Below are 230,686 nucleotides of genomic sequence, written 5' to 3' on the forward strand. Positions count from 1 at the left end.
ACCTTCAACGTTCAACACGGGCCGGAAAAGCGATTTCCGGCCCGTTGGTCTTACACCGTCAACTCCGCCATCAGCTTCAGCAGGTTTGCGGTCGTTTCGGGCGTCCGGCGACCCAGGCCGCAGGAAGTTGCCACATCGACAGTCTGGCCCCTAGCCGCTTCAATATAGTCCCGAATTTGTTTGTTTTCGGCCAGGGTCCGCCCTTCGTGAACAAACCCGGCAATCAGGCGGGTCGCGGGCGGCAACTTCAGGTTCTTCAGGGGAGCATAATAACCGGCTTCCAGAGACGGCGGGACCGCCCCCTCCGCCAGCGGATAATGCACATAGACCAGCGTGTGCTGCGACGGCCACCGTTCAACCATTTTGTTGGAAAAGACCACCATCTTATCGAGTGTCTTCGGGTGGATGAGCGCGTGATTGTGAAAATCGCCCAGGCACAAATGCATCCCGATTTGCGCGCCGGGCCTGATCTTCGAGAGCAGATCCCGGATGGGTTTGAGGGCCAGCGCCAGCAGGGGCTTTGGCAGCAGGTAAGCCGCGTACAATTCCGGGGGTACTTCGAGCTGAACAATCACATCGTCTCCGGCTTCCTCCAGCACGGCATTGACCTCGCGGGCGATGACGGTATTGAACGCGTAGGTGTAGCGCAGCCACTGGAGCTGGCTATCAAACGCGAACCCCATCGCAAAACCGGTGGGCACACCCAACTGAAATTTCAGATCCGGCCGTTGGTACGCTTCGCGCAATTGCCTGAAAATCGGGTAGCTAGTTCGAAAAAAATCGTCGTAGCCCAGCCGGACGTGCTGCGGCATTTCAGCGGGCGACCGCAACGGCTTGAGCTTTTGTAAGTGATCGTAGCTGGTGGCCATGCCGTCTTCCCCGCGAACGGGAGTTTTCACCAGTTTCCAGTTGGCCGGGTCGGCGGTAATTTTCTCGATGGCGTACACCACCCAGGCAATCCGGTTGCCTTTCGGAAACGCGGGTGATTTCTCGCCAATCTCCCCATCGGGCAGGCAAAACAAGACCGGGGCCAGCGCGTCGAGGGCGCGGGTCATGCATTCTTTTTCGTCGGAAAAGGGCAGGCTGCCCACGAGCAGCGCCGAGCGCGCGGACGGTTTTTCGGCGGAAGCCGTTTCCTTCTGGATGGTGGTTAGGGGCTGATTCAACGTTTAATTCTTGGTTAAGTATACCATTAAATTACAAATACTATTTTAACATTCCCGAGCAGACTTACCTTATCTTTGTCTATCCAGTCGTAAAACCCATTATAATTCCGCCTATTTGTGAAACTTTTCCGAATTCTACTTCCTTTCCTTTTCGTTTGTACTTCCCTTTTCGCCCAAAAGAAAAACGAAGCGTACCAGTACCACATCCGTCAGACCATCCCGACCGACCGGACGCCCCACATCAAAATCGACGGGGTGATGGACGAACAAGCCTGGCTGGAAGCCGAAACGGCCACCGATTTTTTCATGGTGCTGCCGATGGACACCAGCTTTGCCAAACTCCGGACGGACGTGAAGATGACGTACGATCAGCAAAATTTCTACATCATCGCCGTTTGTTACTATGCCCGCAAGCCCGACAGTTCGTGGGCCGACCGGCCGTTTGTGCAGTCGCTCCGGCGGGACTGGGAGTTCCAGAAAAACGACAACTTCATTTTTTTCATGGACCCCTTCGACGACCAGACCAACGGCTTTACCTTCGGGACCAACGCCGTAGGGGCGCAGTGGGATGGTTTACTCTACGAGGGCGGAAGGGCCAACCTGAGCTGGGATAACAAGTGGTACTCGGCCGTTAAAAACTACGAAGACCGGTACGTGTTTGAAGCTGCCATTCCCTTTAAATCCATTCGCTACAAAAAAGGCATTACCCGCTGGGGAATCAATTTTAGCCGAAATGACCTGCTGACCACCGAAAAATCGAGCTGGGCGCCGGTACCGCGGCAGTTCCCGACGGCATCGCTGGCCTACACCGGCTCCATCCTTTGGGACCAGGCGCCCCCGCAGGTCGGACCGAATATTTCGGTTATTCCCTACGTGCTGGGCGGTCTGAGCCGAAACTACCAAACCGATAAACCGACCGCGTACCGGGGCGATGCCGGTGTTGACGCCAAGGTGGCCATTACCTCATCGCTCAACCTGGATTTAACCGTTAACCCCGACTTTTCGCAGGTGGACGTCGACCAGCAGGTGACCAACCTCGACCGGTTTGAATTATTTTTCCCCGAACGGCGGCAGTTTTTTCTGGAAAACGGCGACCAGCTTTCCAACTTCGGCTACGCCAACATCCGGCCTTTTTTCTCCCGGCGCATTGGCCTGGGCGTTCCCATCCGGTTTGGGGCGCGGCTCAGCGGCAAGCTCAACAAAGACTGGCGGATCGGCCTGATGGACATGCAGACCGGCAAGGTGGACGAAACCGGTTTGCCCGCCCAGAACTTTGCGGTTGTCGCGCTCCAGCGCCGGGTATTCTCCCGGTCCAACATCGGGGCGATTTTCATCAACAAGGAATCACTGAATTACGAGCCGGAGCTGGGCAAGCCAACCTATTCAAAGTACAACCGGAACTTTGGCCTGGAATATAACCTGGCTTCTTCCAACAACGTCTGGACGGGCAAAGCCATTCTGCTGAAGTCATTCGACCCGGCAAACTCCAACCGGAGCCTGGTTCACGCGGCCAACCTGCTGTATACTACGCGCAAATGGATTGTGGGCTGGCAACACGAGTACGTCGGTCAGAATTACTCCGCCGAGGTAGGATACGTACCGCGCCGGGGGTATGTCCGATTCAACCCGACGGCCAGTTACTTGATGTTTCCCAAAGGCGGCTCGGTGTTGAGTCACGGCCCCCAGCTTTCGTCGGCCTATATTTACAATGAATCCTTCCGGCAGACCGATAACGAGACGATGGCCCTGTATACCACTACGTTCCGGTCGCGAAGCGTATTATCCTTCTGGGCCAGCCAGTCATACATTCGTTTGCTGGCCCCGTTTGATCCCACCAACACCGGGCGCGACACCCTGGCGCGGGGCACCGAACACCGCTGGAAAACCATCGGGGCCGACTACATTTCGAAGCCGCAAAGTTTGTTTACCTACTCGGTTTCGGCGCGGTACGGCGGTTATTACGCCGAGGGCACCCGCCTGAACCTTGTAACCGCGCTGGGCTACCGGTTTCAACCCTACGTCAGTTTGGCGCTGACGGCCAACTACAACGAAATCCGGTTGCCCGAACCGCTGACTACGGCCAAATTCTGGCTTGTCGGCCCCCGCATCGACCTGACCATGACCAACAACCTGTTCTTCACCACTTTCGTCCAGTACAACGAACAGGCCCGAAACGTGAACCTCAACACCCGCTTGCAATGGCGTTACGCGCCCGTTTCCGACTTGTTTATTGTGTACACGGATAACTACTTACCCGGTTCGCTGAGTGTAAAAAACCGGGCGCTGGTGCTGAAACTGACGTACTGGTGGAATGTCTAAAAAAACAAAGTGAGGAAGTTGGTAGTTTGACTAGAAAACTAAAACCCATCAACGTCATGCGTAATTTCACTCACTTTCTATACACATTGGCCATTTCCCTGTTCCTGCTGGTTGGCATGACCAGTTGCGAACTGGTAGGCGGTATTTTCAAAGCCGGTGCCTGGACCGGAGCGCTGCTGGTTATTGGCGTCATTGTACTCGTTATCTGGGGGTTTGCCCGCCTGTTTGGTGGTCGAAGAAGCTAACGCCCAAACCATATCGCATAAAAAAGCCGAAACCGGGCCCCGGTTTCGGCTTTTTTGTCAGCTCTTATCCAGTGATCAGGCCACCAGTTCAACCAGTTTATCCTGTTGCAACACGGCCCGCATGCGTTCGCCTAACTCGTCGGCAGCCGGGTAAAGTGGCAGCCGCACGTTCGATGAAATAAGACCCAGTATTTCCAGAATTTTCTTGATGCCCACCGGGTTGCCTTCTTCGTACAAAAGCGGATCGATGCGCAGGAAATGGCCCAGTTCTTTCTGCGCAAAGGCGAAATCACCACGCAGGGCCGCGTGAATCATTTCCGAAAACTTCGTCGGGAACGCATTGGCGATAACGGACATCACCCCAACACCGCCGATGCTGATAATGGGAACAGCCTGCACATCGTCGCCCGAAATCAGCAGAAAATCTTCCGGTTTGTCGCGGGCAATCTCCATGCACTGTTCAATGATGCAGGACGCTTCCTTGACGCCAATGATATTGGGGTGTTCGGCCAGCGTACAGATCGTTTCCGCCGACATGTTGATGCCCGTCCGGGGGGGAATGTTATAGAGAATAACCGGCACCGGGCTGGCATCCGCGATGCGCGTGAAGTGTTCGATCACCCCGCGTTTGCCGGGTTTATTGTAATAAGGACAAACCGAAAGAATGGCATCGACGCCTTCGAAATCCGTTTCCTTCATCGACGCAACGACCTCCGGCGTAACGTTGCCACCCACGCCGTAGACGATCGGTAATTTCTTCGGGTTATTTTCCTTTAAATACTGAAGCAACTGTTTCTTTTCCGTTTTTGTCACCGTGGGCGATTCGCCCGTGGTACCTTGCAGCACAACATAATCGACACCGCCGTCGGAAATGTGCTGAACGACCCGACCAAACCCGTCGAAATCAACGGTCATGTCGTCGTTAAACGGGGTTACAATGGCGACCCCAACGCCGTGGAAACGAGTATTCATCTACTTGTTTTCTGGATTAGAAGGAATAAGTAAAACGGAACTTAGACAAAGGTACGGTTTTTCTGTCATTCCTAAACATTTACCATCGCCAGAAACTCATCCTCCCCGATCAGGGTGACGCCCATCTTCTGCGCTTTTTCGACTTTCGACGGACCGGCGTTTTCACCCACGATCAGGTAGTTGAGCTTTTTGGAAACCCCGCTCAGTAGTTTGCCGCCGTGCGCTTCGATTTCACTTTCGAGTTCTTCGCGCGAAAAGTTGGCAAACGTACCCGTGTACAGAAACGTCTTCCCCACCAGCGACTCGCCTTTCTTCTCGACGGCCACCCGGTCGGTTTCCATCTGCAAACCCGCCAGCCGGAGCCGTTCAATAAACACCTGATTTTCGGGATCGGCAAACCAGGCCACCAGACTCTGCGCAATGCGGTCGCCCACTTCGGGCACCCCCAGCAGCGCTTCGTACGATGCCGTCCGCAAGGCGTCCATGTTGCCAAAATAATCGGCCAGCTTTTCCGCCGTGGTGTTGCCCACGTACCGGATGCCGAGCGCAAACAGCACATTGGCAAACGGTTGCGCCTTGGACCGCTCAATGGCCGTCAGGATGTTGTCGACCGATTTCTGCCGCAGGCTGACCACCCGCGTTTTTCCGGTTTCAGACGGTCCGCCGTTGCGGTCATTGTAGGCTTTTTCCAGCCCCAGGAGTTGCTCGGCCTTCAGGTCGTATAAATCCGCCGGACTACGCACCAGCCCCCGATCAATCAGCAACTCAATTTTGCCTTCGCCCAGGCTCTCAATGTTCATCGCCCGGCGCTGGATGAAATGCTCAAACCGGGCCTGTTGCTGCGGTGGACAGCCTTTTTCGTTGGGGCAGTAAAAATGCGCTTCCCCTTCTTTGCGGATCAAGGGCGTCTGGCAGGCCGGGCAAACCGTGGGGTAAACAATGGGTTCGACGGCATCGGTACGCTGGGTCAGATCAACGCCGGTAATCTTCGGAATGATTTCCCCCCCTTTTTCAATGAAAACCGTATCGTGCAACATCACCCCCAGCCGCTGAATTTCGTTGGCATTGTGCAGCGATGCCCGCTTCACCACCGTTCCCGCCAGCAACACGGGCTTGAGGTTGGCTACGGGCGTTACGGCGCCGGTGCGCCCCACCTGGTAGGAAACGCTGTTGAGCGTTGTACTGGCCGCTAAAGCCTTGTATTTGAAGGCAATCGCCCAGCGCGGACTTTTGGCCGTGTAGCCCAGTTCGCGCTGCTGGTCGTAGCGGTTGATTTTGATCACAATACCGTCGGTCGCCAGCGGCAATTCATACCGCCGGGTTTCCCACTCGTTGATGAAGGCAAACACTTCCTGCATGGTGGCGCATTTCCGCCAGGTTGGTGACACGTTAAAGCCCCAGTTTTTCATGGCGATCAGGCTTTCTTCGTGCGTCTGAAACACTTCCGGTTCCGACAGAAACGAGTAGAGATAACAATCCAGCCGTCGTTTGGCCACCGCGGCCGAATCCTGCTGTTTGAACGTGCCGGAAGCCGCGTTGCGCGGATTGGCCAGCAGCGGTTCGCCAATGTCTTCGCGCTCTTTGTTAATCCGTTCAAATTCGGCCAGCGGCAGAAAACCCTCCCCGCGCACCTCAAACAAGGCCGGCACGCCCGGATCGGTCACTTTCAGCGGCAGCGTCCGGATGGTTCGCACGTTGAACGTAATATCGTCACCCCGGACGCCATCGCCCCGGGTTGCTCCCTGCACCAGCACCCCGTTTTCGTAGGTCATGCTAAGGGCCACCCCGTCGAACTTTAGCTCACAGACGTATTCGTAAGGCGCATCGTGAAGGCCCCGGCGCACCCGGTTGTCGAACTCCGTCAGTTCCGCTTCCGAGTAGGTGTTGCCCAGCGACATCATCGGAAACCGGTGGTAAACCGTTGCAAATTCCTTACTGATCGTGCCCCCAACGCGGTGCGTGGGCGAATCGGGCCGGCTGAATTCCGGGTATTGCTTTTCCAGAGCCGCAAGTTCTTCCAGCAGTTTGTCGAAGGTAAAATCATCCACCTCCGAAATACTGTTTTGGTAGTATTGGTAGTTATAATAGTTCAGCCGATCCGTCAGCTCGGCAATTCTTTCCTGTGGATTCATGTATTTTAAAACTGGACGTATGCTGTCTTTGTCGGGCTAAATTAGAAGACATTCCAGACAATTCCTTTACTAAGTTGGCCATGATTACCGAATTGTTCGGACAAAAACCCTTAATTTTGGTGCCAACTTTGCCAAGGCAGACCCAAACGTTAACTGATAAATCTGTTTCATGACGCCACCCCTGATTGCGCCATCCATTCTGGCGGCTGATTTTGCCAACCTGCAACGCGATGTTGAATTGCTGAACCGTTCGGAGGCCGATTGGATTCACGTGGATATCATGGACGGCGTTTTCGTTCCCAATATTTCGTTTGGTATTCCGGTCTGCGAAGCCATCAATCGCCACGCCACCAAACCCCTAGACGTTCACCTGATGATTGTTCAGCCGGAACGGTACATCGATGCGTTTGCCAAAGCGGGGGCGGCCCATCCCGATCGGCCCGGCACCATTACCGTTCACCTGGAAGCCAGTACGCACCTGCACCGTACCCTGACGCAAATTCGGGAAACGGGTTGCAAAGCGGGCGTGGCGCTGAACCCGCACTCCCCGGTGGAGCTGCTGGCCGACGTGCTGGACAACCTCGACCTGATCCTGATCATGTCGGTCAATCCGGGCTTTGGCGGTCAATCCTTTATTCCGCAGACGTTGCAGAAGATCCGGAAGCTGCGCAAGCTGCTAGCCGGGGTCAGCCAGCCGCCCATCATTGAAGTGGATGGGGGCGTGGGAACCGATAATGTGGCGGCTTTGGTGGAGGCCGGGGCGGATGCGCTGGTTGCCGGGAGCTCGGTTTTCCGGGCCACCGACCCTACGGAGGCCATTCGTGCGTTAAAGTATTTTACCCCCACGGCCCGGCAGGAGGCCCGGCTGGCCTAAACTAATTTCATTCGAGCTTAACATCTTGGCATGCAAACGAAAATAGTTTACAGTTTACTGGCAGGAACGCTGCTGTTTTTTTCCGTTCTCTCCTGCAAACAAACCCCCACCAACGGGAATGAACCGACCCAAACCAACGATTCCACGGTAGCTACCCACCGCCTTCCGAGTCCCGAATGGACCCGCAACGCAACCATTTACGAAGTCAACGTGCGGCAGTTTTCCGAAGAAGGAACCTTCAAAGCCGTTGAACAGCAACTGACCCGTTTACGGGAAATGGGCGTCGATATTCTCTGGCTCATGCCCATTCACCCCATCAGCAAAGAAAACTTGCAGGGGACCGCTGGCAATCCCTATGCGGTGGAAGATTACAAAGCCGTCAATCCGGAGTACGGCACGATGGCCGATTTTAAAGCGTTTGTCAAACAGGCTCACGACCTTGGTATGCACGTTATTCTCGACTGGGTGCCCAACCATACCGGCCGCAGCCATTCCTGGGTAAAACAGCACCCCGACTGGTATACCAAAATCAACGGAAAACTGAGCGCCCCCATCGACGACCAGGGCCGGGTGACCAACCGCCCCGATGTGGTGGACCTGAACTACCAGAACCCCGAACTGCGGGCCGCCATGATCGACGCCATGCAATTCTGGATTCGCGAATGCGACGTTGACGGCTACCGGTGCGAGGTAGCCGGTTTTGTGCCCGATGACTTCTGGGCTGAACTGCGGCCGAAGCTGGACCGCATCAAACCCGTTTTTATGCTGGCCGAGTGGGAAGATAAGCCCGAGCACTTTAAAGAGTGTTTCAATATGAACTACGGCTGGAGCGCCTTCCAGCTCATGCAGCAAATTGCCAAAGGCAAGCGTCCGGCTACCGCCCTCGATTCGCTGCTGGCCCACAACAAGCAACGCTTTCCGCCCTGGTATTACCAGATGCATTTTACGCAGAACCACGATGAGAATGCCTGGACCGGTACCGGGTCGGAACTATTCGGCAACGGAATTGATGCCTTTACGGTGCTGGCCTTTACCTTCGACGGGATGCCGCTGGTTTACAACGGGATGGAGTCTAACCTGAGCAAACGGCTGAAATTCTACGAAAAAGACCCGATCTACTGGGGCAACTACGCCAAGGCGGAGTTTTACAAAACCCTGCTGACGCTCAAACACCGCAACCGGGCGCTCTGGAATGGTCAGGCCGGGGGGGAACTCATGAAAATTCCAACCGAAAAGGACGACAAAGTGTATGCGTTTTACCGCAAACAGGATAACGACCAGATCGTGGTGATTGTCAACTTAAGCCCGACTCCTCAGACCATCCGGCTCAACGGCGACGGCTTTGAAGGCGTTTTTACCGAAGTTTTCAGCCGCGAACCCGCCGAACTACGAAATTCTTTAACGTTTGCGCTTAAACCCTGGGAATACAAAGTATATACGAATTAATTGGAATGCTGAGTTATGAATGATGCGTCAGGAATGATAAATTACGTATAAAATGAACGGCTCCCTTCATCGTTCCTTATTCATAATTCATCATTAGCAAACTTGTTTACATGATTCGGGGTGTTTTAATCGTGTTGGGATGGGCTCTTTTCTTTTCGCCGAAGGCTACGGGGCAAACCGTCCAGTGGGCCAGTTCGGTGGTGGGATTTTCCTCCGACGGGCGCGGTGAAGCCTACACCCAGCAGTACCGATCCAGCCAGATTCTGGGCAAACCCAACCGACTGCCCCGGGTGGGCGACAACCCCTGCGCCTGGGCTCCCCTCTACCCCGACGGTCCGAACGACGAATGGATTACGGTTCGCTTCAGAGAAGCCATTCCCATCCGGCAGATCGCCATTTTTCAGAGCGGAAACCCGGGTGCCATTACCCAGGTGCTGGTCATCGACGGTTCGGGAACGGAGAACCTGGTTTACAAAAATACCGGCGCTGGCTCGGAAGCGGGCCAGACGCCCCTGCTGCGGGTTGCGCTCAACGAACAATCGCTGGTGGCCAATACCGTTAAAGTTGTCATGCGGCCCAGCCTGGTCAAAGGCCCTAACCAGATCGACGCCATCGGGATTTCCGACACGGCTGAACCCATCAACGTCACCATCAACGTTTCGAAAGACGCGCCCAAAGACCTGGTGAAGGAAAGCCTGGGGCCGCAGATCAACTCCCGGGGCCAGGAAGTGGCGCCGGTGATTGCGCCGGACGGCAAAACGTTGTATTTCACCCGGGGTCAACACGAGAGCAATACCGGCGACCCGCGCAGCCAGGACGTCTGGTATTCCATCCTTCAACCCAACGGCGAGTGGGGCCGAGCCGTCAACATTGGCCCGCCCATCAACACCACCGCCGACAACGCCGTCAGCGGCATGTCGCCGGACGGCCGGACGCTCTACCTGATTAACGTGTACAAACCTGACGGTACGGTAACGTACGGTTTATCCAAATCGACGCTCGGTAAAAACGGCTGGTCGTTCCCGACGGAGGTGGTCATCAGTAACAACCACAACCTGCACAAAAACGCCTACACCGAATACGCCATCGTGCCCGACGGCAAAACCATTGTCCTCTCGGTTCAGCGCCGGAACTCGATTGGCAACAAGGACCTGTACGTGTCGTTTTTGCAACCCGACCAGACCTGGAGCGAACCGATCAGCATGGGTCCGGTGCTGAACACGGCCGAGTACGAAGGCGCACCGTTTGTGGCTTCCGACTCCCGAACCCTGTATTTTACCTCCGCCGGCCGGCCCGAATACGGCAACGGTGACATTTTTGTGAGTCGGCGGCTGGACGATACCTGGACCAACTGGTCGGAACCCGAAAACCTGGGGCCGAACATCAATACGCCGGAATGGGACGGGTATTTCACGATTCCGGCCACGGGCGATTACGCCTACCTCAGTTCCATCCAGAATTCAATGGGCGGGGAAGATATTTTCCGGTTGAAGTTGTATCCGGCCGTCAAACCCGACCCCGTCGCCATCGTGTCGGGTCAGGTAATCGACGGCCTGACCAAAAAACCGATTGCCGCCGAAGTCTTGTCGACGGTGACGCCCGGCAACAAGGAACAAAGCCGGATTAAGTATGACCCCGAAACGGGCGACTACAAGCTTTTGCTGCCAACCCAGAGCAACTACAACCTGACGGCCAGCCGCGAGGGCTATTTTCCAACCACCGAACCGCTCGACCTGAGCCGGGATAAACGGTTTCGGGAAATCCGGAAAACTATCGTGCTGACTCCCATAAAAACCGGCCAGCGGGTGGTGCTGCACGAGGTCCTCTTCGAGCAGAGTAAAGCCGTGCTGCTGAGCGGTTCCAACGCCGAACTCGACCGGGTAGCCCAGATGCTGAAAGACTTCCCGACGATGGAAATTCAGGTGGACGGACACACTGATAATCAGGGACAATGGGACCTCAATATGAAACTATCCCAGGACCGGGTTCGGGTAGTAAAGGAGTATCTGATGGGTCAGGGCGTCGCCGACAACCGGATTCAAACCAAAGCCTGGGGACCTAGCAAACCCATTGCCAGCAACGAAACCGAAGAAAAGCGCCGACTCAACCGCCGAGTTGAATTTACGATCCTGAAAATGTGAAAGTCCGGCAAAATGGCCTTATTTTTGCCCGCAAAAAGCTATTCACACTGTTTAATTGATGTCTCAAAACCGTCGAACGTCTCTCTTTATCCTGTCCGGGATTGTCCTGCTGGCGTTTGTTCTTCGCATTTACCGTTCTGACACCTACGGACTTTTTTTAGACGAAAAAGCGACAATCCTGATCAGTCAGGGCATACCGATAGAAGGTGCCAATCAGCACGACGTCTTCGACAAGCCCAACTCTCCTTATTTCACGCCGAAAGAGTTCTGGCGTCCTAAAACGCTGGCCGACTTCAACGAAGCGGTTTCCCGAAGCGATATCGGCCATAGCCCGGCTTACTACGCCATGCTGTGGAGCTGGATCAAAGTGTTTGGCCTGAGCGACTTATCCATTCGCTTTCCGTCGATCCTGTTCAGCACCCTGACGGTTCTGCTGGTTTATTTTTTTGTCAAACGTCACATCCGGCTGGCTCCGAAAACCACCGACCGCCTGGCCCTGATCAGTGCGTTCATTGCCACCGTTGAGCCGTTGTTCATTGCCCATAGCCACATTGCCCGCAACTACACGATGACGTTCTTTCTGACGCTGCTCGCTACGCACGTCTTTCTGATCATCATTGAAAAAGAAAAGGCCCGAAAAGCCTCGGGTCGGCTTTATGCTGGATACGGTGCGCTCGTCGCTATTTCGATCCTTTCGCACTACCTGAGCACTACGGTATTTTTAAGCCACGGCCTGTACGTGTTATTTTTCGTCAGAAAATGGCCGGTCTGGACCAAACTGGGCCTTACGTTTGTCGTCGCCCTGAGTTGTGTTTCCTTGTGGATGCTGTTTGGCGGGGGGCAATCCACCTTCGGAACCCTGAAATACCAGGCTGAATTTTACCGCAATCTGGCCGAAACAAACCCGGTTAACAGCGGTTTTGGGCTGATTCTCCCGGCTACGGTTCCAAACGTTTTCTGGCGGGCACTGCCGATTTTCGCCGACCTGGTTATTTTTACTAACGGCCTTGGCACGGCCATTGTAGGCTACCGGAATTTCGCCGTAGCTCTCCTGGTTGGTCTGCTGTGCATTTTCGTCATTCACCGGTATCGGAACCAGCGTCAGACGCCCCAGTGGGTTAAGTTTGCGATCCCGGCGTTGCTTTTGGCAGGAATGTTGTACTACAGCATTCATCCGTTGCAACACCTGGTTCTGTCCGCCATGCTACCGTTTTTCTACCTGCTCAGTCTTTCCCTGCTGGAAGACTTCCGGCCCGACGACCGTCCGCTGCTTGTGTTTCTGATCATGCTGTCGCTGATTCCCACGTTGTTTCTGCTGCTGATGGCTTTTCGGTCGGGGCATACCTACGGCATTACGCAGCGGTATTCGGGCTTTTCGTTTCCATATGTGTGCATTCTGGTGGCGCTGATGATTCGGAAACTTTTCGCACAACGCCTTTGGTTCAGCTTGCCGCTGGCTGCGGTTCTGTTTATTCAGGCGGGATTTATCGCTCTGCTGTTGGGCCAGATCTACAACGACACGGCTCCCAAGTACACTTCGTTTGCCCTCACCCGCTCGGCAAACCCTTTTTGGTACTCGGCCCAGAAAATCCAAGAGCTGTACACACCCGGCGATACGGTTTTGTACCCGACCCTGAAACGCAAGGAATATACCGAAATCGACAAAACCGGCCGGCCGTACGACATTATTGATGCGCAGATGGTAAACATCTATTTGCCCCGGGATGCCACCTACTACCAGCGGATCGACACCACTGAACGGGACAAGATTGTACTCGTCAAAGGCAAGACCGGTCAGAAAATCACTATCTTTGACCTCGAAGGAACGAAATACCGTTACTAAAATGACTTCACCGGCAACAACTACGAACGACATAACAATCCTCAGTGGACAACTGCGGCTGAAAGTACTGGAATTGTACAACATGGCCCATGCCGGGCACATCGGCTGTTCGCTGAGCTGCCTGGATCTGATGATTGCGACGCTGATTCTTCGCAAACAACCGGACGATACGTTTATCTTGTCGAAGGGGCACGCGGCTGCGGCTCTGTACGTCTGCCTGAACCATTTGGGCGAAATTTCGGACGACCAACTGCAGACGTTTTATAAAAACGGTACCACCCTGCCCGCCCACCCCGCCCCCAACCAGCACAAGGGAATTCCGTTCGCCACCGGTTCGCTCGGCCACGGTCTGCCGATTGCTGCGGGCATCGCCCACGCCAACAAATTGCAAGGCAACCCGAATGCGGTTTTTGTTCTGCTTTCCGACGGCGAAACCAACGAAGGAACCACCTGGGAAGCCGCCCACTACGCCATGCAGCAGGGGCTGGACAATCTGGTGATGCTTATCGACAAGAACGGTTTGCAGGGCTTCGGGCACACTACCGATGTGTTTGGCGACACCGCCGACGTAACCAAATGGCAGGCCATCGGGTTTGAGGTCGTGGAAGCCGACGGGCACGATGTGGAAACCCTGGTGGCAACGGTTGACACCCTGCGGCTGCAAGCCAACGGCAAGCCCAAAGTTATCATTGCGCATACCGTGAAAGGCAAAGGCGTTTCGTACATGGAAAACCGGCTCGAATGGCATTACCTGCCCATGAACGCCGACCTCTACGAGCAGGCCAAAGCCGACATCCACGACCGGTATTTTACCGCATAGCCGACCGCCAAGGTCCGATTCACACTAGTTAATAACGAATGTCTAACCAGATCCTACCGTACCGGGACAGCATCCTGCAACTAAAAGGACCCATTTTTGTCTTCGGAGCCAGCGGCTTTATCGGTGCCAATTTATTCGATCAGATTTTCCAGCTTCGGAAAGATTGCTACGCGCTGACCCACGACGCCACCAAAGCCTGGCGCCTGAAACTGCTGAACGTTCCGGCCGAAAACGTCATTCACTGCGATATTCTTTCCCATAAATCGGTGCAGGAGGTTTTTAGTCGCTACCAACCCCGCACGATTTTCAACCTGGCGGCTTACGGCGCGTACAGCAAGCAGAAAAACGTCAACCTGACCTACGAGACAAACGTCAACGGTACGGTTAACATCCTGGAAAACTGCACCCCCGACACGGCTTACATTCACGCCGGGAGCAGCTCGGAATACGGTTTTAACTGCACCGCCCCCAAAGAAACCGACCGCGTCGAGCCCAACAGCCACTACGCCGTATCGAAAGTTTCGGCGGCTTACCTGCTTGAATTTTACGCCCGCGTTCACGGTTTGAGAACCCTGAACTTACGGCTTTACTCCATTTACGGCGGCTGGGAAGAACCCGATCGGCTTATTCCCCGGTTGGTGGAAGAAGCCCGTAAAGGCACGCTGCCCCCGCTGGTTTCGCCCGACATCAGCCGCGATTTCGTGTACATCGACGACTGCGTGGAAGCCTTTGTCAAGGCGGCTCTGACCGTTGATAAGAGCATCAGCGGCCGGTCCTACAACATTGCCACGGGACAAAAAACGACCATGCGCGAACTGGTGGAAGAAACCCGCCAAACCTTCAGTCTGACGGTTGAGCCGGTCTGGGGCAGCATGGGCAACCGGCAGTGGGACCTCAGCGACTGGTACGGCGACCCGGCAGCGGCCAACGCCGACCTGGGCTGGCAGGCCCGTACGCCCCTGACGGTGGGCCTGCAAAAAACCGCCGACTGGCAGGTGCAGCACAACTACGCCGAGCGCGTGCTACCGGCTTTTGCCAACCCGACGCTCAACCCCGTCATCACGGCCATCATTGCCTGTTACAAAGACGCCCAGGCCATCCCGATCATGTACGAACGGCTGGTCCGGACGTTCAACGAAATGAAGGTCCGCTACGAGATTATCTTCGTCAACGACAACTCGCCCGACAACCAGGAGGAAGTGATCGACGCCATTTGCGCGAAGGACCCGAACGTCATCGGTATTTCCCACTCGCGGAATTTCGGCTCGCAGTCGGCGTTCCTGAGCGGGATGGAAATCTCGACCGGTGACGCCGTGGTGCTGATGGACGGCGATCTGCAGGACCCGCCCGAAATTATTCCGAAGTTTTACGAAAAGTGGCAGCAAGGCTACGACGTGACGTACGGGGTGCGGGTGCAGCGCGAAATGCCCGCCCACGTCCACTTCTTTTACCGCACGTTCTACCGGCTGTTCAAGAAAATGTCGTACATCAACATCCCGGTTGATGCGGGTGACTTTTCGATGATCGATCAAAAGGTGGTGCGCGAACTGGTGGCCCTGCCCGAAACCGAGCAATTTCTGCGCGGCCTGCGGGCCTGGGTCGGTTTCAAGCAAACGGGCGTGGATTACGTCCGCCCGGAACGCATGTTCGGCGTTTCGACCAACAACTGGACCAAAAACATCTGGTGGGCCAAGAAGGCCATTTTCTCCTTCAGCTTTGCCCCGCTCGAACTGATGTCCTACGCGGGCTTTCTTCTGACGGGTCTGTCGTTGCTGGGCATTCTGTGGCAAATTCTGGCCAAATTCCTGATTTTCCCCAACACGCCCGCCGGTCTTTCAACGGTTATCGTGCTGGTGATGCTGTTTGGCGGGATTAATTTGCTGGGAATTTCGTTTTTGGGAGAATACATCAGCAAGATTTTCGAAGAAACTAAAAAGCGGCCCAAATTCATCCGGACCAAAGTCCGCAAGGGCGAGCAACTCTACAAAACCGCATCCGAAATCCGGGCGCTGGTGGAAGCGAGAAAGACAAAATAAGGGTTGGGGTTGTTTCGCGGAGTTAAGCGGAGATAATCAGAGTCAAGCAGAGACTCCGCGAAACTCAATCAAACTCCGCGAAAAAACTCCTTAAACACACCAAGAATCCATGCGTAAAGAATTTTCAGCCGCCATTGAACGCATTGCCGCACACGATGAGCGCATCATCTTCATCACGGGCGATCTGGGCTACAACGCCCTGGAAAGCGTAGCCACGGTGCTGGGTCCGCGCTTTATCAACGCGGGCGTCGCCGAGCAAAACATGGTCGGGGTGGCGGCCGGTATGGCCTACAAAGGATACAAAGTGTTTTGCTACAGCATCGCGCCCTTTGCGGTCTACCGGTGTCTGGAGCAGTTCCGCAACGACGTTTGCCTGCACAATTTGCCGGTGTTCATGGTCGGCAACGGCGGGGGCTACGGCTACGGCATCATGGGTTCTACCCACCACGCCATCGAAGACCTAGCCTGCCTGAGTGGCTTGCAGAATGTCAAAACCTGGATTCCGGCTTTTGCCGACGAGATTGACCCGTTCGTGGATGCCATCGTAGCGGAAGGCCGTCCGGCTTACCTGCGCCTGGGCGCGGGGCCGAAAACGCCCGAAGGCAGCGAAACCACCGGCTCGTTCAAAAAAGTGGTCAGCAGCGCCCAGCCGAAAGGAACCGTGGTGGCGCTGGGCCCGGTAGCGGCCAACGTCCTGAAAGCCCTGCAAACCTCCGACGCCCTGGGCAATCAGTTTGACGTTTACACGGCGTTGAACCTGCCGCTTGAGCTGCCCACCGACCTGGGCCGGCAATGGGCCGAATCGCAGAATCTGCTGGTGGTGGAAGAACACGTGAGCATCGGCGGACTGGCGCAGCAGCTTTCGGTTAAATTGCTGGAAAATGGGCTGTCGTTCCGGCAGTTTGTAAGCCTGTCGGCCCAGGGATACCCCGGCGGGGTGTACGGAGATCAGAGTTTTCACCAGCAGCAATCGGGCCTGGATGCCGCTTCCATTCAGGAGAAGTTGACGGCTTTTTTGTAGAAAAGGCTCGTTGAAGAGAAGGGTTATTTCGCGGAGAATGGCAGAGAAATTTAGAGTTTAGCGGAGTCGGTATGGACTCGAAGACGCAGTCAGTTTCGGTTACGGATAGTGGATCAAAATCAACCTCCCGACGGTCGCTCGTGCTGGGTGGGCTGGTGTTGCTTGTCCCGATGCTGGTGTACGGCTGGGTGTTTAGTCGCTACGCGGTTAACATTCCCAAATTTGAGGATCATACTCTGAAAGGCTTTTTGCTAAATCTGGAAAAAGCCGGATCGATTCGCGATTGGGTATACGAATTTTTCAGGCAACACAACGAGCACCGCATCGTCTACGACCGGCTCATTGCCTGGCTCGATTACCGCCTGACCGGTAAGCTGAATTTCATCCATCTGATGGTGGTGGGCAATTTAAGTTTGGTTTTGCTGTTGCTGGTCTTTGTCAGGGCTTTACAAAAGGCGGGGGCTGCGGTCTGGACGGCCCTGCCGGTTGCAATGCTGCTGTTTAACCTCTCCCAGTGGGAAAACATGTTCTGGGGGATGGCGGCCCTGCAAAACTTCACCGTGGTGGCGCTCGCCCTGGCCACGTTCTACGCCCTGGCGTTCAGCGACCGGGTGGGCTGGCTGGCCATCGGGCTGGCGGTGCTGGGTACCATCACCAGCGGCAACGGGCTGCTGATCTGGCCGGTGGGGCTCGTATTGCTTTTTCTGCGGCAGGATTACAGCGGGGTCATGCGCTGGCTGGCGGCTCTGGCCATTTCGTTCCGGCTTTACTTTCTATACTACGAAAAACCGCCGGGCAATCCGGTCGATTCCGGAACGCTCCTGCAAAAACTGCACGGCTGGCTGTTGTTCAATGGCGCAGCCGCTGAGGCTTTTCCTATCCAGAATTTCCTGTTGAGTTGTACGGTATTGGGGGCGGTGATGCTGGGTTTTACCCTCGTGCTTTGCCTGCTCTTTTTGCGGCAGCACCTGCGTGCCCCCCAACTGTCCGGCTGGCAGATTTTCTTTCTGGGAACAGCCGCCTTCGTGGTTGGGTCGGGGCTGATCGTGGCCCTGAACCGCGTCGGCTTCGGCCTGGCGACCCTGACAACGAGCCGGTATAAAATCTACTCGCTCACGCTCCTGTCGCTGCTGTTTGCGTACTGGATTTCCCAAAGCCGTCCCTCCCAGCGCCGGGTCCGGGCGGGGCTGGCGTCGGGATTCAGCGTTCTGATTGCTTTCTTCTCGTACACTGCCTACCTGGACGAAGCAGTTTACTGGCGAAAATACCTGACAGCCAGCCAGTTTAACTGGACCTATACCCGTCCGGATGCCGTGGCAACGATTGACGCCCAGACCCGGAAACTGATCGACAACGCCCCGGCCTTTTACGATGCGCAGGTATCGAGTCTGTTTTCAATTCCGCCCACGGTCTCGAAAGTCCGGCTGGATACGGTATTCAGAGCCAACGGCGAATACGTCGCCCGCCAGGATTCGTTTCCAGCGCTCGGGCTGCGCGAGGAAGGGGCGTACCTGATAGCTCGTTCGCCCCGCCGAACGTACCTCTTTGCCACCCGCCAGAACCTGTCCGGAAGTCGTCGGCGCTGGCTGCAACCCCGGCTAACGTTTGGACCCGGTTTCACGGCCCAGCTTCCCGAAAGCGAACTCGAAGCCGGCACCTACGACTTGCTTCTGCTGGCCGTCAGACCCGGTAACGAATGGCAGTTTTATTCCACCGGGCGGCAGCTGACGGCTTCGGGCCAAACCGCCACCCCGTTTAAAAAGAATTGGTAGTATGCTCGCAACCGAAACTACGCATAAAGAAAAAAATTACCTGATTCAGCTGGACGGCCTGCGGTTTCTGGCCGTTACGCTGGTGATGATCGACCACTGGATGGGTGAACGGGTTCACCTGCCGCTCGGCTACTTCGGCGTCAACCTGTTTTTTGTCCTGAGCGGTTTTCTGATCACCCGCATTCTGATCAACAGCAAACTGACCGACGACCGGCTTCAGCGTTCGCACGGCCATTCGCTGCGGCAGTTTTACATCCGGCGAAGCCTGCGGATTTTCCCCATTTATTACCTGACGCTGTTTGTCCTGGCCCTGATTGGTTTTCAGGCGGCCCGCGAGTATCTCCCCTGGTTTCTGACCTACACCCAGAATTTCTGGATCATCATTCACCAAACCTGGTTTGGGGCGCTGGACCACCTCTGGTCGCTGGCCGTGGAAGAACAGTATTACATCTTTTTCCCGTTTCTGATCCTGTTTATTCCGACGCGTCGGATTCCGGCGTTGCTGATTACGCTCATCGGCATCTCGTTTCTGGTCCGGCTGTACCTCTACGCTACCCAGGCCCCCTGGATGGTGCAGTTCGTGCTGATGCCTACCTGTCTGGATGCCTTCGGGCTGGGCGGGGTGCTGGCCTATCTGATGGTTTTTCGGCGGGATCAGTTTGCCAAAGTGGCGGGAAACACGGGCTTGCTGCTGCTTAGTCTGGGTTTATACGCGCTGAACGTCTACTTGATGATGTCCACTTCACCGGCCCGCAACGTGTTTACGGACGTGTTCGACCGCTTTTTCACCTCGCTGTTTTGCTTTTTCATCATCGGCAAGGGGGTACTTGGTTACCAGGGTTTCATGAAATCGCTGCTGGAACACCCGATCAGCAACTACCTGGGCCGCATCAGCTACGGCTTGTATTTGTTTCATAACCTGGTTTTCAACTATTACCACACGCCCGCCAATTACGTCACCGTCCGGGCGTGGAACCGGCTATTGCGCGAACTGCCTTTTTTGGCCGAAACCGCACTGGAACCGTTTACGATGGTCCTGTTTTTTTACGGCATCACGGTCGCCGTCGCCACGGTATCCTGGTTCGTGGTTGAGAAACCCATCAACGGCCTGAAAGACCGGTTTGCGTATTGACCGATCGTCGGTGGCCCAGTGAATAAATGAAAATGAACGGTCAGAAAAATCATTTCCCCGATTTTTGTATCTTTGTCCATAAGAAGTTGTCGAACCGGCAATACGAACAATCTTCTGTACTTCAACGTTATTGCCTTTATCCACCTCCTACTGATCAATGAGTCTGTTATTATCGATTGTCATGCCGGCCTACAACGAGGAAGAATGCATCCACGAAGTTGTAGAAAACTGGGTCGACCTGCTGAACCGGCAATTTCCTACCGAAAGCACCCGCCTGATCGTCATCAACGACGGTTCCAAGGACCGTACGGGCGCGATTCTGGACTCATTGAAGCCCAAATACCCCAACAAACTGGAGGTGGTTCATACGCCCAACGGTGGTCACGGTAATGCCGTGGTGCGGGGATACCGCCACGCCGTCGCGCTGGGTTCCGAGTACGTTTTCCAAACCGACAGCGACGACCAGTTTATTACCGACGACTTTTCCAAATTGTGGGCCAAGCGGCACGAATCCAATTTTATTCTGGGTTACCGGCAGATCCGTTTCGACGCACCCGCCCGGCTGGTGATCACCCGAATTCTGAAATACAGCCTTTTCCTCATTTACGGAACGTATATCAAGGACAGCAACATTCCCTTCCGGCTCATCAACGGCATTTATCTCAAGAAACTTCTGGAGCAACTTCCCGATCCGACGCCCTTTGCTCCCAATATTTTCCTGGCGGTCATGGCGCGGAAAGCCGGTGAAAAAACCTTCGATATCCCCATTGTTCACAAAGAACGGCAGACCGGAACGGTTTCAATTCTGAAATGGAAACTGCTGAAAGTCTGTATGCAAAGCTTTCAGGAGCTGGTCGAATTCCGGCTGGCTTTGGGCTCCAAGGTGAAAGCCCTCAAAACCGTGCACGTAACCCAGCCCGTCAAACTGTAAAGTTGCCCCAACGGTACTTTTGATGACGCAGATTGAACGGATGGCCACAGATTTTATCTGCGAAAATCCGCCCGGTCGGCGTCATTGGCGTTTTATTTTTGCGCATATTACCGCACCGAATTTAAGTACATGACCAAAAAGCAGCTCTGGATTGGCCTCAGCGTTTTAGCGCTTATTTTCGGCGGCTACCTCGCCTACCGCTGGTCGAAGGCACCCGCCCGCTCGGCCTGGATGCTGATTCCCTCGGATGCGCTGCTGGTGCTGGAAAGCTCGACCTTGCAGGACACCCTGTCCAAACAGGCCCAGCTCAACGAAATGGCCCTGCGGACGACCCCGATTTTCCAGGAAGCCGTTCGAAGCCTTGAAAAATTTGTCTGGGCCCCGCTCGACACGGCCAGCGCCGTTCAGTTTCTGCACGAAAAACCGGTTTGGTACTCCCTGCACCCCACGTCCAAAGACCGGCTCGGCTTTGTTTTTTACATTCCCATTAAATCCCTGCAGGATCAATCGTTTCTAAACCGAATCCTGAATCCCAATGCCGACCGGTTCCGGGTGCTCAGCCACCCGTACGAAGGCACAAAAATTCACGAACTGCTTACCGTCCGGAACGAATCCCTGGGGTCGTTTGTGGTGCTGGATGACTACCTGATTGGCAGCCCTTCCACCATTCTGATGGAGAGCGTCATTCGGCGGATGAACCAGCCCTTCACGGAAACTCCGCTGCAACGTGCCGATGTGTCGCTGATTCGACCGGGAACCTTGGCGGGCATTTACGTGCGCAGTTCGGTGTTGTCGGCGGTTTTGTCCCCCAACGAATCGAGCACCGACTACCAGTCGAAATACATCAAGGCCCTGCTGCCCACCGAATTGCTGACCCGTTTTCGGCCATCGCCCACCCGAACCCACCTGATTGGCCTCTCGACCGACGACATTGGTGCCAAAGGGGCCCTGGCGCATTTGTTCGACCGGCAAACTCCTTTCCGGTTCAGTTGCGGCAACCTGATTCCCGATCAGACTACGACCCTGTTTCACTTTAGCCTAAGCAACGGCCCCCGCTTCGGAAAGGCGCTGACGGCTTTCATCAATGCCGAGGACGAAGCCGATACGCGCGAAGGTCGCCGGAAGCTGCGCCCGCTGCTCCAGAACGAAGACAACGGCATCTACAAGTACGTAGGGAACGAGATTGCCCTCCTGCGGCTCGATGCCCCCTCTTCCGACCGCCGATTGGTGCTCCTGATTCATTCCCAAAACATTGAGCGCCTGTGGGATCGGTATCAGCTGGCGGCCCTGCTGACGACCGGCACCGATCGACTGGCGGCTTCCAAACCGTTTCTGCGATACCGTATTTCGGCGTTGAAAGCCCCCAATTTGCCCGCTTTTCTGTTCGGTGGATTGTTTCGCGGCTTTGATCAGAACTGGCTGACGCAGGTCGGCGACTACCTGGTCGTTGCCAACGGACAAGGGGTTTTGCAGGAGTATTTGCAGGCCGTCGAACAGCGGACAGTCTGGTCGGAATCTGCCCGGCAACGGGATTTACTGACGCAGACCATGCGCCCCGCCAATTTCACGGCTTACACCCGCTTCAACCGCGCCGGGGAGTCGATGTCGGCCAACTGGCCCCAGGCCTGGCAGCAACTCCTCAACCACGACGAAACGGCCCTGGATAACGTCGAAAACCTGATCTACCAAAGTACCTACGGGCGTGAACGGATTTACTCTTCCTTGATTCTGGGCCGAACCACGCGCCGGGCGAGCCAGGCGGTTCTGAACCGGGTTTTTCTGCAACGGAAAATCGCGCTCAATGCGCCCCTGGTAAGCCAACCGATGGTGCTCGGCGATTTTGTGGGCAGCTCCGGCGTCATGTGGGCGGTGGACAATACCCAGCAATTTATCCTGATTACTCCCGAAGGGGAAAAACACCCCTTGGGTACGGTCAATGGCCCCGTCCAGAGTTCGCTGGTACCGGTCGATTTCCTGAATAACGGGCGGCTGCAATACGCATTTACCACGGCCCGGTCGCTGTACATCGCCGATCCGGTCAACGGTTTGGCCAAACTCCAGTCCATCCCGCTGCCCGAAGGGGCTGATCCGGGCACGCTGATGGCCCCGCGCCGGGATCAGAACCGCAACCTGATTCTGCTGATGCTCAACCGCAACGGCAGTGTTTATGGATATGACCGCCAACAGAAACGGTTTGTTACGGCTTTTTCCGTCAATAATCCGGCGGGAGAAAGCGTGCCGGCTTTTCACGCGCCCGTCCGAAATCAGGCGCTCTCGGTGGTGTCGGTGCAGAAAGATGGGCATTTGTTTTACTGGAACGAAAACGGCGGTCAGATCAGCGGTTTTCCCGTTGACCTGAAGTCGGAAATGATCGGGCCGGCCTGGCTGGAAACCGGAAATCCGCCTACCATTACCACCCTGACCCGGCAGGGCGAATTGATTCACGTCGGGGCCGACGGGCAGATTTCTGAACGCAACCAGTTGTACCGCCCCATTCGTCGGGGGTCGTTCCGGATGTTACCGGACGTAAATCAAAACGGCTATGTTCTGCTGCGGACGACCGACACCGAAGCGGCTGTTCTGGACCGCAATGGCAAACAGCTTTTCGAGGTTCGGGGGCTACGGCCGGGCCAAACAACCTTGCGCTACCACGTTTTAGGGTCGGGCATCAACCTGATTAGTGTTAAATCCGGTAATTTTACAACCTTGTATGATCTGGCGGGCCGCCCCATTGGTGACCGTCCCATCCCGGGTGCCTTCCCCGTTGAGCTGCAATTTTCGCCAACCCGGAATAAACTATTTGTGTACAGTACCGACAACAAAGCCGTTCAGATCTGGTCGGTGAAGTTGCGCTAACGAGAATCCAATCCTATGAAACCTGGCGTTGTCGTCCGCTATATCGTCTTACTGCTTTCCATCCTGATTTACATTGGCAGTTGTTCGTCTGATGTACTGAATACCGCCCAGCGGGAACGGATCATTCCGGATGACTACCGGTTCGGCGACCTCTACCGGCTGGCGAATCTGCCGCAGTTTAAAGCCCGGCAAGTTCCCTGCCCCCCCGCTCATCCGGCCGACGGCCCGCGCAAACCCATTCACTTCTACATCATCGGCGATAGCTTCTCGGAACCGCCACGCGTGACCCTGGCGGATTTACCCGTCCAACACTTTCACCGGACGAAATGGGCGTCTCCCCGGCGCGTTCAACTCGATACGACCAAAACCAATGTGCTGGTGATTGAAACCGTTGAGCGCCACTTCCGCGACCAGTTCGGTAAATACATCACCGAATTGCAGGTCGTTTCGGATACAACCCGGCCGGAGCCCAAGCCGGAACGGCACTGGAACTGGCTGGCGCTGACAAAGGAACTGGAAACGTTATTTTCCCGGGATGCCGTTGAAGGCCGGCTGGAAACGATTCTGTTTTTTACCGACTGGGCGCTCTGGTTTAAGGAACTGAAAGCCTGGCTGACGCTGGCCTGGTTTGACCGGGTCAACACCAAAACCTCCCTCTCACCCGACGGAAAGCACCTGCTGTACTACATGGATACGGACACCTCCGGCAAAAATTCTTCGTTTACGCCCCTGCCCGACTCCCTGCTCAACCGCTACATCGACACCATCAACGTGGTGGCCGACCGGTATCAAAAACTCGGATTTGACCAGGTGTACCTTTCCATCATTCCGAATAAAACCAGCATCAACGCTCCGGACACGGGGCCGCTGCCGTACAATCACCTGATCGAGCGCGTTCAGCAAAGCCCCCGGTTGTTGATTCCGGCCATCGATATTTACACGCCGTACCGAGCCAGCCGCGTTCCCTTGTATGAAATCAGCGATGCCCACTGGAACTGCGCCGGACGGGCCATCTGGATGCGGGAAGTAACGACGAAGCTGCATTCGCTGCCCCTGAAAACAAAAAAGCTTACCACCCGTGAGTGATAAGCTTTGTAGGATGTAGCGGGCTCGAACCGCTGACCTCCGCCCTGTCAAGACGGCGCTCTGAACCAACTGAGCTAACATCCTGTCGTGTTTCGGGTCACAAAATTAGGAGATTTCTTCAGTTTCCAAATGCACCCGGTAAACTTTTTGTGAAGGAATTCGCCATAAGAGCAGCAGACCCACCACAAACAGGGCCAGTAACGCCAGAACGCTGTTGCGCATACTCCCCGTAACCTGCTCAATCAGACCGTATATGAGCGTTCCGATAACGATGGAAAGCTTTTCGGTAACGTCATAAAAACTAAAGTAAGAAGCTGTTTCCTGCGTATCTCCCGGAATCAGTTTTGAGTAGGTAGCCCGCGAAAGGGCCTGAATGCCGCCCATCACCAGACCCACCAGCACCGCCAGCGCGTAAAACTGGTTCTCGGTCATCACGTAATACGCGCCCACGCAAATGCCAATCCAGAGTGTTACTGCCATCATCAGGGCGTAAATATTACCAAACCGTCCGGACAAACGGGCAAACAGAATGGCCCCCGGAATGGCAATCAACTGGATGAGCAGGATGGTAATGATCAAACTTTGAGCGGGCAGTTTCAACTCGTCGCTGCCGAAAATAGTGGCAATGTACATCACCGTCTGAACGGCCATGTTGTAGACGAAAAACGCCAGCAGAAACTTCTTCAGCAGGGCTTGCTTCTTCACCTGGGCATACACCTTCTTCAACTCCCTAAACCCGTTGAAAATCCAGTTGCCGGAGGTAGCAGTATTGCTGCGCCGTTCCGAGTCGGGCAAATACCGGAACGAAAGCTGGGAGAAACCCAGCCACCAAATGCCCACGGTCAGAAAGGAAATGCGGGAAGCCATCGCGCCCGACATGCCGCCGTACCACTGCGGAAACAGGATCATGGTCAGGTTGAAAACCATCAGCACCACACTGCCGATGTAGCCCATTGTAAAGCCCCGCGCACTCACCCGGTCGATCTGGTCTTCGGTGGCAATTTCGGGCAGGTAGGAGTTGTAAAAAACAATGCTGCCGCCCCAGCCGACCAGACTTAGAATAAAACAAAAAACGGCAAAGGTGGTCGTTTCCTGCGTGAAAAAGTAGAGCAGTGAGCAACTGACCGAGCCCAGGATGCAGAAGAACTGCATGAAAGATTTTTTGCGACCGCTGTAGTCGGCCAGCGCCGACGAAAACGGGCTCAGCAGCGCAATAAGCAGAAAAGACACCGAGACCGAGTAAGAAAAAAGCACGGAGTTTTTGACCGGAAAACCCAGGAAGTCAATTACGTTGCCGCCCGCTTCGTTCAGGGCCGTGGCGCTGAAGTAAACCGGAAAAATGCTGGAAACAATCACCAGCGAGTGCACGGAATTGGCCCAGTCGTATAAACACCAGGCGTTAATAACACGGGGGTTGTTTTTCATGGAGGGTAAAGACCGTCTTGGCAGAAAACCGTCCGAATCTTACTGCTTTTTGTAATACCGGACGTAATCAATGGTAAAGGTAAACGGAAATTTTGAGTAATCGACTGCGCCCCCGCTGGTGCCGCCCAGGGCCAGATTCAGCAGCAGGAAATGCGGTTTGGTGAACGGCATCCATTCACCCGCGGGCATGTCGCTGGCCCGGTAAATGGCGTAGTTGATATCATCGATAAAAATCCGGATTTCCTCTTTATCCCATTCGAGAATGTACGTGTGAAAGGCGTCCGACAGGTCCGGTATGGGGGGTGACACGCTGATCTTTGCGGCATCTTTGCCATTGGCGTCGGCTTTGTGCAAACTGCCAAAAACGTACTGCGGAGCATAGCCCAGCCACTCCATGATGTCGATTTCACCGCTGGCCGGCCAGCCTACTTCGTACCGGTTGGTGCCCAGGGTCCAGATGGCGGGCCAAGCGCCTTTGCCCGTCGGGAGTTTGGCCCGAACTTCAACTTTACCGTACAGAAAATCGGCTTTTCCGAGGGTGACCAGACAGGCCGAACTTACCGGGTGGGTTTCGGTGCTATCGTTTAAGGCCGTGATAATCAAATTTCCATTTTCAACCCGGCTGTTTTTCAGGCGTTTTGGCTGGTAATATTGCAGTTCCTGATTCCGGATATAGCCTTCCTGGTAGGTCCAGCGCGTTGAGTCGGGCAACCCGGTATAGTTAAATTCGTCGGCCCACACCAGTTGATAGGTCGGTTCGGGCGGGGGCTCCGGTTTGCGTTTGCAGGAAACAAAGACGACACCAAACAGACCGGCAACGATCAGGAAATACTTCATACGTTTATCACTTCAGGAGTTCGAGCAACAGTTCGGGTTCGTCGGTCGTGATAAAATTCACGTACTGATCCAGAAACCATTGCATACTGATTCGATCATTGACCGTCCAGACGGTAACGGCCAGGTGCTGGTCCCGGGCTTCCCGGATCCAGCCCGGTCTCAGCGTCAAGACGGCGTAATTATAGGACAGGCCCGAAAAGCCATCGGTGACCAACTGCCCGGGCGTCTGATCACCGTTCAGGTACGAAACCCGGGCCGACGCATCCAGCGCCAGGATGTGTTTGCACACCTCGTAATCAAAGCTGCAGTAATCAACCAGCCCCTCCGCCTTCAGCGCTTTCACCAGTTCAACGGCTTTGCGGGCGGTAGCCAGAGAACGCTCCTTGCTCACGCGGGAGCCTTTTATTTCGAGCATCAACCGGGTTTTAGCCTGCTTGATCCCTTCGGTCAGGTACGTCCGCAGGGTGGGCAGGGCTTCGCCGTTGCTCAATTTCAGGGTCGCAAGCTGGGCCGCGGGCGTGGTTTCGATGGAAATCCCGTTGATTGAATTGTCGTGATGAATAAACAGAACCGAGTCGGCCGACATCTGTACGTCAAACTCGCTGCCGGAGCACCCCAGTTGGATGGCCCGCCGGAGCGAAGCCAGCGAGTTTTCGGGGACCCCCGCGGTTTTCCAGGCTCCGCGGTGGGCAATTACGCGGGTTACGTAGTCGGGGGTAGAAACGGGATCTTTTCGACAACTGCTTGCGGTAATCAGAACCAAGAAAAACAAATACGTCCACCAATTGCTCATACGTGCGCCGACTTTCCTGTTGAAAGCCATTGAGTTTCCAAGATACTAACGTTTCCGTACGCTTAATCGATGAACGAAAATAAATACAAAGCTAAACTTCTATCCGGAAAACTCGGTTAAACAGGGAATCCTTCCGCTCACCTGGCATCATTACCGCATGAATCGACTAGCCCAAGAAAGTAGCCCCTATCTGCTGCAACACGCCCACAACCCGGTTGACTGGTACCCGTGGGGGCCGGAAGCCCTGCAGAAAGCTCAGCAGGAAAATAAACCGATTCTGGTCAGCATCGGTTACTCAGCCTGCCACTGGTGCCACGTTATGGAACGTGAATCCTTTGAAAACGGGCAGATTGCGCAGGTCATGAACCAGCATTTTGTCTGCATCAAAGTGGACCGCGAAGAACGGCCGGACGTGGATGCTATCTACATGGATGCCGTCCAGGCAATGGGTGTGCAGGGCGGCTGGCCGCTGAATGTTTTCCTGATGCCCGACGCCAAACCGTTTTACGGTCTCACGTATCTGCCCCCCCGGCAGTGGGTTAACCTGCTGACGAGCGTGCGTTCGGCGTTCAACGAGCATCCGGACCAGCTGGCCGAATCGGCGGAAGGGTTTGCGCGGCACCTGAACATGAGCGTCTCCGAGCAGTACTACCTGACCGATACCGCGCCCCAATTTAGCCGGGACCTGCTCGATGCAATGTACCAGAAACTCGAAACCTCCTTTGATTCGGTGAAGGGCGGCCCCCGCAAAGCGCCCAAGTTTCCGATGCCGAGCATTTACGGTTTTTTGCTGCGGTATTATCACGTGACAAAAAACAACGCGGCCCTGGATCACATTCGCCGGACGCTCGACTTCATGGCCCTGGGCGGTATCTACGACCAGATCGGGGGCGGCTTTGCGCGGTACTCCGTCGATGACCAGTGGTTTGCGCCCCATTTTGAAAAAATGCTGTACGACAACGGCCAGTTGCTCACGCTCTATTCGGAAACGTACAGTTTAACCCAAAGCCCGCTGTACGAAAAAACCGTTTTCCAAACGATTAACTTTCTAAAACGCGAACTGACCAGTCCGGAAGGCGGTTTCTATTCGGCGCTGGATGCCGACAGCGAGGGCGTGGAAGGCAAGTTTTACACCTGGACAACGCCCGAACTCCAGCAGGCGCTGGGCGACGACTTCAACTGGTTCAGCGAATTGTACCACATTGCTCCCGAGGGCAACTGGGAAGAACACGAGGGTGTTGGACGCAATATTCTGCACCGGGTGGTTTCAGACGCCGATTTTGCCCGGATGCAGGGCCTTACGCTGGCCGAACTGTCGGAAAAACTAACTACCACCCACCAGAAATTGATGGCGATCCGCGAAACCCGGATCCGGCCCGGCCTGGACGATAAAATTCTGTGTTCCTGGAATGGCCTCATGCTGAAGGGACTGGTGACGGCCTACCGGGTTTTCGGCGAAGCGTCCTTTCTGGAACTGGCCGAGCAGAATGCCCGCTTCATTCGGGAAAAACTTACCCAGCCCGAAACCGGCCAGCTCTGGCATAGTTACAAAACCGGGGTCAACGGCGCACCGGGCGTGGCTTCCATCACGGCTTATCTGGAGGATTACGCTGCGGTGATCGACGGGTACCTGGCGCTTTATCAGGCCACGTTCAAAGAAGCCTACCTGCGCGAAGCCGACCGTCTCACCCGGTATACACTCGATCATTTCTGGGATGAAGAGGATCACCTGTTCTTTTTCACCGACCAGACCGGAGAGTCCCTGATTGCCCGCAAAAAAGAGGTGTTTGACAATGTGATTCCGGCTTCCAACTCGATGATGGCCCATAACCTCTATACGCTCAGCCTGTTGTTGGAACAACCCGTTGAGGGCGCACCGGCTTATACCGATCTGCTGGAATCGATGATGGGCCGGGTGCAATCCCTGCTTCAGCAAAACGCCGAGTACCTGACCCATTGGGCCGCCCTGTATGCGATGCGGGTTCAGCCGACCGCCGAGATTGCGGTGGTTGGGCCGGACGTTCAGCAATTCCGGCGGGAGATCGACCAACGGTTTTACCCGAATAAAGTGCTGGCCGGTACCGAAACGGAAAGCGCGCTGCCTCTGCTGGAAAATCGGACTCCGATCAACGGCCAGACGGCGGTTTACGTCTGCTATAACCGGGCCTGCCAGTTACCCGTCACCAGCGTGGAAGCAGCTTTTAATTTGCTGGAAAAATAAAGAAGGAGACTTACTGGATCGTTTTCACGACGAGAAACTGCATTTTGGGACTGGAGGAGGTCGCTTCCCGGCTGAAGGTAATTTTGCCTTCGACAACCTGCATCAGTTTCGCCCGAACCTGGGCCCGGCCCAGGGCGCTCATGACGATCCCAATAACCAGATAGATTCCGACAAGCATCAAACGGTGGCCCAAAATTCTTCTCATAACTTCACAGGTAGGTAATGTTGGGACAAAAGTAGAGCATCCCCGTGACTTTATGGTACGTAGTTTCCCCTGTTTTGCCGGGGAAAAAGTACGTAATTCGAGCGTCAGGAGATCCGTCCGGGATTTTCGTTCACAAACGCCGACCAGGCCCCTTTTTTCGTTTTTTTACCAGTTGATTTTTTACCCGGCAGGGCGTCTTTGTGGAAGTAATGACAAATGGCGATCGCCAGCGCGTCGGTGGCATCAAAAAACTCGGGGTCCAGTTCAACCCGCAGCAAATGGCCCACCATGTGCGAAACCTGCTCCTTGGCGGCATTCCCGTTGCCCGTCACCGACTGCTTGACCCGGCGGGGAGCGTACTCAACAATCGGAATTCCGCGCGACAGCGCAGCCGCCATTACCACGCCCTGCGCCCGGCCCAATTTGAGCATAGCCTGCACGTTTTTGCCGAAAAACGGGTCCTCAATCGCCATCTCGTCGGGCAGGTATTCTTCAATGAGCTGAATCATCCGCTCAAAGAGTTTCTTTAATTTCAGTTCGTGGGTGCTATATTTGCTCAGGTGAATGACACCGTATTGCAACATATCCATCTGGGCTTTCCGAATTCCGATGACCCCATAGCCCGCAATCTGAGTGCCGGGATCGACGCCCAGAATAATCTTTTCGTACAGTTCATGTTCGGGAGCGGGAGTTGAAACGGGCATGGAATTTTGTACGGTGTTTTAGCAGTGATGATATGCAAAGTAACGGTTTCGTCCCGCAAAGAACGTATTCCAGGACCAAAAAAATCGCGTTTTGGTCAAAAATCGGTATCCTTCTCCTGATTGTCAGCTATATTTTTTTAACCGTTAACCGTCAGCAACACGATTTCCAATCGGCCTGGCGGTATTGGCAAAATGCCAACTGGCTTAGCTTCTCCGCCTTTCTCCTCCTGCTGCTCACGCCCGTCAACTGGTTACTGGAAGCCCTGAAGTGGCAGATTCTGGTCCGCCGGGTCGAACCCATTTCGCTGGGGGAAGCCACGCAGGGCGTTCTGGCGGGGTTAGCGATGGGGTTTGCCCTGCCCGCTCAGTTGGGCGACACGGCCGGGCGGCTGCTGTCGCTGCGCTCCGACCAACGCTGGGAAGGCATCGGGGCCGCGCTGGTTTCAGGTGGGATGCAGTTTTTCGCGGCCTTATTTTTCGGCACCGTCGCCCTGTTTGTTCGGTTGCAGACCGGGGCAACGGAGCTGCCAATGGCCCAGTGGATCTTGTTCTGGCTCCTGCTGCTGACGCTTGCGCTGGGTTTGCTGGCGGGCTGGTTTCGACACCGGCTGGCCCACCTCCCGTTCCGCTGGATGCAGCGCTGGGAAAAATACTGGGCCGTCGCTGCCCACTACACCACCCCCGAACTCTGGCTGGCCTTCGGGGTGGCAGCACTGCGTTACCTGACCTTTTCGCTGCAATTCTACCTGGCCATGAATTTATTCGGTATTGACCTGCCCATCCGGGAAACCACCACGGGCATCGGACTCGTTTACCTGGGCAAAACAATTATTCCGGCTTTCAACCTGCTGAGTGATCTGGGCGTCCGGGAAGCAACGTCGATGTGGGTTTTCGGCCAGTGGCAGGTGCCCGCAACCCAGATTCTGTCGGCGACCCTCACCCTGTGGCTGATCAACATCCTGGCTCCGGTGCTGGTCGGGTTGTTCTGGGTCTGGAAATTAAAACTGACAAACCGTCACTAGTTCATGATTTACGTCCTGATCGGTATATCCATTCTCTACGCGTTGTTTACCTTGATTCTGGCCGTCACCTGGTGGCGAATGCCCGTTTTTAGGGCTTCGTCGGCTCCTCCCCCGGGCAATTTGCCCAGGATCAGCGTCATTATTCCGGTTCGGAATGAAGCGTTTACGCTGCCGCTGTTGCTGGCGGACTTAAAAGCCCAGACGTATGCGCCCGATCTTTTTGAAGTCATCGTGGCCGATGATTCTTCCACCGACAACACCCTGCAAATCGCGCAGGAACTGGCCAGGGCCGTTCCCTACGCCCTGCGCCCGCTGCCCCTCGCCAACGAACCGACGACCTCTCCCAAGAAGCGGGCTATCCGTCAGAGCATCACCCAGGCCACCGGCGACCTGATTGTCACCACCGACGGCGACTGCCGCGTGGGGCCGCGGTGGCTGGAAAGCATTGCGGTTTTTTACCAGCAAACCGGCGCCCGGCTGATCAGCGGTCCCATCAGTTTTAACTCCGACCACACGGTTTTCGGCAACCTGCAAACCGTGGAAAGCAGCAGTTTGATCGGCGCGGGAGCCTGCACCATGTACCTGGGTTCACCAACCATGTGCAACGGCGCTAACCTGACCTACGAAAAACGGGTTTTTGAAGCCGTAAGCGGTTTTGACGGCATCGACCACGTAGCTTCCGGCGACGATGAGCTGCTCATGCACAAAATCGCGAGCCGCTATCCTGGCGGGGTTAAGTTTCTGAAAAGCCCGGACGCCATTGTCCATACGGCTCCGCAGCCGGGCCTGCGCGCCTTTTACCACCAGCGGAAACGCTGGGCCAGCAAATGGCGGGCTTACCAGAGCATCTTGCCGTCGCTGCTGGCGGTTTTCATCTTTGCCAGCAACCTGGCCGTTCCGCTGGCCGTGATCGGGTACTGGTGCTTCGGGGTTTCCGGTTACCAACTTATCGGCCTGACTGCCTTGAAAGCTGTGCCGGAGTGGCTATTTTTGGGCTCCGTGCTGACGTTTCTGAAAAAGAAGCGCGTCCTGATCTGGATTCCGGTTACTCAACTGGTCTATCCGCTGTACGTTGTTTTTTTTGGATTAGCCGCCCAGCAAAAAGGGTTTCGGTGGAAGGGCCGGGACCTGCAGTAACGGCCTTAAATCGTCTGAGAACCAACCTATGTTTCTGCATAAAACGAATTTCCTGCTCCGGGCCCTGTTTCCCCGCTACACCTGGCGCGTTCCGACGCGGGAAAAAGTCATTTACCTGACCTTCGACGACGGACCGATTCCGGAAGTGACCGAATTTGTGCTGGAAACCCTGGGACAGCACCGGGCCCAAGCCACCTTTTTCTGCATTGGCGACAACATCCGGAAACATCCCGGCATCTACCAGCTGGTCCAGAACGGGGGGCACTCGATTGGCAACCACACGTTCAACCACCTCAACGGCTGGAAAACCGACGATCAGCCGTATCTGGAAAATTTTCGTCAGTGTCAGCAGCAACTGGGCGTGACCACCCGGCTGTTTCGTCCGCCCTACGGTCGGGCCCGGCGCAGTCAGGCTGCCGAGATCCTGAAAACGCACGATGTGATTATGTGGGATGTGCTGACGGGCGACTTTTCCCAGTCCCTGACGCCGGACGTGGTTTTGGCGAAAACGCTGAAATACACCGAGCCGGGGTCAATCCTGCTGTTTCACGACAGCCTCAAAGCCTGGCCCCGCATGAGTTATGCCCTGCCGCGCGTTCTGGATCACTTTTCCGAACAGGGCTACCGCTTTGAGCGCCTGCCCCAAACAACTCCGGGTTCGTGAGCATAGACGCCAGCATACTGATTGCCGCCCGCAACGAAGAAACCACGATTTTGCACTGCCTGCAGGCCGTCGAACGGCTTCGCTATCCGCCAGACCGCTTCGAAGTGCTAATCGGCAACGACCAGTCGGAAGACCAAACCGGCGCGCTCGTCACTAATTTTATACGGGATAAACCCCATTTTCGTTTGGTTTCGATTACCGAACGGGTGGGGCAGCAGGCCGGGAAAGCCAACGTGCTGGCCCAGTTGGCTCACCACGCCCGGGGAGCGGTTTTGCTGTTTACCGACGCCGACTGCGAGGTGCCGCCCGACTGGATTCAGGGCATGCTAAGACCCTTTCGGGATGAAAAAACCGGCATTCTGACGGGTTGTACGCAGATTTTGGGTCGCAACGGATTTGAAAAGCTGCAGGCCGTCGACTGGTTTTACGGGCAGTACCTGATCAAGCAACTCACCGATCTGGGCATTCCGGTTACGGCAATGGGCAACAACATGGCCGTTCGGCGGACGGCTTACGATGCGGTGGGCGGCTACGAAAGTTTGCCGTTTTCAATTGTTGAAGACTATCAACTCTTTACCGAGGTTGTCGGGCAACGGTTTTTTTTCGCCCAGCGGTTTGATCGGGAGGTTTTGGCCACAACCCGTCCGTTACCAACTGTTCAAAGCTGGTTGCACCAGCGCAAACGCTGGATGATGGGCGCATTGCAGTTACCGGCCTACTTTATCGTTCTGTTTTGTCTTCAATTGCTTTTTTACCCGTTTCTACTCTTTCTGGCCTTTTGGCTTCCCGGTACGGCCTTAATCCTCTGGGGTGTTAAATTTGGGGTTCAATCGGCGCAATTGCTCTGGATTCTGAATCGATTTCGCCGGTGGGATTTGTTACCGTATCTGATCGGCTATGAGTTTTACCTGCACATTGGGTATTTCGTATCGCTGGTTTATTATTTGTTACCAACTCAAGTGGTCTGGAAAGGCCGAACCTACTCATGATTGACACCCACGCCCATATTTACGACCTCCAGTTCGAAGACAAGGACGCCATGCTGACGGCGGCCGCAGAACAGAAGGTGTCTCAAATCTGGATGCCCAACTGCGCCCGGGAAACCATCGACGCCATGATGGACCTGGCCGTTACCTACCCCGACCGGTGTTTGCCGATGATGGGCCTGCACCCCACCTACGTTTGCGAAACCGTGGAGGACGAACTGGCCGCGGTCGAGAGCTGGCTAAACCGGTACCCGTTTATTGCGATTGGGGAAATCGGACTGGATTTTTACTGGGACCTGACCCACGTTGACCGGCAGTTCGAAGCCTTTACGATTCAGCTTCAGTGGGCCTCGCAGCGGAATCTGCCGGTTTCCATCCACAGCCGCTCCGGGGCCAACGGCGGCCGGAATGCCTTTGCCGAATCTGCTGACCTGATCGAAAAGCTGGCCCTGCCGAACTTGAAGGGCATCTTTCACTGCTTTATCGGCACTGTCGACGAAGCCCGGCGCGCCATTGACCTGGGCTTTAAACTGGGGATTGGCGGGGTTTCGACCTTTAAAAACGGTGGACTGGACAAGGTCATACCGCACCTTGATCTGGAACACCTGGTGCTCGAAACCGATGCCCCGTATCTGGCACCGGTTCCCTACCGCGGCAAACGCAACGAACCGGCTTACCTGAAACTGATTGCCCAGCGGGTTGCCGATTTAAAGCAACTGCCGTTGGAACAGGTAGCCGAGCAGACAACCCGAAACGCCCAACAGTTACTCCAACGCTAAGCATGTACCGCACCATCCACATCAACCCGGCTTTGCCCGGCCAATCGCGCACCTCGGTGCTGGTTATCTACACCGGAGGAACGCTCGGCATGGTCTACGACCGGCAGCATGACCAGCTCGTTCCCTTTGATTTTGAGCAGGTTCTGGACCGCGTTCCCGAAATCCGGCGGCTGGATTTTGAATTGACGGTCATCGTTCTGGACGACCTGATCGACTCGTCGAACATGCACCCGTCGAACTGGATCAACCTGGCCCGCATCATCCGCGACAATTACGATGCGTACGACAGTTTTGTCATTCTGCACGGAACCGACACCATGGCCTACACGGCTTCGGCGCTGAGTTATTTGCTGGAAGGGCTGGCCAAAACCGTCATTCTAACGGGCGCACAATTGCCCATCGGGGTGGCCCGTTCGGATGCGCGCGAGAATTTCATCACGGCCCTGGAAATTGCGGCTGCTCAGGAAAACGGACGGGCGAAGGTGCCGGAAGTGTGCATCTATTTTAATTCGATGCTGCTGCGGGGCAACCGGGCCAAGAAAAAAGAAAGCGTCCATTTCAACGCTTTTCATTCCGAAAACTACCCGCACCTGGCAATGGCCGGGGTCAGCATTGAATATAACCTGCCGTTTATCCGGCCCCATGTGGTGGGCTCTACGCTGACGGTTTACGAAGAAATGGATACGAACGTGGTCGTTCTGCCGCTGTTTCCCGGCATCAATGAGCAGATCATAAACTCCATTCTAACCATACCGGACCTTGAGGGGCTGGTGCTGGAAAGCTACGGCGCCGGTAACGCCCCAACGGAAAGCTGGTTTCTGAATGCGCTGGAAAACGCCATTGCCCGCGGGCTTGTGATTTTCAATGTGTCGCAGTGTGACGGAGGCCGGGTGACGCAGGGGCGTTACCAGACCAGCAAACAACTGGATGCCATTGGCGTGCTGAGTGGCAGCGACTGCACGGTGGAGGCTGCCATTACGAAGCTGATGTTTCTGCTGGCGAACGAACCCGACCGCGAAACGCTGAAAAGGCGACTGGTTACCCCGCTTTCCGGCGAGATGAGCGCGTAAAAGCTCCTGATGGCCCGGCGGCAATGTCAAAAAGGCGCTTGTTATTGTCAGGAATAACCAACATATTTGCATCCCGTTTCAACCCAGAGAGGTGTCCGAGTGGTTGAAGGAGCACGCCTGGAAAGTGTGTATACGTCTAAAGCGTATCGAGGGTTCGAATCCCTTCCTCTCTGCAGACCATTAAAATAACCCGCTCAATTTGAGCGGGTTATTTCTTTTTATAAATCTACGAATCAAGCCTGACCCGTCCAACTAAAATCCAGTGCAAGTTGGTCCTTTTGCGGGTTCGTGCCTGGAAAAAGTGTATTCCAAACAATGCCGCATGCGGTTTGTGCGTTGGTTTTCTTCCGGCACTCTCTTTCAGAAAGGTCTGCGCATCCGACCGAGGCCGTGGTTACGACTTTACTTAGCTTTGCATGAAACCTATCCTAGCCGTTTGTATCGGGCTTGCCGGTCCCGGGATTTTTGCCCTGACTGCCGTCTTGCCGGACGTTGTTCCGAACAGCCATCCTCCACGGGCTGATGCCCGTACCGCCCGCTATCCGGATGGGCAACTAGCGGTCCATCTCTTGGATGACCAGCGGGGCGCATTGGCTGGAAAAGAACAGCTCAGACCCGTTGACGCGGCCCCTCCTAAGAAGAACAAGACGCCGGAACCGCCCACTGCCGCTGAGCTACCAAGGGTTGACTTTGAAGGAACTCCCCTCACGAGTTCCGCCCCCATTCAGCTCGGAAAAAGCCAGGCAAACGCCCGCTTGGCCCGTCCGGTCAACAATTACGACTTCGCCGAGCAGAAGGCCAAATGGACGGTCAACCTCAACCGGTTCCCCCCTTTTGAAAGCAACAGCCGGTTTCCGTTCATCTACGACGGTCCCTTATTTCTGCCGAAAAGTTCGTTTGATATCCTAAGCCGGGGGGCAACGCACGTTTACCCGCTGGGCCGCATCCGGGAACGGCACCCGAGTTATTTCACCGCTCAGAACCTGCCTCGCCAGAAACGGGCGGTGATGATCGGCGATTTTACCCTCTACAAGATTGCAGGCATCCAGGCGGACCGCTTGGCCGCAAAGGTGGGCGAATCCGACCCGCGCGTCATCCGGCTCCGGCAACTGAATGCTGGCCCGAAGGTCGACGGAGTCGTCAAGCACCGCATGGTGATTCATCCGGAGACGATCGATTATTTAGCTTGGTACCTATGGGATGAAATCAAGGGACAGACCGGACAAGGAGTTGGCGTTGACCTGGTTAGCATCGATGTCGAAACGGATCAGTACCCCGCAGTTGAGAATGCCAGCAACCCAAATGTTCATAATCAACGAATTGCGGATCAGTACCAGATGCTGGGCCTGCTGTACCGCGCCGTGGGCAAACTGGCGGCAGCAGAAGGCAAGCCCATCCGGATCATGGCCTACTCCGATGGTCTGATTGAGGGCGGGGGCAAGCTCTGGAACAAGGAGGACCGGGCCTTTTTTGCCAACTACCTGACCGGCCCGGAGTCGTCAAAACCGTTTTCTTCTAGTACCCATCCCTACATCCTGGCCCTCAAAGAGTTGGGCGGCTTTGTGGGCAATGGCAACTATTCTCGCTGCACGTGGGGTCACGAAAGCTGGTACGACAAGGATGCGGCAGGCAACTACATCATCGTCAACGGCGTTCGTCAGACCCGCACGACGGACCACACGGCCCAACTCTACGGCCAGCCGGTGAAATTGAAAGGCATCGACTCCCGGGTGAACAACCAGAAGGAAGCCGACGTGGCCATGCTGTTTCCGACCTATACGCTGTCGGCCATTCAGTCGTATGGGTTTGCCCTCAACGACGGCCAGCCGCGCCGACGCTACAGCCAGAAAGCCGGGGTTTTCAAAAACACGGAAATGGCCGAGTACCTGCGGCACGATACCGAGACATTAGGTTTTGCGCCGGGCAACGAACTGGGCGACCGGCCGTTAAACCCGCAGTTGATTGAAGGGGTCACAATGAGCCGGTCGGCCTTCGGGGCCTTGTGGCTGTGGAGTGCCGAGGGCCCGTATGAATTTGGCAAAAAGCAGGAAGGCGGCATTTCGGCCAAAGGACCCATAGAGTTTATGCTGAAGGGTCGGCACCGCTCCCAGAACCTGCTGGTGCCGTTTTTTGCCAAGCACAGTGACTACTGGATGGGCTTCCCGTTCAAAAACTTTCTGGATGAGTTTAACGGCGATCCCAACCGGGCCAACGCCGGGTACGCCCAGAAATACCCGCCCATCTGGACGCTTTCGGCCGGCCGCGACCTGCTGATTTTTGCCCAGTATTTTGCCCAGGACGTTGATGAAAACCGGGAGTTGAAGGTAACGCACGGAAAGCTGCCGGGCTGGAGTTATACGCTGCCGATGAAGGGTCGGGAAGCCGCGTTCGAAGCCGTTGTCCTGCCGGAAGCGGTCAGGGATTGTGATCCGAAGGATCTGCGGTTTGAGTACACCGACTTGATGGGAACCCGGCGAATTGTGTCGGGTGACTGGCACTATCCGGCCAACTAGTGGTCGCCAAAACTTGCACCGCCGGGTCCACTGACCCGGCGGTGATTTTTTACATGCAATGTTGGATCACGAAAATTCCAGGCGGACGGGCAAAAAATCCCACCCGGAGTGACTCGATTTCCAAATCTTACCCGCCAGCGTTTTACCATCCAGACGTGGATTATTCAGCCGACTGCCGCTCCAACGAAGGCAGGTAATAAATTCTATTTCCTGGTGAATTAACTGACAATTCAAAGCAGGCCAATTCTGGTGATCTTTCATCAAGAGACACCACTACTTGCCGAAAAATAAAACAATTTTGAAGTAAAAAATATAAAAAGTAAATTAAAACTTCAAAAATTCCTATCCCATATGCAATACAAAGAACTTATTTACGACAATTACCGCAACTCCTTTAAAGGGGATATTGGTGATAAATCCCTGCACTTCGGGGCTTCTAAAGTGCGTCCAGTGCTGGAGAAATGGGTGAAGGGTATTGACCGAAACATGCCAGCCGTTGACCTGGGTTGCGGTGCAGGCGAGTTGTTGCTGGCCCTGGAAACGTTAGGGTTCACCAACTTATCCGGTTGCGATGTCAGCGCCGAGCAGGTAGCTATCGCCAACCGACACTTCCCCTCCGTAGTCGAAGCGGATTTGTTTGTTTTTTTAAACGCGCAACGCGATGGTTCTTTGGGATTGATCACCATATTTGATGTCATCGAACACTTAACCCGCCAGCAGGTTTTTGACCTGATGACGCTGGCCAACCGCAAGCTTGCCCCCGGAGGAACTTTTATTGCTCACCTACCTAACGGCTTATCGCCATTTGTGGGCCATGTGTATTGGGGTGACATAACCCATGAATGGTGCCTAACCCCCCAATCGGCACAAACGCTCTGCAAATTGCATAACTTTACTGATTTTGAAGCCGCCGAACATCTCGGAACCAGTTCTACCCTGAGCGGGAAGCTGAGAAATCTGGCGTGGATGGGGGTACGAAAAATGCTGCAAACTGTCAACCAAATCGAGACCGGCCGACCGGGAGGACATATATGGACCCGCAATTTTGCCTTCAGGGGCATAAAGCCCGCGCTATCATAAAATTCCAAAGCCGGGCACACTTAAATGCCCGGCTTTTTCATGCTTCGAAGTCATCCGAAAAGACCGTTGAACGTGTACCCTTGTTCTATGGCTACGACGCACGTTTTCTAACTGGCGATGGTTACCTTTTCTGGTAATACCGCCGAATTTGTTGAGATCGCCTGGCAAACGTGATTTTCATTTAACGGATCTCATTCTCCATTACAAAATTTGTCAGTCTGCCGTTTTACCGGTTTTCTCTCACCCATGCGCTGTTCATTATCCAAGTTAATAGAATCCAAATTGGGCCTTGAAGCAACGAACGTCTTTCGTTTCAGAGTTTTACATCAACTCTATGCCTAATCTGGTTTAAACTTTAAGCCGCTTATTTTAATGACGCCTACGGCTCAACCACAGCGAATTGGAGCTACGGCGAGTAGGCTATTGTTCCCAACAGCTTCTTTGGTAAAATTTAGACGTTGATTAGGATAAATCACTGTTTATTGAGCATGTTTCCTTTAATTTTAAGAGGTGGTATCAATCTGGTAAAAGAACCGTTTTCTTTCTAAGTCCGCATGCGTTTCTGGATTGCTCTTATTCTTTTCTTTTTGCTTGTGGTGTCGGGGTTGCAAAATAGTGCGTACGCCCAGGTTTATGGCTTGGGTTTTACCAGCTATGAGGTTGTGCAGGATAAGCGGACCGGCCTGGAACTGAATCCGGAGAAGCCTTTCTGTTTGTCCGATGATTTTGAAATCTCGTTTGAAATGTCGTTTCTGGCCGACCGGAAAAATTACTTTGGTTATGTCGTCCGGCTCATCGAAAACGACACCCGCAATATTGATATCCTGTATGATAATTCTGACGCGGTAACGCACCACTTCAAGGTTGTCGTTGGCGACCGGTTTTCGACCATTGCCTTCAACATTCCGGAAGCGGATCTTTTTCAGAAGTGGAACAAAATCCGCTTAGTTTTCAATAAAAAACAGAAAACGATCAGCCTGATTTCCGGTTCCCAACGTTTTCGGTATCCGTTCGAACCTGCGCACAAAGGCTGCTACAAGATTCTGTTCGGGGCAACGCGCTACAAAAATTTCAGCACGACCGATGTTCCCCCCATGAAAATCCGCAACATTCAACTGCTGGAGAATGGGGAACCCAGACACCACTGGCCGCTCGACGAAATGCAGGGCACCAAAACCGTCGATATTCTTGGACATCGTGAGGCCCAGGCTACCAACCCACTATGGATCAAAAAGATGCATTATGATTGGCATCCCCTGAAAACCGTTGTGATGCCGGGACCAGCCCGAATTACGGGCGATCCGACGACGGGAACCGTTTACGTGGTCGGGCAGGACTCGCTCGTGAGCTACCGCGTGGCGACGGATCAGGTGCAGCGGAACGGCTATCCGGCCCAGCACTTGTTTATGGATAATCAGGTTCTGTTTGAAAAATCGCTCAACAAAATTTTCAACATTCACATCAATGAAAAACAGGTCACGGCTTTTGACCTGGAAACCCGGCAGTGGAACCGAAGCGTGGCCGACTCATCCCTGAAAACCCATTTTCTCCACGCCAATAAATTCTACGCACCGCGCGATTCTTCCCTCTATATGTTGGGTGGTTATGGGCACCTGGAATACAAAGACCGCATTCAGAAATACGACCTGCGGACGGGCACCTGGTCTATTTTACCCAACAAAGACACCCTTTTCACCCCCCGCTACCTGGCTGCGCTGGGGCGCGTGCAAGGCGGGGCGTACCTGTTGGGCGGCTACGGCAGCCCGACCGGCAAACAGCTTCTGAATCCGCGCCACGGGTATGACCTGCTTTATTTCAACACCAAAGAAGGCACTTTCCGACGAATTTACCGACTTGATCTTCCCGAAGATGATTTTGTCTTCGCCAATTCGATGGTTGTGAACGAAAAAGATTCTTCGTTTTACGCCCTGGTTTTTCCGAAAGACAAATTCAGCACCGAACTCCAGTTGATCCGGGGCTCTCTGGTTAAGCCCCAGTACAGCCGGGTCGGCTCCAGCATCCCGTTTCAATTTGTGGATACGAGTTCATTCGCTGATTTATTTTTCGATAACCACACCAATCGGTTTGTGGCCATCACTTCCTCCCGAACCGACCGGAATCAGACGCGGGTTTCCATTTACTCGCTGTTTGCTCCTCCACTCCGGACGGCTCCGGAACCAACGCGTCAGGCCAGAAGTCTGGGACCGAAAATGGGAATTGCCCTTACCGGTCTGGTTGCGCTGCTGGCCCTGCTGGTCTATTTCCAGCGAAAACGGGGCAGTAAAGTCACCCCAACGGCGCTGGCCCCGGTTTCAGAGCCAGTTCGTGCACTAACTGCCGAACCGGCTACGCCAGCCCCAAGTCTGTCCGTCAAGCCATTGCCTGCCCAAAACTGCATCTTGCTTTTCGGCAATTTGCAGATTTTTGACGCGCAGGGCACCGAAATCACCAAAGCCTTGACGCCCTTATTGAAAGAACTGTTCCTGGTCCTGCTGCTGTATTCAACCCGCAGCGAAGGCATTAGCTCCGAAAAATTAATAGAACTGCTCTGGTTCGACAAGAACGCCGAAAGCGCCCGGAATAACCGGTCTGTGAACATTGCCAAGCTAAAAGCAATCCTGGACAAACTTGAGCACTGTGAAATTTCCAAAGAAACCGGATATTGGCGATTGAACATTGATTCCAGCTCCATCCGGGTGGATTACAGGGATTACCTGCGTCTGATCTCGGCGCATCAAACCTTGACCAAACAGGAAGTGACGGAACTCGCCAGCATCATCAAACGCGGCAGTTTTCTGGCCAATCAGGAATACGAGTGGCTGGACCCTTTCAAATCCGAAATTTCCAATGAGGTTGTCAACACCTACCTTCGTTACGCGTCCTCGGTTTCCATATCCGATGATCCGGAATTTCTGATTCAACTGGCCAATTATATCTTCTATTTCGACCCGGTCAACGAAGAAGCCATGATCATCAAATGCAAAGCCCTGGCTTTTCTGGGCAAACATTCACTGGCCAAAACCGCCCTGGAAACTTTCTCGCGTGAATACAGCCGCATCTACGGTGAGGAGTTCCGCAAGGATATGCCCGAAGTTCTGCATTCGTAAGAAAAGCCGGTCCCGCCAGCAATCGGAACCGGCTTTATTTTCTCATTTCCGCACGGGTTTCTGGGCACTGTATCCGCTGGCTCCGTGAAACCACCTGGCTCCTTCGCCGGTCAGCCAGAGGTAATAATCTGACGCTAGATCAGGTTCAATCCCCACAAACTTACCGCCGGCATTCAGCGGAGTCTGGCCTTCTTTCAAGGTTTTGAAAATGGCGGTTCCTTCGTCGATTTCGTCGAACATCGCCACGTACAGGGCTTCCGCTCCGGAGAGTTTGGCTCCGGCGATCTGCTGCCACAGAAAATCGCCCTTGCCCCGGGGAATCTGGTTGTAAAGCGATGTATCGTTTTTGAGGTTGCCCCAACTGAAACCCGGAAATACGAGGGGCGCGTAATCGATCCCGTGGGTCTTGCACCAGGTTAGATCCGCCGGCAGGTTGACACCCGCCACCTGCGTATAGGAAGTGGCATTGTACCGCCCCACCGCCCACGGCATGATGACGTCCGCGGTTTTGATGAGATCGTGCAGGGCCGTCGATTTCTCGGTATCATTGCCCAGCGTTCGCCAGTAGTAGGGAACGCCCAGCAGCACCGATGCTTTCTTGGCGGGCCCTTTCACTTTTTCCATCACTTTCTGAATGTCGGCGATGGTATACCGGCGGCCGTCATTGAATCCCACGCCCCAGATGGCCAGCAGCGGACGACCGTTGTGCCGCAGATACGTCGGGTTTTCCCGGTTGTCAAAGAGGGCAAAGGTTTTTTGCAGTTCCTCCCAGTCTTGCACCAGAAAATCCATGTCCGCCGAAGTCGAGCCGCTGAGGTCGTACATGATGCTAATGGCCCGTCCGTACTTTTTGGACGCTTTCAGGGCGTTGGCCAGCACTTTGTTAAAATGCCGTTTCCCCGCTTCCCCTTTCACCTCCCCAACAAACCGCTGCATATACACGCCGTCAATGCCGTGTTCTTTCATCCACTTGAAATGCAGATCTACACTTTCTTCATCGTAAGGACTGTACACGTTGGCGGTTTCGCCGTTGGCGTAGTGGAAAGCCGTGTTGTAGGTTTTGGCGTACTCCGACACATCCGGCCAGAAATCGACGGAAGTAAGGCCCGGCTCGAATTTGCCATTTTTCTGGTAATGGTGCCAGCCGCGACCGGCCCCGTCGCCCTCGGCCGTAAACCACCCCTGATACCCCGCCATTACCAGACCTTTGTAGCTTTTGAAAAGCACACCGGTTTCATCGTATTTCACTTCCTCAACCGGATTCTCTTTGGCCGGCTGCTTCTCTTCTTCCTTCCCCCGGCAACCAAACGAGAAAAGGCTTAAAAACGCAATAATCAGGAATTTACTGTTGATCATAGTCTATTTCAATGTCTCTACGCATTAACCGTAACTACCTGCCGAAAACGGTTTTACAAGCTCAGCCGAACGGCTTTGGCGTAATTAAACTTCGATTCAGGAGCGTCGATTACGGCTCCGACGCGGAAGAAATACGATCGGCCCGCCACCAGCACGTTGCTGTTTGAAGGCAAATCCAGTTCAAGGCGGTAGACTTTGTTAGGATCAACCGTTCCGTTAATGTCCTGCTCCACGAGCGCCGTCCGCATGGGTTCACCCACCGAGGGTTCCGGATGGGCGTAGAGACCAATTTTGCGGACGTTGTTGATCACCGTTTGTTGCAGCTTGAAGGTTGCCACCACTTTGCTGCCCACTTTCTCCATCTTGGCTTCTTTGACCCGGATGTAGGGCTGCACCTTGAAATCGAGCTGGGTGGCTCCTTCAATCTTCACTTCCTGGGGCGTCATCGGGACGAAGTTTCCGCGCACCGGCGTGATGGTGTAGGTGTTGGCAAAGACGAGGTTATTGCGGTAGGTACCGTCGTTTTTGATGATGATCGTCTGCTTTGTTTGGGACGCGTAACCGTGTTCGATGTACTCAATGGTGCTGCCCCGGATGATGTCCTGCTCAACCGGTTCGTTGGTGTCGATGTCGAGCAGGGCTCCGTACAGTTGAGCATCCGGAGCCGGATAATTATCCACGCTGCACGCTGCCGCCACCAGCAGCAGGACCAGCGCGCTCAGGTATCTGTTAAGCTTTTTCATACGATTGGATTGAAAACCGAAAGCCGTTGGGTATCGGCTTTCGGCCGGATTACGAATTAGTATTGAGGGTTTTGCACCAGGCCGTTGGCCCCGATGCCCGGGATAGACCGGTAGTATTGTCGGTAATCAAAAGTGGCCGGATTGCTTCTGGGAATGTTCGTCCGGATGAAAATGTATTTGGCGGGCGTCACGCGCAGGTCCAGCACCGGCAGAATGGCGTGCCGCATGGTGTTGTTGAAAACCGTATGGTATTCCCGTCGGCGAATCAGGTCCCAGAACCGTTTGTTTTCGAAAGCCAGCTCAACCCTTCTCTCCCGAATGACATTGTTGATTGTCAGCGGAATATCGGTTTTGTGGGCCGCCCGACGCCGGATGTCATTCAGGGCTTTGGCCCCTTTCACCTTGTCACCGGTTTCGCTTTCCGCAATGGCTTCGGCGTAATTCAGCAGGATCTCGGCGTAACGGAATTCGGCAAAATCGGTTGTGGTCTGGTTCCAGCCCGGAGCCACGTTAACGCCTTCGTTCAGAAACTTCTTGAAGCTGACCCCGGTCCGCGTGTTGTTGCCGCCCCAGGTATCGAAACCCGAATACTGCGTGCGGTCGGCGGCTCCGTACGTGTAGTAGGTTTTGCCGTTCAACGTAAACGGATCGCCCCCCATCAGCTGGGCCGTGCCGTCGGGCTTGACAAACCCGGCCTGGATCACAATCTTCTGGCCTTTCCAGCTCGTTCCGGGCAAAATCATGGTGGCCCACAGCCGGGCGTCTTTGCCCTTGAAAATATCGTTTTCCGCGTCAAACCGTTTGTATTGCTTCGTTGGGTTATAACCGGTGTAATCCGTCTGGTCGCTGCCCGTGGCCGAGGTAAGGAGGGGGGCGCTTTCGCCGGGCTTGTCGTAGCTTTCGTAAACATCCATCAGCTCCAGCGTGGGGTTCATCCGGCCCGGGTGCGGCCAGCCGTTGGCGGTCTGGTTGGGCTGGTACCAGATGCCGTAGTTATGTCCCGTTCCCGACCCCGGCCGGGCGTATCCCTTGATGAAAATTACCTCCTCCGGCGCGTTGTTCGGATCTTCGAACAGCAACCGGTAATTGGTGGCCGCTTCCTCCGGCGTGGCGGGAGACGGTTTGTAGAGCGAAAACTTACCCGAGTTGATGATGGCTTCGGACGCATCGATAACCGCTTTGTAATACGTAGCGGCCAGGGATTTGTCCAAACCGACCAGTTTCTGATCGACGGCGGTTCCCGACAGGGGTGACCGGTCGCCGTACTTGGCGATGGAAGCCGCGTGCAGAGCCGCCCGCGATTTCAGCGCATAGGCCACCCACTTGGTGGCCCGGCGTTCGCCACCGGGCCAGGAATCGCCCAGGTTGGCAACGGCCAGATCGCATTCTTTCAGGACGAAATCCCAGGTTTCCTTTTCGGTGCTGCGCGGCACTTTCAGCGACTCCACATCGCCCTCGTATTTCTGCACCGAAGTGATCAGGGGCACCCCGCCGTACCGTTTGGCCAGCCCAAAATAGGCATAGGCCCGGATGAACGAACTTTCGCCAATCAGGGCTTTCCGCTCTTCTTCCGTAACTGTCAGGGTAGGAATCAGATCGATGAGGATGTTCACATCCCGAATTAGTTTGTAGCCCTGGTCCCACCACTGAAAATCGTCGTTGCCGATAAAATCGCCAAATTCGGTATGAACGGCTTCGTCGGTGATCATGGCCGGTGCGAAACCGCCGTTGTTGGGGTCGCCGGTATTCCAGTTGAACCCCTGCCGGAAAAAGGTAAAGTCCTCAATCGGAAGCTGGTAATACAGGTTTGCCATGTACAGCTTTACCCCTTCCGGATTGGAGAACAGGTTCTCCCCCTGCAACTTATCCAGAGGCTGCTTGTCCAGCACGTTCTCGCAACTGCACGCTAGCAAGAGCATGACCAGCGATAAGATATGTTTGAAAAATTTCATGTTCCCCTTAAAATTTAACGTTAATGCCAAAATTGTAGCTTCTCGTCACCGGATACGTCAGGCCCGCCCCGAACAATCCTTCGATTTTCTCCGGATCAAACGGTTTGACAAACGGGTCGGCCCAGGTGAAAATGTTGTGGGCATTGGCGTACAGCCGGACATCCTGCAACCCGATCTTTTTGAACCAGTCGGACTTCACGGTATAGCCCAGTTGCAGGCTCTTGAACCGCATGTAGGAAGCATCTTTCCGCCAGGCTGAACTTTCGGCGTACATGGCCCCAACATTGTAATTGAAGCGGGAAGCGGGCCAGGTGCCCGGAATCCACTGCCCATCCTCCCCCAAATGCCAGCGGTCGTGGAAATAAGCCGGGGTATTGCCGCGGAACGCGAAAACTTCGGCATACACTTCCCGGAACCGCACGCTGTACTTGCCCGAACCCTGGAACAAGGCCGCCAGGTCGAACCCCTTCCAGGAAGCCGTCAGGGCCACCCCGTAATACAGCTTCGGATCACCGCCGAAGAACAGCGGCATGGCGTCGTTGCCGTCAATCATACCGTTGCCGTCTACGTCTTTGTAGCGGAAGTCGCCCGGCAGTTCACGGGTATTGCCCAGATCGCCGTTCTGAATCGGCGCGTAGATCACTTCATCCTGATTCTGGAACTGGCCTTCGAGCTGATAGGCCCAAACCACATCGTTCCAGCGGTTGGCGGCTCCGGTGCGCCAGCGGTCCATGCTGTTCAGGAAATCGCCCCGCTCTACGAAACGGTTCATCGTCCGGGCGAAGTTGAAGTTCCCGGAAATACCGTATTGAAAATCCCGGACCTGCCCGTTGTACCCCGCCGAGAATTCGATTCCGCGCACCCGGTCGCTGTTCAGGTTTTCTTCCGGCAACGTCCCACCGAAGGTGTTGGGCAACGAAACATTCCGGCGGGCGAGCAAGCCTTTCCGGTCGCGCTGGTAAACATCGAAGGTCAGGTCAATCCGGTTATTCCAGAGCCCCACGTCCACCCCGATGTCTTTGATGTTGGATTTAAACCAGGTCAGTTTTTCGTTGACAATCGCCGGCGAAGCGGCCCCGGTCGTGTAGTTGCCGTTCGTAAATTCGTAGCCCCCGCCACCGGTCAGCGAAAATCCGGGTACGTACTGAAAAGGCGCTCCGGCATCGGCCCCCACCAAACCGTACGAACCCCGGAGTTTGAGCGTCGTAATCAGCGGAACGTTTTTCATGAAGTCTTCTTCGGAAATCCGCCAGCCGCCGGAAACCACCGGGAAAAGTCCCCAGCGCAGGTCGGGGTGGTAGCGGTAGGAACCGTCGTAGCGGGCGGCCACTTCCAGCAGGTATTTCTCCTTGTAGTCGTAGTTCAGCCGGCCCACCAGCGACTGGCTGGCGTATTCGCTCTCGGAACCACTGGTCGTCTGGTTGTTCAAACCGGCCTGGTCGATCTGGTCGTTCGTGTAAAAGGCGTACTCCCGGCCCAGACCCGCCCAGCGGTTTTTGGATTCCTGCTGCTCGTACACCAGTGTCGCCCCAACGTTGTGTTTTTTGGCAATGACCGTGTTGTAAAACAACTGCCCCTGAAACGTGACCCGGTTGTTGTCGGAGAAATTGTTCCCGATGCGCGACGGGTTGCGCTGCTGGTGCGGGGTGTATTTATCAGTCGCATCATCGTAGGTGTACAGGTTGTAGCTTTTCGAGAGCGATTTGTTGCGGTAATTATTGCTGTCGTACGCGACCAGCCCTTTGATCCGGAGTCCGGGCACGAACGGTACGGTATAAGTCAGCGATACCGTGGACTGAAAAAACTTGTTCACGTCTTCGGTGTAACCGGTCAGATCGCCGTTGGCCAGCGCCACCGGGTTGTACCCTCCGCTCAGCAGCGACGGATAGTTTGGATTGTCGTTGGCGTAGGGCCGTTCGGTTGCCAGGGCAATGCGGGTCCCTTTGAAGATGTTGAAAAAGTTGTCGCCCGGCTGGTTCCGCTCATCGAGCAATCCCGACAGAATCAGATCGGCCCGCAGGTTTTTGCTCAGGTCGATACCGATGTTGGTCCGGAATGTGTACTTCTGATAGCCCATGTCCCGGCTTTTCAGCAAACCGTTTTCCTGCTGGTACCCGAAGCTGGCAAAATACGTTGCGGCCCCTTCTCCGCCCGATGCCGAAATAAAGTGCTGTTGTTGCCCGGCCGACCGGTTCATCACCTCCTTGTACCAGTCGGTGCTCTGGTAGCCTGGCGCCCCGGTCCGGAATTTCTCGAGGTCCCCGGGCGTGTACACCGGATTTTCGCCCAGGTTTTTAGCGGCATCGTTCCGCATCTCGGCCCATTCCAGCGCCGAAGTCATGCGGGGAATGTCGGTCGGGCTTTGCCGGCCGTACACGGCGTTGTAACTAAACTGCGGTTTGCCGCGCCGACCTTTTTTTGTAGTCACGATCACCACCCCGTTTCCGGCCCGAATCCCGAAAATGGCCGCCGACGCATCTTTCAGCACCGAAATGCTTTCGATATCGTCCGGGTTAATTTTCTGGAATTCATAGCCCCCATCGCGGGCCACTCCGTCGACGACGTAAAGCGGTTCACCAAACCCCCGGATGTTGATGTTGGTGCTGAACGAACCCGGCTCCCCCGAATTCTGGCGGATCTGCACCCCGGCAATTTTACCCTGAAGGCTCTGGGCCAGACTCGTGTGGGTTGTGGTTTTGATCTGTTCGGTCACAATGTTGGAAATAGCGCCCGTCAGCGTTTGCTTACGCTGCGTACCGTAGCCGACCACCACGATTTCTTTCAGTTCGTCGGCGCTCTGCTCCATTTTGATGACCAGGCTGGTGCGGTTGCCAACATTAATTTCCTGGCGTTTGTACCCCAGAAAACTCACGACGAGGACCGCGCCGGTCCGGGGTACGGAAAGCGAAAACTTCCCCTCGGCGTTGGTTGTCGTACCTTTGAGTGTTCCCTGCAGGACGATGCTGGCACCGGGAATGTTTTCATTTTTTTCGTCGCGTACCTCGCCCGTAACCACGACCTCCCCGCCCCCGCTTTGGGCGTGCGACAGGCCGCTGATGGCAAACAGCAGGCAGAAAACCGTCCAGAGTTGAACGAGCGTTCGCCCGGGCTTTTTTACACTTTGTTGGTTTGATAAAAGTTGAATTTCCATAGCATCTGGTTACATACCCTTAATTTTCGCTTAATTCCCTGTTTCGACCCTTTCTGATCTGGTTTTCTGGCAGTTTAACCTGCACCCTCCGGATACGAGCGCACGCATGGTTCGCCCACCCGAACTGGGTCTTCGCTATTTTACGCATTCTTAAATTTTAAAGATGATTAATACGGGTTGACCGGCCGGGTCATGGGAGCAAAATACGGTTGGAGGCATTAAGAGATGACTAATAAAACATTAACAGAGGCTCAAAAAGGATTAATTTTTTAATTATCCGGATAATTAATTGAGAATTTTGACGACCATCAGCGGAAGCAGCGCCATCCATGTCTTACGCTTATCCTCCACAGATACAGAGTCGCCACCTCCCAACGCCGGTCTGCCCAAGCCAGAACAGTAATTCTAGGCAGCCCCAATGCTTTCTTGGGCGGTATGATGACGCGGCCTTGTTGTGAAAATCGTAGATTAATTTTAACAAAATTATTTTCAGCACTAAGGGTAAACTCCAAAAGTTGTGTCATCCGACTACTTAACCGGCTTACCCATGACCCAAACGACAGGTTACCCGTTCCTAACCTCTACTGATCTTCCCCGTCCACGGCCCGTACCTGTCCCGGAAGCAACCGTTGTGGATCATGAACACCTGATCCGGTTGGCTTTTGCGGACTCGCCCGAGCAGGGGTTTAAAGCCCTGTACCGGCTCTATTATAATGCCCTTTGCAGTCACGCTCTGCGCTTCGTGTACACCCGGGAAATTGCCGAAGACATTGTTGGGGAAGTGTTTTATCAGCTTTGGAAAACCGGCTCGTACAACGCGGTTGAATTCACCTACCGCACCTACCTATACGCAGCCGTCCGGCACCGGGCCTACAACTACCTGCGGGATGAGCTGACCGGAAAAAAGGCCCCGGCTTCGCTCGATGGCATGGACCTGGCGGGCGGGGAAGAATCCCCCCAGACCTTAATTGAATACGACGAAACGTTTCAGCGACTGGAGAAAGTGATCAGCGAACTGCCCTCCCAATGCCAGCGGGTCTTTCTGATGAGTCGTTTTGAAAACCGCAAAAACCAGGAAATCGCCAACGAACTGGGCATTGCCCTCAAAACCGTCGAAGCCCATTTATCGCGGGCACTTCGGCAAATGCGCCAGGTTCTGCTGCTGATCCCGTTGCTGCTGGAACTCCAGTAACCACTATCCGCCCGGTTTCCCTACTCACTCCCTTGTATTCATGGACGAACTCATTACGAAAGCCCGTTTTTTCGACTATTTCTCCGGAAAAGCGACTCCCTTGCAGAAAAAGTCAATCGAAACCTGGCTGGCCGATCCCCGGAATCGGGAGCGCTATTACCAGTGGCTGCACGAGTGGGAAATGACCAACCCCCAGGTAGTTACGAACTGGCAGGCGGCTTTCGATACAGCCCGGCACCGTATGGACCAACCCGATGCTTCCGACCCGGCAGACCAGCCCGCTTCTATCCATTGGTGGCACCAACGGTTCTTTCTGACCGGGGTGCTGGCGGCATCCGTCCTCCTGCTCCTGAGCGTTGGTGTCTGGCTGTTTTCCGACGTAATCCGGTACAAAACGCTGGAAACGCGTTTTGGAGAAACCCAACGCAGCATCCTGCCCGACGGGTCGGAAGTGGTCCTGAATGCCAACTCCCGTCTTCGCTACCCCCGGTTTAGGTTTGCCACCGACCGGCGGGTGGAGCTGACGGGTGAAGCCGACTTTTCGGTCCGGCATTTACCAAGCCACCAGCGGTTTGTGGTGTTGACGGGAAAAGGACTAACGGTTCAGGTGCTGGGCACGCAATTTACCGTCCTCAGCCGCGGGGAGCGAACCCGGGTGGTGCTGCGGTCGGGAAAGGTGGAACTGTCGATGGCTAAACAAGCCAACCGTCCGGCCCTGGTTATGAAACCCGGCGATTGGGTGACGCTCGACGCGCAGGGCAAACTGGCCGTCCGCCAAACGGCCCACCCCGAACACGTCGCGGCCTGGAAGCACCACCGGTTTGTGTTTGACCGAACGTCGCTGCAGGACATCGCTCAACTGCTGCAGGACAACTACGGCCTGACCATCGCCATTGAAGGCGACGAGCTTGCCACCCGGACCATCTCCGGCGCCTTTCCGGCCCAGGATGCCAACGAGTTGATTAAACTGGTGGCTGAGATCCTGCAAATCAATTACTTCCGTGATAATACCAGCGTCACTTTTACGAATTAACTATACACCCTTTACTCTACCTTATGCAACGTGCTATACGTCTTCCGGTTGCGTTATCCATCGGCCTGCTGCTGAATGGCTACTCCGGCGAAGCCCAGGTGATGGCCGCTCAGTTGGCGGCTCCCGTGGCGGTCAGGCCCTCCCTGCTGGCTTCCCAGACCCTGCAACTCCGCGATGTTTTAAACCAGTTCAAGACCCGCTACGGCGTTGATATCCTGTATGAAGACCGGATGATTAACGATCAGACTACTCTTTCGGCCGCCATCGAACCCGGTGCCTCGCTGGAGAAAAATCTGGAGAATGTGCTTCGTCCGCAGGGATTGCGGTTCCGAAAAGTGAAAAACGGAGTCTACGTGATTCTGCCCGACAAGAAGCGGCCGGGTTCTTCGGCCAACGAACCGAACCGCTCTCAGGCGTCGGTCGGTTTCAGCGCCGGGATGGCTCAGCCAACCAACCCGTCCGCGGAGATTGGGCCGGAAACCCTGGCCGCGAAAGAATCCGTGGACCGGGTGGTTACCGGAACCGTCAAAAGCGAAACCGGCGAAGGTCTACCGGGAGTCAGCGTGGTGGTTAAAAATACAACACGCGGCACCACAACCGATGCGGACGGAACGTTTCGACTGAATATTCCCGACCAAACCACCACGCTGGTTTTTTCCTTCGTGGGGTATACGAATCAGGAAGTCGCGATCGGCAATCGCAACACCGTTGACGTTCAACTGGTTCCCAGCGACCGGTCGCTCGACGAAGTGGTGGTGGTCGGGTACGGTAGCGTCAAAAAAAGTGACCTGACCGGTTCGGTGGCGTCGGTGAAATCGGAGCAGTTGACCGCTTACCCCTCCATCGGGGCCGTGCAGGCGCTTCAGGGCCGGGCGGCCGGGGTGCAGATTCAGGCCAATAACGGAGAACCCGGCGCCACGTTTAAAGTCCGGATCCGGGGTGGCAACTCCATCAACGCCAGCAGCGACCCGATTTTTGTGGTCGACGGGTTTGTGGGCGGAACCATGCCCCCGCCGGAAGACATCGAATCGGTGGAAGTGCTGAAGGACGCATCGGCCACGGCCATTTACGGCTCGCGGGGCGCCAACGGGGTGGTGATGGTCACGACCAAGCGCGGCAAAAGCGGCAAAGCCCGCATCGATTTCAACGCTTCTTATTCGGGCCAGAAAGAAATCAGCCGGTTGAAGCTGCTCAACGGCGAGCAGTTTGTCGACTACATTCATGAGATCAACCCCAACTACGTTTCGCGGGGACAGAGTACCGACTGGCAGGACCTGATTTTCCGACCCGGCAACATCCAAAACTACCAGTTGTCGCTTTCGGGCGGTACCGACAACGTGAAGTACTACCTGTCCGGCGCTTACTTCAACCAGAAAGGGATTGTCCTGAATTCGGATTATAGCCGGTTTTCGGTCACCAGTAACATTGATGTCAAGGCCAGTGAGAAATTGCGGGTGGGACTGAATATTTTCGCCCAGCGCAGCAACAAAGCCGGGGTCATCAGCCAGGAACTCTCGGGCGGCCCCAGCAGCACCGGAGTGATTGCCTCGGCCTTCAAGTTCGGCCCCGACCTGGGCATTTACGGCACCAACGGACGGTTTTCGGTAGCCGCCATTTCCGATCCCATCGACAACCCCTACTCGCTGGCGACGCAACGCCAGAACGATAACGTGACGGATCAGGTACAGGGCAACCTCTTTGCGGAATATCAATTGTATAAAGACCTGAAGTTCCGGACTACGCTGGGCGCTACCACCAACGGCGGCCGTACGGGAACCTTCGTTCCCACCACCATCATGGCTGGCTCTTCGGTGGGCGGGGCTGGCTCGGTGAACGGCAACCGGAATACGCTGTTTCAAAACGAGAACTACCTTTCCTACGATCGGGCGTTCGGAACCGCCCACCGCCTGAGTGCGCTGGCCGGTTTTTCCTACCAGAGTTCCCGCAACGAAAGCTGGGGCGGCAGTGGCCAGTCATTCATCAGCGATGCCCTCTCCTACTGGAGCCTGGGAAGTTCGTCCGTCTGGCAGGCCCCTTCGTCTTCGCTGACCGACTGGAAACTGGCTTCCTGGTACGGCCGGATTAATTACGCGCTCAACGACCGGTATTTGTTTACGGTCAACGGGCGTTACGACGGCTCCTCGACGTTTAGCCGCAACCACAAGTGGGCGTTTTTCCCCTCCGGCGCTTTTGCCTGGAACATGGGCAACGAGCCCTTTATGTCCAACATGAACTGGGTGACGCAGTGGAAATGGCGCGCGAGCTACGGGTTGACCGGCAACCAGGCCATTTCGCCCTACCAGACGCTGGCCCGATTTAATAGCATTTTCGCGGCCATCAACGGGGTTGCCGTCAACGCCATCGTGCCCTCGTCCATCGCCAACGACGACCTAACCTGGGAAACCACGGCCCAATTCGACCTGGGAACGGACATCAGCCTGTTCAACAACCGGGTCAACCTGACGCTGGATTACTACCGCACCGTTACGTCTGATTTGCTGTTCAGCGTGCCGCTGCCCCAGTATTCGGGTTATTCAAGCCAGTTGAAAAATGTCGGAAAAGTGCAGAACAAAGGCTTTGAAATCACGCTGGGTACGCGTAACCTGACCGGCCCGCTGCGGTGGGACATGGACGTTAACGTGTCGTTCAACCGCAACAAAGTCATGAGTTTGCCCAACAACAACGACATTTTTTACAACTCCGCCCCCGGCCACATGGTCGGTCTGGACCAGACGCAGGTTCTGCGGGTGGGCTCGCCGGTCGGTAGTATCTACGGCTGGGTGTACGAGGGTGTTTACCAGAACGGCGATGCGTTTCTGGGCGGCTCGGGCTTCGAGCAGGTTGCGGGCGGGGAGAAGTTCCGGGATATCGACGGCAACGGTTCCCTCAACAGCAGCGACCGTACCCTCATCGGCAATCCGAACCCGGATTTCATCTGGGGCTGGACCAACGAGCTGAAATGGAACAACTTCGATTTAAACCTGTTTTTTCAGGGTTCGCAGGGCAACGATTTGCTAAGTTACACGCTGATGGAACTGGATCTGCTCTCCGGGATCAACAACGCCACCACCAACGCGCTCAACCGCTGGACGCCCCAGAACACGAACACGGACGTTCCGAAAGCATCCGGAACGCGAACCCGCCGGGTATCAACCCGCTGGATCTACGACGGAAGCTACGCCCGGCTGAAAAACCTGGCGGTAGGCTACACCTTCCCCAGCAGCATCACTAGCCGATTGAAGATGAGCCGGTTGCGGATTTACGCCAGCGCCCAGAACATCCTGACCTTTACGAAATACCCCGGCTACGACCCCGAAGTCAACTACAATTCATCCGGCTCGGTGAACGGCAACCGAAATCTGGGCCTCGACTACGGCAGTTACCCCAACGCTAAATCGTACACCATCGGGTTAAACATCGGGTTATAACCGGTTTTCAAACGCCTTGACCAATGAAAAATAAACTTACTTCCCTTTTGTTCTCAACCCTCGTCGGACTCCTGGGTTTTTCCTGCACCGACCTGGAAGAAAAGCCCATCGGCGTATTGGCCCCCGAGGGCCTTTTTAAAACCGTAACGGATGTTCAGACGGCCATTAACGGCGCCTACGGTCACATTGCCTCCGAACCGCTGTACGGCCGCAATTTTGTGATGGCCCTCATGCTGAAAAGCGACATGGCCGACATTGGCGACCGCACCACGGCCGCAGCCCGCCAGCAGGTCAACGACTTCAACATGGATGCCAGCAACGGGTTGGTTTCGTCCTTCTGGCCCCGCTGGTACATTGTAATCAGCTCCGTCAATGCCGCCATTCGCGGGGGGGAGTCGCTGGGGCTTCCGCAGGAGCAAATCAATCCGACGCTGGCTGAAGCGCGTTTTGTCCGGGCTTTTGCCTACTTCCACCTGGTTCAGAACTTCGGCGCCATCCCGTACATCGACGTGTTTGTGACGGATCCGGAATCGGTCAAAGCCATTAGTAAAACCCCGGAAGAAGAGGTGTACGCCCGCATCATTGCCGACCTGGAATTTGCCAAACAGTGGCTCCCCGACCAGCAGCCCGCCGACGTTCGCTCGCGGCCTACGAAAGGCTCGGCGGCTACCTGCCTGGCGTCGGTGTATCTGACGCAGGGCAACTACCAGAAAGCGTACACGGAGGCCAAATGGACCATCGACAACAAGGACAAATTTGGCTACCGGCTGGAAGCCGACTTTCAGGACCTCTACATCGCCACCAAAGCCGACCAGATCAAGGAAACCATTTTTGCCGTTGATTTTATCGGGCAGAAAGTGGGTTGGGACGCCAGTAACGATGATCTGATGGGCGCCATTACGGGAATCCGGGGGACCGACCAGAACGGCTGGAGCGTCGCGGTACCGAGCATGAAAGTGTACACCAGCTGGGATTCGCGGGATTACCGGAAAAAAGTCAGCTTCCAGGATTCGATGAACATTGGCGGGGTGCTTAGGCCGTACACGGCTTTCCCAACCGCGGCCCGCCCGCACATTGCCAAGTTTGCCCGCTTCCCCGGCAATTCCAACTCGGAGGGCCGGGATTCCGATCACAACTACTTCTGTTTCCGCTACGCCGAGGTGCTGCTGATTGCCGCCGAGGCTCTGGCCGAAGTAAACGGCGGGCCCAACGAAGAAGCCATGGGCTACATCAACCAGATCCGGGCGCGGGCGCGAAACTGGGCGGGTAGGCAGACGGCGTTTCCGGCCAATGTAACCACCGGACTCAGCAAACAGACCTTTATCGATCTGGTGCTGGAAGAACGGCGGCTCGAACTGGCGTTTGAATTCAAGCGCTGGTACGACATCAAGCGCCGAAAGCTGGGCGATGTGGTGTTCAAAGGAGCCAACTCATTCGAGCCGCACGCCAACTTTACCGCAGCCCGCGATTACCTGATGCCGTTTCTGAGCACCGAAATGACGATAAACCCAGCCCTGACACAAAACCCAGGCTACTAACCGGCACTTACATCCTAACTCCAGTGAAGGAAAACCGTGATTCGTTTGGGTCATGGTTTTCCTTTTTAGGGTCTTCTAAGTGACAAGCTGTTCCAAGGAAGAATTTCCTTCGCCTGGTTAATTCGCAACGAACTTTATTCAGGTTCTAAGTGGTACCAAACCGGATGTTATGGTACTTACAACAAGCGGTATTCCGTATCGTCACCGCCAGAACGGGTAAAGAGCCGATGCTTGAGCAGTAGATGACGTATAAACATTGAAAGTTCAAAGCAGAGTTACCGAATATTCCCTGAAAGCTCAACACTATTTTATCGTGATTTTATCCAAAAACGCACGCAAATAATTTACAACATAAAACTCATTATCAGTGCCTTACATCTCAGGAGCTCTGTTTTAATACCTTTTTAACTTCCTTTTAACACCCTCTTAAGGATAAGATGCGCTTTTTGCATATGATTTGTATGTAATCAGTTGTCCAGGTAAGGTGATCAGCGGCAGATCTTGAACGAAGCAGGAACAGTCAACGGACTTACAAAGCTCGCCATATACGCCGATCCCAAACCGATAAGAAGACTCCCAGCGAGCTTGCGGTACAAGCTGATTTAGTTTTGACTCCAAGATGACAAAAGCAGTAAAGAAATATCTCCTAACGCTCAGCCTATTTCTGCTGAGCGGGTATGGCTTTATGTACGCGTCCTCCTCTCAAAGCTATGATGCCTATGCGCCGTTTAAAATTTCTGACAAGTCAACATATAGCACTTTTATAGCCCCATTAAAGGGCCAACACCTAACCCCTGGGCACGCTAACGTTTCGGATGTAAAGAAAAAGGAGGGTTGTAAAGTTTACACGGAGAAAAACGAAGAAGAAGACAAAACCTCCAGGTTCTTTTCACTAAAAAAATACCCCGCCGTAAGTCATCCTTTTATTACCTTTTACGCTTACCTGTTCGAAGTTTTATCTTACCGGATAACGGGGCATTTGCTCGCCATCCATCCTTTCATTCATACCTGCCTACATCGGTACATCCTGCTTCGGGTAATCCGGATTTGAGACCCCATTCCGGAGAACGTTAAAACGCATCTCTCTTTCTGTTTTGCTCCTCTTTGCTGTACAAGCGATCATGTTATACAGCCGAAAGGATGACGTCAGACAGGACGTCCTATTCACCAGTACTCCCTTTTAACAATTACCATAAACCTGAATTAAGCAATTAAAATTGTCATGAAGAAAATTGTCATGCTCATGAGCCTGTGTGCGCTGTTATTCCACGCAGGCTGTGAATCCAAACACGAAGAAAAAGAGGAAGAAACCGAATTTCGGGTTACCAGTCCTTTGGAAAAAGACACCTTGATTACCCGCGAGTACGTCAGTCAGATCCGCTCCATCAGCCACATCGAGTTGAGGGCGCTGGAGAAGGGTTATTTACAGAAGATTTTTGTGGATGAAGGCCAGTTTGTGAAGAAGGGGCAGCTCATGTTCCAGATCATGCCCATGCTGTACCAGGCCGAACAGCAAAAAGCGCAGGCCGAAGCTAACTTCGCCGAGATTGAATTTAAAAACACCAAGTCACTGGCCGATAGCAATGTCGTATCGAAGAACGAACTGGCATTAGCCAAGGCTAAATTCGACAAGGCCAAAGCCGAGTTATCGTTAGCCAAAGTGCATTTAGGTTTTACCGAAATCCGGGCCCCTTTCGATGGCATTATGGACCGCTTTCAGGTACGGTTGGGGAGCCTGGTTGACGAAGGCGATTTGCTTTCCACGCTCTCCGATAACAGCAAAATGTGGGTTTATTTCAACGTTCCGGAAGCCGAATACCTGGAATATAAAACCAAAGCCACCAAAGACAATCTGTCGAAAGTAAACCTGCTCATGGCCAACAATAAACTCTTCGGCTATACCGGGGTGGTTGAAACTATTGAAGCGGACTTTAACAACGAAACCGGGAATATTGCCTTCCGGGCCACGTTCCCGAATCCGAAGGGTTTATTACGGCACGGAGAAACGGGGAATGTCCGGATGTCATTGCCGCTTAAAAATGCCATGATTATTCCGCAGAAAGCCACGTTCGAAGTGCTGGAAAAGAAATACGTCTACGTAGTGGACAAGGACGATGTGGTTCGGTCGAGGGAAGTTACCATCGCGGCAGAAATGCCCCACATTTTCGTGGTTAGCTCAGGTCTGAAAAAAGATGACCGAATTCTTCTGGAAGGTTTACGGCAGGTCAAAGAAAACGAAAAAATCCACTGCAAGTTCGAAAAGCCCGAAACCGTCATCTCGCATCTAGGTCTGTATGCCGAATAATTTGATCATCCAACCCTTGGACGGCTCGCGCCCCAGCCCCAAACGATATGTTTAATAAATTCATTCGCAGACCCGTATTCGCGATTGTAATATCGGTCATGATAGTCTTTATTGGTGTACTGGCTATCAAAAGCTTACCCATTTCTCAATTTCCGGATATTGCCCCCACCACGGTCAATATCTTTATTGCCTATCCCGGAGCCAGCGCCGACGTGCTGGTTAAGTCCACGCTCATTACGCTGGAACAGGCCATCAACGGCGTCCAGGATATGCGCTACATTGCAACCGACGCCACCAGCGCCGGGGAGGCCACCCTTCGGATTATTTTCGAACCCGGTACGGACCCCAACGATGCCGTTATCCGGGTGAAAACCCGGGTGGACCAAGTGATGCCGCTTCTTCCCGAACTCGTTCAGCGCGAAGGGGTAATCATCACGCCAATCCAGCCGAGTATGTTGATGTACGTCAACCTCTATTCGAAAGACAAGAGCATTGACGAAAAATTCCTGTTCAACTACGCTACCGTTAAAATGATCCCTGAAATTCAGCGGACCAAAGGGGTAGCCCGGGCGCAGATTCTGGGTAGCCGGCGGTATGCGATGCGCGTCTGGCTGAACCCCGACCGGATGCGGGCCTACAACATTTCCACCGAGGAAGTTATGAAGGCCCTGGGCGAACAAAGCATCATCGGTCGGCCGGGTCGCCTGGGGCAAAGCTCCGGGATTGCGGCCCAGTCGCTGGAATACGTGCTGACGTACAAAGGACGCTACAGCGAACCTAAAGAGTACGAAGACATCATCATCCGGGCCAATGCCGAAGGGGAAAGCATCCACCTGAAAGACATTGCCAAAGTAGAATTGGGTAGTGAATTCTTCGATATTTATTCGAACCTGGACGGTCAGGCTTCGGCCGCCATCGTGTTGCGGCAGAACTACGGTAGTAATGCCAGTGACGTGATCAAGGAGGTAAAAGAAAAGCTGGCGGTTATGAAAGCCTCGTTCCCTCCGGGCGTGGATTACAAAATTAGTTACGACGTGTCGCAGTTCCTGGATGCGTCCATCGAGCAGGTCATTCATACGTTGCGCGACGCCTTTATCCTGGTGGCGCTGGTGGTGTTCATCTTCCTGGGTGACTGGCGGTCGACCTTGATTCCGATCATCGCGGTTCCGGTCTCCCTGATTGGGGCGTTTTTCGTAATTCAGGCGTTTGGTCTGTCCATTAACCTGATTACGCTGTTTGCGCTGGTACTGGCCATTGGTATTGTGGTCGATGACGCCATTGTGGTGGTGGAAGCCGTGCACGCCAAGATGGAGGAAGAGCCGCATCTAACCCCGTTTAATGCCGTTAAGAAAGTGCTTGGTGAGATTAGCGGGGCCATCATCGCCATCACGGCCGTTATGGTGTCTGTGTTCCTGCCCATTTCGTTTATGTCGGGGCCGGTGGGTACGTTCTACCGCCAGTTCTCGATTACGATGGCCAGCTCCATTGTGATTTCGGCCCTGATCGCCCTGACGCTGACGCCGGTGTTGTGCGCCATGCTGCTGAAAAATCACCACGGACACGCCCGGAAGAAAAACTTGTTATCCAGGGGGCTCGATAGCTTCAACCGGGGCTTCGACAAAATGACCGGACGGTATGTGGGTCTTTTGCAATTGATTGTCAACCGGCGGGTTTTAACGTGGGCAATTCTAGCGGCTTTCGGTTTCGGTATTTTCTACGCGAATAAAATTCTGCCCGCTGGTTTTATCCCGAACGAAGACCAGAGCACGATTTACGCCATTATCCAGACGCCCCCGGGTTCTACACTGGAAAAAACCAACGAGGTTTCGCAGCGGCTGCAGAAAATCTGCGAGGAAGTTCCGGGAATCGAATCGGTATCTTCACTGGCCGGTTACGAGATCATGACCGAAGGCCGGGGTTCCAACGCCGGTACCTGTCTGATCAACCTCAAACCGTGGTCGGAGCGTGATCATAACGTGAAGGAAATCATGGAAGAGCTGGAGGAGAAATCGAGAGGTCTGGGCGCCACCGTCGAATTCTTCGAACCACCCGCCATCCCCGGCTTTGGTACGTCCGGCGGTTTTTCGATGCGTTTGCTGGACAAAAACACCGATACCGACTACAGCGAGTTCGACAAGGTCAACAAGGAATTTATGGATAACCTGGGCAAGCGGAAAGAGCTAACCGGTCTGTTCACCTTCTTTGCCGCAAACTATCCGCAGTACGAACTGGAAATTGACAACAAGCTGGCCATGCAGAAGGGCGTCTCGATCGGGAAAGCGATGGATAACCTGAACATCATGATCGGGAGTACCTACGAACAAGGGTTTATCAAGTTCAACCAGTTCTTCAAGGTTTACGTGCAATCAGACCCCAGTTTCCGGCGGCTTCCCTCCGATTTGCTCAATCTGTTTGTGAAAAATGAAGCGGGGGAAATGGTGCCTTACTCGGCTTTCATGACGCTGAAAAAAGGCCAGGGACCGAACGAGATTACCCGGTTTAACCTGTATAATTCAGCCGCCATCCAGGGACTTCCGGCGAAGGGCTACACCACGGCCGAGGCCATCCAGGCCATCCGGGAAGTGGCCGCCAAGACGCTGCCGAAAGGATACGACATTGCGTTCGAAGGTCTTTCCTACGACGAATCGATCCGGGGTAATGAGTCGCTGTATGTGTTCCTGATTGTGGTGGCTTTTGTGTACATGGTATTGGCCGCGCAGTACGAAAGCTTCATCATTCCGCTGGCCGTCCTGTTCTCGCTGCCCGTTGGGATCTTTGGTTCGTTCCTGACGCTGAAGCTGATGGGGCTGGAAAATAACATCTACGCGCAGATTGGTCTGATCATGCTGGTGGGTCTGTTGGGGAAAAACGCCGTTTTGATTGTCGAGTTTGCCGTCCAGAAACGCCAGCAGGGTGAAACAATCCTGCGAGCCGCCATCGAAGGGGCCAAGGTACGCTTCCGACCGATCCTGATGACCTCGTTTGCGTTCGTGGCCGGCTTGATTCCCCTGATCATTGCGACGGGTGCAGGAGCAATTGGCAACCGGACGATTGGGGCTTCCGCCCTGGGTGGGATGCTGTTCGGAACCCTTTTCGGGGTTATCATCATCCCCGGCCTGTATTACATCTTTGGCAATCTGGCCGACGGCCGCAAGCTGATCAAAGACGAAGAAGCTGATCCGCTGTCTGAAAACTTCGTCCACACCGTCGACACCTTTCCACAACCTGAAGCAAGTGAAATCAATGAGCAATAAAAGAATCTGGAATTGCCTGGGGACAGTGACACTCATGACCCTGATCAATACCGCTTGCCAGACTCCGGCGTTAATTACCCGAACAGAAAACAGAACCGTTCCTGCGAGTTACAACACCTCGCAGGACTCAACCAACACGGCGAAGGTCCGGTGGAATGATTTCTTCACCGACCCCAACCTGAACGATCTGATTGATTTGGCGCTGAAAAACAACCAGGAGCTGAACATCACCCTCCAGGAAATTGAGATGTCGCGCAACGAGATCAAAGCCCGTCAGGGGGAATACCTGCCGTTTGTCACCATAGGCGGTGGGGCCGGTATTGAAAAAACGCCCCGCTACACCCGGTTGGGAGCCCTGGAGGCCACCACGGATATCAAGCCGGAAAAGGAAATGCCCGATCCGCTGCCAGATTTCCAGGTGGGCGCGGTTGCCCGGTGGGAGGTCGATATCTGGCATAAACTGCGGAATGCCAAGAAAGCGGCCGTCTCCCGGTATCTGGCTTCCGTAGAGGGGAGAAATTTTATGGCAACCAACCTGATTGCCGAAATCGCCAACTCCTACTACGAACTTTTGGCCCTCGACAGCCAGCTGGCCATCGTGCGGCAGAACATTGACATTCAAAGCAACGCGCTGAAGATTGTCAGGATGGAAAAAGAAGCCACGCGGGTCACCGAACTGGCCGTCCGCCGGTTTCAGGCGCAGGTGCTGAACACCCAGAATCTGCAGTACGACATCCAGCAACGGATTGTAGAAACCGAAAACCGGATCAACTTTCTGGTGGGTCGGTATCCGCAGCCGGTGCAACGGAATAACACGGATTTTGAAAAGCTGGTACCGACCGCCATTCAGGCGGGTCTGCCGTCGCAGTTGCTGGATAACCGTCCGGATGTTAGACGGGCGGAACACGAACTGGCAGCCGCCAAACTGGATGTGCAGGTGGCGAAGGCCAACTTTTACCCATCGCTGGGGATTTCCGCCGGGTTGGGAACTCAGGCCTTTAATCCCATTTACCTGACCACCCTTCCCCAATCCCTGCTGGCTTCGCTGGTGGGTGACCTGGCCGGACCCGTTGTCAACAAAAACGCGATCAAAGCCACGTATGCCAGCGCCAATGCCCGGCAGATTCAGGCGGTTTACAACTACGAACGGACGCTCCTGAATGCCTACATTGAGGTGGCCAATCAGCTGTCGAAGATTGATAACCTGGGCAAAAGTTACGAGGTAAAAACCAACGAAGTACAGGCTCTTACTGAATCAATCACGATTTCAAACCGGCTGTTCAGCTCCGCCCGGGCTGACTACATGGAAGTTCTGCTGACGCAACGGGATGCCCTGGAATCGAGATTTGACCTGATCGAAACCAAAATGCAACAAATGAATGCCATGGTGAATATTTACCGGGCATTGGGTGGAGGTTGGAAATAACTGCCTGCGCACACGTGAAGCACTCCTGCGGGACGGTCTGACCCGGCCCAAAAGTAACGAATAGAAAAGCCCCTCCTGTTCAGCTTTCGCAGCGGATCGGGAAGGGGCTTTTTCATTTCATGATCTTAAAGCAAAGTGCTCCGCCCGACACCCGGTTGTAGACCTTGGTACGAACGGCGGAATTGGCCTGCTGTCGTTTCGTGTTCGCAACCAGATTACCGGCCCAGAAAACGCAAACTGACAGCAACATGACGTTACAGCTCAAACCCCTCAAGGAACAGGTAATTGTTGTTACGGGCGCTTCCAGCGGCATTGGCCTGGTGACCGCCCGGATGGCGGCCAAAGAAGGTGCGTCCCTGGTCCTGGCGGCCCGAACTGAAGAGGCACTCCACCAACTGGAACAGGAAATCAGCAGCCAGGGCGGACGGGCCATTGTGGTGCCTGCCGACATCGGGCAAGAGGAAAGCAGTACCCGCATTCCGAAGCCGCCGTAGCAGCATTTGGCGGTTTTGACACCTGGGTTAATAATGCGGGCGTCTCCATTTTCGGGCGGATTGAAGACGTTCGGAGGATGTGAAGCGCATGTTCGATACCAACTTCTGGGGCTCCGTCTACGGAACGCTCACCGCCTTGAAGCATTTCAGGGAGCAGGGCAATCCCGGCGCCCTGATTTATACCGGCAGCTTTTTCGGGGACCGCGCCACGCCGGTTCAGTCGACTTACTCCGCATCGAAACACGCCCTACACGGCTTTGCGGATTCGCTACCCATGGAGCTGGAAGCCGAAAAATCACCGATTTCGATCACCATGATTCACCCCAGTCGGACACAGCAATCGTCCACGCGGCCCTCGCCCAGTCCGGAAGAAAGTGCGCTGTATAAAGCCGGTTTTGGAATGCACGAACGCGGCACTCACGAAGGCCGGATCCGGTCGAGAAGTTATTACGTCAAAGCAACCAAACATCCGGTCGTAACGGCTTTGGCAGTGGAGGGCCTGGTTCTGGGAATCGGCGCGCTGCTAAAAAACCGGACCTGATCCTTTGAACTCCAGGCTGGTGTTGTCAGTTTCTGCGGGAACTTCCTAGGCATAAGCCGTTTCCTCAGGAAATTTCTGTGGAAAAGATTTGAGGTCCAATTTTTGAACATTTTCTCTACCTAATTGTACAAATAGCATATTGATATCCTAAACTTTCTGGGCTATGAATAAGCTATCCTTACGCGTGCTGATCGTTGATGATAACAAAGATTATCGTCAGTTAATCCGGTGGGCCCTGACCAGTGCACTGGAGCATGTCGTCATTCAGGAAATGACCACCGGTCAGGAACTGGTGGACTGGCTTGCTCACCATCGAAAGCAATCAACTGCTGAGCAAATGGCGGATAAGTGCCTGGTGACAATCATCCTGCTCGATATGCACATGCCCGGGCTTAGTGGGCTGGACACCTTACAATCTTTGGGCGACATGAGCGATCTCCCGTACATGCCCGTCGTGATGCTCACCGCCACCCTGTGTGATCAGCTTAAGCACCAGGCTTACAACCAGGGAATCCACCTTTATATGGTTAAACCCATCGAAATCGGCGGTTTTTACCGGGTCGTCGAAGCGGTGAAGCTTTGTTACCGGGATATGCTTCGCCGTTGGGAGCAGCAAGAAGTCCCTCCTTTGGGCTCAACCTACCATTAAAAGACCGGGTTCAGCCGATACTAAACCGCTATCAAACCGGTGGCGTTGACCCTATCCGCGCCAGCACTAGACTGTTCTGGTCAGGGATCAGACCCGAATGCTAACTAAAAACGGTTGATTCAACCCGAATCATAACCCTCCATGCCACCGCCGGGTTCAACCTGCGAGATTATAACCACATGATAAACCGTTTCGTACACGCATGGAAAATCAAAATTCGCAACAGCAGGACCCCACGCTTGATCAAACCGATTACGACTCCATTGACTTTGACCGCGCCACCAACGACAACGAAGTAGCGGCCATGGAGTCGGGCGCCGATCTGGACGACGAAGATAACATCCGTGGAGAATCCGAGTAAGCAGACTATTTCATCCACCCAGAACCGTTCAGCCTGAAAATCCTTTCGAGTCCATTCGCCCGACGCAAAGCGATGGAGATTTTCCCGGTTTTGGTTTCGACGACTTTCGTTAAAACGCGACGGGTGTTCATAACCAAACCGTAGGCAATTTCGCTAATCGTTTTATTGGTGTTCACACCAGCAATTTGGCCGTTTGACCGGAATAGGATAAGGATGTTTCTGGGTGGATTTCCCCGTACCCTTCTCACACCCGACTGGGAGTTGGGTACTGAGCGCGTTGTTTCTAAAGAAAGAACTCATTCCTTCGACGGTTTTTGCTCCCTTCGGCGTCGCGTTTTACGATCACCTCGAAAACCATCCTGAATAGCCATTCTTGAAGTAAAAACAAGTTCATGGACTACGATATGCCAGTAATCAGGGTAGAAAAATCGTAATCCTGACAACTATCAGTTGTTTTTCGTAGCAACAAACGCTGCTTTCGTCGTTACTTAGTGTATAGTTGTTGGGGTAACTATGCACGGTTTTTCCACGTACACGCGTATTGGCACTAAGGTATTGACCATGAACCATTGCATCGATTTTATAGCCTTCAAAGTGCCACCCGCCAAGTTTCCCTGGGCGATGCTTTACGTGTACTCCATGAATTTCAAGCACGGCTTTTTCATTTCCGCCAACTGAAGCCCCGGCCCGGCCTTGTTCCCTTCCCGTGGATTAATACCAGTAAATACGTCAAGCTTTCCGATCTTTGCGGCATGAAGCATGCCTTTCTTCTTTTGTTGCTTTTAGGCGGTTTTAGCGCTACCGCCCAGGTGCTGCGAACGCGAACCGTCAAATTGATGGGTAGCCGGTTTGACATTATCCTGGTTGCTCCGGACAGCCTGACGGCCGAAAGCCACATCGATACCGTCATTGCCGAAGTAACGCGAATTGAAAATCTAATCTCCGACTGGAAAGAAGATTCCCAGATTTCGCAGGTCAACAGGAACGCCGGAATTGCTCCGGTGCGGGTTGATCCTGAAGTATTTGCCCTGACCGAGCGGGCTCTTCATTTCTCCCAAATTACCCACGGCGCCTTTGACATCAGTTTTGCCGCCATGGACCGGATCTGGAAATTTGACGGCTCCATGACGGCCATGCCCAGCCCCGAAGCCGTTAAAAAATCGGTGGAAAAAGTTGGGTACCGGGACATCCTGCTGGACCAGGCGCAGTCCACGATTTTCCTCAAACGCAAAGGTATGAAGATAGGGTTCGGCGCCCTGGGTGAAGGCTATGCGGCCGACCGGTGCCGCGACCTCATGTTGGCCAGGGGCATAAAAGCCGGGATTGTCAACGGTTCGGGCGACATGAGTACCTGGGGAAAACAACCCGACGGCAGTGACTGGACGGTTGGCATCACCAATCCGCACCGCAAAGATACCCTTTTCGCGGTCGTTGCCCTGCGGCAAAGCGCCGTGGTAACATCCGGCAGTTACGAAAAGTTTGTGGTGTTCAACGGCCGGCGGTATTCGCACATCATCAACCCCCGCACGGGTTATCCGGCCACCGGGGTGAGCAGTGTGACGGTTTTTGGGCCCAGCGCCGAAACGGCCAACGGTTTCAGCACGTCGCTGATGGTGCTGGGCCAAGCCGCCGGACTGAAACTCATTGAGAAATACCCCAATTACACCTACATCCTGGTCACCGATGAAGGTCGGATTTTCTCCTCACCCAGTCTGGCGCTTAAACAAACCCGTCTTTAGGTCGCCGTCAACAATCCGTTTGCGCCGAAAAAAGCGCGGAAAAACACCGCTTGCACCACTCACCGGGCAGCGCTGAACCCTTAGCAATGCGAATTTGCCCTGCAGGTGAACAGGCGGAATGATTCGTTGTAGCCTTTCTACCAGCCTCGAATACACCATTTTTATTCTATCAACGGCCCGCGCCAGCTTCTTTTTCGCTAGAATGTCAATATTATTCAATCAAGTATAAAAATTTGATTTTATATAATTTTCTTATATATATTTGATGATAGGACTAATCAACTTTAATGTATTATGACGACATTGCAACAGGAGCTTCTGTGGAGAACCGCAAAGGCAACCATTCTCCAGGTCTTGCGTCAGCACGGCCGAATGTACGGGTACCAAATCAATCAGGCTGTGCAGGACCGTACCGATGATAGCCTAACGCTATCATTTGGGCTAATTTATCCCCTGCTGCATCAACTGGAACGAGACGGCGCACTGCTGACGCAGATAGCCGAAGTCGATGGGCGGCTGCGCAAATATTATTCCATACGGCCCTCCGGTGGCCCATCGCCCACCCGGCAAACCACTGGCCTCGAACACCTTACCCGGCTGATGCCCCTGATCTTGAAGTCCTCACCAGTCTGGGCGGTTTGTCCATAAGATACTCTTGTCTACCCAGCGTGGAAGTGAAGCGATTCTTATGACCAGCCGGACCCGGCTGGGCGTCGTGCTTTTAGTAGCGAATCGACCAGAATGGATTTCGCTGGGCTTTTATCTGCTCGGCAATGTGCTTTTTCAGCATGTCATCAAACGCCTGGTCACTGATGCGTCTGCCCTTGATTTTGGCCGGTAAGGCCAGTTCTTTGGTGACGGACTTCAGCTCCACCTTCTTGGCCTCGATCAACACCACACCGTCGTTCAGATCCAGTTCCAGAATGACGCCCGGCAAGCCAAAATACCGCTCCGGTCCCGCCGGTACGGGCAAATCCTGGGCATACCAGGCCGTCACTTTATAGCCTTTGACGGGGTCCTGCATGGTGGCTTTCATGCAGACGTAGCCCGCCACTTCCTTGATCTGGTTGAGCACTTTCCATTTGGGCGCGTTCAGGGAATCTTCGATGACGTACGTTTTGCCCAACGTTTCAACAATGTCCGTCATGCGCTCTTTTTCAAAATTGCGGTTAATAATGTATTCATCCTGCCGCCAGGCATAGCCGTAGTCGTTGGCTTCATCTTTGTTTTCATAGGTGTAGAGGCTGGCCGCAGGCGAGAAATACAGGCGCATTTTTTGTTTGTAACCTTCCCAGTTTTTGGAGATGTTGATCTCACGATCCTTTTCTTCCTGACTTAAAAAAGGCATCGATGCGTACATCTTGGCCCAGTTCTGCGAGCGTTCATACGTAACAACGCCCTCCTCCCCGGATGGTGCCGCACTGGATGGTGCCCCACCGGATGGTGCCGTCCCCGACTGGGCGAGGGCCAGCGGACCGGTCAACAGGAGGAAACTCAACAGATACATCAAGGTTTTCATGGGTATCGGGGTCATGGGTGGTAAGTTAAGGTAATTCCGATTGCTTTTAAAACCAGCGTTGTTTGATGTTGCCCGTGGAGACACCCCGCATGTTGTAGGTAAAGCTCAGGAGAAAGTAACGGGCCAGCGTTTGGACCCGCTCGCCGGAGACAAAGTTCAAACTGGCGTTCTGGGAAATGCCCAGATTGCGGTTGAGCATGTCATAGGCCGACAGGCGGACCTCGGCTTTCTTCGACTTGCCCATGATTTTGTAAACCGACGCATTCCAGATCGGTATCCGCTGATCAAAGCCAAAGGTGGGGTTGCGGTAAATCGAGTAATTCAGGTTGGAAGTCAGGTAAAATTCGTGGGACAGCTTACCCGTTACCGTGGCCCCGTACGTGTTGTTGATGATGCGCTGGTTTTGGGAGGCCATCAGGTCGTAGCGGGTATGCCCGATGTTCCAGTCCGCGTTGGCGTAAAACGTCAGCTTATCACCGGGCGTCAATTCCAGCCGGGGGCCGAAGCTGATGCTGCGGTTATGGGTCTGGTAGAGCACGTTGTTGATGGGCGTCAACGACCGGCCAAGGTTTCCGCTCAAACTCATATTCAACGTGGCCTTGGTTTTTTTGAGCGGGAAACCGCCCCCGATGTAGGCTCCCGCGTTCTGTCCGCCCGTGATGTTTTCCGGCCGGGTGCGGGTAATACCGGTTGTGGGGTCAATGTTGCGACCGTACACAATCTGGTTGATGTTGTAGCTGTAGTAGACGTTGCCGTAGATATTCACAAAGCTGCCGGGGTTAAACATGTTGTACCCCACGTTTACGTTGTGACTAAGAGCGGGCAGCAGATCGGGATTGCCTTCCGAAATGTAGAGGGGATTGCTGATGTCGATGACCGGCTGCAAATCCCGGGACGAAGGAACCTGCACGCCCATGCTGTAACTGCTGAAAAGAAAGCGATTGTTTTTCAGGTCGTAGTTCAGCGACACATTCGGTACAAACGTCGAGAAGGTTCGTTGGATGCGGTTGAGCGGAACCACGCTTTCGTCACTTGCATACCGGCCGTCCAGCGCAAACTGCTGGTAAGCCCCGCCCACCGACAGGTTCAGCCCTTTGTAGGAATAGCGCAATCCGGTACCTAGTCGGTTGTACAGGTAGTTGTTTTTGTAATACCGGCTCAGGGTATCGTTGCGGGTCATGGCCGACTCCTGCTGGTTGTAGGAATCCCGGTCCAGTTCGTCGTAGCGCAGACTGAAGTTGTAAAAGTTCTCCCAAAATATCCGTTTGCTGATCGGTTCGATGTACTGCAAATTGGCCTTGTACTGGCTGCGCTGGGTCAGGGACAACTGGCGCTGGCGGATCTGCCGCAAAAAGGCGTTGACGGTGGTCGACTGGAAAAACTGGTTGTCCGAAGTCAGGTCCGCCGAGCCGTCGGAGGTGTTTAGCTGATAGGTGGCACTGGCGGCAAAGGACCGTCCTTTCTTTTTGAATTTATGGCGGTACAGCAGCGTGTTGGCCGTCCCGAACGAGTTGACCCGGTTGCCGTTGTTAACGATGATGCGGGACGTAGGATTGATTCCATTCTCCAACACGTTGGTCAGGCTGCTCAGGCTCGAATTGCCCACCCCCAGGCGGCTGTTGTTCACAAAAACCAGCGTTTGCAGCGAGTCAATCTGTCGTTCGTAGCGCAGCGTCACGCGGTGGGCGCCGGTAAAGTTGATCTGGTTGCTTTGTTCGTCGTTCTGCAAAAAACCGCCATCGAAAAAGTTTTGCTGCCAACGTTTGGCCTCGAGTTGCTGACGGGTCTGGGAGTAATAATAGCTGCTGCTAAATTTATTCTTCTTTGTATCGTAGTTGTAATTAGCCCCGATAGCAGCATTGTTGGAAAAGCCCCGCCCCCGGTCACCCCCAATGGGAATGCCCAGATTATCCTCGTCCTCGCCCGACCAGTAGCGGAAGCCGCCCGAAAACCCAAAGTCGGCATCGTCATTCCAGTTAAACGCGTTACTGCCCCGAAAATCCTGGTAATCATCCCACGACATGCCCTGCTGGTTGGTGTTATTGACCAGTCCAATCAGCGAAAGCTGGCGCTTGGCGTCAAATTTATTGTAATTGGCTTTGACCTCCCCGCGGGCTCCTTTTGCCGCGCCGGGTGCGGGCACCGCAGACCCCCCGCTGGCTGTCACCTTCCCGAAACCGCCTTTTTTGAATTCGTCCTTCAGCTCCAGGTTCATCGTTTTCTGTTTGCTGCCATCGTCGACCCCCGTGAGCTTGGATTTTTCGCTCTGGTCATTGAACACCTGTACCTTGGAGATGGCTTCGGCCTGCAGGTTTTTGGTGGCCATCTTGGGGTCCGAGCCAAAGAAGGTTTTGCCATCGACGGTGAGCCGCTTGACATCCTGCCCCTGGGCTTTGATGTTGCCATTGGCATCGACCTGCACGCCCGGCAGCCGGCGGAGCAAATCCTCGACGGTCGAGCCGGGCGGTACCTTAAAAGTTGTGGCGTTGTATTCAATGGTATCCCCCCGGATGCTCAGCGGAGCCTTGGCTGTGCGGATGACCACCTCAAAAAGTTCTTTGGAAATGGGTTTGAGCGGGATAGCACCCAGATCGAGCAGGTTGTTTTCCGGCGGGGTTATCGTCTGGCCATACGGCAGGGTACCCACGTAGGTAATCTTGAGCAGGTATGCCTTGCGTTTGATGTTTTTGAATTGAAAAGCGCCGTTTTCACCCGAACGGGTAAAATTCACCAGCGAGGAGTCGGACGGTTCCAGCAGCAGCACCGACGAACCCGGCAGTGGAGCCTTGGTAGTATCGACCACGCGGCCCTGAATACTGAAACGCCCAGGTTGGGTGGGACTTTGGGCAAAAAGGCCGGTCGCCAGCAGCCAGAAACCCGCCAGCAGGAAGAAGTATTTCATGGGAATAGTAAGGGTGGAATAGCGTTGATAAAGTAACGTTATTGAAACAGGCAAAGGAACTTACGCAAATGAACTATAAATATAGTAGATATAAAAGAAGGAATTAAAATATATTTTTCAGGACATATTGATTGGGCTTTTGTCTGGATCTTTTGCAACGATCCGCTGTACAATCCGGCGGCAAAGTAGTAAAATAGTACGGTAATTCTGCGGTGGTGAAACTCCTGAAACCTGTTAAAAGATGTTAACGAATTTCAGGAGTCAATGCGGAAGTCAGGGTTTGTTTAGGATGACCATAACCGGTTTATCCCGCCAGTGCTAAGCGGCACAAAAAAGACCGATAGTGACTAAATAGAAAAGAGTGAAACTGGGACTCTACTGCATGGAGCTTTGCAGTAGTACGGTTCTGATGAAAGCCAGAATTCCGCACCATTAACTATCCGGAAAAAAGTAGTTAGCGGTTGGTCGTGCTGGCCTCTTCGAACAGACGCATCGCCATCAGGCCGTTCCCAACGGCACCACCCGCCCGGATTGCAGCCGCAATAAACACGGTTTCGGCAATCTCTTCGCGCGTGGCACCCGCCTGCACGGCATTGTTGATGTGGGATTCAATGCAGTATGCGCACTGGGTGGTTAGGGCGACCGCCACCGACATCAGCTCCCGGTACTTGACAGGAATCACCCCGTCCTTGCGTTCGGCGGTATACTTAAGGTTCAGGAAAGCGGCAGCCTCTTTGGGAGCCGAATTAATCAGGGTTTCCGTGTACGCACGGTCTTTCGGAGTTTGGTACTCGGCCATAAAAGTTGATTTAATGTGAAGGGGATAAGGGAAATGGTAAGAGCGGGTTGAAGACGCGGTTTCAAGGTAAAAAGAATACAACGAACTCCCAGCATTTATCCGGATTTTATCCTTCAGACCGATCAAAAAACGAAGCAGTCGAAACAGCAGTTGTTCCGCAGAATTAATTTCGGATATAAATGAGTATACCATTGCCCCTAAACCGGCTATTATTCTTAGTTAAAAAACGCCGTTTGGTTACAAACGACTCGCGTAAAACGCTGCGAACAATACGTTCTATATTAAAAGCACTCCGAAAACTTCTACCGATTTGCTTCTTATAGTTGGTTGTGTTTCTGGGTCTGGAAACCTGTAATGTAATGCAAAACGTGCCGGACCGGAAGAATACTCCACCCGGCCGAGCGGCCAGAAAGCTGGACTGCTCCTATTCCCGTTCGCGCGATGTGCCAACCGGGTTGCTACCATACCCTTCCACGGAAACGGCAACGAAAAGAACCCTTAGACAGTATATTAGTAGACAATGCTCGGCCGTCCCGCAACAGCCCGGCTACTCGGCAACCGGCTGCAATTCGGCCGGCAGGTTTGCCAACTCTTCAATAATCTGCCGAATCATTTCGTCGGTCATTGTACCGACCTCGGATTTTGGGAAAAACATGGTGGTTATCTGATCCGGGCCAATCTTGATGTCAAGGGAAAAGACCTGACCATAATAAGGCAGATCGGCAAACAGAAAATCCTTGAAATAAAACGACTGTTTTATCAACCAATTAATCTGGGCATGCGTCAGGTTCTCCCAGATCAGACGAACCGAGTGGTCGAGAAGGCGGTATTTTTCCGGAGCGGGTAACGGCTGGTAGTTCATTATTGACTTCTTTTGGCCCGCAAAGTTCCGAAAACAAGTCGTCAATGGCTAGATTATTTTTGAAGTTGTGTCCCTGCCGAGCAGGTTTTTGCCGCTGACTCCTCTCTTTACATGTCCAGAATAGTACACCAATTGTCCGTTTCTGGACAAAACAAAATGAGTAATAGTTGGGAAATCGCTCCAAAAGAGCTCCAGGAAGGGATTTGTAGAGTTGGCAGTTTATTTGCTATGCAAAAGAGAAAGATACCCAAACGGATGACGGACGGTTTATGAAAGGCACTCAACTGGGCGAATTTGAAGAGTTGGTTTTACTAACCGTCGCCCGGCTGTACGATGATGCGTACAGCGTCGCGGTGATCGAGGAACTGGGCCGGCGCCTGGAGCGACCCATGAGCCTGGGGGCCGTTCACCGCACAATGCAGCGGCTGGAAGAGAAGGGTCTCGTCCACTCCCGCTTCGGAGACGCAACGGCCGAGCGGGGCGGCCGGCGCAAACGGCTGTTTACCGTCACGGCCGCCGGGGAGCAGGCGCTGGTGGAAGCCCGTCGACTCCGGAATGAATTGTGGTCGGAGATTCCTAAAACCGCTTTTGGCGGGCCAACGGTATGAGTCGCCCACTAACGCCCCACCCCTTCCGCTGGGCGCAGCGCCTGGTGGAACGGATCACCGCCCCTCACCTCCGGGAAGAAATTCTGGGTGATCTGGACGAATTGTTTCACCAGAGGCTGCAACGGCATGGCTTCCGAAAGGCGCAGGTGTTTTACCTGCTGGACATCCTGCTGCTGCTGCATCCCCGGCTTTGGCGTCGAAAAGCCGCCCCGGCCCCCCACCGGCATTTTCCCAACCCAACGGCGTACTCTTCACCCTCTCTTCTACACCCGGCCATGATCCGAAACTACCTCAAAATTGCCTGGCGCAACCTGGTCAAAGACCGGTTGTATTCTTTCATCAACCTGGGCGGTCTGGCCGTTGGCATGGCCGTCACGATGCTGCTGGCGCTGTTTGTTTCCCACGAATACAGCTATGATCGCTTCCATTCACATTCGGAGCAGATTTACAAAATGGTCGGGGAAATGAAAGTTGGCGATCAGGACCTGAAGATGATGTTCTTTGATTATGACCAGACCGAGGCCTTTCGTCGCCAGATTCCGGCGGTGGCGGATGTGGCCCGGCACGAAACCTATTTTGGTGCCGATATGTGGGTGGAGTCAGATCGGCAGCACCGATTCAAAGAGAGGGCTTTCCTTTTTGCCGATCCGGGCTTTTTCCGGGTTTTCTCCTACCCGGTGCGGCAGGGCGACCCCCAACGGGCCCTGCTTGAACCGTTCAAGGTGTTTCTGACGCAACGGGCGGCCAGGAAATACTTCGGCGCACAAAATCCCACCGGTCAGACCATCCGTTTGATGAACAAATACACGTTTGAAGTCGTCGGGCTGCTGGACAATCCGCCTTCCAACAGCTCTATTTCGTTTGATTTTGTGGCCTCCTTCCCCTCCCTGGACGCCATCCACCGGACCGAAAACGAGTCCTTTTATAAGCAGTTTCCTTCCAAAAGTCGGTTCGTCGCAAAGTTTCAGACCCATCTGCTGATTCGCAATCCGGATCAGCTCTCCTCCATTACCCAGTTACTGGAAAAATCCTTTAAGACTCCGGAGTTGGGGAGCCGGAACATTCGTTATAGACTGGTTCCGCTCACCAGCCTCCATCTGAGTTTTGAACCCAAGATGGAACGGTCGGCGCGGATTTTTACGCTGGTGGCCGGACTGATCCTTCTGCTGGCCCTGGTCAACTACGTCAACCTGACGACCGCCCGCGCCACGGTGCGGGCCAAGGAAGTAGCCATTCGCAAAACCACCGGCGCCCAGCGGTCATCACTCATCCTGCAATTTCTGCTGGAATCGGTGCTGATGAGTACGCTGGCTTTTGGAGTCGGGTTGATCCTGTTCTGGAGCTTTCAGCCCACTTTTTCCCGGCTGCTGGATTTGAAAGCTGACGATCACTTCTTAGAAAGCCCTTCCTTCGCCGGGGCGCTGCTGGTCATTTATCTGCTCAGTGTGCTGCTGTCCAGCCTTTATCCGGCGGTGGCCTTGTCGCGCTTTTCACCCATGCAGGCGCTCCGGGGACGTCTGAACCGCGCGGGAAGCGGAACGACGTTACGGCGGGTTCTGGCCGTCAACCAATTCGTGGTCACGGTGGGCTTGATTATCTGTTCCATCGTTATGTACCGGCAATGGAATTTCATGCAACGCTACAGTGGCAACATGAAGCGGGAGCGGGTGGTTTTTGTTTCGCTTGAACAGCAGGCGCGCAAAAAGGCGGCTGCGTTTCGCCAGCAAATCAGTCAGCTCAGTGGCGTCGAACACGTCAGCGGCACCGAGTTTAACATTGTTGGTGGGCATATGTCTTTCGGTGTCAAACACCGACGCACCGCCCAGGAGAAGAATCTGTTCAACCTGAGTGTTGACCGCGAATTTTTCAAAACACTAAACGTCACCTGGGAAGTGGAGCCGGATTGGGACCACATCGGCAACCGGGCCTTCGTCCTGAACGAAGCCGCCTTGAAAGCGTTGAACATCACGACGGCCCAGGTGGGCGACTCTTTGCAGAACAACGGCGAAAATTCATTCTATTTGGCCGGTGTCGTTAAAGATTTTCCCATTGGCTCCCTGAGCAAAGCCATTGATCCGATTAGCATCCGGATCGGCACCAACCCGGACGATTACAGCGGTTTATACATCCGGCTCGCTCCACAGGCCACCGCACCCCGGGTTTTGCAGGCCATTCACGGGGTTTACAACCGCTTCAAGGTCGAAGAGCCGTTTACGTATCAATTTCTGGAAGATGCGTACGCGGATCTGTACAAATCGGAGCGGCAATTGGCGCAGTTGTTTGCCGCGGCTACCGTCATTGCGATCCTGATTGCGTGCCTGGGTATTTTCGGACTGGCGGCCTTTACCGCCGAGCAGCGAACCAAGGAAATCGGCATTCGCAAGGTATTGGGCGCGTCGGTGAGCAGTCTCGTCGCGATGCTCTCGCGGGACTTCCTCAAACTGGTGCTGATCGCCCTGGTCATTGCGTCGCCCCTGGCCTGGTACGCCATGAACCAATGGCTGGACAACTTTGCCTACAAAACGGCCATTGACTGGTGGATTTTCGCCCTAGCAGGCAGTCTGGCGGTTGGCATCGCGCTGCTGACGGTCAGTTTCCAAAGCATCAAAGCCGCCCTGGTGAACCCGGTGAAAAGCCTGCGCTCGGAATGAGAGTTCCGGTAAAACCCGGCCCGGCCCAAAAGAACCGGAACATTCAGAGCGTTCGGAGGTAAAACCGGCAACCCGGTCTTCCCGGACTTTGCGGTCCACCAGCCCGGCTGTCGTCAGCCGCTGCAACGCCGAATAAAGCGAATCTGCATCGGGATACGCCGTAAACTGACTGAGGGCCTGGGCCAAGGCGAACCGCTGGGCCGTTTGCCGAAAACCGTGCTGCCGGGTTTGGGAAATTCCGTTCACTACCAGTTTCACCGTCCCTTTAGTGTTCAGAATCTGCTTTTGTCCACCGACTGACACTATGGACAGGCTTTTGGTAACAATCACGCCGTATACCGATTCGGACTCGTACAACCCGCCCCGTTCCGCCGAAAAACCGTTGCCCAATTGAAACGTATTCTGGGTGTTGAACGTAACTTCAACTTGACCTCTTCAGTCTGATTAATACAAACCGGTTATTTTTCAAGTAAGTGAATCAGCGCACTCATGTCGACGGGTTTGATCAGATGATCGTCGAATCCGGCTTCCTTCGCCCGCCGTTTGTCTTCTTCCTGCCCGTAGCCGGTGATGGCAATCATCCGCACGGCCTGCCCCCAGGGTTGCTCCCGGATAAGACGGCAGGTTTCGTACCCGTCCAGTTCCGGCATCCCGATGTCGCACAGAATGACCCGGGGCCGCAGCTCTTCGGCGGCCTGAATGCCCTCCCGGCCGCTGTGCTGGGTGTAAACCTCATACCCCCGCATCTTCAACGTTTGCGACAACAGAAAGGCCAGCCCCGGATTGTCGTCAATCACCAGAATTCGTTGGCTGGTTGACGGGGCCGCTTCCGGAGCAGAACCCGCTTCCCGGGTTGATGGCAGCTTTTCCAGCAGCGGCAGATAAACCACAAACTCACTGCCCTGACCCAGACCGGGGCTGTAGGCTTCTACCCGCCCTCCGTGCTTTTCCGCCAGCCGCTTCACCAGCGTCAGGCCGATGCCCAGACCACCCTGCGAACGGGCCAGCGACACATCCACCTGCACAAACAGTTCAAAAATCACCGAAAGCTGATCCTTCTGCAGCCCAATGCCGTTGTCGGTGACCCGCAGAACCGCTTCCCCCTGTTCTTCCTGCAGACTCACCCACACCTGCCCCCGCTGACCGGTATAGCGCAGCCCGTTGGTCAACAGGTTGGTCACCACCTGTGAGAGCCGGGTGGGATCACCCTGAACAAAGAGCGGAAAAGGAGAATTAGCCAGGTGGAGCTGTTTGTGAAGGGCGTCGTACTGGGGGCGAATGGCTTCTACAACACTGACCACCAGCGCGCCCAGCTCCACCCGCTCGGGTTTTAGTTCAATTTTGCCCCGACTGATGCGGCTCACATCCAGCAGTTCATCCACCAGCCGCACCAAGTGGTCAACCTGCTGGTTGATCAGGCTGACGGTCTGCTCCAGGACCGGATCGGCTTCCTGGGTAAAACTCAGCAGGCCCATGCCCAGGCGGATGCTCGCCAGGGGGTTGCGCAGTTCGTGGGCCAGCATAGCCAAAAACTCGTCCTTGCGCCGGTTGGCTTCTTTCAGGGCTTCTTCGGCCTGCTTCAACTCACTAATATCGGTGATAATAGCCACCTGCCCAATGCTTCGGCCATCACCGTCCCAAACGGGTACGGCGGCCACGCGGGTCCAGACAGGATCGCCCTCTTCGGGGGTATAAAGCATCTCGATGCCGGGTACCACCCGCTCACCCCGCAACGCCCGGGCACCGGGGTATTCGGCGGGCTCCAGGCGTCGCCCATCCGGATGATGAGCCAACCATCTTTTTTGGCGGGCACCGTCTCGGGAAGGCATCACTCCGGTAGGAATAAAGCGCTGCAACTCCCGATTGGAGAGAATGAACCGACCCGTGTTATCGACGACTCCCACGCCCACCGGCAGGCTTTCGAAGATGGCTTTCAGCCGGGCTTCACTGGCTTTAAGGGCTTCCTCGGCCTGAGCCCGTTCGATACGCGGCAGTAAGCGGTTCATGATTTCGGTCAGCAGCGCAATCTGATCGGATTCCCACGAATAGGCAATGGGCGAAAAAATGACCAGCATCGACGTCCAGCCATCTTCCTGGCGGTAGGGCAAACTGATGTACGAACCAATATCCAGGGCCTTGAAAGCCTGGGCGTTGGCTCGCAAATCGGTTTGGGTATCGGATATGACAAAATCCTCGCCTTGGCGCACATCCTGGATTGCATCGTCACTGAGAAACGCAGAAAGACCGACTTTTTCGGGCGGTGGCAGGGCTTCTTTTGCCCACCAATAACGCCGGTGGACTTCATCGCCTTCGGGTCGGATGTCCCAGATGCTAAGGGAGGAAATGGGAAAGGCGCCCTGGAGCTTTTCGCCCACGCTATCCATGATTTTACCGCTGTCGGAAAGTTCCGTGATGGCTTGGCTGATATCGGCCAACAGCGCCTGGTGAGCCTGCTGCCGTTTGCGCTGGGTGATATCGTTAAACAACAGCCCAACGGTGTTTTCGCCGGGCTGCCCGACCCGGAACGCGTACACGTCATACCAGCCACCCAGCGCACCCGAATGGGCTTCAAAGCGCCGGTCCTGACCCGTCCGGGCCACTTCGGCATACCTATCAAACCAATACTGTTCGTTATCGGGGATAATGTCCCGCACCCAGCGACCAACGCCATTGTGAATGCCGGTTAACTTCTCAAACGAGGGATTAATGTCCAGAAACCGGAAATCCACCGCCTGCCCGTGGTCATTAAAACGAAGTTCAATGAGGCAGAACCCTTCGCCGATGGAGCTAAACAACAGGCGGTATTTCTCCTCCGACCGGCGCAGCGCCTGCTCGGCCTGCTTTTTGTCGGTGATGTCAATAACCAGCCCCGTACTGCGGTAGGGCGCACCGTTTTTGTCGTACAACACCTGGCCCGTTCCCCGAACCCAGCGGACGGTTCCATCATCGTGCACAACCCGGTACTCGCAATGGAACTCCTTGCGCTGGGCCACCATTTCGGCGGCCAGGGTTTTGACTTCCGACCGGTCGTCGGGATGAATCCGGCCAAACCAGCCCTCGACGGTACGGGCTTCTTGCTCGGCGGTGAAACCAATGATGGCTTTGCCCTCAGCACTCCATTCGAGATTACCAGTAACCAAATCCCACGTTCCCCATCCGGCTTTGGCACTTCGCATGGCCAGCGTCACCCAGACATGATTGAACTGCAAGGCTTCCTCGGCCTTTTTTCGTTCGGTAATGTTATCGAACCGCACGGCAATCCGGGGCGGCCCCGGGCCCTCCAGTCGAAAGGCAAAAGCGTCCACCCAGCAATCGAGCGGTGAAATGTAATCCTGAAACTGAATCGACTGACCCGTCCGGGCAACCTGATCAAAATAAGCCACAATAGGTTCATCCATTTCAGGCATCACCTGCCGAATCGTTTTCCCGGCTACCCCGTGAAGACCGAACTGTTGCTCAAAGGCCGGATTCGTCAGCAGGCAACAAAAATCACTGCGCGAATCCACCGGATCTGGCACTTTCTCCAGTACACAGAAGCCCTGGCTCATGCTCTCAAAGGCGGTGCGGTACATGGATAACAGCGTATCGGTCGGCAGGTCAGGATGTGTCATGTGTCGGATCGGGAATGGTGCTTGGTTACAACAAATTAACCAATTTCCAACGAGTTTTTCAGTCGACAACTACCTGATTATGACTTTCCGTCAGGCCCTATCCGTAGCCAGCAGACGCCTAAAAGCTAATAAATAACACGAAACAAGCGTACTAAGAAGTCCGCAAGGGACACCGGAAACCAGCGACCGAACTTTTCAGCGGAACCGCTTTTCTGACTGGACTACGCTGGTTTTGATTTGACCCGGAGACGCGAATTGTAGCCATTGCACCGAAGTTTACAGGGAACCTGCCGGAACGGTATTCAAGCGCGGGAAGCCGACCCAACGAACGGGTCTCATTTCAGCAGGGACTATTGAAACCATGCGTTTAATAGCAATCCATCAGGATCTGGCTGTGCGACTGGTAGACGCTGATGCTTTTGCCCAATTTCGTCTGGCAGAGGGTTTCGAGAAGTGCAAGAACGTCTTTTTGCATGGCCAGCGAGCCACAGATCATCAGGACACCGTTGGTATCGAGAACTTCCATCATGAAGTCGGCGTCCCGGGCAATCAGGTCGCTGACGTACTGCTTTTCACCTTCCCGCGAAAGGGCAACGTGCAGGGCGGTCAGCTTGCGGGCCAACTGATTGTCTTCCAGAAACCGCTGGTAGATTTCCAGGGACGCACTTTCCCGGAAACCGCAGTACAAGTGGCAGGGCGTTCGCTGGTTATTCTGGCTGATCATCCCTAAAAACGGCGCAATGCCGGTTCCGTTGGAAATCATGACCACAACCGGCGCCTTTGAAGGAAAGTGAAAATGCCCGTTTTCAATGACACGCGCCCGTAGAATATCCCCGGCCGTTAGCCGGTGCAAAAAGCCGGAACCCAGCCCGCCCGGGTGCAGCCGGACGCTCAGTTGCAGGTCGGAATCCAGCACGCCAATCGAGTAAAGCCGTTCCCGGTGGTCATTCTGGGGGTAGATTGCCAGCAAATCGCCCGAGGTAACGTTCAGGTTGCGGTCCGGCTGCAACCGGATCAGGAACGTGCCGTCGGTCGCATCGGTGGGGTGGTGGCTGGTGACGGTCAGTGTTTCGAGCGGGTGTTCAGCGGCTTTCAGCATTTCGGATGAAGCCGCAAGGGGAATGTCGGCCTGCTGTGACCAGGCTTCGGCCCACAGGCCAAAGTCATCCGGCGATTTGTCGTTGACGGTGTGTACGTCGACAAGCGGAACCGCCCACGGCTGCCGGGCCAGTAGCTGGTTTACCTCGAAGGCAAACTTGCAGAAATCGGGGTACGCGTGGGAGCCAAAACCCAGGACGGAGTAACGCACCGGGCGCGGCTGTGGGTGTTTTTCAACCAGCGCGGCAAATTTACGGGCGTTGGTCGGCGCATCCCCGAGCCCGTAGGTGGCCGTCAACGCAATCAGGTATTCGGCTTTCGGAAAAACGGTGTAGTTATTCAGTTCCGTCATGAACGACTTTTCCCCGCGCTCGATCAACTGCTGGTGAATGGCCCGTCCAAACCGGAACGTACTGCCGTTCTCCGACCCGACCAGAATGACAAACCGGCTATCGTCGGCGGAATGCTGGTTTTTGACCCGGTTGCCCCGCCGTTTCCAGGTAATGGCAAAACCGGAATAGATGAAAAACAGGATATTACCCGCGGCCACGGCCAGAATCAGGGCCCACACGGCGCTGGTCCGACCGGTATGCAAGTTCAGGCTCAGGTTGGTCAGCAATACGGCGGTCGGGTATTTCACCTCAATGAGCACATCACCTGTTATTTGGTTCACTGCCAATTCCCGGTCTTTGAGCTTCAGCGTGTAATAATCTTCGGGATCTTCCGAAAACGGAAACTCAATACTCTCCACCTCCGAAAGCCGCGTTTTTTTGAACACCGCGAAGTCGGCCAGCTTTCGTTCCGGGCCGGTTTGAATGGCGTCAAAATCAATGTCTGGAGAAACTTTTTCGCTCTTAATCAATTCAAAACGAGCCAGGGACAGGTACGTTCCCGAAAGCGCCACGATCAGAATCGGAATGAGCGACAACCGACCCAGCACGACGTGGTAATACTGGGCAAAGTTATCCCGGACAATGCGGGTAAAAAACCGTTTCACACCCCGTTGGCGCTGGATAATGAGCATGATACCGGAGACGGTGATCAACAGCAGCAGAAACGCGGTCAGCCCCACAAAAAACCGGCCCGTCTCGTGCAGAAACAACGAACGGTGCAGGGCGGTGACCCACTGAAAAAATTCGCTTTGCGGGGTGGGCGTACCCAGTGCTTTGCCCGTCTGCGGATCAACAAACACCGTCAGGTTGTTGCCAGCGGCATCGCTTCCCTTGATCTGCACAAACTGGCTGGCATCAACGCTCAGCTCACTGATTTCGGCGTAGCTTTTTTTCAGCACCGGCAGGGTCTGGGCCAGGGTCAGCTGATCAAAATCAGCCGCCCGGTACGGCTGCATTTTCTGGGATACGGGTTCGAACGCCAGAATTACGCCCGTGATTGAAGCCAGGGCCAGCAATAGAAAAGAAGATACAGCCAGGGCTAGGTGGCTGTATCTCCATACAGAAATGGTCATAAATGGGGCCGCTGTTAATTGGGGCTAAAGCGCACGTAACGTATGTAACCCGTGCCCTCGCTTTTGGCGGAAAGTGCTTCAGTAGTCAGAGGAATTTCCAGGTCTTTGACGTGGTACTGTTTGTCCTCCACGGCGCTCTCAAACCGGAGCTTGTAGTCTTTATTGAGTTTCGAATTGTCGATTTCCAGCACGGTAACGCTGCGATCCCCACCGGCTACCGACGCCCCGGTAATGGCACTGATGTTGGGCGTTTTTTTCGCCATCGCCTTGTGCCACTCCTTGATGTCGGGGTACCATTTTTTATCCGAGCCGAGCACGTACAGGGTTTTCTCGTAAGCCCCTTTGCCGTTGATCAGCGAAATCACCATGTAAGCCCCTTCACCCATGTAATTGGTCATCTGGATCATACACTTATACTGGCTGCTGCCGGCTTGTTGAGCAAACGACGGTTGGGTGATGGCCAGGAAAAGGACCATCACTACTAAGCTAATCTTATACCGGGAAGACGTCATTTATTTCAGAAAATTAACGGATACTTGGCTTTTGGAGAGCGATTCGTTTTCGCTGGCCAGGTCAAAAGCGGTTTCTTTAAAGTTGGTTGGAATGTCTTTTTGAGCCCCGATGGACAACAGGTATTTCAGCATCGTATCATCTTTGGCGACCATAGCCGCTTTGTGCAGGGCGGTAATTCCATCTTTGTTGCGGGCGTTTACGTCCACCTGCAGAGGTTCCAGCCGCTTCAGCAGCGACAGGTCGTTCTTGGCGACGGCTAAATGGTAGAGCGTGTTGCCGTTTTTCTGCGGAGCCTTCACGTCCAGTCCTTTTTCCTGAAGCATCTTCAGTTTGGTATCAAAATCTTCCGGCTTGGCACCCGGTCCGCCCGGCCGGCCTTCACCGCTGTAGGATTGCACCAGGTAAGCCGCCAGATTATCGCCGTTTTTATCGCTCACTTTAACGTCGGCCCCTTTATCCAGCAGATAGGCCACCACCTCGGGCGAGTTGCCTTTGACGGCCAGCGCCAGGGCCGTCACCCCTTTCTGATTGGCCTGGTTGATGTCTTTCACCTTCGGCATGAGCATCTCCAGCACGGCAACTTCCCGATTGGAGGCAGCCGCATTTATGAATACCGTATTGCCTTCATCGTCTGCCTGGTTGACATCGACGCCTTTCCCCAGGAAGTACTGGATGATCTCATTCTGCTTGGGTCGGCGGACAATGGCGTGCAGCACATTTTCGCCGTTCTTACCCCTGACGGTTGGTTTCAGGTTGAGGCTTTCCAGGTATTGATAGACCTCCAGGGTGTTGGCGCCCCGGCGGCTCCCCTGGCTGGCCATGAGCAGCGCGTTGTCGTTGGCCGGAACACCCCGCTGCAACAGGGCTTTCATCGTACTGATGTTACCCCCGCGGGCCGCGTAGCTGAAGGCATTGTTTCCGGCCGCATCCGTGCTTTTCAGATCCAGTCCTTTCGCCACAAAATAGTCCGTCAGTGTCAGGTCTTTGTCGTTGGCAACGGCCATCAGCAGCGCGTTGGCCCCGTCGTGGTTCAGGTCTTTTTTGAGATCAGCCCCGTTGCGCAGACACAGTTCATACACCTGCGTGTTCGGCTGCCCGCCGGTTGCGGCAAAATTCAGCACGGTCATGCCGTGGTTATCTTCCAGGCTGGCTTTGGAGCCTTTCGCAATCAAATAGTCCATGATCTCTACGTTGCCGCGGTTGGCGGCCCAGTGGAGGTAAATCCGCCCGTCGTGAGTCAGCTTGCTCACCTCATTACCGGGTTGCGCCAGCAGGTATTTGATCACGTCATTGGAAGCTCCGGCATTGATGGCCATCACGACCGGGTCAAATCCCATGGGGTTAAGTTGCGCAGGATTGCTCCCTTTCTCAATTTCCGTTTTGATCAGGCTGGCATCCGGCTTGTTTTGCCAGAACGATTGATCCAGCAACGTATTTTTCTGCGCCTGGGCGCAGAAGGAAATGACCGTTGAAAGAGCAATGAAAAGTTTTTTCATAGAAGACCTCAGGTTGAAACCTTTCATAGGTTAAGTCGATACTTGAATAACCCCTGCAACTTAATAAGATTAATTCTAAATAAAAAACTTCTCTTTTTGTTGAATTGTACTTTTTCGTTGCAGTCTTTGGTCAGAAGAAAAGGATGACGGATGGAGATAGACAAAAAAATAAATTGTTGTATAGAGATTAGTTAATATGAATCCTAAGTTTGCTGACGTTTCGGTCAATTCCGCTGCTGGTCCCCGTTTCGGGGTGGTGAACCAGGGCCGGCTGCCCACCTGTAAAAGCCGCTTCATCTCACCCCGGCAACGCGGTATGGTACTTTTTAGCCCATCCTACTTTTGATGACCGACGGGGTTTGGCGAATCGGCAAACTGTCATTTGACCTTAAAACTTTTGTACCTTCTCTCTTTACAGATAAATTTTTTCTAAAATATATCCAGCCTTCTAAGGGTATAGCCGGAAATTTCTGTCATCGCTTGTAGACAGCTATTCGTTAACCCGCTTGCCGATGCTTCCTTTCCCTACCCCAAACAGTAAAGAACCGACCCCCTTTCACCTACACGCAGACTCCAAAGTGACCGATCCGGAGTACCTGATCCGGCAGGCGTTTGAACTGGATGCACGGCAGGGGTACGAGCTGCTCTTCCGGCGGTATTACCGGCCCCTGTGCAGCCACGCCGTTCGGTTTGTTTATTCCCGGGAACTGGCCTGTGACATCGTGAGCGAGATATTTCTGAACTTCTGGAAAAACCAGGCCCACCTCCACATCACCGGTTCGTTTCGGGCTTACCTGTTTACGTCCGTTCGCAACCGGGTCTACAACTACACGCAGGAGGAATGGAAGAAATCGATGCTTCTGGACCCGATCGACGAAGAACTGGAACAAGCCGTGTATACCGACGATGATCCCCAGAAAATTCTGCTGGTAACGGAGCTTTACCAACGGCTGGAACAGGCCATCCGTTCGCTTTCGCCCCAGTGCCAACGGGTGTTTCTGCTGAGCCGCTTCGAAAACAAGAAGCACCGCGAGATTGCCGACGAACTGCACATTTCGCTGAAAACGGTGGAAGCACACCTCATGAAAGCCTTATCCCACCTGCGCAAAGCCCTGATTATCACCGGGCTTCTATTCAGCGCCATTGGCCTGTACTAACCGCTTTACTCCACGTTACGCCCAACCGAGACCGTCAATCCGTCATGACTCCCCCATTTCAGAAAGAAACCCTGTTTGAACACTTTGCCGGACGCAGTACCCCCCTGCAACGCAGCCTGCTGATCGAGTGGCTGAAGGAACCCGCCCATCGGGAATTGTATTACCAGTGGCTGGAAGAATGGGAGCGCCAGAACTGGCAGCTGGTCACCGACGAAGAAGATGATTTTGAAAAGCTGCTGGCGAAAATCGACCAGAATGCCGCCGACACCCGCCAGGAGGTCGGGCGGAACCAGCCGCTGTTGCCCCGGTGGCTCTATGGCCGGTTTCTGGCCGTAGCCGCCGTCCTGCTTGTTTTCTTGATGACGGGCCTCTACCTGGGCCGCTCCCGGTGGGCATACCGAACCCTGGAAACCGGCTACGGCGAAATCCGTCAGGAACGCCTGTCGGACGGCACGCTCGTCACCCTGAACGCCAATTCCAGCCTGACCATCCCGCGATTCGACTTCGGGCAAGGTGCGCGGGAAGTCCGGCTGCGGGGAGAAGCCGAATTCAACGTGGTGCGGCAACCCGACCACCGCCGGTTTGTGGTGAAAACCGACGATGACTTTGATGTGGAAGTGCTCGGAACGGAGTTCGTCGTCTACACCCGGGCCAACACCAACCGCGTGGCGCTCCAGAAGGGCCGCGTAAAAATCAACTACCGGTCCGGCAAACAACTCAACCTGCGGCCCGGCGACATTGTCAGCCTGGACGAAACCACCGGCCGCCTTAAAATTGCCAAAACCGTTCGTCCCCAGCAGTTTTCGGAGTGGAAACACCACCGGTATCATTTTGACAACACCCCGGTTGCGGACGTTCTGCACCTGCTGAACGACCAGTTTGGCGTGCAGGTGGCGCTGGGCGACAGCACGCTTTCCGAACAGCGAATTTCGGGGCGCTTCAGGGCACAAACCGCCAGCGAGCTTATCCAGGCCCTGGAAACCATCCTCGACTTGCGGGCTATTCAACACGGCAATCACATCGAACTACAACCCGTAGATACCCTTCAATAAATTATCCTAAACCCATCTTTTATGTTTCATAGATTACGCCAACAGTACTTCAGAGCCCTGTTGCTGGGGTCTCTTTTGGCCGGAATTTCGCCGGGCCGGGCGCAGTCGGTGCTTCTGGCGCAGGGTGCCGTCCAGCAGCGGGGCAATCCATCCAGCCCGCAAAGCAAACAATTGAAAGACGTTCTGAACGATCTCAGCCGCCAGTACGGTGTTGATATCCTGTTCGCGGAACGAATTGTGGACGGTATTCAGGTGGAGAGCCACGCAACCCCGACCAGCCAGAACATCGAACAGGTGCTGAACCGGCTGCTGAAACCGCACGGGCTAAGTTACCGGAAAATGAAAAACGGCTCCCTGCTGATCCGGGGCAGCCGCACCAGCGCCAATCCGCCGGTTTCGTTTATCCCGCAGCAACCCGGTGCTGAAACCCCGCTCGCTGCGCTCCCCACCTCGGGTGCCATTGCCTCGCCCACGCTTTCGAGCGCCAGCCTGAGCGTTCCGGTGCAGGGTCGGGTGACCGCTTCCGACAACGGCGACGGCCTGCCCGGGGTGACGATTACGATCAAGGGCACGACGCAGGGCACCACCACCGACGGCAGCGGCAACTTTCAGCTGACCGTTCCGGGGCCGGAAGCCGTGCTGGTTTTTTCGTTCGTGGGGTATCAGGCTCTGGAGCAGACCGTGGGCAACCAACGGAATTTTACCGTTCAACTGACGCCCGACACCAAGAGCCTGAATGAAGTCGTCGTGGTGGGGTACTCGACGCAGGCCAAGCGGGACGTGACGGGTTCGGTCTCGACGGTTTCGGCGAAAGATTTGCAGGCCGTCCCCGCCAACAACGTGGGGCAGCAGTTGCAGGGCCGGGTGGCCGGGGTCACCATCGGAAACGACGGGCAGCCGGGCGGCAACGTCATGGTCCGGATTCGGGGAATTGGCTCCATCACCGGCGGCAACGATCCGCTCTACATTATCGACGGTGTTCCGACGCAGGGCGGATTGAACCAGATCAACCCCAACGACGTGGAAACGCTTCAGGTGCTCAAGGATGCCTCCACGGCGTCGATCTACGGCGCCCGGGCCAGCAACGGCGTCGTGATTATTACCACCAAAAAGGGAAAACAGGGCCAGTCAAAAATCACCTACGATGGCTTTTACGGCGTGCAAACGCCCACCAAAAGCCCCGCCATGCTCAACACGCAGCAGTATGCGGACGTGGTCTGGCAGAATTACCGCAACATCGGCAACGTAAGCTCTACAACCGGCAACCCGGTGGATGCCACGTTCGGCGACGGTGCCCAGCCCCGGATTCCGGACTATTTGTTGTTGCAGGGTGGAGCGATGGAAGGCGACCCGCGCGTAGCCCCCGCCAATTACACCAACAACCCGAAAGATCCGCAGTACGGTATTTCCAAATTCATGTTTGCCCGGGCCAACCAAACCGGCACCGACTGGTGGAATACCGTCATGCAGACCGCTCCGATGCAAAGTCATAATCTCTCGGTTACCGGCGGCAACGCCCAGAACCGGTACGCCATTTCGGGTAGCTATTATTCGCAGGACGGGATTGTGAAATTCACGAGCTTCAAACGGTATTCGCTGCGGGCCAACACCGAATTTACGGTCAAGAAAAACATCCGCGTGGGCGAAAACCTCCAGTTTGCCTACACGGACCAGGTGGCCGGTATCATCCGGGACGAAAACAGCGCGGTGCTGGCCTATCAGATGCCGCCGTTCATGCCGATCTACGACGTAGGTGGCAACTTCGCCGGGGGCCGCTCCTGGATAGATCACCCCTACACGCGCCTGTACCGCAACAAAGACAACCATGGCTATACCTCGCGGGTGTTCGGGAACGTCTACGCGGAAGTGGATCTGATCAAAGACCTGACCCTGCGCAGCAGCCTTGGCGTCGACAACAGCAACTGGAACCTGTCGAATTTTGCCCCGGCGGCTCCCGAATCGTTTCTGCTGGCCCAGAACGCCCAGTTGCAGGTTTCGTCCAACTACAACCTGAACGTAACCTGGACCAACACGCTGGCCTACAAGAAACGGCTCGGTGACTTCCACAACCTGTCCGCTTTTGTGGGCACGGAAGCCGTCCGCAACAAATACCGGGATTTTTCGACCTCCAAGGCCAACTTCGCCTTCGAAAATCCTGATTTTCAGTACCTGAATGCCGGTTCAACGGTCTTGAGTTCGTCAGGGTCCGGATCGGATACGCGGTTGTTTTCGGTGTTCGGCAAAGTGGATTATGCCTTTAAAGAGCGGTTTTTACTCTCAGCCACCCTGCGCCGGGATGCTTCCTCGCGGTTTGCTCCGTCCTACCGCTGGGGCACCTTCCCGGCTTTCAGCGCCGGTTGGCGGCTCTCGGAAGAATCGTTCCTGAAAGGCGTTTCAGCCATCGACGACTTGAAGCTGCGGGCGGGCTGGGGACAGACCGGCAACCAGGAAATCAACCCGTATAACCAGTACACTACTTACGGCTCCAACCTCAATTCCTCCTCCTACCCCATCAACGGCTCCAACACAACGGTGGTACCCGGTTTTGAAGTAGCCGCCCAGGGCAACCCCACGGCGCAGTGGGAAGCCCAGACCATGACCAACATCGGACTGGACGTAACCCTGTTCAAAGGCAAGCTGGACCTAACGCTCGATGCCTACAACCGCCAGTCGTCCAAGCTGTTGCTGGAAATCCCGAGCCCGGCCACCGATGGACAGAACCGTCGGCCCGCCGTAAACATCGGCGGTATCCGCAACCGCGGAATCGACGCGCTGGTGAATTACCACGGCTCGGCAGTCAACAACGAACTAAAGTTTGATATCGGCCTGAACTGGTCTACCTACCGCAACGTGGTGACGGATTTGTACGGTGGTTCCGAATCGTTCATTACCGGTTTCGCCACCCGGCAGCCTTCGTTTACCCGCACGCAGGTTGGCCATCCGATTTCCTCGTTCTACGGCTTTGTGATCGACGGTATTTTCCAGTCGCAGGAAGAAGCCGACGCCCACCCCACGCAGGGCGGTGACCGGGCGCTGTACAACAAACCCGGCCGCTTCAAGTTCCGCGACGTGAACGGCGACGGGGCCATTGACGACAACGACCAGACCTATATCGGCAGCCCCCATCCCAAATTCACGTACGGCCTGAACCTGAGCGCCCACTACAAAGGCTTCGATCTGGCCCTGTTCCTCCAGGGCGTATCGGGCAACGACCTGTACAACTACCAGAAGTGGCGGACGGATTTCCAGAACTTCACCGGCAACCGCAGCGTGCGGATTCTGGATAGCTGGACGCCCGAAAACCGGGGGGCCGTCTTACCGCAGATCAACTCGCTGGCGGCCGGTTACGAGTCGCAGGCTTCCACCTACTTCATTGAGAAAGGATCGTATTTGCGGGGCAAAAGCCTTCAGATTGGCTACACCCTGCCAGCCGCGCTGGTGAACAAAGTGAAAGTTGACCGGCTGCGGGTGTACCTGCAAGGCACCAACTTCTTTACCATCACGAACTATTCCGGCCTTGACCCGGAAGTAAACCTGGCCAACTACGGGGGAGGTGCCGACCGCGACATCGGTGTTGACCGGGGAATTTATCCGCTGGCCCGTACCTACACGCTGGGGCTGAGTCTCACTTTCTAATCCGGTAACCGATTCGATCTTAACGCATTTTTACCCATGAAACTACGACTTTATATCCTGACCGGCCTGCTCATTGCCGGGGCCGGAGCCTGTACCGATTCGTTTTACCAAACTCCACCGCTGGGGGTCGCCAGCGAATCTCAATTACTCACCCGCGATGGCATCAACTCCCTGCTGGTCGGCGCGTACTCACTGCTCGACGGCGTGGGGGCTAGCCCCGACGGCTGGCTGGGACGCAACGAAGGCCGGGCTTCGGCGGCCACCAACTGGCTGATCGGCGACGTAGCTTCCGACGATGCCTACAAAGGCAGCACCCAGACCGACCTGGCCGATGCCAACGCCTTCGAGCGCAACAACGTGCTGCCTTCCAACAACTTCGTGCCGGATAAGTGGATTGCCCTCTACGACGGTGTTTCGCGGAGCAACGACGTGTTGCGGGCCGTAGCCAAAACGCCCGATCTGGACGAAGCCACGGCCACCCGTTTCCGGGCCGAAGCCCGGTTTCTCCGGGGTTTCTACCTGTTCGAACTGCGCAAGATTTATTACCGCGTGCCCCTCATCGACGAAACGATGTTTGACACCAAGGTGCCCAACGACAAGGAAGCCTGGCCGTTCATCGAAGCCGATTTTCAGTTTGCGCAGGAAAATCTGCCCGCTACGCAGACGGATGTAGGCCGGGGCAATTCCTGGGCGGCCAAAGCTTTTCTGGCCAAAACGTATCTGTTTCAAAACAAATTTACCGAAGCCAAGCCCTTGCTGGAAGACCTGATTGCCAACGGCGTAACACCGAACGGGCTTAAATACGGTTTGAACGATTGCTACTACGACAATTTTCAGATTTCGACCAAAAACAGCAAGGAGTCCGTGTTCGCCGTGCAGTCGTCGGTCAACGACGGCAGCGGGTCGAGCGCCAACGCCAACTACGGCGAGCACCTGAACTTCCCGCTCGTGGGGCCGGGCGAGTGCTGCGGTTTTTTTCAACCCACCCAGAACCTCGTCAATTCGTTTAAAACCGACGCCAACGGCTTGCCGCTGCTGGATACCTTCAACCAGTCGGATCTGAAAAACGATGACGGGTTGCTGTCGACCGATGCGTTTACACCCGACGAAACCACGCCCCTCGATCCGCGTCTGGACCACACGGTGGGGCGCCGGGGCATTGCCTACCTGAATTGGGGCCTGCACGGGGGCGACAACTGGACCAACCCGGCGGGCGATGCCGGGCCGTATTCCCCCAAAAAGCGATCATATCGCAAGGAAGAACGCGGCACGCTCTCGACCACCGTGGGCTGGGCGATGGGGCCAAACGCCAACAACTACGCCATCATCCGGTTTGCCGACATTCTGCTCTGGGCCGCCGAGTGCGAAGTGGAAGTGGGGAGTCTGGCCAAGGCACAGGAGTATGTCAACCTGGTGCGCAACCGGGCCAAAAACTGCGTCGTAAAGAAACTGGACGCCAGCGGCAACGAAACCAGCCAGCCCGCGGCCAACTACCAGATCAAACCGTATACGGCGGCTTGGACTTCCAAAGAAGTGGCCCGGAAAGCTGTGCGCTTTGAACGGCGGCTGGAACTGGCGATGGAAGGCCACCGGTTTTATGATCTGGTGCGCTGGGGCATCGCCGATACGGTTCTGAATGCCTATTTTACCGCCGAAAAAACCAAACGGCCCTACCTGAACGGAGCTTCGTTTACGAAAGGCAAGAGCGAATACCTGCCCATTCCGCTGACCGAAATTGTCAACAGTTCCGTCGGCGGGCAAAATACCCTGGTTCAAAATCCGGGTTATTAAGTAGATTTAACGCCACCTGAGCAATCGGGCGGCTTTTTTGACAAATCAATTGTCCCCGGAATGATAAAAGTAGCTGGTCTGACGGTTTTGCTGAGCCTGATGGCGCTGGACGGCCTTCCGCAAACGAAGCCGGGCGGTGACCGGACCCGGTTGCCGAAGCCGTGGTCAGACGCGGAGGTGGTCTGGCACCTGGCCGACGAAACGGATGCAACCGGCGGGCACCCGCTCCTGAAAACTCAGGGTGAGGGCGTCAAAATGGGCGTGCCCCTATCCGGCGACGAGCGGGCGGCTTCCCGGAAACGAGGTGGTGACGGGACCGTGGCGACATTCGACGGCAGCAGTTGGCTGGCGCTGGAGTCAACACCCGGCGGCAAACCGTTTCCGGAACCGGACGCCCTGACGGTGTTCACCCGCGTGAAAGCCACCAAAACGGGCGGACTGTTCCATTCAAACCTGTTTTCGCTGGTTGTTCACGAAAGCGGGCTGGCGGTCGCGATTCTGGGGGTGGCGGATGCCGATGGGGCTATGTACCGCGAAATCCCGCTTTCTCCGCTGACCCTGAATACCTGGCACGATGTGGCCGTTCGCTACCGGGCTGGCTTCCTGGATTTTATAGTGGATGGCCAATTGCTGAACCACGTTTCTGTACCGGGCAAGCCGCAGGCCATTCTGACGGGGCCGACGGTATTGGGCGGCTGGCGGATCGACAACCCGCCCGTTTCGAGTTTTCCCAAACCGGTGATTGCCTTTCTATTCCAGCGGCTTTTCACCGGCCTGATGGACCACGCAGCCGTTTGGAACCGCGCTCTGACCGATGCCGAACTGGCCCGGTTGTCCGGCGTTTCGGCGCTGGCGGGACCGGGGCCGGTTTCCGAGGCCCAGCGCTGTCTGGCCGACTACCACGCATTTTTTACGGCTTCCCGCCAGAAAGATACCGTTGCCTGCGAAAAGCTGGGGTTCGCTATGCGCCGGTTCATGGCCCGCGACCCCAGGCGCCCCACCTACCACCTGACGGCGCCGATGGACGCCATTCTTGACCCGGCGGGGGCGTTTTACTACAAGGGGCAGTACCACATTTTCAGTTACCGCAACCTCGTATCGCTGCTAGCCTGTAATCCGCTGGCCCACTACGTCAGCGACGATTTGATTCACTGGAAAGACCGCCCCATTGCGCTCTGGCCCGACTCCGACCTGGACGTCAACGGCATCTGGCTGGCGAACCTGTTTTTCGACGATCAACGGCAGCTCAGCACCATCTACACGGCGCTCGGCAAGGAAGGGAAATACGGGGTGCTGGCCCGCAGCCACGACGATCTGCTTTCGTTTACCGATAAGCAGGCCGTCATGACGGACCAGGTGCACCACGACGGTCACACCTGGAAAGACGGCAACACCTGGTATTCGCTCACCACGCGCCAGCATTGGGGAGAACGCCCCGGCGACCTGGGCGACGCCATCGTTCTGCTGTCTTCGCCCGATCTGGTCAACTGGACCGAACGGGGCACGATTTTCGACGCCCGCAAGCATCCCGCACCGCGCAGCGATCAGCAGCGGCAGGGCTTTACGGAATACCCGTACCTGCTGCCCTTCGGCGATAAACACGTGTTGATCACCGGAACGCGGCCCGTGCAGTATTGGGTTGGACGGTTCGACCAATCAAAACCCGCTTTCGTTCCGGACGACCCGACCGGCAAACTGCTGGACTACCTCAACCCGTTTCACTGCTTCAATCCGTTGGCCATTGACCACAAAGGCCCGGGCGGAACCGAGCGCCGGATCATTCAGGCCATGCACCTGTACACTTCGGGGCAGGTGGACGGTATTCTCTGGTACGGCGCGCACGTACTGCCCCGGATTCTGACGCGGGAGGGCGACCATCTCCATCAGGAACCAGTGCCGGAAGTAGCGGTTCTGCGGGGTAAACATGACCAGCGGAAGAACGTCCTCATTCGGCCCGGCGCGACCGATTTACTGGCCGGTATCGAGGGCGATGCGCTGGAGATTATCGCGGAATTTGATCCCGGAACGGCCACCCGGTTTGGCCTGAAGGTTCGGACGGCAGCGGGCGGGCGGGGCGGCACAACGGTTTTTTACGATGTTTCGAAAGACCAGTTTGGGGCGGCGGACAACCTGAAAATACCGGCTCCCTATCCAGAGTTGGGGCAGGGGCCGGCCTATCTCAAAAAAGGGCAGCGCGTGCAGATGCGGCTGTTTCTGGACCGCTCCATGCTCGAAATTTTTGTGAACGGCCAAACCGGTAGCGGTATTTTCAACAACGATGTCAAAGGCACGGGGCTGGATTTATTCAGCGAAGGAGGAGCCGCCACCTTAACCGCGCTGGACGTGTGGGAATTGAAACCCGCCTGGCCTCTGACGAACTAAACCCAGTAATCTTAAACCTTCCTTATGCATATGTTTCCGAATTTTTGGCGAATTGCCTGTCTTACTGCTCTATTCATTAGCGTTGGATACACCGCAATGGCGCAACCGCAACCTACGACACCCACGGCCAAGAATCGCATGAAAGTTATTTTTGACTGCGACCTTGGCGATGACATTGATGATGCTTATGCCCTGGCCTTGCTGTGTGCCAGCCCCGAACTGGAAGTGCTGGGAATCACCACCTGCTACGGCCGAACCGACGACCGGGCGCAACTGGCCTGCCAACTGCTGTACGACTGGGGACTGGACAGCATTCCGGTGGCCGTCGGACGCGATACCCGGCAGACCGACGAGCGGGCGAACTGGTACGCCGATCAGTTTCAGTACGCGAAAGGATTCACCCGAAAAAAGCCCATCCGTCAGCCCGCCGTGGATTTTATCCGCGAACAACTGCGCCGGTACCCGGGCGAGGTCACGGTTATTTCCGTCGGCCCCGTTCCGAACATGGCTGATCTGGTCAAACGCGACCCCGGCGCGCTGAAGCTGGCGAAGCGCGTGGTGGCCATGTTTGGCTCTTTTTCCATTGGTTACAACGGCTCGCCCACCATCGACACCGAGTGGAATGTAAAAGCGGATGTGGCCGCTTCCAAGACGTTTGTCAGCAGCGGAGTTCCGATCACGTACGCCGGGTTAGACGTCACCACGTTTGTGAAGGCCGATGCGGCTTTTCGGCAGAAGCTGCTGATGCGCCAGAGCCCGCTGACCAGTTCGCTGTGTGGACTGCAAACGCTGTGGGACTACAACCGCGATCCGGTGCTGTACGATGCCGTGGCGGTGGGCATGGTGCTCTGGCCCGACTTGTTCAAGACCCAACCCGCCCACGTCACGGTGGATGATAAGGGCTACACGAGGCTCAATCCGCAGCAACCAGCCAGCGGGGAGGTGGCGGTTTACGTAAATACCCCCAAATTTCTGGAACGGCTGATGCGGGTGTATATGAACCAGAACCTGCGAAGATTTTAACGGATGCGTTGACGTTCGGGCAAACCGTCTGGACTTTTCGTTGCGTCTGTGGATGCGCCATTGACTCCGCCGGTCGATCCGCACCGGCGGAGTTAGTTTATGTACCGAAAACTAACATAACTGGATATCGTCCCATCGCACTTTCTTCTGTCCGGGCGATTTCGCTTTCGAGAAAAAATAGTCGCTCTTCTTAACTTCCCATGCGGCTCCAGGCGCCCCGACCACCCGGTTTGGGGCGTTTTTTTGCTTTTTTGCCAGAACCTATTCAGTTTTTCTTCACGTCCTCATTTGACCGGATGGCTCACCGTTTTAGGGTCATCTTCCGTACAATCCCGGCCGGCTAAAACCGTTATCTGCGCCCGGTGAAAATTTTTCGGCATACAAATTGTCAGGAACGAGACCAAGTACCTCCGCTAACGCTAATTATTTCTTATTCAACCGTTATGAAAAACCACTTCTACTTTTTGCTCACCTGTTTGGGTGTGCTGCTGACCGATTTTTCTGCCGCTGGAGCCGGAAGCACTGGTTCGCCAACGACCATCAACAACCCCCTTCGAATAGCCACCTGCCCGGCCGTCTATGAGGAACAGAACGGCGTCGTGGTCATCGAAACGGAGTCGCTGAACCTGCCCGCTGGCTGGCAAAAGAAAACCGCCGTTGGCAGCTATACCGGCAGCGGTTACATCGACTGGACCGGTGCCCAAAACTTCTCCAAAACCGGTATTGGTCTGATTGAAACGACCATCAAAATTAACCAACCGGGTAAGTACACTTTTCAGTGGCGCAACCGCGTTGGGCTGGGCACTTCCCTGACCGACCATAACGACACCTGGCTGCGCTTCCCCGATGCCAGTAATTTCTACGGTGAGCGTAACACCCGCCGGGTTTACCCATACGGTACGGGCAAAACCCCCAATCCGAACGGCGCCGGAAGCGATGGATGGTTTAAAGTTTATTTTAACGCCGGGGTCTGGAACTGGGCCTGGAACACCTTTGTCAGCGACCGCGATGCCATGTATGTCATGGTAGAATTCGATTCGCCCGGGGTGTACAAAATGCAGATTTCGGCGCGCTCGGCGGGTCACCTGCTGGACCGGATCGTGATGTATCACTCCTCAGTCTCGTCGTCTTCCGCTCAGGCGCTGACGCGAACTGAGACCAAGTGTCTGGGAGGCACGCCCGCCAACCAGGCTCCGGTTGTAGCCAATCCCATTCCCGATCAGGTTGCCACCGCCGGAACAAACTTTGCCTATACCTTCCCCAGCACGACTTTCAGCGATCCCGACGCCAATGCGCTGAGCTACTCGGCCAGTTTATCGACCGGGGCTTCCCTTCCTTCCTGGCTGACCTTCAATGCCGCCAGTCGGACCTTTAGCGGGAATCCTCCCGGCAGCACCACACTTTCGCTTCGCGTAACGGCGAATGATGGGCAGGGCGGGCAGGTCAGCGATGATTTTGCCCTCCGCATCAACGCACCCGCTCCGAACCCGGCTCCAACGGTCAGTGCCGGCGCCGACCAGCAACTCAGTTTACCGACCACGCGGGTGAGTCTGGCGGGTAGTGCCACCGATAATGGACAGATTGCCAGTACGGTTTGGACAAAAGTGACGGGGCCTGCCGCCACGCTGACTTCAGCAAATTCATTAACCCTGACGGCCAGCGATTTAACGGCCGGAACCTACGTATTTCGCTTAACGGCAACCGATGATCAGGGGGCAACCGCCATTGATGAGGCAACCGTCACGGTCAATCCCGAAACAGTGGCCGCTCAGCAAGTGGTGAGTTTTAGTCTGATGAATGCGGATACGGATCAGGAAATCAAAGTACTGGCCGACGGCGAGCCGTTGAACTTAGCCACCCTGCCGACGAAGAATCTAAACATTCGGGCCAACACGAACCCAATCACGGTGGGATCGGTGAAAATGGTGCTGAGTGGCAAGCAAAACCGCACGCAAACCGAAACCGGCGCTCCATACGCGCTGTTCGGCGACACGAACGGGGATTACAAAAACTGGACCCCAGTGGTGGGTAGCTATAGTCTGACAGGTACGCCTTACAGCGGCTCAGCCGCGGGCGGTACGGCGGGCGGTTCCCGAACGATCAGCTTCACGGTTGTCGATCAACCCGCAGGGGCACGGTTGTCGGCCGAAGCAGCGGACGGTCTTCAGGTTGTGCTGCTGGGCAATCCGGTCTTGCACGATGAAGTATCCGTCAAGGTTCAGGGAGTGACGGGTCAGCCAGTGCGGATGCAGGTTGTTACTTTGCAAGGAAAAACGGTAACGGAGCGTTACCTGGAAATGGCGAGTGCGCAGGAGCAACACCACTTGTCGATAGCCGGACAACCGGCGGGTCTTTTACTGCTTCGGGTGAGTACGCCCAAACAAAGCCGTATTCTGAAGATCATGAAGGTAAAATAATTGATCCCGTCCGGCGCAAAAGATTATTACCGCTGCCCGGAAAAGTGTCATTAAAACAAGCACAGCACCTGCTTTCGAGTAGGTGCTGTGCTTGTTACTTATAAACCCGTTTACTGGACTTTGACCAGTTTGAATCGTTTTGTTTTTCTGCCTTCTCCAACGTGTAACAGGTACATTCCGGCTTCGTATTGCTTGCCCAGGGTAATTACCTGTCCGGATTGAACATCCGCTATTCGATAAACGACTTTTCCGTACAGATTACGGATCATCAACGGTAACGTACCGGAGGGTTTGCCTTTGATCTCTATTGTGAACGACTCGGTGAAAGGGTTGGGATAAGACAGAACCCGTACGTCCGCTTGCTCGGCATCAACGGTCAGGCGAGCCGCTGGTGCCTGATTCACAACGGTAAAGTTGACCGCCAGGGGTGTGCCAGCGGCACCCTGTCCTGCTGCACTGGAATACGGTGTGCCTTTCAAACTGTAGCTGCCCACGGCCGGGGTCCAGTTCCGATAATCTCCGTTCGTGTCGCCGAACAGCGCGTACGGTGCCCCTGTTTCGGTTTGCGTACGGTTTTGCTTGCCACTCAGCACCATCACCACGGATCCTACCGTGACCGGATTCGTATTAGCCCGGATGTTCAGATTCTTCGTCGGTAACGTCGCTAGATTCAACGGCTCGCCGTCGGCCAATACCCTGATTTCCTGATCCGTATCCGCATTCATCAGACTGAAACTCACCAGAATGTTTCCCATCGCCGGGACCGCGTTGACCAGCAGCGTGAACGTCTCCTGAACGCTGGCCTGCCGACTATCCGTAGCCCGCACCGTAATCGAGTAACTGCCCGACACCTGGGCGCCCGGGGCAAACGTCAGCACGTTGTTGCTCAAACTGGCAAAAGCTGGCAGGGTCGTGGCCGTGATCGTCACCGCATCCCCGTCCGCGTCCGTCGCCGACAGCGGTACCTTCAGCACACTGCCCGCATTGACGGCCTGGTTGCCGATGCTTGCTAAAACCGGCGGGTTGTTTGCGCTAACAGCCGGGCCGAAGACCTCGATGGCCGAGACCTTGGGCTGGTTGGCCGAGGCCGTGAAGTCGATGTTGAGCACGCCATCATTTACCCCCACCTCAAACGTCTTGACCACCGCCCTCATGCTGCCCACCTCCCCCAGGATGTCGTAGTTGGCCAGCTCCACGGCTCCCCCTTCCAGGTTCGCGCTGAACACCCGCTGACCCGCACCTCCCGCACGGCCCCCAGTGGCTCCCCAGTAGATCTCGGCAAAGTGCAGCCGCACCGTGTACTGACCCGCCACCGCCACCGGCAGGGCAAACCCAAAACTGCCCAGGTTGCTCGTGGCGCTGTATTCGGTCAGGTAAAGCACGTCGTCCTCGGTGTCGGCAATGGATGTCACCTTGGTATTGGTGTAAGACTTGCCCCCGGTGAAGTACTGGCTACCGCTCCAGGAAACCCCGTTGCTGACCACCGCCGGACCGCCCGCGTTGATGCGCGCCACCACCGGTCCCACACCCCCCGCATCACTCCCCTCCACCCTCAAGTGCACCGTCACCGACGCCGGACGGTAACCAGCCGCCCGCGCCACCACCGTGTGGCGGTACTCCCCCGCCACCAGCCCCGACGCGTCCAGCGTCAGCGCCACCGGCGTGCCGGCCTCATCGGTGCCACCCGCCAATACCTCCACCCTAAGCCAGCCCGGCAAGCCCGCCGGATCGATCGTGTAGGGCGTCGCGTCCGAGTAGGTTCCCACCAGCGGCTGCAGCCGCACACGCTGGCCCACCCGCGCGCGGGCCTCCAGTTGACCCGGCCAGAAAGCCAGCTGGGAGTTGCGGGTGCGCGTAAGACTTTTGATCCAGGTGGCCTCCTGGCTCTGCTGGCTGCCCGGCGCCCCCCCGTGAGAGACAATGTACTGGTCGTCAATCACCTTGGCCGAGGCCGCAATCAGCGCCGTCGGCAGCTGATCGATGATCGCCCAGCTGTCGGTGGCCGGGTCGTACTGCAGAATGTTCTGGCCGCTGCGCTCCCCGCCCGTCACCCGGATCATGCCGTCCAGCGCAAAGCTGCCCGGTTCGATGTGGGAGGTGGCAAAGGGCAGCTCCTTTTTGGCCGTCCAGGTGTCGGTGGCCGGGTCGTAGGCGTGCACCAGCTTCTGGTCCTGACCGCCCCCGCAGTCGTGGCCCAACTGCCCGCCGATGGCGTAGATCAGCCCGCCCACCGTCACGGTGCCGAAGTGATTGCGGGCCACGGGCAAGGGCGCCAGCCCCGTCTGCCAGCCGGCCGCGGGCTTGTCCAGGTCATAGACGTAGTGGTCGGCCTTGTCGTCGTTGCAGACGGCGGCCCCGAAGCCCCCGAAGAAGTGCAGCCGGCGGCCCACCCGCACCAGGCCCCCGGCGGCCCGGGGAGCGGGCAGGGACGGGCCCGGGCTCCAGGAGTCGGTCGTCAGGTTGTAGAGCCAGACCTTGTCGGTGACCGGTCCGGGGTTGTTGCCCACGCGGCCGCCGGCGATCCAGACGATATTGTCGACCAGGGCGATGCCGTTGTGGGTGACGGCCTGGGGCTTGCCCTGGGGGTCCAGGGGCATGGGGGCGAAGTACGTCCAGGTGTTGGTGGCCGGGTCGTAGACTTCGTTGGAGTTGTTGATCTGGAGTTTGGGGGTGAGCCCGGCGAAGACGTAGATTTTCTTGTTGTAGACGATGCTGGGGGCCTCCACGCGTTTGTTTTGGGCGGGGGCGCGGGGTGTCCAGACGGGGTAGAGGGGGTCTTGCTGGGCCGGGGCGGCCGCCAGCGGGCGCGGGGCACTCAACCCCAGCAAAGCCAGCAGGGCGTAAAGAAAGACAGAGAGAGATAAACGTGAATGATTCATACACTTGATGGAGATGAAAACACCTCTATTATTGAATTAGACTACTTGAAGATATTGTTAGTGGTTACATGAGTGGCATTGGCTTACGGGTAGCCGTTCAGGACTGACAAGGGTTTTCCAGCTTTCTTTGCAGCAAAGCTTAGAAGAATTTACCATGCACAGTCGTCTTCTCATCGTATTGATGATCCATCAGGATACCTGTTGTAGGTAGTTTGACCCGAGGTGAATAGGATTTGCAGTTACCTGCTTACTGGTTTAGGAATGCAGATGAATAGAGAAGCTCTTAGCCGGCACCAAATTAAAAACAGATTAAAAATATTTAACATATGAATTAAAAATAAACTAAAAAGTAACTATTCGGTATGGGTCGATTCAAGGGATTTAACGCCCTTTTCGCTCCTTGCGATGACCTGAAATGAGTTGATTCCACGGAAAAAACCGGCGTTTGAATCCCGTGCGATTCTATGGCGAGGTTAGATTTGAAATTAGCGTAAATGCTTACTTGCAATTAAACCATTTACTCGCATCGATGAACTATTTGTTAACCGGCCAAGAATCCCGGCGGCTCCGGTTTCGGCCATTGTCACCGGATGATTTTGACGACTGGCTACCCTTTTACCAGCATCCTCAATCCACGCAATACTGGGAAGGTGAACCCGATGATCCGGTCCTGAATTGCCGCAACTGGTTTGAAAAGACCTTTTACCGATACCGTACCAATAGGGGAGGAATGAATGTGCTGATCGACAAGCAGACGGGGGCTTTTGTGGGCCAATGCGGCTTGCTCGTCCAGGTTGTTAATCAGGTTGAGGAGCTGGAAGTCGGCTATTCGATTCTGCCCCAGTTCTGGAACCGCGGTTACGCAACCGAAGCGGCCTTCTTGTGTCAGCGACACGCGTTCAACAACGCTCTTAGTAACAGCCTGATTTCAATCATCCACGAGCAAAACATTCCGTCACAGACAGTGGCTCTTAAAACCGGGATGGTGGCCGATAAGCGAACAATCTACGCCAATAATCCGGTCATTATTTACCGGATCGAACGGGGGATTTAGCGCCAGGAAAGATCGCCGTAAATTCTGTTGCAAGCGGGACCTTGTTTTCGGCGTATCCTGTTTAAATTTCATTTATCTTTACAGGATTGTAAAATAACTCGAAGTTGGCTAAGACGGTCTTTCAGGTACATTAGATAACTTCTTGTCCTTTTTACGGCTTTAGCAGACCAGCCCCTTTGGCAAGTGTGCTTTTTTTTGTATGTTTATTCGCTAAAACCGCTTTCCCGTTATAGTGCAAAATAACGCCGTTCCGAGACCTTGTAGCCGTTTATGACCAAATAGCTCCCGTTCCAGCAGTGACTTCCTCTCCTATCCTCCGTCTGACAATACGCAACTAAAAAGCCTGTTTGCTCGTATCTGGTACAAGTGCTCTGTTTACGGAGTGACTACCCGATTTCTAAGACCCCACAGACCCGGAAAAGACGATTTTAACTCACCGATTTATGAAAAAGCGTCAGGCCCCGAATGAGCCTTTTGATAAAGAGTTTTTATTAGCGATGATCAACGGACAACTGGAGAGTTGGGCATCGTTTCTGCTTATTGGCAAAAAGGTGAGAGTTTTGCTGTTTGACAGCCAGTGTGCCAGTACCGTCATTCAGAAGTTTCGCAACGAAGGGTGGAAAGTTGATTTTTCCCATCGGAGTAGCAAACTACCCGCCCGGGCTTACTACTTCTTTAGCCTCCCTTCAACCCGGCGAAATCCAATCTGGTAACCGCAAATCCCTTTTGACACCAAAACCGCGAGCCTGACCGCTGCGCGGTTTTTTGTTTTTCATCCAGATCGCATGGCTCTGAACCCTCATGCGGGAGAAGGGTTACGAACCAGAAACCACCCTCTCTTTCCAGTGCAATCCAGGCAGTGAGCGCAAACCCAAACAGGCAAGTACAGGACAGTACCTCACCGGTTTTTATAAAAATTTTGGTGGTTATTTGATTCCTTTTTAGAATCCTGATTGTACCGGTTCTGCCGTACAAGCCCTAATACGTCCTGGATGGAGCATTTGAGTATTCCTAATTATACCTTACCCAATCGTTTAAACAACGTTGACGCTGAAACCTTTAAGAGCATTTACCTGACCTACTTCGACGATCTGTTTGAAGTCGCAAAAAGACGACTTCAGTCGGAAGAAGCTGCGGCTGAGATCGTACAGGATATCTTTGTGGAACTCTGGGAACGACGCGAAAAACTAAACATTGAGCACCTGGATCGCTATTTATTTACGGCGGTCAAGTATAAAGTTATCAACTACATCCGCGACTCGCTGATCCGGAAAGAATCCTGGAACCCCGCCGTGGAAGACCTGGTCATTTATTTTGACGATCGGGCCGAAAACAAGCTTGCTTTCGAAGAATTGCAAAAGGCGGTGGAACAGGTGCTGGAACAGGTACCCGCCAAAACCCGGGAAATTTTCCGGTTGAACCGCCTGGAGAATAAGACGGTCAAGGAAATTTCGGCTTCGCTGCACATTCCCGAACGGACCGTTGAATACCACATCACCCAATCGCTCCGTACCCTTCGGCTGCACCTGAAAGAGTTTGTAACCTACCTGGTGCTGCTGGTCAGTCTCTCCAGCTAAGTCACCGGCCTTGCCTACTTTGTACTTAAAGAAGAAATCTCTTTATAATACCATCTGCCCACGGTAATTTTCCAATAATTCCCTAAACTATTTGCGGTTCAAACCGGCCAAATGTGACTTGTGGCAAAGCACGGGCTCTAATTCCAGTCCCGTTGCTAATGACCAAAAGCCTGTTTGGAACATGAATATCCGCCCTGAAGACCTTCCCGATTTGCTGAAGCGATACCTGGAAGGTCGCTGCACTGACGAGGAACGCGCTGCCATCGACGCCTGGTATAGCCACGCGGGCGAACAGCTCCCGCCAATCGACAAGAGCCGCCGGGCGGAACGTCAGGAACTGGTCTGGCGGCAGATTCAGGAGCAAATCACCCGCGAAAACTACCCCGAGCCGAAGCACCGGTCCTTGTGGAAAAATCCATTCCTCCGGCTGGCCGTGGCAGCCTCCCTCCTGCTCATTAGCGGATGGGTCTCTTACCAACTTTTGAGAACAGACCAATCGTTTGAAAACCCGATTGTCCAAGCCGGTAACATTCGGGAAGTCGTCAATGCGGGAGTAACCAACAAAACGGTGAAACTTGAAGATGGCAGCCGGATTACGCTGCATCCCGGCAGTCGGATCAATTACCCCCACCCCTTCCGCCCGGGTATCCGGGAAGTGCATCTGGAAGGCGACGCATTTTTCGAAGTGGCTAAAAATAAGAAGAAGCCTTTCGTTGTTTACACCGGCGAGGTGGCCACCAAAGTAGTCGGCACCAGTTTCCTGATCCGTTCCGACCAGCAAAATCCGCAGGATGTCGTCGTGTCGGTTATGACGGGGAAAGTGATCGTTGAGCACCGGGAAAGAACCCCCGAAACCAGGCTACCAAACTCCACCAACGGAGTTGTGCTCACCCCCAATCAGCAGGTCACTTATTACCACGCGAATAAACACTTTGTAACCAGCCTGGTCGTCAAACCCATTGCGATAAAACCGCAGGTTGAACTGGTGAAACAACGGCTGTTTCGATTCGACGGAACTCCGCTGCGGGAAGTGCTCGAAAGAATGCAAGCCGCTTACGGGTTAAAGTTTGAACTGATTAACGACGGAATCACCAACTGCCCGGTTACGGCCGACCTGACCGAACAGCCTTTCTTCGTCAAGCTCGATATCATTGCCGAATCCCTTAACGCCCGCTACGAAGTAAAAGGCACAAGCATTGTCTTGTCCGGCGGCAGTTGCGAATAAGAAAAAAAGTACCCAAATGTTTTACCAAAACCCAACTCCTATGATAACACCCCACTTCATCTTTTCTCCCCGGACCCTCCGAACCGTTGATCGGTCCGGCTAAAATCACCAGAAAAGCCAGGCCAAAATGCTGCCACATTTCGGACCTAGCCTCCCCCTTATTCCCCAAAAACGTGCTTTATCCTGCCAGATGAGCGAGGGAATAAATTGTCAAATTCTGAGATTTAACAAAACAAAAGAATGAAAAATCATCGAAAGTTCATAACGCTTAGTCACAAAATGATAAGGGTTGTGATGCTCCCCCTTTTCCTCCTGGTTGTCTTCAGCGGCAGCGTTCTGGCCCGTGAAATCGCCGGCCAGGAATTGTTGCAGAAAACCGTCAGCCTTCGAGTAACGAATACCGAAATCCGGACGGTTTTAACCAAACTGGAAGAAGTGGCCGGGGTGAAGTTTGTTTACAGCTCCCGGTCGCTGCACGCCAGCCGGAAAGTTTCGGTTGCCTTCTCGAACAAACCGCTGATTGAAGCGGTGAATGAAGTCTTCCAGCCCAGCAAAATAAGCTGCAAGGTGGTGGGCGGTCAGATCGTCCTCAAAACTGAATCAAGCGCTTCGACCCTATCCGAGCCAATACCCACGGAGGAAACGGCGGCAGCGGCTCAGGCGGTAGACCGGCCCATTACGGGGGTGGTCACGGATGAAAAAGGCGGTGGGCTGCCCGGCGTCAGCGTCGTGATTAAAGGCACGCAGCGGGGAACCTCCAGCGATGGCGAGGGCAAATACACGCTAAGCGTTCCGGACGGCGACGTTACCCTGATCTATTCATTTGTGGGGTACTTAAGCCAGGAAATCGCCGTGGGCAACCAAGCGACGGTCAATGTCAACCTGAAACCCGACACCAAAGCGCTGGAAGAAGTGGTCGTTGTTGGTTACGGAACCCAGAAAAAACGCGACGTAACCGGGGCCGTCAGCAGCATTGCCACCACCGAAATTGCCGACATTCCGGTGCAGAACCTCGGCCAGAAGTTGCAGGGTCGCCTGGCCGGTGTGCAGGTCAACCAAACCTCGGGTGAACCGGGCCGGGGCGTGTCGTTCCGGGTGCGGGGGCAGGCGTCGATCAACGGCGGAAACAGCCCCCTGGTGGTTATCGACGGTTTTCCGACGGTGGCCGGAATCACCAGCATTAGCCCCGACGAAATCGAGTCGGTTTCGGTGCTGAAAGATGCCGCTTCAGCGTCGCTGTACGGTTCTCGGGCGGCCAACGGGGTGATCCTGATTACCACCAAGCAGGCCAAAAGCGGTCAGACCAACATTGATTTCAGTTCGTACTACGGGATGGAGAGAGTGTCGAAGCGGGGCCGCCCGGACGTGATGAACGCTTACGAGTTCGCCAACTTCAAAAAGGAATACTACGAAGATCAGGCCCGGTACGAAAATTACACGGGGGGCGTTCCGTCGGTTTACCAAAACCCCGATCAGTACATCAACAACCCCGGTACCGACTGGTTCGACATCCTGCTGCGGTCGGCCCCAACGAAGAACTTCAACCTGGGCTTATCCTCGGGAACCGACAAGTTCAGAACGGCGCTCAACATGAACTACAACAAACAGGAAGGCGTCATTCTTAACACCTACTCGGAGCGTTTTACGGGTCGGGCCAACAGCACCTTCCATGCTTCCGACCGGATTCGGTTTGGCCTTAACCTGTCGGGTTCGTACCGCCCGAGTCAGATCACCCCCGGTTTGGCCGGTGGGCGGAACATCATCGGCTCGGCCTTTCTGATGGACCCCTCGCTGAAATACCGCAACGACGACGGTACCTACCCCATTTCGTTCAGCGCCCCCGGGATGTTTGCCAACCCGAACTATTACCTGGTGCTGACCCAGCGGGTGAATCCCACGAAGGAATTTAACGCCCTGGCGAATCTTTACGGCGAGGTTGATCTTCTAAAGGGCTTAACCTACAAAATCAGCGCAAACACCGATGTGGGCAACACCATCGTGCGTTCGTTTGAACCATCAACGGCCCGGGGCGGCATGTTTTCGGCCCCTCCCCTGCCCGCCATCGGAAGTTACGGAACCACCAACTACCTGACCTGGCTGCTGGAACACACGCTGACCTACAACCGCACCATTGGACAACACAGTTTCGATGTGCTGGCCGGTTATTCGGCCCAGAAAGCCAGCTATGAATCCAGTGCCATCAACGCTTCGCAGTATCCGGATGACGAAATTGAATGGATCAACGCGGCCAATGTTCGGGTCGGAAACGGCGATGCCTACCAGTGGTCGCTGCTGTCGTACATCGGCCGGTTGAATTACAACTACGCGGGGCGGTATTTGCTATCGCTGGCCTTCCGGCGGGATGGCAGCTCCCGGTTCGGTGCCAACACCAAGTACGGCAACTTCCCCTCGGTGTCGCTGGGCTGGGTTATTTCGGATGAGGACTTCATGAAAAGCCTGAATCAGATCAGTTACCTGAAAGCCCGCGCCAGTTACGGAAAAACCGGTAACAACAACATCGGAAACTACGACTACCTGGCGTCGGTTGCCACCACAAACTACGTTTTCGACAACAACGTGTCTCCGGGCCGTCGGCTCGAGCGGATTGGCAACGACAACCTGACCTGGGAAACCACCGTCCAGTACGACCTGGGTCTGGATCTGGGCATCCTGCGCGACCGGGTCTTCCTGACCTACGATTACTACTGGAAAAAAACCGACGGTCTGCTGTACGCCATCGACATTCCGAACCAGTCGGGTTTCTCGAGCATCCGGTCCAACATCGGGCAGTTTAATTTCTGGGGACACGAAATCGGGATTGAATCGCGCAACATGACCGGGGCCTTCAAGTGGAACACCAACTTCAACATTTCCTTCAACCGGAATAAAGCCGTGAAGCTGGGCACCAACAACACCCCAATCGGCGGAAACGCAAACCAGGGCGATTACAACCGCACCCAGGTGGGTCAGCCGCTGGGTCAGTTTATGGGCTACGTGTACGACGGGGTGTACATGACCCAGGAAGAATTTGCCTCGCAGCCCAAACATGCCTCGTCGATGGTCGGGACGGTCCGGATGAAAGACCTCAACGGCGATGGTGTCATTGACTTCAACGACCGCACCATCATCGGCAATCCCAACCCCGATTTCCTGTACGGCATTACCAACGAATTTGCCTACAAAAACTTCGACGCGAGCGTGGTCATTGCCGGGGCGGTGGGTGGCGACATCATCGACGGTACGCTGGAATGGACGGAAAACATCGACGGGGTTTTCAACGTGACCAAGGAAGTGGCCCAACGCTGGCGGTCGGAAGACAACCCGGGCAACGGCAACATTCCCCGGACCCGCAGCGGAACCACCGAATTGTTTCGCTACAACAACACCCGCTGGGTTTTCGACGGTTCGTACCTGGCCGTTAAAAACATCACCGTCGGCTACAACTTCCCGATCAAAAGCAACCCGTTCGTGAAAAAAGCCCGGTTGTATTTCAGTACGCAGAACGCCCTGATTCTAACGAAGTATCCGGGCATGAACCCCGAAGTAAGCAACAACGGCCTGAACGGTTTGAACCAGGGAGTCGACATCAGTTCGTACCCCATCTCGTCCGTGTATACGCTGGGGGTGAATGTTAAATTTTAAGGAGAGAAACAACCATGAAAAAACAACTGATATACCTGCTGACGGCTACCCTCGGGCTGGGCGCGTGCAGCGACGATTTCCTGAACCTGGCCCCGCCCACGACGCTCAGTTCGGCCACGTTCTTTAAAACCGAAGAACATTTCAACCAGGCCCTGAATGCTTCCTACGAACCCCTGCGTCAGATTGCCGTAAGCGGGGTTTTCATGGACGAGATGCGGTCCGACAACAGCTTTTTCACCTACTACCCGGGCGACCGCGGGCCGTACCTGAGCACGGAAGTGATTGCGCAGTTTCTGGATGACCAAAACACCAATAGCTTTATCAGCAACCGCTACAACGCGGCCTATTCCGGTATTGCGCGGGTCAACACGATCCTTTCGCGCATCAACGGCATTACGCTCCCGGAAGCATCCAAAAACCGGATTCTGGGCGAAGCTCACTTCCTGCGGGCCTTCTATTACTACGACCTGGTGCAGCACTTCGGCGGGGTACCGCTGCAACTGGAAGAGGTAACCTCGGAAGACGGTGCTTTTCTGCCCCGCTCGTCGGTGGAAGAAGTGTACAACCAGGTCATTGCCGACCTGAAAGTAGCCATTCCGCTGCTGCCGGTGGCCACTACGTTCCCGCAGAGCGGCCGGGCAACCAAGGGGGCGGGAAAAATGCTCCTGGCTTACAGCTACATGTCGAAACCAACCCGCGAATATGCGCTGGCCGAAACCGAACTGACGGACATCACCAAGATGAACTACGGTTTGCTGACCGACTATGCCGCCATTTACGATCCGGCCAACAAAAACCATAAGGAGTCGATTTTTGAAATTCAGTACCTGGCCGGTGACGTGGGTCAGCAGGGCAATTTCATCTGGCGGTTTATTCCCAAAATGTCTAATTCGGACGTCATTCTGGGCATTCAGGCCAACAATTACGCCGGCGACAACAGTGGTGGCTGGAACGTGCCGACCCAGGAAATGGTGAATTCTTACGAAAAAGGCGACCTGCGGCTCAATGCCTCCATCGGCGTGATCGACGGCGTGCTGAGCGCCGGAGACTTGTTTACGGCGGAAGGGGTGAAAAACGTGACGGACTACAAACCCACGGCGGGCAAAACTTACTATTACTTTGTTCGCAAGTACTTCCACCCGCCTTACAACCGCGAATTTAACACCGGTGAAAACTGGCCGGTCTACCGGTACGCGGGCGCGCTGCTGCTGCTGGCCGAATGTCTGGTGGAGCAAGGCAAAGCGGGTCAGGCGCTGCCCCACCTGAACGAAGTCAGAAAGCGGGCGGGGTTACCGGCGCTGACCCAGGCGACGAAAGACAACGTTGCCAATGAAATGCGCCACGAGCTGGCTTTCGAGAACCACCGCTGGACCGACCTGATCCGGACCGGAAAAGCCATCGAAGTGATGACCAAGCACGGGGAGCGGATGAAAAGTCAGTACGGCTTTCTGCTGCCCACCGCCTTTAATGTCAAACCGGAGCGGCTCATTTACGCCATCCCGTTCCGGGAAATGCAGATCAACAGCCAGTTGACGCAGAATCCAGGTTACTAAACCGTGTTGATGGAAACAACCGGTTGGAGTCCTCGCCCAAACAGGGCGAGGACTTTTTTATTGGACCGTTTCCAAACCGGGGCGGAGCCGCCCTTGGACGAATTCTGCTCTTCAACGTTCCCCTAATGCTTCCGATTCCCAACACATTCAATCAAATGAACCCGCTGGCGATCAACCGTACCCGATCAATCGTACCTAATTATTGAAAGGGAATTCACCGTTTGTCAGATTGAAGTCTTAATTTTCGCCGACTGATTTTGACTCCATGCGCATTAAATCCCTCGCCCTGCTCCGGCAGGAGGCCGCCGAAAGCGGACAAAGTACCCTCAAACGTTCCTTGGGCGCGTTTAATCTGGTTGCCATCGGCATCGGTGTGATCATCGGGGCCGGTTTGTTCTCCCTGACGGGGCTCGCAGCCGCCAACCACGCCGGACCCGCCGTTACGCTGTCTTTTATCGTTGCTGCGGTTGGCTGTGCGTTCAGTGCCCTGTGCTACGCCGAGTTTGCCTCCCTGGTTCCGGTAGCGGGCAGCGCTTATACCTACGCCTACGCGACGCTGGGGGAGTTGTTTGCCTGGATCATTGGCTGGGATCTGGTGCTGGAATACTCGGTAGGAGCCGCCACGGTGGCCATCAGCTGGTCGCAGTACCTGAATCGTTTTCTTAGTGCTTACGAATTGTATCTGCCCCCGCAGCTTACCCTATCGCCGTTTGAAACGGCCACCGGGGCCGACGGAGCCGTTGTATCCGGGTACGTAAATTTTCCGGCGGTTCTGATTGTGGTGCTGGTAACGGCCATCATCATCCGGGGCACTTCGGGTTCGGCCCTGATCAACGCCATTGTGGTGGCGCTGAAGGTGTTGGTGGTGCTGGTATTCATTGCCCTGGGTTGGCAGTACATCGATCCGGCCAACTACCAGCCCTACATTCCGGCCAATACTGGGGTGTTCGGCGAATACGGCTGGAGTGGGGTGCTGCGCGGGGCGGGTGTCGTGTTTTTTGTATTTATCGGGTTTGATATCGTGGCCACCATGGCCCAGGAAGCACGCAACCCCCAACGCGATATGCCCATCGGGATTATCGGCTCGCTGGTGGTCTGCACGTTTCTCTTCGTGCTGTTCGGCCACGTCATGACGGGGATGGCTCATTACACCGATTTTAAGAACAGTGCCGCCCCGGTGGCCATTGCCATTGATAAAACCCCGTACCGCTGGCTGGGCCAACTCATCATCGGTGCCATTCTGATTGGCTACATTTCCGTTATTCTGGTTGATTTGCTGGGGCAATCGCGGGTTTTCTTTTCGATGAGCCGCGACGGCCTGCTGCCCCGCGTTTTTTCGGAGGTTCACCCCCGGTTTCGCACGCCCTACAAAGCCAACCTGTTGTTGTGTGCGTTCATCGGCCTATTTGCCGGATTCGTTCCGATTCGGGTGGTGGGCGAAATGACCAGCATTGGCACGCTGCTGGCGTTTGTGATGGTGTGTCTGGGCGTGATGATCTTGCGCAAAAAACAACCTGATGCCCCCCGTGCGTTCCGCACGCCCTGGGTTCCGGTTGTGCCCATTCTGGGAATCCTGACGTGCGCCGTCATGATGTTTTCCCTGCCGGGCGATACCTGGCTGCGGCTGCTCATCTGGCTGGCGCTGGGGTTACTGATCTACTTTTTGTACGGCAGGAAACGGAGCAAACTCCGCCCGGAATAACGGGGCTCTGCAGTCCTTACCGGCGTGTCGGCGTTAGGTTAGCTTCGGAGAAATGCCTTGGTGTTTTTTTGCAAAAATCTCCGCTCAGCTGCGCCGGATTCGGCGCCTTGCAGGCCCTTGTGTGTAGCCCGTATTAATTTTTCGCCGGACCGTAAGATTGTTAGGGGCCTCTCCCCAACATTTCTTACTTTACCGCCTTAAACTCTAATTCACCCATAACTATGGAAATTAAACGCAATGCCACCGCCCGCTGGGAAGGAGCCGGTAAAGACGGCAAGGGTACGATCAGCACCGCCAGTACCGTTCTCAAAGACACGCAGTATTCCTTCAATACGCGTTTTGCCGACGGCGTTGGTACCAATCCGGAAGAACTGGTAGCGGCTGCCCACGCCGGATGTTTCTCCATGAAACTGGCTTTTAACCTGCAGGAAGCCGGATTTACCGCCACCTCCATCGACACCAAAGCGGTGGTTAGCCTCGATACCAACAGCGGCAGCATCAGCAGTTCCAAACTGACGGTTACGGCCAGCGTGCCCGACATCAGCCAGGAAAAATTTGATGAACTGGTTGCCGATGCCGAGAAAAACTGCCCTATTTCCAAGCTCTTCAATACCGCCATCAGCGTTGATGCCACCCTGGCCTAAGCCAGCCGATACACCGAATGACCACCAGCCGGGAAAACGGTTTTCCGCCCGGCTGGTGGTCATTTTTCATTGATGCCACCGCTTTTTGGTGCTTCCTTTGCTGCGAAATATATCATTTCAGGACACCTTTTCGTTTTATTGCGAGAAAGACCCTATCAACATTTCAACTTTGAACCATTTCACTGGCACAATGAAACGCATCGCCATCCTTTTTATCCTAGTATTGAGTATTGCATCCTGTAAAAAAGGCGGCTCTTCCGGCGAAGACGTGGATCCGCGGGAACAATACATCGGTGTATATGACATTGACTACACGTCAAGAACCAGTGTGACGCCGGGCTTTCCTAATTATAGCGAAGACAGCGGTAAAGGAACCATTACGCTGGCAAAAGGAGAAGCCGCCAATGAAATGAAGCTCACGACGGAATTTCCCGGCCTTACGACTACGGACGTGGTTAAGCTCAATGGCGCGCAGTTTACGGTCAACCGCACCCGCAATAATTTGTCATTTGGCAACAAAATATACGATGGCGAATACACCGGCACCGGGTTATTCGAAGGCAAGAACCTGACGTTAACCGCCCTGACCAAAGTAAACCAAAATGGTACGCTGGTTGAATGGACCCAATCCTATAAAGGGGCGAAACGCTAAGCCCTGCTCATTGCTTCCCAAAGTCCATCCGGTCTGATCAGTTACCGGGTGGACTTTTTGTTTGCCGTCGTTTTTAGCGGTAATTTTACTTCTGACACCTATTTAACATTCGTATCCAGTGGCCGTATATCCCGATCATATCCGATTACTTTTTGGTCTGAAACTTAAGCAGATCCGGCTGGATAAAGGATTGTCGATCAGTGAACTGGCCCAGAGCTCGGGGCTTTCCGTATCGTACCTGACCGAAATTGAGAAGGGGCGCAAATACCCCAAAACCGATAAGATTGCCGCCCTGGCCAAGGCCATGGACGTAGACTACGACACGCTGGTTTCGCTGAAATTGAGCAAAAGACTGGAGCCCATTTCCGAACTGCTCCGTTCGCGCTTTCTAACCGAAATTCCGCTCGAGTTGCTGGGCATTGATCCCGCCGACCTGCTTGAACTGCTGGCCGAAGCACCGGCCAAAGTCAGCGCCATGATTTCGACCGTCATGAACATCGGGCGCAGTTACCACGTCAGCGTCGAACGGCTGTACATGTCAGTGCTGCGGTCGTACCAGGAAATGCACGACAATCACTTCGAAGACATCGAAGAAGAATGCGACCGGTTCCTGACGGAATTTGCCTCGGGGCGCGCCCAGGTCGACGACCCTTTACTAATTAGCCTATTACGAACGCATTATAACTACACGATCCACTATTTCGACCGGGAGAGCAACCCCGAACTGGCCGGTCTGCGCTCCGTATTCCGCCCCGAATCCGGTACCCTCTACCTCAACAGCCACCTGTCGGCGGAACAGAAAACGTTTATCCTGGCCCGGGAAGTCGGTTTTCAGTTTCTGAATCTGAAAAGCCGTCCGTATACGTATTCGTACGTGGAGGTTGAGTCGTTTGAGCAGATTCTGAACAATTACAAAGCTTCGTACTTTGCCGGCGCTATCCTGATTCGCCGGGAGGACCTCATCCCGCGGTTGCAGGCCATTTTCGACGCACCGACCTGGAGCAACGAGAATTTCCTGGCGCTGATTCAGTCGTTTCAGGCCACGCCCGAACGGTTTTTCTACCGCCTGAGTAACCTGCTGCCCAAACATTTCGGCATTGACCAGTTGTTTTTCTACCGCTTCAACAACACCGCCGGGCAAACGGATTTCCACCTGACGAAGGAAATGCACCTGACCCGGCAGCAGGGTCCCAAAAGCATGATGGATGAGCATTATTGCCGTCGCTGGGTGGCCCTGACGATCCTTCAGGAGCTGACGTTTCTGCAAAAAAACAAAAACCACACGGGCGCTCTGTGTCAGGCGCAACTATCGACCTACGCCGACACGGGCAACACGTTCTTTATTGTATCGGTGGCGCAGTCGTACCAGCCCCACCAGCAGCAAAACATGAGCGTGTCGATGTGTTTTAAGATGAACGATACCCTTCGCGATAAGCTGCGGTTTCTCAACCCATTGGCGCCCGGCATCCCGCAGCGGATCGTCAACGAAGCCTGCGAACGGTGCGGGATTTTCGACTGCCGCGAGCGGGTAGCGGCCCCGACGGTTTTGCAGCGAAAGCGCCAGATTGAAGCCATGAAAAAATCCCTGGAGGAATTGAAGTGACGCCTTGCGCAATTCATAAAGACGAACCCCATCATGACACAACCCGAAAACCCCGGAAGAAGAGAATTTGTCAGTAACCTTACCAAAGCGTCGGTCCTGCTGACGGTATCGGGCCTTGCTCCCCTGGACTCAGCCGGGCAGTCGGCCGAGCCCGTTACGGTGGGTCAGGTGATGGATATGATCCTGAAAACCATTCCCAACGCGCCCTTTCCGAAAACCGTCGATACGCTGAAATCCGGCAGCCGCGATCAGCGCGTAACCGGCATTGTTTCGGCCATGTTTGCCACGATGGAAGTGATTGAAAAAGCCGCCAGCCTGGGCGCCAATTTCATCATCGTTCACGAACCGACGTTCTACAACCACGCCGACGAAACCGACTGGCTCAAAAACGACGCGGTATTCAAAAAGAAATACGCCCTGCTGGAGAAAAACGGCATCGCCGTCTGGCGGTTCCACGACTACTGGCATTCGCACCGGCCGGACGGTATCTACAAAGGGGTGCTGGACTCGCTGGGCTGGGCCCCGTATTCGGATGCAAAAAATCCACGGCTGGTTACGCTCCCCGCCCCCCTGCCGCTGAAGCAGCTCATTGCGCACGCCAAACAGAAACTCGGCATTGCAACGATGCGGGTGGTGGGCGATCCGGCGCAGTCGTGCCAGCGGGTGCTGCTGATGCCGGGGGCCTCGGGTGGTCGGAGTCACATTCTGGCGCTCGAAGAGGTTAAGCCGGATGTGATTTTGTGCGGAGAAATCAGCGAGTGGGAAACCGCCGAATACGTCCGGGATGCCCGCCAGCAGGGACAGAAACTGTCGTTGGGCGTATTGGGCCACATCATGAGCGAAGCACCGGGGATGCAGTGGCTGGTGCCGTGGCTGCAACCCAAACTGCCGGACGTAAAGATTACCTACATCGACTCGAAGAACCCGTTCACGTATATGTAAAACGGTTTAGATAAAACTGTCGTCCAGTTCACCGACCACGGTCAGGTCCGCCACGTCGAACCACTCCTCCGTGTCGTCATCGAGTCGGCACAGGGCCTGGGTTTCTTCTTCATTCATGCTCGAAACCATCATGGGGTGGCCGTTATTGATGGACGCATCCGTGTGTTTTACCGTATCTCCGTAGTGCATGAGTGGCAGAGTTGAGTTTGTTTCTACGGAAGATAACCCTTCTCGGGAGCGAAGGTTTAGACCTCTTTACCTGCCAAATGAATTTACCCTTACCGAAGCTCATTATTTGCTCCCGTAAGGGTAAATTAAATATAAAGAAACTTGCTACGAGTTGACCTTTGCAAACCCTCCTTCTGTCATTGCTTGCTATCCACCCGCAGACCCAAATCCCAGGCATCTGTCCGGAACGGAATGACCGGCAAACCTTCCTTGCTGAACAGATTCGGCTCCGGCGCATCGCGGAAGGCAAACCGAACGGCCACGGGGTTCTTCACGGCTTCCGACCAGACCTCCAGCGTATTGCCCTTGACGCGGGCCTGCGCTTTTGCGAATACCTTGTCGGTCCCGGCAATTTCCAGTTCCGTTACCTCGCTCCCCTTGGCGACCAACCCGTTGGGGGCATTGTCGAACGCAATCCGGATTTTAGCCCCTTCCACCGCCATGGAACGGTATTGCGGACTTTTGTACAGCCCCGTTTTCTGACCGTAGGTTTCGGCCAGGGCCCAATCCGCCAGCCGGTTGCCGACTTCCTTCTTATAAGCCGGGTGAATGTCCTTGAGGTTATGCACCAGATCGGTCGTGACGATCATGCCGGATTTCGGAATGTCCATCGCCCGGGTCTGGCTTTCGCGGGTGGCCGCGGTCTGGAACTTGTCGCCGTAGGTGAAGGGAGCAATCTGTACGTAGTAAAACGGAAAATCCTTCTGCCAGACGCCCCGCCAGGAATCCACCAGCGTATGAGTCACTTTGTAGTACGCCGGGGCGTCGTGCCGGTTGGCTTCACCCTGGTACCAGATCACCCCGGCAATCGGAAAGCCCGTCAGGGGAGCAATCATCCCGTTGTAAAGCACACCGGCTTTGTTGGGTGCCCAGGGCGCTTTGGGCATCGCCAACGCCGACCGCCGGGTTTCCGGATACAGCATGGCAATCGTCTCGGGTAGCCACGAATCCATGAACGAGCCGCCCCACGAGGCATCAATCAGGCCAATGGGCACGTTCAGGGTGTTTTGCAATTTCTTGCCAAAAAAGTAACCCACCGCGCTGAAGTGCTTCATGGTCAACGAATCGCAAACGACCCAGTTACCCCGCACGTCGACCTGGGGCGCTTCCGTGGCCCGTCTCGGCACTTTGAAGAACCGGATGTTCGGGTTGTTGGCCGTCGGCGCTTCGGCCAGCGCGTCTTTTACGCCCCCGGCCGCCGTCATTTCCATGTTCGACTGCCCGGAACACAACCAAACTTCGCCGATCAGGATGTTGGTCAACTCCACCTTGTTATGGCCGTTGATCGTAATCGTATACGGCCCACCGGCCTGGGGCGTTTGCAAGCTCACTTTCCAGACAGCGTTGTCGGCGCAGGTGGTGCTGACGGGGGCGCTGGCCCAACTGGCCGAGACGGTTATTTTTTCGGTTGGATCGGCCCAGCCCCAGAGCACCAACTCGGTCTGCTGCTGCAAAACCATGTTGGAATTGAGCACAGAAGGCAGTGTGACATTGGCCAGCGCCGATACCGACCAGCAAAGCAGAAACAGGATTTTCTTCATAAAAAAACAGAGCGATTGCGGAAAGCCAAAAATCGCAAATTTCGGCTACTTTTCCACAATGGCGTCCAGCAACGGCTCAACGGCGACCACGCCCGACCGGTGTTTTTCAAACTCTTTTTTCAGGCCTTCGATCACATCCGGGTGCTTTTTACCCACCTCATACCGCTCGCCGGGGTCAACTTCCAGGTTGTAGAGCAACGGGGGATCGTGCGGCACGGGCGCTTCGGGCGAATACGACGGATGCGTGGTGAAATGCGCCTTCCAGGGGCCTTTCCGAATGGCGTACAACCGGTCCGAATCGTAGTAATACACCACCTCGGTTCCTTTGTCTTTTTTGCCCCTGAGCAAATCGGTGATGTCCTGGCCGTCCAGCGGGCGATCTTTCGGCAGCGGCACGTTCGCCAGGTTCAGGATCGTCGGCAGAATGTCCATCGAGGTGGCCACCGCCGTCGAAACCGTGTTGGCCTTCACGGTGCCCGGTCCCCAGAAAATGGCCGGAACGCGCATTCCCCCTTCGTAGGTCGAGCCTTTCGCTTCGTACAGCGGCCCCGCCGAACCACCAACTTCTTCCAGCCGGTTTTTCATCAACCACGGTCCGTTATCGCTCAGGAAAACGACTAGGGTATTTTTGTCCAGTTTCAGGTCTTTCAGCTTTTTCAGGATTTGCCCGACGCTCCAGTCCAGTTCTTCGACGACATCCCCGTACAAACCGCGTTTGCTTTTTCCTTTAAAATCAGCCGAAGCATACAGCGGCACGTGCGGAAACGGGCTGGCGTAGTACATAAAAAACGGCTTCGACCGGTTGGCCGTGATGAATTTCAGCACTTCGTCGGTGTAACGCTTGGTCAGTTGACGCTGATCCGGCTCGGTTTCAACCACTTTGTTATCCCGGTACAACGGCAGGGGCGGATTGGTGTTGGCCGGTACCGCCTGCGTGGAAGCGGCTCCCCCGAAAGAGCCTACCTTTCCCATGTCGTTGGAGTACGGCAGCCCGAAATACGAATCGAACCCGTACTGGAGCGGCAGGTATTCCGGTTTGGAACCCAGGTGCCATTTGCCAACCAACCCCGTCGCGTACCCCTTTGTTTTCAGGGCATTAGCGATGGTTACTTCACTGTGCGGCAGGCCGTTGGCCGAGTTGGGAAAGAACACCACACGTTTGCCAAAAATACCGTTCCGGATGGGCAGACGGCCCGTGAGCAAGGCCGCGCGGCTGGGCGTGCAGACGTTAGCCGCCACGTAAAACTGGGTAAACCGGGTGCCTTCCGCGGCCATCTGGTCGAGAAACGGCGTGCGGATGGTCGGGTGGCCGTAACTGCCCAGATCACCGTAGCCCAGATCATCGGCCAGAATCACAATAAAATTGGGTTGGCGAGACGACTGCGCCCCAGATTCATATAAAGTCGATAGAAATACTAGAAAAAATAAGAGCAGCGATTTCGGATGCGGGGTCATGAACAGGAACGTTTGGTTGGAAACTGCAAATAAACGGCTTTCCGGCAAATGACGCTATTTTTTTGTTACTTTAGCGCGATCCTAAAACCCGTTCTGTAATGCGTCCTTCGTTTCTTTCCGCTTGTCTGTGGGCTCTGCTGCCCGTTGCCACTTTCGCCCAACCGAATCCCGACCGGCCCGACCTTCGCCAGGGCAAATATTTCAGCGAACCCGACGGCGCCAAAGCCTTAGCGCAATGCGGAGAAGCCTATGCCGACCGGGCTTCGTGGGAAAAACGGGCGGCCCAGATCCGGCAGGGTATCCGCGACGGCATGAAGCTCCCGGCCAAACCGGCCTTCGCGCCCCTCAAACCGATCCGGCACAGCCTGCGGAAAATGGATGGCTATACCGTTGAAAACGTGGCGTTTGAAAGTCTGCCCGGTTTTTACGTCACCGGCAACCTGTATAAACCCGTTGGCATTTCCGGCAAAACCGCTGCGGTGCTGTGTCCGCACGGACACACCGCCAACCAGGACGCCCGGTTTGTGGAGCAGACCCAGCAGCGCTGCATCACGATGGCGCGCATGGGGGCCGTGGTGTTTGTGTACGACATGCTCGGCTACGGCGATTCAAAGCAGTGCGACCATAAGATTCCGGAAGCGGCTAAGCTTCAGACGCTCAACAGCATCCGGGCGCTCGATTTTCTGACGGGTTTGCCCGAAGTAGATCCGGCGCGGGTGGCGGTTTCGGGCGAATCCGGTGGGGGGACGCAGACCTTTCTGCTGACGGCCCTGGATTCGCGGGTGAAAGTCTCGGTGCCGGTGGTGATGGTCTCGGCGCACTTTTTCGGCGGCTGCGTGTGCGAGAGCGGGATGCCCATTCACAAACGCCCGACGCACGAAACCAATAACGTCGAAATTGCGGCCCTGGCGGCTCCCCGACCCATGATTATGATTTCGGACGGGGGCGACTGGACCCTCAACACGCCGAATGTGGAGTATCCCCACATCCGGCGTATCTACGAGTTTTACGGCGCGCAGGACCGGCTCGAAAACGTGCACCTTGCCAACGAAAAACACGATTACGGCCCCTCGAAACGGGCGGCTGCGTACCGGTTTCTGGCCAAACACCTGAAGCTTGATTTGAACCGGGTTCAGAAAAACGGTCAGATTGACGAAAGTCCGAACGTTCTGCTGAAACCAACGGATTTGCAGGTCTTCAACGAAGCGCATCCGCGCCCGGCCAATGCCGTCGTGGGCGACGAAGCCGTGATGGCCTTATTGAAGTGATTCGGCGACACTGGCCGAATTCAGCGTATTTAGATCCGAATCGTCCAGCGTCAATTCCGTGGCGTTGATCAGGTCCTGCAACTGTTCGGGGCGGGTGGCGCTGGCAATCGGTGCGGTGATGGTTGGCTGCGCCATCAGCCAGGCAATGGCGATCTGGGTCGGGTTGGCGTTGTGCCGTTTGGCCACTTCGTCCAACGCATCCAGAATGGCAAAACCCCGGTCGTTCAGGTATTTTTTCATGCCCTGCCCGCGCTGACTTTTTGCAAAATCAGCCTCCGAACGGTATTTGCCGCTCAGAAAACCGCTGGCCAACGAGAAATACGGCAATACGCCCAGGCCGTTCTCGCGGGCAATCGCTTCGTATTCCTGCTCGTATCCAGCGCGGTCGTAAAGATTGTATTCAGGTTGCAAACTTTCGTAGCGCGGAAAACCGTTTTGCTGACTGATTTCCAGCGACTGGACAATCCGGCCGCCGGCCAGGTTGGATGCTCCGATGGCCCGCACTTTTCCTTCCCTAACCAGTTCGGCGTAAGTCGCCAGCGTTTCCTCGATGGGCGTGTCCAGGTCGTCGTAGTGCGACTGGTACAGGTCGATGTAATCCGTCTGCAACCGGCGCAGCGAGTCCTCCACCGACTTGCGGATGTGGGCGCTGGAAAGGTCTTTTTTGCCCGAGCCCATGTCCGAACCCACTTTCGTGGCAATCACCAGTTGATCCCGGTTTCCGCGCTGTTTCAGCCAGTTGCCGATGATGGTTTCTGACTCCCCGCCCTCGTTGCCCGGCACCCAGCGGGAATACGAATCCGCCGTATCGATGAGGTTAAATCCGGCGTCCACGAAGGCATCCAGCAGCCGAAACGAAGTGGGTTCGTCGGTGGTCCAGCCGAATACGTTGCCGCCAAAGGCGAGCGGGGCCACTTGCAGGCCCGAATTTCCAATCTGACGTTTATTCATGATTTTTGGGGTTGTATTATCTACCATGCAGACCGCAATGACTGCACCTTACTAACTAACCCCGTTCAACGGCTGAAAGTTGATTTGAATTGAGGCTCTGACTTCATTTTCGTAAATCACCAAGCAGTACAAGGATTGGCAAATTGTCATTATTAAAAAACTAGTAGGATATATTTTATAAGATCACCACAGAATATTTTGTCTTATAAAAAACTCTGCTAGATTTATTCCGGCCGCTTACCGTTTCATTTCGATTGTCTTTTCAGGCAATCGTTCAACCACCACCTAACCAATTTCTCCCAACCCGGATGTAACGGTCCGGTACACGACTATGAATCGTCGACATTTTCTGCAAACGGCGGGCGCCGGTTCGCTGGCCCTTGCCTCCGGCCTGACGTCCTGCGCTCCCCGCTACCGCAACATCGCCGGGCACCCCATGCACCGCGTTCCCAAACTGAAGCTCTCGCTGGACCGGATCGTGAAAGAAACCGTCGGGCTGCGGCCTTTCCGGGCGTCGGGGCCGCGGATTGCCAAGGAAGCCCTGGGCAACAAAACCATTGTGCACAATTACGGCCACGGCGGCAGCGGCTGGTCGTTGTCGTGGGGAACCGGCAACCTGGCCCGCGAACTGGTCATGACCACGGGCGAAAAGAAAGTGGCCGTGCTGGGTTCCGGCACGGTTGGACTGGCGACGGCCCGGCTGCTTCAGGAAAAAGGCTGCGAAGTAACCATCTACACGAAAGACCTCCCCCCGAATGTTACCAGCAATCTGGCGACGGGCACCTGGTCTCCGGCTTCGCGCGTCTGTGACCCCAAGGTAGCCACGCCGGAGTTTCAGGCGGTGTGGGAGGCTGCCACCCGGTTTTCGTTCCGGCGGTTTCAGTTTATGCTCGGGCTTGACGACATTGCCGCCTGGGTGGACGAGTACAACGTTTTTCCGGCCAAACCCATCAACCCCTCAAACCCGGCCCTGGGCGGGGAAGTCTATCACCTCGACGGTTTGGTTCCCAAATCACAGGAAATCAACCGGCGAGACCATTCATTTGGGGCTGATTTCGTCACCTGGCGCTCCAACATGATGTTTAACATTCCGAGTTACCTGCACCACCAGATGAGCACGTTCATCATGCTGGGCGGCAAACTTCAGGTTCACGAAATCAAACGGCTGGAAGACATCGACGCCCTGCCCGAACGGTGTGTCGTCAACTGCATGGGGCTAGGCGCGAAGGAAATCTTCAACGATGCCGAGCTGACGCCGGTTTCGGGCCAACTGGCCTGCCTGATTCCGCAGTCGGAAGTAACCTACAAACTCATCACGAAAGGAGCTAACATTATTGCGCGCAAAGACGGTATTTACCTGGGCGGCAACGGGCTGGTTGGCAACTGGGATACCACACCCAAACGGGAATATACCCAGGAGTGGGTCGATATTATCCAGCAGGTTATGCAGGAAATGCGCAGTTAATGCCTACATTCAGGCTCAAACCATTACCTACCCCAAACCAGATTTCTTTGTGAGAAAATTCGGTACACTTTTCATCATCGGTTTTTCCCTGTACGCCAGCACGGCTTTCGGTCAGTCGGTGGAAGCCAACTTGAAAGAACAGGGCATTACGCTGGACAAACCCACGGCTTCCCTGGCTAATTACGTAAAAGCCGTTCGGACGGGCAACCTCGTTTTTCTGTCGGGCCACGTCTCCAACCGCGCCGACGGCTCGGGCATCAAAGGCAAGCTCGGCAAGGAGCTGACCATCGAACAGGGCTACGAAGCCGCCAAACTCTCGGCCATCGGCCTGCTCTCTTCGCTGAAGGCCGAAATCGGTAATCTGGACAAGGTAAAGCGCGTGGTCAAGGTGCTCGGCATGGTCAACTCCGCACCCGAGTTTGCAGATCACCCGAAAGTGGTCAATGGCTGCTCCGACCTGCTGGTCAAGGTGTTTGGCGACAAAGGCAAGCACGCCCGCTCGGCGGTGGGCGTTGCCGCCCTCCCCTCCGACTACGCCGTTGAGGTGGAAATGATCGTCGAAGTCGAATAGAAAATCCAGTCAGGGAAACCCGCCAACGCGCCCAAAAAGGTGTTTGTTGACGGGTTTTTCATTGCAGCAAACTGGCCACAAATACCGTTCAATCAAAACAGATCAATATCGATCAATACCAATCATTTGATTTTTAATTTTGTCACTGATTTAAAACCGTGATAAAATTTACACCATGAAGAAAATGATTTTGGTAGCGGGTCCGTACCGCTCCGGTACCAACGACGATCCCGAAAAAATTGCCGCCAATGTGCAGCAGATGGCTGACGTAGCCCTGCAACTCTTCGAACGGGGTTACCTGCCGATGCTGGGCGAATGGGTGGCCCTGCCCCTCCTTGAAACAGCCGGTTCGACGGGCCTCGGTGATCCGGTATTCAACCAGATTTTTCACCCCGTCGCCATTGATTTGCTGGCCCATTGTGATGCCGTGCTGCGGATCGGCGGACCGTCGCAGGGAGCGGACGAGATGGTGACGCAGGGCCGAACGCTGGGCAAAGCCGTCTTTACGGCCCTGGACGAAATCCGGTTTGCCTGACCCGGCGCGGGCCAACGGTTTTTAGGCCGGGTTTCGGCTTGGCGAATCACAATAGCGCTATCTTTTCTTAGCTTTGTTGTCGTTAACCGAACCCGGCACTATGCGATTCACGATTCTACTTTTGGCTTTCCTTTTTTTCTCTACAGCCACTTTCCCGGCAGCGCCCGGCGACACCCACATTGCGATTGAAACCGATCATACGGCCCTGGTCATCCGCGTGGATAAAGACGGTGATCCCACCGTTGTGCACCTCGGCAAACGCCTGCAAAATGCGGCTGATTACGGCCTGTTGCCGGACAACAGCAAGCGCGGGGAAGATTACACTAAAATTTACAATTCAGCGTACACCCCCGCCGGGGGCCGCAACCTGCTCGAACCCGCCCTCCAGGTGGCCCACGCCGACGGCAACCCGTCGTCGGACCTGCGGTACGTGCGGCACGAAACCCGGAACGTGGCCGATGGCGTGGTGCTGACCACGGTTTACCTCAAAGACCCGCAGTACCCGTTCGAGGTCTCTCTGTACTACAAAGCGTATCAGAAAGAAGACGTGATTGAACAGTGGTCGAGCATCCGGCACACGGAAAAGAAGGCCGTTCGTTTGCAGAAATACGCGTCGGCCAACCTGTACGTTCCGGCCCAGAAGTATTACCTGACGCATTTCCACGGCGATTGGGCGAAGGAAATGAATCCGGAAGAAATTCAGTTGACGGCGGGTCTGAAAGTGCTCGACACCAAACTCGGTACGCGGGCCGATCTGTTTCAGGCACCTTCTTTTTTGCTGGCCCTGAACCAGCCCGCCGACGAAGAAACCGGTGAGGTCATAGCCGGAACCCTGGCCTGGTCGGGAAACTACGAAATCGAGTTTGAGGTTGATCCGCTGCGGAACCTGCGGCTGATTGCGGGCATCAACCCGTACGCGTCGGAATACACGCTGGCCCCCGGCAAGGAATTGACAACTCCGGCGTTTCTGTTTACCTACTCCGGTGCGGGCAAGGGACAGGCCAGCCGGAACCTGCACCGCTGGGCGCGCAAACACCGCATTCCGCAGGGTGAAGGCAACCGCCTGACCCTGCTCAACAACTGGGAAGCAACGTATTTCGACTTCAACGAGGAAAAGCTAACGGCCTTGTTCAAGGACGGTAAGAAACTGGGTGTCGATCTGTTTCTCTTGGACGATGGCTGGTTTGGCAACAAATACCCCCGCAACGACGACCACACCAGCCTGGGCGACTGGCAGGAAAACAAGCAGAAACTGCCGCACGGTCTGGGGTATCTGGTGAAGGAGGCCGAAAGCGCGGGCATCCGATTCGGAATCTGGCTGGAACCGGAGATGGTCAGCCCGAAAAGCGAACTCTACGAAAAACACCCGGACTGGGTCATCAAACTGCCGAACCGTTCGGAGTATTATTTCCGAAATCAACTGGTGCTGGACCTCTCCAACCCAAAAGTGCAGGATTTTGTCTACGGCGTAGTGGACGGTATCCTGGCGAAAAACCCGACGCTCGGCTACATCAAGTGGGATTGCAACGCCGTGATCTACAACGCCTTTTCGGCCACCAACCCCAACCCCTCCCACCTGTTCGTAGACTACGTGATGGGGCTCTACAAGGTGCTGGACCGGGTGCGGGCCAAGTATCCGACCCTGCCGCTGATGCTGTGCTCGGGCGGGGGTGGTCGCGTGGATTACGGGGCGCTGAAATACTTCACCGAGTTCTGGCCCAGCGATAACACCGACGGTCTGGAGCGGATTTTCATCCAATGGAATTACTCCTACTTCTATCCGTCCATTGCCACCTGTAACCACATCACCGACTGGGGTAAACAACCAATTAAATTTCGGACGGACGTGGCCATGATGGGAAAAATGGGGTACGACATTGTCGTGAGCAAACTGGATGAGAAGGAACTGGCTTTCAGTCAGGACGCGCTGAAAACCTACGGCCGGGTAAAAGACGTGATCTGGCAGGGCGACCTGTTCCGGCTGGTGTCTCCCCAGACGAGCGACCTGGCCTCGCTGGTTTACGTCAGCGAAAAACAGGATCGGGCGGTTTGGTTTAACTACCTGGTTGGCAACCGGTACCGCGAGGGTAGCCAGGCTCCGATCCGGTTGAAGGGTCTGAATCCGGCCAAGAAATACACCATTCAGGAGTTGAACGTTTATCCGGGCACGGCCTCCCCCGTCAACCGCAACCAGCCGGTTTATTCCGGCGACTACCTGATGACCGTCGGCTTCAACCCGCAGGTGGATGCCCGCCGGGCCAGCGTCGTACTGGAAATAACCGAAAGCAAGTAAAGGCTCCATTTACGATCCGTGGTCTTGAGCCAGCGTAGAACCCTACGCTGGCTCTTGCCTTTTAACAGCTCTTTAGCTCACTGGAAATTATTTTACATACATAGCATGAAATTATGAATCCATTTTACATACATTTGGTAAATTAATAATCAATCCTGACCACTTCATGAAAGGAACCAACCTGGGCGAATTTGAAGAACTGGTGCTGTTGACCATTGCCGCGCTTGTCAACGATGCCTACAGCGTCGCTATTTGTGACGAGTTGGAGAAACACAGCGGACGGGCAGCCAAGCTGGGCGTGGTTCATGCCGTTCTGAACCGGCTGGAGGAAAAGGGCCTGGTGAAAAGCTGGATGGGCGAAGCCACCAATACCCGGGGGGGCAAACGCAAACGGTATTATGAGGTCACGCAGGCCGGTAAGGTTGCGCTGACGCAGGCCCGCGAAGTCCGCGAATCCTTCTGGCGCATCATTCCCGGCTTTAACCTCGAAGGCTCCGTATGAAAACTGCCCCCAAACCCCGGCCGGCTCATCCGCCCCGCTGGGCGCAGAACCTGCTCCACTGGTACTGCCGCCCCGACCTGCTCGAAGATCTGGAAGGTGACTTCAACGAATACTTTGAGCGGAACCTGAAAACCAAAGGTGCCCGGCGCGCCCGGTTTATTTACATTCTTGATGTGCTGAAATTTTTCCGGCCCTATACCGTTCGCAAACCTTCCTTCCTAACCTTCCTTATTCATTGGCTTATGCTCGGCAGCTACTTCAAAACTTCCCGGCGCAGTCTGGTGCGCAACAAACTGTTTTCAACCATCAACATTGTCGGGCTGGCCGTCAGCATGTCGGTAGGCCTCTTGGTGATCGCCTTTCTGACCGATCTGTTTTCCTACGATCAGTTTCACGAAAAGAAACACCGGATTTACCGCCTGCTGACCCGGCACGAATCGGCCGACAAGACCGTCATGAACTTTGCGTCTACCTCGCTGAAGGCCGGCTATCGCGTTCGGGAAACGATTCCGGGCGTGGAAGACGTAACGCTGATCCGCCGGGGGTTTTACAGCGATGCAAAAGTGAACGATGAAACCATTATTCCGCTCGAAGCTACCTGGGCGGATCAATCGTTTTTTACCGTTTTTACGTTTCCGATGCTCAAAGGCAATCCGGCCACGGCGCTGAAAGAGCCATATTCGCTGGTGGTGACGGAGAAAACCGCCCAGAAATTGTTTGGCGAAGCGGACGCGCTGGGCAAAACCGTCCGGTTCGACACGCTGGCCTACACGGTTACCGGCGTCTTGAAAGACCTTCCCAAACTATCGCACATCCGGTTTGAAGCCCTGATTTCGCTGCCGTCGGTGCTGGGGCCACAAGCCGATCCCGACGGTGATCTCATGGATTGGGATGACATTTACCAAAACTATGTCTATCTGACGCTCCCCGAAAACGCCAATCTCCAGGCAATTCAGGCGGGTCTCGACCGGCTGAGCGCGCCCGAAAACGCGCAGCTGGACCGCCAGAAAATCACCCTTTCGCTGCAGCCGATGAATGAAATTGTCTTAGGGGGGCGGTTGTCCAACGAGATCGGCGTCAATATTCCCAAACCGGTCGCCTGGGTGCTGGTCGGGCTGGCACTGGTGGTGATCCTATCGGCCGGTTTTAATTACACCAACCTGTCGATTGCCCGTTCCATGCGACGCTCGCGCGAAGTGGGGATTCGGAAGATTGTCGGGGCTCTGAAAAGTCACGTGCTGGGGCAGTTTATGGCCGAATCGGTTATTATTTCCGTGCTGGCGCTGATCTTTTCGTTTGTGCTGTTCCTGCTGCTGCGCACCCAGTTTGTGGCGCTGGCTCCCGAGCTGGCCAACCTGGTTGCCCTCGAACTGTCGCCCCGGCTGCTGCTCTATTTCCTGCTGCTGGCCGTCGTGGTGGGGCTGGCTGCCGGTTTTCTCCCTGCGCTGTTTTTTTCCCGTCTTCAGGCGGTTCAGGTGCTGAAAGATGCTTCCAGCCTGAAGGTATTCCGGCACGTGAACATGCGCAAGGTATTGATTTTCATTCAGTACACCTTTTCGTTAATTTTCATCACGACGACCTTGATCGGCTACAAGCAGTACCGGGGCTTTTTGTCGTTTGACCTGGGTTTCACCACCGAAAACATCCTGAACATCCGGATGCAGGGCAACAAAAGCATGCTGCTAAAAAAGGAACTGGCCGAAATCCCGGCGGTAAGCCAAATTGCGACCTCCCGAATGATTACCAGCCTGGGAAGCCTGTACGGAAGTAAACTGAAATACCAGGAGAAAGGCGCGCAGGATTCGGCGATGGTCTGGATCAACTTCGTCGATGAAAACTACCTGCCGCTCCACCGTCATCAGATACTGGCCGGAACCAATTTTAAAAACCGCCCAACCAGCGGCAACGAAACGGAGGTCATTGTCAACGAACAGGTCCTGAAACGGTTTCGCATGGACTACGATAACCCGGCCAAAGCCGTCGGCAGGCAGGTGATCATGGACGACAAACCGCTAACGATCGTGGGGGTTTTGAAAGACTTTCACTACGGAACGATGGAGCAAAAAATTGAGCCGACGGTGTTCCGCTATTCGGCCGAAGAATCCGGTGGCTACCTGAACGTTGGCCTTAAATCCGAAGACTATCCGGCGGCTTTGGCGGCCATTGAGGATGCCTGGCATAAAATTGACAAAGTCCATCCGCTCGACGCCAAGTTTTACGACGATCAGCTTGAAGACGCCTACCGCCAGTTCGAAGTGATGGTGACCGTCATCGGCTTTATTACCTTCCTGGCGATTTGCATCGCGTCGATGGGCCTGTTCGGCATGGTGGTATTCACGACCGAAACCCGTTTGAAGGAAATCAGCATCCGCAAAGTGATGGGGGCCAGCGAAGGCAATTTGATTTTCCAGTTGAGCAAAGGCTTTCTGCTGCTGCTCGCGATTGCCGCGCTGGTGGCCCTGCCGGTGACGTATCTCTTCTTCGACCAGTTTGTCCTGACCAAATTCGTGTATCACCAGCCGATTGGTGTGGGTGAATTGCTGGCCAGCGTCCTGATCGTCATGCTTCTGGCTTTCGTGCTGATCGGTTCGCAGACGCTGAAAGCCGCGCGAAGCAATCCGGCGAAAGTGTTGAAGAGTGAGTGATTTTCAGTGTTTCGCAGCGTTAAGCGGAGTCTGAAAGAGGTTAGCGGAGTTGCTCTGCCTAACTCCTTCTCACTCGGCTCAACGCTGCGAAATAACTCATTTTTTGTACTTACATTTCGAGTTATCGGCCACCCGGTAGTAGGATTTGTAATTGACCGCGCTCGGCACCATGCAGCCTTTGAGGTTCAGGAGTTCGACGTTCCGAAAGTCGATGGCGTGGCTTTCGCTTTGCAGCGCGATGTAGCCCTCCTTCAACGGCGTGTTGTCCAGTTTCAGCCAGTAGTCCGCATTGTCGACGTGGCCCGAAGCGAAACCGTTTTGCGGACTGATGTAGCCCCCGCCGATCTTCGTTTTTTCGTAGGTCAATACCGTGTCACCCTCCATGATGTGGTGAACAATCGAATCGCCCAGCACCACGGCCGTTATGCTGACCCACTGATCACCGTCGTAGGTTTTGGATTGCGAGTCGATGCAGTGCGCCGGAATCACCTTGCCACCCATTTCCACGATGGTACCCGGCGTGCAGAGGTTGGCCGTATGCCGCACCCCCTTGCCCAAACCGCCCAGCGTCTGAATTTCCAGCGAAATCGGAAAATCCTGGTCTTTGGTCAGGCTCTTGGCCGACTGCGAGTGAATCATCACCCCGCTGTTGCGCACGTTCCACGACGCCCCGCCCGGCACTTGGTCGCCCTGAAACCGGTAGTCAAACTTCAGGATGTAATACGAAAACGGCTCTTTGTAGTAAATGTGGCCGTATTTATTGTCGAACGTTTTGTATTGGTCGTACATGATCCGGAGCATGCCGTCCTGCACCCGAAACGTGTTTTTGTAATTGCTGTTCAGGTCTTCCCCGGCAATCTTGATATCCCAGCCGCTCAGGTCTTTGCCATTGAAAAGCTTAATCCATTCTTCCTTCTTTGGGTCGTTTTTCTGGGCGAAAGCGGGTTGGAAAAAGAGGAGTAAAAGACTGTATCGCAGAGCTGAGCGGAGAAGATCAACGTTAAGCGGAGTTTCTCTGCTCAACTCTTTTAACCTCTGCTTAACCGCCGGGCGGACCCGTCTGCGAAACAACTTATTTAAGTAAGACACCATTGATTTGTAGCTTTGAGTTAACTCAGCCATAAGAAGAATCTGCATTCGGTCTACTCACCGGGGTTCTTTTTGCAGCAGCTTGGTCGGCCCCAGCTCCTCAACGGCGGGCAGCCCGCTGCGGTAACTGCGGTGCAGGGTGTTTTCGACCAGCGTCGGATACGGTTTGAAGGTGATCCAGCGCAACGGTATTTTCCGCAGCCACAACGCCCCTTCGAGCAAGCCACTAAACCAGCGCGGGGGCCGCTCGTAGCCGAATGCTTCCCGCAGCTTGTCGTTGATGAGAGCGGCAAAAACCGGCTTGACGCCAAAACGCAGCGGCCCGGGCAGCCACCCCTGCACAATCCGGACGGTGGCGTCGGCCAGTCGGCGGTTGACCTCGTCGTACCGAAAATGCTCAGCTTCGTAATCGTCCGTGAACGTGCGCAGTTCGGGCAAACTCTGGGGAACATCCGTCAGGTTCATGCGCTGCCCCACCTCCCGGAAAAACAGGAAAAAGGCCCGCTCTTCCGCCGGGGTGAGTTTGCGCCAGCCGTAGCGGTTAATCCAGTTGATGGGGTAAAAAATAAACGTGGACAGAACAATCAGGAAGTCGTCGTTCCGAATCCGGTAATGCCCGTGAATCCGGTTCATCTGCGTGATGGCCCGCAGGCCCGTTTCGGTATTTAAACCGTACTGCATAAACCAGGAAATCAGAATGGCCGTATCGTCGTAGCGTTTCTGGCCGTGCCGCTCAAACTCCCCCGTGTGGACGAGCAGCGCCGAGGTGCGCGGGTTGGCGTAGGTGTGAAAAAGCGCCAGTTCGAGCGCCCGCTGGGTGTCGAACGGAAATTCGTAGCCCACCAGCAGTTGCACCATCCGCTGGTAATCCCGCTCCGGGTCAAGTTGCTGCAGTTCGCGCCGAACCGCCGGGTTCCGGAAGAGCCCCGCCCGTTTGGCGTAAACCGGTCCTTCCGGGGTTATGTCCTGTTCTGGTCTGTTGTTATTCACTGTTCTGGTAAGGTTTAAGCCAGTCGTTTTTCTAGACAAACGCTGGCTGCTAAACCAACGTACGGACCGTAGTTTTCAATTCGGCCATAGCCCACTTTTTCGTATAAGGCAATGGCTTCGGGCTGTTGGTCGCCGGTTTCAAGCCGCGCAATGTGGAAATCTTCTTCTGCCGCCCAGCGTTCAAGTTCCCGCAACACCTGGGTTGCGTAACCCCGTCCCCGGCAAGCCGGATGGACAAACATCCGCTTGATTTCGGCGTAACCTGGGTCCGTCATGGGCCGGAAACACCCGCACCCCACCGGCTCGCCGTCGAGATAAGCCACCACGACGCGGGCGGATTCGTCCACTTGGTTAAACCCGTCGTACATCGCCTGGTAAGGCTGGTAGCGAATCCATAAATCCTGGTCCAGTTCGGCAATCAATTTCTGAAAAACGGGGTCAAAAGCCGTAGTTCGTATCAGGGTTACCGTGTTCATGATATTTCCGTCGTGCGTCGTCCTTCGTCTGCAAATTCCGCTTAAATTTACACCTAAAGGTGGGTATTTTTTGTAATTTAGCCCACATTCCAAACTCACTTCCTTCACTATGGCCTTATTTAAGCTACAAATCAACGGCAAAAGCTACCAGACCGAAGCGGAAGCCGACACCCCGCTGCTGTGGGTGCTGCGCGATAACCTGGGGCTGTTTGGTACCAAATACGGCTGCGGTATTGCCCAGTGTGGTGCCTGTACCGTCCACCTGAACGGCGAAGCCACCCGTTCCTGCGTTCTGCCGGTATCGGCCGTTGGCACTTCGAAAGTGACCACCATCGAGGGGTTGTCCAAAAACGGGGATCACCCGGTGCAGAAAGCCTGGGATGAAGTCGATGTGGCTCAGTGCGGTTATTGCCAGGCCGGACAGATCATGACGGCGGCCGCCCTGCTCAAACGCAAACCCAAACCGACCGACGAAGAAATCGAAGCCACCATGTCCGGCAACATCTGCCGCTGCGGTACGTACCACCGCATTCGCGAAGCCGTCAAAGTTGCCGCCACCAAAACCAAATAATCATGCAGACCCTATCAAACTCCAGCCGCCGGAACTTTCTAAAAATTGCCGCGGCCACCAGTGGCGGTCTGCTTCTGGGCTTCAACTGGACCGAATCGGAAGCCGCCGTAGCCAGCGCCCCCCTGAAAGGCGTGGCCGTTCCCGGTGTGGACTTCAACAGCTATTTGTCGATCAACCCGCAGGGAATGATCACCATCCTGTCGCCCAATCCGGAAGTTGGGCAAGGCATCAAAACCGCTTTCCCGATCATTGTCGCGGAAGAACTCGACGCCGACTGGAAAAACGTTATCGTTGAACAGGCCCCGCTCGATACTACCAAATTCGAACGGCAGGTAGCCGGAGGAAGCGGCTCCATTCCGCACTCCTGGAAACGCCTGCGCGTGGCCGGGGCCACCGCCCGCCAGATGCTTATGGAAGCAGCCGCCAAACGCTGGAGCGTGCCCATTGGCGAATGTTCCACCAGCAAAGGGTTCGTGCTGCATACCGGCAGCAACCGCAAACTGGGTTACGGTGAACTGGCAACCGACGCGGCCAAAATCCCCGTTCCGGCGGATGTGAAGCTGAAAGAAATCAAGGATTTCAAACTGATCGGGCAAACCATCCGGAACGTCGACAACCCCGGCATCATCACCGGAAAACCGCTGTTCGGGCTGGACTTCCACCGCGAAGGCATGCTGATTGGGATGCTGCAACGCCCGGCGTTCGGGTACAAACTAAAATCCGTGGATTCGGCAGCCGCCAAAGCCATGCCCGGTATCGTCAACGTAGTGACCATTGACAACAGCGTGGCCGTGGTGGGTAAATCAACCTGGCAGGTGAAAAAAGCCAAGGACGCGCTCAAGATCGAGTGGGAAAAAGCCGACAACCTGGAGAGCACCGACGACCACAACCGGCTGTTCAAAGAAATGCTGGACAGCCAGAACACCACCGTTCGGCGGAAAGACGGCGACGTAGAAACGGCGTTCAAAAATGCCGCCAAGGTGGTTAAAGCCGAATACCAGTGCCCGTTTTTGCCGCACAGCCCACTGGAACCGATGAATTTCTTTGCGCACGTCAAAGCCGACAGCGCGGAACTGGCCGGTCCGAGCCAGACACCGGAGGCAGCCCGCAATCAGGCGGCTAAACTGCTGAATTTACCGCCCGAAAAAGTAACCCTGCAACTGACGCGCATGGGCGGTGGTTTTGGCCGGCGGCTCAACACCGACTTTGCCATCGAAGCCGTGAAAGTGTCGAAAGCCGTTAACGCGCCGGTGAAAGTGATGTGGACCCGCGAAGACGACATGACCGGCGGTATTTACCGCCCGGCGGTTCGCTACCGGTTCGAAGCGGCTCTGGATGATAAAGGCACGCTGATCGGTTACAAACTGCGGGGAGCCAGCATCAACGCCGGAAACGCCACCCGCGAAGACAACTTCCCGTCCGGCGCCGTCGACAACCTCCTGATCGACAGCGTGGACCATAAATCGCCGATCACGACCGGTCCCTGGCGCGCGCCGATCACCAACTTCCTGGCGTTCGCCGAACAGGCGTTTCTGGACGAGGTGGCCCAGGCTGCGGGCAAAGACCCCGTGCAGTTCCGGCTGGAATTGCTCGAAAAAGCCAAGAAAAACCCGGTTGGCAAAATCACCTACGACATCGACCGGATGCGGGGCGTCATTGAACTGGCCGCCGAGAAATCGGGCTGGGGCAAAAAGAAAGGCGTTGCGCAGGGCTTCAGCGTGTATTTCTCGCACCGCTCCTACGTGGCGCAGGTCGGCGAAGTCGTAGTGGAAAAAGGCAAACCCGTGCTGAAAAAAGTGTATTCCGCGGCTGACTGCGGGGTGGTCATCAACCAGAGCGGGGCGCAGCAGCAGGTGCGCGGCTGCGTGGTCGACGGGATCGGTCACGCCATGTACGGCAACATCACGTTTAAAGACGGTATTCCGCAGCAGAAAAACTTCAACGAATACCATTTAATCCGGATGAACGAGATTCCGGAAATTGACGTGCATTTCGTCAAAAACGAGATTGAACCCACCGGTTTGGGCGAACCCTCGCTCCCACCGGCGGGAGCGGCCGTCGCCAACGCCATTTTCAAGGCTACCGGCAAGCGGTTATACAACCAGCCGTTCGTGCAGACGGAAGTGTTCAAGGGCGTTTCGTAACGGTTTTAGCTTGATTTTTCCCACCCCACAGTCCAGGCTGTGGGGTATTTTTTTGCGGGCGGGTTATGATTCAGGTAAGGTTGCTCCCAATTCATGTGCACCCCTTATCGTCATGGTTTGATTTTTGTATCTTTACCGCATGGCAACTGTGGTAAATCTGGAGACCCTGTACAAGTCGTTTGATCAGACGCTGCACCCGAATCGAACCGAGCTGGGGCATTTTACAATCTTCCGGATTGAGGACATGGTATGGTCCCGGTTAAAACCGTCTTCGTACAGCCGTCGCAATTATTTCAAGGTCAGCCTGCTCACCGGCCACAGCAAAATCCATTATGCCGATCAAAGCATCGAAATCCCGGAAAGCGCGCTGATTTTCACCAATCCGATCATTCCCTATCGCTGGGAACGCATCGACGAGCAACCCACTGGCTTCGTTTGCGTCTTTACCGAAGCCTTCTTCAGCCGGTTTGGCAGCATCCGGGCGTATCCGGTCTTTCAATCAGCCGACAACGCCGTCGTGCCACTTACCGCCGACCAACTGGAGCTCTTTCGTGAATTATTTCAGAAAATGGCCTTTGAACTACAGGGCAGTTATGTTTATAAGTACGACCTGCTGCGAAACCTCCTGCTGGAAGTGGTGCACGAAGCTCAGAAATTGCAGCCTGCGCTGGGCAGTCCGTTTTCGGCCTCCAATGCCGCCGAACGGATCACCGGCCTGTTTTCCGAATTGCTGGAGCGCCAGTTTCCGATTGAATTTCCGCACCAAACGTTGCTTCTGAAAACCCCTTCCGCTTTTGCCCAACACTTGCACATTCACGTCAACCACCTGAACAAGGCCCTGCGGGAAACCACCGGCCAGACCACCTCCCACCTCATCAGCAACCGCCTTTACCAGGAAGCCCGCGTACTCCTGAAAAGCACCAACTGGACCATCAACGAGATTGCCTGGAGCCTGGGGTTCGAAGAGCCCCAGCACTTCTCCAGCTTTTTCAAAAACCGATCAGGCGTCAAACCATCCACCTTCCGGCAAACCGAAGCCGATTGATTTCTGTAGTTTTTGCTTTCAAATCCGTATCCCGACCGACCAGAAACTTCCGAAATTTGTCGCATAAAAACGGATTTATGTGGACGAAAAATGAAATGCCCGATCAGACCGGTAAGACGGTTCTTGTCACCGGTGCCAATAGCGGTATCGGCTTTGAAACCGCCCTGGCCTTCTATGAAACCGGAGCGCACGTGGTGGTGGCGTCACGGGATGCGGCAAAAGTGGAAGAAGCCATAAAAAAGATGAAAGCCGTGGGGGGTTCTGGTACGCTGGAAGGAGAAATCCTGGACTTAGCCAGCCTGAACGCCGTTAACGTGTTTGCCGATGCGTTCACCGGAAAACACCATCATTTGCACATTCTGGTGAACAACGCGGGAGTGATGACGCCACCGGCCAGCAGAACGGAGGACGGTTTCGAACGGCAGTTCGGCGTCAACTTTCTGGGCCATTTCGCGCTAACGGGTTACCTGTATCCGCTGCTCAAACAGACGCCCGGCGCCCGGGTGGTGACGCTCAGCAGCGGAGCGCATAAACTGGTAGACGCCATCGACTTTGAAAACCTACGATTCGAAAAATCGTACGACGCCAACCGGGCGTATGCGGTCAGCAAGCTGGCAGACCTGCAATTTGCGCTGGAACTGCAACGGTGGTTTGAGAAAACCGGCGATCCGGTTCTTTCGACGGCCGCGCATCCGGGCGTCACCCAAACGGATTTATCCCGGCATATGTCGGAAGACACTCTGAAGGCGGCCCTGGCCCATTTTAAGCATTTGATGCCCGCCTGGCAAGGTGCTCTGCCGACCTTGTTTGCCGCCACCTCGCCCACGGTTAAAGGAGGTGATTACTACGGGCCGGACGGCGAAAACGAGCTGGTGGGATATCCGGCGCCGGCCCAGCTCAGTGCAGCAGCCCGGAACGAAGCAGCCGCGAAAACGCTTTGGGCGTATGCGCAACGGGTAACTGGCCTTTCCTATCCCACGGCTGATTCATCCAACGGTAGCGACAGGATGTCTTAACAACTGCGTTTGAAACGAAGCACTGTGTGGTTGGCCTTTCTCTCACCAGCAGCCGACATGAGCTCCCCACAGGAACAATTGCCCTTTCAGGCGGTTCTTAAGGGTAGAACAACAGGTCTGTACGACAGCCAGGAGCTTATGAGCAGTGCTTTTTTGAAAAACGAAACCGCCGACGCCCCGGTCGTTATCCCGACCCGGGCGCCGTTGCCACCGGGTACCCCCAATTACGTGACGCCCCGCGGTCTGGCGCTGCTGCGCGCCGAACTGACTGAACTGGAAGCCGAACACGCTCAGCTACAGGCCGCCGAGGTCAGCGACGAAAACGACCGGACCCGCCAGCTGGCCCTGCTGAACGGTCGGATCGCCAACGTAAACCAGCGCATCTCGAGCGCGAAAGTAGTGGATTCGCAGCACCTAGATGAAGTTCGCTTCGGGGCAACAATTGTGCTGAGAACCCAATCGGGTCCGCTGGCCGGAACGGAACGACGATTTACCATTGTGGGGGTAGACGAAGCCAACGCCACGCAGGGACTTATTGCGTTCACGGCCCCCATTGCCCGGGTTCTGCAAGGCAAACGAACGGGCGATATTGTCCCGTTCCGGACGGCCCAACGGGAGGAAAAGCTTGAGATTAAGGCGGTTTCTTACGATGCCTTCTCGGATTAACATCGTGCGGTTTCAGGCTGCATGACGCTAAAAAGCAGGTCGAACTGGTTTTAGTTTAGTGTGACCGAAACATCCGTAAACCGTCCGCGGTTATGCCTTAAGCCCTTCCAATCCGGCTGATCGTTGAATGACCACACCATCTCTACTCCGACTACTCTTTGGCCTGGCCCTCTCTCTTTTTTTAACGAATTGCCAGAAAACCGAACCGCAGGCGCCCCCCGCAACGGGTTTCGATCCCGCTATTCCGTCTTCCACTTCCTACCTGGCAGGACCAATTACGTTTACCATCCAGGAATTGCAGAAAAAAATCAACCAGGAACTTGATCCGGTTCTGGTGGGCAAAGGATCACCCGGCGGCAAAAAAGGCGGAGTGTTTCCGTTTCGGGTGGTGCGTTCGGGACCCGTCCGGATTCAGTACGTCAATAATCAGGTTCGATTTTCGGCCCCGTTGAGCCTGTTTGTCAGCACACCGTTTACTGACGCCGAAAAGACCGGTAACAAGCCGTTTTGCTCGTTGCACGTCAATTTTCAAAGCCCCTTGACCGTGACCCCGAACTGGCGGCTGGCCAGCAAGGTTCAGTTCACCGATTATGATTGGATTGTGGAACCCGAAATCCGGCTGTTGGGCAAGGAAATTTCGCTGACCAATTTCGCCAAAAACGTGCTCGACAGATACCAGTCGGCCATTGAGTCGGCCATCGATTCGGCGGTTTACAACGAACTGCGGCTGGATCAGATGGTGATGCCGATCTGGAAAAGCATTCAGAAACCATTGCTTATTGAAAAACAATACGGTCTCTGGCTGCTGCCCAAACCGGTTGCAGTGGAAGCCGGCCCCATCAACGGCGATTCCGTCAGGATTACCACCCATCTGCGCATCGCATTCGAAACCAGTACCAAACTGCAACCGCAGGAGCCGGAGCCCTCGAAGGTGCCGCTGCCCCAGTTGGAGAAAAAAGAGCAGGTATCCCAGATTTCGGATTTACGCATCACAAGCTTCATCCCGTACGCCGACATCAACCGGATGCTGGCCCGTTCGCTGAACGGAGAAAAAAAACTATTACTGGGCGCACTGACCATTAAAAAGGCGGCCGTCTACGGCGGGCAACGGTCGTTAATCGTCAAAACCGACGTAAGCGGACTGATCGACGGAACCATCTACCTGCGTGGTCGGCCAGCGTTCGACTCCACCAGCAATACCCTCAGCGTCAGAAACCTGGATTTTGACTCCGGAACGATCAGCGAATTGCCCCGGGCGGCCGGTTCGCTGGTGAAAGACGGTCTGGTGAAAGCGCTGGAAAGCTTCCTGACGGTACCGCTGGGCGGAGAAATGGAAAAGTTGCCGCAAAAAATCAATCAATCTTTCGAGAAAGGTGGTCCAGGCAAAAAGACCGATCTCGCCATCCAGTCCTTCCGGCTGACCCCTCAGCAGGTTGCCATTCGGCCCGACGGTATTCAGGCCCTCATCCTGGTTAAATCGAAGGTTGCGGTGAGGGTTCAGCAGTTATAAGTTCTACTGAAAGCCCTGGCTGATGAAAGCTAAGGCGTCCGGCAACCCCGTGCGCCAGTATTCCCATGTGTGGCCTCCGTTGCGCACCCGGTATTCGTGCGGGATGTTCCGGTTGCGCATCAGGGTGTGCAGATTGGAATTGCCCTCGTGCAGCAGCAGATCGTCGTCTCCGCAATCCAGATAAAACCGAACGGCGTTTTTCTGGGCTTCCGGTAAGTGCTGAACCAGGTAGAGAATGCTGTTCTTATTCCAGAAATCGCTGATGCGGTTGTCGCCCTCTTTCACCTCGCCCATCGCGGTCTGGTACCGGCGAAGGTATTCCTGATGCGGCATTTCCCGGATCTGCTGATCGGTGCGAACAGCCGCGCTCAGGGCCGCGCAGGAGCCAAACAGATCGGGATGGTGCAGGGCGTAGAGCAGCGACCCAAAACCGCCCATCGACAGGCCCGCTACGGCCCGAAACCGCTTTTCCGTCCGGCAACGATAGTTTTTCTCGATGTGCGGAACCAGCTCCCGGATGAAATAGTCCTCGTACTGGTATTTTCCGGCGGCATTGTTCATGTAAAACGTCATCTCCGCATCCGGCATCACCACAATCATGGGCGGTATTTTCCCTTCACGGACGGCCTGATCGACAAGGTGCTGCATGTTTCCCGACTGAATCCAGGCCGTTTGGGTGTCGCCCCCGCCGTGCAGCAGATACACGACCGGATAGGCGCGCTGGGATGTTTCGTACCCGGCGGGCAGGTAAAGCGCAAACTTTTTGTCTTTTTTGAGGATGGCGCTTTTAATGGTTAATTCTTCAAATACCTTGCTCTCCTGCGCAGCGGCAAGGAGCGGAAAGAGAAGACAGAATACGAGCAGTCGGAACATGGGGTAAAGCAGAAGATCGGATTGGGGCAAAGTTGTAAAAAATCCGGAAACAAACCCATCCGAATGGCAGTTTTCCGGAAATAACCCACGCACTATGGCATACCTACTTCTGGGGCTGACGGTTCTGCTGCTCGGCTGGATGGTCTGGAAATACCAGCGACGCAATCAACCGGTTAGCCCGGTCGTCCCGTCCACGAATTACGGCGACTTATTGCAGCAGCACGTTGCCTATTACCGCGCTCTGAGTGACGAGGATAAAACGGTTTTTGAAACGCGCGTCCAGCAGTTTTTAAGTCAGACCCGCGTGGAGGGCGTTGACACTACCGTCGATGACCTCGACCGGGTACTGGTGGCCAGCAGTGCCGTAATTACCATTTTCGGGTTCAAGAACTGGTCGTTTTACCGACTGACGACAGTGTTGCTGTACGAAGACCGGTTTAACACGGACTTCCAGACCACCGGCAAGGAGCGGAACATCCTGGGCATGGTGGGCGAAGGCGGGGCGCTGCAAAGCACGATGGTACTCTCCAAACCGGCGCTGCACGAGGGCTTTGCCAACGAAACCAGCAAGGAAAATACCGGCATCCACGAGTTTGTCCACCTCCTCGACCAGGTAGACGGTGCCACCGACGGCGCGCCCAACTACCTGCTGGACCGCAATAACATCAAACCCTGGCTGCAATTGATTCACGCCAGCATCGGCGAAATCAAAGCCAACCATTCGGACATTAACCCCTATGCCATGACCAACGAAGCCGAGTTCTTCGCCGTGGTTTCCGAGTATTTCTTCAAGCGCCCGGATTTGTTGCAGGAAAAACACCCGGAACTATTTGCGCGATTGGAAGAGATTTTTCAGCAGCGGCCCCTGGAGGGTGAAACGTCCGATAACCCCAATTGACATAACATCAATACCGAATTTGGTACCGCATCAGCATCAAGCCGTTGTCGTAGGTTTTTGAGTCTATTAATTCCAGCGCTGCTTTCGTCTGGCTGGACCCGAACAGCCGGACGCCTTCGCCCAGCACGACCGGATTCAGTTTGACCACGAGTTCGTCGATCAGGTGCGCATCCAGGAGTTTACCGGCCAGTTCGCCCCCGCCACACAGCCAGAGAGGCTTGCCGTCCTCGGCTTTGCGCTGCCGGATAAACGCTTCCTCACCCTCGCTCACGACCTGGATCAGATCATTCGGTTCAAAGGAAATGGATGTGGAGAAAATGTAATTCACCAGTTCCGGGTTCACCTGCGTGTACGCGGGCTGGCCTTTCTGCAACCCAAAAGCGTAACCCCATTCGTAAGTTTTCCGGCCCATCAAAACGGCACCGTAGGTTTGAATTCGCCCGAGAAAATCAGTAACAAACTCGCCTTCGGTCTGAAAACCGTCGATCGATCCGTCCGAATGAGCAATGTAGCCGTCGAATGAAGCCGCTACGTCATAAATCAGTTTCCGCATGTTTTTTAATTGCTAATTGCTCCAAGAGCAGCCGGTTTTCTGCCCACTGGCCGGACCGTACTCCCCTCATCCGGCGTGGGTAAGTTAACGAGAATTCAGGAATCAAACGCAAAACAACCCCTATTTCAACGGCCCAAGATTTGGAACCGTGAAACGGGGGTTGCGTTTGTCCACCTCTCCGGGCAATTCGGAAGTGAGGTTTGGGATGACGCCCTACGGCATGGCGGTCGAATACAACTGGTTGAACAGCATTTTGAAGGTTCCGTGGGCCTGCGCCCGGAACGTGATTTCCGGACCGAAAGCGTAGAGTTTGCCGGAACCCACGGGCGCCATAAAAGCCGCCACACCGTCCTGCAAATAAGCCTGCCCCCAGGCCCAGCCGCTGCGCAACGGCTTGTCGGTAGCAAACCAGGCCAGCGGCTTGACGAGCCCTTTCGAGACGGCATCCGGGGCCAGTTTGAAAACCGGGCTGGCGTCAAAATACACGTCCGTCTGGTTCGACAAGCCCCAGGTGGCCTGCTGGGTTGAATCGAGGCTGACCCGCAGGACACTGCCGGGAATGTAGTATTTTTCGTTGGGCAGCGGCCGCTCCATTCCGCCGTTCGTCATTTCCACCAGGGCGTTTTTTACCGGCAATCCCAGGTGTTGGGCCAGGTTAGTGCTGCTGCCGATGGTCACGATGTTACCGCCCGCTTCCAGGAATTTCTTCAGCTCCGGAATGGATTTATCGGCGGTGATCCGGCCCAGCCACGGCCGGTATTCGGCGGGCAATTCCTCGGCTTTGGGTCCCTGGCTGGACGAACCGCCCGTTCCGCTTCCCCCATTCGCGCTGACGGGTGGAATGGCCCGGGTCACGAACACAATGACGTCGAATTTCTTCCGCAAGTTCCCGGCATCAATGTCCGGGGCATACACCACCTGCATCGGGAAGTGGTACTGCTCCATCAGCCAGCGCACCCAGCCCGAAGCCATCGAACCGCCGTAGGTATCCCACAGGGCAATCCGCATCGGCTGAACCTTCACCATCGCCCCCGCCGGACGTTTGGCAACGCCCCTTACATCGAGCCCCAGCTCCCGGGCTGATTGATCCAGCAAGGACTTGGCTTTACCCGACGCCGGAACAAAAAACGCGCCCGCTCCCAGTTCCGGTTTGCCACTTATCCCATTCGGTAGCCGATATACGTCGGCGCCCGATTTCAGCAGATCGTTGACGGCGATGAAAGCGTTGTTGGCCTGGGCGCTCAGCGTGTAGCCCGCAACACTGCCCGCATCCATTTTCCCCTTCGTAACTTGCAATTCGCCGTAGGGCAACTTTTTAAACGGCCCGTCGAAACCGTCCAGTAGGCGGTCTACTTTTACGCCCATCTGGTAGGCCAGCGTCCAGCCAGCCGCGTCGTAAGGGCGGACCGGCGGGCCACCCGGATACTGAAAATCGTTGGGGTGGTCCTGCGGCTCAAACATGTCCAGCACGTGCGGCCGGAACGACTGATCGGTTTTTACCACGTACGAACCCGCCGGGTATTGTTTGCCCGCAACGGTAAAATCCGCCGTGGCCTCCTGCACCTGAATACCGGTTTTGATCAGGGCGTTGATAAACTTCACGGCCGTCGGAAAATCCGGCTGATCGGCGGAAATGATAAAGCCGCGCGGGTCGCGCAGGGCCGGATCTTTCAGCACGGCATCGTAATACTTCGCCGGAATTTCTGCCCCTCCGCGTGACGCTGTTGCCGAAGTGTTCTTCAAATCGGCCTGATAGGCCTGATTGATCGCATCAATGCGCCGGGGCGACAGAGTCCAGTAATCGGTGCTGCCGTGCTCGATGGCGTTTTTACCCATCCGGTAAATGTTATAGAGCAACTGGTCGCCGTGCCGGGCGGCATAATCGAGCGTCGCGTAATTGAGCGAAAGCGAATAGTCAATCGACTGCTTGAAGTGCCACTTCTGGGGCGTCACCGGGAACGGCGTGTTACCGTTGGGGATCAGGCGCTGCGGAACCAGCGGCACGGTTTCGGGCGTCGGGTTGCCGATGATTTCGGTCAGCAAACCGATCATGTTGTGAAAATGGGTCGTGGTGCGCAATCCGCCGTTGTACCAGGTCGAAAATACCGAGCCACCCAGGCGGGTAAAACCGGGCTTGTTTTCGGCGTTCAGGCGGTTGATCATGGCGGCCCCGAGCGCGTCAATGCCCGTAATCATCAGCGGTTCAAACACGTAGTTGAATGGGTCGCGGTAGGGCGGTCCGGCCAGCACCGACCCCGCCGGGCCGCGCTGGTGGTGGTTGTACATGATCTGCGGAATCCACTCGATAAACAATTGACGACCAATGTTCTGCGACTCCTTCATGTTCATGATGAAAAAGTCGCGGTTGTTGTCATGCCCGACGTATTTCTGGTAAAGCCGCGGCACGTGGTCGAGCGTCCGCTTCTCGGGCTTGGGCTCCCGCATGTACCAGCTGCTGACCAGCTCCTGCCCGTCGGGGTTGGCGTGCGTCAGCAGGATAATCACGTTATCCAGAATCCGCAGCGTTTCGGGGTCCTTGCGGCTCACCAACTGCCAGGCGGTTTCAATCAGTTGCATCGTGCCGACGGTTTCGGTGGCGTGTAACCCGCCGTCGATCCAGACCACGGCTTTGCCCTCGGCGGCCATCGCGCGGGCCTGCTCATCGGTGAGGCCCTCGGCGCGGGCCATTGTGGTCGAAATTTCCTTGTACCGATCGAGCTTTTTGAGGTTTTCGGGCGACGATACGATGATCATGTACTGGTGACGGCCTTCTTCCGTCAGGCCAATATCGACCAGCTTGGTCCGATCGGAAGCCGCCAGCTTTTTGAAGTACGCTTCGGTTTGGGTGTAGGTAGCGAGTTGGTAGTCATCGCCGATGTTGAATCCAAAATGCTCCCTGGGCGAAGGAATAGCCGGGTTCGCGCCCGACTGCGCCTGAACGGGAGTCAACTGAAAGGAAAGCAGGGCAATGAATACAGGTAAGAAAAGTTTCTTCATCGAAATCAGGGCTAGTTTGTCGAAAAGCGAATTAACTCAATTTCCTCGCACACCGGACAAACGGCAAACTATTATTTCACCGCGTATAAGGATCGCCCTATTTTTTATTGTAAAGTGCCGATTTCGAACTCCAATTCCACCCCGGGAAGTTCCGCCAGCATCTGTCTCAAGCCGTTACAGACACTGGCGGAAATGAGTTTACCGCTTGGGTCCCACCGAATCATACACGGTTACTTTTTCCCACAGCGAGGAGTAATCCTCCACAAATTTGAGGTGAATGGGGTGTTTCTGGTAAATCTCCTCATCCTCCAGGTTGTCGAAAAAGCACAGCCACGAAACCGCGTACGAACGCTCGATCACCGAACGGGTCGTGGGGGCGGGTTCGCCGATGTGAACCAGTTTAATGGTCGGCACTTTTGCCAGTTTGTTAAGTCCTTCGATCAATTTGGCTTTGTCGGCGGCACTGCCCGGATTTTTCAGGTAAAAATAAACATGGTGCACAAAGAGTTCTTTCGGGGCGTTGCCGACGATGGGTAAACTCAGGCCCAGACCGGCTCCGAGGCTGTTTTTGACAAATTTTCTGCGGGATTGCTCTTTCATAAAGGTTCGATGACGATCCAATCATTTGGTTGGATGAATAGCAAAAATGGCTAAGAATCGCCGAATTAACCAACATACCGTACATTTGCCGCATGGAAAATCAACCCAACCCCGCTTCTGTTCTGTCCAATCTGGGTATCGCGGCTCTCAATCCCATGCAGCAGGAAGCGCGGGACGTGATTTTGCGGCAGCAGGACGTGTTGCTACTCGCCCCGACCGGTTCGGGCAAAACGCTCGGCTTTCTGCTGCCCGTTCTGAAACTTCTGCGTCCCGATCAGCCCACTGTCCAGTGCCTGATTCTGACCCCAACCCGCGAACTGGCGCTGCAAATCGAATCGGTCTGGAAGAAAATGGGGACGGGTTTTAAAGCCAACGTCTGCTACGGGGGCCACCCAATGACCACCGAAATTCAGAACCTGACGCAGCCGCCCGCCGTGCTGATCGGCACCCCGGGCCGCATCGCCGACCACCTCTCCCGCAACACCTTCGACCCGACGGGCGTCCACACGATGGTGCTCGATGAATTCGATAAATCGCTGGAACTGGGCTTTCACGATCAGATGGCGTTTATCATCGGGCGACTCCGGAATCTGGAAAAACGGGTCCTGGTTTCGGCCACAGCCGGCATCACCATTCCGGATTTTACGGGCGTCCGTTCCCCGGGCCGGGTAAACTTTATTCCGGTAGAAGATCGCACCAACGGCTTGACGATCAAGCGAGTCGTCTCACCCGAAACCGATAAACCGGCCATCCTGATCCGGCTCATCGGATCACTCAACTCGGAGTCTGCCCTGATCTTCTGCAACCTGCGCGAAACCGCCGAACAACTCAGTACGGACCTGAACCGGCAAGGCATCCGGACGGCTTTTTACCACGGCGGACTGGAGCAGGACGACCGCGAGCGGGCGCTGATTCTCTTCCGCAACGGCAGCGTCCGGTACCTGATTACGACGGATCTGGCGGCCCGCGGGCTGGACATCCCCGAAATGAAGCACGTCATTCATTACCAGTTGCCCCTGCACGAACACGAGTTTGTGCACCGCAACGGCCGCACCGCCCGGATGCACGCAACCGGCACGGCTTACCTGATTCTGGGCCGGACCGAGGACCACCCCCGCTACGTTCCCGATTCGCTCGACGAACTCGTGCTGGCCGACCGCTACCCGTTGCCCGCACCGCCCGACTACCAGACCATCTACGTCAGTGGCGGCAAGAAAAACAAGCTTAACAAAGTAGACATTGTCGGCTTTTTCTCGCAGAAAGGCGGACTCGAAAAAGGGGATCTGGGCCTGATCGAGGTCAAGGATTTCAGCTCTTTTGCCGCCGTCCGAACGGCTAAAGTGGCCGGGCTGCTGGCGCGGGTGAAAGACGAGAAAATGAAAGGTAAAAAATACAAAATCGAAGTGGCGCGCTAAGTCCCTTTCATTTTTCGGCCACCTTCGTAAAATTCAGATCGTGGAAGTCGTAGCTGAAGTCGGTCATGGGGGAAATGGCTTTCATTTTCATGGAAGCTGGTTTTCCTTCGTAGTCCAGCCCGAACATCACAAAGGCGTCGGCTTCCAGACTCCGGTCGTTCCATTTGACCACGAAGGTGTTGCCCTTGTAAAAATACAATTCGCCGGTCAGGCGCGGGGAGCGCTTCGCAGTGAACAGCAGTTTTTCGTTTTCGACCTTGATCAACACATCGCCCAGCCAGTTGTCGTGGTAGGTTCCGGTGTAAAAATAAATCGGCGGTTTGGCGGCCGTTTTCTGTTGTTCGGCCTGTACGGTTTTCCAGACCTCAGTAGTTATCTGATCAGCCTCAGCGGTATTTTCGCGCATCTGGTCGCTGTACTCCTTCACCCGGTCGGTTCCGGTCATGCCGAAATAGCTATCTTTGATCTGGTTGGTGATGGCCGAAAAAGCCGCCCCGATCTGCTGGTTGGTCAGCACAATAATTCCTAACTTCAGCTCGGGCAGCAGCGTCACCTGGGTTACCATGCCCGGCAGGCCACCCGTATGCGATGCCTGTTTGTAGCCCTTCACATCACTCAAAAACCAGCCGAGGCCATAAGCACCGAAATGGGTGTTATAAGGACCGGGATTTCGCACTGGAATGATCGTCTGCGGGGTCCACATTTCATCATGCATGGTTTTGCTGAACAGCGTTTTCGACAGTCCATCGCCGTATTTGCCGCCGTTGAGTTGCATCATTACCCATTTACTCATGTCGTTGATGCTGCTGTAAATGCCCCCGGCCGAGTTGCCAACCTCGAGCGTCCCCCGCTTGATCACCTGCAACTTACCGTCGATCACCGCGTGGGCGTCGATGATATTCGACTGGTTTTTCGGCAGGCGCGAGAACGAACCCCGGCTGGCTTCCATCTGGAGCGGCTGCATGATGCGGGTTTCCACAAACTCCTCCCAGCTTTTACCCGAAACCCGTTGCACCACTTCCCCGGCCACCATGTACAGCAGATTATCGTAGTCGTATTTGGTGCGGAACCCCGACACCTGTTTGAGATACCGCAGGTTGTGAATCACATCTTTCAGCGTAAAATCGCTGGAATCGGGAAAAAACATGAGATCGCCCGCGCCGAGGCCCATGCCGCTGCGGTGGGTAAGCAGGTCGCGAATGGTGAACTCTTCGGTTACGTAGGCGTTGTAAAGCCGAAATCCGGGGATATGGTCGATCACCTTGTCGTCCCAGGTCATTTTTCCTTCGTCGATCAGGATGCCGAGAGCGGCCGCCGTGAAGGCCTTGCTGTTGGAAGCAATGCCAAACAGCGTGTTGCCGTCCACCTTCTGGTTTGACTTCAACGAACGAACACCGTACCCTTTGGCGTGAATCACTTTCCCGTCTTTAACCACGGCCACCGCCATGCCTGGCACCTCAAAAGCTTGCATGGATCGGTCGACCAACCGATCAATCTGGGCGGAGGTGATGGGCTGGGCCGAAATCCGATCCAAAAAGAGAAACTGAAGGAGCAGAAAAGCGAGAAAAGGTAGCCGTGCGTTCATAGCGGAAGGTTTGAAAACCGCCAAAGATAACGCATTTGCCAAAAAACCCGCGAGTCCAACGGACTTACCCTGAACTAACCCCGGGTTATACCCGGGGTTCTGGAGTGGTGGGAATGAGATGCCTCTCCCCACCGTCAGCTTACTTGCCGCCGGGCCGGGTGGGCCGCACCTCAATTTTGCTGGGCAGCGTCCGGGCGGGCAGGTGAATCAGGTCGGCAACAATCTGGCCGATGTCTTCGGGCTGGATCTTCCAGGCGTCTTTCTCGCTCGGTTCGTGGTTGTTGAAGTACGAAGCCACCGAACCGGGCATGATCGTAGTAACTTTAATGCCCTCGTTGCGCAAATCCAGCATCAGCGCCTGCGTAAACCCGACCAGACCGAACTTGCTGGCGTTGTAGGCCGTGCCGTTTTCAAAGAAGTTCGTTCCGGCCAGACTCGCGATGGTGATGAAGTACCCTTCCGATTTTTTCAGCTCGTCCAGCGTCGCCTTGATGGAATAGAAAACGCCGGTCAGGTTGATGTCAATCGTTTCGGTCCACTGCTCGGGAGTCAGTTCCTGAACGGGGGCAAAATGACCGACGCCTGCGTTGGCCACGACGTAATCCAGACGGCCCCATTTCTGCACGATGGCATCCACGGCCCGCTGCTGCGACACCAGATCGCGCACGTCGGCGGCAATCCCGAGGGCGTATCCGTCTTTGATTTGGTTCAGCGAAGCCGCGGCTTCTTCGGCACTTTCCTGCGAGCGGCTGGTGATGGCCACCCGAATACCGTCTTTGATCAGCACTTCCGCAATGCCGTATCCGATCCCTTTTGATCCGCCGGTAACAAGGGCGGTCTTAATTGTTTCTGCCATAATTCTGAAAAGAAAAAATCGTAGAGGCTTTGTAGCGCTCACAGAGTTAACCCGGTGCCCGTTCGAAAGTTTGCCCCGGGCCGCTTCTATCGTCGAACTCCCTATTTACCGGCAGAAGCAGCAACTAAAGCCGAGTTGCAAAAAGGCCTCGTTTTATCAACAATACATTCACTATGAGCAGTATTCTCCAAATAAAATTGCATCATTAGAAAGAAACTCAAAATTTTTCCAAAAACCGTTTAGGGATTTTCCCGACTTAATCGCCTATTGACAAAAGCAGCACGTCTGGGTCATGTACAAGCGCATTACGGATGAACAGTTGGTGGATTCCCTCCAGAAAGGCGACGAAAAAGCCTTTGAGGAAATTTACCATCGCTACTGGTACCGGCTCTACAAGATTGCCTTTTACGAAACGGGCACCCGCGAAGAAGCCGAAGAACTGGTGCACGACGTTTTCGAGCATCTGTGGCAGAAACGCCGGGAATCTCCAATTCGGCACCTGAGCGCCTACCTGGCGGTTTCGGTCAAACACCGGGTGACCGACTACATCAAATCCTGCATCACCCAGCGCAAATACCGTGAATACCTGATTTTACACGAACTCCAGCAGTCCAACGCCACCGACGACAGCGTGCAATTCTCGGACCTCGCCCGGCTGGTGGACGATGCGCTGAAGAACCTGCCGGAGAAAACGTCGGAAGTATTCCGGCTGAGCCGCTTCGAAAACCAGTCCGTCCGCGACATTGCCCGGAAGCTGAACCTCTCGGAAAAAGGCGTGGAATACCACATCACGCAATCGCTGAAAGTGATCAAACACCACCTGAAAATATACCAATCCGATAATTGAGTTGTCCCACACACCGCAATGAATCAGTACGATTTTGATCAGTTGTTACAAAAGTACCTGGCTGGGCAATGCAGCCCGGAGGAGGAAGAGCAGGTGCTGAGGTGGTCGGCCCACGTGCTGAACGACGAGCGCGAACCACTCACGACCGGCGAGCAGCAGGAAACCCGGAAGCGGCTCTGGAATCATTTGCAGGCATCGGCGCGGACGAAGTCTTACCGCCTACCCTGGCAGCAACTGGCGCTGGCGGCTGTTGTGGTGCTGGTTTCGGGACTGGCTTACTTCTTCTACCGCTCCCCGAAAAACCCGCCAAACCGTCCCACGACAGCTCATCTGTCCGCCGAACCAGCCGCCAAACCGTTTGCGCCGGGCGGTTATGTGGTCACGAAAAACACCTCGTCTTTGCCTCTTGACGTGACGCTGGAAGACGGCACGGTGATTTCGCTCAAAAAGAACAGTCTGCTGAGTTATCCGCGGCATTTCGACGCCAAAAATCGGAAGGTGATGCTGGAAGGCGGGGCGTTTTTTAAGGTCAAACGGGATGTATCACGGCCTTTTCTGGTTTACACCGGCGAACTGGTTACGCAGGTGCTGGGAACGAGCTTTACGGTGGAATCGTACCGTCATGCCAAAACGATCGAGGTGCAGGTGGTGTCGGGCCGGGTGTCGGTCTACGAAAACAGGCGGCAGTCGGTCCAGAACCGCAACGGCATGATTCTGAATCCGAATCAGAAAATCACTTTCGACAAAACCGCCAAAAAGCTGGTGGCCGGGCTGGTGGCCGCCCCCCTGATCATCGAACCACCCCGCGAAAAAAGCGAGCTGGTTTTCGAGGAAATGCCGTTGCCGCGCGTGCTGGAAGCCCTGCAAAAAGCCTATCAAATCGAGATTATCTCGGAAACGCCCGCGCTGGAAACCTGCGTGTTCACCGGCAACCTCAACGACCTGTCGCTCCACACCCAGCTTATGTTTATCTGCAAATCCGTCAACGCCAGCTACGAACTCCGGGGCACCACCTTCTTCGTACGGGGCGATGGCTGTTACTAAACGAATCCTTTTCACGACCCATCCGCCCATGTAAAAGTCCCGCCCGTTCCACAAAAAAAGCCAATCATGCTGGTAACATGATTGGCCCGTTGCGCTCCGGCCCAAACGCCAATTCAACGCCGGATACGCCCTGTTTCTGAGTCTGTTAACATCAAAAACCCTTAAAATTATGCAAAAAAGTTTATCCCTACGTCATTGCGTGATGAAGAGTATGCAAATTGCTGTTGCCCAGGTGCTGCTGTCGGCCCTGTTCTGTAGCCTGTCGTTTGCGTACGACAGCCACGCGCAGGAAATTCTGCGAAAAGAGGTTTCGCTCAAAATGGAATCCGTGGAGGTGAAGCAGATCCTGAACCAGATTGAGAAACAGACCAACATCAAGTTTGTCTACAGCTCCAACAGCATCCGCTCCCACCAGAAAACGTCCATCAACGTGTCAAAGAGCCAGCTCGCCAGGGTGCTCGACGAGCTGCTGACGCCCCTTAACATTGCCTACGATGTGGTCGATACGCACATTCTGCTGCACCGGAAAGCTCCCGAAAAAACGCCCGTCCCCAGTCGGGCGGGCCTGCTGAACCTGAAAGGCCGGGTGACCGACGAGAAAGGCGGGGCCATGCCGGGCGTCAGCATCGTGGTGAAAGGCACGCAAACCGGTACGACCACCAACGCCGAAGGGCGGTATTCCCTCGACCTGCCCGACGGCAATGCGGTCCTGATTTTCAGCTTCGTGGGGTACAAGGCGCAGGAAGTTCAGGTGGGCGGCCGGACGGATCTTACGGTGCAACTCGAACCGGAAGCGATGGCGCTCAACGAAGTGGTCGTAACGGCTTTGGGCATTGCCAAAGACAAAAAAGCCCTGACCTACGCCGTCACCGAAGTAAAAGGCAGTGACTTTACGCAGGCCCGCGAAGTCAACCTGGGCAACGCCCTGTCGGGCCGGGTTGCCGGGGTCAACGCCACCAGCACGGCCAACGGCGCGGCCGGTTCCAGCCGGGTCATCATCCGGGGAAACGGTTCGTTAAGCGGTGACAACCAGCCGCTTTACGTTGTCAACGGTATTCCGATCAACAACACCAACCAGGGATCACCGGGTACCTACGGCGGCACCGACAAGGGCGATGGATTGCTCAGCATCAACCCCGACGACATTGAAAACATCTCGGTACTGAAAGGCGGAACGGCCGCGGCCCTGTACGGTTCGCGGGCGGCCAACGGGGTGATTATCATCACGACCAAATCCGGCAAAGGGCAGAAAGGGCTGGGCGTCGAACTGGCGTCTACCTACACCGCCGAGCGGCCCCTCTCCTTCCCCGACTGGCAGTACGAATACGGATCGGGTTCGCGGGGGGTGAAACCGACGACGCAGGCCGAAGCCATTGCCAACGGCCGGACCTCGTGGGGGGCGAAACTGGACGGCTCATCGGCCATGCAGCCCGACGGCGTGGCCCGCCCGTACGTAGCGCAGCGCGACAACGTGAAAAACTTCTACCAGACCGGGAGCACTTTCAGCAACACGCTCGCGATCAGTGGCGGCAACGAAACCACCAACTTCCGGTTTTCGGCGTCTAACATGGACAACAAGGGCATTGTCGAAAATTCGTCCGTCAACCGCAAAACATTCAGCCTGAGCGCCAACTCCACACTGGCCAAGAAAGTGGTTTTTGAGGGCAATGTGCAGTACAACCTGGAAACCGTGAAAAACCGAACCTACGTGGCCGACTTTACCAAAAACCCCAACGCTTCGGTGCAGTTGGCCGCTACGAGCCTCGACATTCGGACGCTGGCACCGGGCTACGACGACCGGGGCTACGAAACGCTCTGGAACGATTACGTTTTTGTAGCCAATCCGTATTTTGTGGTAAACAAAGTCCGCAACCAGGACGACCGTCGTCGGGTGATCGGTTCGTTCAGCACGCGGTACAACCTCACGGATTTCCTGTACATCCGGGGTCGGCTGGGCATCGACCAGTTCACCATTGAGGGCAACGACATTACGCCCACCGGGACGGCCTACAACAACCAGGGCGAGATGAGCACCCGGCGCATCAACACCTCCGAGAGCAACGCCGAAGCCATTCTGGGGTTCAACAAAGAGTTTGGCCGTTTTTCGGTCAGTGCGCTCGTGGGCGGCAACAAAATGGTGAATACGTCGAGTGGGGTAACGGCTTCAAGCGGTCGGTTCAACGTGCCGTTCAACTACTTTATCACCAACGGGAGCAGCCAGCAGTACACCGAAAGTTTCCGGAAGTTTGGCATCAATTCGGTGTTCGGTTCGGCGGATATTGGTTACAACAACCTGCTGTACCTGACATTGACGGGTCGGCAGGACTGGTTCTCGACGCTCTCCGCCGACAACAACACGCTGTTTTATCCGTCGGTGGGTTTGAGCTACGTCCTTTCCGACGCCCTGAAAGCCAAGCCGTCGTGGATGGATTATGCCAAAGTCCGGGCGTCGTGGGCGAAAGTGGGTGGCGGGGCCCCCGATCCGTACGGTCTGACGCTGGCCTATGCCGCGCCCTCGCAGTCGCACCTGGGCCAACCGCTTATGCTCATCAGCGGAAACACCATTCCCAACAGCGCCCTGAAACCGTATACGTCTACCACCACCGAACTTGGGATTGAAACCCGCCTGTTCCGCAACCAACTGGGCGTGGACCTGACGGTGTACGACCGCACCACCACCGACGACATCGTCCGGGCCACGGTGCCGTTTTCGTCCAGCTACACCAACGTTTCGCTGAACGTCGGTAAGGTTCGCAACCGGGGCATCGAGCTGCTGCTGACGGGCACGCCCCTCCGGCTTTCGAACGGTTTTCGGTGGGATGTGAGCTACAACATGGCCTACAACGAAAATACCGTGGTTACCATCGCGGACGGGTTGAAAAGCCTGGCTCTGCCCGGTGCTACGGCCCGAACGCAGAACGGTTTTATCTACCACTTCGAAGGAATGCCTTTCGGGATGATCGCGGGTTACCGGGCCAGAACCGACGCCAACGGCAAGGTGGTCTACAACGCAGCCAGTGGCCTGCCGCTTCAGAGCCCGTTTATGCCGCTAGGCCGGGGTGTGCCGCCCCTGACGCTGGGTTTGACCAACACCTTCAGCTATAAGAACTTCTCGCTCAACTTCCTGCTCGACGGCAAATTTGGCTCGAAACTCTACGTGTCGACCAACGCTTACGCGACCAACTACGGATTGCACCAACGGACGGTGGAGAACGGCATCCGGGAAACGGGCGTAACGGTAACGGGCGTGGATCCGGAGGGCAACCCGCTGACTAAAACCATCGACGCCCAGACGTATTTTCAGGGAACGGCTTTTTCGATTACCGACGATTATGTGTCCGACGCCGGGTTTGTCAAATTTCGGCAGTTGATCTTGGGCTATTCGCTACCCCGGACGGTTTTGGCCAAAACCCCGTTCCAGTCGGCCAGCCTCTCGTTCGTGGCCCGGAATTTACTGCTGCTCTACAGCCAGGTTAAGAACGTGGATCCCGAGTCAAACTACAGCAGTTCGAACGCCCAGGGGCTGGAAAATTTCGGGGTGCCGCCCACCCGCAGTTTTGGTCTGAACCTGCTGGTCCGGTTCTGACCTCCGCCGGTTGTTCACTCACTTAATCCCAGAAACCACCATGAATTCCCTAACGAAACTTCTGAAAAACCATACGCTGAAAATTGCCTTCGTGAGCGCCCTGGCCCTGTCGTCCTGCGACCAGGGGTTCGAAGAAATGAACACGAATCCGAACGCCTTTACGGACCCGGTCATCAGCAGTTTGTTTTCCAACAGCCTGATCAAAACCGCCGGTGACGGGGACAACAACACGCTCTATGCCAACTCCAAACTGTCGGGCTGCTTCGTGCAGTACTTTTCCTCACTGAATCCCTGGCAGTGGACCGGCGATAAATACCTCTACAAACAGGATTACAACAAGGGGCTTTTCGAAACGGCCTACAGCAGCGAGCTGAAGGAAACCGCCCAGATCATCGACCTGGTAAAAGACAAGCCCGAGCTTTCCAATTACTTAGCCGTGGCTCGCATCTGGCGCGTCTACATCCTGCACCGCGTAACGGACATGTACGGCGACATTCCCTACACCCAGGCCGGACAGGGTTACACCGACGCCATTTATAAACCGGCTTACGACACCCAGTCGGAGATTTATCCGGCCATGCTGAAGGATCTGGAGGACAACGCGCTGGCGCTGGACGCGGCCAAAACCACCTTCGGCAACGCCGATTTCATTTACAAAGGCGATGTGACGAAATGGAAACGGTTTGCCCATTCGCTGATGCTCCGGCTCGGGATGCGGCTCACGAAAGTAGATCCGGCGCTGGCCCAGACCTGGGTTAAAAAAGCAATTGCGGGCGGGGTCATGCAGAGCAACGCCGACATCGCTAAGCTGGATCACACGGGCGGTTCGGCCAACAACTGGAACGTGGATGCCTACCTGCTGCAGGGCGGTGAAGGCGTGCCGCCCTCGGCCCAGGGCAAAGGGTACTCCAAACTGAGCAAAACGTTTATCGACTACCTGAAAGCGACCAAAGACCCCCGGATGCCGTTCTACGCCACGCTCTGGCAGGGCAACGCCGACGCGTCGAAACTGCCGCAAACCACGGCCCCCGACGTGCAGAAGGGCCTGCCCAGCGGCTACGATTACACAACGATCAAGTCGCTGATTCCAAACTGGACCGACAACATGCAGGCCGAATACTCCGAAATCAATATCCACACCATCGCCAGTTTATCAACGCCAACGATTTTCCAGTCGTACGCGGAAGTGTCGCTTCTGCTGGCCGAAGCCGCGCTGCGGGGCTGGAGCACCGACGATGTAAAGACGCGCTACGAGAATGCCGTCCGGGCGTCGATGGAATCCGAAACGCTGTATCCGGGTGGCCTGAGCATTTCACCGGCCGCCATCACCGCCTACCTGACCGCCAATCCGTTCGCCGGAGGTAGTTTTGAAAAGCAGATGGAGCAGATTCACAACCAGTTCTGGGTGTCGATGTTCATGACCAACGTGGAAGCCTACGCCAACTGGCGCCGGACTGGCTACCCCAAACTGACGCCCACCAATTACGCAGGCAACGAAACCGGCGGTACCATTCCCCGGCGGCTGCGCTACCCCGAATCGGAAGCCAGCCTGAACACCGATGCCTACACTGCCGCCGTGCAGAAGCAAGGCCCGGATTTGTTCACGACCCGCGTCTGGTGGGACAAATAACGCCTGGCCAGCCCGTTCACCGGTCAGTATTCGCACGAATACTGACCTTTTTTTTAGCTAGTTTTGAGCCGTTGTTAGCCTTTTTTCCATCGCGACCCAACCATCCGAACCCATGAAACCGTTCCTGCTGCTGATCTTTCTCGGTGTTTTTATCCAGCCCTCTCTGGCCCAAACCATTCCTTCGAAGGTCTATTCCTGGAGCAAAGCGCCGGTTACAAAGTACGCTGGTTACGAAGAACGGACGCTGGTGGAGGGCACTACGCGGGATTTCAACGACTTCAGCGTCCACGGCGTTACGCTTTTTGCCAACCAGCCGGAACCACCCGCCCAGATTGTGGACGACGAAATTCTGGTGATTGTTAAGGAAGGTGAATTGACCGTCACGCTGGGCGAGCGAATCAAAACGCTGGGGCCCGGCAGCGTGGTGCTGGTGGTACCGGGCGATGCGCACCGGTTTACCAACAAAAGCACTAAACCGGTGACCTACTTCGTGATACGGTATACCTCCAAGGAAGTGCCGGACCTGGACCTGACCCGGATGGCGGGCGGCTCGTTCTGGATCGACTGGACCACCGTGCCCTATAAACCCCACGACAAAGGCGGCATCCGGCGGATGTTCGACCAATCGACGGTCATGTGCAAACGCTTCGAAATGCACGTCACCACCCTGAATCCGGGCCTGTGGAGCCACCCGCCCCACACCCACCGGGCCGCCGAAATCCTGCTGCTAATCGAAAATACCGCCCAGGAAAGCATCGACGGAGTACTGCATCCGGCCGAAGTCGGCGACATCATTTTCCTGGAATCCAACGTCTCCCACGGCATCCAGAATACGGGTTCCAAACCGTGTACCTACTTCGCGTTCCAGTTCGAGTAACGGCTTTCCCTCATCCCCGCGTTAGTTTTCGCATCAACGCGACGCTTTGTTCCAGCTCGGTTTCCGTACTCGACGCGAAGCCCAGCCGCGTGCTGTTGAGCGATTGTCCGGGCGGGTTGTGGGCCAGTCCGTCGGCGAACGTCAACCCTTCCCGCCGGGCTTTTCCGGCCAGTTCTTTCAGGTCAATGTTGGGGTCAAAACGCGCCCAGACCGCCAGGCCACCCTCCGGTTTGGCGAACTGTACCACGCCGTTCAATTCGTTTTCTAGCAGGGAACAGAAGTGTTGACAACGGGCCGCGTAGGCCAGGTGGGCTTTTTTCAGATGCCGTCGCAGGTCGCCGTTGCGAAATAACTGCCCCACCGCAAATTCGAGCATGGTGTCGCCCTGCCGGTCGATGATCCGGCGCAGACGGGCCAGTTCATCAATGACGGCTTCCGGAGCCACCACGTACCCAATCCGAAACGCCGGAGCCACCGACTTCGACAGCGAGCCGACGTAAATCACCATGCCGTGCGGATCGGCACTGGCCAGCGGCAGAATCGGGCGACGGAGGTAGTGAAATTCGTAATCATAATCGTCTTCCAGAATCGCAAAACCGTGCTGCCGGCTGAGTTGCAGGAGCCGCAGCCGGCGGTCGGGCGGCATCGTTACGGTGGTCGGGTAATGGTGGTGGGGCGTCACATACACCAGCCGAACCGACCGACGCCCGCAGATGTCGGCCAGAGCCTCCACGTCCATCCCGTGCTCATCGACGGGAACCGTCAGCAGGTTGGCACCGGTTTGCCAAAAATTCATGTTGGCCCCCGACCAGTTGGTTTCGCCCACCACGGCGCTCTGGCCCGGTTCCAGCAGCAAGGTGCTCGCCAGATGGATGCCCATGATGCTGCCCCGCACCAGCAAAATGTTGTCCGGCGTGGTCTGGAGCGCCCGGGTTTCATTCAGAAAAACCGATAGTTCTTCCCGCAATAGCCGGTTGCCTTTCGGGTCGCCGTAGCCAAAATGCTGCTGCGGATTGCCCCATTGAAAATACGAGCGGTAGGCCCGGGCCAGTTCGTCCATGGGGGCCATCCGAATATCCGGAAAACCGTCGTCCAACCGCAGGCCGTCGTTCATGAGCAACAGGGGCCGGGCCAGGTGCGCTCGCCGGACGAACGAATAACCGGGTTCCGCTGGGCCTTTTTGCCCGTCATTTCTTTTGTCAATGGGCTTTGGCAACACCAGCGGCAACTGACCCGCCACAAACGTACCGCTGCCCGCCCGCGCTTCGAGCCAGCCCTCCGCCAGCAGTTCATCGTAGGCGGCAATGACGGTTTTGCGGTGGAGCTTCAGCAAATCAGCCAACTGGCGCGTACCCGGCAACTTCTGTCCCGTTGGCAATACCCCTTCGCCAATCAGTTGCCGGATTTGCCCGGCCAGTTGCAGAAACACCGCCGTTTGGGCGGATTTATCAAGGGCAATCAGGGATTTGAACGGCAGCATACCGGACTACTGGTTTTTCAAAAACTGGACGATTTGACTAGCCCGGCAAAATAGCACTTTTGCCGCACGAACCGTAACAACAGGTACGAAAATCATTTCCCAATAGCGCCCATGCAAACGCCACGAACCACGCCCAGCCGCTCGGCCAAACGCGCCCACTACGACTCCGAATCCATTTACGCCATCCTGGACGAAGCCCTGTATTGCACCATCAGCTACGCCGTCGACGGTCAGCCCTGGTCGCTGCCCACGGCTTTTGCCCGCGACGGTGACCGGCTGCTGATCCACGGTTCGGTGGGCAGTCACTTCATCAGGGAGGTAGAGAAGGGCATTCCGGTCTGCATCTCGGTGACCCTCCTCGACGGGTTGGTGCTGGCTAAATCGGGATTCAGTCACTCGGTCAATTACCGCTCCGTGATCGTTTTTGCGCGGGCCGAAAAAGTGGACGACTACGACCAGAAAGTACGCGCCCTGGCCCTGATCACGGATCAACTCATCCCGAACCGGTGGGCGGATCTGCGCCCGGAAACCGCCAGCGAGATTCGCAAGACCACGGTGCTTTCGTTTTCGCTGGAAGAAGCTTCGGCCAAAACCCGGACCGGTGGCCCCAACGACGAACCCGAAGACAAGGAGTTGCCCATCTGGTCGGGCGTCATTCCGCTCGAAACCGTGCGCCGGGCGGCCATTCCGGATGAGTCGAGCCAGTTGTTGCCGTTGCCGGCGTACCTGCGCTAGCCCATCGCGATGAGTAGGAATTGCCGGTAATCACGTTTTTCAATCATTCAGCCCATCCGCGGCTACCGCCTAAACCGTGTTACCGATGATCAACCGTCGCGAATTTCTCCACCAAACTCCGTCGCTGCTGGGGCTGCTGATGAGCCTTCCGGCGCTGGCTCAAACCGGTCGGGCGGCCAAAAAATCGATAATTCTGCGGTCGTCCTGGCAGACGGTCAACATCGGCGACATTGGCCATACACCCGGCGTAATTGCGTTGCTGGAAAAATACCTGCCCGAGGTGGAGGTGCGGCTCTGGCCGTCGAGCGTAGACAACGGGGTGGCCGAATTGTTGCAAAAACGGTTTCCCAAGGTGCCGATCATCCAGACGCCGGACGCCATCAGCCGGGCTTTCAGCGAATGCAGCTTTTTGCTCCACGGCTCCGGGCCGTCGCTGGTGGCCCGCAATGATGTGAAGCGGTGGAGCCAGGAAACGGGCAAACCGTACGGCATTTACGGCATTACTTTTCCCGGCGTGTACGCGCCCGGAGCGGCTGCCAACCAGATCAATCCGCTGGATGTGGAACTGCTCAATAAGGCACAGTTCGTCTTCTTCCGCGATTCGGTTTCGCTCGGCATTGCCCAAAAAGCCGGAATTGCTAGCCCGATCATGGAGTTTGCCCCGGATGGCGCGTTTGCCGTGGATTTCCGAAACGATTCGGCAGCCACGGATTTTTTGCAAAAGAATGGGCTGAAGGAAGGCCAGTTTCTGTGCGTTATTCCGCGGTCGCGTTTTACGCCCTACTGGGAAATTCCAAGCAAGAAAACACCGTTCAACCCGGAGCGCAATGCCCGGAACGAAGCCCTGCGCGAACACGACCACGCCCCGCTGCGGGACGCAATCACGGCGGTGGTCCGGCAGACGCCCCTGAAAATCCTGATTGTACCGGAAGACGAAACGCAGGTGAAGCTCGGTAAGCAGATTCTGCTGGACAAACTGCCGGATGACGTCAGGAAAAAAGTAGTCTGGCGCGACCGTTACTGGCTCACCGACGAAGCCGTCAGCACTTACGTCCGCTCGGCGGGTTTGTTCGGGCTGGAAATGCACTCGCCCATCCTATGCATCGGCCACGGCATTCCGGCCATCGTCTGCCGGTTTGCCGAACAGACCAGCAAAGGCTTCATGTGGCAGAACATTGGCCTGGGCGACTGGCTGTTTGACGTAGACAAACCCGAAGACGTGGCCCGCATCGTTCCGGCCGTCCTGGCGATGGCCCAAGACCCCAAAGCCGCTCGCGAAAAAGCCGCCCAAGGCCGGGCGTTTGTGGAAAAACGCCAGCGTGAAACGATGGCAATTCTGGCTAAAACGCTGATGATTTGATGATCACAACGGAAGATGTTTATTCACTTGATGCGCCAACAAACGGCAGTAATTCCCGATAAATGAGGTTTTTCTGCCAGAATAATTGGGTTACCATGCCAATGTGTTTTTTGCCGGGCAGAATTTTGTATTCGTGTTTAACGCCCAACTCCCGTAACCGCTGGTGAAATTTCTGCGTGCTGCTGGCAATGCTCGGGTAGGTGCGGCTTCCGGTGTAAATCAGCATGGGAGGGCATTGGGCCGTAACCTGAAAATACGGCGACACGGCCCGCCATACCGTTGAATCTTGGCCGAACGGGACCAGGTATTGATCGTCACCGGGGTACTCCATCTTCTTCAGGTAATCAAACATATCCAGTCCCGCCGGGTCGTCGAGAATCGCGCCTTTGACCACATTCCGGGGCAATTGCCATTTATCCAGCAGCCGTTGATCGGTGGCTAACAAAGCCGCCAGGCCACCCCCCGCCGAATGCCCCATCACAAAAATCCGGGCCGGGTCACCACGCAATTCCGCAATGTGACGCTGAACCCATCGCAAGGCCCGGGCGCAATCGTCGGCCATGCCGGGCACCTGGATTGCGGGGGCAAGCCGGTAACTAATGACCACCGCCACCACGCCCTGCTTGGCCAGCCGACGCCCGACGAACCAGTAAAGGTTTTTACTGCCGCTATCCCAGTTGCCGCCGTGGATAAAAAGCACGACGGGCCGGAGCTCTTTGGCATTTCGACGGGGCACATACACATCCAGTACGTGGCGCTTTGCGTCAAAATCAGGCTCACTGGCTGCCACATACGGCACGTCCTTCACCCGCCGACTGGGCCGGGCAACCGCGCATTCATTCACTAGGAAAACCAGAATAACAAAAACCAGCAAAACAGCCGGAACTTGCCAGAACAACCGCAGGAAAAGCATCAATACGTGAATTAGCCAGTTGCAAGTTCCGGCTTAACGGCCTCAATTCAAAAACGCGACGAGTTTGCCGGGGACCGACGCCTTGAACCGCACGTTATCCTGCGAAAACTCAGCAGGTGTTTCCAGTGGAAATACTTCATAAACTATCATACCGTCCCGCGTAAAGATTTCTTTTTTCAGTCGGGTCGCTGCCCCCTGACAGTTCAAAATCTGGACATCAGGTTTCAATTTCAGATGTTGTCTGGGAATAAAATAGTAGAGGTTTAACGTCTGCTCCCGCCGGTTCCGGTCGAATCTTAGGGTAAAAGCCGTTTCCACTTCCTGCGGTTTCGTGAAGCGCTCATCTTTGAGCTTTTTAAAATCTGTTTCCCGAAATGCTTTTCGGAGTTTGCGCTCGGCTTCTGTCAGCGATTCCTGATAATCACCATTATCGGCGTTCGTCAGCAGGGAAGGCAGGTTTTGCGCGAAGAGGTAACTGATGGAGAGACACAAGCCAAATGTCGTCAGAATTAAGTTTTTTTGCAGTGTTTTCATACTGATAAAAGTTTAAGGGGTTTTCCATAAAACTATCAAACTTTTATATTATTGTTTCTTATATATAACAATAAAAAAATAGCCGGGATATGTTTCCAAACCCGGCTATTCGTGATTAGTACTAAAATAGATTTTACGCTTGTTTTGATAAAGCAGAAGCTGCGGGTTCGTCCAGAAACCAATGCACCTCACCTTCCGCAGCCCGAATGAGTTGGGCGGGATGATTCACAATGTCTTCCGGACCGTTCAGCACGGCTTCGACGGCTTCGGCCTTCCCTTTTCCGTAGACCAGAAACGCCAGATTTCGTCCCAGGTTGATCAACGGGGCGGTCATGGTGATGCGGTACACATCCTGATCTTCCAGGAAAACGGCTTTCACCGAAACGGACGTATCGTGCAAAACCGGCGTGTGCGGAAAGAGCGAGGCCGTGTGCGAGTTGTCGCCTAACCCCAGCAGAATCAGATCAAACCGGACATGTTCGGCCTGGTAGCGGTCCTGAATCGTTTCGGCGTATCGCTGCGCGGCTTCGTCGGGCGGCAGGCTGGTGTCGACCGTAAAAATATGCTCGGCCGGAATCCGCAGCGGATCGAAGAGGGCCTTTTTGACCATCAGGGCATTGCTGTCCGGATGATCGGCGGGCACATACCGTTCATCACCGAAAAAGAAATCGACTTTATCCCAGTCAATCCGGCTGCTGTACTCCGGGGTTGCCAGCAGTTCGTAGAGCTTTTTGGGCGAACTGCCGCCCGAAAGCGAGACCGAAAACCGACCGGTGTCGCTGATCGACTGCTTCGCCGTCTGGATAAAAAAGTCGGCCAGCGCCACCAGCATCTGGTCGGCCGTTTCGTAAATATGCAGAGTAGGCTCGCTCATCCGTGTTTGCCGTTCATGGGAAGTGTAAACCAGTGAAAACCGTCCTGCGCAATGAGGGCCTCGGCGTTTTCTGGTCCCCACGAACCCGCCGAGTAATTCGGGAAGCTCAGGCTTTTCTTGTTGCCCCAGGCGTGCAGAATCGGCATGATCAGTTCCCAGGCGGCTTCCACCTGATCGCTGCGCATAAACAGCGTCTGGTCGCCCAGCATCGTGTCGAGCAGCAGCGTTTCGTAGGCTTCCGGTGGTTTCCCGGCGTAGGTACCGCTGTAGTCGAACACCAGGTCTACGGGGTTGAGCGTCATCTCCAGACCGGGCCGTTTGGCCTGCATCTGCAACCGAATGCTCATTTCGGGCTGGATGCTGAAAATCAGGCGGTTTTGCTGCCAGTTTTCGGCCGACTCGGCCGGGAAGATCGAATGCGGTACATTCTTGAACTGGATCGAAATCACGGACGCCGACTGGCTCAAATGCTTGCCGGTGCGAACGTAGAACGGCACGCCCTGCCAGCGCCAGTTGTCTACGAAAAACTTGACAGCCGCAAACGTCTCGGTATTGGATTCGGGATTGACCTCGGGCTCCTGCCGGTAACCGGGTACTTCCTTGCCTTCAATCCAGCCGTGGCCGTATTGCCCGCGAACCGCCCCAAATCGAATGGCGTCGGCATCGAACCGGCGCATCGACCGCAGCACGTCTACCCGGCGGTTGCGGATTTCATCGGCGTCGAGGTTGATCGGCGGTTCCATCGCAATCAGGCACAGGAGTTGCAGGATGTGGTTCTGAATCATGTCGCGCATGGCTCCGGCACCGTCGTAATACCCGCCCCGGTCTTCAACGCCCAGTTGCTCGGTGACCGAGATCTGGACGTGGTCGATGTAATTGCGATTCCAGATCGGTTCGAGCAGCGAGTTGGCAAACCGGAACGCCATGATGTTCTGGACCGTTTCTTTGCCCAGGTAGTGGTCGATGCGGTAAATCTGCTTCTCGTCGAAGATGTTCTGCAATTGCGCATTCAGGGCCTTGGCCGACTCCAGGTCGTGACCAAACGGCTTTTCAATGACGATGCGGGTGCGGTCCAGGCCTTCCGACGGGCATTTTTTGGCGATGTTCTCGGCAATAATCGGGAAGAAGTTGGGAGCCACCGCCAGGTAATAAATCAGGTCAGCTTTCTGATTCCATTCGGCTTCGTACGATTCGATGCGCGAACCCAGTTCCTGATAGGTTTTTTCGTCTTTCAGGTCCGAAACCTGATAGTAGATATTCTTGCTGAAGGTTTCCCACTGCTCAGGTTTCGCTTTGCCGCTGCGCGAAAACTTGTCGATTCCTTCCAGCAGTTTTTCGCGAAACTGTTCATCGCTAAGCTGCGTACGGCCGGTGCCAATGATCGAAAAATGATCGGGCATCCAACCGTCCAGGTAGAGGTTGTACAAGGCCGGGGCCAGCTTGCGCCAGGCCAAGTCGCCGGTGCCGCCAAAAATGATAAATACGGTTGGCTGCGGTGTGAGGGTTGATTTCATGGTTTACTGGGTAATGGCATCCAGTGGGTGTGGAAAACGCCTTCTTTACCAATGAGTTCGTAGGTGTGAGCACCGAAATAATCGCGTTGGGCCTGAATCAGGTTCGACGGCATGTTCTCGCTGCGGAACGCATCGAAGAAGGTCAGGGAAGCCGCGTAAGCCGGAATGGCCAGTCCCGCCGTGATGGCCGAGGTGACCACCGCCCGCATACTGCCCAGACTCCGCGCCACCTGTTCGCGAATAGAGTCATCGAGCAGCAGGTGTTCCAGGCTGGGGGCTTTGGTGTAGGCGTCGAAAATATCGTTGAGCAGCTCCGCCCGGATGATGCAACCACCCCGCCAGATTTTGGCAATTTCGGCCAGATTGAGGTTGTACCCGTAGGCGATGGACGAGCGGTAGAGTAAATCAAGGCCCTGGGCGTAGGTCATGACGGTGCTGAAATACAGCGCTTCTTCCACCGACTTCAAAAATTCTTCCTTGTCCACGTTCAGGGCGGCCGGTTCGCCACCGTACACGCCCGCGGCTTTCACGCGCAGAACTTTGTATTTGGATAGGTCGCGCATGGCCACCGCCATATCGATGGTCGGAATGGGCACTTCCAGATCCATCGCCACCTGCGAGGTCCACTTGCCGGTTCCTTTCGATTTGGCCTGATCCTTAATCAGATCGAGCAGATACTGATCCGCGCCGTCTTCCTTGAAATTGAAAATATCGCGCGTAACTTCAATCAGGAACGACTGCAACCGGCCTTCGTTCCAGCCTTTGAAGAGCTGATGAAGCTCCTGATTATCAAGCTGGAGTCCTTTGCGCAGCATTTCGTAAGTCTCCGCGATGAGCTGCATCAGACCGTACTCAATACCGTTGTGGACCATCTTGACAAAGTGGCCCGAAGCACCCGGTCCAATGTAGGTCACGCAGGGTTCACCATTTACCTTGGCGGCAATGGCATCGAAGATGGGTTTCAGCGTCAGGTACGCCTGCTTGTCCCCGCCCGGCATCATGCTCGGCCCTTTGCGGGCACCTTCTTCGCCACCCGAGATGCCCATCCCGAAGAAGTGGAGTCCTTTCTCGTCCAGGTACTTGTCCCGAATGACGGTATCCGTAAAATGAGAGTTTCCTCCGTCAATGATTATGTCGCCGGGCTCGAGCAGCGGCAACAGCTTTTCGATGACGTTATCAACCGGCTTACCGGCGGGTACCAGCATCATGATGGCCCGTGGGGTGCTCAGGCTCTGCGTCATGGCCGCCAGATCGGTGAAACCCTTCACGGGTTTTCCTTCACCTTCCTTTTCAAAACCGGCGACCTGATCAGGATTGATGTCGTAACCGGCCACCGGAACACCGTGGTCCGCCATGTTAAGCAGCAAATTGCGGCCCATCGTTCCCAGGCCGATCATTCCAAAATTATACTTCGTTTCTGCCATTGAACTCTTGCAAGTTTATCGGTTCTTGATTCAGCTTCTCCAGGATGGCTTTGGTCGCTTCAAACGTTTGATGGTGCTGGGCCTGAATGCCCAGTCGGCGGGCAGCCTCCACCAGCATCAGGCGGTCATCGAAGTACAGACACTGCTCCGGACTCGCCTGCGCCACGCCCATTGCCAGCCGGAAAATACCGGGGTCCGGTTTGCGCATGCCCACTTCGCACGACGAAATGAAGGCATCGAAACAGCGGTGCAGCTTGAATTTTTTGATGCGGTAATCGTTCAGTTCGCGCCCTTCGTTGTTGATCGACAGAATGCGAATTTGCGGATTGGCTTTTTTCCACTCAATCAGCCATTCGAGCATGTTCGGCAATTCAACCGACTGCGCAAACAGAAACGATTTGAAATCCTCCCGGGTAAAATCGCGCGGCTTGTGGAAAACGACCGTGTCCAGATACTCGTCGAGCGTGATGCGACCCATCTCGTAGGTGTTGAAGATAAAGTCGTGCAGCACGTCCATTTCCGAATAGTCGAACCCGAACGTCTGGGCCGCCCGCTGCCGGGATTCGTGCCCCCACCCGTTGGTGAGAAGCACGCCCCCAACATCCAGAAAGAGAAATTTGATCGGAGCTAACTCCATAATCAGGCGTGTTCGAGTGCTTTTTTCTGCGTATCGATGGCCGCCAGCAGCTTGTCGTACGGTTTGTTGAATTTCTCGATGCCTTCGTCTTCCAGCTTCTGGGTGATCTCATCGATTTGGATACCCGCCGTTTTCAGTTTTTCGAGAATTTCGGTCGATTTGTCCAGATCGTTTTCCAGACGGTTTTCGGCCACGCCGTGATCCCGGAAAGCTTCCAGCGTTTCCATCGGAACGGTATCCACGGTATCGGGTCCGATCAGTTCTTCCACGTACTTGGTATCCGGAATGTCCGGGTTCTTACTGCTCGTGCTGGCCCACAGCAACCGCTGCGGTTTAGCGCCTTTTTCCTTCAGTTTGGCAAACCGTTCGCTGTTGAACACCCGTTTGTAGATTTCGTAGGCTTTGCGGGCCGACGCAATGGCTACCTGACCTTTCAGTTCACCGAGTCCTTTTTCATCCAGGATCGGGTCCACCATCACATCAATCCGGCTCAGGAAGAAACTGGCCACCGAAGCAATGTGAGCAATGGGCTGGCCAGCCTCCACGCGCGCTTCCAGGCCCGAAATGTAAGCATCCGTTACGGCTTCGTAGCGATCCAGTCCGAACAGCAGCGTTACATTCACGTTGATGCCGTCGCTGATGGCGGTCTGAATGGCGGGCAGGCCGGGCGCAGTTCCGGGGATTTTGATCATCACATTCTCGCGGTCCACGGCTTTCCAGAGCTGGCGGGCCTGGCTGATGGTGCCTTCGGTATCCAGCGCCAGGTGCGGAGAAACCTCCAGACTCACGTAGCCATCGGCGCCCCGAACGTCTTCTTCTTCGTAAACGGGTTTAAACAAATCAGCCGCCCGCTGAATATCGCTGACGGCCAGACCGTAAAATATATCTTCGTTGCTTTTGTCTTCTTTCGCCAGTTTTTTGATGTCCTCATCGTAGTCGGAACTGCTGCTGATGGCCTTCTCGAAAATGGCCGGGTTCGACGTAATGCCGCGAACGCCGTCTTCGTCGATCAGTTTCTGCAGTTCGCCGGTATCCATGATTTTCCGGTCGATGAAATCCAGCCAGATGCTCTGACCAAACTCGTGAATCTGTTTTACTCGATTGGTTGCCATACTGATTTATGGGTTGTAGTTAATGGTTTAAATGGTTGAGATGGTGAAAAGGACGGGATGGTTTCAGGAATGATACTTGATCAGGTAGATGATTTTGGGACCGACGGCCTGCGCTTCAAACGCCACCGCCAACCTTTCATTCTTCTAACCCTGTTGTATCAAAACCCTTCACTTTTCCAGTTCGATTACTTTGTTTAACCGGCGCAAATGCCGTTCGGCACCGCTGAACTTGGCGTCGAGAAACGTTTGAACGAACTCTTCGGCCACCCGGTTGCCTGTAATACGTCCGCCGAGGCAAATTAAGTTCATATCATCGTCTTCTACACCCTGATGGGCCGAAAAATGATCGTTGATCAGAGCAGCCCGCACGCCGGGGATCTTGTTGGCAACGATAGCCGCCCCGACGCCACTGCCGCAAACGGCCACCCCCCGCTCAATCTCTTTTTTGGAAACCGCCTGCGCCAGCGGAATGATCTTGTCGGGATAGTCGTCGGTACTTTCGTACGCATGAGCACCAAAATCGACCACTTCGTGACCCAGATTGGCCAGAAAATCGCGCAGGGTTTCTTTCAGTTCGAACCCGCCATGATCGGCGGCAATACCTACTTTCATTGGTTTCCGGTTTATCGTTGGAGGAATGCGGTTTTCGGGGTCTCTAGTTACAAATTCTGGTGTATACACCAAAATGTTCGTCCACCGAAAACCGTCTTTCAATTACTGTTGGCCAACCAGCGCCTTGGCCCGTTTCACGATATTTTCCACCGTGAAGCCAAATTTCTTGAACAGATCGGCCGCCGGGGCGGATTCGCCAAACGAAGTCATGCCAATGATATCGCCTTCGTCGGTGACGTATTTGTACCAGCCCAGCACGGCCCCCGCTTCAACCGCCAACCGTTTTTTTACGGCTTTCGGGAGGACTTTTTCCTTGTAAGAATCATCCTGCCGATCGAACAGTTCCCACGACGGCATACTCACCACCCGGGCGGCAATCGAATCTTTCTTCAGTTCCTCCTGCGCCTGCAACAACAACGAAACTTCCGAACCCGTGCCCAGCAGAATCACATCCGGTTCTTTTTCCGAATCGGACAGGATGTAAGCGCCTTTTTCGAGCTCCGTTGCTTTCGTGTATTTCTCCTGGTCGATCACCGGTAATCCCTGCCGCGTCAGGATGAGGGCAACGGGTCCGCCCGGATGCCCGATGGCTATGCGCCAGGCCTGGGCCGTTTCGTTGGCGTCCGCCGGGCGAATGACCACCAGATTGGGAATGGCCCGCAACGCCATCAGGTGTTCGATGGGCTGGTGCGTGGTGCCGTCTTCCCCCAAACCGATGCTGTCGTGCGTAAAGATAAAAATTGGCCGGATTTTCATAATTCCCGCCAGCCGAATCGTGGGCCGCAGGTAATCAGAAAAGACCAGAAACGTAGCACCGTACGGAATAATGCCTTTGGTGACCGCCAACCCGTTCAGAATGGCCCCCATCGCGTGCTCCCGGATTCCGAAATGAAAGATGCGGCCTTCGCGGTTGTCGGCCGTAAATGACTTGTAGTCTTTCAGATCCGTATCCGTCGAGGGCGACAGGTCGGCCGAACCGCCGATGAGGTGCGGCAACGAATCGGCAATGGCGTTCAGGACTTTACCCGAAGCTTTCCGGGTGGCCACTTTTTCTTCGCCCGCCGGAAAAACCGGAATCTTTTCCTCCCAGCCCTGCGGTAATTTTCCGTTGGTCACCCACTCAAACTCCTCAGCCAGTTCGGGGTATTTCGCCTTGTAGGCCTTATACAGATCGTTCCACTGTTCTTCTTTCTTGGCCCGCTCCTTGCCAATTTCGCGGTAATAATGCAGCACATCTTCGGGCACCACAAAGGACTGATCGGGGTCAAAACCGAAGTTTTCTTTCACGAGCCGGAGTTCATCTTCTCCCAACGGCGAACCGTGGGCGTCGGCGGTATCGGCTTTGTTGGGACTTCCGTAACCAATATGCGTGCGAACTTTGATCAGCGAAGGGCGGGTGGTTTCGTCCTGCGCGGCTTTAACGGCCTGATACAAGGCTTCCAGATCGTTGCCATCGGGAACAACCTGCACGTGCCAGCCGTAGGCCTGAAACCGCTGGGCCACATCTTCCGTAAAAGTCAGATCGGTGCTGCCTTCGATGGAAATGTGGTTGTCGTCGTAGAAATAAATCAGGTTGCCCAGCTTCAGGTGAGCCGCCAGCGAAGCCGCTTCGGAGGTGATGCCCTCCATCATGTCGCCGTCGCTGCAGAGGGCGTAAATTTTATAGTCAAAAAGTTTAAAATCCGGCTTGTTGTAGCGGGCCGCCAGGTGACACTGTCCAACAGCAAACCCGACTCCGTTGGCAAACCCCTGTCCCAGCGGTCCCGTGGTGATCTCAATGCCCTTCGATAAACCGTACTCCGGGTGGCCGGGCGTCTGGCTGTCGAGTTGCCGAAACTGCTTGAGGTCCTCCATGCTCAGGTCGTAACCCGTCAGGTGCAGGAAACAATACTGCAACATACACCCGTGCCCCGCCGACAGAATAAACCGGTCGCGGTTGGGCCAATCGGGGTTTTGTGGGTTGTAATTCATGGCTTCCGTCCAGAGAATGTGGCCGATCGGAGCCGCCCCCATGGGTAAGCCGGGGTGACCGGAGTTGGCTTTCTGCACGGCGTCGGCCGCCAATACCCGAACGGTATTGATGCTTAACTGCTCAATAGATTGGGTTGTGGTTTTCATTATAGATGGAGGGAATTGATGATATACCTGGTACAGTCTTTAATAAACCCACGGCCAAACGGTTTGTTTGTTACGATTTGGTTATAAAAGTTATTTCGCAGAGAAGAACGGAGCGTATCTCACCACCTCAGAGACGCTGCCCAACGCTGATAAGCGCTGATGAACTCTGTAATAACCTTTTCCCTGCTTACCTTCAGGCTTCAGAATACAAACCCAGTTTATGAAACGCCTGATTCTCTTTTGCCTCCTGCTTATCCCTTACGCAGTTACCTCTGCTCAATCGTTTACGCTAGAATCCGTTCGCAGCTACCCGTTTCCGTCCGACCTGACGGCTTCGGCCCAGGGTTCACGCCTGGCCTGGGTCTTTAATGAGCAGGGCAAACGGAATGTGTACGTGGCCGAGGGGCCGGATTTTGTGCCCCGTAAACTCACTAATTACACGGAAGACGACGGACAGGAGATTACCAGCCTGTCGATTTCGGCGGACGGCCACTGGGTGGTCTTCGTTCGCGGGGGCGATCACGGTTCCAATTGGGATGAAGCCCTGCCGGTAAACCCCCTATCTTCCCCTACCCCCATTAAAGTGCAGGTCTGGCGCGTACCATTCAACGGCGGAGCGCCAACTTCCATTTCCGAAGGCGACGAACCCGCCATCTCACCCAAAAACGATCAGGTCGCCTTTCTCAAAGGCGGGCAAATCTGGGCCGCCCCGCTGGATGGTTCCTCGGCGGCCCGCCAGCTTTTTACGGCCCGGGGTGAAAATGGCTCGATTCAGTGGTCGCCCGACGGTACCCGGCTGGCGTTCGTTTCCAACCGGCGCGACCACGCGTTCATTGGAATCTTTACCAATGCCCAAACCCCCATTACCTGGCTGGCCCCCTCCTTTTCCCGCGACGCGTCGCCCCGCTGGTCGCCCGACGGTTCCAGAATCGTCTTTGTCCGGACACCCGGAGTTGGTGGCCCGCCGGATTCGCTGCTGACCCCAAAGCACCAGCCCTGGGGCCTCTGGACGGTTGACGTTGGCAGCGGAAAAACCGTCCGCATCTGGCAGGCCCCCAAAACACTGGCGGGTTCGGTGCCGTCCACCAACGGCGGGTTCAATTTGCACTGGGCGGCCAGGGACCGGATCGTTTATGTATCGTACCAGGATGGCTGGCCGCACCTGTATTCGATTCCGTCGACCGGGGGCACCCCGCTGCGGCTGACGCCCGGTTCGTTCATGGCCGAACACATCCGGCTCAGCGCGGATCGGCAGTGGCTCGTTTTCAGCGCCAATACCGGTCCCGACAAACTCGACCTCGACCGGCGACACGTGGTCCGGGTGCCCGTCGACAAAGCCGCCGTGGAAGTGCTGACTCCGGGTGCTGGTCTGGAATGGACGCCGGTTGTTACGGGCGACGGAGCGACCCTCGCCCTGATCAGCGCCACCGCCCAGCGCCCTCCGCTCCCCGCCGTGATGCCCTTTGCGAAAGGGTCGCCCCGGCTGCTGGCCCAGAACCTGCTACCGACCAATTTCCCAACCCAGCAATTGGTGACGCCCAAACAGGTGGTTTTCAAAGCCGCCGACGGGGTTAGTGTTCATGCACAGCTTTTCGAACCGGCGGGTGGTTCCGGGAAGAAACCGGCCATTATTTACATCCATGGCGGTCCCTCGCGCCAGATGCTGCTCGGCTGGCATTACTCGGATTACTACGCCAACGCCTACGCCTGGAATCAGTACTTGACGAGTCTCGGTTTTGCGGTCTTGTCGGTAAACTACCGGCTGGGAATCGGATACGGTTACGACTTTCATCAGGTGGCCGACGGTGGAGAAAACGGGGCGGCTGAATACCAGGACATCCGGGCGGCTGGCGAATGGCTCGCCAGACAGCCTGGGGTAGACGCCAGCCGCATCGGGGTGTACGGCGGTTCGTACGGTGGCTACCTGACGGCCCTGGCACTGGCCCGCGACTCGAAGCTGTTTGCCGCCGGGGTGGATATTCACGGGGAGCACAACCTGGCCGTTTACCGGCCGGGCATCCGTTCCAACCGGATTGAGCAGGTTCCGGATGCAGACCGGGCGGCCCAGATTACGTGGGAATCATCGCCCGTTTCGGCCGTCCCGACCTGGACCTCGCCGGTGCTGGTGATTCACGGCGACGACGATCGTAACGTCGGCTTCAGCCAGAGCGCGGATCTGGTCCGGCGGTTGGAAGCGAAGGGCGTGCCGATGGAAACGCTGGTGATTCCGGACGATACACACCACTGGATGCGCCACGCCAATGCGCTGAAAGTCGGTCAGGCCACCGTCGATTTCTTCAAACGCTACCTGTTGAAACGCGAAAAATAAGTCTGCGAGCTAATTTGTTACCGGTTTACAACCCATCTACCCCAAAATCGGTCTACCCGATTAGTTGACCATTACAAATACATTCATCATGAATCGCTATCTCTATTTTTTTGCGCTGGGTTTTCTGCTACTTTTTGCCAGTTGTGATACAGACGGTCTGAAGCCGGAAACCATGACCATGTGGGTGGCCGACCGCCAGGTGGACTGTACCGGCGTGGGGCCGCAAAAATGCCTGCTTGTCAAAATGGAAGGCGATACCTCCTGGACGTATCATTACAGCGGAATTGAAGATTTCACCCACGAAGCAGGGTACGAATACCGGCTTACCGTCAGACGGAAAAAAATTAAAAATCCACCCGCCGACGGCTCCAGCATGCGGTACAGTCTGGTCAAAATAGAAGAGAAAATCAAGAAATAACGCGTCGGAATTGCCCCGGTCCAGTATGGTCTGTTGAACGGGGGTGATTCCGACGTTAGGCCAGTTCCGTCAGAATGCGCAGGAGGTCGTGCGGCAAAAACGGTTTCCGCAGAAAGGAATGAAACCCGGTTTCTTTTACCCGATCCAGCGTCTCCACACTATCGTCGGCCGACAGCGCAATCAGCGGAACACCGGGCTGAACGGTCTGCAACTGCCGGGCCAATTCATACCCATTCATTTCGGGCATGTGCAAATCGAGCAGCATGGCCCGGTAGGGCGTGTGGCTGGCCGACTGCAGGGCTTCGAGCGGTGAATTGAACGTGGCCACCACCCCCTTTTGCCTGTTGATGAAGTGCTCCAGCAGTTTGGTGTTCAAGGGGTTGTCGTCGACGGCTAAAATGACGCCCGTGGCCCACGAAATACCGCCTTCCATTTCCCGCGGAACCTCGTCTAAAACCGGCAGCGACAGGCTGAAACTAAACTCCGAGCCCTGCCCTTCCTGACTCTGGACTTCCAGTTTGCTGCCCATCAGTTCGAGCAACTGGCGGCTGATGGCCAGCCCCAGGCCCGTCCCTCCGTAAAGCCGGGTAGTCGACGCCGAAACCTGCGCGTATTCGTTGAAGAGCAGCGACAACGATGCCTGCGGTATCCCGATCCCGGTGTCGATCACCGCAATCCTGAACGTGACTTCCTGCGCATTCTTCGCCAGAACATCTACTGCGATCCGGACTTCGCCAACCTGGGTAAATTTGAGCGCATTGCTGATGAGGTTAAGCAGTACCTGAAAAACCCGCGTGGCGTCTCCCTGCAAACGGGTTGGCAATTGGGCGTCGATTTGGGTAACCAGCCGTAAATCCTTCTGCTGAGCGCGCCAGGCCTGAATATCCACGGCCTGCTGAACGAGTTCATGAACCGAAAACGGAATGGCTTCCAGCGCCAGCTTGCCCGCCTGTAACTTACTGTAATCAAGAATGTTGTTAACCAGATTGACCAGCGTCCGGCTGGTGGTTTGCAGCCGCTGGATGCTTTTTTGCTGATCCGGGCGGGGTTGCTCATCCACCATCAACTGGGTGTATCCTTCCAGCGCGTGCAGGGGAGTCCGGATTTCGTGGCTCAGGGTAGCCAGCAGTTGCGACTTCTGCCGGGCCAGTTCTTCGGCTTCCGACCGCGCCTGACTAAGCTGGTAGTTGGTCCGGCGCAATTCCATCAGAAGCATCACCTGAGAAGCCAGGGCCTGCAACGCCATCTGCTGCGAGCTAGCCAACTGGCGGGGGTAATGGTCGATCACGCAAATAGAACCGATGGGCAAGCCTTCGGACGAGAGCAGCGGCACTCCGGCGTAAAATATAATATTGGGCGGTCCGGTGACGGCCGGGTTGTCCCAGAACCGATCATCCTGGTGGGTGTCTTCCACCACCAGGAATTTTCCGCCCGCTACGGTATGCGCGCAGAGCGAAATTTCCCGGGGAATCGAATCAACGGCCAACCCGTAATACGATTTAACCCACTGCCGGTCGCGGTCAAGCAAACTAACCATCGCAATGGGGGTCTGGCAGAGTTGGGAGGCAATGTGGGAAACCCGGTCGTATTCGGCTTCCGGCGCGGTATCCAACAGAAAATAATGCTGAAGCGACTCAAGTCGTTCCGCTTCATTGGCAGGTATCGGAGCAATTAACATACAACTCGATTCAGAGAAAATTCTTATTTTTTTGCAAGTACGGTTCTAAGAATCACGCAATTGTTGTACCAAACTGCACGCTGACAACCGCGCTTATGATTCGTCGAAACGCGAAAAGTAACGGTTATTTTTGAACAGAAGGCAACCAAAAACCGTAATGTAATGAGCTGGATCAGCCTGTTCCCGCTAATGACCCAAACACCACTATCGTGATGCCGTATGAACTGGTCGGCCCACCAATATACCCGTTTTGAAACCGAGCGCAATCGTCCCATTCAGGATTTGCTGGCCCGGATTCCCTCCATTTCGGTACGAACCGCAGCCGACCTTGGCTGCGGCCCCGGCAACTCAACGGAGTTGCTTCAGCAACGCTTTCCAGAAGCGGTCATTACCGGTATGGACAATTCGCCCGACATGATTGAAGCCGCCCGCCAGCGCCTGCCCGCTATCCAGTTTGAGGTATCGGATATTGCCACCTGGTCCAACCCGGGTCTTTTTGACGTGATTCTGGCCAATGCGGCTTTGCAGTGGGTGCCCCACCACGAAGCCGTACTGCCCCTGTTGCTCAACAAGCTGGCTCCGGGTGGTAGCCTGGCGATCCAGATGCCGGATAATTTTGACGAACCCGCCCACCGCCTTATGCGCGAAACGGCCGCGGCTGGCCCCTGGGCGGAAAAACTGAAGGGGGCCGTCAGCCGCCAGGAACGCCAACCGGCCGAGTGGTATTTCAGCCTGCTTCAGCATCAGGTGCACGCGCTAGACATCTGGCGAACAACCTATTATCATCCGCTGGCGGGCGGGGCAGGCGCGGTGGTCGAATGGTTCAAAGGAACCGGCCTGCGCCCGTACCTTGCTCCTCTCACCAAATTAGAGCAGCAAATTTTTTTGGAACAATACGAGCACGCGCTTGCTCTGGAGTATCCTGTTTTATCAGACGGAACGGTTTTGCTCCCTTTTCCGCGTCTCTTTCTCGTTGCTACCCGTAACGACTAACGAGCCCGGCACTTTATCTGGTGTGCGATGCCGCAGGTGCATCGTCACAGTTCCAGTCACCCCAGGATACTGGTTTATTCGTTTTCCGTATTTCTCATCAACGCGACCACCAATAACAGACAACCGACACTCCCTTTTTGGTAGTAGGCAAAAATTATTTTATTATTTTCTCTAAGAAGTTTTTAATTTCGTTTTAAGTTTTTTTTAATTTCGCTTAATCTTAGGAGAATGGCGCCAAAACATAAGCTCCTTAGAATCTGTTAAGTATTCCATTTCGATACTTTTCAGAACGTAAATCGATAGTCTGGAAGAATCTTCTTTTAGTCTCATTTGATTGGCTTCCTATCCGCTCAGGCAAGTAGGCAACTTGTTGTTCTGATGCTGGGTAGCGTGCCGTTTTTAATGCCGTGTCACACTCTTTTTCCGGTCGCTTACTAGTTCCCACGGGGAATCAGGAGGACGCTTTGTGTCAACTTAAAATTACCTGTTCATTTTTTATGCTCTAACTCAATTTTTACGAACCGTTCAACAAAACCAGTCTGATTTGCTCATTATGAAAAACTACATCTCCTATCTACTCCTTGTTATCCTCCTTACCCAAGCGAAGTCATTCGCGCAAACCTGCCCGGCCGTCTACGAAGAGCGAAACGGCCTGGTAGTTATCGAAACCGAGAACCTTAATCTGCCCAGCAGCTGGCAGCGCAAAACAGCCGCCAGCGGTTACACGGGCTCGGGTTACATTGACTGGACCGGTGCCGAAAATTTCAACACGACCGGTATTGGCCTGATCGAAACCACCATCCGCATCAATAAGGCTGGTCGGTACACGTTCCTGTGGCGCAACAAAGTTGGCATCGGTACGGTCCTGACGGAGCACAACGATACCTGGCTGCGCTTCCCCGACGCCAGCGACTTCTATGGTCAGGGCAGCCGCAAAGTGTATCCCTACGGCAGCGGCAAAACGCCAAACCCCAACGGTGCCGGCTCCAACAACTGGTTTAAGGTGTACTTCAACGCCGGAACAACAACCTGGGCCTGGGCTACCCGGGTGAGTGACCGGGAAAGTTTGCAGGTGTACGTAGAATTTGATCAGCCGGGTGTTTACAAACTTCAGATCTCAGCCCGCTCCAAGGGGCACCTGCTGGACCGGATTGTTATGCACCACTCTACGGTATCCTCCTCAACGGCGCAAAATCTGAGCAATGGCGAAACCCGGTGCACGGGTGGCACCACGCCGACGCCCAACCGGGCCCCAGTAGTGGCCAACGCCATCCCTAACCAGAGCGCCACGGTCGGTTCAAACTTTAATTATACCTTCCCCAGCAACAGCTTCACCGACGCCGATGGCGATGCCCTGACGTACCGCGCTAACCTGACCAGTGGTGCATCGCTGCCCTCCTGGCTGTCATTCAATGCCGGCAGCCGCACTTTTAGCGGAACACCGCCCAGCACCGGTACCTTCAACATTCGGGTAACGGCCACCGACGGCCGGGGCGGACAAGCCACCGATGATTTTACGCTGACGGTAAATTCAGGTTCAACTACACCGCAGCCGCAGCTTGCCGTGGTTAGCTATAGCTTAATTAATGCCACAACGGATCAACCCATCCGGGTGTTGACGGAAGGCGAACAGATCAACCTGGCTACCTTGCCGACGCGCAACCTGAACATCCGGGCCAATACGAATCCGTCTACGGTCGGATCGGTGGTTATGCGATTGACGGGGGCTCAAACCAACACCCGTACCGAGACGGGCGCCCCGTATGCTCTGTATGGCGACAACAACGGCAACTACCATAACTGGACACCAAGGGTTGGCAGCTACACCCTGACCGGTACTGCCTACAGCGGTGCAAGTGGTCAGGGAACGGCCGGAACCCCTTACACACTGCGATTTACCGTCATTGATCGATCAAGTGCCCGGTTTGGCGCCGACAATAGCGCTGAAACGGCGGGCCTGACGGTTACCACCTACCCGAACCCGTTTGTGGAGTCGTTCACCATATCGGTGAAAGGCCGGGAAGAAGGCAAGCTTCCGGTGTCGATCTATGACGCGCAGGGTCGACTGGTGCTGCAACTGGCGGATGTCCAGCCCGACCAATTGATCCGAATGGACAAAAACGCGCCGGGCCTGTATTTACTGCATGTTGGAGAAGGTCCCAAACTTCAACACCTTAAATTAGTAAAGGGAGAATAAATTGACACGTCTATACCTGAAAAGACTGGCCGGGCTCTCGGCCAGTCTTTTTTTATTTCCTAAAAGATCGGTTTTCAGTACAGCGCCTGCCGCTTGGTGAGCGGAAACGCCGGGAGTTCGGTACGCGTCTGGGTCATCACGGCTTTGAGTTTGGCAACGATGTCGGGGTGCTGGGTCGATCCCCCATGTTTCGCTGAAGACCGCTCAGCGCGCAAAATTATTCCCAGGTACCGGATTCGGCGTAAAAATTGCTACCGAATCGCTATTTTAATGCGACCAAAACCCAGCAACTGGCTTTCATGAGCAGCGGTTCGGATTCACGTTCTTTTTATCCCGCATTCCTTTTGCGGCTCCTTCAGTTTCTTTTCGTCTGCCCCCTTTTCCGCTAACCAGACCGTTTCGATGGCGGCCCTAAAACCGCGCCGAACCGTCCGACGGCAGGCAGTTGATGTTGGGCCATACAATCAGTTTTTAGGTCAGATCCAATGCCGTAAGGGAACAATCAGATATCGTCTGGTAAACCTCCATTGCAGCGCGTAATAGGGTTTTATTGCGTTTGTCTATGAGGTAATTAACCGATGCGTATAGTGGTTAGAAAGTACTGATAACGTCCTACCTACTGAATATTTTTCAGACACATATTAAGGATTTTTGATTCAAAACGCAGTTCTTTGCCCCTTCAAATAGCTCCTTTTGTCCCACGAAGGTTACAACCTTTACCAGACGATATGGGTCCTGAAGGTAGTCTTTTTTTGTTCTTTTTCTCTTTCCCAAAAAATCCCTATTACGGTTATGAACCTGATTTTCGTGCTGACCGGCTTTGCTTTAATTCTTTTTATTCTTCCTGTTTTAATCTACCGACCGACGTTTGGGCCCAAGTGCCCGCACTGTAAACAGATGCACGCTCTGGACCGCCAACCCAGACCAGCCCTGGTGAAAGCCCTGTTTTTTTATATGCCTTCCCGTTATTACAAATGCCTGTTTTGTTTAAAGCGGTTTGTGCAGTTTCGGCTTGTAACGGTTGAATAAGCTCAACCGGCTCCCTGCGATTTGGGTGTAACCGCCTTCTGCGAAGAAGGAGCGCCGGTTACATTCAAGTTGCGCTGATAAACCTTACCGCCCGAGCGAACAAAGAGCGTACCGAGTTTTTCACCTCCGAACCACAAAGCCGTTACGGCTCCGCCCGGCGGGGCTAAAATGGCCCGAACCCGGCCGTTCTGGTCGCAGATCTGCACGCCGAGTGCCGTGGCCGCGTACAGGTTGCCGTTGGTATCAAACGCCAGACTGCCCACTTCTGCGGTATCTTCGTTGCCCGGGTTGTGCAGCCAGTACAGCCGCTGCTTGCTGGTCAGCGACCCGTCAGGCTCAATCATGTAGTCGTACAACCAGTGGGAGCCTCTGCCGCTGACAACCAACTGCCCTTTGTCGGGCGAAACCGCCAGGGCTGCCCCCAGGTTAGCGTCCCGATCCACCACCAGCGCCTTGCCTTTGGGAGGTTTGTACGAAAGCACTCCGCCCTGTACGGAATACCGATTCCCATCCGGCAGCAACGCGGTGTGCGGAGCAGTTGGCGGAACCGTGTCCGCGGTGACAACGGCCTGCCACCGGGCGCTGGTATCCAGCACGCTCTGGAGCGTGTTGTTGGCCGACCATCCGCTTCGGACGGGGGTGGGCCAGCCTTTCCAGAGCCAGCGCATGGCGTCCGCAAAAATTGCCGTGGCCTGTCGGGTGTCGTGCCCGCCCTCCTGCCATTGGTGCGTCACCTCGTAACCGGCAAAATTCAGGGCCGCTTCCATGTCGATGTTGGCTTTGAACCAGTTTCCAAACAGGGGGTTCCAGGTATCCCGGTCGTTGTCCTGCAAATACACCCGGATCGGCTTGGGCTCCGTTTTTCGGATCAGCACCGGATACTGGTCTCCGCCCCGCATTCCGATGTAGGTACCAATGGCGCTGAACACCCGGCTGAACAAATCGGGCCGTTGCCAGGCAGCGGTAAATGCGCAGATAGCCCCGCTGCTGGCCCCGGCAACGGCGCGGTCGTTGGGGTTGGTTGAGAGGTTGATGGCCCGGCCGTCGGCGGTTTTCTGTTTTCGAACGTCGGGCAAAATTTCTTCTTCGATGAAGCGCGCAAACCGGTCGTTGAGGTTATCAAACTCGTTGGTGCGGTTGTACCGCCGAACCGTACTGTCTTTGTTAAGAAGGGTGCCGGGCTGAATAAACACCCCAATCGTGACGGGCATTTGCTTCTGCGCGATCAGGTGGTCAAATACCGTCGGTGCGTTGAACAGAACACCGTCCAGGCACACAAACAGGCAGGCCGGTTGGTCGGGTCGGTACGCTTTCGGGACATACACCCAGTAGGAACGGCTGGTGCCCGGATAGAGCTTCGACTTCGGGAAATCCACCTTGAACACTTCGCCCCGCTGCCCGTCGGACAAAGCCTGGTGGGCGGGTTCATACGGATACCGTTTGTTGGACACATCCTGCGCCCAGGTGGTCGTCAGAAGCCCGACCATCAGCAGACTCAGTAAACCAAGTTTATTCATGGAAAGGGTTGGGTTATCGGACTCAGAAAATGCCGCCGGGGTGTTCGGTCGCTGGCTCAGACCCGAAGCTGCCCGTCCATCCAGAGGGCAATCGCCAGAATTACCGTCATGATGAGGGCAATCAGCACCTGCGGAGCCGTGAACAGAAAAGGCTTCTCCCCGTCGTCCCAGGCGGATGCGTTGCGAAAGAGCAGCGACGGAAAAAACGACAGATAAAACAGCCCCGACAGGAAAGCCGCCACCCAGATGGCCAGTTGCGAATCGCGCTCCGGATACTGGCCCCACAGCAACCATAGGGTTCCGACGCTGGCTATACTGATGGAAAATAACCACAAGGCGCTGTGGTAGCGGGCGTGGGGAAGCCAGTGCGGATTGAACAGGTGCGTCGGCGGCTTCCTGATGGCATCGAAATACCAGCCCCCCAGGGCCAGCGACACACTAGCAAACGAAATCAGCCATTTGACCAGCAGTAAGCTCATAGCAAAAGTAGGTGCGGGAAGTCTGCCTACAAACCTACGCGAAGCCGTCGTGGGAACCAAATTCCAAGCCAGTCTATCCATCCGTAACGAAGTGGCAGTCTCCTTTGCCAGACTGCCTTTGCTCCAAATTCTACCACCCTGCCGGGCGGACTGATTCGGCGGTACGACCGTTTGGCAATTCTCGGGCAAACCGTATTTTTGTCCGGCGCTCCACCAATCCGCCCCGCCCCTAGCCCATTGTATGTCAGGCCCTACCGTACTTCTCCAAAACGATACGCTGGAACTCGTTGTCAAATCGGTGGCCGATGCGGCCGTTGCCGATCTGCTTAAAACCGTCGTCTACGGATCGCACGGTATCCGGTACCGCCACGCCGGCCAGGAACTCAAAGTTGGGCTATTCAAGAACCCGCTTTATTTTCACCTGTACGTCAGCGGAACCCTCCGGGGCTTTTACTGCCTGGACCGGCGGACCGTACCGGGGCCAGCAGGACCGATTGATGCCTTTTACGGCCGGTATCTGGCCGTAACGGAAGCCTTTCAGGGGCGCGGCTACGGACGGTTGTTAAAATCGGAAGCCGTCCGTTACGTCGAAAACCAGGTTTCTCCGCCGTACCTTTTCTATTCGTATCTCGAAGAAAAGAATGTGCGTTCCATGCGGCTGTCGAAACAGCAGGGGTTTGCCTCGTACGGTCAGGTAAAGACCTTTGTGTTCCGCCGGTTATCCCCCCGGCCGGATTCGCGCGTCGCCCGGATTCCGGCGGCTGACTTGCCCGCTTTTTTACCCCGGCTCCGGGCCGCTTACCACTCCTACGCGCTCTACACCGACGCCCGGATTGGGTATCAGGGCAATTATTTCGGCTTGCAGGAAGGCCACGAGTGGGTGGCGGGGGTGCAGGCCAATCCCGTATCCTGGCAATTTTTAAACATGCCCGGCGCCAGCGGCTGGCTGATGATGCACGTCTTGCCCTACCTGCCGCGGCTGAACCGGCTGTTTTCCCCGGCCTACCGGTTTATTGCCCTCGAAGGTCTTCATCTCCAGCCGGGAAAGGAAGCCCTTTTGCCCCTGTTGCTGGAAGGTGTCCTGGCCCACTTTCAACTCAGCAGTGCCCTGATTCAAATCGACAGCCAGGACCCGTTACTGCCGACCGTCACCACCAACATGGGCCTGTTCAGCGGCTTCGAACCGGTGCATACGCACGTCATGATCAAAGCCCACGGGCTAACACCCGCCCAGTTGGAGCGGCTGCGACAAGCTCCCTTTTACAGCTCCTCCTTCGACTATACCTAGTAGGCCAGCCGCGCCGGAAGGAACTGGAATGAGCCGCGTTTTGTAGTTTCTGCGAGGCCGGTTCTGGACCCGGGCGGCATTCTGCGCCGATTTTCTTTCCGCATGGTGACACGCCAACAAATACGAGAAGATTTTCGGGCAAAGTCAATCCGCTCTTTTATTATTCCTGATCCTGTCCCAACTTGCCATTTCTAACTCAAATTTTCCATGTCAACTCCAACTTCTTCCGTGCGGGTTCTGGTTGTCGGCTGCGGCAACATGGGGGCTTCGCACGCCATAGCTTACTCCACCATCGACGGTTTCGAAATCTGCGGCATCGTTTCCACCGGCAAAAGCAAGGAAGTGCTGAACGAACGGCTGGGGGGTGGTTATCCGCTGTTCAGCGACCTGACCACCGCCCTTGAGGAAACCAAACCCGATGCCGTCTGCATTTCGACCTACCCCGACACCCACGAAGCCTTCGCCATCCAGTCGCTCGAAAGTGGCTGCCACGTTTTCATCGAGAAACCGCTGGCCGATACCGTTGAAGGGGCCGAGCGCGTGGTGGCAGCCGCCGAAAAAGCCGGTAAAAAAGTGGTGGTCGGTTACATCCTGCGTCAGCATCCCTCCTGGGAAAAATTCATCGAAGTGGCCCAGGGCCTGGGTCGCCCGCTGGTGATGCGGATGAACCTCAACCAGCAGAGCCACGGGTACATGTGGACGGTGCACCGGAACCTGATGAAAAGCCTCAGCCCGATTGTCGACTGCGGAGTTCACTACATCGACGTGATGTGCCAGATGACCCGGACCAAGCCCGTGCAGGTCAACGCCATCGGCGCCCGGTTGACGGAGGAAATTCCGGCGGGCAACTACAATTACGGCCAGTTGCAAATCCGGTTCGAAGACGGTTCAGTGGGCTGGTACGAAGCCGGTTGGGGGCCGATGATCAGCGAAACCGCGTTCTTTGTGAAAGACGTAATCGGGCCAAAAGGCTGCGTTTCGATTGTTGCCAAAAACGCCGGGGCCACCGGCAAATCGGACAATGTGGATTCGCACACCAAAACCGAGTCGCTGCGGGTGCATTACGCCCCCCTCGACGCCAACGACCAGTTTGTGCAGGAAGATACCTGGATCGACATGCAGGACGAGCCGGATCACCAGGAATTGTGCAACCGCGAACAACGGTATTTCCTGAAAGCCATCCGCGAAAACGTCGACCTGACCGACCACTTGCAGGATGCCGTCAACAGCCTCCGCATCGCCTTCGCCTGCGACGAATCCGTCCGGACGGGCCAGCCGGTGATGCTGTAAACCTTCATTTAAAAGACGTTGCCAATCCATCCGGACCGGTTTATCGGCAACGTCTTTTTTAGACTTCATCAACCATGAAAATCCTCTTTTTCGCCGTCGCCCTGCTGCTCGGAGCCCTTCCGGAACTAAAGGCCCAGGAAGCGACCAATCCCGAAAAACCCCGCATTTATGACCCCAAAGCCGACGCCCAGCAGGATATCCGGAATGCCGTGGCCAAAGCCGGTAAGGAAGGAAAACACGTGTTGTTGCAAATCGGCGGCAACTGGTGCGTCTGGTGCATCCGGTTTCATAACCTAACCCATTCCGACAGCACCCTGAACCGCCTGCTCAACGACAATTACGAAGTGCTGCGGGTGAACTACAGCCCGGAGAACAAAAACGAAGCCGCACTGGCGCAGTTGGGGTACCCCCAACGGTTTGGCTTTCCGGTTTTTGTGATTCTGGACGGGAAGGGCAACCGGCTGCATACCCAGAACTCGGCCTATCTGGAAGAAGGCAAGGGCCACAGCCCGAAGCTGGTCGCGGAGTTTTTGCAGCATTGGTCGCCGAAAGCGCTGGATCCCAAATCGTATCTTCCCAAAAAAAGCAACTGACCCAACCATGCGGTTTTCTGGCCTCCTGCTGCTGATGATTCTGTTAATAACCCGAACGGTTTTGGCTCAACAGGCGACGGAAATCCGGCGGTTTCAGTTGAAGGAAGTGAAGCAGGGCGTGGCCGTCGATGCGACGCATTTTTACGTGATCAACAACACCGCGCTGACCAAACACACGAAAACCGACGGCAAGCAGGTGGCCGCCTGGCGCGACACCACCGGTTTGCTCAAACACCTGAACAGTGGCGTCGTGCTCAACCGAAAACTGTACTGCGTGCATTCCAACTACCCGGACGTTCCGATGCTGAGTTCCATCGAAATTTTTGATACGCAAACGCTCCGGCACATCGGCACCCACAGCTTCGGAATGTACCCCGGCTCGGCCACCTGGGCCGATTTTCACCAGGGTTTCTGGTGGGTGGCCTTCGCCAACTATTCGGACAAAGCCTCGGCGGAAGGGCGCGACAACCGCTGGACGATGCTGGTGAAGTTTAACGAAGCGTGGGAACGGCTGGAATCCTGGGCTTTCCCGGCCAATGTGTTGCAGGCATTTGCGCCCAAAAGTACCTCGGGCGGCACCTGGGGCTCCGACGGTTTGCTTTACTGCACGGGCCACGACAAACCGGAACTCTACGTCCTGAAGCTGCCGGATCGCGGTTCGACACTCCGCTACGTCAAAACCATTCCGACCGTGAGCGAGGGGCAGGCGTTTGCCATCGACCGGAGCGTGAAAAATAAGCTGGTTCTCTACGGCATCACCCGCCACGACAACTTCGTGATTGTATCGGAAGTAACGTCAAACTAGCTTTGACCCGTCTAAGGCCATCGTGGCCAAATCCAATTCCGGCGTTTCAAATCAGGTGGTCATTTTATCAATTCATACAGGGCATGTTGCCGCCCATGCCACTAGGTCTTGAACCGAGCGTACCGGATAAGCTAGTTTTGTTGCATCCAAACAACAAACAAGCTAATGAACGCTCTACCTTCTCTGAAAGCCTTATCGCTGGCGGCCCTCTTCCTGATGGGTTGCGCCAGCACCCTCACCTCCTGCAAATCAGCCGGTCCGGAGCCCGATGGCGGGACTCCGGGCAGCGGATCTGGGCAAGCTGGCTCCGTGGTTGGCAAAGTGACGGACCCCCAGGGCAAACCGCTGCCCCGCGCAACGGTGTATGTCGCCAGCGCCCTCGGGGTAGACCGCGGTGCCGAAACCAGTACCAATTCAGACGGTATGTATAAAATCCAGTTGGCCAAAAATCTGGGCCATTGGACTACCAAGGGGTACATTCTGAAGCAGTATAACGACCGGGTCTATAAAATCCAGCTTGACCCCGAAAACCCCGACAGCTTTTCGGAAGATGAAAAACCCGTTCGGAATTTTCAGTGGAAACTAACGGGCCACATCCCGGACCTGAGCCTGGACCTGTACTATGGCGGCACCGCCGAGTTGCACCGCGATCCGAACGCTTATGAGTTGGAGCACGATAAAGTCGAGTTTACCTTCAAACCCGTTGGGCCGCTGATCGACGGTTCAACCGGTAAAACGCTGAAACTCCAGACCAAAAAGCGCTACGATGATTTCATCAAAGATATTCCCATCGGTCGCTACACGGTCACGGCCACCTACAAACCCACGGGTGAACAATTACGGCTAATTGACGCCTTTGGTGATGATTATGACTACAAGGAATCCGTTACCGTAGATTTCCTGGGCACCGAATCAGCCGTCCGCTCCAATACAATGGGCATTGGTTACACCAACCGGCATTAATTGCTTCTCAACAGACTCCTTTACCAGCCGCTCCGTCCCTCCCGACGAGCGGCTTTTTCTTTTGGGCTAAGGCTCCTGAACTAAGACGGTTTCTTATCCGGATGATCGCCCCCCTGACGGATGAATCAATCGGCGTCGGCCCGCTCAATGATTTCTTCCGTTTCCTGCAGATCGTCGCGTTCCGGCTGGGGCGTTTCGCGGGCTACGGGTTCCGGATCGTAAACCAGCGCGATCAGGATCGGAAAATGGTCCGAACCGCAATTGGGCAGTCGGCGGATTTTACGCAGTTTGAAGTGGTGAGAAACAAAAATATGGTCGAGGGGCCAGCGCATAAAGAAATACCGGGCGTGGAAGGTGTTGTACAGCCCCCGCCCCACCCGCGGATCCAGCAGCCCGCTGATGCGCTGAAAAAGCCGGGTTGTATGCGACCAGGCCACATCATTCAGATCACCCGCGACAATCACCGGCCCCTTCTGATTCCGGACTTCCTTGCCCACCACCAGCAGTTCGGCATCGCGCTCGGTTGAGCGGTAGTGCTCGGTCGGGCTGGGCGGCATCGGGTGGATTCCGTAAAAATGGACCAACTGACCCGAAGCCATCTCCAGTTGCACGTAGATAGACGGGATGTCGTCCTGAATCAGAAACCGGACCTCCTGGTGACGGATGGGCAGCCGGGAATAAAACAACAGGCCGTAGGTATTTTCGAGCGGATGCAGAATTTGGTAGGGGAACGAGGTTTCGAGCGGCTGCATGGCATCCTGCCAGCGCTGGTTGGCTTCCAGAATCATCACGACATCGGGTTCGTATTTCTGCACCAGTTTGAGCACATCCGGGCAGTGGGTGTTATCCATGTACACGTTGGCGTTCAGAATCCGGATCAGGTTCTGCTCTTTTTCACCAGCCTTCCGTTTGCGCAAATACTTAACCTGCTTGCGGTGCAGGGGGGTAAACGGGTAGATCAGCCAGCCCTCGTAGAGCATGGCCACCAGCAATCCTCCTACCGCCACCATCATCGGCCAGTCGGTATTTCGGCTGAATACCGCCCAGCCCAACAGCCCCAGCGCCGAGAGCACCGTCAGTTGCAGGTGCGGGAAATCCCAGATGCGAATCCACCAGGCATCAACCCGAATGAGGTGTATGAACGAGATGGTAGTGATAAATAATGCGTAACCAATCAAAATGTACTCAATGTTGCTCATTTCAGGTACCAAAAACACGGTCGACGACAATTCCTGAGCAAGATAGAGCATTCTGGGTAAACTTTATTTCCCACTTAATAACACGCGCCGTTGTAAATAAAAAGTTAATACGGCCGGTCGCCGGAACGCCAATCGGTAGGCCGGTTGGGCAAAAACAGCTTTGCCCGGTTTAGCAAGCAGCAACCGGCGCAACCGTTTTTTGTGGGGCCGGGACTTTTCATAACCCACCAGCATCATTGCGCAAAGTGCCAGGGTAGTGAACAGGAACCAACGGACTGAAAAAGGAGCGTAGGTGGACAGTGTAGCAGGTTTAGCATTCATGACGGTATTTGTTGTTAAGGACGGCGCAGTCAATTGGCTGATCGACGGAACAAAGGTAGCGCACCGGGCGGCTGGCAGGCTAACACGGTTGTAACATCGTTTAGCACGGATGTAACGTTTGCCGAAAAATGTCTTAAAAGAAGCCGTAAGCCCTTTTCAGGCCCTCGGTCCTTTGCGCTCCGTGTAGTAATCGCAATACTCCCGCAGCACGCACTGGTGGCATTTGGGATAACTCCAGGTGCACACCCGCTGGCCATGCCAATAGAAATGTTTGTGAAAGTTGAAGAGCACCAGCGCATCCTGCGGCAGGTACGCCAGCAGAATGGCGTGGGCCTTTTCCGCGCTGACCTTCGGGCCAATGATGCCCAGCCGCTGCGTCACCCTGTGAACGTGCGTATCGACGGGCAACACCGGTTTTTGAAAATTAAACAGCAGCAAAAGCGTGGAGGTTTTGAGCCCCACCCCCGGCAGAGCCGTCAGCCAAGCCATCGCGTCGTCGGTGGTCATCTCCCGCAGGAAGTCAATGTTGGCTTCTCCGCGCTCGGCGATGATGCGGGCCAGGATTTGCTTGATGTAAGGCGCTTTCACTTCCGGGTAATTGGCGGTCTGGATGGCGTCGGTCAGGTCTTCCACCGGGGCGTCGCGGATGGCTTCCCAGGAACCGAAGCGCTCCCGCATCCGGCGAAACGCCGTCACCTCGTTGGCGTGCGTGGTCCGGTGCGACAGAACCGTGGCAATTAGCTCGTGCATCGGATCGAGCCGCGCGTAAATTTCCTGTATACCGTAGTGCTGGTTGAGAATTTCGTGCACCAAAACCGTCTTCTGGGTCGCATCCAACGTTGTCATTGAAAAATGATTTTTGTCAGAACAACCCAATGTTGATGGACTTGGTTAAATGTCATCGTATTTTTATGCTTTCATACCGTGCACGATCCGATGACGACCGCTTTAGTTACGAGATATTTTTCCCTTAGTCTTCTTTGCCTGCTGGCGCTGGCAGGTCTGGCCCAAACCCCGACCCAAACCATTCGCGGAACCGTCACCGACGCCAGTCAGGGCCGCCCGCTGGCCGGAGCCTCCATACAACTCCAAAATTCCGGCTCAGCCAACGCGGGAACAACTACCGACGACCAGGGCCGTTTTCGCCTGACCAACGTGCCGGTAGGCCGTCAGCAGCTCAGCGTTTCGTTTGTGGGCTACGAACCAACAATCATCAACGAGATCCTGGTGGAATCCGGCAAGGAACAGGTACTTGATATTCAGCTGCAACCCGGGGTTCAGCAACTGAGCGAGGCCACGGCCATCGGCACCCGCACCGACCGTAACCTCAGCACCGAATACATTACCACCGAACAGGTCCTGCGGTTTCCGGCCACCTACCTCGACCCGGCCCGGCTGGCCACGGCTTACGCGGGCGTGGTGAATGCCTACGACGGCACCAACAACATGTCCGTCCGGGGTAATTCGCCCAACAGCCTCATCTGGCGGCTCGAAGGCGTTGAAATTGTAAATCCCAACCACCAGAGCAACGCCGGAACCATCGGCGACCGCCCGACGGCTGCGGGCGGGGGGGTCAACATGCTGAGTGCGCAACTGCTCGGCACCACCCGGTTTCTGACCGGAGCCTACACGCCCGAATACGGTAATACTGTCGGGGGGGTGCTGGACATGAGCCTGCGACCGGGCAACAACGAACGCCATGAATTCATCGCGCAGGCCGGTTTGATTGGTCTGGACCTGGCCGCGGAAGGGCCAATTTCGAAGCAGAAAGGATCGTCGTACCTGGTCAATTACCGGTATTCGTTTACCGGGTTGCTGGGGGCAATGGGTGTTTCGTTCGGCGGGGAAGACATACGGTTTCAGGATCTGTCGTTCAACCTGACCTTTCCCAACCGCAAAGGAGGCCGATTGACGGCTTTTGGGGTCGCCGGAAACAGCAGCAATGATTTTGTGGCCAAAGCCACCGAGGAGCAAACCGAAGACAAAGACCGCAACAACATTTCCTTTACGACCCGCATGGCCGCCGGGGGCCTGACCCTGACCCAGCCGCTGGGCACGCGTCTTTTATGGAAAACCGCCCTGGTTCTGTCGGCCAACAACAGCAGCCGCGAACAAAGCTTTCCGGGCGACGCCCGCTTCCGGGCCAATTACGAAAACGACGACCAGAACGGCGCACGGTACACCCTGACGACCTCGCTGAACTACCGGATCAACGGAAGAAACAGCGTGAAAGCCGGCCTTTACGTGACCCGCGCCGAAAACTCCCTGGAACTCTGGCGCGCCGACCGGCCGCTCCTTCCCAACCCGCCAACGGGTATGCTGATGACGGGTTCGCTGGCGGGCTGGATGATTCAGCCGTATGTCAATTACCAATGGCTACCCGTTGATAACCTGACGGTTAATGCGGGCTTATTCTACAACAGTTTTACGTATAACCAAAGCCAGTCGCTGGAACCACGCGCTTCCGTCCGCTGGGAACTGCTACCGGGCAAAGCCGTGACGCTGGCCTACGGGCTGCACAGCCAGCAGCAACTGCCGCAGGTGTATTTGTCGAAAAGCGCCTTTCCGATGCCGCCCACGTTTGACAACCGCTCCCTCGATTTTACCAAAGCCCACCACGTCGTTCTGGGGTATAGTCACCAGTTTGGTCCGGATAGTTACGGAAAGATTGAAGCCTACTCCCAGATGCTGTTCGACGTGCCGGTCAGTTCGCTGGCGGGCCGCACGTTTTCGGCGCTGAATGTCATCGAAGCCTACGTCAACGAACCGCTGACCAACGCCGGGAAGGGCCGCAACCGGGGTATCGAACTAACGCTTCAGAAATACCTGGCCAAAACGTATTACCTGCTCGCGTCCGGTTCTGTGTACGATTCGCAGTACCAGGCCACCGACGGCATCTGGCGCGATACGCGGTTCAACGGCAAGTTCACCAGCAACCTGACCGCCGGCAAGGAATGGACCCGCAGCCGCGAAAACCGCAGCCGCATCTGGGGCCTGAACGGACGGATTACCTACGCGGGCGGTTTCCGCGACCGCACCATCGACGTGGCCCGGTCGCAGCAGCAGAGCACCACGGTTTACACCAGCGATGACTTCAACGTGCAGCTCCCGGCTTATTTCCGGACCGACCTGCGGATTTACTGGAAAAAAAGCAAAACCCGGTACAGCCGTACGCTCTCGCTCGATCTGCAAAACCTGACCGGCACCCAGAATGCCGCTTACAGTTATTTCGACGCGTATCAGGGGAAAGTGGTTCAGAAGTACCAGTTGGGTCTGATTCCGATTTTAAATTACCGTTGGGAGTTTTAACCTGGATTGACCATGAATTTCAGCCTAAAAACGTTTTTCAAAAGTCTAATAACGACGGTGGTCCTCTTTGCGGGGATTCACGCGCTGATCCAGTTGGGGTATCCGTTGCTCAAAGGCAGGCCGTTTGACGAAGCCTGGGCCGACTACCGATTCCCGTTTTTAGCCATCCCCCTGGCCGTGGGGGTAGCGCTGCTCCGGCAACAGAAAGAGTAGCGGTTCACGTGTTTTTTGACTAGCTGATCCAGGTGTACACAATTAGCCAGGGAAGCCAGGTGGCATCCCTGGTTTTTTTATAGATGGCGAATTTTCCCTGCCGGCCGGAGTGGCTGTAAAAAATGCCCAGGGAATTGTCGCGGATGAAAACGGGGATTGAAAAACCGCACCAGTTATCGTTTCCCTTGTTTTTAAACTTCGCCCAGGTACGCCCTTTGTCGCGGTAATAGATCGTTTTCAGGCTATCGGCCGCCCGGACCGTTTCCGTTTCCAGCAAGCGGCTGTAGTCTTCCGCCGTTCGTGGCTTAAGCAACTCGCTGGTAATGAATTGACGTTCGAAATCAGTCAGGACCAGCATCCGGTCCGGTTCGTGGTAGTGCTTTTCCTCCGACCGCAGCGTATCGGCGTTTAGCGCCCCGACAAGTTGCTGGATCGTTGATTCACTCAGTTTGGTAAAGACAAACTCGTCGAAATTACGCAGGCTGTACTGAACCAGTCTTTTGGCTTCGGGGTTCTGTTCCTGCGCCCGGGCAGCCAGGTTAGCCAGAAGCAGCAGGAGAACGTACATCGGTTTCATGGTTTTGCAAGTCGGAGTTTGCGGGCGGATTTGCCATTTATCCTAACATTTTACCATAAAATCGCGGTCTACGCAACACAAATAGAATAAAATCGGGTTTACACCCATACCGCTTATCTTTGCCCGCATAAGTCCGTCTACGGATTAATGAGAAACAAACACACATACTCTTCCTTGTTCCACCGGCTGTTTTGCCTGCTGATGGCTTTCTACGTCATTAACCTCAGCATCGATGCACCCGACTACAGCCGGGTCGATGTATACGGTCAGTACCACGACGATTTAACCATCAACGAAATTGAAAGCGTTGGCGAGCTGGTGCTGGAAAAGTGGCTCGGGCTGACCGATGTTATTCCGGAGCACGACGAACCGGACGAAGACGGCACCCTGACCAAATCCTTTTTCATGTGGCTGCTGCCCGCACCAACGGTCTGTTACCGGTTTGCCGTAACAATCAGCGATTATTTACCGGTTTCCATTCCTTTTACCGCCACTCTTTACCACTCCATGACGGCCGAAGTCCTGGCGCTTCCACCCGAGGAAAACTGCTGCTTCTGACGACATCCGGCCCCTTTTCCCCGACCGCCCTCCGTGTCCGGACGGTTGTGAAGAGTTAGCGGCCCTTTTTCCAACTGATTCACCAAACGCTGGTTACGTTCGCAAACCGCCGTTACGGCCCGGTTTACCCCTATTTTTCTAGTCTTATGATTGTCAATGTTCTTATTACGCTCCTGTTGGTCGCGTTGAACGGTTTTTTTGTGGCGGCCGAATTCGCCATTGTGAAAGTGCGGTCTTCGCAGCTGGAAATGAAAGCCCTGGCGGGCAATCCCGCAGCCCGGCTGTCGGTGCAGATCGTGGCCAACCTGGACGGTTATCTGGCGGCAACCCAACTCGGCATTACGCTGGCCAGCCTCGGCCTGGGCTGGATTGGCGAACCGGTGGTGGCCGCGTTGCTCTCCGCGCTGTTCGACCTGGTGGGGCTGCAACTGAGCGCCGAAACCGCTCACCAGATTTCCCTGCCGGTGGCTTTTACGCTGATCACCGTGCTCCACATCGTTTTCGGCGAACTGGCCCCCAAATCGCTGGCGATCCAGCGCGCGGAGTCCACCACCCTGGTTATTGCCTATCCGTTACAGGTTTTTTATTTTCTGTTTCGCCCCTTTATCTGGGTTCTGAACAACATTGCGGCCCTGCTGCTGCGCGGTTTTGGGATTGAAGCCGCCCACAGCAGCGAAGTCCATAGCGCCGATGAGCTGAAATACCTGGTCCACCAGAGCAGCGAAGAAGGCCACATTGAGGACAGCAACGACGCCACCGACCTGACGCTGGTAGAACGGGCTTTTGAATTTTCGGAGAAAACCGTGCGGCAGATCATGGTTCCGCGTACTCAGATGTTTGGAATCGATATCAATACGTTCAGCGAAGCAATGCTGTATGAGCTGCTGCAGGAACGGTATTCGCGGGTGCCCTGCTACCAGGATGATTTTGACACCATTCTGGGCGTGATTCACCTCAAAGAACTGCTCATTGCCCTGCACCAGTCGCCCAAGGTTGATATCCATCAGTTCATCAAACCGGTTATGTTTGTGCCGGAAACCCGTCGAATCCGGCCCCTGCTGAAAGATTTTCAGCGGCAGCGTCGGCAGATGGCCATTGTGGTCAACGAATACGGCGGCACCGAAGGACTTATCACAATGGAAGATATTCTGGAAGAACTGGTGGGCGAAATCCAGGACGAATCTGATGAGGAGGTTCCGTTTGTAGAACAAAAAGCGCCGGGAACGTACGTGGTTCAGGCCGCAAATCCGCTGGATGAAATCAACGCATTTTTGCCCCGCCCGTTGCAGAAAGCGGGCGATTACGAGACGCTGGCCGGTTTGCTGCTCCACGAATTTGGCCGGCTGCCCGACGTGGGCGAAACCGCAGTTTTATCCGACTACGAAATGACGATCCTCTCCAAGCGGGGTCCCGCCATTGAACGGGTGCAGCTCATCGACCGGGTGGAATAACCGGGTGGCTACCTGCACCCATTTTGCTATAAAAAACAAACAGCGGCCTTGAGGGGCCGCTGTTTGTTTTTGAAGAGTATTTAAGCCTGCGTTACCGAACCCGGACGAGCTGATAGTGCTTAACAAACTGCCCCATCCGAACCTCCAGGCTATATACTCCATCGCCAAGCTCCTCGCTCAGACGAATGACCTGCTCGGCGGCTCCGTCGGTACCCTGCCAGACCCGGCGACCGGACAGATCGTAGAGTGCCAGCGAAACCGGACCGGCGGGTTTGCCCACCACCCGGACCGTAAAGGAGTCGGTAAAAGGGTTGGGGAAATACACCACCCGTATCGGCTCAGTGTCCGGCTGGTTCTGGGTAGACAGGCGTCCTTCAGCGGTTTTTACGAGTTCAACCAACGGTTCTCCCGCTGTTGTACGGGCTTCATTCGATGGCTCGGCAACGGCGCTAACGGTATTGCCAACGCCCTGACCATTGAGCGCTACAGAAGCCGTTCCGCCCTGGCCCGAATGCAAAACCGTGAGCGTTGCCGTTTTGCTGCCCACCGACGAGGGTGTAAAGTTGATCGGTATCGTCACGCTTTTGCCAACCGGAATCACAAAGGGAAGCGCAAACGGAGCCTGAAACGAAAACTCCGTACTACCCGCCAGTGAAATATTTGACAGCAAAATAGCCTGGTTGCCGCTCGTGTTCGTCACGGTAACCCCCGCCCCCTTGGTTGTTTTGGTCGTGACCTGCCCAACCGTCACACTGGCAGGCGCATTGAGCTGGCTTTGGGTTAGGGGCCTTCCGGTCGGGTTTGTGGGGCTTGTTCTGGCGTACACCTCCTGAGAAGAAAGGGCCGGAGTACCACCCTGGGCGCCACTGCCCGCTACCACGTAAAGAGTTCCGTTGTTGGAAATGGCCTGACTTGCATGCCGTGATTGTTGTAAGTTAGCCAGCCGGCGCCACATCCCCGTCGCGGGGTTCAGCACTTCGGTTTCCTGGTGGGCCGCAGGCTGCGGACTTTCCCCACCGATGACAACCAGTTCATTGTTCAGAACTACGGCAGCGGCCCCCGCCCGCGGGGTCGGAATCGGTTCGGACAGGGTAGTCCACTGGCCCGACTTGAAATCGTACACATCCACCTCCGGAACCGTAAGCATGAAGGTCTGCCCCGTATTGGCGGAGGTTCGTCGACCCCCGGCCGCATAGAGTTTATCACCCATGATAACCGCCTGAAAGTGATCCCGCGAATGGGGCGCATCCGGCAGGGTTCGCCAGGTGTTGGTTGCCGGATTGTATTCGTCGAACCAGGCTACATACCCATTATTGTGGCCTTTGGTATTGCCTCCCACCAAATACAATTTATTATCGTAAACGGCAAGGGCGGCACTGCCACGCCGTCGGGCAGACGGAATTTCGGGACCTTCCAGCCATTTGTTTCCTTTCGGGTCGTAGATGTAAATCCGGGGAACCGATGGTTCAGCGGGGTAAGTGCCGGTAAGCGCTCCCGCTACATAAACCAGTCCCTCGAGCGTTACGGCCTGAAAATGATGCATATCAATGGGCGGAGCAGCCGCGTTTGTCCAGCTCCGGGCCACCGGGTCGTAGACCTGTACGGGTTTTATCCCGCGTCCTCCGATCAGGTAAAACCGGTCTCCGGCCTGCACGTAGCCATTTTCAAGCCGCGCCGTCGGTTTCCCGGTCCGGGGGGTAACCGCCCGCCAGGATCCCGTGCCGGTGGCCCGGGTGATCAGCATCAGGAAACGGTCACTGACGCTTCCGCCCCGACCGTCGCTGGCCGTTACCCTAATGATCAGACTGAGCGGACTATTGGAGGGAGGCATACCCCGGAAACGGCGGGTTGCCCCGTCAAAGCTGAGCCAGGCGGGCAGGGCCGAATTGTCCCACAGCGTGGCGGTATAGGTCAACGGGTCTTCGTTGGGGTCGCGGAACGTGTTCTCATCAATAACGTAGCTAAACGTTGACCATTCCGTTGCCCGCTGATCGGGTAAGCGCTTTGTTTGCACCGGCGCCCGGTTGGGGGGCGCCGTGGCCGCCACCACCTCGATGGCGTTAACCTTGGGATTCTGGGCACTGCCTGCACTGAAGACCACCGTCAACGTGCCGTCGGTGACATTCACCCCCAGCGTTTCCTGCACAGCCTTGAGCGTGCCCCCCGCTTTCTGAGCAATGTCATACTCGGTCAAGCGCCGAACCCCCTCCACATCCACATGAAACTTGCGGCTGGCGGTGCCATCGATGACTTTGCCAAACGTCTCGGCAAAGTGCAGAATCACGTTGTAGTAGCCGTTGCTGACGGGCACGTTATAGCTGAAGTTCCCGTAACGCTCGGTTTGGTAAAGCGCGTCATCCACCGTGTTGTCGATCGGCACATTACCCGCATTGCTCGTACCGCCCCCCGTAAAGTTGGCATCCGCTCCGAACGGCCGACCGTCCGCCATCTGGAAAGCCGGACCGCCCGCATTGATGCGTACCCCCGGTGTGATGGCCGGATTAACCAGAACGCTAAAGACCCGCTGGGCCGACAGGGCTGGCGAACCGCTATCAGTTGCCTTAATGGTCAGGCTGAAGGTGCCCGTGGTGGTGGGCGTCCAGCTAAAGGCGCCGGTGCTGGCGTTGATGCTGGCCCCGGCTGGACCGCTGACGCTGTAAGTCAATGTCTGGGCGGGCGCATCGCTGTCGCTGGCCTGGGCCGTCAACGTCAACGCCTGGCCAATGTTGGCGGTTTTGTTGCCGATGGCCGCCAGTACCGGAGCCGTGTTAGCGGGGGCCGAGGTATTGATTACGAAGCTGTCGCTAACGCTGCCCCCCTGTCCGTCGCGGGCCGTCACCTTCACGGTCAGGTTTCCCGCACTGGTGGGTTTACCGCTGAAGGTGCGGGTGCTGGCGTTGAAACTGAGCCAGGCGGGCAGGGCCGAGTTGTCGCCCAACGTGGCGGTATAGGTTAGCGGATCACCGTTGGGATCGCTGAAAGCCGTCGCACTGAATGTAAATGAAAAGTCTCTTCCGAGGGTGGCATTCTGATCGGGTAGCGCCGAGGCTACAACCGGCGACTGATTGGGGGGTGCCGTGGCCGCCACCACCTCGATGGCGTTAACCTTGGGATTCTGGGCACTGCCTGCACTGAAGACCACCGTCAACGTGCCGTCGGTGACATTCACCCCCAGCGTTTCCTGCACAGCCTTGAGCGTGCCCCCCGCTTTCTGAGCAATGTCATACTCGGTCAAGCGCCGAACCCCCTCCACATCCACATGAAACTTGCGGCTGGCGGTGCCATCGATGACTTTGCCAAACGTCTCGGCAAAGTGCAGAATCACGTTGTAGTAGCCGTTGCTGACGGGCACGTTATAGCTGAAGTTCCCGTAACGCTCGGTTTGGTAAAGCGCGTCATCCACCGTGTTGTCGATCGGCACATTACCCGCATTGCTCGTGCTGCCCCCTGTAAAGTGGGCATCCGCCCCAAACGGCCGGTTGCCGGAAGCGGAATAGGCCGGGCCTCCTGCGTTCACCCGAATACCGGCGGAAGCAGCCGGATTAACCAGAACGCTAAAGACCCGCTGGGCCGACAGGGCTGGCGAACCGCTATCAGTTGCCTTAATGGTCAGGCTGAAGGTGCCCGTGGTGGTGGGCGTCCAGCTAAAGGCGCCGGTGCTGGCGTTGATGCTGGTCCCGGCCGGACCGCTGACGCTGTAGGTCAATGTCTGGGCGGGCACATCGCTGTCGCTAGCCTGGGCCGTCAACGTCAGCGCCTGGCCGATTATCGCCGTTTGATTGGTAATGGCCGACAGTGCTGGGGCGGTGTTGCCGGCATTATCTTTTGTCACCCGAATTCGGTCCCAGGTGGCGGTAAACGGTGTGGAAGCCAAGCTGGTGGAAATAAGACCCACCGCCAGGGCGGGCGGGCCCTGAATGGCCTCCAGCAGCTTCCCGCCAACCTGAATGGGTAACCCCAGATTAGTAATCGTTCCGCCGTCTTTCGCGTATTTGGGCTGCACCATTCCCGTCGCCGGGTTAACCGACAAATACAAATCCATCGTACTGCCGGGCAACCCACCCGGCAACGAATACCGGGTGCTGTTTTCGACGCCGTTGTTTTCGTACAGCACTTCAATGCCTCCCGTACCACCGTCGGCCCCCATCACAATTTTCAGGTAGTTGTCCTGATCACCAATGCCGATGTATTGGCCCAGCGCCTGCCAATATTTCGGCGTTTGATTGTTGAAAAAAGGACCCAGCAGCCGGGTCTGCACCGTAAAGGGACCCGTATTTTTATCGGTGTTGATCCCAAACTGAAACCCGTTCTCCTGGTTGTTCAGCGCCTGGTGGGCATCGCCGGGGGTGGTGTTGACGACCGAAAAGGCCCCCACGGCTCCACCGGCAATCAGGTTGTCTTCATCAAACAAGTCCAGGTAGTTGATTCCCGTCTGGTTGGGCAGCATCAACCCCGTGAAGCCCAAGCCGAACAGACCCGTGCCCGGATCGTTATTAAATAATTCGTAGTCGATCGGCAGGTTGGTATTGGTCCCATTGCTTGCATCGAGCGCAAAGTAGTCGACATCGTCGTTCAGCCCGTCGTTGTCATCGTCCGGATCGTTAAGATCCGACAACTTGTCGCCGTCCGCGTCGCTGGGCCGACTCGAAATCGAACAGGGATTACTGCCATTGTCAATTTCATCGGCATTGCTGTAGCCATCCCCGTCGTCGTCAAACGCCGTGCTGTAGGCCGCCGAACAGTTCCCACCACCGCCTTCGGGTTCGAAAACGTAAATCTGATTCTGCAAATAACACACCACCCAGACCGTACCGGGAAAGATGTCATTGTCGCCCTGAGCGGTGATGTCCAAGGGCTGCGAACCGAAGTTGGAAGCAAACGGCAAATCCAGGTTCTTCTTCTTGGCTCCCCGGCTGTTGGTCACATCGGTACCAGCCTCATTCAGGGTGATTTTCTGAATGGTCCCGTCGAAGGAAGCCACCAGCAGGTTGCCTTTCAAGCCGTTGTTGAACCCCGAAGCCGTGTACTCCGTAATGCCGTTGGTAGAGGCCACAAAGGTCAGTAAAGCGCTGTTGGTTTCCCCCGGATTCTGAAAGTCCCCCTCAATGGGGTGCGCCATGCTCAGGGGCACCGGCGGCCAGTCCGATGGCAACGGGTTAGCCCCGCTCGTGCTGGTGCGCCACACCCCGCTGGTGCCGTTGTGGGTGTACAATCCCGCCCCCGCCGGGTTGGCCCGGATCGGGTGCGGATGCCCTCCGTAATAACTGCCGGAAACGTACGAGCGAAGGTCGCCCACGTAGTGGAAGTTGTCCAGGTTGTTCACCTTTGGATCATTCGGGCCGGGGCCCGTCGAGCCCGGCTCGCCGGCCACGTAGTTGTTGGTGGCCGTACCCACCCCCTCACTGGCCGGATGACCGCCCCAGCCCGGGTTGGCCCCGTTGTCGGTCACGTACATCTTGCGGGACCGGGTGATCACCAGATCATAGGCGTTGCGAAACCCGCTGGCAAACACCTGCACCGGACCACCGGGTACGATCTTAGCCTGATTCAAACCGTCGTTGCCCCCGAACGGATCGTTGGCGTCAGGGTTGCCTGGCCGGTCGGGGTCATCCAGCGTGGGCAGGTCATACTTGTAAGCCGTGTTGCCACTGCCCCTGGTGGGCAGCGCTTCGATCACCGCCAGGTCAATCGACAGCACACAGGCCGCCAGGGCATACTCGGGCGTGTAGGCAAAGTTGGTCGAGGGAGACCCCGCGTTGGTGTGCCCCCCCACCACCAGGTAGAGCCGGGTGCCGTCCAGCTGCAAGCCGTTGGTGGCGTGGTTCTCCTCGGAGCGGGGCAGCCCCCGCACCAGGTCGACCTTCACCCAGCCCGTGGTGGTTTTGGTCAGCTTGGAGACGATGCCCGAGTTGGTGTCCAGGTTCAGATCGCCTTCGGGTCCGCCGATGCGGCTGTCGCTGGAGGAGACGTAGAGGATGGGGCTGCTGGCGGTGCCGCTGACCAGCAGGCCGGTGACCTGTCGGGTGGTGACCGCAGGGGCCAGCGAGCCGTCGTCGTTGTGGTTGGGGATGGTGTTGATGAGGCTGATGGTCTCCTGGCTGGCGATGGCGTAGTCGTTGGGGCCGTTTTTGACGATGGTCAGGACCTTGATCAGGCCGTTCTGCTGGGCCACGTAGAGTCTGCCGTCGGGTCCAAACTGCAGGGAGGTGGGGTTTTTCAGGCCGGCGGTGATGTCGAGTCGCCCGTTGCGGTCGCCCTTCAAGAGGCTGGACTTGAAGTTAAAGCCCGCATTTTTGACCTGCTCTTTGGAGGGCTTGGCCTTGACCAACTTCTTGGTAAGTTTGTAGAGGCCCTGAAATAAATTTTTATCCGGGCCTTTTTTTTGACTCCAGGCCTCCGTTGAACTTAAAATGGTACTGATCAGGAGTCCCAGGCAAATCTGTCGGATCACCACTTGAATCTGCGTAAACGTATGCTTCATACTCGTGTTATAGATGGGATAGGGAAATGAATACCGAAATGCGGGCAATAGAATTTTGTGCTGCACAAACAGCATAAAATCAGATTCATAAGGCTCTTACGTTCGAGAGCTTGGTATTCGCGGAAAACCTTTGAGGTAATCGGGTTTACAACGCGCTCTTGCTGACTGGTTTACGGGCTTACAGGCTTATGAGCCAGTTAATTAGGAGGTAACAAGAGATTATTTGCGGTGAAAAGATCGGGAAGGGATTTTAATTTGCCAAAAAATGAAAGGTTATTTTATGGATAGGGCCGTTCGGTTACTTCTTGTAAACATGAAAAAAGCAGAACCAACGAGTGGTTCTGCTTTCTGTTAAGTTAGCTTATTGCGGCTGTAGAATTAGCCAAATTATCGCATTTAATCGGGTTTTCTCCGGAGCATTGCAGGCCTAAGATCAGGGAACCTTGATCAATTTATACCATTTGGATTTTGGTCCCTCGCCAACCTGAAGCATGTACATGCCGGCACTCCATTTTTGATCCACTTCAATCCGCTGCTCCGACGGGCTGTCGGCCCGCTGGTAAACCAGTCGTCCACTGAGGTCATATACGCGCACTGCTTGCGGTTTCGTTCCCTGCATCTTCAGCGTAAATGATTCCTGGAACGGGTTGGGATAATAGAGCACCCGAGATTCGACCAATTCAGCGTTTGTTTCCGTTCCCCGTCTGGCCAACGGGGCCGGGTCTACAACGGTGAAGGTCAGCATAATAGGCTTTCCTGGCGTACCCGAACCGCTCGTTCCGGTGTACGGAGTTGCTTTTAGCTGGTAGGTACCAGCCGCCGGTACCCAGCTCCGGTAGGTGCTGCCGGTATTGCCAGCCAAGGTAAAAGGTGCTTTGGATTCGATGTGGGAATAAATTTGCTGACCACTCAGCTCCAGCGCCATCGACCCACCCGTAGCCGGACCGGTATTGACCATAATGTTCAGATTACGCGTTGGCAAACTGGTTAAATCCACCACATCGCCCTCCCGTAATTCTCCCAGGGGCAGGCCAGTTTCGCAATTGATCCACTGGAACCCCAAAACCGTTGGCATCTCAACGACGGTGAAGTTAATGGAGAGCGGGGCACCCGCCGTGGCAACTCCCGACAGACTGGTGTACGGGGTAGCCGTCAGGTTATAGCTGCCCAACGACGGCGTCCAGCTCTTGTAAACCCCTTCGATATCCTTAAACAACGAGTACGGAGCTTCGCGCTCGATTTGCGTGCGATTTTGCCGGCCAGTCAGGGCGAACACAATTGAGTCGACGGCAACCGGGCTGGTTAACGCCTGAACATTGAGATTACGAGTTAGAAGGGTGGATAGATTCACTTCCGCCCCGTCGATGAGTTGCTGAATGGGCTGGCCCGTTTCGGCGTTCATCAACCAGAAACTAACCGTATTGGACTGGGGATCACACCGGCCAACGCCCGTGCTGCAGAAAGCTCCAAAATTCCCTCCGCCGATCAGATCCGGATTGCCACCCAGCATCACCAGAATAGACCGCCCACAAAATTTACCCAGGGTCGCGGGCAGGCAACCACTCAGTAGATTGTTTTGTAGTTCGCAACTCCGCAGATTAGGCAAATCCCCCAGACTTGCCGGAATTGAACCGGTGAACTGGTTGTTGGAAAAATCCAAAAATTCCAGCGTTGGCAGGGTCAGGAACTTGTCGGGAATGGTCCCGCTCAACTGGTTATTGTTCAGGTTAAAGGTTTGCAGCTTACTCAACTCCATCAGCATGTCCGGAACCGAACCGCTCAACTGGTTATAAGCTAAGTGAAGGTATTCCAGATTGACCAGCGTTGCCAGACTCGCGGGGATGCTTCCGCTCAGTTGGTTATAAAACAAAGCCAAGCGTTTCAGGCTACGCAGGCCCGACAGGTTGTCGGGGATCGGACCACTCAATTGATTTTCGCTCAAGTCCAGCCCCTGCAATTTGCCCAGCGTCGACAAACTTGCCGGAATCGAACCACTCAACCGGTTACTACCCAGATACAGGTTTACCAAGTTGGTTAATGCCGACAGGCTATCGGGAATTGATCCACTCAGCTGGTTGTGACTTAAATAAATAAACTCCAGTTGGGTTAGGCTGAAGAGTTTAGCCGGGATTAAGCCGCTCAATTGGTTATAAATTAAAACCAATCGTTTCAGGCTGGTCAGCGCGGAAAAGCTGTCCGGAATCGAACCGTTTAACTGGTTGTCACTCAAATCCAGCACCTGTAAATTGGTCAGCGCCGACAGACTGGCCGGAAGCGGACCAGCCAGCTGATTGCTGGGCAATTGAAGCTGAGTGACCTGTCCGGCTTCGTTGCAGGTAACCCCGTACCAGCCGCAGGGCGATTCTCCGGTGAGCCAGTTGTCTTTCTGAACCCAGCCGATTCCGTTGGTACTGTTATAGAGATCCGCTAAAGCCAAGTATTCGTCGTTGGGCGCTGTTTTTGTCGTAGCTAATAAGTCTTTATTTAATTTTGAGTGAGTAACAGTTTTTCCATATTCTTTCAAAAAAGTTGTACCCCTGGTGGTACCGGCATAAGTTTGAACAGAGAACTGTGGGAAAAGTAGTCCCAGAGCTAAGCAAAGGCATGCGCTTAAGTGAATACTGTTGTAGCGCAGAAAGTAGAGCATTAGTAATGAAAAGGTTAGTGTTGAAAACAGATTATCCTATCGGCACCGCAGTGGTGTTTCCACCGGTGGCCAGTCATAAATTATTCACCATACGCACAAGTTATTTACGGGCTAACTTCTACTGTCATTAAGGTGGGCATATTGTGATAGCAGAACGTTGAGGAGCGTTAGCGGCTCTAATGTGCATATTTTGTGGAATCGCAGTCAAGGGGAAATATCCCCTTTTTTTCGAAACTTTACCATGAATGAGCCAGCGGACCCGGATACTTAAAAAATTCTTCGTGAAAGGACACGAATTGCGCAGAAATTTCTTCCCGGCAAGTTAAAATCATTTTGGTTTTATCTTTGAAGATTGTGTGATTATAAACCTGCGTGATTTAAAAAAATCCGCAGAATCGCACCCGGATTCCGGCTCCCGGTTCTATCGTTTGCCTGGTTGCAGCGGTTGCCCGAACCCGGCGGTACACTTTTCATTACTAATAACCAGACAGCATCAGCCACGGCACAAGCACCCTGGTGACTTCGGGCCGCTTTCCATCATACAGGGTAAAAAGTACTCCGAATTATCTTCATGGATCACAGCGACCAGAGGAGCACCGGGACTTAACTTGCATTCAGATTACGCATTATACTATGAAGAAAAAGGAACTGCAGGGGGTGAAAGAGATTGCCCGCCGGGCCAATGTGGCCATTGCAACGGTTGACCGGGTGATTCACAACCGCCCCGGCGTTTCGGAGAAAACCCGGGAAAAGATCAACAAAATTATTGCGGAGCTCAACTACCAGCCCAATCTGCTGGCGAGTCGGCTGGCTTCGGGCAAGATCATTACCCTGGGCGTATTGATTCCCTCCGTTACCGAAGAAACCGATTTCTGGGAGGCTCCCCTGCGAGGCATCCAACGGGCCGAAAACGAGATTCGGCAGTACGGCATTAAAGTCGAGCTTTTCTTTTTTGACCTGCGCGACCCCGGTTCGTTCGTTGCTCAGGCCAACCGCCTGCTGGAGGCTTCCGTAGATGGGATTGTACTGGCACCGGCTTTTATCGACGAAGCCCGTAAGTTTGCCACCGCCTGCCAGCAGGCCAGAAAGCCTTGCATTTTTATTGACTCCAACCTGCCCGACCAGCCCAGTCTGTCGTACATCGGCCCTCCCCTGTTTCAAAGCGGCTATCTGGCGGCCAAACTGTGCACGTATGTACTCAGGGATCACAGCAAATTGCTGGTCGTCAACATTGCTACGGCCATGGACAGCTACACCTACAAAGAGATTGAGGAAGGCTTCCGGACCTACTTTACCGATCATCGTCAGCACTACCCGATCATCCGGGCGGATATTCACCAGACGGACTTTTCATCGGTAGCCCGGCAGCTTCAGGAACAGTTCGACGCCAACCCGTCCATTGATGCCGTCTTTGTCAGCAACTCGCGGGCCTTCTCGGTCGCCCGGTTTCTGGAAAGTGCCGGCCTGCCCCGCAAGCCGCTGTTAATCGGCTACGATTTTGTCAGCGAAAACACGCGTTACCTGGCCAGTGGGTTGATCGACTTTCTCATTTGCCACCAGCCGGAAGACCAAGGTTACCGCAGCATCATGACGCTGTATCAATTTCTGGTTTTTTCAACGCCGGTTGCGAAAGATTACTACATGCCCATCGACATCGTTACCCGCGAGAACCAGACTTTTTACCGCAATTAAAGCGCTGTAGCCGCTGAAATTGTACCATATAATCTATTTCAGGAAGGAGAAACCGCAAAATTTTATACAACTTTTAGGCCCGTAAGCTTGACTTTTAAAAAAAGTTAGTACATTTACGGGTACGTACCCGAAACCTACTTTTAACCTGCTCTTTTTAGGGGCCAAATGACTGTTCCGATGACTAACCTGAATAATGACCGTAGAAGTTTTCTAAAAAAGGCAGCTCTGGGAAGCCTGGCCCTGAGCGTCCCGGAGCCTGCCTGGTCATGGTCCTCTGCTTCAACCGTTGCTGCCGGCAAACGCGTAGGCATCATTGGGCTGGATACCTCCCACAGCACGGCTTTTACCAAAGTGCTTAATGCCGCCGATGCTAGTGCCGAATACGCCGGTTACAAAGTGGTGGCGGCTTATCCCTACGGCAGCAAAGACATTGAAAGCAGCACCAAGCGCATTCCCGGCTACATCGAGGAAGTTAAAAAGCAGAATGTCGAAATTGTTGACTCCATCGCCGATCTGCTCAAGAAAGTCGACGTGGTGTTGCTGGAAACCAACGACGGGCGTCTGCACCGCGAACAGGCCGCTCAGGTCATGAAAGCGGGCAAACGCGTGTTTATCGACAAGCCCATTGCGGCTTCGCTGGCCGATGTGGTCGGTATTTTTGCCGATTCGAAGAAGTATAAAATCCCCACGTTTTCGGCTTCATCGCTGCGTTACATCAAAGGCGTTGAAGGGCTCGACAAAAGCCAGGTGGTGGGTGCGGACACCTTTAGCCCCGCCGTGCTGGAAAAGACCCACCCGGACCTGTTCTGGTACGGTATCCACGGCGTTGAAGCCCTCTTTGCCGTAATGGGAACCGGCTGCCAGCAGGTAGTACGGGTTACCAACAAGGATACGGACATCGTAGTGGGCACCTGGGCCGACGGACGCGTGGGAACCTTCCGGGGAACCCGGTCGGGCAAACACGATTACGGCGGAACGGTTTTTACCCAAACCGGTAACGTTCGGCTGGGCCCCTACGCGGGCTACGAACCGCTGCTGAGAGAAATTATCAAGTATTTTGAAACCGGAAACGTGCCGGTTACTCCCGAAGAAACAATCGAGATTTTTGCCTTTATGGAAGCCGCCGATGAGAGCAAACGGCGGAACGGTGCCCCCGTGAGTCTGGAAAGCGTCCTGAAAAACACCAAACAATAAGCTTACCTTTTCGAGTAGCCCGAATTGTCTTGCCCAGCATCCGGGTACGTACCCGGATGCATTTCATCCCCTGAATTGCCAGTACGCGTTTTTCTCATTTTCATTCTTTACGAACCATCATCATGGAGAAAAATCTACGATTGAGGCTCATTGTGGCCTTATTGCTGACACTTTTTTATCTAAAAACCGGCGATGCTTTTGCGCAGGCTCCTAGGGAGGTAAAAGGGAAAATAACCGATGCCCGAACTCAGGAAGGTATTCCGGGCACGAACGTAGTAATTAAAGGGACTACCAAAGGGGTGGTCACCGATGCCGAAGGGGCGTTCACGATCCAGGCCCAGCCAGCCGATGTGTTGGTTTTTACCTTCATCGGCTACGAAAGTCACGAAGAAACCGTGGGCAACCGTACGGCCCTGAACGTGGAGTTGAAAGCCAGTGCCTCCAACCTCGACGAAGTGGTGGTGATCGGGTACGGTACGGCTAAAAAGAGCGATCTGACCGGCTCGGTGGTGCGCATCAACGCGGAAACGTTTAAAAACCAGCCCATGACGCAGCTCACCGACATGCTGACGGGAACCATCGCCGGGTTTCAGTCCAACCAGAGCGCGTCGGCTGCGGGCGGAGGTTCGATGGAAATCCGGGGGCCCAACTCCCTGAATGCTTCCACCGACCCGCTGATTGTTTTGGATGGTGTGATTTTCAACGGCAGCATCCGGGACATCAACCCGTCGGACATTGAAGCGATTGACATTCTGAAAGACGCCAGTTCGGCGGCCGTATACGGCGCCCGGGCCGCTTCCGGGGTGGTGATTGTCACCACCAAAAAAGGCAAAACCGGCAAACCCACCATCAACCTGTCGACCAAAATTGGCGTGGCTGGGGTCACCAACAACTACAAACCGTACGACGCGGCCGGTTATCTGAACTTTCGCCGGGATGTGCTCCAACAGGCCAATCCGACCCTGCCCAGCTTTTATTTTTATGACCCCAACAACCTGCCGTCCGGCGTGACGCTCCAGCAATGGCGGGCGGCCAGCAACAACCCCCAGGCCGACAACACCAACGAATGGCTAGGCCGTCTGCGCCTGTTTCCGGTTGAAATCGACAACTACCTGGCGGGCAAAACCGTCGACTGGTACGGCATGGTCATCAACCCCGGTCTGCGACAGAGCCACGACGTGAGCATCGGCGGAGGAGCCGAGCGCGTCAATTACTACTGGTCGCTGGGTTACGACAACAACGAAGGCGTGATTAAAGGGGATAAATTTGCCACCATTCGCAGCCGCCTGAACGTGGATTTCCAGGTAACCAACTGGCTGCACGCGGGCGTCAACGCCCAGTTTGCCGACCGCGACGAAAGCACGGTTCCGGCCGATACCATCGGGATGTATCGCAACAGCCCCTACGGTTCGGAGTATGAAACCGATGGCCGGTTGAAATGGTATCCGCACGACTACGCGGGCGGGGGCGCTCAACACCCCCTCATCAACTACTACGGCCAGGACCGGTTTCGGAAAACAAATAGCCTGTTTGCGTCGATCTACGCCAAAATCAACCTGCCCTTTGGCATCGATTACAAAGTATCATTCCAGCCGCGTTACGAATTTGCCAAAGACTATAACTTCTGGTCGTCGCAGACCATTAACGGGGGCGCTACCCGCTCGAACGGCTACGGCACGCGGGAAGAAACGTCTCTCTATGAACGGTTTATCGACAACCTGCTGCACTGGAACCAGAAGTTTGGCGCCCATCAGTTTGACGTGACGCTGCTCTACAGCACGGAGCAGAACCGTACGTGGTTTTCGTTCATTACCAACCAGACCTTCGTGCCGAATCAGAACCTGGGCTACCACGCCCTGCAATTCGGCTCCAACCCGTCGCTCAACAACAACGACACGCAGATCAACGGCGATGCGGCCATGGGACGGGTCAATTACACGCTGATGGACAAATACCTTTTTACGGCTTCGCTCCGGCGCGACGGCTACTCGGCGTTTGGTCAGAAAAACCCGCGGGCCTTTTTCCCGGCTGCGGCCTTTGGCTGGGTGGTGTCGGACGAAAAGTTTTTCAATGTTCGGGCCATTAACCGGCTGAAACTGCGGCTTTCCTGGGGCGTAAACGGCAACCGGGCCATTGGCGCCTACGCGGCTCTGGCGCAACTGCAGTCCAACCTCTACTACAACGGTTCGAACGTGCAGGTCGGCGTATACAACAGTACGTTATCGAATCCAGATCTGGTCTGGGAGAAAACCGAGTCGGTCAACGTGGGTTTTGACATGGGTCTGCTCAACAACCGGATCGATGTGAGCGCCGATTATTACAACACCAACACAACGGACCTGCTCATGAACCGCCTGCTGCCCGAGCTGACGGGTTTCAGAAGCATCGTCTCCAACCTGGGCCGGCTCGGCAACAAGGGCATCGAACTGACCATCAACACCGTCAATGTCAACCAGCGGAACCTGAACTGGAAGTCGAACCTGGTCTTTTCACTGAACCGCAACAAGATCAAAAATCTCTTTGGCGACTACCGGGAAGTGGAGGTAAACGGCCAGACCGTCCGGCAGGAGCTGCCGGATTATACCAACCAGTGGTTTCCCGGCCAGGCCGTAGACCGCGTCTGGAACTACGACGTGACGGGCATCTGGCAAACCACGGAAGCCGCCGAAGCCGCCAAGTACCGGATGGTGCCCGGCGATTTTAAAGCCACCGACCTGGACAACAACGGCGTTTACGAAGCCCTGAAAGACAAAACGTTCATCGGCTACACCCAGCCCCGCTACCGGCTCGGTCTGCGCAACGATCTGACGTTTTTCCGGAACTTCACGGCTTCGGTTTTCGTGCGCGCCGACCTGGGCCACATGGGACCTTTCATGGATGCCCTGCACAACAGTTCGGAAACCTACGACCGCCGAAGCTCCTACGCCCTGCCCTACTGGACGCCCGAAAATCAGAACAACGAGTGGGCCCGCCCGATGGTCAATTACAACGCCTACGGGGGTGGTATCATGATCTACAAATCCCGTTCGTTTGTGCGCGTTCAGGATGTGTCGCTGGCCTACAACCTGCCGCCCGCCCTGTCGAAGCGCCTGAAACTGAACAACGCCCGCGCGTTTGTTTCGGCCCGCAACCTGCTCACGTTCAGCAAATGGCCCGGCTGGGATCCCGAATCGGGCTTTGCGCCGATGCCCCGCATCACCACGGTCGGTATCGATTTCTCCCTGTAAGCTCTCACGAAAACGGATAAGAAGAAAACAATGAAACGGATTATCACCCTATGTTCGGCGTTGTTCGTGCTGCTGTCGCTTTCCTCCTGTAAGGAAGAATGGCTGAAGCCCAAGCCGCTTTCGTTTTTCGCGCCCGAAAACGTGTACGTTGACAAAGCCGGATTTGAGTCACTGCTGATTACGATGCGGAAAGACCTGAAAAGTGAAAACACGGGTCCCATCAACTTTCTGATCAATGAATTTGCCGCATCGGACCTGGCCGTGGCCAGCGTGCAGCTCGACTTTTACAAACTGACGCCGAACACCGACCGGTATTACAAGTACCTGGCCATGTTTACCTCGGCCTACGCGTCGATCAAAAACGCGAACGTGCTGATTTCCCGCATCGACGACATTACGTGGAGCAACCCGGAGGAGCGCAACGCCATCCTGTCCGAAGCCCTCTGGCACCGCGCCTACTGGTATTACCGGCTGGTGAACTCGTACGGCGACGTGCCCTTTATCAGCCAGGAACTCACCGGGGCCAAACTCGACTTTGCCACCCACAGCCGCTGGGCGATTCTCAAAAAGATTCAGACCGACCTGGAATTTGCCGTTCAGAACCTGCCCGTCAAAGCCAGCCCCGGCGTGATTTCGAAGGGCGCGGGCGATCATTTGCTGGCAAAAGTGTATCTGGCCAATCTGGAATTTGACAAAGCCATCGAAGCCTCCAGCCGCGTCATCAACGGCCCGTACGCCCTGATGAAAAGCCGGTTTGGCGTGTCGGCGGGTGATGCAAAACGGGATTTGATGTGGGATTTGCACCGCCCCAAAAACTTTAACCTGGCAACCAACACCGAAACCATCCTGGCGATTGTCGACCGGTTTGAAGCGCCACCGGGGGCGCGCTCGCAGGGCTTGTACACCATGCGGCATTACAACTGCGCCTGGTGGAACACCATCGTGCGCGACAGCCAGGGCAAGGCCGGCATGGTCGCCAGCGGTCCGATGTACGATTCGCTGGGGCGCGGCAACGGCAACGTGCGGCTGGATGCGTTCTACCAGTATTCGCTCTGGAACTACAAAAACACCAACTGGCGCAACACGCCCGACCTGCGCCGGAGCAACAACAACTGGGTGGACCTGCACGAAATCAAGTACAACAACCCGGCCTCGGTCGATTACGGCAAACCGATCAACGTTTCGTACCTGGCCGCCCCCGCCGACACCTTCTACGCGTTTTACGCCATGCCGCATTACATCGTGTACGTGCCGCAGGACGACGCGCTGGCCATTCCAATGGGCGGCAACGGCGACTGGTACGTGTACCGACTGGCCGAAACCTACCTGATCCGGGCCGAAGCCCAGTACTGGAAGGGTAACCTGGCCGCAGCCGCTGAGGATTTGAATGTGGTTCGCGAGCGGGCCAAAGCTTTACCCATTACGGCAAGTGAGGTAACGGTCGACTTCATTTTCGACGAACGCGCCCGGGAACTGTTCGCCGAAGAACCCCGGCACTCCGAACTCGTGCGGGCGTCGTACATCCTGGCGAAACAAAACAAGTCGGGGTACTCACTGGACAATTTCAGTCAGAAAAACTATTACTACGACCGCGTCCGGAAGCTCAACAACTTCTACGACCGGAAGGTCCAGTACATCGGCAACACGGCCGACATCGCGCCCTTCCACGTGTTGTGGCCCATTCCGTCGAGCGTCATCACCGCCAACACGCTGGGGATCATCAACCAGAACAAGGGCTACGACGGAGCCGAGCGGAACGTTCCTCCGCTGGAAACCATCGAATAATGACCGGGAAGAGTAACCCGACTCCGGTTTGATGCTTTAGGTTATGGGTACGCACCCGGCCAGTCGTCAAGCGGAGTCGGGCAGATTGATCAACTCGTTAGGCTTTAAACCGTAAGCGCATGAAAAAGAACGTTTCAAGACGTGAGTTCATCAGACGGAATTCATTGACCGGACTGGGCGCCGTGCTGACGCCCGCGCTGCTGGCTTCCGGAATCGACCATCCGGCGGCTGCCGGGCTGCCTTCCACCCCCACAGTGCTGCCCAGTTCGTCGGGTCAAGCCGCGCTGCTGGGCGGTAATCCCATCCGGACGAAAGCGTGGCCGACCTGGCCAATCTGGAAGCCTGAAACCGATGAGCAGCAATTGCTGGAAGTGATCCGAAGCGGGGTCTGGTCGCGGGCAAAGGTGGCCACGGAATTTGAGCAGAAATGGGCGCAAGCCCTGGGTGCCAAACGGAGCTTGCTGGTGGTCAACGGCACCAACGCCCTGATCATCGCCCTGAACCAGTTGAACGTCCGGGCCGGCGATGAAGTCATCGTGCCCCCGTACACCTTCATTGCCACGGTATCGGCGGTGCTGGCCACGGGTGCCATGCCGGTTTTTGTGGACGTCGACCCCGAAACGTTTCAGATCGATCCGGCCAAAATTGAAGCCAAAATCACCCCCCGCACCAAAGCCATCATTCCGGTTCACATCCTGGGCCTGCCCGCCGACATGACCCGGATTATGCCGATTGCCAAAAAACACAACCTGGTGGTGATTGAAGACGCCTGTCAGGCCCACCTGGCCGAAATCAATCACCAGAAAGTGGGCACCATCGGCAACGCCGGATGCTTCAGCTTTCAGAATTCGAAGAACCTCGCCATCGGTGAAGGCGGGGCCGTGGTCAGCAACGACGACGGCTTCATGGACCGTTGTTTCTCCTACCAGAACTACGGAAATCCGTACGGCACGGCGGTCGGGTCGGTCAGTACCGGCAGTGTTATGCAGGGCACCAAACTCCGCACCACCGAGTATCAGGCCGCCATCGGTCTGGCCCTGTTGAAACGGCTCGACGGCGAAACCACGACACGCAACGAAAACGCGGCTTACCTGAAAGCGAAAATCAAGGATATTCCGGGCATTGTTCCCTACAAGCTCTACGACAACGTGACGCGGGCGGCTTTTCACCTGTTTCCGTTCCGCTACCAGAAAGAGGGATTCAAGGGACTGCCCAGAGCCAGTTTCCTGAAGGCGTTGCAGGCCGAAGGCATTCCGTGTTCGAGCGGATACGCCACGCTAAACAACCAGCAGTACCTCAACGACGCGTTTCAGTCCAAGAATTTCCGAAAAACCTATCCGAAGGAAATGCTCGATTTCAAGCAGTACGTCGCCCGGAATCATTGCCCGCAGAACGACAACCTGTGCAACGAGGAAGCCGTCTGGTTTACGCAGAATATGCTGCTCGGCCCCCGGTCGGACATGGACGAAATTGCCGCAGCCATCGAAAAAGTCCATAAAAACGCGGATCAACTGGTTAAGTTGAATCAAAAATGAAACAAACGTGGCCCTATTTACTGGTGGTCGGCTTCCTGCTGATCTTCGTCGCCAAAGCGGGCGGAAAGCCGCCGGGGTTGGCGACGGGCTGGAAAGCCGGAGTTGCCCGAACCGTCATCACCCCCAAACCCGGCCTGTGGATGGCCGGGTTTGCCGTCCGCAACCGCCCGGCCGACGGCACGCTGCACGACCTCTGGGCCAAGGCGCTGGTGCTGGAAGACGAAAGTGGAAAGCAGGCTGTGCTCGTCACGACGGATTTGCTGGGCTTTCCCCAGAAACTTTCGGAACGCATCCGGACGCAATTGACAGCGAAATACAAGTTGTCAAAGGCGCAGATTATTCTCAACGGGTCGCATACGCACTCGGGGCCGGTCCTGCAGGATGCGCTGACGGACATATACCCTTTTGAATCCGATCAGGTCGCTAAAATCGCGCAGTATTCCGCCACGCTGGAAACCCAGATCGTCGAACTGGTCGGCAACGCCCTGAAAAACCGGGAAGCCGTCACGCTGCACGCGCAGAACGGCGTCACCCGGTTTCAGGTCAACCGGCGCAACAACAACGCGGCCGTGCTCCACCGCCTGCCAGAACTCCGGGGTCCGAACGAATACGCCGTGCCGGTGCTCAAGGTGCTGAACGCGAAAGGCGACCTCAAAGCCGTAACCTTCGGGTACGCCTGCCACCCAACGGTATTGGATAGTTACCAGTGGTCGGGCGATTACGCTGGGTTTGCCCAACTCGAACTGGAAAAAGCCCATCCGGGCGTGACGGCCCTGTTTTTTCAGGGCGCCGGGGCCGACCAGAACGCCCTGCCTCGGCACACAGTGCCGCTGGCGCAGCAGTACGGGCGCGAACTGGCCGCTGCGGTTGAACGGGTGCTGGCCGAACCCATGCGCAACCTGTCGGCCCGGCTGACAACCGCCTATTCCGAAGTTGACCTTACTTTTGCCAAGTCGCCCACGGAAGCCGATTTACAAGCCATTACGAAATCCGACGTACCGTATCAGAAACGGTATGCCGAACGGATGCTGGCCCAACTCAAACGGGGTGAACCGTTTCCCAAATCCTACGCCTACCCGGTGCAGGTCTGGCAACTAGGCGAGCAGCCGTTGATTAGCCTGGGGGGCGAAGTGGTGATTGAATACGCCATCAAACTGAAACAGATTTTCGGCCCGGATACGTTTGTGGCGGCTTATTCCAACGATGTGATGGGCTACATTCCGTCGACCACGGTGTTGCGGGAGGGCGGCTACGAAGGCGATTCGTCGCAGATGGTATACGGTTTGCCGAGCGTCTGGTCGTCCACCATCGAAGCCACCATTTTGGCTGAAGTCATTAAAGTTGCCCGGCAGGCCGGACTGCCAACACCCTGACCCAATTGATCATTGCCATGAACGGAGTAACGCTACACACCACCGCTGACCCAACAACCGCCGTTACCGAAAGCCGCTTTCTGAAAGGAAAACCGTATTTCTCCGGTTTTGAATTAGCGCACGATACCTACAACGCGATTTCGGCCGCCAGCGACGGCAAAATTTATTACGTCCTCTCGTCGGAATCCTACGAAGTGGGCGGCCAGCTATATGCCTACGATCCGCAGACGGATACCATTCAGTTTATTGCGGACCTGACCGACGTGTGCGGGGAGAAGGGCAAAAAATCCATTCCGCAGGGTAAGAGCCACGTCCGGTTTTATGAACACAACGGCAAGCTCTACTTTGCCACGCACGTGGGCGTGTACGAGATGATCGACGGCATGGAGCGCCTGCCCCAAAACGCCCCGGAAGGCTACGGCCTCTACCCCGGCGGTCACCTGCTGTCGTACGACCTGATCAGCGGACAATTTGAAGACCTGGCCCTGGCCCCCGACGGCGAGGGCGTGCTCACGATGACCATCGACCGCGAGCGGGGCCACCTCTACGCACTTACCTGGCCGCTGGGCTACCTGCTGCACTACGATCTGAACACGGGTCAGCTCGTGAACGCGGGCCTGACTTGCGGACGCGGGGAAGCGGGCACAGTGGGTGACGACTACCGGGTGATCTGCCGTTCGATGTTCGTAGACCCGGGCAGCGGTTCGCTGTACCTGTCCACGGCGGAAGGCGACGTACTCACGTATGGACCAGACACCGCCACCTTAAGCAAGCTGGAGGGCGTGGATTTGCGGCTGGATTATTTCGGAAAATACGACCCGACCCGGCCCGGCAGTATGGGCTACAACTGGCGGAAAATTTTCTGGTATGCCCCCGAAGCCGTGGCCTACGGGGTGCACGGCAATTCGGGGTATCTGTTCCGTTTTGACCCGCGCACGCCCAACATTGAACTGGTGGAGCGGATTGCCTCCGAGCCATCGAAGCGAAGCGGTATGTTTGATCAGTTCAGCTACGGCTACCTCGGGTTTCAACCGGGGCCGGATGGCGAAACCATCTATTACCTGACCGGTGGCCCGATTTACATCGACGGAAAACGGCTGAAAGGCGCCGACCAGATTGCCAAGGGAGCCGCCAAAGGACTCGAAAACCTGCACCTGATTACGTTTCACATTCCGTCAGGGACGTACTGCGACCACGGCCCGATTTTCTACGCCGACGGTTCGCGCCCGACCTACGTTAATTCCATCGCCATCGGCTCCGACGGCACGGTGTACACGCTGGCCCGGTTCGAACACCAGGGGAAAGAAATTCAGGATTTAGTAAAAATTCCGGCTCCTTTCGCCTAATTTATCAATTGAGGGTTCGAAACCCTCTCCTATTAGAACGCTTTTATTTCCTGATAAACAATGAAAAACACCAAAGGCAACACCTCCCACGAAAACCGCAGAGACTTCATTCGAAAATCCGTTGCTGGCACCGCCGTGCTCTGGGCGGGTGGCGTTCTGCCCGGTTTCAGTCCGAAAAGCTACGCCCGCATCCTGGGGGCCAACGAGAAGGTCCGAGTCGGTATGATGGGCGTCAATAGCCGGGGTCTGGCGCTGGCGAGCAACTACGCCCTGCAACCCAATTGCGAAGTCATTTCAGTTTCGGACGTTGATACGCGGGCCGCGGAGAAATGCATCACCACGGTAGAAGGGCTGCAAAAGTCGAAGCCGAAAAATCAGCCGGATTTCCGGAAGGCGCTGGAAGACAAAGACCTGGATGCGCTGGTCGTGGCCGCTCCCGACCACTGGCACGCTCCGGCGGCTATTCTGGCGTCGAAAGCCGGCAAGCACGTGTACCTCGAAAAACCGTGCAGCCACAACCCGCACGAGGGCGAACTGCTGATGGCCGTTCAGAAAAAGTACAAGACTGTGATTCAGATGGGCAACCAGCGCCGGTCGTGGCCCAAGGTGGCGCAGGCCATCAAGGAAGTCCAGAATGGCCTCATCGGTCGGCCCTACTTCGCCAAAGGCTGGTACACCAATAACCGGGCGTCGATCGGCGTCGGGAAAGAAGCGCCCGTTCCGACCTGGCTGAACTACGATCTGTGGCAGGGACCCGCGCCCCGGCGGCCTTATAAAGACAACCTGATTCACTACAACTGGCACTGGCTCTGGAACTGGGGCACCGGCGAAGCGCTCAACAACGGCACCCACATGGTGGACCTGATGCGCTGGGGGCTGGGCGTCGATTACCCCACGCAGGTTACCTCGTCGGGCGGCCGCTACCGCTACAAAGACGACTGGGAAACCCCCGACACGCAGGTGATCAACTGGGAGTTTGCCAACAACACCGGTATGACCTGGGAAGGTCGGAGCTGCAACGGAAAAACCGTTGAAGACACCAGCACGGGCATCGTTTTTTACGGCGATTCGGGTTCCGTACTGATCGACAGCGGTAATTCGTACAAAGTCTTTGACCTGGAAAACAAACTGGTGAAAGATGTCAAAAACGACATTACGATCAACGCCCGCGACCGCATGAACCCCTCGCAGGCGCTGGATGCGATCCACATTCAGAACTTCTTCGACGGCATTAAGAAGGGCGCTCCCCTGGCTTCCAACATTGAAAGCGGTCACCAAAGCACCCTGCTGGTTCAGTTGGGCAACATTGCCCTGCGTTCGGGCGGGGCGCTGCAAACGGACCCGGCCAACGGCCACATCAAAAATAACAAGGAAGCCCAGAAACTGTGGAAACGCGAGTATGAGAAGGGCTGGGAGCCAACGGTTTAATTAGAAATCTAACCAACGAACGAATGAAATCGAATACCATCGCCATCGACGTCAGCAGCCTCGACAAGCGGGATACCACCATTTCCATTCTGTTGATCGGACTGATGTTTTTTATCTTCGGATTCATTTCCTGGGTAAACTCCATCCTGATTCCGTACTTCAAAATTGCCTGTGAACTGACGAGCTTTCAGGCGTATCTGGTGGCGTTTGCTTTTTACATTGCCTACTTCATCATGTCGGTGCCCGCTTCCTACCTGCTGAAGGTGGCGGGTTTCAAGAAGGGCATGATGGTTGGCTTCTGGGCGATGGCGCTGGGGGCGTTTATCTTCATTCCGGCGGCTTACACGCGGACGTACGGCATTTTCCTGATGGGGTTGTTCACCATCGGCATTGGCCTGGCCATTCTGCAAACGGCTTCCAACCCGTACATCACCATTCTGGGGCCGAAAGAACGGGCCGCGCAGCGCATCAGCCTCATGGGTATTTGCAACAAAGCCGCCGGTATTCTGTCGCCGATTGTGTTTGCCGCCGTGATTTTACGCCCCACGGATACCGACCTGTTTGCCCAGCTTGGCACGATGACCGAGGTGCAGCGGAGCGCGGCCCTGGATGAGCTGATTCGCCGGGTGATTCCGCCCTACGCCGTGCTGGGAACCTTCCTGTTCGTGCTGGGCTATCTGGTGTACCGCTCCCCCCTGCCCGAACTCAACACGGAACACGAAACGCCCGAGGTGGCCACGGCCAACGCCGGTAAAACCAGCATCTTTCAGTTTCCGCACCTGATTCTGGGCGCGGTGGCCATTTTCCTGCACGTCGGTACGCAGGTGATCGCCATCGACACAATCATCAGTTACGCCGGTTCGATGGGCATCGACCTGCTGGAAGCCAAGGTTTTCCCTTCCTACACGCTGTTTTGCACCATCTGCGGCTACCTGATCGGCATCGTTACCATTCCCCGCTTCATCAGCCAGGTAAACGCCCTGCGGATTTGCACGGTATTGGGCGCGGTTTTTACGCTGCTCATCATCTTTGCAAAGGGTTCGTTCATCTTTCTGGGCCACGCAACCGACGTTTCCATCTGGTTTGTGGTGCTGCTGGGGCTGGCGAATTCGCTGGTTTGGGCGGGCATCTGGCCGCTGGCGCTGGACGGTCTGGGACGGTTTACGAAACTGGGCGCTTCCATCCTGATCATGGGTCTGTGCGGCAACGCCATCATGCCGCTGATCTACGGGTATCTGGCCGATGTGTATGACCTGCGCGTGGCCTACTGGGTTCTTTTTCCCTGTTACCTCTATCTCGTTTATTACGCCGTAAAAGGCCACCAACTGCGCAAATGGGGATTCTGAAAATAACGAACGGCGTCTTGATCACACCGTACCGGCTGATCCGGGGCGGCACCATCGTGATCGAAAACGGCCTCATCCGGGGGATTCACGAACGGGAGGTGGAGGTGCCGGATGCCGAAGAAATCGACGCGGGCGGGCAGTACATCGCACCCGGCTTCATCGACATTCACGTCCACGGGGGCGGGGGGTACGACTTCATGGACGGCACGGAAGAAGCCTTCCTGAACATCGCCGAACTCCACGCCCGCTACGGCACGACCGCCCTGGTACCGACGACGTTAACCGCCGAAAAGGAAGACCTACTGCAAACGCTGGATGCCTACGAAGCGGCCAACCGCATCAACCACCGAGGGGCGGCTTTTCTGGGCATTCACCTGGAAGGACCGTATTTCGCGCTCAGTCAGCGGGGAGCCCAGGACCCCCGCTATATCCGCAACCCGGACCCGCAGGAATACGAAGAAATCTTGGCGTATTCGTCGTCCATCGTGCGCTGGAGTGCCGCCCCGGAGCTGGAAGGCGCCATTCCGTTCGGTCGGCGGCTGCGCGAAAAAGGCATTCTGGCGGCTGTGGCCCATACCGACGCCATTTACGAGGATGTGCTGGAAGCGTACGAAAACGGCTACTCGCTGGCGACGCACCTGTACTCGGCCATGTCGGGCGTGACGCGCCGGAACGCCTTCCGGTACGCGGGCGTGATTGAAAGCGCTTACCTGCTGGATATGGACGTGGAGATCATTACCGACGGTGTTCACCTGCCCCCGCCCCTGCTCAAGCTGGTCTATAAAATCAAAGGGGCCGACCGAACCGCCCTGATTACGGATGCCATGCGGGCCGCCGGAATGCCCGAAGGCGAAAGCACACTCGGGTCGCTCAAAAACGGCCTGAAGGTGATCGTGGAGGATGGCGTGGCCAAACTGCCAGACCGCAGTTCGTTTGCGGGCAGCGTGGCTACGACGAATCAACTCGTGCGCAACATGGTCCGACTAGCCGACGTACCGCTGCTGGACGCCGTCCGGATGGCCAGCACCACCCCCGCGCGCATCATGGGCGTTGAATCCCGCAAAGGTTCACTGACGCCGGGCAAGGACGCCGATCTGGTCATTTTCGACGAAAATGTGACCGTTTCGGCAACGCTTGTCAACGGAAAACTTGTCTACTCAAATCAACTTTTTAAAACGCATGACGACCTCTTTAACGTCTCCCAACCACACGTTTAACATCGACCAGCTTCGGGTTAATCTCTTCGAAAACCGGCAGGAACTGGGACTAAGTGCCGCCCAGGCCGTCGCCAGCCAAATCAGGGAGTTACAACAGAACCAGGATTTTGTTAACATCATATTCGCTTCCGCGCCCTCACAGAATGAATTTCTGGCGACGCTCGCGCAGGAGTCCGGCATTGACTGGTCGCGCATCCGGGCTTTCCACATGGACGAATACGTGGGGCTGCCCGCCGATGCACCTAAGAGTTTTGGGCTTTATCTCAAAGTGCAGCTTTTCGACAAGGTAGGCATCACCGATGTGTATTACCTGGACGGCAATACCGCAGATCCGGAGCAGGAATGCGGGCGTTACAGCGCGCTGCTCGAACAATATCCGACGGACATCGTCTGCCTGGGCATCGGCGAGAATTGCCACATTGCCTTTAATGACCCCCACGTCGCGGATTTCAACGATCCGGTGCTGGTCAAACGCGTGCAACTGGACCTGACCAGCCGGATGCAGCAGGTCCACGACGAATGTTTTGAATCGCTGGAACAGGTGCCCGAATACGCCCTGACGCTGACCATTCCGGCGTTGGTGCGCGGAAAACACCTGTTCTGCATGGTTCCGGCGAGCCACAAAGCCGAAGCGATTTATCACACGCTGGTGGATTCGGTTACGGAAGCGTTTCCTTCCACCATTTTGCGGTCACACGGCAACACCCAGCTATTTATTGACCAGGACAGCGCCAAAAAGTTTCTTGAAGTAACGGCTTGATGCCCTCGTCTGCGCCCAATACCAGAAACGCGGATTGAATAGAAGATTCAATCCGCGTTTTTATTACCGGTTTCTCAAAACCGGCACAATGAAGACTATGCTATTCACACCGACGCATTCGACCGGTTGGCGTATTCGGTTGGCAGGACGCCAAACTGCTCCCGGAAGACTTTAGAAAAGTAGGAAAGCGAATTAAAGCCGACTTCGTAGGCAATTTCGGATACCGTAGCCGCCTGACCTTCCAGCAACTGAGCCGCCCGTTTCAGGCGCATGACGCGGATGAAATCCCCCGCCGACTGCCCGGTCAGCGCCGTCAGCTTACGGTGGAGCTGCATCCGGCTCAGGCCCGCTTCCCGGCCAAACTCCTCGGCGCTAAACTGCGAATTTCCCAGGTTATCTTCCACGATTTTCATGACCCGCATCAGGAATTTCTCGTCGGCGGAGGTCACGGCAATGTCCGTGGGGCCAATCCGCAGCTCGCGGCCAAACCGTTCGCGGAGCTTCCGGCGGCTTTCGATCAGATTCTGCACCCGTACCAGCAGCTCACGCGAATCGAACGGCTTGGTCAGGTAATCGTCCGCACCGGTTTCCAGACCGGTCAGTTTATTGTCCTGCGTGGCCAGGGCCGTCAGCATAATCATTGGAATGTGGCTGGTGCGCTCGTCGGTTTTGATGCGCCGACAGAGTTCGGCCCCGTCCATTTCGGGCATCATCCAGTCGCTGATTATCAGGTCGGGCGACAGCTCTAGGGCGGCTTCCAGCCCGCGCGCGCCGTTCTCGCGTTCCAGCACGCGGTAGTGCCGCCCCAGCTGGTTGCGGATAAACATCCTTAGGTCGTCGTTATCTTCCACAATCAGCAGGGTTGGGCGCACCTCCGTCCCTTCCGTGCCACTTTCCGGTTCGTTGGCAACGGTTTTGCCCCCGACGAAAAGCGCTCCTTCCGACCGGCTTCTGGGCGAACTAACCTCAATCACGGTTTCCGCCAGCTCCTCAAACGGCAGTTCTACGACAAACCGCGCCCCCGGTTCGGCTTTCGTTTCCACCCGAATGGTGCCGTTATGCAGTTGAATGACTTCTTTGACGAGCGAAAGACCGATGCCCGTGCCGGGTTGGTCGCCCACCAGCGAGGTAGTGCCCTGGTAGAACCGCTCGAATACCCGTTCAACCTGCTCGGGGGCAATGCCCATGCCGGTGTCGTCGACCCAAATCTGCACCAGCGGTTTGCCCTGCTTCTCAACCCGTTGAGCGGTGAGCGTAACCGAACCGCCGTTGGGCGTAAACTTGAAGGCGTTGGACAGTAAGTTGGTCACCACTTTTTCCAGTTGATCGGCGTGGTAACGCACCAAAAGCCGTTCGGTCGGCAGCTGGACGGTGTACTGAATGCTCCGTTGCTCGGCCATCGACGAAAACGAAGCGGCCGCTACCGTCAGGAGGTCGTTGATGGCGCCCGGCTGGAGCTGAAGGTTCATCTTCCCGGATTCAATCTTCGACAAATCGAGCAGCTGGTTAATGAGCTGCAAAAGTCGCTGGGCGTTCCGGTGCATGACGGCCACCTCGTTCCAGCGAAAATCAACGTCGGTGGCATCGGTCAGTGAACGCATTTTCTCGGCCAGTGGACCAATAATCAAGGTCAAGGGAGTCCGGAACTCGTGGGAGATGTTGGCAAAAAACCGGGATTTTACCTCGTCAAGTTCCTGAAGTTGGCGGGCCTGCGTAGCCAGCGTTTCGGCCTGGCCTTCCAGTTGGCGGGTCTGCCGCTCGAGTTGTTCGTTTTTTTCGGACACCACCCGGCTTTGCGCCAGCAACGCCTGATTCTTCTGAATTTTCAGGCGCTGACGGCTTACCACGAGTGCCCCGACCACGAGCGTCAGCAGCAACCCGGCCCCGACGGTATTGCGCCACAAGACCGACACCTCCTGGTTTTTTTTTAGCAGTTCAATTTCGGCCTGCTTCTTTTCCGACTGGTATTCGGCCTGTACCCTGGCGATTTTTTTGGCACTTTCCTCGTTGAAAACTGAGTCGTTGAGCGCCACCCATTTCCCCTGAAAACCGTAGGCTTTCGGGAAATTACCGGTGGCCGCATAGGCAGCCGCCAGCCCTTTGTAGGCCGACAGCCGGTCTTCCCGCTGGTGCAGTTGTTCCGCCAGTTGCCGGGCTTTTTCGTAATATCCGAGGCTCTGAGCGGCCTGACCGGTTTCGGAGCGAACCTTACCCAGGCCCAGCAAACTCGTCAGGATGCTCGACGGGTAATTTTTCTGTTCGGCCAGTTTGAGCGCCTGCTGGTAATGGGTTTCGGCCCGGTCAGGCTGCTTCATTTTCAGGTACACCGCACCCAGATGGTTCAGGCTCATGGCCACCCCAATCGGCTCCTTAATTTTTTCAAAATTGCTGCGGGACTGATTCAGGTAGAATACGGCTTTGCGCAAATCGCCTTTTAGCTGGTAAATTGTTCCGATGTTGATCAGCACCCCCGCCTGTCCGCGCGGATCACTGCCCGCGTTTTTACGGTACGACTGCCAGTAGTGCTGCAGCGCCTGATCGTATTTCTGCTGGTGTTCAAAAATGACGCCGATGGCGTTGTACGTACCCGCTAAGTCTGCCTGCGTGCCGTCGCCCATCTTCTCATAGACCTTCAGCGCTTTGTAGTAATAGTCAATGGCTTGGGGAAAATCGCCCAAAGCGGCATAATTCATTCCGATGTTATGGTGGGTGCCCGCAATGGCCCGGTTGTTCTTTCCCTTTTCGAGGTACGGCAGGCCCGTTTTGGCCGACTCGATGGCTTCCCGGTATTTCCCCTTTGTCCAGTGGTAAATTCCCAGACTAACGTAACTGCGGCCGATGCCGACGTTAAAGTCCAGTTGGCGGGAAAGCTTCATGGCTTCTTCGGCGTAGCGCTTCAGTCTTTCCGGGTCGCTGCTCCAATAGATAGCAGCGGCATCGTTCAGGAGCCGGACCCGGTTGGTATCCGGTCCGGCTTTTCTCAGGAGGGTTTCCAGACTATCGCGCTTGCTTGGCTGCGCTACCGCACAAAGCCCAATACCACAAAAAAGAAGAAGTAAAATTTTTCCCATCAACGCACCGATTTTTCTGAAGCAATTTACACGTATAGGTGTATATGTTACTTAACGAATTGATTGAATGGCACTTCTTTTTTCAACTGCCCTGCATTTATAATCCAATTCATCGTCTCTTTTTATGATTATTCCACCCAAATAACTGGCTGTTACATCCGTGTTAAACAATGTTACGGCCGTGTTAACCCCACCCCAGCCTGCTCGATTAGTTTTGCCGACGTAATTATTTCTACTCAAACAGCAAATCTAATTGACACGCTCATGAAAAAGTTTGTATTCCTGCTTTGTCTGCTGGTTCCCGGCTTTTTTACTTCGGTCCGGGCCGATCTCCCTATTGATAAGCTCCCCGTTCCGCCGGTTATTCAACCCATCGTTGGCCAGGAGGGCCAATGGCTGTCGGTGATTCTGCCCACGTTCAGCGGGGGTGGTTCGGTGTACCTGGATTACACGTTACGCCGGTTTTCCGGCTCCCCGCACAACGATCCGGGCGCTTCGATGCCGGCGGGAATCAGCTTTAACCCATCCCTGCGGAATCTGTACGGTTGGCCCAAAAAAGCCGGAAAATATACATTCACCTACGCGGCCAAAGCCCGCAGCGGGAATGTGGGCATGGTGACCTTTACGCTGATCATCAAACCGAATCTAATGCCGGTGGCGCCCTCGGTGGGTCCGCAGGAAGTAAAAGCAGGGCAATCCTTTTCCATTCAGCTTCCGGAATTTACCGACCCGGAAAACACGTCGCTTACCTACAAGTGCGGTTTTATGGCCGTAGAGGGAGGGGGCAACCTGATCCAGCCTTCCTGGATTGTGTTTGACCCCAGCACGCGCAAGCTCGTGGGCATTCCACCCGCAAATTGGTATGTTGACCAGCGCGTGATGGGTATTTACGAAGCGACGGATGAACAGGGAAAACGCAACAGCATATGGTTTGGCCTGGTAGTCAAACCGCAAACCGGCAATCCGCCCGTACACTTTCGGCATCCGTACGGCCCTAAAATTACTCCGCAGTACGGCAAAGAGGGAATTCCGGTTACGCTTCAACTGCCCAAATTCACCGATCCGCAAAACAAGCCACTCACGTATAGTCTGATCAATGCCAACGATGACGCACCGTACGGCCAGATGCCCAATGGCTTGAGTTTTGACCCCGCCACCCGGAAAATTACCGGTGTTCCGGCCCAGGCTGGCGTCTACAAGATGCAGTACAAAGGGGAAGATGCCAACCAACAGGGAGTCAGCGTGTGTTTTTCGCTGGTCGTGGAAGCCAATGCCATGCCGGTGGCCCCCGCTCTTCAATCGCAGGTACTCGAACCCGGCAAACCGTTCCAATTCCAGCTTCCCAGGTTTACCGATCCGGAAAATGACCCGATGATGAGCTTTCTGGGGCTTGGCCTTGGCGTCAGCTCTACGACAGATTTCTTTCCGAGCTGGATGCACGTTGACCTTAACACCCGGACGGTTTCCGGCACGCCCCCCCCGTATGAAGAAAGCTTCCTGCTGTCGTACCGGGCGCGGGATGCGCTCAACGAGAGTGCCGTACAATTTAAAGTGACGGTCCGCAAAAATAACCCGCCCAAAGCACCCGTGGTGAAGAACCTGACGTACCAGGTCAACAAGCCGATGGAGGTGCATCTGCCGGTCTTCATCGATCCCGAAAGCGACCCGGTCACCCTGACGCTGGTTGGCGCCAATTATCAGCTGCCCGAAGGACTCAGCTTCAAGCCCGGCGACCGCAAACTCTACGGGACACCCAAAAAGACCGGCGTATCTACGTTACACTACATCGGGAAAGACAGCAAAGGACTGTTGAGCAGCGTAAGTTTTACGTTCACCGTCACGGCTTCAGCCCCACCCGCAACCAGCAACGCCCGCATCGCCGGAGAATCCGCCGAAACACCGCGTGAATGGACCGCAGTGGTTTTGGGCAACCCCGTCGTGGGCGACGATGTGGACGTGGAGATCACCGACGCGCAGGGCCAGGCGTTGCGGTTCGAGCTAACCGACCTGAATGGGCGTCTGATCAGCGGCCAGTCGCGGGATATGCAGCAGGCTTCCGAACGAATCCGTCTGCCATTCAGCACGCAGTCAGCGGGCCTATACGTTCTCAAAATTGCCGGCCGCAACCAGATTAAAACCCTCAAAGTGGTGAAATGACAAACCGGTGAGTGATGAGCCGCCAATTCATCACTCATCGCTCCCTCCCCGGTAACGCCGTTGTTGTGGTGAGGCAACGTCAGCGGTCGGGTTACCGGATTACCTTCCGGAAAAACCCCAGGATAAGTAATTGCCCGAGTTATGATCTTGCTCACCCGCTCCAATCCGATTAGACCGTAGATTTGCCGAATCACTCAACATCGACTCTGGTCATACGTTCCACCCATGCATAATCTGGTTCCCATCATCAGCCCGGAGCAGGCCGTTCAGGTCATTCATTCCGGAAACCGCGTTTTTATTCACAGCGTTGCCCAGACACCCCACCGGCTTATCAAGGCGATGGTTGAACGGGCCGTTAACGAGGACCTGCGTGACGTTGAAGTTTGCCACATGCACACGGAAGGTCACCTGCCTTACTGCGAAGAACAATATGCGAAACACTTTAACCCCAACGCGTTTTTCATCGGGGCCAACATGCGCAAACAGGTCAACGCCGGTATTGCCGACTACGTCCCCATTTTCCTGAGCGAGATTCCGTTGCTTTTCGAGCGGAACATCCTGCCCCTGGATGTGGCCCTGATTCAGGTTTCCCCGCCCGATCAACACGGGTTCTGTTCCCTCGGGCCGTCGGTTGACATTTCCCTGAGCGCCGTTAAGAATGCCAAATATGTCATTGCACAGATTAACCCAAACGTGCCCCGTACGCACGGCGACGGCATTATTCACATCAAAACCCTGCACGCGGCCATTGAGTGCGACGACCCGCTGTACGAAATGCCGCTCAAAACCGCTTCCGCCACCGAACAGCGAATTGGCCGGTACGTGGCCGAACTGGTGGAAGACGGCGCTACGCTGCAAATGGGCATCGGCGGAATTCCGAATGCGGTACTGGCCGAACTGGTGCACCACCAAAGGCTGGGCATTCATACCGAAATGTTTTCCGACGGCGTGATTGACCTGGTGGAGCGGGGCGTTATCACCAACGAAAACAAGAAAGCCATTCCCTACAAGCTGGTTTCCTGCTTCGCGATGGGCACCCGGCGGTTGTACGATTTTATGCACGATAACCCCGGAATTGCCATGAAGTCGGTGACCTACACCAACGACACGGCCATCATCCGGCGCAATCCAAAAGTGACGGCCATCAACAGCGCCATCGAGGTGGATCTGACGGGTCAGGTCTGCGCCGACACCATCGGAACGTTCCAGTACTCGGGCGTGGGCGGGCAGATGGACTTTGTGCGGGGGGCGTCGCTCTCGGAAGGCGGCAAGCCGATCATTGCCCTGCCATCGGTAACCAAATACGGGGAAAGCAAGATTGTGCCGTTTCTGAAAGAAGGAGCCGGTGTTACCACCACCCGCGCCCACGTTCACTACATCGTTACGGAATACGGAGTGGCGTATCTCTACGGCAAAAACCTCCGCCAGCGCGCCCGGGCGCTGATCGACATTGCCCACCCCGACCACCGCGAAACGCTGGAACGGCAGGCCCACGAGCGGTTTAAGATTTTTGAGTAAATTCGTAGCAACTCCCCAAAAAAATGGCCCGTAATGGGCCATTTTTTCGGAATTAACCCGCGCCAAAACCGGCTATCATTTTCTGGCAACGTGCCGCTTGTTTGGTTTTTATGTTGCGCTATTGTTTTCAACAACCTGCTCCTTTCCAACCTGTTTACGCATGAGATTTACGGCTATCCTCCTTTTTGTTCTTTTACTTACCGCAACAACCGTTTCGGCCCAGCAAACCGAGCCGGTTGAAATCCTGTTTATCGGCTTCGATCACCTCAACCAACTGGCAAACGGCACCCCCGAGTCCGAGGTACTGAGCCCGAAAAAACAAGCCGAACTCGCCAAACTCAACGCGGCCCTGAAGCGATTTGCCCCGGATATGATCATGGTGGAAGTAGATCCCAAAGGACAAGCGCGTCTGGACAGTCTGTTCCGGTTGTACCGGGCCGGTTCGCTTAACCTGGCCAACCTGGAGGGAGGCCGCAGCGAAACGTATCAGGTGGGTTTTGCGCTCGGCAAACTGCTCAACCACCAGCGTATTTACGGGATTGATCACTACGACGCCACGTCGCAATCGCTGCTGAGCCAAGGCGAAAACATTGAAATTTACCGGCAGGGCCTGCAAACTCTTCAGAAAACCGCCCGACCGCTTAAAAAAGCCGTGCAGCAAGACAGTCTTTCGCTGTACGATTACGTGGTCGCCATCAACCGGCCCGAGATGATTCAGCTAACCCACCGGCTGTTTTACAACACCCCCGCCCTGGTCGTCAACGGCGAATTTTCGGAATCGGGCACGCACAGCGCTGACCTCAGTAAACTTGACAAAGCGTACATCGGGGCCGAATTCATCAGCCTGTTTTACAACCGGAATCTCAAGATTTATTCGAATATTTTAACTACGCAGCTCAGAAACCGGGGTCGGAAATTGCTCGTCATGATGGGCCAGACGCACATCGGCGTGTTACAGGATCTGGTCAAAGACAATCCGGCGTATAAGATCATCCCGGCGCTGACGTACCTGGCCCCGCCCAAATAGGAACGATCAAAATTCGTCCAATCGACGGCGGATCAATTTAATTTTGAGGACTTTTCAGGGAGCCTGCTGGGCGTAATCACCGATGGTCAGGGTCGGCGGGCCCAGGTCGGTCCAGGTTTGTTCGGCTTCGAAGCTTTCGGGATACCTGTTTAGTGCTTCCACGATGTGCGCGCCATAGTTGACCGTTCGGCTAAACCGCCCCAGGAATTTCAAAACGCCCAGCGGGGCTTTAACCAGGGTTAGTTTTCGCTTCGCGTACTGATCGACAAACAGCTTCGCACCGGCTTCGTAGGTGTGGGCTTCCGGCCCCTGAACAACGTACTCGCGGTTTTGATCGCCCGGCAGTTGCAGGGCCCGCGCCACCTGCCGACCGTAGTCCTGCCCGGCCACAAACCACATGCGAACGTCGGACTGCCCCGCCAGCGGCAAAACCGGACCCTGCGTCTGCATCGAGAAACTCTCCATGAACGTGGACGGGTAAAAAATGGTGACCGGGAGCCCCGACTGCTTCAACAACCGCACCGCTTCGTGCTTTACCTCGAACACCCACCAGTCAAAACCGTTCATGCCCTGATAGCGCATCACGAGCGACGACATATAGCCGATGCGCCGGACCCCCGCCCGCCGGGCCTCGTCCAGCAGAATTTTCATCCCGTCGGTTTCGGTGTGAAAGTCGCCCGGTTTTTCGGCCTGCCGGACGGACAGGTTCAGGTAAACGGCCTGCTGGTTTTGCAGTCCGGCCCGCAGGCTTTCCGGGTTCCGCAAATCGGCCCGGACGATCCGGGCCTTGGGAAACAGGGCTTTGGCTTTATCGGGGTTGCGCGCCAGAATCGTAACGGTATACCCGGCCGCAATCAGTTGCTCCGTAACGGGCTTCCCGATCAGCCCCGTGGCTCCCAGAACGGCGATGTTCATGATGGGGTCGTGTTTTCGCTCAAAGCCGGAGTGTTGAACAAGACTGTCAGCATCCGGCTGAATTCGGTCTGCCAGGGTGCCGTAATGAAAATTTCGTCCTGGGTCAGCGGATGCCGGAAGTGGATGCGCTGGGCGTGCAGCAGCATGGTTTCCATCCCGAAATGATCCTTAAACAACCGGTTTTGCTTGTTGCAGCCGTGGGGCCGGTCGCCAATGATCGGGTGGAAAACATGCGCCATGTGTTTGCGAAGCTGGTGCAGTCGCCCGGTGGTGGGCGTCAACTCCACGAGCGAATACCGGGAGGTGGCGTGTTTGCCAAACGGCAACGGAATTTCGGTGCGCCGGAGGGTTTTCAGGCGCGTAAATGCATCCTGTACCGTGCCCACTTTGGCGTTCGACGACCCCGCCGAACGTTCGTCGACCCGCAGCGGATAATCAATGTCCAGTTCGTCGGGGGTATACCCGCGCACGATGGCGAGGTAGGCTTTGTCCACCTGGCCCTCGGCAAACTGCTGCTGCATGAGCGAATTCATGGTTTCATCCAGCGCAAACAACAGCACACCCCCGGTTTTGCGGTCGAGCCGGTGAACGGGATAGACGCGCCGGCCCAACTGGTCGCGCAGCAGTTGCACGGCAAACTCACTGGCGTCGCTGGCGATGATGGACCGGTGCACCAGCAAACCGTGCGGTTTATTTACCGCCACCAGATCGTCGGATTGGTAAAGAATTTCAAGTTCCCGCCCGGAAGGAATTGCGCCCGTCGCCGGCTGCTCGGTTTCCATCAATATTTTGCCATCAGATTCAACAATTTCCGGTCCAGCTTGTGGCCGTGCCAGTTTTCGTACGCCACATCCGTACGCTCAGAATCCAGCACGCCAAACGAGCCGCTGAATTCCCAGAGCGCAAAGCCGATGCCGTTGCTGGTCAGGATGTCGAGGACGTCGCCAAACCAGGCCAGAAATACATCGTGGGGCGTTTTATTCCAGCAGCCGCACTCGCCACAGTGGACGCCCACCCCCTGATTGACCAGCTTGATCCACGGTTTATAGAACTCTTCCAGCATCGCGCGGCTGAGGTATTTGTCGCCCACCTGCCCCGGCCATTTGGGCATCGGCAGGTTTTCGGGGTCTTTGTTGGCCCAGGGCGCTTTGTAGTGCGAAATAATGCCCGGATGATACCCCCGGCAGCTCTGACCGATGTTCAGGTCCGTGATTTCGGGAATAACCGTCGAACCGCCACTGTTGCCGTCGGCAATCACCAGGTGCTTGGGGTTTTCTTTCCGAATGGCCTCCGCAGCGGCTTTGGCGACTTTCCGATACACCTCGCCCGGCACCGGCCCGCTTTTGGAATGCTGGTCGTTCATGTCTTCGCGCATACTCGGTTCGTTCACCAGGTCAAAGCTGATTTTGTCCGACGAGGTGTTTTTATAGCGCTTAGCCCACATGTTCCAGTGAAAATTAAACGCATCCTGCGCCTGCTGATCGCGCCAGAGGTTATACGGTTCGTGAAAACCGGCATTGATGCAGTAGCCGGGCGCGCGGTGCAGGTTCAGGCTTACGTGCAGGCCGTGTTTGTGGGCCATCGCCACCAGGTTATCAATCCGCTCCACGGCCTGCTCGTCAATCTGGTAGACTTCTTCGGGCGTAATGTTCCGGCTGCGGTCGAATTTGAGGTAAGCCGGATAGGCAATGGGAATCCGGACAAAATCAAAGCCCCAGTCCCGCATCCATTTAAAGTACTCCTCCCGGGTGGCCGGACGGCTCTGGGCCGGAT

164 protein-coding genes, 2 tRNA genes and 1 pseudogene (1 of these 167 only partly in view) are annotated in these 230,686 nt (G+C 55.5%); 107 read left to right on the forward strand and 60 right to left on the reverse strand.

Annotated elements, in window-relative coordinates:
- Positions 1–50: 50 nt before the first annotated feature.
- Positions 51–1,166: a hypothetical protein gene (locus OQ371_RS22100; protein ID WP_265990502.1), complete on the reverse strand. Its 1,116-nt coding sequence runs from the start codon at positions 1,164–1,166 to the stop codon at positions 51–53.
- A 117-nt stretch (positions 1,167–1,283) separates the two neighbouring features.
- Here OQ371_RS22100 and OQ371_RS22105 point away from each other — a divergent pair, with 117 nt between their 5' ends.
- Together OQ371_RS22105 and OQ371_RS22110 are read left to right on the forward strand one after the other, a co-directional pair.
- On the forward strand, positions 1,284–3,485 hold the full coding sequence (locus tag OQ371_RS22105) for a DUF5916 domain-containing protein (RefSeq protein ID WP_265990503.1): 2,202 nt from the start codon (positions 1,284–1,286) through the stop codon (positions 3,483–3,485).
- Positions 3,486–3,541: 56 nt separating this feature from the next.
- Positions 3,542–3,730 (forward strand): hypothetical protein, encoded by a 189-nt coding sequence (locus OQ371_RS22110; RefSeq protein WP_265990504.1) that lies wholly within the window; start codon positions 3,542–3,544, stop codon positions 3,728–3,730.
- Between the two features lie 75 nt (positions 3,731–3,805).
- On the opposite strand, the gene dapA is transcribed toward OQ371_RS22110, so the two are convergent.
- Both dapA and ligA read right to left on the reverse strand, forming a co-directional pair.
- Positions 3,806–4,702 (reverse strand): 4-hydroxy-tetrahydrodipicolinate synthase, encoded by an 897-nt coding sequence (gene dapA, locus OQ371_RS22115; protein ID WP_265990505.1) that lies wholly within the window; start codon positions 4,700–4,702, stop codon positions 3,806–3,808.
- 71 nt (positions 4,703–4,773) lie between these two features.
- The gene (gene ligA, locus OQ371_RS22120) at positions 4,774–6,834 is read right to left on the reverse strand and encodes an NAD-dependent DNA ligase LigA (RefSeq protein WP_265990506.1); all 2,061 of its coding nucleotides are present in this window, start codon (positions 6,832–6,834) and stop codon (positions 4,774–4,776) included.
- A gap of 169 nt (positions 6,835–7,003) precedes the next feature.
- Between ligA and rpe the strand changes: the two genes are divergently transcribed.
- From rpe to OQ371_RS22180, 12 genes are all read left to right on the forward strand, one after another.
- Positions 7,004–7,708 (forward strand): ribulose-phosphate 3-epimerase, encoded by a 705-nt coding sequence (gene rpe / locus OQ371_RS22125; protein WP_265990507.1) that lies wholly within the window; start codon positions 7,004–7,006, stop codon positions 7,706–7,708.
- 30 nt (positions 7,709–7,738) lie between these two features.
- Positions 7,739–9,154, forward strand: a complete 1,416-nt coding sequence (locus OQ371_RS22130; protein WP_265990508.1) for an alpha-amylase family glycosyl hydrolase — start codon at positions 7,739–7,741, stop codon at positions 9,152–9,154.
- Between the two features lie 110 nt (positions 9,155–9,264).
- Positions 9,265–11,295 carry an OmpA family protein gene (locus tag OQ371_RS22135; RefSeq protein ID WP_265990509.1) on the forward strand — a complete coding sequence of 677 codons (2,031 nt, stop codon included), beginning with the start codon at positions 9,265–9,267 and terminating at the stop codon, positions 11,293–11,295.
- A gap of 58 nt (positions 11,296–11,353) precedes the next feature.
- The gene (locus tag OQ371_RS22140) at positions 11,354–13,138 is read left to right on the forward strand and encodes a glycosyltransferase family 39 protein (RefSeq protein ID WP_265990510.1); all 1,785 of its coding nucleotides are present in this window, start codon (positions 11,354–11,356) and stop codon (positions 13,136–13,138) included.
- A 1-nt stretch (position 13,139) separates the two neighbouring features.
- Entirely contained in the window at positions 13,140–13,958 is an 819-nt protein-coding gene (locus tag OQ371_RS22145) for a transketolase (RefSeq protein ID WP_265990511.1), read from the forward strand.
- Between the two features lie 38 nt (positions 13,959–13,996).
- The gene (locus OQ371_RS22150; RefSeq protein ID WP_265990512.1) at positions 13,997–15,994 is read left to right on the forward strand and encodes an NAD-dependent epimerase/dehydratase family protein; all 1,998 of its coding nucleotides are present in this window, start codon (positions 13,997–13,999) and stop codon (positions 15,992–15,994) included.
- A 109-nt stretch (positions 15,995–16,103) separates the two neighbouring features.
- On the forward strand, positions 16,104–17,015 hold the full coding sequence (locus tag OQ371_RS22155; RefSeq protein ID WP_265990513.1) for a transketolase family protein: 912 nt from the start codon (positions 16,104–16,106) through the stop codon (positions 17,013–17,015).
- A 71-nt stretch (positions 17,016–17,086) separates the two neighbouring features.
- Positions 17,087–18,787, forward strand: a complete 1,701-nt coding sequence (locus OQ371_RS22160; protein WP_265990514.1) for a hypothetical protein — start codon at positions 17,087–17,089, stop codon at positions 18,785–18,787.
- Position 18,788: 1 nt separating this feature from the next.
- Entirely contained in the window at positions 18,789–19,919 is a 1,131-nt protein-coding gene (locus OQ371_RS22165) for an acyltransferase family protein (protein WP_265990515.1), read from the forward strand.
- Between the two features lie 157 nt (positions 19,920–20,076).
- The gene (locus tag OQ371_RS22170) at positions 20,077–20,850 is read left to right on the forward strand and encodes a glycosyltransferase family 2 protein (RefSeq protein WP_265990516.1); all 774 of its coding nucleotides are present in this window, start codon (positions 20,077–20,079) and stop codon (positions 20,848–20,850) included.
- A gap of 129 nt (positions 20,851–20,979) precedes the next feature.
- Complete coding sequence (locus OQ371_RS22175) at positions 20,980–23,706, forward strand: hypothetical protein (protein ID WP_265990517.1); 2,727 nt, start codon at positions 20,980–20,982, stop codon at positions 23,704–23,706.
- A 15-nt stretch (positions 23,707–23,721) separates the two neighbouring features.
- Entirely contained in the window at positions 23,722–24,792 is a 1,071-nt protein-coding gene (locus OQ371_RS22180) for a hypothetical protein (protein ID WP_265990518.1), read from the forward strand.
- A 9-nt stretch (positions 24,793–24,801) separates the two neighbouring features.
- Here OQ371_RS22180 and OQ371_RS22185 read toward each other — a convergent pair.
- From OQ371_RS22185 to OQ371_RS22200, 4 genes are all read right to left on the reverse strand, one after another.
- A tRNA-Val gene (locus OQ371_RS22185) sits at positions 24,802–24,876 on the reverse strand.
- 21 nt (positions 24,877–24,897) lie between these two features.
- A complete protein-coding gene (locus tag OQ371_RS22190) occupies positions 24,898–26,217 on the reverse strand; it encodes an MFS transporter (RefSeq protein WP_265990519.1) in 1,320 nt (439 codons plus the stop codon).
- A 39-nt stretch (positions 26,218–26,256) separates the two neighbouring features.
- A complete protein-coding gene (locus OQ371_RS22195; protein ID WP_265990520.1) occupies positions 26,257–27,054 on the reverse strand; it encodes a glycoside hydrolase family 16 protein in 798 nt (265 codons plus the stop codon).
- Positions 27,055–27,061: 7 nt separating this feature from the next.
- Complete coding sequence (locus tag OQ371_RS22200) at positions 27,062–27,847, reverse strand: glycerophosphodiester phosphodiesterase (protein ID WP_265990521.1); 786 nt, start codon at positions 27,845–27,847, stop codon at positions 27,062–27,064.
- A gap of 157 nt (positions 27,848–28,004) precedes the next feature.
- On the opposite strand from OQ371_RS22200, the gene OQ371_RS22205 reads away from it, so the two are divergent.
- Positions 28,005–30,068, forward strand: a complete 2,064-nt coding sequence (locus tag OQ371_RS22205) for a thioredoxin domain-containing protein (protein WP_265990522.1) — start codon at positions 28,005–28,007, stop codon at positions 30,066–30,068.
- A gap of 10 nt (positions 30,069–30,078) precedes the next feature.
- Here the strand turns inward: OQ371_RS22205 and OQ371_RS22210 are convergent, their stop codons facing one another.
- Together OQ371_RS22210 and ruvC are read right to left on the reverse strand one after the other, a co-directional pair.
- Complete coding sequence (locus tag OQ371_RS22210) at positions 30,079–30,273, reverse strand: hypothetical protein (RefSeq protein WP_265990523.1); 195 nt, start codon at positions 30,271–30,273, stop codon at positions 30,079–30,081.
- 104 nt (positions 30,274–30,377) lie between these two features.
- Positions 30,378–30,977, reverse strand: coding sequence for a crossover junction endodeoxyribonuclease RuvC (gene ruvC, locus OQ371_RS22215; protein ID WP_265990524.1), 600 nt, complete (start codon positions 30,975–30,977; stop codon positions 30,378–30,380).
- 32 nt (positions 30,978–31,009) lie between these two features.
- Between ruvC and OQ371_RS22220 the strand changes: the two genes are divergently transcribed.
- The 10 genes from OQ371_RS22220 to OQ371_RS22265 all read left to right on the forward strand — a co-directional run bounded on the left by OQ371_RS22220 (position 31,010) and on the right by OQ371_RS22265 (position 43,335).
- Complete coding sequence (locus tag OQ371_RS22220; protein ID WP_265990525.1) at positions 31,010–31,999, forward strand: lysylphosphatidylglycerol synthase transmembrane domain-containing protein; 990 nt, start codon at positions 31,010–31,012, stop codon at positions 31,997–31,999.
- Between the two features lie 3 nt (positions 32,000–32,002).
- The gene (locus OQ371_RS22225) at positions 32,003–33,136 is read left to right on the forward strand and encodes a glycosyltransferase (protein WP_265990526.1); all 1,134 of its coding nucleotides are present in this window, start codon (positions 32,003–32,005) and stop codon (positions 33,134–33,136) included.
- Between the two features lie 28 nt (positions 33,137–33,164).
- Entirely contained in the window at positions 33,165–33,800 is a 636-nt protein-coding gene (locus OQ371_RS22230; RefSeq protein WP_265990527.1) for a polysaccharide deacetylase family protein, read from the forward strand.
- Complete coding sequence (locus OQ371_RS22235) at positions 33,797–34,789, forward strand: glycosyltransferase (RefSeq protein ID WP_265990528.1); 993 nt, start codon at positions 33,797–33,799, stop codon at positions 34,787–34,789. The genes OQ371_RS22230 and OQ371_RS22235 overlap by 4 nt, the downstream gene beginning before the upstream one ends.
- Entirely contained in the window at positions 34,786–35,565 is a 780-nt protein-coding gene (locus tag OQ371_RS22240) for a TatD family hydrolase (RefSeq protein WP_265990529.1), read from the forward strand. Before OQ371_RS22235 ends, OQ371_RS22240 begins: the two co-directional genes overlap by 4 nt.
- Positions 35,566–35,567: 2 nt before the next feature.
- Complete coding sequence (locus OQ371_RS22245) at positions 35,568–36,635, forward strand: asparaginase (RefSeq protein WP_265990530.1); 1,068 nt, start codon at positions 35,568–35,570, stop codon at positions 36,633–36,635.
- Between the two features lie 85 nt (positions 36,636–36,720).
- Positions 36,721–36,808 (forward strand) — tRNA-Ser (locus OQ371_RS22250).
- Between the two features lie 243 nt (positions 36,809–37,051).
- Positions 37,052–39,148, forward strand: a complete 2,097-nt coding sequence (locus OQ371_RS22255; RefSeq protein ID WP_265990531.1) for a hypothetical protein — start codon at positions 37,052–37,054, stop codon at positions 39,146–39,148.
- Positions 39,149–39,499: 351 nt separating this feature from the next.
- On the forward strand, positions 39,500–40,228 hold the full coding sequence (locus tag OQ371_RS22260) for a class I SAM-dependent methyltransferase (RefSeq protein ID WP_265990532.1): 729 nt from the start codon (positions 39,500–39,502) through the stop codon (positions 40,226–40,228).
- A gap of 554 nt (positions 40,229–40,782) precedes the next feature.
- A complete protein-coding gene (locus tag OQ371_RS22265; RefSeq protein WP_265990533.1) occupies positions 40,783–43,335 on the forward strand; it encodes a galactose oxidase in 2,553 nt (850 codons plus the stop codon).
- Between the two features lie 42 nt (positions 43,336–43,377).
- Here OQ371_RS22265 and OQ371_RS22270 read toward each other — a convergent pair whose 3' ends face one another.
- Genes OQ371_RS22270 through OQ371_RS22285 form a run of 4 tightly spaced genes read right to left on the reverse strand, consistent with a single transcriptional unit; the run spans position 43,378 to position 50,537 of the window.
- On the reverse strand, positions 43,378–44,691 hold the full coding sequence (locus tag OQ371_RS22270) for a glycoside hydrolase family 99 protein (RefSeq protein ID WP_265990534.1): 1,314 nt from the start codon (positions 44,689–44,691) through the stop codon (positions 43,378–43,380).
- Positions 44,692–44,744: 53 nt separating this feature from the next.
- Entirely contained in the window at positions 44,745–45,434 is a 690-nt protein-coding gene (locus tag OQ371_RS22275) for a DUF3823 domain-containing protein (protein ID WP_265990535.1), read from the reverse strand.
- Positions 45,435–45,490: 56 nt separating this feature from the next.
- Positions 45,491–47,386: a RagB/SusD family nutrient uptake outer membrane protein gene (locus OQ371_RS22280; RefSeq protein ID WP_265990536.1), complete on the reverse strand. Its 1,896-nt coding sequence runs from the start codon at positions 47,384–47,386 to the stop codon at positions 45,491–45,493.
- Between the two features lie 7 nt (positions 47,387–47,393).
- Entirely contained in the window at positions 47,394–50,537 is a 3,144-nt protein-coding gene (locus tag OQ371_RS22285; RefSeq protein WP_265990537.1) for a SusC/RagA family TonB-linked outer membrane protein, read from the reverse strand.
- A 547-nt stretch (positions 50,538–51,084) separates the two neighbouring features.
- On the opposite strand from OQ371_RS22285, the gene OQ371_RS22290 reads away from it, so the two are divergent.
- The 7 genes from OQ371_RS22290 (at position 51,085) to OQ371_RS22320 (ending at position 64,713) form a co-directional block, all read left to right on the forward strand.
- Entirely contained in the window at positions 51,085–51,729 is a 645-nt protein-coding gene (locus OQ371_RS22290; RefSeq protein WP_265990538.1) for an RNA polymerase sigma-70 factor, read from the forward strand.
- Between the two features lie 40 nt (positions 51,730–51,769).
- Positions 51,770–52,762: a FecR family protein gene (locus tag OQ371_RS22295; RefSeq protein WP_265990539.1), complete on the forward strand. Its 993-nt coding sequence runs from the start codon at positions 51,770–51,772 to the stop codon at positions 52,760–52,762.
- A 23-nt stretch (positions 52,763–52,785) separates the two neighbouring features.
- A complete protein-coding gene (locus OQ371_RS22300; protein WP_265990540.1) occupies positions 52,786–56,190 on the forward strand; it encodes a SusC/RagA family TonB-linked outer membrane protein in 3,405 nt (1,134 codons plus the stop codon).
- Between the two features lie 23 nt (positions 56,191–56,213).
- Positions 56,214–57,728 (forward strand): RagB/SusD family nutrient uptake outer membrane protein, encoded by a 1,515-nt coding sequence (locus tag OQ371_RS22305; protein WP_265990541.1) that lies wholly within the window; start codon positions 56,214–56,216, stop codon positions 57,726–57,728.
- 1,222 nt (positions 57,729–58,950) lie between these two features.
- A complete protein-coding gene (locus OQ371_RS22310; protein ID WP_265990542.1) occupies positions 58,951–60,033 on the forward strand; it encodes an efflux RND transporter periplasmic adaptor subunit in 1,083 nt (360 codons plus the stop codon).
- A 47-nt stretch (positions 60,034–60,080) separates the two neighbouring features.
- Positions 60,081–63,287 carry an efflux RND transporter permease subunit gene (locus tag OQ371_RS22315; protein WP_265990543.1) on the forward strand — a complete coding sequence of 1,069 codons (3,207 nt, stop codon included), beginning with the start codon at positions 60,081–60,083 and terminating at the stop codon, positions 63,285–63,287.
- Positions 63,277–64,713, forward strand: a complete 1,437-nt coding sequence (locus OQ371_RS22320; protein WP_265990544.1) for a TolC family protein — start codon at positions 63,277–63,279, stop codon at positions 64,711–64,713. The genes OQ371_RS22315 and OQ371_RS22320 overlap by 11 nt, the downstream gene beginning before the upstream one ends.
- A gap of 112 nt (positions 64,714–64,825) precedes the next feature.
- On the opposite strand, the gene OQ371_RS22325 is transcribed toward OQ371_RS22320, so the two are convergent.
- Complete coding sequence (locus OQ371_RS22325; protein ID WP_265990545.1) at positions 64,826–64,963, reverse strand: hypothetical protein; 138 nt, start codon at positions 64,961–64,963, stop codon at positions 64,826–64,828.
- Here OQ371_RS22325 and OQ371_RS22330 point away from each other — a divergent pair.
- From OQ371_RS22330 to OQ371_RS22355, 6 genes are all read left to right on the forward strand, one after another.
- Positions 64,962–65,207: an SDR family NAD(P)-dependent oxidoreductase gene (locus OQ371_RS22330; protein WP_265990546.1), complete on the forward strand. Its 246-nt coding sequence runs from the start codon at positions 64,962–64,964 to the stop codon at positions 65,205–65,207. The genes OQ371_RS22325 and OQ371_RS22330 overlap by 2 nt on opposite strands.
- A gap of 79 nt (positions 65,208–65,286) precedes the next feature.
- Positions 65,287–65,748 (forward strand): SDR family NAD(P)-dependent oxidoreductase, encoded by a 462-nt coding sequence (locus OQ371_RS22335; RefSeq protein WP_265990547.1) that lies wholly within the window; start codon positions 65,287–65,289, stop codon positions 65,746–65,748.
- Between the two features lie 163 nt (positions 65,749–65,911).
- The gene (locus OQ371_RS22340) at positions 65,912–66,397 is read left to right on the forward strand and encodes a response regulator (RefSeq protein ID WP_265990548.1); all 486 of its coding nucleotides are present in this window, start codon (positions 65,912–65,914) and stop codon (positions 66,395–66,397) included.
- Positions 66,398–66,599: 202 nt separating this feature from the next.
- Positions 66,600–66,758, forward strand: a complete 159-nt coding sequence (locus OQ371_RS22345) for a hypothetical protein (RefSeq protein WP_265990549.1) — start codon at positions 66,600–66,602, stop codon at positions 66,756–66,758.
- 752 nt (positions 66,759–67,510) lie between these two features.
- Positions 67,511–68,497 (forward strand): FAD:protein FMN transferase, encoded by a 987-nt coding sequence (locus tag OQ371_RS22350; RefSeq protein ID WP_265990550.1) that lies wholly within the window; start codon positions 67,511–67,513, stop codon positions 68,495–68,497.
- Between the two features lie 294 nt (positions 68,498–68,791).
- On the forward strand, positions 68,792–69,145 hold the full coding sequence (locus OQ371_RS22355) for a PadR family transcriptional regulator (protein WP_265990551.1): 354 nt from the start codon (positions 68,792–68,794) through the stop codon (positions 69,143–69,145).
- Positions 69,146–69,218: 73 nt separating this feature from the next.
- Here OQ371_RS22355 and OQ371_RS22360 read toward each other — a convergent pair whose 3' ends face one another.
- The 4 genes from OQ371_RS22360 to OQ371_RS22375 form a co-directional block, all read right to left on the reverse strand.
- On the reverse strand, positions 69,219–70,016 hold the full coding sequence (locus OQ371_RS22360; protein WP_265990552.1) for a GLPGLI family protein: 798 nt from the start codon (positions 70,014–70,016) through the stop codon (positions 69,219–69,221).
- Positions 70,017–70,062: 46 nt separating this feature from the next.
- The gene (locus OQ371_RS22365; RefSeq protein WP_265990553.1) at positions 70,063–72,918 is read right to left on the reverse strand and encodes a TonB-dependent receptor domain-containing protein; all 2,856 of its coding nucleotides are present in this window, start codon (positions 72,916–72,918) and stop codon (positions 70,063–70,065) included.
- A 454-nt stretch (positions 72,919–73,372) separates the two neighbouring features.
- Positions 73,373–73,717: a carboxymuconolactone decarboxylase family protein gene (locus OQ371_RS22370; protein ID WP_265990554.1), complete on the reverse strand. Its 345-nt coding sequence runs from the start codon at positions 73,715–73,717 to the stop codon at positions 73,373–73,375.
- A gap of 547 nt (positions 73,718–74,264) precedes the next feature.
- Positions 74,265–74,579: a hypothetical protein gene (locus OQ371_RS22375; RefSeq protein ID WP_265990555.1), complete on the reverse strand. Its 315-nt coding sequence runs from the start codon at positions 74,577–74,579 to the stop codon at positions 74,265–74,267.
- A gap of 269 nt (positions 74,580–74,848) precedes the next feature.
- Between OQ371_RS22375 and OQ371_RS22380 the strand changes: the two genes are divergently transcribed.
- Positions 74,849–75,187 (forward strand): PadR family transcriptional regulator, encoded by a 339-nt coding sequence (locus OQ371_RS22380; RefSeq protein WP_265990556.1) that lies wholly within the window; start codon positions 74,849–74,851, stop codon positions 75,185–75,187.
- Positions 75,184–77,838 (forward strand): ABC transporter permease, encoded by a 2,655-nt coding sequence (locus OQ371_RS22385; RefSeq protein ID WP_265990557.1) that lies wholly within the window; start codon positions 75,184–75,186, stop codon positions 77,836–77,838. The genes OQ371_RS22380 and OQ371_RS22385 overlap by 4 nt, the downstream gene beginning before the upstream one ends.
- Here OQ371_RS22385 and OQ371_RS22390 read toward each other — a convergent pair.
- From OQ371_RS22390 to OQ371_RS22410, 5 genes and pseudogenes are all read right to left on the reverse strand, one after another.
- Positions 77,737–78,246 (reverse strand): annotated as a pseudogene (locus OQ371_RS22390) (outer membrane beta-barrel protein); the annotation flags it as partial. The gene OQ371_RS22385 and the pseudogene OQ371_RS22390 sit on opposite strands and share 102 nt — an antisense overlap.
- Positions 78,247–78,296: 50 nt before the next feature.
- Entirely contained in the window at positions 78,297–81,449 is a 3,153-nt protein-coding gene (locus OQ371_RS22395) for a PAS domain S-box protein (RefSeq protein ID WP_265990558.1), read from the reverse strand.
- 367 nt (positions 81,450–81,816) lie between these two features.
- Complete coding sequence (locus OQ371_RS22400) at positions 81,817–84,012, reverse strand: PepSY domain-containing protein (protein WP_265990559.1); 2,196 nt, start codon at positions 84,010–84,012, stop codon at positions 81,817–81,819.
- A gap of 14 nt (positions 84,013–84,026) precedes the next feature.
- Complete coding sequence (locus OQ371_RS22405; protein ID WP_265990560.1) at positions 84,027–84,524, reverse strand: DUF2271 domain-containing protein; 498 nt, start codon at positions 84,522–84,524, stop codon at positions 84,027–84,029.
- A complete protein-coding gene (locus tag OQ371_RS22410; RefSeq protein WP_265990562.1) occupies positions 84,525–86,021 on the reverse strand; it encodes an ankyrin repeat domain-containing protein in 1,497 nt (498 codons plus the stop codon).
- A 512-nt stretch (positions 86,022–86,533) separates the two neighbouring features.
- Here OQ371_RS22410 and OQ371_RS22415 point away from each other — a divergent pair.
- The 7 genes from OQ371_RS22415 (at position 86,534) to OQ371_RS22445 (ending at position 99,479) form a co-directional block, all read left to right on the forward strand.
- A complete protein-coding gene (locus OQ371_RS22415) occupies positions 86,534–87,178 on the forward strand; it encodes an RNA polymerase sigma-70 factor (protein WP_265990563.1) in 645 nt (214 codons plus the stop codon).
- Positions 87,179–87,222: 44 nt separating this feature from the next.
- Positions 87,223–88,230 carry a FecR family protein gene (locus tag OQ371_RS22420; RefSeq protein WP_265990564.1) on the forward strand — a complete coding sequence of 336 codons (1,008 nt, stop codon included), beginning with the start codon at positions 87,223–87,225 and terminating at the stop codon, positions 88,228–88,230.
- A gap of 21 nt (positions 88,231–88,251) precedes the next feature.
- A complete protein-coding gene (locus tag OQ371_RS22425) occupies positions 88,252–91,866 on the forward strand; it encodes a SusC/RagA family TonB-linked outer membrane protein (protein WP_265990565.1) in 3,615 nt (1,204 codons plus the stop codon).
- A gap of 36 nt (positions 91,867–91,902) precedes the next feature.
- On the forward strand, positions 91,903–93,657 hold the full coding sequence (locus tag OQ371_RS22430) for a RagB/SusD family nutrient uptake outer membrane protein (RefSeq protein ID WP_265990566.1): 1,755 nt from the start codon (positions 91,903–91,905) through the stop codon (positions 93,655–93,657).
- A gap of 60 nt (positions 93,658–93,717) precedes the next feature.
- Positions 93,718–96,039 carry a glycoside hydrolase family 32 protein gene (locus OQ371_RS22435; protein WP_265990568.1) on the forward strand — a complete coding sequence of 774 codons (2,322 nt, stop codon included), beginning with the start codon at positions 93,718–93,720 and terminating at the stop codon, positions 96,037–96,039.
- A gap of 138 nt (positions 96,040–96,177) precedes the next feature.
- A complete protein-coding gene (locus tag OQ371_RS22440) occupies positions 96,178–97,062 on the forward strand; it encodes a nucleoside hydrolase (RefSeq protein ID WP_265990569.1) in 885 nt (294 codons plus the stop codon).
- Between the two features lie 443 nt (positions 97,063–97,505).
- A complete protein-coding gene (locus OQ371_RS22445; protein WP_265990570.1) occupies positions 97,506–99,479 on the forward strand; it encodes a PKD domain-containing protein in 1,974 nt (657 codons plus the stop codon).
- Positions 99,480–99,589: 110 nt separating this feature from the next.
- Here OQ371_RS22445 and OQ371_RS22450 read toward each other — a convergent pair whose 3' ends face one another.
- Positions 99,590–102,358 carry a Kelch repeat-containing protein gene (locus OQ371_RS22450; RefSeq protein WP_265990571.1) on the reverse strand — a complete coding sequence of 923 codons (2,769 nt, stop codon included), beginning with the start codon at positions 102,356–102,358 and terminating at the stop codon, positions 99,590–99,592.
- Positions 102,359–102,887: 529 nt separating this feature from the next.
- Here OQ371_RS22450 and OQ371_RS22455 point away from each other — a divergent pair.
- From OQ371_RS22455 to OQ371_RS22505, 11 genes are all read left to right on the forward strand, one after another.
- Positions 102,888–103,412 carry a GNAT family N-acetyltransferase gene (locus tag OQ371_RS22455; protein ID WP_265990572.1) on the forward strand — a complete coding sequence of 175 codons (525 nt, stop codon included), beginning with the start codon at positions 102,888–102,890 and terminating at the stop codon, positions 103,410–103,412.
- 443 nt (positions 103,413–103,855) lie between these two features.
- Positions 103,856–104,125 (forward strand): hypothetical protein, encoded by a 270-nt coding sequence (locus OQ371_RS22460; RefSeq protein WP_265990573.1) that lies wholly within the window; start codon positions 103,856–103,858, stop codon positions 104,123–104,125.
- A gap of 279 nt (positions 104,126–104,404) precedes the next feature.
- Positions 104,405–104,989, forward strand: a complete 585-nt coding sequence (locus tag OQ371_RS22465; protein ID WP_265990574.1) for an RNA polymerase sigma-70 factor — start codon at positions 104,405–104,407, stop codon at positions 104,987–104,989.
- A 181-nt stretch (positions 104,990–105,170) separates the two neighbouring features.
- Positions 105,171–106,214: a FecR family protein gene (locus OQ371_RS22470; RefSeq protein ID WP_265990575.1), complete on the forward strand. Its 1,044-nt coding sequence runs from the start codon at positions 105,171–105,173 to the stop codon at positions 106,212–106,214.
- A gap of 294 nt (positions 106,215–106,508) precedes the next feature.
- The gene (locus tag OQ371_RS22475) at positions 106,509–109,856 is read left to right on the forward strand and encodes a SusC/RagA family TonB-linked outer membrane protein (protein ID WP_265994349.1); all 3,348 of its coding nucleotides are present in this window, start codon (positions 106,509–106,511) and stop codon (positions 109,854–109,856) included.
- 14 nt (positions 109,857–109,870) lie between these two features.
- On the forward strand, positions 109,871–111,409 hold the full coding sequence (locus tag OQ371_RS22480; protein ID WP_265990576.1) for a RagB/SusD family nutrient uptake outer membrane protein: 1,539 nt from the start codon (positions 109,871–109,873) through the stop codon (positions 111,407–111,409).
- Between the two features lie 265 nt (positions 111,410–111,674).
- Positions 111,675–113,111, forward strand: a complete 1,437-nt coding sequence (locus OQ371_RS22485; protein ID WP_265990577.1) for an amino acid permease — start codon at positions 111,675–111,677, stop codon at positions 113,109–113,111.
- Between the two features lie 221 nt (positions 113,112–113,332).
- On the forward strand, positions 113,333–113,755 hold the full coding sequence (locus OQ371_RS22490) for an OsmC family protein (RefSeq protein ID WP_265990578.1): 423 nt from the start codon (positions 113,333–113,335) through the stop codon (positions 113,753–113,755).
- 190 nt (positions 113,756–113,945) lie between these two features.
- Positions 113,946–114,407, forward strand: coding sequence for a hypothetical protein (locus OQ371_RS22495; RefSeq protein WP_265990579.1), 462 nt, complete (start codon positions 113,946–113,948; stop codon positions 114,405–114,407).
- A 118-nt stretch (positions 114,408–114,525) separates the two neighbouring features.
- Positions 114,526–116,010, forward strand: coding sequence for a helix-turn-helix domain-containing protein (locus tag OQ371_RS22500; RefSeq protein ID WP_265990580.1), 1,485 nt, complete (start codon positions 114,526–114,528; stop codon positions 116,008–116,010).
- A 33-nt stretch (positions 116,011–116,043) separates the two neighbouring features.
- On the forward strand, positions 116,044–116,952 hold the full coding sequence (locus tag OQ371_RS22505) for a Nif3-like dinuclear metal center hexameric protein (protein ID WP_265990581.1): 909 nt from the start codon (positions 116,044–116,046) through the stop codon (positions 116,950–116,952).
- 6 nt (positions 116,953–116,958) lie between these two features.
- Here the strand turns inward: OQ371_RS22505 and OQ371_RS22510 are convergent, their stop codons facing one another.
- The 3 genes from OQ371_RS22510 to OQ371_RS22520 form a co-directional block, all read right to left on the reverse strand.
- Positions 116,959–117,141, reverse strand: a complete 183-nt coding sequence (locus OQ371_RS22510) for a hypothetical protein (RefSeq protein WP_265990582.1) — start codon at positions 117,139–117,141, stop codon at positions 116,959–116,961.
- A gap of 176 nt (positions 117,142–117,317) precedes the next feature.
- Positions 117,318–118,721, reverse strand: coding sequence for a sialate O-acetylesterase (locus OQ371_RS22515; RefSeq protein ID WP_265990583.1), 1,404 nt, complete (start codon positions 118,719–118,721; stop codon positions 117,318–117,320).
- Positions 118,722–118,766: 45 nt separating this feature from the next.
- The gene (locus OQ371_RS22520) at positions 118,767–120,176 is read right to left on the reverse strand and encodes a sulfatase family protein (RefSeq protein ID WP_265990584.1); all 1,410 of its coding nucleotides are present in this window, start codon (positions 120,174–120,176) and stop codon (positions 118,767–118,769) included.
- 98 nt (positions 120,177–120,274) lie between these two features.
- Between OQ371_RS22520 and OQ371_RS22525 the strand changes: the two genes are divergently transcribed.
- Positions 120,275–121,444, forward strand: coding sequence for an alpha/beta hydrolase family protein (locus OQ371_RS22525; RefSeq protein WP_265990585.1), 1,170 nt, complete (start codon positions 120,275–120,277; stop codon positions 121,442–121,444).
- Here OQ371_RS22525 and OQ371_RS22530 read toward each other — a convergent pair.
- Complete coding sequence (locus tag OQ371_RS22530) at positions 121,433–122,395, reverse strand: aldo/keto reductase (RefSeq protein ID WP_265990586.1); 963 nt, start codon at positions 122,393–122,395, stop codon at positions 121,433–121,435. The two genes, OQ371_RS22525 and OQ371_RS22530, sit on opposite strands and share 12 nt — an antisense overlap.
- Before the next feature lie 331 nt (positions 122,396–122,726).
- Between OQ371_RS22530 and OQ371_RS22535 the strand changes: the two genes are divergently transcribed.
- From OQ371_RS22535 to OQ371_RS22560, 6 genes are all read left to right on the forward strand, one after another.
- A complete protein-coding gene (locus tag OQ371_RS22535; RefSeq protein WP_265990587.1) occupies positions 122,727–123,860 on the forward strand; it encodes an FAD-dependent oxidoreductase in 1,134 nt (377 codons plus the stop codon).
- A 49-nt stretch (positions 123,861–123,909) separates the two neighbouring features.
- Positions 123,910–124,431, forward strand: a complete 522-nt coding sequence (locus OQ371_RS22540) for a RidA family protein (RefSeq protein ID WP_310586591.1) — start codon at positions 123,910–123,912, stop codon at positions 124,429–124,431.
- Positions 124,432–124,606: 175 nt separating this feature from the next.
- On the forward strand, positions 124,607–124,966 hold the full coding sequence (locus OQ371_RS22545; protein WP_265990588.1) for a DUF4406 domain-containing protein: 360 nt from the start codon (positions 124,607–124,609) through the stop codon (positions 124,964–124,966).
- A gap of 100 nt (positions 124,967–125,066) precedes the next feature.
- Positions 125,067–127,259, forward strand: coding sequence for an alpha-galactosidase (locus tag OQ371_RS22550; RefSeq protein WP_265990589.1), 2,193 nt, complete (start codon positions 125,067–125,069; stop codon positions 127,257–127,259).
- A 166-nt stretch (positions 127,260–127,425) separates the two neighbouring features.
- Positions 127,426–127,761: a PadR family transcriptional regulator gene (locus OQ371_RS22555; RefSeq protein ID WP_265990590.1), complete on the forward strand. Its 336-nt coding sequence runs from the start codon at positions 127,426–127,428 to the stop codon at positions 127,759–127,761.
- The gene (locus OQ371_RS22560) at positions 127,758–130,406 is read left to right on the forward strand and encodes an ABC transporter permease (RefSeq protein ID WP_265990591.1); all 2,649 of its coding nucleotides are present in this window, start codon (positions 127,758–127,760) and stop codon (positions 130,404–130,406) included. Before OQ371_RS22555 ends, OQ371_RS22560 begins: the two co-directional genes overlap by 4 nt.
- 96 nt (positions 130,407–130,502) lie before the next feature.
- Here OQ371_RS22560 and OQ371_RS22565 read toward each other — a convergent pair whose 3' ends face one another.
- From OQ371_RS22565 to OQ371_RS22575, 3 genes are all read right to left on the reverse strand, one after another.
- A complete protein-coding gene (locus tag OQ371_RS22565) occupies positions 130,503–131,429 on the reverse strand; it encodes a 3-keto-disaccharide hydrolase (protein ID WP_265990592.1) in 927 nt (308 codons plus the stop codon).
- Between the two features lie 123 nt (positions 131,430–131,552).
- Positions 131,553–132,485 (reverse strand): oxygenase MpaB family protein, encoded by a 933-nt coding sequence (locus OQ371_RS22570; protein ID WP_265990593.1) that lies wholly within the window; start codon positions 132,483–132,485, stop codon positions 131,553–131,555.
- A gap of 14 nt (positions 132,486–132,499) precedes the next feature.
- Positions 132,500–132,961 carry a GNAT family N-acetyltransferase gene (locus OQ371_RS22575; RefSeq protein ID WP_265990594.1) on the reverse strand — a complete coding sequence of 154 codons (462 nt, stop codon included), beginning with the start codon at positions 132,959–132,961 and terminating at the stop codon, positions 132,500–132,502.
- 109 nt (positions 132,962–133,070) lie between these two features.
- Between OQ371_RS22575 and OQ371_RS22580 the strand changes: the two genes are divergently transcribed.
- The 6 genes from OQ371_RS22580 to OQ371_RS22605 all read left to right on the forward strand — a co-directional run bounded on the left by OQ371_RS22580 (position 133,071) and on the right by OQ371_RS22605 (position 139,913).
- Entirely contained in the window at positions 133,071–133,532 is a 462-nt protein-coding gene (locus tag OQ371_RS22580; protein WP_111627947.1) for a (2Fe-2S)-binding protein, read from the forward strand.
- A 2-nt stretch (positions 133,533–133,534) separates the two neighbouring features.
- Positions 133,535–135,676: a xanthine dehydrogenase family protein molybdopterin-binding subunit gene (locus tag OQ371_RS22585; RefSeq protein WP_265990595.1), complete on the forward strand. Its 2,142-nt coding sequence runs from the start codon at positions 133,535–133,537 to the stop codon at positions 135,674–135,676.
- Between the two features lie 139 nt (positions 135,677–135,815).
- Positions 135,816–136,721 carry a helix-turn-helix domain-containing protein gene (locus OQ371_RS22590; protein WP_265990596.1) on the forward strand — a complete coding sequence of 302 codons (906 nt, stop codon included), beginning with the start codon at positions 135,816–135,818 and terminating at the stop codon, positions 136,719–136,721.
- Between the two features lie 77 nt (positions 136,722–136,798).
- The gene (locus OQ371_RS22595; RefSeq protein ID WP_265990597.1) at positions 136,799–137,737 is read left to right on the forward strand and encodes an oxidoreductase; all 939 of its coding nucleotides are present in this window, start codon (positions 136,799–136,801) and stop codon (positions 137,735–137,737) included.
- 57 nt (positions 137,738–137,794) lie between these two features.
- Positions 137,795–138,403, forward strand: coding sequence for a GreA/GreB family elongation factor (locus OQ371_RS22600; protein ID WP_310586592.1), 609 nt, complete (start codon positions 137,795–137,797; stop codon positions 138,401–138,403).
- A gap of 127 nt (positions 138,404–138,530) precedes the next feature.
- Positions 138,531–139,913 (forward strand): DUF4403 family protein, encoded by a 1,383-nt coding sequence (locus tag OQ371_RS22605; protein ID WP_265990598.1) that lies wholly within the window; start codon positions 138,531–138,533, stop codon positions 139,911–139,913.
- A gap of 3 nt (positions 139,914–139,916) precedes the next feature.
- Here OQ371_RS22605 and OQ371_RS22610 read toward each other — a convergent pair whose 3' ends face one another.
- Positions 139,917–140,786: an alpha/beta hydrolase gene (locus tag OQ371_RS22610; protein ID WP_265990599.1), complete on the reverse strand. Its 870-nt coding sequence runs from the start codon at positions 140,784–140,786 to the stop codon at positions 139,917–139,919.
- A gap of 94 nt (positions 140,787–140,880) precedes the next feature.
- Here OQ371_RS22610 and OQ371_RS22615 point away from each other — a divergent pair, with 94 nt between their 5' ends.
- A complete protein-coding gene (locus tag OQ371_RS22615) occupies positions 140,881–141,684 on the forward strand; it encodes a M90 family metallopeptidase (protein WP_265990600.1) in 804 nt (267 codons plus the stop codon).
- Positions 141,685–141,691: 7 nt separating this feature from the next.
- On the opposite strand, the gene OQ371_RS22620 is transcribed toward OQ371_RS22615, so the two are convergent.
- The 3 genes from OQ371_RS22620 to OQ371_RS22630 form a co-directional block, all read right to left on the reverse strand.
- Entirely contained in the window at positions 141,692–142,237 is a 546-nt protein-coding gene (locus tag OQ371_RS22620; protein WP_265990601.1) for a dihydrofolate reductase family protein, read from the reverse strand.
- Between the two features lie 213 nt (positions 142,238–142,450).
- A complete protein-coding gene (locus OQ371_RS22625) occupies positions 142,451–145,234 on the reverse strand; it encodes a M14 family metallopeptidase (protein ID WP_265990602.1) in 2,784 nt (927 codons plus the stop codon).
- 198 nt (positions 145,235–145,432) lie between these two features.
- Entirely contained in the window at positions 145,433–145,834 is a 402-nt protein-coding gene (locus OQ371_RS22630) for a Dabb family protein (protein ID WP_265990603.1), read from the reverse strand.
- 92 nt (positions 145,835–145,926) lie between these two features.
- Between OQ371_RS22630 and OQ371_RS22635 the strand changes: the two genes are divergently transcribed.
- Positions 145,927–147,249 (forward strand): DEAD/DEAH box helicase, encoded by a 1,323-nt coding sequence (locus tag OQ371_RS22635; protein ID WP_265990604.1) that lies wholly within the window; start codon positions 145,927–145,929, stop codon positions 147,247–147,249.
- A 7-nt stretch (positions 147,250–147,256) separates the two neighbouring features.
- Here the strand turns inward: OQ371_RS22635 and OQ371_RS22640 are convergent, their stop codons facing one another.
- Both OQ371_RS22640 and OQ371_RS22645 read right to left on the reverse strand, forming a co-directional pair.
- Entirely contained in the window at positions 147,257–148,834 is a 1,578-nt protein-coding gene (locus tag OQ371_RS22640) for a serine hydrolase (protein ID WP_265990605.1), read from the reverse strand.
- Between the two features lie 139 nt (positions 148,835–148,973).
- A complete protein-coding gene (locus OQ371_RS22645; RefSeq protein WP_265990606.1) occupies positions 148,974–149,690 on the reverse strand; it encodes an SDR family oxidoreductase in 717 nt (238 codons plus the stop codon).
- A 292-nt stretch (positions 149,691–149,982) separates the two neighbouring features.
- Between OQ371_RS22645 and OQ371_RS22650 the strand changes: the two genes are divergently transcribed.
- The 5 genes from OQ371_RS22650 to OQ371_RS22670 all read left to right on the forward strand — a co-directional run bounded on the left by OQ371_RS22650 (position 149,983) and on the right by OQ371_RS22670 (position 157,674).
- Complete coding sequence (locus OQ371_RS22650) at positions 149,983–150,537, forward strand: RNA polymerase sigma factor (protein ID WP_265990607.1); 555 nt, start codon at positions 149,983–149,985, stop codon at positions 150,535–150,537.
- 18 nt (positions 150,538–150,555) lie between these two features.
- On the forward strand, positions 150,556–151,581 hold the full coding sequence (locus OQ371_RS22655) for a FecR family protein (RefSeq protein WP_265990608.1): 1,026 nt from the start codon (positions 150,556–150,558) through the stop codon (positions 151,579–151,581).
- A 211-nt stretch (positions 151,582–151,792) separates the two neighbouring features.
- On the forward strand, positions 151,793–155,167 hold the full coding sequence (locus OQ371_RS22660; RefSeq protein ID WP_265990609.1) for a SusC/RagA family TonB-linked outer membrane protein: 3,375 nt from the start codon (positions 151,793–151,795) through the stop codon (positions 155,165–155,167).
- Positions 155,168–155,207: 40 nt separating this feature from the next.
- Positions 155,208–156,797, forward strand: a complete 1,590-nt coding sequence (locus OQ371_RS22665) for a SusD/RagB family nutrient-binding outer membrane lipoprotein (protein ID WP_265990610.1) — start codon at positions 155,208–155,210, stop codon at positions 156,795–156,797.
- A 112-nt stretch (positions 156,798–156,909) separates the two neighbouring features.
- Positions 156,910–157,674, forward strand: coding sequence for a cupin domain-containing protein (locus OQ371_RS22670; protein WP_265990611.1), 765 nt, complete (start codon positions 156,910–156,912; stop codon positions 157,672–157,674).
- 10 nt (positions 157,675–157,684) lie between these two features.
- Here OQ371_RS22670 and OQ371_RS22675 read toward each other — a convergent pair whose 3' ends face one another.
- Positions 157,685–159,154, reverse strand: coding sequence for an aminotransferase-like domain-containing protein (locus OQ371_RS22675; protein ID WP_265990612.1), 1,470 nt, complete (start codon positions 159,152–159,154; stop codon positions 157,685–157,687).
- Positions 159,155–159,265: 111 nt separating this feature from the next.
- Here OQ371_RS22675 and OQ371_RS22680 point away from each other — a divergent pair, with 111 nt between their 5' ends.
- Together OQ371_RS22680 and OQ371_RS22685 are read left to right on the forward strand one after the other, a co-directional pair.
- On the forward strand, positions 159,266–159,889 hold the full coding sequence (locus OQ371_RS22680) for a pyridoxamine 5'-phosphate oxidase family protein (RefSeq protein ID WP_265990613.1): 624 nt from the start codon (positions 159,266–159,268) through the stop codon (positions 159,887–159,889).
- Between the two features lie 85 nt (positions 159,890–159,974).
- Positions 159,975–161,249 carry a polysaccharide pyruvyl transferase family protein gene (locus tag OQ371_RS22685; RefSeq protein ID WP_265990614.1) on the forward strand — a complete coding sequence of 425 codons (1,275 nt, stop codon included), beginning with the start codon at positions 159,975–159,977 and terminating at the stop codon, positions 161,247–161,249.
- A gap of 19 nt (positions 161,250–161,268) precedes the next feature.
- On the opposite strand, the gene OQ371_RS22690 is transcribed toward OQ371_RS22685, so the two are convergent.
- The 9 genes from OQ371_RS22690 to tkt form a co-directional block, all read right to left on the reverse strand.
- Positions 161,269–162,162, reverse strand: coding sequence for an alpha/beta hydrolase (locus OQ371_RS22690; RefSeq protein WP_265990615.1), 894 nt, complete (start codon positions 162,160–162,162; stop codon positions 161,269–161,271).
- A 42-nt stretch (positions 162,163–162,204) separates the two neighbouring features.
- Entirely contained in the window at positions 162,205–162,696 is a 492-nt protein-coding gene (locus OQ371_RS22695) for a hypothetical protein (protein WP_265990616.1), read from the reverse strand.
- A gap of 133 nt (positions 162,697–162,829) precedes the next feature.
- Positions 162,830–163,570 carry a 6-phosphogluconolactonase gene (gene pgl / locus OQ371_RS22700; protein WP_265990617.1) on the reverse strand — a complete coding sequence of 247 codons (741 nt, stop codon included), beginning with the start codon at positions 163,568–163,570 and terminating at the stop codon, positions 162,830–162,832.
- Positions 163,567–165,084: a glucose-6-phosphate dehydrogenase gene (gene zwf, locus OQ371_RS22705; protein ID WP_265990618.1), complete on the reverse strand. Its 1,518-nt coding sequence runs from the start codon at positions 165,082–165,084 to the stop codon at positions 163,567–163,569. Before zwf ends, pgl begins: the two co-directional genes overlap by 4 nt.
- Entirely contained in the window at positions 165,081–166,508 is a 1,428-nt protein-coding gene (gene gnd, locus OQ371_RS22710) for an NADP-dependent phosphogluconate dehydrogenase (RefSeq protein ID WP_265990619.1), read from the reverse strand. Before gnd ends, zwf begins: the two co-directional genes overlap by 4 nt.
- Positions 166,489–167,145, reverse strand: coding sequence for an HAD family hydrolase (locus OQ371_RS22715; protein ID WP_265990620.1), 657 nt, complete (start codon positions 167,143–167,145; stop codon positions 166,489–166,491). Before OQ371_RS22715 ends, gnd begins: the two co-directional genes overlap by 20 nt.
- Positions 167,146–167,147: 2 nt before the next feature.
- Positions 167,148–168,257: a transaldolase gene (gene tal / locus OQ371_RS22720; protein WP_265990621.1), complete on the reverse strand. Its 1,110-nt coding sequence runs from the start codon at positions 168,255–168,257 to the stop codon at positions 167,148–167,150.
- 168 nt (positions 168,258–168,425) lie between these two features.
- A complete protein-coding gene (locus tag OQ371_RS22725; protein WP_265990622.1) occupies positions 168,426–168,869 on the reverse strand; it encodes an RpiB/LacA/LacB family sugar-phosphate isomerase in 444 nt (147 codons plus the stop codon).
- 102 nt (positions 168,870–168,971) lie between these two features.
- Entirely contained in the window at positions 168,972–170,987 is a 2,016-nt protein-coding gene (gene tkt, locus OQ371_RS22730; protein WP_265990623.1) for a transketolase, read from the reverse strand.
- 220 nt (positions 170,988–171,207) lie between these two features.
- Here tkt and OQ371_RS22735 point away from each other — a divergent pair, with 220 nt between their 5' ends.
- Both OQ371_RS22735 and OQ371_RS22740 read left to right on the forward strand, forming a co-directional pair.
- Positions 171,208–173,316, forward strand: a complete 2,109-nt coding sequence (locus OQ371_RS22735) for a S9 family peptidase (RefSeq protein WP_265990624.1) — start codon at positions 171,208–171,210, stop codon at positions 173,314–173,316.
- A gap of 88 nt (positions 173,317–173,404) precedes the next feature.
- Positions 173,405–173,734 carry a DUF4377 domain-containing protein gene (locus tag OQ371_RS22740; RefSeq protein WP_265990625.1) on the forward strand — a complete coding sequence of 110 codons (330 nt, stop codon included), beginning with the start codon at positions 173,405–173,407 and terminating at the stop codon, positions 173,732–173,734.
- 55 nt (positions 173,735–173,789) lie between these two features.
- Here OQ371_RS22740 and OQ371_RS22745 read toward each other — a convergent pair whose 3' ends face one another.
- The gene (locus OQ371_RS22745; protein ID WP_265990626.1) at positions 173,790–175,412 is read right to left on the reverse strand and encodes a GAF domain-containing hybrid sensor histidine kinase/response regulator; all 1,623 of its coding nucleotides are present in this window, start codon (positions 175,410–175,412) and stop codon (positions 173,790–173,792) included.
- 219 nt (positions 175,413–175,631) lie between these two features.
- On the opposite strand from OQ371_RS22745, the gene tam reads away from it, so the two are divergent.
- Both tam and OQ371_RS22755 read left to right on the forward strand, forming a co-directional pair.
- Positions 175,632–176,405, forward strand: coding sequence for a trans-aconitate 2-methyltransferase (tam, locus tag OQ371_RS22750; protein WP_265990627.1), 774 nt, complete (start codon positions 175,632–175,634; stop codon positions 176,403–176,405).
- 553 nt (positions 176,406–176,958) lie between these two features.
- Complete coding sequence (locus OQ371_RS22755) at positions 176,959–178,602, forward strand: putative Ig domain-containing protein (protein ID WP_265990628.1); 1,644 nt, start codon at positions 176,959–176,961, stop codon at positions 178,600–178,602.
- A gap of 74 nt (positions 178,603–178,676) precedes the next feature.
- Here the strand turns inward: OQ371_RS22755 and OQ371_RS22760 are convergent, their stop codons facing one another.
- The 3 genes from OQ371_RS22760 to OQ371_RS22770 form a co-directional block, all read right to left on the reverse strand.
- The gene (locus OQ371_RS22760; protein ID WP_265990629.1) at positions 178,677–178,817 is read right to left on the reverse strand and encodes a hypothetical protein; all 141 of its coding nucleotides are present in this window, start codon (positions 178,815–178,817) and stop codon (positions 178,677–178,679) included.
- A gap of 816 nt (positions 178,818–179,633) precedes the next feature.
- A complete protein-coding gene (locus OQ371_RS22765) occupies positions 179,634–181,148 on the reverse strand; it encodes an alpha/beta hydrolase-fold protein (RefSeq protein ID WP_265990630.1) in 1,515 nt (504 codons plus the stop codon).
- 56 nt (positions 181,149–181,204) lie between these two features.
- Entirely contained in the window at positions 181,205–181,627 is a 423-nt protein-coding gene (locus tag OQ371_RS22770) for a hypothetical protein (RefSeq protein ID WP_265990631.1), read from the reverse strand.
- A 241-nt stretch (positions 181,628–181,868) separates the two neighbouring features.
- On the opposite strand from OQ371_RS22770, the gene OQ371_RS22775 reads away from it, so the two are divergent.
- From OQ371_RS22775 to OQ371_RS22795, 5 genes are all read left to right on the forward strand, one after another.
- The gene (locus OQ371_RS22775) at positions 181,869–182,915 is read left to right on the forward strand and encodes a GNAT family N-acetyltransferase (RefSeq protein WP_265990632.1); all 1,047 of its coding nucleotides are present in this window, start codon (positions 181,869–181,871) and stop codon (positions 182,913–182,915) included.
- A gap of 207 nt (positions 182,916–183,122) precedes the next feature.
- Positions 183,123–184,205: a Gfo/Idh/MocA family protein gene (locus OQ371_RS22780; protein WP_265990633.1), complete on the forward strand. Its 1,083-nt coding sequence runs from the start codon at positions 183,123–183,125 to the stop codon at positions 184,203–184,205.
- 74 nt (positions 184,206–184,279) lie between these two features.
- A complete protein-coding gene (locus OQ371_RS22785) occupies positions 184,280–184,798 on the forward strand; it encodes a thioredoxin family protein (protein WP_265990634.1) in 519 nt (172 codons plus the stop codon).
- Positions 184,799–184,805: 7 nt separating this feature from the next.
- Positions 184,806–185,603: a hypothetical protein gene (locus OQ371_RS22790; RefSeq protein ID WP_265990635.1), complete on the forward strand. Its 798-nt coding sequence runs from the start codon at positions 184,806–184,808 to the stop codon at positions 185,601–185,603.
- Between the two features lie 165 nt (positions 185,604–185,768).
- Positions 185,769–186,566 carry a carboxypeptidase-like regulatory domain-containing protein gene (locus OQ371_RS22795; protein WP_265990636.1) on the forward strand — a complete coding sequence of 266 codons (798 nt, stop codon included), beginning with the start codon at positions 185,769–185,771 and terminating at the stop codon, positions 186,564–186,566.
- Positions 186,567–186,691: 125 nt separating this feature from the next.
- Here OQ371_RS22795 and OQ371_RS22800 read toward each other — a convergent pair whose 3' ends face one another.
- Together OQ371_RS22800 and OQ371_RS22805 are read right to left on the reverse strand one after the other, a co-directional pair.
- The gene (locus tag OQ371_RS22800; RefSeq protein WP_310586593.1) at positions 186,692–187,816 is read right to left on the reverse strand and encodes an endonuclease/exonuclease/phosphatase family protein; all 1,125 of its coding nucleotides are present in this window, start codon (positions 187,814–187,816) and stop codon (positions 186,692–186,694) included.
- A gap of 426 nt (positions 187,817–188,242) precedes the next feature.
- Positions 188,243–188,932 (reverse strand): endonuclease III domain-containing protein, encoded by a 690-nt coding sequence (locus tag OQ371_RS22805; protein WP_265990637.1) that lies wholly within the window; start codon positions 188,930–188,932, stop codon positions 188,243–188,245.
- Positions 188,933–189,022: 90 nt separating this feature from the next.
- Here OQ371_RS22805 and OQ371_RS22810 point away from each other — a divergent pair, with 90 nt between their 5' ends.
- Positions 189,023–191,395 (forward strand): TonB-dependent receptor, encoded by a 2,373-nt coding sequence (locus tag OQ371_RS22810; RefSeq protein ID WP_265990638.1) that lies wholly within the window; start codon positions 189,023–189,025, stop codon positions 191,393–191,395.
- 12 nt (positions 191,396–191,407) lie between these two features.
- Positions 191,408–191,608 (forward strand): hypothetical protein, encoded by a 201-nt coding sequence (locus OQ371_RS22815; protein ID WP_265990639.1) that lies wholly within the window; start codon positions 191,408–191,410, stop codon positions 191,606–191,608.
- A gap of 19 nt (positions 191,609–191,627) precedes the next feature.
- Here OQ371_RS22815 and OQ371_RS22820 read toward each other — a convergent pair whose 3' ends face one another.
- Positions 191,628–192,185, reverse strand: coding sequence for a hypothetical protein (locus OQ371_RS22820; RefSeq protein ID WP_265990640.1), 558 nt, complete (start codon positions 192,183–192,185; stop codon positions 191,628–191,630).
- 147 nt (positions 192,186–192,332) lie between these two features.
- On the opposite strand from OQ371_RS22820, the gene OQ371_RS22825 reads away from it, so the two are divergent.
- Both OQ371_RS22825 and OQ371_RS22830 read left to right on the forward strand, forming a co-directional pair.
- Entirely contained in the window at positions 192,333–192,743 is a 411-nt protein-coding gene (locus tag OQ371_RS22825) for a hypothetical protein (protein ID WP_265990641.1), read from the forward strand.
- A gap of 146 nt (positions 192,744–192,889) precedes the next feature.
- Positions 192,890–194,194 carry a hemolysin family protein gene (locus tag OQ371_RS22830; protein WP_265990642.1) on the forward strand — a complete coding sequence of 435 codons (1,305 nt, stop codon included), beginning with the start codon at positions 192,890–192,892 and terminating at the stop codon, positions 194,192–194,194.
- A 91-nt stretch (positions 194,195–194,285) separates the two neighbouring features.
- Here OQ371_RS22830 and OQ371_RS22835 read toward each other — a convergent pair whose 3' ends face one another.
- Together OQ371_RS22835 and OQ371_RS22840 are read right to left on the reverse strand one after the other, a co-directional pair.
- Complete coding sequence (locus OQ371_RS22835; RefSeq protein WP_265990643.1) at positions 194,286–200,675, reverse strand: putative Ig domain-containing protein; 6,390 nt, start codon at positions 200,673–200,675, stop codon at positions 194,286–194,288.
- Between the two features lie 433 nt (positions 200,676–201,108).
- Positions 201,109–203,112 (reverse strand): leucine-rich repeat domain-containing protein, encoded by a 2,004-nt coding sequence (locus tag OQ371_RS22840; protein ID WP_374761426.1) that lies wholly within the window; start codon positions 203,110–203,112, stop codon positions 201,109–201,111.
- Between the two features lie 843 nt (positions 203,113–203,955).
- On the opposite strand from OQ371_RS22840, the gene OQ371_RS22845 reads away from it, so the two are divergent.
- The 11 genes from OQ371_RS22845 (at position 203,956) to OQ371_RS22895 (ending at position 220,225) form a co-directional block, all read left to right on the forward strand.
- Complete coding sequence (locus tag OQ371_RS22845; RefSeq protein WP_265990645.1) at positions 203,956–205,014, forward strand: LacI family DNA-binding transcriptional regulator; 1,059 nt, start codon at positions 203,956–203,958, stop codon at positions 205,012–205,014.
- 177 nt (positions 205,015–205,191) lie between these two features.
- Positions 205,192–206,208, forward strand: coding sequence for a Gfo/Idh/MocA family protein (locus tag OQ371_RS22850; RefSeq protein WP_265990646.1), 1,017 nt, complete (start codon positions 205,192–205,194; stop codon positions 206,206–206,208).
- Positions 206,209–206,330: 122 nt separating this feature from the next.
- Positions 206,331–209,435 (forward strand): SusC/RagA family TonB-linked outer membrane protein, encoded by a 3,105-nt coding sequence (locus OQ371_RS22855; RefSeq protein WP_265990647.1) that lies wholly within the window; start codon positions 206,331–206,333, stop codon positions 209,433–209,435.
- Positions 209,436–209,465: 30 nt separating this feature from the next.
- Entirely contained in the window at positions 209,466–211,220 is a 1,755-nt protein-coding gene (locus OQ371_RS22860) for a RagB/SusD family nutrient uptake outer membrane protein (protein ID WP_265990648.1), read from the forward strand.
- 119 nt (positions 211,221–211,339) lie between these two features.
- A complete protein-coding gene (locus OQ371_RS22865) occupies positions 211,340–212,755 on the forward strand; it encodes a DegT/DnrJ/EryC1/StrS family aminotransferase (protein ID WP_265990649.1) in 1,416 nt (471 codons plus the stop codon).
- Positions 212,752–214,128 (forward strand): neutral/alkaline non-lysosomal ceramidase N-terminal domain-containing protein, encoded by a 1,377-nt coding sequence (locus OQ371_RS22870; protein ID WP_265990650.1) that lies wholly within the window; start codon positions 212,752–212,754, stop codon positions 214,126–214,128. Before OQ371_RS22865 ends, OQ371_RS22870 begins: the two co-directional genes overlap by 4 nt.
- Positions 214,129–214,145: 17 nt before the next feature.
- Positions 214,146–215,474: a ligand-binding sensor domain-containing protein gene (locus OQ371_RS22875; protein ID WP_265990651.1), complete on the forward strand. Its 1,329-nt coding sequence runs from the start codon at positions 214,146–214,148 to the stop codon at positions 215,472–215,474.
- 60 nt (positions 215,475–215,534) lie between these two features.
- Entirely contained in the window at positions 215,535–216,902 is a 1,368-nt protein-coding gene (locus tag OQ371_RS22880; protein WP_265990652.1) for a Gfo/Idh/MocA family protein, read from the forward strand.
- A gap of 23 nt (positions 216,903–216,925) precedes the next feature.
- Complete coding sequence (locus OQ371_RS22885; RefSeq protein WP_265990653.1) at positions 216,926–218,248, forward strand: sugar MFS transporter; 1,323 nt, start codon at positions 216,926–216,928, stop codon at positions 218,246–218,248.
- Positions 218,236–219,465: an N-acetylglucosamine-6-phosphate deacetylase gene (gene nagA / locus OQ371_RS22890; RefSeq protein WP_265990654.1), complete on the forward strand. Its 1,230-nt coding sequence runs from the start codon at positions 218,236–218,238 to the stop codon at positions 219,463–219,465. The genes OQ371_RS22885 and nagA overlap by 13 nt, the downstream gene beginning before the upstream one ends.
- The gene (locus OQ371_RS22895) at positions 219,428–220,225 is read left to right on the forward strand and encodes a glucosamine-6-phosphate deaminase (protein WP_265990655.1); all 798 of its coding nucleotides are present in this window, start codon (positions 219,428–219,430) and stop codon (positions 220,223–220,225) included. The genes nagA and OQ371_RS22895 overlap by 38 nt, the downstream gene beginning before the upstream one ends.
- A gap of 104 nt (positions 220,226–220,329) precedes the next feature.
- On the opposite strand, the gene OQ371_RS22900 is transcribed toward OQ371_RS22895, so the two are convergent.
- A complete protein-coding gene (locus OQ371_RS22900; RefSeq protein ID WP_265990656.1) occupies positions 220,330–223,296 on the reverse strand; it encodes a hybrid sensor histidine kinase/response regulator transcription factor in 2,967 nt (988 codons plus the stop codon).
- A gap of 264 nt (positions 223,297–223,560) precedes the next feature.
- Here OQ371_RS22900 and OQ371_RS22905 point away from each other — a divergent pair, with 264 nt between their 5' ends.
- From OQ371_RS22905 to OQ371_RS22915, 3 genes are all read left to right on the forward strand, one after another.
- Positions 223,561–225,453 (forward strand): putative Ig domain-containing protein, encoded by a 1,893-nt coding sequence (locus OQ371_RS22905; protein WP_265990657.1) that lies wholly within the window; start codon positions 223,561–223,563, stop codon positions 225,451–225,453.
- A 225-nt stretch (positions 225,454–225,678) separates the two neighbouring features.
- Entirely contained in the window at positions 225,679–226,971 is a 1,293-nt protein-coding gene (locus OQ371_RS22910; RefSeq protein WP_265990658.1) for an acetyl-CoA hydrolase/transferase family protein, read from the forward strand.
- Between the two features lie 160 nt (positions 226,972–227,131).
- The gene (locus tag OQ371_RS22915) at positions 227,132–227,998 is read left to right on the forward strand and encodes a DUF5694 domain-containing protein (protein ID WP_265990659.1); all 867 of its coding nucleotides are present in this window, start codon (positions 227,132–227,134) and stop codon (positions 227,996–227,998) included.
- A 54-nt stretch (positions 227,999–228,052) separates the two neighbouring features.
- On the opposite strand, the gene OQ371_RS22920 is transcribed toward OQ371_RS22915, so the two are convergent.
- The 3 genes in view from OQ371_RS22920 to OQ371_RS22930 are tightly spaced (each overlapping or abutting the next) and all read right to left on the reverse strand, a layout consistent with a single transcriptional unit that may run on beyond the window.
- The gene (locus OQ371_RS22920) at positions 228,053–228,913 is read right to left on the reverse strand and encodes an SDR family oxidoreductase (protein WP_265990660.1); all 861 of its coding nucleotides are present in this window, start codon (positions 228,911–228,913) and stop codon (positions 228,053–228,055) included.
- Positions 228,910–229,695 carry a pseudouridine synthase gene (locus OQ371_RS22925; RefSeq protein ID WP_265990661.1) on the reverse strand — a complete coding sequence of 262 codons (786 nt, stop codon included), beginning with the start codon at positions 229,693–229,695 and terminating at the stop codon, positions 228,910–228,912. The genes OQ371_RS22920 and OQ371_RS22925 overlap by 4 nt, the downstream gene beginning before the upstream one ends.
- Positions 229,695–230,686: the 3' portion of a glycoside hydrolase family 5 protein gene (locus tag OQ371_RS22930; RefSeq protein WP_265990662.1), read on the reverse strand. Its footprint extends 154 nt past the window's final position; 992 of the gene's 1,146 nt are visible here — the last part of the coding sequence; its start codon lies off the right edge, out of view; it ends in the stop codon at positions 229,695–229,697. Before OQ371_RS22930 ends, OQ371_RS22925 begins: the two co-directional genes overlap by 1 nt.

The organism is Larkinella insperata, from assembly GCF_026248825.1.
In the GTDB taxonomy this organism is placed as follows: domain Bacteria; phylum Bacteroidota; class Bacteroidia; order Cytophagales; family Spirosomataceae; genus Larkinella; species Larkinella insperata.

Coding starts and splice junctions, on each gene's coding strand:
- OQ371_RS22110 (WP_265990504.1), top strand. CDS start 3,542: ATGCGTAATTTCACTCACTTTCTATACACATTGGCCATTTCCCTGTTC.
- dapA (WP_265990505.1), bottom strand. CDS start 4,702: ATGAATACTCGTTTCCACGGCGTTGGGGTCGCCATTGTAACCCCGTTT.
- ligA (WP_265990506.1), bottom strand. CDS start 6,834: ATGAATCCACAGGAAAGAATTGCCGAGCTGACGGATCGGCTGAACTAT.
- rpe (WP_265990507.1), top strand. CDS start 7,004: ATGACGCCACCCCTGATTGCGCCATCCATTCTGGCGGCTGATTTTGCC.
- OQ371_RS22130 (WP_265990508.1), top strand. CDS start 7,739: ATGCAAACGAAAATAGTTTACAGTTTACTGGCAGGAACGCTGCTGTTT.
- OQ371_RS22135 (WP_265990509.1), top strand. CDS start 9,265: ATGATTCGGGGTGTTTTAATCGTGTTGGGATGGGCTCTTTTCTTTTCG.
- OQ371_RS22140 (WP_265990510.1), top strand. CDS start 11,354: ATGTCTCAAAACCGTCGAACGTCTCTCTTTATCCTGTCCGGGATTGTC.
- OQ371_RS22145 (WP_265990511.1), top strand. CDS start 13,140: ATGACTTCACCGGCAACAACTACGAACGACATAACAATCCTCAGTGGA.
- OQ371_RS22150 (WP_265990512.1), top strand. CDS start 13,997: ATGTCTAACCAGATCCTACCGTACCGGGACAGCATCCTGCAACTAAAA.
- OQ371_RS22155 (WP_265990513.1), top strand. CDS start 16,104: ATGCGTAAAGAATTTTCAGCCGCCATTGAACGCATTGCCGCACACGAT.
- OQ371_RS22160 (WP_265990514.1), top strand. CDS start 17,087: ATGGACTCGAAGACGCAGTCAGTTTCGGTTACGGATAGTGGATCAAAA.
- OQ371_RS22165 (WP_265990515.1), top strand. CDS start 18,789: ATGCTCGCAACCGAAACTACGCATAAAGAAAAAAATTACCTGATTCAG.
- OQ371_RS22170 (WP_265990516.1), top strand. CDS start 20,077: ATGAGTCTGTTATTATCGATTGTCATGCCGGCCTACAACGAGGAAGAA.
- OQ371_RS22175 (WP_265990517.1), top strand. CDS start 20,980: ATGACCAAAAAGCAGCTCTGGATTGGCCTCAGCGTTTTAGCGCTTATT.
- OQ371_RS22180 (WP_265990518.1), top strand. CDS start 23,722: ATGAAACCTGGCGTTGTCGTCCGCTATATCGTCTTACTGCTTTCCATC.
- OQ371_RS22190 (WP_265990519.1), bottom strand. CDS start 26,217: ATGAAAAACAACCCCCGTGTTATTAACGCCTGGTGTTTATACGACTGG.
- OQ371_RS22195 (WP_265990520.1), bottom strand. CDS start 27,054: ATGAAGTATTTCCTGATCGTTGCCGGTCTGTTTGGTGTCGTCTTTGTT.
- OQ371_RS22200 (WP_265990521.1), bottom strand. CDS start 27,847: ATGAGCAATTGGTGGACGTATTTGTTTTTCTTGGTTCTGATTACCGCA.
- OQ371_RS22205 (WP_265990522.1), top strand. CDS start 28,005: ATGAATCGACTAGCCCAAGAAAGTAGCCCCTATCTGCTGCAACACGCC.
- OQ371_RS22210 (WP_265990523.1), bottom strand. CDS start 30,273: ATGAGAAGAATTTTGGGCCACCGTTTGATGCTTGTCGGAATCTATCTG.
- ruvC (WP_265990524.1), bottom strand. CDS start 30,977: ATGCCCGTTTCAACTCCCGCTCCCGAACATGAACTGTACGAAAAGATT.
- OQ371_RS22220 (WP_265990525.1), top strand. CDS start 31,010: ATGCAAAGTAACGGTTTCGTCCCGCAAAGAACGTATTCCAGGACCAAA.
- OQ371_RS22225 (WP_265990526.1), top strand. CDS start 32,003: ATGATTTACGTCCTGATCGGTATATCCATTCTCTACGCGTTGTTTACC.
- OQ371_RS22230 (WP_265990527.1), top strand. CDS start 33,165: ATGTTTCTGCATAAAACGAATTTCCTGCTCCGGGCCCTGTTTCCCCGC.
- OQ371_RS22240 (WP_265990529.1), top strand. CDS start 34,786: ATGATTGACACCCACGCCCATATTTACGACCTCCAGTTCGAAGACAAG.
- OQ371_RS22245 (WP_265990530.1), top strand. CDS start 35,568: ATGTACCGCACCATCCACATCAACCCGGCTTTGCCCGGCCAATCGCGC.
- OQ371_RS22255 (WP_265990531.1), top strand. CDS start 37,052: ATGAAACCTATCCTAGCCGTTTGTATCGGGCTTGCCGGTCCCGGGATT.
- OQ371_RS22260 (WP_265990532.1), top strand. CDS start 39,500: ATGCAATACAAAGAACTTATTTACGACAATTACCGCAACTCCTTTAAA.
- OQ371_RS22265 (WP_265990533.1), top strand. CDS start 40,783: ATGCGTTTCTGGATTGCTCTTATTCTTTTCTTTTTGCTTGTGGTGTCG.
- OQ371_RS22270 (WP_265990534.1), bottom strand. CDS start 44,691: ATGATCAACAGTAAATTCCTGATTATTGCGTTTTTAAGCCTTTTCTCG.
- OQ371_RS22275 (WP_265990535.1), bottom strand. CDS start 45,434: ATGAAAAAGCTTAACAGATACCTGAGCGCGCTGGTCCTGCTGCTGGTG.
- OQ371_RS22280 (WP_265990536.1), bottom strand. CDS start 47,386: ATGAAATTTTTCAAACATATCTTATCGCTGGTCATGCTCTTGCTAGCG.
- OQ371_RS22285 (WP_265990537.1), bottom strand. CDS start 50,537: ATGGAAATTCAACTTTTATCAAACCAACAAAGTGTAAAAAAGCCCGGG.
- OQ371_RS22290 (WP_265990538.1), top strand. CDS start 51,085: ATGACCCAAACGACAGGTTACCCGTTCCTAACCTCTACTGATCTTCCC.
- OQ371_RS22295 (WP_265990539.1), top strand. CDS start 51,770: ATGGACGAACTCATTACGAAAGCCCGTTTTTTCGACTATTTCTCCGGA.
- OQ371_RS22300 (WP_265990540.1), top strand. CDS start 52,786: ATGCAACGTGCTATACGTCTTCCGGTTGCGTTATCCATCGGCCTGCTG.
- OQ371_RS22305 (WP_265990541.1), top strand. CDS start 56,214: ATGAAAAATAAACTTACTTCCCTTTTGTTCTCAACCCTCGTCGGACTC.
- OQ371_RS22310 (WP_265990542.1), top strand. CDS start 58,951: ATGAAGAAAATTGTCATGCTCATGAGCCTGTGTGCGCTGTTATTCCAC.
- OQ371_RS22315 (WP_265990543.1), top strand. CDS start 60,081: ATGTTTAATAAATTCATTCGCAGACCCGTATTCGCGATTGTAATATCG.
- OQ371_RS22320 (WP_265990544.1), top strand. CDS start 63,277: ATGAGCAATAAAAGAATCTGGAATTGCCTGGGGACAGTGACACTCATG.
- OQ371_RS22330 (WP_265990546.1), top strand. CDS start 64,962: ATGACGTTACAGCTCAAACCCCTCAAGGAACAGGTAATTGTTGTTACG.
- OQ371_RS22325 (WP_265990545.1), bottom strand. CDS start 64,963: ATGTTGCTGTCAGTTTGCGTTTTCTGGGCCGGTAATCTGGTTGCGAAC.
- OQ371_RS22340 (WP_265990548.1), top strand. CDS start 65,912: ATGAATAAGCTATCCTTACGCGTGCTGATCGTTGATGATAACAAAGAT.
- OQ371_RS22345 (WP_265990549.1), top strand. CDS start 66,600: ATGGAAAATCAAAATTCGCAACAGCAGGACCCCACGCTTGATCAAACC.
- OQ371_RS22350 (WP_265990550.1), top strand. CDS start 67,511: ATGAAGCATGCCTTTCTTCTTTTGTTGCTTTTAGGCGGTTTTAGCGCT.
- OQ371_RS22355 (WP_265990551.1), top strand. CDS start 68,792: ATGACGACATTGCAACAGGAGCTTCTGTGGAGAACCGCAAAGGCAACC.
- OQ371_RS22360 (WP_265990552.1), bottom strand. CDS start 70,016: ATGAAAACCTTGATGTATCTGTTGAGTTTCCTCCTGTTGACCGGTCCG.
- OQ371_RS22365 (WP_265990553.1), bottom strand. CDS start 72,918: ATGAAATACTTCTTCCTGCTGGCGGGTTTCTGGCTGCTGGCGACCGGC.
- OQ371_RS22370 (WP_265990554.1), bottom strand. CDS start 73,717: ATGGCCGAGTACCAAACTCCGAAAGACCGTGCGTACACGGAAACCCTG.
- OQ371_RS22375 (WP_265990555.1), bottom strand. CDS start 74,579: ATGAACTACCAGCCGTTACCCGCTCCGGAAAAATACCGCCTTCTCGAC.
- OQ371_RS22380 (WP_265990556.1), top strand. CDS start 74,849: ATGAAAGGCACTCAACTGGGCGAATTTGAAGAGTTGGTTTTACTAACC.
- OQ371_RS22385 (WP_265990557.1), top strand. CDS start 75,184: ATGAGTCGCCCACTAACGCCCCACCCCTTCCGCTGGGCGCAGCGCCTG.
- OQ371_RS22395 (WP_265990558.1), bottom strand. CDS start 81,449: ATGACACATCCTGACCTGCCGACCGATACGCTGTTATCCATGTACCGC.
- OQ371_RS22400 (WP_265990559.1), bottom strand. CDS start 84,012: ATGACCATTTCTGTATGGAGATACAGCCACCTAGCCCTGGCTGTATCT.
- OQ371_RS22405 (WP_265990560.1), bottom strand. CDS start 84,524: ATGACGTCTTCCCGGTATAAGATTAGCTTAGTAGTGATGGTCCTTTTC.
- OQ371_RS22410 (WP_265990562.1), bottom strand. CDS start 86,021: ATGAAAAAACTTTTCATTGCTCTTTCAACGGTCATTTCCTTCTGCGCC.
- OQ371_RS22415 (WP_265990563.1), top strand. CDS start 86,534: ATGCTTCCTTTCCCTACCCCAAACAGTAAAGAACCGACCCCCTTTCAC.
- OQ371_RS22420 (WP_265990564.1), top strand. CDS start 87,223: ATGACTCCCCCATTTCAGAAAGAAACCCTGTTTGAACACTTTGCCGGA.
- OQ371_RS22425 (WP_265990565.1), top strand. CDS start 88,252: ATGTTTCATAGATTACGCCAACAGTACTTCAGAGCCCTGTTGCTGGGG.
- OQ371_RS22430 (WP_265990566.1), top strand. CDS start 91,903: ATGAAACTACGACTTTATATCCTGACCGGCCTGCTCATTGCCGGGGCC.
- OQ371_RS22435 (WP_265990568.1), top strand. CDS start 93,718: ATGATAAAAGTAGCTGGTCTGACGGTTTTGCTGAGCCTGATGGCGCTG.
- OQ371_RS22440 (WP_265990569.1), top strand. CDS start 96,178: ATGAAAGTTATTTTTGACTGCGACCTTGGCGATGACATTGATGATGCT.
- OQ371_RS22445 (WP_265990570.1), top strand. CDS start 97,506: ATGAAAAACCACTTCTACTTTTTGCTCACCTGTTTGGGTGTGCTGCTG.
- OQ371_RS22450 (WP_265990571.1), bottom strand. CDS start 102,358: ATGAATCATTCACGTTTATCTCTCTCTGTCTTTCTTTACGCCCTGCTG.
- OQ371_RS22455 (WP_265990572.1), top strand. CDS start 102,888: ATGAACTATTTGTTAACCGGCCAAGAATCCCGGCGGCTCCGGTTTCGG.
- OQ371_RS22460 (WP_265990573.1), top strand. CDS start 103,856: ATGAAAAAGCGTCAGGCCCCGAATGAGCCTTTTGATAAAGAGTTTTTA.
- OQ371_RS22465 (WP_265990574.1), top strand. CDS start 104,405: ATGGAGCATTTGAGTATTCCTAATTATACCTTACCCAATCGTTTAAAC.
- OQ371_RS22470 (WP_265990575.1), top strand. CDS start 105,171: ATGAATATCCGCCCTGAAGACCTTCCCGATTTGCTGAAGCGATACCTG.
- OQ371_RS22475 (WP_265994349.1), top strand. CDS start 106,509: ATGCTCCCCCTTTTCCTCCTGGTTGTCTTCAGCGGCAGCGTTCTGGCC.
- OQ371_RS22480 (WP_265990576.1), top strand. CDS start 109,871: ATGAAAAAACAACTGATATACCTGCTGACGGCTACCCTCGGGCTGGGC.
- OQ371_RS22485 (WP_265990577.1), top strand. CDS start 111,675: ATGCGCATTAAATCCCTCGCCCTGCTCCGGCAGGAGGCCGCCGAAAGC.
- OQ371_RS22490 (WP_265990578.1), top strand. CDS start 113,333: ATGGAAATTAAACGCAATGCCACCGCCCGCTGGGAAGGAGCCGGTAAA.
- OQ371_RS22495 (WP_265990579.1), top strand. CDS start 113,946: ATGAAACGCATCGCCATCCTTTTTATCCTAGTATTGAGTATTGCATCC.
- OQ371_RS22505 (WP_265990581.1), top strand. CDS start 116,044: ATGACACAACCCGAAAACCCCGGAAGAAGAGAATTTGTCAGTAACCTT.
- OQ371_RS22510 (WP_265990582.1), bottom strand. CDS start 117,141: ATGCACTACGGAGATACGGTAAAACACACGGATGCGTCCATCAATAAC.
- OQ371_RS22515 (WP_265990583.1), bottom strand. CDS start 118,721: ATGAAGAAAATCCTGTTTCTGCTTTGCTGGTCGGTATCGGCGCTGGCC.
- OQ371_RS22520 (WP_265990584.1), bottom strand. CDS start 120,176: ATGACCCCGCATCCGAAATCGCTGCTCTTATTTTTTCTAGTATTTCTA.
- OQ371_RS22525 (WP_265990585.1), top strand. CDS start 120,275: ATGCGTCCTTCGTTTCTTTCCGCTTGTCTGTGGGCTCTGCTGCCCGTT.
- OQ371_RS22530 (WP_265990586.1), bottom strand. CDS start 122,395: ATGAATAAACGTCAGATTGGAAATTCGGGCCTGCAAGTGGCCCCGCTC.
- OQ371_RS22535 (WP_265990587.1), top strand. CDS start 122,727: ATGAATCGTCGACATTTTCTGCAAACGGCGGGCGCCGGTTCGCTGGCC.
- OQ371_RS22545 (WP_265990588.1), top strand. CDS start 124,607: ATGAAGAAAATGATTTTGGTAGCGGGTCCGTACCGCTCCGGTACCAAC.
- OQ371_RS22550 (WP_265990589.1), top strand. CDS start 125,067: ATGCGATTCACGATTCTACTTTTGGCTTTCCTTTTTTTCTCTACAGCC.
- OQ371_RS22555 (WP_265990590.1), top strand. CDS start 127,426: ATGAAAGGAACCAACCTGGGCGAATTTGAAGAACTGGTGCTGTTGACC.
- OQ371_RS22560 (WP_265990591.1), top strand. CDS start 127,758: ATGAAAACTGCCCCCAAACCCCGGCCGGCTCATCCGCCCCGCTGGGCG.
- OQ371_RS22575 (WP_265990594.1), bottom strand. CDS start 132,961: ATGAACACGGTAACCCTGATACGAACTACGGCTTTTGACCCCGTTTTT.
- OQ371_RS22580 (WP_111627947.1), top strand. CDS start 133,071: ATGGCCTTATTTAAGCTACAAATCAACGGCAAAAGCTACCAGACCGAA.
- OQ371_RS22585 (WP_265990595.1), top strand. CDS start 133,535: ATGCAGACCCTATCAAACTCCAGCCGCCGGAACTTTCTAAAAATTGCC.
- OQ371_RS22590 (WP_265990596.1), top strand. CDS start 135,816: ATGGCAACTGTGGTAAATCTGGAGACCCTGTACAAGTCGTTTGATCAG.
- OQ371_RS22595 (WP_265990597.1), top strand. CDS start 136,799: ATGTGGACGAAAAATGAAATGCCCGATCAGACCGGTAAGACGGTTCTT.
- OQ371_RS22600 (WP_310586592.1), top strand. CDS start 137,795: ATGAGCTCCCCACAGGAACAATTGCCCTTTCAGGCGGTTCTTAAGGGT.
- OQ371_RS22605 (WP_265990598.1), top strand. CDS start 138,531: ATGACCACACCATCTCTACTCCGACTACTCTTTGGCCTGGCCCTCTCT.
- OQ371_RS22610 (WP_265990599.1), bottom strand. CDS start 140,786: ATGTTCCGACTGCTCGTATTCTGTCTTCTCTTTCCGCTCCTTGCCGCT.
- OQ371_RS22615 (WP_265990600.1), top strand. CDS start 140,881: ATGGCATACCTACTTCTGGGGCTGACGGTTCTGCTGCTCGGCTGGATG.
- OQ371_RS22620 (WP_265990601.1), bottom strand. CDS start 142,237: ATGCGGAAACTGATTTATGACGTAGCGGCTTCATTCGACGGCTACATT.
- OQ371_RS22625 (WP_265990602.1), bottom strand. CDS start 145,234: ATGAAGAAACTTTTCTTACCTGTATTCATTGCCCTGCTTTCCTTTCAG.
- OQ371_RS22630 (WP_265990603.1), bottom strand. CDS start 145,834: ATGAAAGAGCAATCCCGCAGAAAATTTGTCAAAAACAGCCTCGGAGCC.
- OQ371_RS22635 (WP_265990604.1), top strand. CDS start 145,927: ATGGAAAATCAACCCAACCCCGCTTCTGTTCTGTCCAATCTGGGTATC.
- OQ371_RS22640 (WP_265990605.1), bottom strand. CDS start 148,834: ATGAACGCACGGCTACCTTTTCTCGCTTTTCTGCTCCTTCAGTTTCTC.
- OQ371_RS22645 (WP_265990606.1), bottom strand. CDS start 149,690: ATGGCAGAAACAATTAAGACCGCCCTTGTTACCGGCGGATCAAAAGGG.
- OQ371_RS22650 (WP_265990607.1), top strand. CDS start 149,983: ATGTACAAGCGCATTACGGATGAACAGTTGGTGGATTCCCTCCAGAAA.
- OQ371_RS22655 (WP_265990608.1), top strand. CDS start 150,556: ATGAATCAGTACGATTTTGATCAGTTGTTACAAAAGTACCTGGCTGGG.
- OQ371_RS22660 (WP_265990609.1), top strand. CDS start 151,793: ATGCAAATTGCTGTTGCCCAGGTGCTGCTGTCGGCCCTGTTCTGTAGC.
- OQ371_RS22665 (WP_265990610.1), top strand. CDS start 155,208: ATGAATTCCCTAACGAAACTTCTGAAAAACCATACGCTGAAAATTGCC.
- OQ371_RS22670 (WP_265990611.1), top strand. CDS start 156,910: ATGAAACCGTTCCTGCTGCTGATCTTTCTCGGTGTTTTTATCCAGCCC.
- OQ371_RS22675 (WP_265990612.1), bottom strand. CDS start 159,154: ATGCTGCCGTTCAAATCCCTGATTGCCCTTGATAAATCCGCCCAAACG.
- OQ371_RS22680 (WP_265990613.1), top strand. CDS start 159,266: ATGCAAACGCCACGAACCACGCCCAGCCGCTCGGCCAAACGCGCCCAC.
- OQ371_RS22685 (WP_265990614.1), top strand. CDS start 159,975: ATGATCAACCGTCGCGAATTTCTCCACCAAACTCCGTCGCTGCTGGGG.
- OQ371_RS22690 (WP_265990615.1), bottom strand. CDS start 162,162: ATGCTTTTCCTGCGGTTGTTCTGGCAAGTTCCGGCTGTTTTGCTGGTT.
- OQ371_RS22695 (WP_265990616.1), bottom strand. CDS start 162,696: ATGAAAACACTGCAAAAAAACTTAATTCTGACGACATTTGGCTTGTGT.
- pgl (WP_265990617.1), bottom strand. CDS start 163,570: ATGAGCGAGCCTACTCTGCATATTTACGAAACGGCCGACCAGATGCTG.
- zwf (WP_265990618.1), bottom strand. CDS start 165,084: ATGAAATCAACCCTCACACCGCAGCCAACCGTATTTATCATTTTTGGC.
- gnd (WP_265990619.1), bottom strand. CDS start 166,508: ATGGCAGAAACGAAGTATAATTTTGGAATGATCGGCCTGGGAACGATG.
- OQ371_RS22715 (WP_265990620.1), bottom strand. CDS start 167,145: ATGGAGTTAGCTCCGATCAAATTTCTCTTTCTGGATGTTGGGGGCGTG.
- tal (WP_265990621.1), bottom strand. CDS start 168,257: ATGGCAACCAATCGAGTAAAACAGATTCACGAGTTTGGTCAGAGCATC.
- OQ371_RS22725 (WP_265990622.1), bottom strand. CDS start 168,869: ATGAAAGTAGGTATTGCCGCCGATCATGGCGGGTTCGAACTGAAAGAA.
- tkt (WP_265990623.1), bottom strand. CDS start 170,987: ATGAAAACCACAACCCAATCTATTGAGCAGTTAAGCATCAATACCGTT.
- OQ371_RS22735 (WP_265990624.1), top strand. CDS start 171,208: ATGAAACGCCTGATTCTCTTTTGCCTCCTGCTTATCCCTTACGCAGTT.
- OQ371_RS22740 (WP_265990625.1), top strand. CDS start 173,405: ATGAATCGCTATCTCTATTTTTTTGCGCTGGGTTTTCTGCTACTTTTT.
- OQ371_RS22745 (WP_265990626.1), bottom strand. CDS start 175,412: ATGTTAATTGCTCCGATACCTGCCAATGAAGCGGAACGACTTGAGTCG.
- tam (WP_265990627.1), top strand. CDS start 175,632: ATGAACTGGTCGGCCCACCAATATACCCGTTTTGAAACCGAGCGCAAT.
- OQ371_RS22755 (WP_265990628.1), top strand. CDS start 176,959: ATGAAAAACTACATCTCCTATCTACTCCTTGTTATCCTCCTTACCCAA.
- OQ371_RS22765 (WP_265990630.1), bottom strand. CDS start 181,148: ATGAATAAACTTGGTTTACTGAGTCTGCTGATGGTCGGGCTTCTGACG.
- OQ371_RS22770 (WP_265990631.1), bottom strand. CDS start 181,627: ATGAGCTTACTGCTGGTCAAATGGCTGATTTCGTTTGCTAGTGTGTCG.
- OQ371_RS22775 (WP_265990632.1), top strand. CDS start 181,869: ATGTCAGGCCCTACCGTACTTCTCCAAAACGATACGCTGGAACTCGTT.
- OQ371_RS22780 (WP_265990633.1), top strand. CDS start 183,123: ATGTCAACTCCAACTTCTTCCGTGCGGGTTCTGGTTGTCGGCTGCGGC.
- OQ371_RS22785 (WP_265990634.1), top strand. CDS start 184,280: ATGAAAATCCTCTTTTTCGCCGTCGCCCTGCTGCTCGGAGCCCTTCCG.
- OQ371_RS22790 (WP_265990635.1), top strand. CDS start 184,806: ATGCGGTTTTCTGGCCTCCTGCTGCTGATGATTCTGTTAATAACCCGA.
- OQ371_RS22795 (WP_265990636.1), top strand. CDS start 185,769: ATGAACGCTCTACCTTCTCTGAAAGCCTTATCGCTGGCGGCCCTCTTC.
- OQ371_RS22800 (WP_310586593.1), bottom strand. CDS start 187,816: ATGCTCTATCTTGCTCAGGAATTGTCGTCGACCGTGTTTTTGGTACCT.
- OQ371_RS22805 (WP_265990637.1), bottom strand. CDS start 188,932: ATGACAACGTTGGATGCGACCCAGAAGACGGTTTTGGTGCACGAAATT.
- OQ371_RS22810 (WP_265990638.1), top strand. CDS start 189,023: ATGACGACCGCTTTAGTTACGAGATATTTTTCCCTTAGTCTTCTTTGC.
- OQ371_RS22815 (WP_265990639.1), top strand. CDS start 191,408: ATGAATTTCAGCCTAAAAACGTTTTTCAAAAGTCTAATAACGACGGTG.
- OQ371_RS22820 (WP_265990640.1), bottom strand. CDS start 192,185: ATGAAACCGATGTACGTTCTCCTGCTGCTTCTGGCTAACCTGGCTGCC.
- OQ371_RS22825 (WP_265990641.1), top strand. CDS start 192,333: ATGAGAAACAAACACACATACTCTTCCTTGTTCCACCGGCTGTTTTGC.
- OQ371_RS22830 (WP_265990642.1), top strand. CDS start 192,890: ATGATTGTCAATGTTCTTATTACGCTCCTGTTGGTCGCGTTGAACGGT.
- OQ371_RS22835 (WP_265990643.1), bottom strand. CDS start 200,675: ATGAAGCATACGTTTACGCAGATTCAAGTGGTGATCCGACAGATTTGC.
- OQ371_RS22845 (WP_265990645.1), top strand. CDS start 203,956: ATGAAGAAAAAGGAACTGCAGGGGGTGAAAGAGATTGCCCGCCGGGCC.
- OQ371_RS22850 (WP_265990646.1), top strand. CDS start 205,192: ATGACTAACCTGAATAATGACCGTAGAAGTTTTCTAAAAAAGGCAGCT.
- OQ371_RS22855 (WP_265990647.1), top strand. CDS start 206,331: ATGGAGAAAAATCTACGATTGAGGCTCATTGTGGCCTTATTGCTGACA.
- OQ371_RS22860 (WP_265990648.1), top strand. CDS start 209,466: ATGAAACGGATTATCACCCTATGTTCGGCGTTGTTCGTGCTGCTGTCG.
- OQ371_RS22865 (WP_265990649.1), top strand. CDS start 211,340: ATGAAAAAGAACGTTTCAAGACGTGAGTTCATCAGACGGAATTCATTG.
- OQ371_RS22870 (WP_265990650.1), top strand. CDS start 212,752: ATGAAACAAACGTGGCCCTATTTACTGGTGGTCGGCTTCCTGCTGATC.
- OQ371_RS22875 (WP_265990651.1), top strand. CDS start 214,146: ATGAACGGAGTAACGCTACACACCACCGCTGACCCAACAACCGCCGTT.
- OQ371_RS22880 (WP_265990652.1), top strand. CDS start 215,535: ATGAAAAACACCAAAGGCAACACCTCCCACGAAAACCGCAGAGACTTC.
- OQ371_RS22885 (WP_265990653.1), top strand. CDS start 216,926: ATGAAATCGAATACCATCGCCATCGACGTCAGCAGCCTCGACAAGCGG.
- nagA (WP_265990654.1), top strand. CDS start 218,236: ATGGGGATTCTGAAAATAACGAACGGCGTCTTGATCACACCGTACCGG.
- OQ371_RS22895 (WP_265990655.1), top strand. CDS start 219,428: ATGACGACCTCTTTAACGTCTCCCAACCACACGTTTAACATCGACCAG.
- OQ371_RS22900 (WP_265990656.1), bottom strand. CDS start 223,296: ATGGGAAAAATTTTACTTCTTCTTTTTTGTGGTATTGGGCTTTGTGCG.
- OQ371_RS22905 (WP_265990657.1), top strand. CDS start 223,561: ATGAAAAAGTTTGTATTCCTGCTTTGTCTGCTGGTTCCCGGCTTTTTT.
- OQ371_RS22910 (WP_265990658.1), top strand. CDS start 225,679: ATGCATAATCTGGTTCCCATCATCAGCCCGGAGCAGGCCGTTCAGGTC.
- OQ371_RS22915 (WP_265990659.1), top strand. CDS start 227,132: ATGAGATTTACGGCTATCCTCCTTTTTGTTCTTTTACTTACCGCAACA.
- OQ371_RS22920 (WP_265990660.1), bottom strand. CDS start 228,913: ATGAACATCGCCGTTCTGGGAGCCACGGGGCTGATCGGGAAGCCCGTT.
- OQ371_RS22925 (WP_265990661.1), bottom strand. CDS start 229,695: ATGGAAACCGAGCAGCCGGCGACGGGCGCAATTCCTTCCGGGCGGGAA.